Source organism: Viridibacillus soli, from assembly GCF_016612995.1.
GTDB classification, from domain to species: domain Bacteria; phylum Bacillota; class Bacilli; order Bacillales_A; family Planococcaceae; genus Viridibacillus; species Viridibacillus soli.
The window spans coordinates 57,672-250,648 of sequence record NZ_JAEOAH010000005.1 but is presented as its reverse complement, the minus strand read 5'-3'; the positions used below and the strand labels follow the sequence as shown (position 1 = coordinate 250,648).

Annotated in this window: 192 protein-coding genes, 2 pseudogenes, 1 riboswitch and 2 other annotated features (1 of these 197 only partly in view); of the genes and pseudogenes, 186 read left to right on the top strand and 8 right to left on the bottom strand. The window is 38.1% G+C overall.

The genetic code is table 11. The annotated features are described in order from the left end of the window. Nucleotides 1–338 precede the first annotated feature (338 nt). From JFL43_RS06450 to JFL43_RS22395, 23 genes are all read left to right on the top strand, one after another. Entirely contained in the window at nucleotides 339–1,100 is a 762-nt protein-coding gene (locus tag JFL43_RS06450) for an enoyl-CoA hydratase/isomerase family protein (protein ID WP_200748355.1), read from the top strand. A 43-nt stretch (nucleotides 1,101–1,143) separates the two neighbouring features. Next, complete coding sequence (locus JFL43_RS06445) at nucleotides 1,144–1,530, top strand: transcriptional regulator (protein ID WP_325166641.1); 387 nt, start codon at nucleotides 1,144–1,146, stop codon at nucleotides 1,528–1,530. Between the two features lie 198 nt (nucleotides 1,531–1,728). Further along, nucleotides 1,729–3,099 (top strand): acetyl-CoA carboxylase biotin carboxylase subunit, encoded by a 1,371-nt coding sequence (locus JFL43_RS06440; RefSeq protein ID WP_200748354.1) that lies wholly within the window; start codon nucleotides 1,729–1,731, stop codon nucleotides 3,097–3,099. Further along, on the top strand, nucleotides 3,086–3,298 hold the full coding sequence (locus JFL43_RS06435) for an acetyl-CoA carboxylase biotin carboxyl carrier protein subunit (RefSeq protein WP_100796374.1): 213 nt from the start codon (nucleotides 3,086–3,088) through the stop codon (nucleotides 3,296–3,298). Before JFL43_RS06440 ends, JFL43_RS06435 begins: the two co-directional genes overlap by 14 nt. 37 nt (nucleotides 3,299–3,335) lie before the next feature. After that, nucleotides 3,336–4,877, top strand: coding sequence for an acyl-CoA carboxylase subunit beta (locus JFL43_RS06430; RefSeq protein WP_200748353.1), 1,542 nt, complete (start codon nucleotides 3,336–3,338; stop codon nucleotides 4,875–4,877). Nucleotides 4,878–5,134: 257 nt separating this feature from the next. Then, nucleotides 5,135–6,037, top strand: a complete 903-nt coding sequence (locus JFL43_RS06425) for a ketopantoate reductase family protein (protein ID WP_200748352.1) — start codon at nucleotides 5,135–5,137, stop codon at nucleotides 6,035–6,037. Next, on the top strand, nucleotides 6,034–6,414 hold the full coding sequence (locus JFL43_RS06420) for a DUF3397 domain-containing protein (protein WP_234447623.1): 381 nt from the start codon (nucleotides 6,034–6,036) through the stop codon (nucleotides 6,412–6,414). Before JFL43_RS06425 ends, JFL43_RS06420 begins: the two co-directional genes overlap by 4 nt. Nucleotides 6,415–6,505: 91 nt before the next feature. Then, nucleotides 6,506–8,122, top strand: coding sequence for a bacillithiol biosynthesis cysteine-adding enzyme BshC (gene bshC, locus JFL43_RS06415; protein WP_200748351.1), 1,617 nt, complete (start codon nucleotides 6,506–6,508; stop codon nucleotides 8,120–8,122). 346 nt (nucleotides 8,123–8,468) lie between these two features. Further along, on the top strand, nucleotides 8,469–8,900 hold the full coding sequence (mraZ, locus tag JFL43_RS06410) for a division/cell wall cluster transcriptional repressor MraZ (RefSeq protein WP_100796379.1): 432 nt from the start codon (nucleotides 8,469–8,471) through the stop codon (nucleotides 8,898–8,900). A gap of 23 nt (nucleotides 8,901–8,923) precedes the next feature. Next, a complete protein-coding gene (gene rsmH, locus JFL43_RS06405) occupies nucleotides 8,924–9,871 on the top strand; it encodes a 16S rRNA (cytosine(1402)-N(4))-methyltransferase RsmH (RefSeq protein WP_200748350.1) in 948 nt (315 codons plus the stop codon). Nucleotides 9,872–9,875: 4 nt separating this feature from the next. Next, complete coding sequence (gene ftsL / locus JFL43_RS06400; RefSeq protein ID WP_200748349.1) at nucleotides 9,876–10,253, top strand: cell division protein FtsL; 378 nt, start codon at nucleotides 9,876–9,878, stop codon at nucleotides 10,251–10,253. Between the two features lie 35 nt (nucleotides 10,254–10,288). Next, nucleotides 10,289–12,421, top strand: a complete 2,133-nt coding sequence (locus JFL43_RS06395) for a penicillin-binding protein (RefSeq protein ID WP_200748348.1) — start codon at nucleotides 10,289–10,291, stop codon at nucleotides 12,419–12,421. An 83-nt stretch (nucleotides 12,422–12,504) separates the two neighbouring features. Further along, complete coding sequence (locus JFL43_RS06390) at nucleotides 12,505–14,418, top strand: stage V sporulation protein D (RefSeq protein WP_100796383.1); 1,914 nt, start codon at nucleotides 12,505–12,507, stop codon at nucleotides 14,416–14,418. Between the two features lie 79 nt (nucleotides 14,419–14,497). Further along, nucleotides 14,498–15,472 (top strand): phospho-N-acetylmuramoyl-pentapeptide-transferase, encoded by a 975-nt coding sequence (gene mraY / locus JFL43_RS06385; RefSeq protein WP_100796384.1) that lies wholly within the window; start codon nucleotides 14,498–14,500, stop codon nucleotides 15,470–15,472. Next, nucleotides 15,469–16,818 carry a UDP-N-acetylmuramoyl-L-alanine--D-glutamate ligase gene (gene murD / locus JFL43_RS06380; protein ID WP_200748347.1) on the top strand — a complete coding sequence of 450 codons (1,350 nt, stop codon included), beginning with the start codon at nucleotides 15,469–15,471 and terminating at the stop codon, nucleotides 16,816–16,818. Before mraY ends, murD begins: the two co-directional genes overlap by 4 nt. 59 nt (nucleotides 16,819–16,877) lie before the next feature. Then, the gene (gene ftsW, locus JFL43_RS06375; RefSeq protein ID WP_100796386.1) at nucleotides 16,878–17,927 is read left to right on the top strand and encodes a putative lipid II flippase FtsW; all 1,050 of its coding nucleotides are present in this window, start codon (nucleotides 16,878–16,880) and stop codon (nucleotides 17,925–17,927) included. Nucleotides 17,928–17,951: 24 nt separating this feature from the next. Beyond that, nucleotides 17,952–18,746, top strand: coding sequence for a cell division protein FtsQ/DivIB (locus JFL43_RS06370; protein WP_200748346.1), 795 nt, complete (start codon nucleotides 17,952–17,954; stop codon nucleotides 18,744–18,746). Continuing rightward, the gene (locus tag JFL43_RS06365) at nucleotides 18,724–19,452 is read left to right on the top strand and encodes a DUF881 domain-containing protein (RefSeq protein ID WP_200748345.1); all 729 of its coding nucleotides are present in this window, start codon (nucleotides 18,724–18,726) and stop codon (nucleotides 19,450–19,452) included. The genes JFL43_RS06370 and JFL43_RS06365 overlap by 23 nt, the downstream gene beginning before the upstream one ends. A 25-nt stretch (nucleotides 19,453–19,477) precedes the next feature. Next, nucleotides 19,478–20,197: a DUF881 domain-containing protein gene (locus JFL43_RS06360; RefSeq protein WP_100796389.1), complete on the top strand. Its 720-nt coding sequence runs from the start codon at nucleotides 19,478–19,480 to the stop codon at nucleotides 20,195–20,197. Between the two features lie 3 nt (nucleotides 20,198–20,200). After that, nucleotides 20,201–20,572 carry a small basic family protein gene (locus JFL43_RS06355; protein ID WP_100796390.1) on the top strand — a complete coding sequence of 124 codons (372 nt, stop codon included), beginning with the start codon at nucleotides 20,201–20,203 and terminating at the stop codon, nucleotides 20,570–20,572. A gap of 94 nt (nucleotides 20,573–20,666) precedes the next feature. Then, nucleotides 20,667–21,944 carry a cell division protein FtsA gene (gene ftsA / locus JFL43_RS06350; protein ID WP_100796391.1) on the top strand — a complete coding sequence of 426 codons (1,278 nt, stop codon included), beginning with the start codon at nucleotides 20,667–20,669 and terminating at the stop codon, nucleotides 21,942–21,944. Nucleotides 21,945–21,993: 49 nt separating this feature from the next. Beyond that, the gene (ftsZ, locus tag JFL43_RS06345) at nucleotides 21,994–23,160 is read left to right on the top strand and encodes a cell division protein FtsZ (RefSeq protein WP_100796392.1); all 1,167 of its coding nucleotides are present in this window, start codon (nucleotides 21,994–21,996) and stop codon (nucleotides 23,158–23,160) included. 126 nt (nucleotides 23,161–23,286) lie between these two features. Then, nucleotides 23,287–23,517, top strand: coding sequence for an MBL fold metallo-hydrolase (locus JFL43_RS22395; protein ID WP_234447622.1), 231 nt, complete (start codon nucleotides 23,287–23,289; stop codon nucleotides 23,515–23,517). Between the two features lie 822 nt (nucleotides 23,518–24,339). Here JFL43_RS22395 and JFL43_RS23415 read toward each other — a convergent pair. The 5 genes and pseudogenes from JFL43_RS23415 to JFL43_RS06320 form a co-directional block, all read right to left on the bottom strand. Next, nucleotides 24,340–24,513: pseudogene (locus JFL43_RS23415) on the bottom strand (Ku protein); the annotation flags it as partial. Nucleotides 24,514–24,520: 7 nt separating this feature from the next. Then, the gene (locus JFL43_RS22390) at nucleotides 24,521–24,640 is read right to left on the bottom strand and encodes a DUF3231 family protein (protein ID WP_234447621.1); all 120 of its coding nucleotides are present in this window, start codon (nucleotides 24,638–24,640) and stop codon (nucleotides 24,521–24,523) included. Between the two features lie 331 nt (nucleotides 24,641–24,971). Further along, complete coding sequence (locus JFL43_RS06330) at nucleotides 24,972–25,922, bottom strand: polysaccharide biosynthesis protein (protein WP_200748344.1); 951 nt, start codon at nucleotides 25,920–25,922, stop codon at nucleotides 24,972–24,974. A 39-nt stretch (nucleotides 25,923–25,961) separates the two neighbouring features. Beyond that, the gene (locus tag JFL43_RS06325; protein ID WP_200748343.1) at nucleotides 25,962–26,585 is read right to left on the bottom strand and encodes a DUF1796 family putative cysteine peptidase; all 624 of its coding nucleotides are present in this window, start codon (nucleotides 26,583–26,585) and stop codon (nucleotides 25,962–25,964) included. 165 nt (nucleotides 26,586–26,750) lie between these two features. Continuing rightward, nucleotides 26,751–27,119, bottom strand: coding sequence for a DUF4183 domain-containing protein (locus tag JFL43_RS06320; protein ID WP_234447620.1), 369 nt, complete (start codon nucleotides 27,117–27,119; stop codon nucleotides 26,751–26,753). A 489-nt stretch (nucleotides 27,120–27,608) separates the two neighbouring features. Between JFL43_RS06320 and JFL43_RS06315 the strand changes: the two genes are divergently transcribed. The 16 genes from JFL43_RS06315 (at nucleotide 27,609) to ileS (ending at nucleotide 42,626) form a co-directional block, all read left to right on the top strand. Next, complete coding sequence (locus JFL43_RS06315; protein ID WP_200748342.1) at nucleotides 27,609–27,959, top strand: DUF4183 domain-containing protein; 351 nt, start codon at nucleotides 27,609–27,611, stop codon at nucleotides 27,957–27,959. 82 nt (nucleotides 27,960–28,041) lie between these two features. Further along, entirely contained in the window at nucleotides 28,042–29,277 is a 1,236-nt protein-coding gene (locus tag JFL43_RS06310) for a glycosyltransferase family 4 protein (protein ID WP_200748341.1), read from the top strand. Continuing rightward, a complete protein-coding gene (locus JFL43_RS06305) occupies nucleotides 29,270–29,650 on the top strand; it encodes a hypothetical protein (RefSeq protein WP_200748340.1) in 381 nt (126 codons plus the stop codon). The genes JFL43_RS06310 and JFL43_RS06305 overlap by 8 nt, the downstream gene beginning before the upstream one ends. A gap of 24 nt (nucleotides 29,651–29,674) precedes the next feature. Further along, the gene (locus tag JFL43_RS06300) at nucleotides 29,675–30,580 is read left to right on the top strand and encodes an NAD-dependent epimerase/dehydratase family protein (RefSeq protein ID WP_200748339.1); all 906 of its coding nucleotides are present in this window, start codon (nucleotides 29,675–29,677) and stop codon (nucleotides 30,578–30,580) included. Further along, nucleotides 30,564–31,487, top strand: a complete 924-nt coding sequence (locus JFL43_RS06295; RefSeq protein ID WP_200748338.1) for an NAD-dependent epimerase/dehydratase family protein — start codon at nucleotides 30,564–30,566, stop codon at nucleotides 31,485–31,487. Before JFL43_RS06300 ends, JFL43_RS06295 begins: the two co-directional genes overlap by 17 nt. A 117-nt stretch (nucleotides 31,488–31,604) precedes the next feature. Then, nucleotides 31,605–32,855 (top strand): right-handed parallel beta-helix repeat-containing protein, encoded by a 1,251-nt coding sequence (locus JFL43_RS22385; RefSeq protein WP_234447619.1) that lies wholly within the window; start codon nucleotides 31,605–31,607, stop codon nucleotides 32,853–32,855. A gap of 258 nt (nucleotides 32,856–33,113) precedes the next feature. Next, nucleotides 33,114–33,254, top strand: a sequence feature (23S ribosomal RNA rRNA prediction is too short). 483 nt (nucleotides 33,255–33,737) lie between these two features. Continuing rightward, nucleotides 33,738–34,568, top strand: coding sequence for a sigma-E processing peptidase SpoIIGA (locus tag JFL43_RS06285; RefSeq protein ID WP_200748337.1), 831 nt, complete (start codon nucleotides 33,738–33,740; stop codon nucleotides 34,566–34,568). A gap of 19 nt (nucleotides 34,569–34,587) precedes the next feature. Then, on the top strand, nucleotides 34,588–35,295 hold the full coding sequence (sigE, locus tag JFL43_RS06280) for an RNA polymerase sporulation sigma factor SigE (protein WP_100796401.1): 708 nt from the start codon (nucleotides 34,588–34,590) through the stop codon (nucleotides 35,293–35,295). 94 nt (nucleotides 35,296–35,389) lie between these two features. After that, entirely contained in the window at nucleotides 35,390–36,175 is a 786-nt protein-coding gene (gene sigG, locus JFL43_RS06275) for an RNA polymerase sporulation sigma factor SigG (RefSeq protein WP_100796402.1), read from the top strand. Between the two features lie 86 nt (nucleotides 36,176–36,261). Next, nucleotides 36,262–36,498, top strand: a complete 237-nt coding sequence (locus tag JFL43_RS06270) for a PRC-barrel domain-containing protein (protein WP_200748336.1) — start codon at nucleotides 36,262–36,264, stop codon at nucleotides 36,496–36,498. 80 nt (nucleotides 36,499–36,578) lie between these two features. After that, complete coding sequence (locus JFL43_RS06265; protein ID WP_200748335.1) at nucleotides 36,579–37,268, top strand: YggS family pyridoxal phosphate-dependent enzyme; 690 nt, start codon at nucleotides 36,579–36,581, stop codon at nucleotides 37,266–37,268. Beyond that, nucleotides 37,268–37,771 (top strand): cell division protein SepF, encoded by a 504-nt coding sequence (locus JFL43_RS06260; RefSeq protein WP_200748334.1) that lies wholly within the window; start codon nucleotides 37,268–37,270, stop codon nucleotides 37,769–37,771. Before JFL43_RS06265 ends, JFL43_RS06260 begins: the two co-directional genes overlap by 1 nt. 25 nt (nucleotides 37,772–37,796) lie before the next feature. After that, nucleotides 37,797–38,063: a YggT family protein gene (locus JFL43_RS06255; RefSeq protein ID WP_200748333.1), complete on the top strand. Its 267-nt coding sequence runs from the start codon at nucleotides 37,797–37,799 to the stop codon at nucleotides 38,061–38,063. A 72-nt stretch (nucleotides 38,064–38,135) separates the two neighbouring features. Beyond that, nucleotides 38,136–38,924 (top strand): YlmH family RNA-binding protein, encoded by a 789-nt coding sequence (locus tag JFL43_RS06250; protein WP_200748332.1) that lies wholly within the window; start codon nucleotides 38,136–38,138, stop codon nucleotides 38,922–38,924. A 98-nt stretch (nucleotides 38,925–39,022) separates the two neighbouring features. Further along, nucleotides 39,023–39,532 carry a DivIVA domain-containing protein gene (locus JFL43_RS06245; RefSeq protein ID WP_200748331.1) on the top strand — a complete coding sequence of 170 codons (510 nt, stop codon included), beginning with the start codon at nucleotides 39,023–39,025 and terminating at the stop codon, nucleotides 39,530–39,532. Between the two features lie 50 nt (nucleotides 39,533–39,582). Then, nucleotides 39,583–39,809 (top strand) — a binding site (T-box leader). Nucleotides 39,810–39,857: 48 nt separating this feature from the next. Further along, the gene (gene ileS / locus JFL43_RS06240; RefSeq protein ID WP_200748330.1) at nucleotides 39,858–42,626 is read left to right on the top strand and encodes an isoleucine--tRNA ligase; all 2,769 of its coding nucleotides are present in this window, start codon (nucleotides 39,858–39,860) and stop codon (nucleotides 42,624–42,626) included. 45 nt (nucleotides 42,627–42,671) lie between these two features. On the opposite strand, the pseudogene JFL43_RS22380 reads toward ileS, so the two are convergent. Continuing rightward, nucleotides 42,672–42,743: pseudogene (locus JFL43_RS22380) on the bottom strand (hypothetical protein); the annotation flags it as partial. Between the two features lie 159 nt (nucleotides 42,744–42,902). On the opposite strand from JFL43_RS22380, the gene JFL43_RS06230 reads away from it, so the two are divergent. The 17 genes from JFL43_RS06230 (at nucleotide 42,903) to JFL43_RS06150 (ending at nucleotide 60,231) form a co-directional block, all read left to right on the top strand. Then, entirely contained in the window at nucleotides 42,903–43,142 is a 240-nt protein-coding gene (locus JFL43_RS06230) for a hypothetical protein (RefSeq protein ID WP_200748371.1), read from the top strand. 156 nt (nucleotides 43,143–43,298) lie between these two features. Beyond that, the gene (gene lspA, locus JFL43_RS06225) at nucleotides 43,299–43,775 is read left to right on the top strand and encodes a signal peptidase II (RefSeq protein WP_200748329.1); all 477 of its coding nucleotides are present in this window, start codon (nucleotides 43,299–43,301) and stop codon (nucleotides 43,773–43,775) included. Next, a complete protein-coding gene (locus tag JFL43_RS06220; RefSeq protein WP_200748328.1) occupies nucleotides 43,775–44,689 on the top strand; it encodes an RluA family pseudouridine synthase in 915 nt (304 codons plus the stop codon). The genes lspA and JFL43_RS06220 overlap by 1 nt, the downstream gene beginning before the upstream one ends. Before the next feature lie 210 nt (nucleotides 44,690–44,899). Beyond that, nucleotides 44,900–45,439, top strand: a complete 540-nt coding sequence (gene pyrR / locus JFL43_RS06215) for a bifunctional pyr operon transcriptional regulator/uracil phosphoribosyltransferase PyrR (RefSeq protein WP_100796413.1) — start codon at nucleotides 44,900–44,902, stop codon at nucleotides 45,437–45,439. A 34-nt stretch (nucleotides 45,440–45,473) separates the two neighbouring features. After that, nucleotides 45,474–46,769: a uracil-xanthine permease family protein gene (locus tag JFL43_RS06210; RefSeq protein WP_200748327.1), complete on the top strand. Its 1,296-nt coding sequence runs from the start codon at nucleotides 45,474–45,476 to the stop codon at nucleotides 46,767–46,769. Nucleotides 46,770–46,927: 158 nt separating this feature from the next. Beyond that, the gene (locus JFL43_RS06205; RefSeq protein ID WP_200748366.1) at nucleotides 46,928–47,806 is read left to right on the top strand and encodes an aspartate carbamoyltransferase catalytic subunit; all 879 of its coding nucleotides are present in this window, start codon (nucleotides 46,928–46,930) and stop codon (nucleotides 47,804–47,806) included. Nucleotide 47,807: 1 nt separating this feature from the next. Next, a complete protein-coding gene (locus JFL43_RS06200; protein WP_200748326.1) occupies nucleotides 47,808–49,085 on the top strand; it encodes a dihydroorotase in 1,278 nt (425 codons plus the stop codon). Then, a complete protein-coding gene (locus JFL43_RS06195) occupies nucleotides 49,082–50,182 on the top strand; it encodes a carbamoyl phosphate synthase small subunit (RefSeq protein WP_200748325.1) in 1,101 nt (366 codons plus the stop codon). The genes JFL43_RS06200 and JFL43_RS06195 overlap by 4 nt, the downstream gene beginning before the upstream one ends. Beyond that, complete coding sequence (gene carB, locus JFL43_RS06190) at nucleotides 50,175–53,372, top strand: carbamoyl-phosphate synthase large subunit (RefSeq protein WP_200748324.1); 3,198 nt, start codon at nucleotides 50,175–50,177, stop codon at nucleotides 53,370–53,372. Before JFL43_RS06195 ends, carB begins: the two co-directional genes overlap by 8 nt. After that, the gene (locus JFL43_RS06185; RefSeq protein ID WP_200748323.1) at nucleotides 53,369–54,145 is read left to right on the top strand and encodes a dihydroorotate dehydrogenase electron transfer subunit; all 777 of its coding nucleotides are present in this window, start codon (nucleotides 53,369–53,371) and stop codon (nucleotides 54,143–54,145) included. The genes carB and JFL43_RS06185 overlap by 4 nt, the downstream gene beginning before the upstream one ends. Next, nucleotides 54,142–55,053: a dihydroorotate dehydrogenase gene (locus JFL43_RS06180; RefSeq protein ID WP_200748322.1), complete on the top strand. Its 912-nt coding sequence runs from the start codon at nucleotides 54,142–54,144 to the stop codon at nucleotides 55,051–55,053. The genes JFL43_RS06185 and JFL43_RS06180 overlap by 4 nt, the downstream gene beginning before the upstream one ends. Next, nucleotides 55,054–55,767: an orotidine-5'-phosphate decarboxylase gene (gene pyrF, locus JFL43_RS06175; protein ID WP_200748321.1), complete on the top strand. Its 714-nt coding sequence runs from the start codon at nucleotides 55,054–55,056 to the stop codon at nucleotides 55,765–55,767. Beyond that, nucleotides 55,764–56,396, top strand: coding sequence for an orotate phosphoribosyltransferase (gene pyrE, locus JFL43_RS06170; RefSeq protein ID WP_100796422.1), 633 nt, complete (start codon nucleotides 55,764–55,766; stop codon nucleotides 56,394–56,396). Before pyrF ends, pyrE begins: the two co-directional genes overlap by 4 nt. A 397-nt stretch (nucleotides 56,397–56,793) precedes the next feature. After that, nucleotides 56,794–56,903, top strand: a riboswitch (SAM riboswitch). 108 nt (nucleotides 56,904–57,011) lie between these two features. Further along, nucleotides 57,012–57,941 carry a VOC family protein gene (locus JFL43_RS06165; RefSeq protein WP_200748320.1) on the top strand — a complete coding sequence of 310 codons (930 nt, stop codon included), beginning with the start codon at nucleotides 57,012–57,014 and terminating at the stop codon, nucleotides 57,939–57,941. 36 nt (nucleotides 57,942–57,977) lie between these two features. Next, nucleotides 57,978–58,646 (top strand): amino acid ABC transporter permease, encoded by a 669-nt coding sequence (locus JFL43_RS06160; protein WP_100796424.1) that lies wholly within the window; start codon nucleotides 57,978–57,980, stop codon nucleotides 58,644–58,646. A gap of 17 nt (nucleotides 58,647–58,663) precedes the next feature. Beyond that, nucleotides 58,664–59,431, top strand: coding sequence for an amino acid ABC transporter ATP-binding protein (locus tag JFL43_RS06155; RefSeq protein ID WP_200748319.1), 768 nt, complete (start codon nucleotides 58,664–58,666; stop codon nucleotides 59,429–59,431). Then, entirely contained in the window at nucleotides 59,428–60,231 is an 804-nt protein-coding gene (locus JFL43_RS06150; protein ID WP_200748318.1) for a transporter substrate-binding domain-containing protein, read from the top strand. Before JFL43_RS06155 ends, JFL43_RS06150 begins: the two co-directional genes overlap by 4 nt. A 67-nt stretch (nucleotides 60,232–60,298) precedes the next feature. Here the strand turns inward: JFL43_RS06150 and JFL43_RS06145 are convergent, their stop codons facing one another. Then, nucleotides 60,299–61,987, bottom strand: a complete 1,689-nt coding sequence (locus tag JFL43_RS06145; protein WP_200748317.1) for an Rqc2 family fibronectin-binding protein — start codon at nucleotides 61,985–61,987, stop codon at nucleotides 60,299–60,301. Between the two features lie 220 nt (nucleotides 61,988–62,207). Between JFL43_RS06145 and JFL43_RS06140 the strand changes: the two genes are divergently transcribed. From JFL43_RS06140 to spoVM, 15 genes are all read left to right on the top strand, one after another. Beyond that, the gene (locus JFL43_RS06140) at nucleotides 62,208–63,083 is read left to right on the top strand and encodes a YicC/YloC family endoribonuclease (protein WP_100796428.1); all 876 of its coding nucleotides are present in this window, start codon (nucleotides 62,208–62,210) and stop codon (nucleotides 63,081–63,083) included. A 51-nt stretch (nucleotides 63,084–63,134) separates the two neighbouring features. Continuing rightward, nucleotides 63,135–63,752 (top strand): guanylate kinase, encoded by a 618-nt coding sequence (gene gmk / locus JFL43_RS06135; protein ID WP_100796429.1) that lies wholly within the window; start codon nucleotides 63,135–63,137, stop codon nucleotides 63,750–63,752. Between the two features lie 4 nt (nucleotides 63,753–63,756). Continuing rightward, the gene (gene rpoZ / locus JFL43_RS06130) at nucleotides 63,757–63,981 is read left to right on the top strand and encodes a DNA-directed RNA polymerase subunit omega (protein WP_100796430.1); all 225 of its coding nucleotides are present in this window, start codon (nucleotides 63,757–63,759) and stop codon (nucleotides 63,979–63,981) included. 75 nt (nucleotides 63,982–64,056) lie between these two features. After that, complete coding sequence (gene coaBC / locus JFL43_RS06125) at nucleotides 64,057–65,259, top strand: bifunctional phosphopantothenoylcysteine decarboxylase/phosphopantothenate--cysteine ligase CoaBC (protein ID WP_200748316.1); 1,203 nt, start codon at nucleotides 64,057–64,059, stop codon at nucleotides 65,257–65,259. Continuing rightward, on the top strand, nucleotides 65,259–67,667 hold the full coding sequence (gene priA / locus JFL43_RS06120) for a primosomal protein N' (RefSeq protein ID WP_200748315.1): 2,409 nt from the start codon (nucleotides 65,259–65,261) through the stop codon (nucleotides 67,665–67,667). The genes coaBC and priA overlap by 1 nt, the downstream gene beginning before the upstream one ends. Nucleotides 67,668–67,693: 26 nt before the next feature. Continuing rightward, nucleotides 67,694–68,194 carry a peptide deformylase gene (gene def / locus JFL43_RS06115; protein WP_200748314.1) on the top strand — a complete coding sequence of 167 codons (501 nt, stop codon included), beginning with the start codon at nucleotides 67,694–67,696 and terminating at the stop codon, nucleotides 68,192–68,194. Beyond that, nucleotides 68,191–69,132 (top strand): methionyl-tRNA formyltransferase, encoded by a 942-nt coding sequence (gene fmt, locus JFL43_RS06110; RefSeq protein ID WP_200748313.1) that lies wholly within the window; start codon nucleotides 68,191–68,193, stop codon nucleotides 69,130–69,132. Before def ends, fmt begins: the two co-directional genes overlap by 4 nt. After that, nucleotides 69,129–70,496 carry a 16S rRNA (cytosine(967)-C(5))-methyltransferase RsmB gene (gene rsmB / locus JFL43_RS06105; RefSeq protein WP_100796435.1) on the top strand — a complete coding sequence of 456 codons (1,368 nt, stop codon included), beginning with the start codon at nucleotides 69,129–69,131 and terminating at the stop codon, nucleotides 70,494–70,496. The genes fmt and rsmB overlap by 4 nt, the downstream gene beginning before the upstream one ends. Beyond that, a complete protein-coding gene (gene rlmN, locus JFL43_RS06100; protein ID WP_200748312.1) occupies nucleotides 70,496–71,596 on the top strand; it encodes a 23S rRNA (adenine(2503)-C(2))-methyltransferase RlmN in 1,101 nt (366 codons plus the stop codon). Before rsmB ends, rlmN begins: the two co-directional genes overlap by 1 nt. 14 nt (nucleotides 71,597–71,610) lie before the next feature. Further along, nucleotides 71,611–72,360: a Stp1/IreP family PP2C-type Ser/Thr phosphatase gene (locus JFL43_RS06095; RefSeq protein ID WP_200748311.1), complete on the top strand. Its 750-nt coding sequence runs from the start codon at nucleotides 71,611–71,613 to the stop codon at nucleotides 72,358–72,360. 2 nt (nucleotides 72,361–72,362) lie between these two features. Beyond that, nucleotides 72,363–74,324 (top strand): Stk1 family PASTA domain-containing Ser/Thr kinase, encoded by a 1,962-nt coding sequence (pknB, locus tag JFL43_RS06090; RefSeq protein ID WP_200748310.1) that lies wholly within the window; start codon nucleotides 72,363–72,365, stop codon nucleotides 74,322–74,324. An 11-nt stretch (nucleotides 74,325–74,335) separates the two neighbouring features. Next, nucleotides 74,336–75,217, top strand: a complete 882-nt coding sequence (gene rsgA, locus JFL43_RS06085; protein ID WP_100796439.1) for a ribosome small subunit-dependent GTPase A — start codon at nucleotides 74,336–74,338, stop codon at nucleotides 75,215–75,217. 2 nt (nucleotides 75,218–75,219) lie between these two features. Beyond that, on the top strand, nucleotides 75,220–75,885 hold the full coding sequence (gene rpe / locus JFL43_RS06080) for a ribulose-phosphate 3-epimerase (RefSeq protein ID WP_200748365.1): 666 nt from the start codon (nucleotides 75,220–75,222) through the stop codon (nucleotides 75,883–75,885). Then, complete coding sequence (locus tag JFL43_RS06075; protein ID WP_200748309.1) at nucleotides 75,882–76,538, top strand: thiamine diphosphokinase; 657 nt, start codon at nucleotides 75,882–75,884, stop codon at nucleotides 76,536–76,538. Before rpe ends, JFL43_RS06075 begins: the two co-directional genes overlap by 4 nt. Nucleotides 76,539–76,552: 14 nt before the next feature. Next, nucleotides 76,553–76,699 (top strand): stage V sporulation protein SpoVM, encoded by a 147-nt coding sequence (gene spoVM, locus JFL43_RS06070; protein ID WP_100796441.1) that lies wholly within the window; start codon nucleotides 76,553–76,555, stop codon nucleotides 76,697–76,699. A 33-nt stretch (nucleotides 76,700–76,732) separates the two neighbouring features. Here spoVM and rpmB read toward each other — a convergent pair whose 3' ends face one another. After that, the gene (gene rpmB, locus JFL43_RS06065) at nucleotides 76,733–76,921 is read right to left on the bottom strand and encodes a 50S ribosomal protein L28 (protein WP_100796442.1); all 189 of its coding nucleotides are present in this window, start codon (nucleotides 76,919–76,921) and stop codon (nucleotides 76,733–76,735) included. 234 nt (nucleotides 76,922–77,155) lie between these two features. On the opposite strand from rpmB, the gene JFL43_RS06060 reads away from it, so the two are divergent. From JFL43_RS06060 to JFL43_RS05490, 115 genes are all read left to right on the top strand, one after another. Next, nucleotides 77,156–77,518, top strand: coding sequence for an Asp23/Gls24 family envelope stress response protein (locus tag JFL43_RS06060; protein WP_100796443.1), 363 nt, complete (start codon nucleotides 77,156–77,158; stop codon nucleotides 77,516–77,518). 18 nt (nucleotides 77,519–77,536) lie between these two features. Beyond that, on the top strand, nucleotides 77,537–79,198 hold the full coding sequence (locus JFL43_RS06055) for a DAK2 domain-containing protein (protein ID WP_200748308.1): 1,662 nt from the start codon (nucleotides 77,537–77,539) through the stop codon (nucleotides 79,196–79,198). 176 nt (nucleotides 79,199–79,374) lie between these two features. After that, on the top strand, nucleotides 79,375–80,037 hold the full coding sequence (gene sdaAB / locus JFL43_RS06050; protein ID WP_200748307.1) for an L-serine ammonia-lyase, iron-sulfur-dependent subunit beta: 663 nt from the start codon (nucleotides 79,375–79,377) through the stop codon (nucleotides 80,035–80,037). 11 nt (nucleotides 80,038–80,048) lie between these two features. After that, complete coding sequence (gene sdaAA, locus JFL43_RS06045; protein WP_234447618.1) at nucleotides 80,049–80,945, top strand: L-serine ammonia-lyase, iron-sulfur-dependent, subunit alpha; 897 nt, start codon at nucleotides 80,049–80,051, stop codon at nucleotides 80,943–80,945. Then, nucleotides 80,938–82,986, top strand: a complete 2,049-nt coding sequence (gene recG / locus JFL43_RS06040) for an ATP-dependent DNA helicase RecG (protein WP_325166639.1) — start codon at nucleotides 80,938–80,940, stop codon at nucleotides 82,984–82,986. Before sdaAA ends, recG begins: the two co-directional genes overlap by 8 nt. Nucleotides 82,987–83,116: 130 nt before the next feature. Continuing rightward, nucleotides 83,117–83,695 (top strand): transcription factor FapR, encoded by a 579-nt coding sequence (gene fapR / locus JFL43_RS06035; RefSeq protein WP_200748305.1) that lies wholly within the window; start codon nucleotides 83,117–83,119, stop codon nucleotides 83,693–83,695. Next, on the top strand, nucleotides 83,692–84,678 hold the full coding sequence (gene plsX, locus JFL43_RS06030) for a phosphate acyltransferase PlsX (RefSeq protein WP_200748304.1): 987 nt from the start codon (nucleotides 83,692–83,694) through the stop codon (nucleotides 84,676–84,678). Before fapR ends, plsX begins: the two co-directional genes overlap by 4 nt. Nucleotides 84,679–84,680: 2 nt before the next feature. Continuing rightward, on the top strand, nucleotides 84,681–85,625 hold the full coding sequence (fabD, locus tag JFL43_RS06025; protein ID WP_200748303.1) for an ACP S-malonyltransferase: 945 nt from the start codon (nucleotides 84,681–84,683) through the stop codon (nucleotides 85,623–85,625). Then, nucleotides 85,625–86,371 (top strand): 3-oxoacyl-[acyl-carrier-protein] reductase, encoded by a 747-nt coding sequence (fabG, locus tag JFL43_RS06020; RefSeq protein ID WP_200748302.1) that lies wholly within the window; start codon nucleotides 85,625–85,627, stop codon nucleotides 86,369–86,371. Before fabD ends, fabG begins: the two co-directional genes overlap by 1 nt. Nucleotides 86,372–86,429: 58 nt before the next feature. Next, a complete protein-coding gene (locus tag JFL43_RS06015) occupies nucleotides 86,430–86,666 on the top strand; it encodes an acyl carrier protein (RefSeq protein WP_100796451.1) in 237 nt (78 codons plus the stop codon). Between the two features lie 120 nt (nucleotides 86,667–86,786). Then, nucleotides 86,787–87,557 carry a ribonuclease III gene (rnc, locus tag JFL43_RS06010; protein WP_100796452.1) on the top strand — a complete coding sequence of 257 codons (771 nt, stop codon included), beginning with the start codon at nucleotides 86,787–86,789 and terminating at the stop codon, nucleotides 87,555–87,557. A gap of 2 nt (nucleotides 87,558–87,559) precedes the next feature. Continuing rightward, nucleotides 87,560–91,138, top strand: a complete 3,579-nt coding sequence (gene smc, locus JFL43_RS06005; protein ID WP_200748301.1) for a chromosome segregation protein SMC — start codon at nucleotides 87,560–87,562, stop codon at nucleotides 91,136–91,138. Between the two features lie 2 nt (nucleotides 91,139–91,140). Continuing rightward, a complete protein-coding gene (ftsY, locus tag JFL43_RS06000) occupies nucleotides 91,141–92,406 on the top strand; it encodes a signal recognition particle-docking protein FtsY (RefSeq protein WP_100796454.1) in 1,266 nt (421 codons plus the stop codon). 172 nt (nucleotides 92,407–92,578) lie between these two features. Then, on the top strand, nucleotides 92,579–92,914 hold the full coding sequence (locus JFL43_RS05995; RefSeq protein ID WP_100796455.1) for a putative DNA-binding protein: 336 nt from the start codon (nucleotides 92,579–92,581) through the stop codon (nucleotides 92,912–92,914). A gap of 12 nt (nucleotides 92,915–92,926) precedes the next feature. Continuing rightward, nucleotides 92,927–94,282, top strand: a complete 1,356-nt coding sequence (gene ffh, locus JFL43_RS05990; RefSeq protein ID WP_100796456.1) for a signal recognition particle protein — start codon at nucleotides 92,927–92,929, stop codon at nucleotides 94,280–94,282. 107 nt (nucleotides 94,283–94,389) lie between these two features. After that, entirely contained in the window at nucleotides 94,390–94,662 is a 273-nt protein-coding gene (gene rpsP, locus JFL43_RS05985) for a 30S ribosomal protein S16 (protein WP_100796457.1), read from the top strand. Nucleotides 94,663–94,676: 14 nt separating this feature from the next. Beyond that, entirely contained in the window at nucleotides 94,677–94,910 is a 234-nt protein-coding gene (locus JFL43_RS05980) for a KH domain-containing protein (protein WP_100796458.1), read from the top strand. Nucleotides 94,911–95,022: 112 nt separating this feature from the next. Next, on the top strand, nucleotides 95,023–95,538 hold the full coding sequence (rimM, locus tag JFL43_RS05975) for a ribosome maturation factor RimM (protein WP_100796459.1): 516 nt from the start codon (nucleotides 95,023–95,025) through the stop codon (nucleotides 95,536–95,538). Further along, nucleotides 95,538–96,269 carry a tRNA (guanosine(37)-N1)-methyltransferase TrmD gene (gene trmD, locus JFL43_RS05970; RefSeq protein ID WP_100798155.1) on the top strand — a complete coding sequence of 244 codons (732 nt, stop codon included), beginning with the start codon at nucleotides 95,538–95,540 and terminating at the stop codon, nucleotides 96,267–96,269. The genes rimM and trmD overlap by 1 nt, the downstream gene beginning before the upstream one ends. 125 nt (nucleotides 96,270–96,394) lie before the next feature. Beyond that, complete coding sequence (rplS, locus tag JFL43_RS05965) at nucleotides 96,395–96,739, top strand: 50S ribosomal protein L19 (RefSeq protein WP_100796460.1); 345 nt, start codon at nucleotides 96,395–96,397, stop codon at nucleotides 96,737–96,739. Between the two features lie 109 nt (nucleotides 96,740–96,848). Continuing rightward, nucleotides 96,849–97,412, top strand: a complete 564-nt coding sequence (lepB, locus tag JFL43_RS05960; protein WP_100796461.1) for a signal peptidase I — start codon at nucleotides 96,849–96,851, stop codon at nucleotides 97,410–97,412. Between the two features lie 18 nt (nucleotides 97,413–97,430). Beyond that, entirely contained in the window at nucleotides 97,431–98,291 is an 861-nt protein-coding gene (gene ylqF, locus JFL43_RS05955) for a ribosome biogenesis GTPase YlqF (protein WP_100796462.1), read from the top strand. Between the two features lie 98 nt (nucleotides 98,292–98,389). Then, nucleotides 98,390–99,163 carry a ribonuclease HII gene (locus JFL43_RS05950; protein WP_100796463.1) on the top strand — a complete coding sequence of 258 codons (774 nt, stop codon included), beginning with the start codon at nucleotides 98,390–98,392 and terminating at the stop codon, nucleotides 99,161–99,163. Nucleotides 99,164–99,169: 6 nt separating this feature from the next. Next, nucleotides 99,170–101,302, top strand: coding sequence for a hypothetical protein (locus JFL43_RS05945; RefSeq protein WP_200748300.1), 2,133 nt, complete (start codon nucleotides 99,170–99,172; stop codon nucleotides 101,300–101,302). Beyond that, entirely contained in the window at nucleotides 101,299–101,601 is a 303-nt protein-coding gene (locus JFL43_RS05940) for an EscU/YscU/HrcU family type III secretion system export apparatus switch protein (protein ID WP_100796465.1), read from the top strand. Before JFL43_RS05945 ends, JFL43_RS05940 begins: the two co-directional genes overlap by 4 nt. Before the next feature lie 160 nt (nucleotides 101,602–101,761). After that, complete coding sequence (gene sucC / locus JFL43_RS05935) at nucleotides 101,762–102,922, top strand: ADP-forming succinate--CoA ligase subunit beta (protein ID WP_100796466.1); 1,161 nt, start codon at nucleotides 101,762–101,764, stop codon at nucleotides 102,920–102,922. Nucleotides 102,923–102,940: 18 nt separating this feature from the next. Further along, the gene (gene sucD, locus JFL43_RS05930) at nucleotides 102,941–103,843 is read left to right on the top strand and encodes a succinate--CoA ligase subunit alpha (protein WP_100796467.1); all 903 of its coding nucleotides are present in this window, start codon (nucleotides 102,941–102,943) and stop codon (nucleotides 103,841–103,843) included. A 70-nt stretch (nucleotides 103,844–103,913) separates the two neighbouring features. Continuing rightward, entirely contained in the window at nucleotides 103,914–104,804 is an 891-nt protein-coding gene (dprA, locus tag JFL43_RS05925) for a DNA-processing protein DprA (RefSeq protein ID WP_200748299.1), read from the top strand. 797 nt (nucleotides 104,805–105,601) lie between these two features. Next, nucleotides 105,602–107,677, top strand: coding sequence for a type I DNA topoisomerase (gene topA, locus JFL43_RS05920; protein WP_100796469.1), 2,076 nt, complete (start codon nucleotides 105,602–105,604; stop codon nucleotides 107,675–107,677). 29 nt (nucleotides 107,678–107,706) lie between these two features. After that, nucleotides 107,707–109,020, top strand: a complete 1,314-nt coding sequence (trmFO, locus tag JFL43_RS05915) for an FADH(2)-oxidizing methylenetetrahydrofolate--tRNA-(uracil(54)-C(5))-methyltransferase TrmFO (RefSeq protein ID WP_200748298.1) — start codon at nucleotides 107,707–107,709, stop codon at nucleotides 109,018–109,020. A 352-nt stretch (nucleotides 109,021–109,372) separates the two neighbouring features. After that, entirely contained in the window at nucleotides 109,373–110,272 is a 900-nt protein-coding gene (xerC, locus tag JFL43_RS05910) for a tyrosine recombinase XerC (protein ID WP_200748297.1), read from the top strand. A 20-nt stretch (nucleotides 110,273–110,292) separates the two neighbouring features. Continuing rightward, complete coding sequence (gene hslV / locus JFL43_RS05905; protein WP_100796472.1) at nucleotides 110,293–110,835, top strand: ATP-dependent protease subunit HslV; 543 nt, start codon at nucleotides 110,293–110,295, stop codon at nucleotides 110,833–110,835. Between the two features lie 2 nt (nucleotides 110,836–110,837). Further along, a complete protein-coding gene (gene hslU, locus JFL43_RS05900) occupies nucleotides 110,838–112,232 on the top strand; it encodes an ATP-dependent protease ATPase subunit HslU (RefSeq protein ID WP_200748296.1) in 1,395 nt (464 codons plus the stop codon). Nucleotides 112,233–112,319: 87 nt separating this feature from the next. Then, nucleotides 112,320–113,099 carry a GTP-sensing pleiotropic transcriptional regulator CodY gene (gene codY, locus JFL43_RS05895; protein ID WP_200748295.1) on the top strand — a complete coding sequence of 260 codons (780 nt, stop codon included), beginning with the start codon at nucleotides 112,320–112,322 and terminating at the stop codon, nucleotides 113,097–113,099. 725 nt (nucleotides 113,100–113,824) lie between these two features. Continuing rightward, nucleotides 113,825–114,217, top strand: coding sequence for a flagellar basal body rod protein FlgB (flgB, locus tag JFL43_RS05890; protein ID WP_200748364.1), 393 nt, complete (start codon nucleotides 113,825–113,827; stop codon nucleotides 114,215–114,217). Nucleotides 114,218–114,219: 2 nt separating this feature from the next. Then, the gene (flgC, locus tag JFL43_RS05885) at nucleotides 114,220–114,681 is read left to right on the top strand and encodes a flagellar basal body rod protein FlgC (protein ID WP_200748294.1); all 462 of its coding nucleotides are present in this window, start codon (nucleotides 114,220–114,222) and stop codon (nucleotides 114,679–114,681) included. 25 nt (nucleotides 114,682–114,706) lie between these two features. Further along, a complete protein-coding gene (fliE, locus tag JFL43_RS05880) occupies nucleotides 114,707–115,012 on the top strand; it encodes a flagellar hook-basal body complex protein FliE (protein WP_200748293.1) in 306 nt (101 codons plus the stop codon). 61 nt (nucleotides 115,013–115,073) lie between these two features. Beyond that, nucleotides 115,074–116,672 (top strand): flagellar basal-body MS-ring/collar protein FliF, encoded by a 1,599-nt coding sequence (gene fliF / locus JFL43_RS05875; RefSeq protein WP_200748292.1) that lies wholly within the window; start codon nucleotides 115,074–115,076, stop codon nucleotides 116,670–116,672. Between the two features lie 14 nt (nucleotides 116,673–116,686). Beyond that, the gene (gene fliG / locus JFL43_RS05870) at nucleotides 116,687–117,700 is read left to right on the top strand and encodes a flagellar motor switch protein FliG (protein WP_100796477.1); all 1,014 of its coding nucleotides are present in this window, start codon (nucleotides 116,687–116,689) and stop codon (nucleotides 117,698–117,700) included. Next, nucleotides 117,684–118,472: a FliH/SctL family protein gene (locus JFL43_RS05865; RefSeq protein ID WP_200748291.1), complete on the top strand. Its 789-nt coding sequence runs from the start codon at nucleotides 117,684–117,686 to the stop codon at nucleotides 118,470–118,472. The genes fliG and JFL43_RS05865 overlap by 17 nt, the downstream gene beginning before the upstream one ends. After that, the gene (gene fliI, locus JFL43_RS05860) at nucleotides 118,472–119,797 is read left to right on the top strand and encodes a flagellar protein export ATPase FliI (protein WP_100798158.1); all 1,326 of its coding nucleotides are present in this window, start codon (nucleotides 118,472–118,474) and stop codon (nucleotides 119,795–119,797) included. Before JFL43_RS05865 ends, fliI begins: the two co-directional genes overlap by 1 nt. Continuing rightward, the gene (fliJ, locus tag JFL43_RS05855) at nucleotides 119,798–120,247 is read left to right on the top strand and encodes a flagellar export protein FliJ (RefSeq protein WP_100796479.1); all 450 of its coding nucleotides are present in this window, start codon (nucleotides 119,798–119,800) and stop codon (nucleotides 120,245–120,247) included. A 4-nt stretch (nucleotides 120,248–120,251) separates the two neighbouring features. Then, entirely contained in the window at nucleotides 120,252–120,845 is a 594-nt protein-coding gene (locus tag JFL43_RS05850; RefSeq protein WP_100796480.1) for a MotE family protein, read from the top strand. A 36-nt stretch (nucleotides 120,846–120,881) separates the two neighbouring features. Next, nucleotides 120,882–122,216: a flagellar hook-length control protein FliK gene (locus JFL43_RS23155; protein WP_200748290.1), complete on the top strand. Its 1,335-nt coding sequence runs from the start codon at nucleotides 120,882–120,884 to the stop codon at nucleotides 122,214–122,216. Nucleotides 122,217–122,220: 4 nt separating this feature from the next. Continuing rightward, nucleotides 122,221–122,925: a flagellar hook assembly protein FlgD gene (gene flgD / locus JFL43_RS05840; RefSeq protein ID WP_200748289.1), complete on the top strand. Its 705-nt coding sequence runs from the start codon at nucleotides 122,221–122,223 to the stop codon at nucleotides 122,923–122,925. A 9-nt stretch (nucleotides 122,926–122,934) separates the two neighbouring features. Continuing rightward, on the top strand, nucleotides 122,935–123,324 hold the full coding sequence (locus tag JFL43_RS05835) for a TIGR02530 family flagellar biosynthesis protein (RefSeq protein ID WP_200748288.1): 390 nt from the start codon (nucleotides 122,935–122,937) through the stop codon (nucleotides 123,322–123,324). Between the two features lie 81 nt (nucleotides 123,325–123,405). Beyond that, nucleotides 123,406–124,323 carry a flagellar basal body rod protein FlgG gene (flgG, locus tag JFL43_RS05830; RefSeq protein WP_200748287.1) on the top strand — a complete coding sequence of 306 codons (918 nt, stop codon included), beginning with the start codon at nucleotides 123,406–123,408 and terminating at the stop codon, nucleotides 124,321–124,323. Between the two features lie 71 nt (nucleotides 124,324–124,394). Continuing rightward, nucleotides 124,395–124,616, top strand: coding sequence for a flagellar FlbD family protein (locus tag JFL43_RS05825; RefSeq protein ID WP_100796485.1), 222 nt, complete (start codon nucleotides 124,395–124,397; stop codon nucleotides 124,614–124,616). Further along, nucleotides 124,606–125,031 (top strand): flagellar basal body-associated protein FliL, encoded by a 426-nt coding sequence (gene fliL, locus JFL43_RS05820; protein ID WP_100796486.1) that lies wholly within the window; start codon nucleotides 124,606–124,608, stop codon nucleotides 125,029–125,031. The genes JFL43_RS05825 and fliL overlap by 11 nt, the downstream gene beginning before the upstream one ends. 29 nt (nucleotides 125,032–125,060) lie before the next feature. After that, the gene (fliM, locus tag JFL43_RS05815) at nucleotides 125,061–126,059 is read left to right on the top strand and encodes a flagellar motor switch protein FliM (RefSeq protein ID WP_200748286.1); all 999 of its coding nucleotides are present in this window, start codon (nucleotides 125,061–125,063) and stop codon (nucleotides 126,057–126,059) included. Continuing rightward, complete coding sequence (gene fliY / locus JFL43_RS05810) at nucleotides 126,052–127,245, top strand: flagellar motor switch phosphatase FliY (RefSeq protein ID WP_200748363.1); 1,194 nt, start codon at nucleotides 126,052–126,054, stop codon at nucleotides 127,243–127,245. Before fliM ends, fliY begins: the two co-directional genes overlap by 8 nt. 22 nt (nucleotides 127,246–127,267) lie before the next feature. Continuing rightward, nucleotides 127,268–127,630 carry a response regulator gene (locus JFL43_RS05805; RefSeq protein WP_100796489.1) on the top strand — a complete coding sequence of 121 codons (363 nt, stop codon included), beginning with the start codon at nucleotides 127,268–127,270 and terminating at the stop codon, nucleotides 127,628–127,630. Nucleotides 127,631–127,635: 5 nt separating this feature from the next. Continuing rightward, a complete protein-coding gene (locus tag JFL43_RS05800; RefSeq protein ID WP_200748285.1) occupies nucleotides 127,636–128,316 on the top strand; it encodes a flagellar biosynthetic protein FliO in 681 nt (226 codons plus the stop codon). Further along, complete coding sequence (fliP, locus tag JFL43_RS05795; protein ID WP_100796491.1) at nucleotides 128,313–128,978, top strand: flagellar type III secretion system pore protein FliP; 666 nt, start codon at nucleotides 128,313–128,315, stop codon at nucleotides 128,976–128,978. Before JFL43_RS05800 ends, fliP begins: the two co-directional genes overlap by 4 nt. Before the next feature lie 13 nt (nucleotides 128,979–128,991). After that, nucleotides 128,992–129,261, top strand: coding sequence for a flagellar biosynthesis protein FliQ (fliQ, locus tag JFL43_RS05790; RefSeq protein WP_100796492.1), 270 nt, complete (start codon nucleotides 128,992–128,994; stop codon nucleotides 129,259–129,261). A gap of 4 nt (nucleotides 129,262–129,265) precedes the next feature. Next, on the top strand, nucleotides 129,266–130,042 hold the full coding sequence (fliR, locus tag JFL43_RS05785) for a flagellar biosynthetic protein FliR (RefSeq protein ID WP_100796493.1): 777 nt from the start codon (nucleotides 129,266–129,268) through the stop codon (nucleotides 130,040–130,042). Between the two features lies 1 nt (nucleotide 130,043). Next, the gene (gene flhB, locus JFL43_RS05780; protein ID WP_200748284.1) at nucleotides 130,044–131,129 is read left to right on the top strand and encodes a flagellar biosynthesis protein FlhB; all 1,086 of its coding nucleotides are present in this window, start codon (nucleotides 130,044–130,046) and stop codon (nucleotides 131,127–131,129) included. 23 nt (nucleotides 131,130–131,152) lie between these two features. Continuing rightward, a complete protein-coding gene (flhA, locus tag JFL43_RS05775) occupies nucleotides 131,153–133,186 on the top strand; it encodes a flagellar biosynthesis protein FlhA (protein ID WP_200748283.1) in 2,034 nt (677 codons plus the stop codon). Then, complete coding sequence (gene flhF, locus JFL43_RS05770; RefSeq protein ID WP_200748282.1) at nucleotides 133,183–134,307, top strand: flagellar biosynthesis protein FlhF; 1,125 nt, start codon at nucleotides 133,183–133,185, stop codon at nucleotides 134,305–134,307. Before flhA ends, flhF begins: the two co-directional genes overlap by 4 nt. Beyond that, nucleotides 134,304–135,176, top strand: coding sequence for a MinD/ParA family protein (locus JFL43_RS05765; RefSeq protein WP_200748281.1), 873 nt, complete (start codon nucleotides 134,304–134,306; stop codon nucleotides 135,174–135,176). The genes flhF and JFL43_RS05765 overlap by 4 nt, the downstream gene beginning before the upstream one ends. Nucleotides 135,177–135,227: 51 nt before the next feature. Next, nucleotides 135,228–136,334, top strand: a complete 1,107-nt coding sequence (locus JFL43_RS05760; protein WP_234447630.1) for a protein-glutamate methylesterase/protein-glutamine glutaminase — start codon at nucleotides 135,228–135,230, stop codon at nucleotides 136,332–136,334. Between the two features lie 14 nt (nucleotides 136,335–136,348). Next, on the top strand, nucleotides 136,349–138,412 hold the full coding sequence (locus JFL43_RS05755) for a chemotaxis protein CheA (protein ID WP_200748279.1): 2,064 nt from the start codon (nucleotides 136,349–136,351) through the stop codon (nucleotides 138,410–138,412). 26 nt (nucleotides 138,413–138,438) lie between these two features. Next, entirely contained in the window at nucleotides 138,439–138,885 is a 447-nt protein-coding gene (locus JFL43_RS05750; RefSeq protein WP_200748362.1) for a chemotaxis protein CheW, read from the top strand. A 19-nt stretch (nucleotides 138,886–138,904) separates the two neighbouring features. Beyond that, the gene (locus JFL43_RS05745) at nucleotides 138,905–139,537 is read left to right on the top strand and encodes a chemotaxis protein CheC (RefSeq protein WP_100796501.1); all 633 of its coding nucleotides are present in this window, start codon (nucleotides 138,905–138,907) and stop codon (nucleotides 139,535–139,537) included. Between the two features lies 1 nt (nucleotide 139,538). Further along, nucleotides 139,539–140,036 (top strand): chemotaxis protein CheD, encoded by a 498-nt coding sequence (locus JFL43_RS05740; protein WP_200748278.1) that lies wholly within the window; start codon nucleotides 139,539–139,541, stop codon nucleotides 140,034–140,036. After that, a complete protein-coding gene (locus JFL43_RS05735; RefSeq protein WP_100796503.1) occupies nucleotides 140,033–140,395 on the top strand; it encodes a hypothetical protein in 363 nt (120 codons plus the stop codon). The genes JFL43_RS05740 and JFL43_RS05735 overlap by 4 nt, the downstream gene beginning before the upstream one ends. Before the next feature lie 94 nt (nucleotides 140,396–140,489). After that, complete coding sequence (locus tag JFL43_RS05730; protein WP_100796504.1) at nucleotides 140,490–141,260, top strand: FliA/WhiG family RNA polymerase sigma factor; 771 nt, start codon at nucleotides 140,490–140,492, stop codon at nucleotides 141,258–141,260. Between the two features lie 15 nt (nucleotides 141,261–141,275). After that, nucleotides 141,276–141,587 carry an RNA polymerase subunit sigma gene (locus JFL43_RS05725; protein WP_100796505.1) on the top strand — a complete coding sequence of 104 codons (312 nt, stop codon included), beginning with the start codon at nucleotides 141,276–141,278 and terminating at the stop codon, nucleotides 141,585–141,587. 8 nt (nucleotides 141,588–141,595) lie between these two features. Beyond that, nucleotides 141,596–142,168: a hypothetical protein gene (locus JFL43_RS05720; protein ID WP_200748277.1), complete on the top strand. Its 573-nt coding sequence runs from the start codon at nucleotides 141,596–141,598 to the stop codon at nucleotides 142,166–142,168. Between the two features lie 156 nt (nucleotides 142,169–142,324). Further along, the gene (gene rpsB, locus JFL43_RS05715; protein WP_100796507.1) at nucleotides 142,325–143,044 is read left to right on the top strand and encodes a 30S ribosomal protein S2; all 720 of its coding nucleotides are present in this window, start codon (nucleotides 142,325–142,327) and stop codon (nucleotides 143,042–143,044) included. A 100-nt stretch (nucleotides 143,045–143,144) separates the two neighbouring features. Beyond that, nucleotides 143,145–144,029, top strand: coding sequence for a translation elongation factor Ts (tsf, locus tag JFL43_RS05710; RefSeq protein ID WP_100796508.1), 885 nt, complete (start codon nucleotides 143,145–143,147; stop codon nucleotides 144,027–144,029). Between the two features lie 87 nt (nucleotides 144,030–144,116). Beyond that, nucleotides 144,117–144,842, top strand: a complete 726-nt coding sequence (gene pyrH, locus JFL43_RS05705; RefSeq protein WP_100796509.1) for a UMP kinase — start codon at nucleotides 144,117–144,119, stop codon at nucleotides 144,840–144,842. After that, on the top strand, nucleotides 144,842–145,399 hold the full coding sequence (gene frr, locus JFL43_RS05700; RefSeq protein WP_200748276.1) for a ribosome recycling factor: 558 nt from the start codon (nucleotides 144,842–144,844) through the stop codon (nucleotides 145,397–145,399). The genes pyrH and frr overlap by 1 nt, the downstream gene beginning before the upstream one ends. A 139-nt stretch (nucleotides 145,400–145,538) precedes the next feature. Next, on the top strand, nucleotides 145,539–146,324 hold the full coding sequence (locus JFL43_RS05695) for an isoprenyl transferase (protein ID WP_100796511.1): 786 nt from the start codon (nucleotides 145,539–145,541) through the stop codon (nucleotides 146,322–146,324). A 3-nt stretch (nucleotides 146,325–146,327) separates the two neighbouring features. Next, nucleotides 146,328–147,122 (top strand): phosphatidate cytidylyltransferase, encoded by a 795-nt coding sequence (locus JFL43_RS05690; RefSeq protein ID WP_200748275.1) that lies wholly within the window; start codon nucleotides 146,328–146,330, stop codon nucleotides 147,120–147,122. A 17-nt stretch (nucleotides 147,123–147,139) separates the two neighbouring features. Then, nucleotides 147,140–148,285: a 1-deoxy-D-xylulose-5-phosphate reductoisomerase gene (locus tag JFL43_RS05685; RefSeq protein WP_200748274.1), complete on the top strand. Its 1,146-nt coding sequence runs from the start codon at nucleotides 147,140–147,142 to the stop codon at nucleotides 148,283–148,285. A gap of 47 nt (nucleotides 148,286–148,332) precedes the next feature. Next, a complete protein-coding gene (gene rseP / locus JFL43_RS05680) occupies nucleotides 148,333–149,592 on the top strand; it encodes an RIP metalloprotease RseP (protein WP_100796514.1) in 1,260 nt (419 codons plus the stop codon). A 38-nt stretch (nucleotides 149,593–149,630) separates the two neighbouring features. Further along, on the top strand, nucleotides 149,631–151,337 hold the full coding sequence (locus JFL43_RS05675; protein ID WP_100796515.1) for a proline--tRNA ligase: 1,707 nt from the start codon (nucleotides 149,631–149,633) through the stop codon (nucleotides 151,335–151,337). An 83-nt stretch (nucleotides 151,338–151,420) separates the two neighbouring features. Beyond that, nucleotides 151,421–155,755 (top strand): PolC-type DNA polymerase III, encoded by a 4,335-nt coding sequence (locus tag JFL43_RS05670; RefSeq protein ID WP_200748273.1) that lies wholly within the window; start codon nucleotides 151,421–151,423, stop codon nucleotides 155,753–155,755. Nucleotides 155,756–155,888: 133 nt separating this feature from the next. Next, nucleotides 155,889–156,371, top strand: a complete 483-nt coding sequence (gene rimP / locus JFL43_RS05665; protein ID WP_100796517.1) for a ribosome maturation factor RimP — start codon at nucleotides 155,889–155,891, stop codon at nucleotides 156,369–156,371. Nucleotides 156,372–156,391: 20 nt separating this feature from the next. Then, nucleotides 156,392–157,534, top strand: coding sequence for a transcription termination factor NusA (gene nusA / locus JFL43_RS05660; RefSeq protein ID WP_100796518.1), 1,143 nt, complete (start codon nucleotides 156,392–156,394; stop codon nucleotides 157,532–157,534). 83 nt (nucleotides 157,535–157,617) lie between these two features. Next, entirely contained in the window at nucleotides 157,618–157,896 is a 279-nt protein-coding gene (rnpM, locus tag JFL43_RS05655) for an RNase P modulator RnpM (protein ID WP_100796519.1), read from the top strand. After that, nucleotides 157,893–158,204 (top strand): YlxQ family RNA-binding protein, encoded by a 312-nt coding sequence (locus JFL43_RS05650; RefSeq protein WP_100796520.1) that lies wholly within the window; start codon nucleotides 157,893–157,895, stop codon nucleotides 158,202–158,204. The genes rnpM and JFL43_RS05650 overlap by 4 nt, the downstream gene beginning before the upstream one ends. A gap of 14 nt (nucleotides 158,205–158,218) precedes the next feature. Continuing rightward, the gene (infB, locus tag JFL43_RS05645; protein WP_200748272.1) at nucleotides 158,219–160,885 is read left to right on the top strand and encodes a translation initiation factor IF-2; all 2,667 of its coding nucleotides are present in this window, start codon (nucleotides 158,219–158,221) and stop codon (nucleotides 160,883–160,885) included. Beyond that, complete coding sequence (locus tag JFL43_RS05640) at nucleotides 160,882–161,160, top strand: DUF503 domain-containing protein (protein WP_100796522.1); 279 nt, start codon at nucleotides 160,882–160,884, stop codon at nucleotides 161,158–161,160. The genes infB and JFL43_RS05640 overlap by 4 nt, the downstream gene beginning before the upstream one ends. Before the next feature lie 19 nt (nucleotides 161,161–161,179). After that, complete coding sequence (gene rbfA, locus JFL43_RS05635; protein WP_200748271.1) at nucleotides 161,180–161,530, top strand: 30S ribosome-binding factor RbfA; 351 nt, start codon at nucleotides 161,180–161,182, stop codon at nucleotides 161,528–161,530. Nucleotides 161,531–161,617: 87 nt separating this feature from the next. Continuing rightward, nucleotides 161,618–162,532, top strand: coding sequence for a tRNA pseudouridine(55) synthase TruB (truB, locus tag JFL43_RS05630; RefSeq protein ID WP_200748270.1), 915 nt, complete (start codon nucleotides 161,618–161,620; stop codon nucleotides 162,530–162,532). A gap of 14 nt (nucleotides 162,533–162,546) precedes the next feature. Continuing rightward, nucleotides 162,547–163,494, top strand: a complete 948-nt coding sequence (gene ribF / locus JFL43_RS05625) for a riboflavin biosynthesis protein RibF (RefSeq protein WP_200748361.1) — start codon at nucleotides 162,547–162,549, stop codon at nucleotides 163,492–163,494. A gap of 158 nt (nucleotides 163,495–163,652) precedes the next feature. Beyond that, nucleotides 163,653–163,922 carry a 30S ribosomal protein S15 gene (gene rpsO / locus JFL43_RS05620; protein ID WP_100796525.1) on the top strand — a complete coding sequence of 90 codons (270 nt, stop codon included), beginning with the start codon at nucleotides 163,653–163,655 and terminating at the stop codon, nucleotides 163,920–163,922. A gap of 183 nt (nucleotides 163,923–164,105) precedes the next feature. Then, the gene (gene pnp / locus JFL43_RS05615; RefSeq protein WP_200748269.1) at nucleotides 164,106–166,217 is read left to right on the top strand and encodes a polyribonucleotide nucleotidyltransferase; all 2,112 of its coding nucleotides are present in this window, start codon (nucleotides 164,106–164,108) and stop codon (nucleotides 166,215–166,217) included. A 119-nt stretch (nucleotides 166,218–166,336) separates the two neighbouring features. Further along, nucleotides 166,337–166,579 (top strand): hypothetical protein, encoded by a 243-nt coding sequence (locus tag JFL43_RS05610; protein WP_200748268.1) that lies wholly within the window; start codon nucleotides 166,337–166,339, stop codon nucleotides 166,577–166,579. Between the two features lie 271 nt (nucleotides 166,580–166,850). Next, the gene (locus tag JFL43_RS05605; RefSeq protein WP_200748267.1) at nucleotides 166,851–168,083 is read left to right on the top strand and encodes a M16 family metallopeptidase; all 1,233 of its coding nucleotides are present in this window, start codon (nucleotides 166,851–166,853) and stop codon (nucleotides 168,081–168,083) included. A 104-nt stretch (nucleotides 168,084–168,187) separates the two neighbouring features. Then, nucleotides 168,188–168,457 carry a YlmC/YmxH family sporulation protein gene (locus JFL43_RS05600; RefSeq protein WP_100796528.1) on the top strand — a complete coding sequence of 90 codons (270 nt, stop codon included), beginning with the start codon at nucleotides 168,188–168,190 and terminating at the stop codon, nucleotides 168,455–168,457. Further along, complete coding sequence (locus JFL43_RS05595; RefSeq protein ID WP_200748266.1) at nucleotides 168,454–169,269, top strand: dipicolinate synthase; 816 nt, start codon at nucleotides 168,454–168,456, stop codon at nucleotides 169,267–169,269. Before JFL43_RS05600 ends, JFL43_RS05595 begins: the two co-directional genes overlap by 4 nt. After that, nucleotides 169,262–169,849 carry a dipicolinate synthase subunit B gene (locus JFL43_RS05590; protein ID WP_100796530.1) on the top strand — a complete coding sequence of 196 codons (588 nt, stop codon included), beginning with the start codon at nucleotides 169,262–169,264 and terminating at the stop codon, nucleotides 169,847–169,849. The genes JFL43_RS05595 and JFL43_RS05590 overlap by 8 nt, the downstream gene beginning before the upstream one ends. Nucleotides 169,850–169,927: 78 nt before the next feature. Beyond that, entirely contained in the window at nucleotides 169,928–170,968 is a 1,041-nt protein-coding gene (locus tag JFL43_RS05585; RefSeq protein ID WP_200748360.1) for an aspartate-semialdehyde dehydrogenase, read from the top strand. 13 nt (nucleotides 170,969–170,981) lie between these two features. Next, nucleotides 170,982–171,875 carry a 4-hydroxy-tetrahydrodipicolinate synthase gene (gene dapA / locus JFL43_RS05580; RefSeq protein ID WP_100796532.1) on the top strand — a complete coding sequence of 298 codons (894 nt, stop codon included), beginning with the start codon at nucleotides 170,982–170,984 and terminating at the stop codon, nucleotides 171,873–171,875. A 114-nt stretch (nucleotides 171,876–171,989) separates the two neighbouring features. Then, complete coding sequence (locus tag JFL43_RS05575; RefSeq protein WP_100796533.1) at nucleotides 171,990–173,657, top strand: ribonuclease J; 1,668 nt, start codon at nucleotides 171,990–171,992, stop codon at nucleotides 173,655–173,657. A gap of 85 nt (nucleotides 173,658–173,742) precedes the next feature. After that, nucleotides 173,743–176,049: a DNA translocase FtsK gene (locus JFL43_RS05570; RefSeq protein WP_200748265.1), complete on the top strand. Its 2,307-nt coding sequence runs from the start codon at nucleotides 173,743–173,745 to the stop codon at nucleotides 176,047–176,049. Between the two features lie 197 nt (nucleotides 176,050–176,246). After that, complete coding sequence (locus JFL43_RS05565) at nucleotides 176,247–176,975, top strand: GntR family transcriptional regulator (RefSeq protein WP_100796535.1); 729 nt, start codon at nucleotides 176,247–176,249, stop codon at nucleotides 176,973–176,975. A 48-nt stretch (nucleotides 176,976–177,023) separates the two neighbouring features. Beyond that, nucleotides 177,024–178,088, top strand: coding sequence for a BMP family lipoprotein (locus JFL43_RS05560; RefSeq protein ID WP_200748264.1), 1,065 nt, complete (start codon nucleotides 177,024–177,026; stop codon nucleotides 178,086–178,088). 188 nt (nucleotides 178,089–178,276) lie between these two features. After that, nucleotides 178,277–179,824 carry an ABC transporter ATP-binding protein gene (locus tag JFL43_RS05555; RefSeq protein ID WP_100796537.1) on the top strand — a complete coding sequence of 516 codons (1,548 nt, stop codon included), beginning with the start codon at nucleotides 178,277–178,279 and terminating at the stop codon, nucleotides 179,822–179,824. A gap of 1 nt (nucleotide 179,825) precedes the next feature. Further along, nucleotides 179,826–180,869, top strand: a complete 1,044-nt coding sequence (locus tag JFL43_RS05550; RefSeq protein WP_100796538.1) for an ABC transporter permease — start codon at nucleotides 179,826–179,828, stop codon at nucleotides 180,867–180,869. A gap of 1 nt (nucleotide 180,870) precedes the next feature. Continuing rightward, entirely contained in the window at nucleotides 180,871–181,830 is a 960-nt protein-coding gene (locus JFL43_RS05545; protein WP_100796539.1) for an ABC transporter permease, read from the top strand. Between the two features lie 170 nt (nucleotides 181,831–182,000). Continuing rightward, a complete protein-coding gene (yfmF, locus tag JFL43_RS05540; protein WP_200748263.1) occupies nucleotides 182,001–183,272 on the top strand; it encodes an EF-P 5-aminopentanol modification-associated protein YfmF in 1,272 nt (423 codons plus the stop codon). After that, complete coding sequence (yfmH, locus tag JFL43_RS05535; protein WP_200748262.1) at nucleotides 183,269–184,597, top strand: EF-P 5-aminopentanol modification-associated protein YfmH; 1,329 nt, start codon at nucleotides 183,269–183,271, stop codon at nucleotides 184,595–184,597. Before yfmF ends, yfmH begins: the two co-directional genes overlap by 4 nt. A gap of 2 nt (nucleotides 184,598–184,599) precedes the next feature. Then, a complete protein-coding gene (gene ymfI / locus JFL43_RS05530; RefSeq protein ID WP_200748261.1) occupies nucleotides 184,600–185,328 on the top strand; it encodes an elongation factor P 5-aminopentanone reductase in 729 nt (242 codons plus the stop codon). Between the two features lie 42 nt (nucleotides 185,329–185,370). Further along, entirely contained in the window at nucleotides 185,371–185,628 is a 258-nt protein-coding gene (locus tag JFL43_RS05525; RefSeq protein ID WP_100796543.1) for a DUF3243 domain-containing protein, read from the top strand. A 115-nt stretch (nucleotides 185,629–185,743) separates the two neighbouring features. Continuing rightward, on the top strand, nucleotides 185,744–186,544 hold the full coding sequence (locus JFL43_RS05520) for a DUF3388 domain-containing protein (RefSeq protein WP_100798160.1): 801 nt from the start codon (nucleotides 185,744–185,746) through the stop codon (nucleotides 186,542–186,544). A 7-nt stretch (nucleotides 186,545–186,551) separates the two neighbouring features. After that, nucleotides 186,552–187,460 carry a helix-turn-helix domain-containing protein gene (locus tag JFL43_RS05515; protein ID WP_325166638.1) on the top strand — a complete coding sequence of 303 codons (909 nt, stop codon included), beginning with the start codon at nucleotides 186,552–186,554 and terminating at the stop codon, nucleotides 187,458–187,460. 49 nt (nucleotides 187,461–187,509) lie between these two features. Beyond that, nucleotides 187,510–188,088 (top strand): CDP-diacylglycerol--glycerol-3-phosphate 3-phosphatidyltransferase, encoded by a 579-nt coding sequence (gene pgsA / locus JFL43_RS05510; RefSeq protein ID WP_100796544.1) that lies wholly within the window; start codon nucleotides 187,510–187,512, stop codon nucleotides 188,086–188,088. 132 nt (nucleotides 188,089–188,220) lie between these two features. Beyond that, nucleotides 188,221–189,477, top strand: coding sequence for a competence/damage-inducible protein A (locus JFL43_RS05505; protein ID WP_200748259.1), 1,257 nt, complete (start codon nucleotides 188,221–188,223; stop codon nucleotides 189,475–189,477). A 176-nt stretch (nucleotides 189,478–189,653) separates the two neighbouring features. Beyond that, on the top strand, nucleotides 189,654–190,715 hold the full coding sequence (gene recA, locus JFL43_RS05500) for a recombinase RecA (RefSeq protein WP_100796546.1): 1,062 nt from the start codon (nucleotides 189,654–189,656) through the stop codon (nucleotides 190,713–190,715). A gap of 210 nt (nucleotides 190,716–190,925) precedes the next feature. Further along, nucleotides 190,926–192,479 carry a ribonuclease Y gene (gene rny, locus JFL43_RS05495; protein ID WP_100796547.1) on the top strand — a complete coding sequence of 518 codons (1,554 nt, stop codon included), beginning with the start codon at nucleotides 190,926–190,928 and terminating at the stop codon, nucleotides 192,477–192,479. Nucleotides 192,480–192,612: 133 nt separating this feature from the next. Next, a protein-coding gene (locus JFL43_RS05490) for a TIGR00282 family metallophosphoesterase (protein WP_100796548.1) crosses the window boundary here: on the top strand, nucleotides 192,613–192,977 show its 5' portion. 433 nt of this gene lie beyond the right edge of the window; the window shows 365 of its 798 coding nt (coding positions 1–365); its start codon is at nucleotides 192,613–192,615; the stop codon falls past the right edge of the window.

The following is a 192,977-nucleotide window of genomic DNA, read 5'->3' as shown; positions in this document are numbered from 1 at the left end:
TCTTATATGACTCAAAGCATCTATAATAACTCAAGCCGACATCTTTCCGACTCAAAGCTAATTTTATACGTCTTAAACAATGTTTTATTTAAGAAAAAAACCTTATGAGCAGTTTTTCTACATTAAGCTTATTCACTCAGCATTTACGCACAACATCTCTTTTATACGCCGATATAGAAATATCGTCCAAATACAAACGCTAAAAAGCATAATCTCTATATAAACTTTCACTATAAATGGTGTGGAAGAAATGAGCTAGACTTATTGAGCTCTTTGCATCACATACTTAAAACAGGTATGATTATATTATTTCTATTTTCTAAAAGGGGTAGAGTTCAATGGCATATCATTTTCAAGAACAGGATGGTGTTTTAACATTTACAATTGACCGTCCAGAACGACGTAATGCAATAAATGATGAAGTGATGAATGGTTTTAAAGAAGTTATTACATATGTGCATGAGCATGATACGGTACGTTTTTTAGTCATTACTGGAGCTGGGGATCGTGCATTTTGTTCAGGTGGCGACTTAGCGGAGTTTCATTCGTTAACGACTGAGGATCAAGCTTTTGGAATGCTGAGCAAGATGGCAAAAATTTTATACGAGTTGGCGACATTACCAGTGCCGACAATTGCGTTAGTTAATGGTGCAGCTGTTGGAGGAGGTTGTGAAATTGCAACAGCTTGTGATTTTCGTTTAGTAGCTTCTGATTCGAAATGTGGCTTTATTCAAGGGACGTTAGCGATTACTTCTGGCTGGGGTGGCGGAACATATTTATTTGAACGTGGTTTACGCCATGATCGTGCACTGAAAATGTTAGTTGATGCAAAGGTTTATCCGGCGGAGCTTTTATATGAAATTGGTTGGGCAATGCGTGTATTTGAAGGCTCTAAAGAAGACGCTCTTGGGGCATTTATCGCGGACATGCGTAAAGTTCACCCTTCCGTGCATCATGCTTATAAAGAGATGGAGCTTCGTAAATGGCGTGAAATGAAGTTATTTGATCGCGTTATGGAGGAAGTTCACACTTGTGCGAAGTTGTGGGAAAGTGATGCTCATCATGAAGCTGTAAATCGTTTTCTATCAAAATCAAAATAACTTCTAAAATTGAAAATCTCGCATATAGTAATAAAAATGCGAGGTGATTGAGATAGAAGTTAAAAAGAGAAAAGATCAATGGTTGGCTGCAGATGATGCACGTCTAGTGGATATTATATTAATGGCCGTTCGTGAAGGTCGTTCACAGCTTGCGGGTTTTGAGGAAGCTGCAGAACAGCTCGGTCGTACGAAACAGGCATGTGGCTTTCGGTGGAATAAAACATTGAGAGCGCAATACGAAATGGAGTTAGAAGATGCTAAAACGAGGCCGAAGCAAATGATGCGTTCGCATTTAAAGCAGGCGCTAATGAGTTTTGATCAATTATCTGAGGCGTATCAGTCATTAAAGAAATCTCATGAAGCGTTAAAGCATGAGCATGACGAGTTGTTAAAATGGCTCTCACAAGGTTTAGAGAAGGCCAGACAATAAACATACAAATGTATATTTTACATGGAAGATCATTCTGAAATCGTTTTGGAATGATCTTTTTGTTATTTTGAAATAGAATAAATGAGAGAAATTTCTAAGTTATAAACAAATATTGTTAGTTTTTAGTTGAAATCGCTTTCATATTTCGTTTAGACTAATAAAGAAAGGGAGAAATGGTTCAAGTAAAGGGGGATGAATATGCGTAAAGTTCTAATTGCTAATCGGGGTGAAATTGCGAGACGTATTATCGCAACATGTCACAGACTTGGTATTGAAACAGTTGCCATCTATTCAGATGCAGATCAAGATTTACCTTTCGTAAAAGAAGCGACGACTGCTATTCGCATCGGTGAAAATAGGGTTGACCAGTCTTATTTAAAGGCAGATGCCATTATCCAACTAGCTGTAGAGCATCAGGTGAGTGATATTCATCCAGGTTACGGTTTGCTATCGGAAAATGCGGATTTTGCTAGAAAGGTAGTGGCAGCGGGAATTCGCTGGATTGGTCCAAATGCCGATATAATCGAACAAATGGGTGATAAAATTCAAGCGCGTCAAACGATGAAAAATGCTGGTGTGCCAGTTGTGCCTGGTTCAGATGAAGGACTTACTTCATTAGATGAGGCATTGCAGTTTGCTAGTTTGATAGGATATCCTGTAATGCTGAAGGCATCAGCTGGCGGTGGCGGTATTGGCATGGTGTGTTGTGAGGGTGAGCAAGCGCTCAGTCGTAGTTTTGAAAATGTGAAAAAACGAGCACAATCATATTTCAATAATGACCAAGTTTTTATCGAAAAATATATTCCAAATGCGCGCCATATCGAAGTGCAAATCTTCGGTGATGACGATGGAAATGTCGTTCATTTATTCGAACGGAATTGCTCGATTCAACGGCGTCATCAAAAAGTTATTGAAGAATCACCTTCACCTAACTTTCCAAAAGCAGAGCGTGAGCAGTTATTGCAAGCGGCGGTGGATGCGGCAAAAGCTGTTCATTATACAAATGCGGGAACGGTGGAATTTATCGTCGATGCGGAAAATCATTTTTATTTTCTAGAGATGAATACGCGCTTGCAAGTTGAGCATCCGGTGACAGAGGCGATTACTGGTTTTGATCTTGTTGAGTGGCAATTAGTAGTTGCTGAGGGGAAAAAATTACCGGTAATAGATCAAAAAGCTATTGAAAGCAAAGGTCATGCGATTGAATATCGTATTTACGCAGAAGATCCAGAGAAATTTTTGCCCTCACCTGGTAAGTTGCAAGTATTAATGTTCCCGCAAGTAGACCATTCTCGAATCGATAGTGGTTACGTTGAAGGAAATAGTGTCTCACCATTTTATGATCCACTTATTGCGAAGCTCATCGTGTTTGGGGAAACAAGGGAGCAAGCTTTAACTAATTCACAAGGGATTGTAAAGGAAACAGTTATTCAAGGGGTAAAATCGAATCTGTTATTATTCGAACGATTATTACAGGCAGAAATGTTTCAATCAGGGGTTTACCATACAAGCTCGCTTACAGAATGGTTAGCCAATCAGAAAGGAGAAATGATTCATGGGAGAAATTAAAGCATCAATGGCAGGTACAGTATTTCGTGTAGAGGTAAAAGAGGGGGATGCAGTCACTGCCGGTCAAACAGTTATCGTTTTAGAGTCAATGAAAATGGAAATTCCAATAGACGCTGAAGTATCTGGCGCTGTTGCTGAAGTAAAAGTGAATGAAGGCGATTTCGTCAATGAAGAGGATGTCTTAGTCGTCTTAGCGTAATGACAATGTAGGTGTCGAACACAAAGGGGGTTCATAAATGTCTGAACAAACAACTTATAACGAACGTCTAACTGCGAAACTCGATGGGATTTTTGCAGGTGGACAACAGAAATATCACGAAAAATTAAAAGAAACAAATAAATTATTCGTGCGAGATCGTTTAGAGCTTCTTTTCGATAACGGGGAATACGAAGAGGATGGTCGCTTTGCCAATTGCGAAGCAGGTGATTTACCAGCAGATGGTGTTGTCACTGCAATGGGCAAGGTGAATGGCCAAATGGTTTGTGTCATGGCAAATGATTCAACAATTAAAGCAGGTTCATGGGGTTCACGAACTGTGGAGAAAATTATCCGTATTCAAGAAGTGGCGGAGAAAAATCAAGTACCTATGCTCTACTTGGTAGACTCTGCAGGAGCGCGTATTACGGATCAGTTAGAGATGTTCCCGGGGCGCCGCGGAGCCGGAAGAATTTTTCATAATCAAGTTCGGATGTCAGGGATGATACCGCAAATTTGTCTATTATTCGGCCCGTCTGCAGCAGGTGGAGCATACATACCGGCGTTTTGCGATATCGTTATTATGGTAGATGGTAACGCCTCAATGTATTTAGGTTCACCACGTATGGCAGAAAAGGTTATTGGTGAAAAGGTGTCGCTTGAAGAAATGGGCGGAGCACGTATGCATTGTTCTGTTAGTGGATGCGGGGATGTACTCGTAACAACTGAAGAGGAAGCTATTAGCGAGGCGCGCCGCTATTTAACTTATTTTCCAGCAAGCTTTGCTGACAAGCCGGCAGTCATAAATCCAGTGCAGCCTAAAGAGGGGCGTACTTTGGAAGCGATTATTCCTGAAAATCAAAATGCGCCATTTGATATGTATGAAGCAATTGATCAATTAATTGATGAGGGAAGCTTCTTTGAAATTAAAAAGCTTTTTGCACAGGAATTGATTACGGGCTTAGCGCGTATGGATGGCCAAGCGGTGGGAATTATTGCGAATCAACCGAAGGCAAAAGGTGGCGTGTTATTTATTGATTCGGCAGATAAGGCGGCAAAATTTATTAATTTATGTGACGCCTTTTCAATTCCGTTATTATTTTTAGCTGATGTGCCAGGGTTTATGATCGGTACAAAAGTAGAGCGTGCGGGCATTATTCGCCACGGTGCGAAGCTTATTTCAGCGATGAGCTCCGCAACCGTACCGAAAATCTCAGTCGTTGTTCGAAAAGCTTACGGAGCTGGATTGTATGCAATGTGTGGACCGGCATTTGAACCGGATGTCTGTATCGCTCTTCCAACTGCGCAAATTGCAGTGATGGGTCCTGAAGCTGCGGTTAATGCCGTTTATTCGAATAAAATCGAAGCGATTGAAGATTCGAAAGAACGTATTCAATTCGTTAAAGAAAAACATGATGAATATAAAAAAGAAATTGATATTTATAAACTAGCATCAGAAATGATTGTCGATGAAATCGTTGCACCGAGTGATTTAAGAACGGTTATAACGAAACGCCTGGCATATTATGATTCAAAACAAATCTTAATGCCATATCGAAAACATCCAGTTTATCCTGTATAATAAGTGTTACTGTTGAGGTCTACCTGTCTAAGGTGGGCCTCAGTCTATTTTAAACAATAAGGAAGTATATGCCGTTTATCATTGTCTAGGCATACGCGCCCCCTAGAGGACGTTTCAATCCCTCGGGTACATTTTCACTTCGAGCTTTCAAAAAGCTTGAGGCCCACACGGTGTGGGTCATGCAGGCAGCTATTTTTTGCTGATGCGGGGGGTGAACGGGCACGAATGTGCTTTTCTTATTTAAAGGGGATATCGTTATGCAAATCGTCGTTGTAGGTGGAGGAGCAGTTGGTTTGTTGCTAGCATCCTTGCTACAAAAAGACCACACTCAAATACATATACTTGTTCACCGAGAATCTCAAGCACGCGAGCTAAATGACAAGGGGCTACAGCAAATCGATGTCTTGCAAAAATCGCACCAGACATACATAAAAGTTTCACAGGATTTTAAAGAATTTCCAACAGATGCATTGTGGATTATTGCGGTGAAGTATCATCATCTAGCAGGTTTACAATCGTTATTTCAATCGTTACCAAAAAGTACGCCATTACTATTTATACAAAATGGCGTGATGCATTTGCAATTTGCAAAACAATTGCATCAGGAGCACATTGCCTTTAGCTCAGTAGAATTCGGTGCAGAAAAACTATCAGATTCAAGCGTTGCACACCGTGGGGTTGGTAAGATGAAAATAGCTCTAGGTATAGGGAATGGACAGCTGTTTGAGCCGTTGTTACAGCTATCCAAGGATAAGCTGCCGATGGAATGGGCGGAAAATGCAGAGCAAATGTTAACACGTAAAGCACTATTGAATTGCCTTATAAACCCAATGACGACTATACTAAATGTGAAAAACGGTGCCCTTATAACGAATAAGCATAGTTTTTTATTAATAGAGCAATTATATAAAGAAATCATGACAGCATTTCCAGAACAACAAGATCAGCTGCCATTTGAGGATGTCATCGCTTTATGCAAAAAAACAGCAACAAATACATCTTCTATGCTTGCAGATCGTTTGAACGGAAGACTGATGGAAGTGGATACGATTGTCGGTGGTATATTACAGATGGCTCAAACGCGCAATCATGAAATGCCAATATTAGCGACACTTCATTCATTATTAATTGCAATGCAACAAGGTGGTGCGGAAAGTTGATTTATATATGGTCAATTATTTTACAAGTAATTTTATTATGCCCGATTATCTTATTTACGCTTATTTATTCTCTGTTTAGAAAGCTGTCGAAGAAAAGTCCAAAAGTATTTGGTAGAGCAGCAGATCTAACGACATTTTTATTGTTTTTTTCAGTACCGGAATCAGTTCAGTTTTTATGGGGCTATGATATTGGTTTTATCACTTTCATCGTTGCGGTGGTGATTGCCATCATTTTCACAATCATTGAATGGCGCACAACGAAAGAGATTGAAGTTCTACCGTTATTCCGAAAAATTTGGCGTTTTTTATTTTTGGCATTAACCATTACATATGTAGTTATTTGGTCAACTACCATCGTCCAACGAATCATTTTGTAAGTGACGATGAACCGAGCGTATTTTTTTCAATCTAATAGGCTTAAATGCTATACTCGGTTGTAGTTAACAATAAAGAGGAGTTTATACTAATATGAAACTGGAGCAAATTGATGTACCGGTAACGAATCAATTATTGGTAGATTATCGTAATCAAAAATCAACAATCTTATCATTCTTTCATTATGCAAATGAAAGTCAATCTTTTGGAAAACGTTTAAAGGATTTAGAAAATCATCCCATTCGTCGACCGGAGCTTGTCACAGTCATCCGCGAATTTATGGCGCCACTTGAGAAATCGGCAAAAGTGGAAATGCATTTACAAGAATTAGAGCAAAATGCAGTTGTTGTTGTCGGTGGGCAACAAGCAGGTTTATTAACTGGGCCTTTATATTCGGTTCATAAAGCCATCTCCGTTTTACTATTAGCTAGAGAACAGCGTGCAAAACTAGGTATCCCAGTTGTTCCGGTATTTTGGATTGCTGGTGAAGACCATGATATTGATGAAATAAACCATACATTTACAGCGCTAAACGGTCGCTTGCAAAAGCATATTCATCCAGAACGTTCAAAGAAAAAAACAATGGCATCAGCTACAGCCTTGGATATTGAAGATACACGAAAATTTATTAAAAATGTATTCCAACAATACGGTGAAACAGCATATACAGAAGAGTTAATAGTGAAAATTGATGCCCTAGTTGTGAAAAGCCATACATATACAGACTTTTTCGTTCAGCTAATGCATTGGTTATTTAAAGAAGAAGGCTTACTACTATTAGATGCGGCAGATCCGAAACTTCGCGCATATGAGGCCCCTTATTTCGAAAAGTTAATCAATTACTCTGAAGATATTGCAAAGGTTGTATCCAACCGCGAGGCGCTATTGACGGAAAATGGTTATGGTACGCCAATAGGTGCGACGAAAGAAAATGCCAATCTTTTCTATGTTAGAGAGGGAGAACGCTTCTTATTAGAACGTCAGGAAGGCAAATTCGTCAACGATATGGCGAATGTTCAGTTTACGAAAGCAGAAATGCTACAGCTTGCAACAGAGCAATCTGCCTGTTTAAGCAATAATGTGGTGACAAGACCGCTTATGCAAGATATGGTATTCCCGGTCCTTGCTTTTGTAGGTGGACCTGGTGAGCTTGCTTATTGGTCTACATTAAAAGACGCGTTCGAATTACTTGGTATGAAGGTACCCGTTTTTGTACCACGTATGAATATGACAATTATTAATCGTCAAGTTGCGCATTTATTAGAAGAACATGATGTAACAATAGCGGATGCTTTAAGTGGCAAAGTAGCAAATATGCAACAAGCATTTAAAGCGAAAGTATATGATGACAATGCAAAAGATGCTATCAAAAATACGAAGGACTTGCTACAGCAGCAATATGCCGCATTACAACAGCATTTGCATAACAATCATATTCAACTAGATAAACTAGTGAATAAAAACCTGGGTATCCATGACAGCCAATTAGACTTTTTGCTACATAAAATAGAAGCGGAAGTATTACTTCAGCATGATGTAGCTATTCGCAAGTTCAACGAGATGGATGGACAGCTGATTCCAGAAGGTAGTTTACAGGAACGTATATTTAATCCATTCCAATTTATGAATGAATATGGCATGACATTGATTGAAGATATTTTACAGTTACCACTAGAAGTGAATGAATTGCATAAAGCAATTTATTTATAAATCTAGATATTGGGTTTTGGTATAATATAGGAGTGGGGAATTATAGTTTTTTTACAAAAAAACTGAAATGAATAGACCTTATTTTTAGGACGAAAAAGCTATCTCAATTGAGATAGCTTTTTTTTGTTATTAAAATCAAATAAATGCTATTTTTTTATAATGGAATTACGGAAATAATAATGCGAAAAAAGTAGATTTGTAAGAGGAAAGGCATAATTTAGTGGAAAAAATGATGTCAATAAGGACGATTTACGCATTTTAACGGAAACGACCTCAAATTACAAGGAATTAGTGGTGGAATGTGGGGGGATGTGGTACATTAATTTCATATAGTGGGGTGAGAAGTATGTTCATGGGAGAGTATCAACATAGCATTGATGCGAAGGGCCGCTTGATTATACCTGCTAAATTCCGTGAACATCTTGCGGAAGGCTTTGTTATTACTCGAGGACTGGATAATTGTTTATTCGGGTATCCTATTTTAGAGTGGCGCAAGCTGGAAGAAAAGCTAAAGCAACTACCTGTCACAAAGAAGGATGCTAGAGCTTTTACTCGTTTCTTCTTTTCAGGAGCAACAGAGGTAGAAGTCGACAAGCAAGGCCGTATTAATATCCCAAGTAACTTACTAACACACGCTAATGTTCAAAAGGATTGTGTAGTGCTCGGTGTTTCTAATCGTATTGAAATTTGGTCCAAGGAGGCTTGGCAAAATTATTTTGCTGAGTCCGAAGAATCCTTCAATGATATCGCTGAGAATATGATTGATTTTGATATATAACAAACAACTAGGAGGGACAAACCTTGTTTAATCATACGACTGTATTATTGAAAGAAACCGTTGATGGACTGAATGTTCGTCCTGACGGCATTTATGTAGATTGTACTTTAGGTGGCGCTGGTCACAGTGAATATTTAGTTAGTCAATTATCGTCAGAAGGTAGACTTATTTGCTTCGATCAGGATACAACAGCCATTGAAAATGCTAAAGAAAGATTAGCACCATATTTAGATAAGATAACGTTCGTACATTCGAACTTCCGTTATTTAAAGGAAGAACTAGAAGCATTAGGAATAAGTAAAGTTGACGGGATTTTATATGATTTAGGCGTATCATCTCCTCAATTAGACAATGCAGAACGCGGCTTTAGTTATCATCAAGATGCGCCACTTGATATGAGAATGGATACAACTGCTGAACTTTCCGCATTTCATGTTGTCAACGAATGGTCTTACGGAGACCTTATTCGTATTTTCTACCGTTACGGTGAGGAAAAATTTTCAAAACAAATCGCCAGAAAAATTGAAGAAGCTAGAAAGACAAGCCCAATTGCAACGACTGGTGAATTAGTAGACTTAATAAAAGAAGGGATTCCAGCTGCAGCAAGACGTAAAGGTGGACATCCAGCAAAACGTGTATTCCAAGCAATCCGTATTGCGGTAAATGATGAGCTAGGAGCTGCGGAGGATTCGCTACTGCAAGCACTAGAAGTCATTAATGTAGGTGGACGAGTTAGTGTGATTACTTTCCATTCATTAGAAGACCGATTATGTAAAACGATTTTCAAAGAAGCATCTTCATTACCTGAATTACCACCAGGTTTACCTGTTATTCCGCCTGAATTAGCACCAGGAATAAAACTCGTTACACGTAAACCAATACTACCTTCTGAACAAGAGCTTGAAGAAAATAATCGTGCTCGCTCAGCAAAATTACGAATCGCAGAAAAAATAAAAGAAAAAGGGAAGTGATTAAATGGCACTGCTTAATCGGCAACAACAGCAAACGTACATCCAGCAGCCACAGCCAAAAGTACCGGAGAGGACCGTCCAGCAGCCAAAAATCAGTCCTTCCAAAAGAATATTATCTAAGGGGGAAAAATTTCTCCTTGTGGCCATGGTTACAGCAATCGCGTTAATGGCAGTTATGAATTTAAATACTCAATCTGCGCTTAATACGACATCTATAGAGATTCAAAAAATTGAAAAGAAAATTGATGAAACGAAGAAACAAAATGCGGAATTGTCCATCGAAGTGAGTGAACTCTCTACATATGAACGTATTTGGAATAAAGCGAAGGATTTAGGCTTGAAGCTAAACGAAAAAAACGTGAAAGTAGTGACTGGACAATGAAGAGAAAGTTTCGATTTCAATGGGGAGCCTTTCTAATGTTAATCGTTTATGGAGGGCTCTTTTTTGCTATGTTTTTACGCATATTTATCATCCAAGCTTCTGGACAAGTAGAGGGGCAAGTATTAGCTGCAAAAGCTGCAGCAAAATATGAAAAGTCCAAAGTAATTACAGCGAATCGAGGGAATATCCTTGATCGCCAAGGACAGACTATTGCCAAGGATACAATTAACTATCGTTTAGTAGCTGTTATTAGTCCAGATGCTTCTGAAGGCACAAAAAACCTAATGCATGTAGAAGATAAAGAGAAGACTGCAAAAATATTAGCAAAATATATTTCTATGAGTGAAGAAGATATATTGAAGAAGTTAAATACCAAAGAGAAAAATGCGCAGGGGAATTTACTGCGGCAAGTAGAATTTGGCGCTGCTGGCCGCAATATTAACCATGGCACAATGGAAAAACTAAGTAATGAAAAGCTTCCTGGTATTAATTTTGTGGAAAATACGAAGCGATTTTATCCAAATGGCATTTTTGCATCAAACTTAATTGGCTTAGCACAAAGGGAGACTCAGGAAGACGGAGATTCAAAAACCGTTGGAAAAATGGGGCTGGAATCCATTTATAACAAAGAATTATCAGGTACAAATGGTAGTGTCAATTATAAAAGTGATGTGTGGGGGTATTTATTACCAAATAGTAATAAAATGGTCAAACCTGCCCAAAATGGTAATGATGTTTATTTAACAATTGATAAAACGATTCAGAACTTTTTAGAAGATTCAATGTCCAAAGTATATAAGAAGTATAATCCTGACTCGATGGTAGCAGTTGTTGCAAATCCGAAAACGGGTGAAATTCTTGCTGTCTCACAAAGACCAACTTATAATCCACAAGATGGTTCTGGACTTGAAAATAGCTGGTTAAACCAATTGACAGAGTTGACGATAGAGCCAGGTTCTACAATGAAAACATTTACGTTAGCAACTGCGGTTGAAGAAGGTAAATGGCATCCAAATGCTTTTTTTCAATCAGGTCAATATACGGTACTTGATCGAACAATTCGAGATAGTAACCAAGTAGGTTGGGGGCCAATTTCGTATTTAGAAGGAATCCAACGTTCATCAAACGTAGGTATGGCTCATTTATTAAAACTAGTTGGTGATGATACTTTTGTTTCTTATATGAAAAAATTTGGTTTTGGTGAAAAAACAGGTATTGATCTACCAAATGAGGCTACCGGACAAATTTTAGATAAATGGCCGATAAACCGAGTCACAACAACTTATGGGCAAGGTTCTACAGTAACTCCTATTCAATTGATTCAAGCCCTTACTGCTGTTGCAAACGATGGTAAAATGATGCAACCGTATGTAATAGATAAAATTGTGAATCCAAATACGAAAAAAATCGTCAAAGAGAATAAGCCAATAATTAAAGGTAAGCCTATTTCAGCAAAAACGGCAAAAGAAGTTAGAGAAATCTTAGCAACCACTATTACAGGTGAAAAAGGAACAGGTCAAAGCTTTGCGAGTAAGGAATATGAAGTGTCAGGTAAAACAGGTACTGCACAAATTCCGAACGCATCTGGTGGTTACTATTGGGGGAAAAATCAATTCCTATATTCATTTTTAGGAATGGCTCCTGTAGATGACCCACAGCTGGTCATATATATTGCTGTAGAAAAGCCAAAACTTTCTGTAACACAAGCGGGCTCCGAGCCAACAGCAGCCGTTTTTAATACAGTTATGGAAAGTAGCTTGAAATATTTAAACATTAAGCCTGAGAAAAACAAAAAAATAAAATCCAAAACGATGGACAATTATAAAGGGCAGCTTGTTGAAGATGTTGCAGAAGATTTTGCAACAAAAAATGTTCAAATGGTCATCATAGGTAATGGTGATAAAATAACAGCGCAATACCCTGCAGAAAAATCCAAAGTACTATCAGGTGGTACTGTGTTCTTGAAAACGGATGGAGAGTCGAAAATACCTGATTTCACAGGATGGTCACTCCGCGACGTCTTAACGTATCAAACAATATCTGGTGCCAATATAGAAATGAAAGGTGAAGGGTACGTGCAAAAGCAAAGTATTAAAGCTGGTACAACACTAAATGCTAACAAAAAAATCGGTTTGAAATTGAAAAAACCAGAGGATTATTATAAATAGTTCAAGTGATTTCTGAAAGAATTTGAATAGTACTGCTTGTCATATCATACTTTGTAAGAAAAAAAGGTGTGATATGTCGAGCAATGTGGGCCACAGAGAGAACGAAAAAAAGAATGCGATGGATGTGGATTGTCTTTCTTGTATTATTTCTCATGCTAATTGGTAAATTAGTACATGTACAATTTATCCAACATGAACTGTTGACAAAACGGGCCGAGGAAAGCTGGGATCGGGAAATACCAGTTTCTAGTTTAAGAGGGAATATAGTGGATCGTAATGGCAAGCTGATTGTCGGTAATAAGCTCGCACCTACACTTTACTTTGTGCCAGCACAGAATGAACAACCTCAAAAAGCTGCAAAAGAGCTGGCAGATTTATTAAAAGTAGATGAAGAAGCTTTGGCAAAAAAGATGTCGCAAAGAGTCTCTATCGTCAAGATCGCACCTGAGGCAAAAAACATTTCTAATGAGCTCGCCGAAAAAATACAACAGAAAAATATCCCAGGGCTATATACTGGGCTGGATTACATACGTTATTATCCGTATGATCAACTACTTGCTAGGTTAATCGGTTTCACAGGTTATGATAACAAAGGTTTAGCTGGCTTAGAATACCAATATAATGATTTATTAATGGGCAATTCTTCGGCAATCCGTCTATTTACAGATGCAAAAGGTGCATCTTTACCCCATGTTCAAGATAGTTGGAAGGAAGGGAAAGACGGAGCGACAATGGAACTAACTATCGATGTCGATGTTCAAAAGGTCGTAGAACGTGAACTTGCACAGGCGATGGTGAAATACGAGGCAGATCAAGCTATGGCTATTGCAATGAATCCAAAAACGGGCGAAATATTAGCACTCTCATCTTACCCAACCTTCCATCCCTCCGCATTTGCCAAAGTCGATTCCACTATTTATAACAGAAACTTACCGGTGTGGATGACATATGAGCCGGGTTCTACATTTAAAATCATTACATTAAGTGCAGCTTTAGAGGAAGGTGTAGTTGATTTAGAAAAGGAACATTTTTATGATCCAGGTTACTCGATGGTGGAAGGTGCTAAATTACGTTGTTGGCAGCGTAGAGGACATGGAGATGAAACTTTTTTAGAAGTTGTTCAGAACTCTTGTAACCCAGGCTTTATTGAACTTGGGAGAAGAATAGGGCCTAAAAAGCTTCAACAATATACTCGTGATTTTGGCTTTGGCCAAGTAACAGGTTCGAATATGGCAGGGGAATCTACAGGGATATTATTTTCCGAAAAGGGATATGGTCCTGTAGAGCATGCCACAACTTCTTTTGGTCAGGGCATCTCTGTCACACCGATCCAACAAGTCCAGGCAGTAGCAGCAGCTATTAATGGGGGTACACTATACAAGCCCTATATAGTCAAAAATTTAATCGATGCCGATACGGGTAAAGTATTGAAAAGTTATCAGCCTGAAAAGAAACGCCAAGTCATTAAACCTGAAACGTCTAAAAAAGTCCGTGAAGCATTGGAATCGGTCGTCGCTTATGGCTCTGGTCGTAATGCTTTTAGAGATCACCTTCGTATTGGAGGTAAAACAGGGACGGCTCAAAAAGTTGAAGATGGGCGTTATAAGGATGGCGAGTACATCGTATCCTTTATTGGCTTCGCACCAGCAGATGATCCACAGATCGTTGTTTATGTTGCTATCGATAATCCGAAGAACGCAACTCAATTCGGTGGTGTCATAGCAGCACCGATTGTAGGGCAAATCATTGAGGATGTTCATGAAAAAGTGGGGATTAAAGAACGTCAGGGACAATTAGAAAAGCCCTATCGCTGGGGAGATGTTGAGAAAGTGCGCGTACCTAATCTGGTAGGTGAGAAAAAAGAGGATATCACAAAAATGCAATATCCGTTTCGTATAGAATGGCATGGAAATGGCTCCAAAATTGCCTCTCAATTGCCAAAAGCAGAATCACAAATCGCACTAGATGGCATAATTCACGTTTATTTAGAAAAATAGCGTGAGTTAGTCTTTAAAAATAGAATTGAAAATACTATGATAGTACATGTACTAAAGAAGGTTTAGAAGGAGAATTTTCATGACAATTGCAACAACTTTAATCGTTTTGGCCATTTCATTCTTCTTAACGGCTATTACAGCACCTGCTGTTATTCCGTTATTACGTCGAATGAAATTTGGTCAAAGTATTCGAGAAGAAGGACCAAAATCACATCAGAAAAAAGCGGGAACACCAACGATGGGCGGAGTTATATTTTTATTCGCCATTATCGCTACAACAATTGTGTTAGGTTATCTAAATGATGCCCTTACTTCACAAACTGTTGTATTAATTCTCGTCTTATTCGGCTTTGGTTTAATCGGTTTTTTAGACGATGGTCTTAAAATTATTTTCAAACGTAATCTAGGTTTAACATCGTTACAAAAGTTAATCGGACAAATTATTATTTCGATTGCCGCTTATTTCTTATTAGGCTTAGGAGCTTTTCAAAATATAATTCATCTTCCATTTAGTAACTTTGCCTTAGAATTAGGTGGCTTTTATGTTTTATTTTTAATCTTCTGGTTAGTAGGATTCTCTAATGCGGTCAACTTAACAGATGGTTTAGATGGTCTTGTATCAGGTACTGCTTCCATTGCTTTTGCTGCATTTGGTGTATTAGCACTTGTTAATAATCAAATTGATATCGCCATTTTCGCGTTTGCTGTAACAGGTGCATTACTTGGTTTCTTAATGTTTAATGCCAACCCGGCGAAGGTTTTTATGGGCGATACAGGTTCACTTGCTTTAGGTGGGGCACTTGCGATGCTATCTGTATTAGTTGGTCACGAAGTGTTGTTATTATTGGTTGGTATTATCTTTGTACTCGAAACATTATCCGTTATTTTACAAGTGGCAAGCTTTAAATTAACTGGTAAACGAATTTTTAAAATGAGTCCACTACATCACCATTTCGAGCTATCAGGTTGGTCTGAATGGCGTATCGTTCTAACTTTCTGGTTAACAGCATTAGTTGCAGCGTTGATCGCAGTGGTTCCGGAGGTCTTGAAATGAAAAGCTTAACTATGATGGAACATAAAAAAGTACTTGTATTAGGGTTAGCTAAAAGCGGTGTTGCAGCAGCAGAATTACTGCATAAAATGGGTGCATTCGTCACTGTCAACGACGCTAAACCGTTTGAAGAAAATCAAGATGCACAACGCCTTTTAAAACAAGGTATTACAGTGATTTGTGGTCGTCATCCAGAAGATTTATTGGATGAAGGCTTCGAATTAGTTGTGAAAAATCCAGGAATTCCTTATACAAACATTTTAGTAGCAGATGCTGTGAAACGTGGCATTCCAGTATGGACCGAAGTAGAACTTGCTTATTTAATTAGTAAGGCGCCAATCATTGGTATTACGGGTTCTAATGGTAAAACAACTACGACTACTTTGCTGTATCATATTTTAAATCAAGGTGGTTTGAATCCTCTAATTGCAGGAAATATTGGTACAGTGGCATGTTCTGTCACTGAAGATGCTACGGAGGATAATGTAATTGTCACAGAATTATCTTCATTCCAATTAATGGGGACAGAACAATTTAAGCCGAAAATTGCAATTTGGACGAATTTATACGAAGCACATATTGACTATCATGGTTCGATGAAAGGTTACGGAGATGCTAAGTTTGGCGTTACACGTAATCAGGATGCAACAGATTATTTAATCTACAATGCAGATCAAAAAATTGTTGCAGAGTACGCGAGTAAATCAAATGCACATAAAATTCCATTCACAACAAATGGTATTAACTACTTAGGAATTAGTGCAGATGATGACATGATTTATTGGTTAGGCAAGCCGTTTATTGAACGTAGTATTATTGCTCTCCCAGGACAACATAATTTAGAAAATGTTTTAGTAGCAGTTGCAGCGGCTATTATTATGGAATGTCCGAAAATTAAAATGGAGCATGTATTATCATCATTCACAGGTGTTAAACACCGTACTCAATTTGTTCGGGAATGGCAAGGTCGTAAAATCTTTAATGATTCAAAAGCGACGAACGCACTAGCTACTCGCAGTGCATTAGCAGCATTTAATCAGCCGATTGTATTACTAGCAGGTGGTTTAGATCGCGGCCATTCATTTGAAGAATTACGTCCACATATGAGTAATGTGCATGCGGTTGTAGTAACGGGGGAAACAGCCGGTCGATTTGCGGAATTTGCAAAATCGTGTGGCGTTGAGAAAATAGCCCATGCAGATCAAATGGAGTCAGGTGTTGAACAAGCAGCGAATTTATCAAATGAGGGAGATGTCATTTTACTATCTCCAGCATGCGCAAGCTGGGATCAATACCCAACTTTTGAAATACGCGGTGATAAGTTCATCGAAGCTGCTATGAAGTTGTAAGTAAATTTTGAACAACAGGAAGGATGCCATAGCTGAATCAACGTGAACGCACGCTATTTATGAGTGCAGTCATTTTATTAACATTGACAGGCATTGTTTTCGTCTATTCTGCAGGAACTTATTGGGGCAAAGTACATTATGGTAATACAGCCCCTTTTCTTTTCAAGCAACTAATCTATTTAGGTGTGGCGGTCTCCGCATTTTATGCTGTTTCCAATAGTACCCTCCTAAGAATGGAAAAAAGTTGGTCGATACTGTACATATTTTCCCTTGTGTTATTGATTGCGGTATTGATCCCTGGGGTAGGGGCTCAGCGGAATGGTTCTCAAAGCTGGATTGATTTAGGCCCACTAAGTATTCAACCTGCTGAGTTTGCCAAAATTGCGATGCTTGTGAAATTAAGCTTCGTGTTAGCACGTAAGAAAAGTAGTGAGCGGACAATTCAACTCAACCATTTTGTATGGATGTTATTACCGGTAGCGCTTATTATGCTACAGCCTGATTTTGGTTCTGCTTTTATAATAATCGTCTCTGCTTTTGCTTTACTCTTTATAGCAGGTTATCCAATTCGATTTTACGTCTTTCTTATGATGGTTGGCGTAAGCGGTTTAGTTGGTTTAATCATTTCAGCTCCGTATCGATTAAAGCGTATTGAAGCGTATTTAGATCCATGGTCAGACCCTTTAGGTAGTGGCTTCCAGGCAATTCAATCACTTCTTGCTATAGGTCCAGCTGGGTTGTTTGGACATGGTTTTGGTAATAGTCGTCAAAAGTATTTATATTTACCCGAACCACAAAATGATTTCATCTTTTCAATCATTGCTGAAGAAACGGGCTTTATAGGCGCGTCATTGATCGTTATAACCTTTGGGGTTGCTTTGTACGCAGGTTATGCTTTGGCGGTCAGAACGCAACAATTAAGCTACTTTTACAGTGTAGCGGCATTGATTAGTATGCTTGGCTTTCAAGCTTTCCTAAATATTGGGGTTGTTTCGGGCTTATTACCTGTAACAGGTGTGACCTTACCCTTTATCAGCTATGGAGGATCATCGTTAATGTCCGCATGGCTAGTAGTCGGGGTTATTTGGAATTTTACAAAAAGAATTTAAATAAAAGAGGAAGGAGTGTACAGTATGGAGAAAATTATAGATATAGAAGAACGTATACCAACGCTTCGTGAGCGTCGTAAGAAACGGACGAATCTGCGGTTTACGATATTGCTAGCCATATTCGGCATCATCTTACTGGCACTTCTTTATTTTCAATCATCTTTAAGTCATATTAACAAAATTGAAGTTTCTGGCGGGCATTTAAAAAATGCGGAATACTATTCAAAGGTTAGTACGATCCGTGTCGGCGATTCATTATGGGACTTTAAACTAAAAAATGTTGAAGCGTCCATTCAAAAGAAAAATTGGGTCGAGAGTGTTACAGTTGAACGGAATTGGTTAAACACTGTGACCATAAAAGTGAAAGAGTATGACAAAAAAACTTTTATTAAGCAGGGTGATCGGTATAATCTTGTATTGCAAAATGGCGTAATTTACAACTTAGATGAATTACCACGAGAAATGAATTTACCCATTTTAGTTGGCTTTAAAGAAGAGGATTTATTACTGAAAATAATTAAACAATTGGACAAGGTTGATGAGGAATTGATGACCTTAATTTCTCAAGTGAACGCAATTCCAACGAAATCCAATCCGTATGCGATTCGCTTATTTATGAATGACGGCTTTGAAGTACGTGCAACCATTACGACATTAGCAGAAAAATTGAAGTATTATCCTTCTATCATTTCTCAAGTCAAAAAAGGTGAAAAAGGGGTTATTGACTTAGAAGTCGGTTCGTTCTACCGCTCGTATACGAGTGAATATGGCGAGCAGGCTAAAGAGGAGGAAATAGATGACCAAACAGCAGGCAAGTAAAAAACGCCAATCTGTTAAACATCAATTTGCCTTTCTGATCGTTTCAATTGTACTAGGTTTTCTTTTTTCATATGCCTATAATACCGCCAAAACAAAAGACAATACGATGATTGAAATAAACTCTTCTGATTTTGAAAGAAAAGAACAATTACGAGAAAACTTGATTGTTCAACAAGAACGTAACAAAGAGCTTGAAGAGGAAAAGTTACAACTACAACAAAAAATAAAGGATTATGAACAAGATTTTTCGGGTAGTAAAGAAGGGTCTAGAAATTTAGTGAAGCAGGCAGATAATTTACGTCTTATGCTTGGCAAGATTCCTGGTCAAGGTTCAGGTGTTACTGTAACATTGCAAGATGCTGAATATAATCCAAAATCAGTTAATCCGAATGACTATATTGTTCATGAAAGTCATGTTTTTAAAGTGTTAAATGAATTAAAGATTTCCGGAGCACAAGCTATTGCAATTAACGGGCATCGCTTGGAAGCTAATTCCTATATTAAATGTAATGGGCCGGTTATTACGATTGATGATGATCAATTTCCAGCACCGTTTATCATTGAGGCAGTAGGTGACCCTAAAGTATTATCCGCAGGGTTAACACTAGCAGGCGGCGTTTATGACCAACTCATTGATGATAATATCGTTGTGGTGATTGATAGTAGCAAGGAGCTGATCATGCCAGCCGTCCAAGGGAATTCTTAATAGAATCTAGTGAGGAGGCGACATATTGAAGCGTAAAATGAATACACCATTCATCATCGTACTGTTCATCATTGGATTTATGTTAGCGATGCAATATAACACGGTGAAAAATCCAAAACAACGTGATACGCGTGATCTATGGGATATTCGCCGGGAATTATCGCTTGAAAAGCAACGCCATTCAGAACTGTTAGCGAATATTAGGTCTTTGAATACGACGATTAGTAAATACGATAATTTAAACAATGATAGTCCAGATCGTGTATTAAGGGAGACAGTTCAAGAGTTGAAGCAAGAAGCGGGTTTAACGGTGATTAAATCGCCAGGCTTAGTACTAAGTGTTGATGCTGCAATGGAGGCTAAGGCGTTAGGACAAGAAGTGCCAAATATTTCGCCGGACTTAATGGTAAAGCTAGTCAATGATATTAATCGTTTTAAAGGCAATGCGGTTGTAATTGATGGCAAGCGTATCGTTCAAACAACGGCAATTCGTGATATTAATGGACAAACTACTGTTAATAGTTTGGCCGTTCGAACTCCGCCATTTTCGCTAATAATTAGTACGAGTACTTTGGCGGATGCAAAAAAGCTTGCAAGTTACTTGGAAGCTTCGTCAATCGCGGATGAATTTTATATCGATAATTTAACTTTGTCGATTGGAGAGCCCCAGAAAAAGTTAGCTTTAGATGCATATGATAGATCTTTTGAAAATAAATTTTTATCAGAAACGAAAAAGGGGGAATAGAGTTTGTGGTTACCGTTACTAGGTTTACTATTTGGTATTTCCCTTGGTTTGTTAACTGATATTGAAATACCCATCGTTTATGAAAGTTATTTATCGATTGCTGTACTAGCAGCTTTGGATACCATTTTCGGTGGTATAAGAGCACAATTGCAACAAGTGTATGATGATCACGTATTCGTTACAGGCTTTTTCTTCAATATTGCACTAGCTGCAGGGTTAGCATTTTTAGGAGTTCATTTAGGGGTAGATTTATATTTAGCAGCTGTTTTTGCTTTCGGAGTTCGACTTTTTCAAAATATCGCAATCATTAGAAGGATATTATTATCAAAATGGAACGATAAAAAAGCAAAAAAATCCGAAGAAACAGTCCAATAGAAGGAATTTTTTCGAAAAAACAGGAATTTATTTAGACAAGTTACTCAATTTACAATAGAATATTGATAAGAGTTGTTGAAGGAGGTGCCACAGATTGAATCACTCAGAATTATACGTATCACTAGATATAGGATCATCATCCATTAAGGTCGTTATTGGTGAAGTAAATAATGAGACTTTACATGTAATAGGAGTCGGGAATGTAAAATCTACTGGCATTCGAAAAGGGAGTATTGTAGATATAGATGCTACAGTACAATCTATTAAAAAAGCGGTCGATCAAGCCGAGAGAATGATAGGGATGTCTATCAATAAAGTAATTTTAGGGATCCCTGCCAATCAGGCAATGCTGCAACCTGTTAAAGGTGTCGTTGCAGTTAATAGTGATAACCGTGAAATAGGCGATGAGGATTTAGATCGCGTATTGGAATCGGCACAAGTGATGTCAATTCCGCCAGAAAGAGAGCTAGTCAATTTAGTTCCTAGACAATTTATTGTAGATAATTTAGATGAAATTAAAGACCCTCGCGGTATGATTGGTATCCGACTTGAAATGGACGGTACCTTAGTCACAACTTCAAAGACGGTCCTTCATAATGTACTCCGCTGTGTTGAAAAAGCGGGTTTGGATATTCAACAAATTTACTTACAGTCACTTGCTGCAGGTGAATTTGCATTAACAGAAGATGAAAAGAACCGAGGAACGGCATTTATTGATATTGGTGGTGGTTCAACAACAATTGCCATTTTCAAAGATGAACATTTCACACACACAGCAGTTATTCCAGTAGGTGGGGAACATATTACGAAAGATTTATCAATCGTTTTAAAAACACCGACAGAACAAGCTGAAAAGATTAAAATAGACTACGGGCATGCATTTTATGACGATGCTTCAGAAGATGAACTATTTGAAGTACCGGTTATTGGTGCAGATACGAAGGAACAATTTAGTCAAAGATATATATCCGAAATTATCGGTGTTCGACTGGAAGAATTATTCGACATGATCATCGATGAGCTATATCGGATGGGTATTCAAGATTTACCAGGTGGCGTAGTGTTAACTGGTGGCGTTGCTAAACTAGAGGGTATTTCTCAACTAGCTCGTCATGTGTTACAAACGAGAGTACGAGTTTATACGCCTGAATATATAGGTGTTAGGGAACCTGAATATACATCAGCAGTAAACTTAATTCGTTATGCATATATGGAATCTCAATTTCTAGGAGATTACAGTGATGACAAACCGCTAGGACCAATTCAAAATCAAGAGTCAAATACAAAAACGCCAGCTACTTATGATACCCATGAGCAAAAAGAAGGCGTAGTTGGTAAGGTTCGGAATTTCTTAACCAAATTTTTAGAATAAAAAAGGCGGCTTTCTCTACACATAATGAGCTGAATTAGGAGGAATAGAGATGTTAGAATTTGATACAGAGATCGATCAACTAGCAGTTATTAAAGTTATCGGCGTTGGTGGCGGAGGTAATAATGCAGTCAATCGAATGATCGAACATGGTGTTCAAGGTGTAGAATTCATTGCCGTAAATACGGATTCACAGGCACTTAAACTTTCAAAAGCTGATGTGAAATTACAAATTGGTAGTAAATTGACACGTGGTTTAGGTGCAGGAGCAAATCCTGAAGTGGGGAAAAAAGCTGCTGAAGAAAGCAAAGAACAGCTTGAAGAAGCATTAAGCGGTGCAGATATGGTATTCGTTACTGCAGGTATGGGTGGCGGTACTGGTACTGGGGCAGCGCCTGTAATCGCTCAAATTGCGCATGATTTAGGCGCTTTAACAGTAGGTGTTGTAACACGTCCATTTACTTTTGAAGGTCGTAAACGTCAATCACAAGGTTTTGGTGGTACTACTGCCATGAAAGAAGCGGTTGACACATTAATCGTTATTCCAAATGATCGTTTGCTTGAAATTGTAGATAAAAACACGCCTATGCTAGAAGCGTTCCGTGAAGCAGATAATGTTCTTCGTCAAGGAGTACAAGGTATTTCTGATTTGATTGCGACACCAGGTCTTATCAACTTAGACTTTGCAGACGTTAAATCGATTATGTCTGATAAAGGTTCCGCACTAATGGGAATTGGTATTGCATCTGGTGAAAACCGTGCAATAGAAGCTGCCAAAAAAGCGATTTCAAGTCCGTTGCTTGAAACATCGATTCATGGTGCAAAAGGTGTCCTTATGAATATGACTGGTGGTTCAAACCTTGGTCTTTATGAAGTAGGGGATGCTGCTGATATCGTATCAGCTGCCTCGGATGAAGATGTGAACATTATCTTCGGTGCGGTTATTAATGATAACTTGAAAGATGAAATCATCGTAACAGTTATTGCGACGGGCTTCTCAGATGATGAAGTACATCTTGATCCGCGCTCTGCAGGACGAGGTGGTATTGGTGCTGGTCGCCCAGCAGTTACTGCTGCACCTCAACAACAGGGACGTGAAGTAAGACAAGAAGAAGTGAAAATACATCAAGAGCCAGTGCGTCAAACACAACAAGTGCAAACTCAAGATGATACTTTAGATATTCCGACATTTTTACGTAACCGTCAAAAACGTCGCTAATAGATAAATGCAACCAGCCCACACAGTATATTGTGTGGGCTTTTTATTTATAATCACTTCATCTACCTTGTTTTTGTTGTATTGCTAGGAAGGGTAATTAAATAACCGAAATTTTGGAGGTACATAGTGAAGAAAATTAATCTATTATTGATTTTCTCATTGTCTGCTTCGTTATTCATTAGTGTTCCATCGGCTGAAGCAGCAAGCAATGTGAAAGTTCACGTTATTGATGTTGGGCAAGGAGATGAAGTAGTAGAGTATTTAAAGAAACAGAAAGTAAAAACATTAAATGCAGTTGTTTCAACTCATCCGGAAGCGGAGTATGTAGGTGGATTAGCTGAAGTAATCGATACATAAAAGCCAAAAGTTTCACATACGACAATTGCATATAAAAACTTTCTAACTGCCGTTAAAAAGAAAGCCTTAAAATTAATTTAGTCAAAAACGGAGTAACAATCCCTTCGAAAGCAAAAAACATTACACTCAAATTCTTAGGTCCAGTTACAACTTACATTCCATCTGATTTAAAAGATGGAGTGCCGTACTTCAGCTCACACATAACAAAAAGAAATTCCTCTTTACTGGAGACGCTGAATGCAGGTGTTCTATCTAAAGTAGAAGTACTGAAGGTAAGTCATCATGGGGCAAAAGAAGCCACTACATTGAGTTTTTTACAACCTATGCTGTGATTAGTGTAAGCTCTACAAATGGCAATGGACACCCTACACCAGCTACTCTAAAACGGTTAAAACAAAAAAGGCAAAAATCTATCGTACTGATAAAAATGGTAATGTTGTATTCACCTCAACAGGTTCTAAAATTATGGTTAAGGTAACAAAGAAATAGTTTTGTTATTATGCTATCTATTAGGGAAAGGATTAATAAGATTTTACAAGGGAACAGCGATCCCAAAGGAAAAATTGAATATTTAATCACATAAAAATTCAATTCAAATAACATAATAAAAGAACCCCCCAAAAAAGCGTTCTACTCAAATTAAGAGTGGATCGCTTTTTTACGTTAAGAGGTTTTATCTTTTGTTGTTCTTTTTCGGGTTGTTGGCTTTTTCATCTAAGCCTTAATGATGCCTGGAGTGAAGTCATAGATCCGTGATATTGTCTGGTATTGCTTTTTGTCTATCGATTGCTGTTACTGTATTATTATTCGCTTTTTTCCAAGTAAATTTATAGAGTCGATGATTTCAACTGCTTTATCCTTATTTACTTTCTTTAAACGCTCAAGATCCTAATAGTTAGGGTCGACAAATTTATTCTTAGCGTATTCATATGCTTTAACGATATCCTCACGTTTTATTTCCTTTTTACAATTCTCACAAACCTTAACGATATTAATTCACTCATTAGTTTTCTGGATAGTCTACATGTAATTGAGGAAGAACAAACCAGCCTTTTTCTTTATTAAGTCGTAATAATTTCGCTCCAATTTGAACTTTGCTTAAATGGAATTGTACATACATCAAAGCAACATCTCTCTAATAGACGTACCCATAGCTTGACTGCATGCAATCAAGCTTGTAGCGGTATCCATTGAAAGTGCAACCCTAATTTCTGGATCGTTAAATTTCACACCGGCAGGGATTGCCTCAGATGTCGCTGGTATATATTTATAATCATTTCCGTAAGAAATTTCATTGTCCCAAAAAAACTCTTCTCAATAAATCATATTTATATACTATAAATGCGGTTTGAAACGGCAAAATTCAGTCCTCAAACCATAATTAAATGATAAAGAAATAAACCTTAGTTAAAGGCTTATCTCTTTATCATTGTAAGGAGATTAGTTTACTGGAGTTAAATGAAATTCCCCTTTTCAAGCATTTTCCTAATACCATCTTTAGTCAATAGTGGGGGGGCTTTTTCTGTAAGAGGGGCTAAAGAAGATTCTTTTAAATAAGGTGCAATTATAAAGAGGTCATCATCTAAGATAAATGTAGACCCTCTTTCGGTATCTGCTATTAGCACTTCCTTTAGCTTTTCACCTGGTCTTGCTCCAATTTCTTTAATTTTAATATCCTTCCTACCTGAATGCTGGATAAGCACTTCAGCTAAGTCAATTATTTTGAAAGCATCCATATTCATGATGAAAATTTCCCCACCTTGAGAAATTCGTGTCGCTTTTAACAAATTTAAAATAGCTTCTTTTGGAGAAATAAAATATCGGATCATCTCCTTATCCGTTATATGAATTTCCCCTAATTCAGAAATTTGCTTTTGAAAAAGTGGAAGTACACTTCCACTACTTCCCAATACATTTCCGCCTCTAACACATAAAAATTGCGTACTAGCCTTCTTTATATTTGCCCCAATTATTAGTTTTTCTCCAAGTGATTTTGTCATTCCATAAATATTAGCTGGATTAGCAGCCTTATCAGTAGACACGTAAATCACTTTTTTTACATTATTTTCAATTGAAGCATCAATTACATTTTGTGTACCAAGTATGTTAGTTTTAATCGATTCCAAAGGATTCTCTTCACAAATAGGAACATGTTTAAGTGCTGCCAGGTGAAAAGTGAAATCGACATTTTTTGTAGCGGCTAACAGAGCTTCTTTATCACGTATATCACCAATAAAAAAAAGTAGGCGATCGTTATTTATTTTTCTCTTTAATTCAACTTGGCTATTCTCATTCCTTGAGTATATGATTATTTTTTTGGGATGGAAATTAAGGAGTTGCTGAATTAATTCAATTCCCCAAGAACCAGTCCCCCCTGTCACTAATATAGTAGAGTTGTTAAACATATAGGCCCTCCTACAGCACTATAAACGTATTTTTGTTTACTATTCAAGATTAATACCTTTAAGAATTTCATCCCAAAGTTGATGGTTACCTTCCCATATATCAACATTAGGGAACTCGACTGCATATACATTGGAAAGTGGCCAATTCTTTTCAACAATCCCATTTACATTTTCATGATTGATGAGTAAAATACTGAAATCGTTTTTAACTAAACCTTGTAATACAGATTGCAATACTGCTACGTCTTCAAAACTGCCTTCAGTTCTTACAAAAAGAATGCGTTTGGATGATTCCATTTTATTTAGAAATCGTACTATACGTCGATTATACTTTTCCATCACGTCGTCGTAAGAACCTATGTGGGTTAAAGAGTTCTTATCCGTTCCAAAATCATGATTCGATACAAAGTGATAATAATCATCGGAAACGCAAATCATCGAATCCCCAGCAGGGCCTATAATTCTTAAATTATCAGAGTTCATTAGGTTAAAAAATCTGTTTCTTAGCAACATATTTACTTTTGATAAATCTGGAGTAGCTACCCAGTCAAAAACTCCAGAATATGGCCGGAGCTGATGTTTTTTTAACTGAATGGAAGTTAAGCACAAATCTCCCAAACTGAATATTGCATCATAATTTCCTAATAATTCTTGTCTATTCATTCGTACCTCTCCTATATTTTGATTTTCCTAGTACTAATTAATTACTAAGAGAAATTCAAATAATACTAATTTATGGTAAAAAAACTAGTGCAAAAAAATATAACTCTAGGTTATTCTTTTTTGTCGGTTAAGTAAGGGATAATTTTCCTACTTTAGATTCTTATTTCAACTCCCTATTTTGGGGTGGAAATTTACAATTTCAACAACAACTGGACTACCGGCAGATATTTGACTTTCTTCTGGGATTGAGATAATTAACGATCCAATCCCTTGTTCACCTGCAGTGTAAGCAAAAATATCGTCCATTTGTAATACTCCATTCACAAAAACGTGAAAATAGTTATTGTTTAAATTAAGTTCAGGTAGATGCTCAACTACTTCTCCTAAATCATTTAAAAAATCGTTTGCTCCAATTTTGTAAGTTGACATACCTTTAATCGTTTCAGGTACTTTATGGAATAAACGAGTAACTGATGGTGAAGTTGAAATTATTTGGTCTGTATTACTTGCGAGTCCAATAATCTTTAATGTCAAAAAAATTCCTCCTTTATTTGTTCCTTAATAGCATATGCTGTTAGAAAAAGGGGATCATGGACATTTGCTAGTTATTTGTAAAAAATAAGTGATTATTTGTGAATTATCCATTTATAAGCGATTACATATTAATAAGAATAGTTATTGTTTAAATTAAGTACAGGTAGATACACGACTACTTCTCCTAAATCATTTAAAAAATCGTTCGCTCCAATTTTGTAAGTTGACATACCTTTAATTGTTTCAGGTGTTTTATGGAATAAACAAGTAACTGATGGTAAAGTTGAAATTATTTGGTTTATATTACTTGCGAGTCCAATAATCTATAAAGTCAAAAAAATCTCTCCTTTATGTGTTCCTTGATAGCATATGCTGTTGGAAAAAGGGAGCCTAGGACATTTGTAAGTAATTATTCCTAAATTAACAATTTCAAAATAATTACATATTAATAAGGATAGTGTTATTTTTTGAAAAAATGGGAGGAATATTATGGGGGGTAAAACTAATTTAAGTAATTTGCAATATCAGCCACTACTATTTCCCTTTCCGGAGCTCCCTTCAACAGTATTTTGTATAAAAGAACCTAGGGAAGTGTCCATTACAGAATTTTATACAGTATCTGATGGAAAGAAAAAAATTTACACGCTAAATGACTGCATCAAACATGCTGGTGAACAAAAAATAAAAAGTACTACGGAAGTATCGTTTATGAATCTTTTTGTTAACGGTGTTTTACAGCCGAAAGTTAATTATGAAGTGGAGGAGGAGAGAATTATTTTAAAAACAATTGATGCTCCAATAAAAGATTCACCCATTATATTACAAATGATTGCGTTCTAACAAATTGTCTAATAGTCATTTGTCTAGATAGAAATAATGGAGTTGCATATTTTATATATAAATATAATAAGGGAGAAATGATATGAAAATATTACTTGCCACATATTGGACCATCCCCCATCTTGGAGGAGTATGGAACTATATGCAACAACTTAAGAAAAGCTTGGAGGAACATGGACATGAAGTAGATTTAATGGGATACGGTGAAGATAATACAATTGTCCATATCGTAAATAACGGAAAGAGGGTTGAAAAAGACAAACTTCTATCTTTTCTTCAAGCAAAAATGCCCCCTGGTCTCTATCCTAATCTTTATAAGAATAAACTTGTTGAATATTCGGAATTCCAAAGATATATCTATGAACTTGGAGCCGTTTATTTAGGTTTGGACCAATATGATCTTATTCATACTCAAGATGTTATTTCAACTGCATGTATTAAGCGCGTCCGTCCCCAAACTACTCCACTTATAGCAACTATCCATGGTTCTGTTGCGCATGAAATTAGACATCAACTTAAAACAGTACACAAATCACCTACTTCTTATATGGCTAAAGAATATTATGATGAATTAGAACGCATTGGGGCAATGTCTTCAGATTTAAGTATAGTGGCTAATCATTGGTTAGAGGCCATTCTTCATGAGGAATTTAACGTACCTAAAAGTCAATTACGTGTTCTTCATTATGGATTTGATACCGAAGAGTTTATAAAACAAAAAAATAAAAACTCCTTTATTGAGCGTCCAAAAAACAAAAAGGTAATAGTTTATTCTGGGAGACTCGTTGAATTGAAGGGAGTCCATTATCTTATTGAAGCATTATCGAAATTAAAGGAGATTCGCCAAGATTGGGTTTGTTGGATTGTAGGAACCGGAGAAATGAAGACAGAACTTCAATTGTTGACTAAGTCATTAAAGCTTGAAGAAGATATATTTTTTTTAGGAAATCGTGCTGATGTACCAGCAATTCTTTCAAAAGCATATTTATATGTAATACCTTCGCTCATTGATAATCAACCTTTGTCTTTGATAGAAGCACAACTGGCAGGAAAGCCAACAATAGTAAGTAATGTAGGCGGATTGCCGGAAATGGTTGAACATAACGTCACAGGATTGTTAACTGAACCTAAAGATGTATATGGGCTATTGGTAAGTTTGAATCGGTTATTAACGGATGAAGTATTAGCAAAAAATTTAGGGGAAAATGCAAAAAAATGGGGAATGACACACTGGTCATTTGAAAATGGAATAAGGAATTTACTTGAAATTTATCAAGAAGTAATTTTAATGAAGAAAACAGGTGATACCAATGAATAAAAAATTCATAACTAATTTTAAAGATTGGTGGAAGTCATTATTCAGGAAAGGTGCGCAAGAAAATATATCCGAATCAACAGATGAACTTATTGAAAGCGACGATACTCAAGAAAATGGAATTATGCAAAATGAAGCCTTCAACCAAAATGATATTGACATTCAAATGAAACTTCCAAAGCAACCGATTATTCCTATGTACAATGGGAAATATGATCAATTTTTCTTAACTCCGGAGCTTCACATCCCATTGTCGGCCGTTAATGAGGAGCTATGGGATCTTATACAGGAAAAACTCCCTGATAATTATACTATTCCATGTGCGACATCAAAACACCTTTATAATATTAATAAATCTAGGGATAAATGTTATTAAAATGATTCGAAAGAAGGAGCATAATTGACGAAGGCAATTGTTACTGGTGGCGCAGGTTTCATTGGTTCCCATTTAGTAGATGAACTACTCTCAAAAGGTACTGAGGTTTTCGTTATAGATAATTTCAGCTCAGGTAATTCATCAAATCTTAATCCAAATGCTAAATTGTTTAATATAGATATTGGCGATTTTCAAATAAAAAGTTTAATACAGGAATTGAAGCCGGATGCATTATTTCATTTGGCTGCACAAGCAGATGTTGGAAGGTCAGTGGGAAATCCGTCGGAGGATGAAAGAGTAAATATTAATGGAACAATAAATTTACTTCAGGGGTGTGTTGAAGCCTCTGTTCCAAAATTTATATTCTCATCTACTTCGGCAGTCTATGGAAACATTCAACGTGACATTATTACTGAAAAAGAATCAACCACACCTTCTTCTTTTTATGGTCTTTCGAAATTGGCAGCTGAATACTATATAAGACTCTTTTATGAGCTCTTTGGGCTTCGCTATACTATTTTACGCTATGCTAATGTGTATGGGCCTCGCCAATTGCCAAAAGGAGATGGAGGAGTTGTGTCAGTTTTTCTTGACAGAATTAAAAGAGCTGAACTGATAAAAGTCCATGGTGACGGGGAACAAACAAGGGACTTCATTTATGTAAAGGATGTAGTATCGGCAAATATTGCTTCTTTGCATAAAGCAGATGGTAAGACTCTTCATATTAGTACGGGAGAAAGTATATCAATAAATAATTTGCTTAAACTCATAGAAGGAATACACAGACTACCCATTAAGAAGGAAAATGCTCCCTCTAGGACAGGAGATATTAGGCATAGCTGCCTTTCAAACCAACTCGCCAAAGAATATTTACAATGGCAACCAGATGTTCCACTTTTAGAGGGATTACGTCATGCATATCTTAAGTGATAGAGAAGTTGATTCGAATTCAAAACGAATATTAATCACTGGAGCAAGTGGCTTTACAGGTTTGCATGCATGTACTCATTTTTCAAATATTGGGTATTCGGTTTATGGAATAGTAAGAAAATATTCTGAATTATCTCAAAAAAATGTACAGTTGTTACCCTGTGATCTTACTAATAGCAAATATATTAAAAGGGTTGTAGAAACTATTAAACCTGACTTTGTTCTACATCTTGCTGGTCAAAACGCAGTACAGGTTTCTTGGGCCGAACCACTAAAAGACTTTGAAGCGAATGTGGTATGTACCACAAATTTAATTGATGCTATACGGACAGGAAGCGACAATTGCCGAACGGTAGTTGTTGGTTCTATTCTTCAATCCAATCCCTCTGATCCTGCCTCGTTCCAACATCCGTATGGCTTGAGTAAAACAGTGCAAACCCTTTTATCAGAAGCATATGCTTCTATATTTGAATTGGATGTTTTAATTGCAAAGCCATCGAATTTAATTGGTCCCGGTCATTCTACTGGGGTATGTTCCATACTGGCTAAAAAAGTAGCTCTAATGGAAAAAGGTCAAGAGGAGAAAAGACTGTTTGTTAATAACTTACTTGCAGAAAGAGACTTTCTTGATGTGAGAGATGTAGTTAGAGCATATGAATTTCTCTTTTCTAAAGGAGAAACTCGAAGTGTTTACGAAATTACATCTGGAAAGTTGAGAAGCCTTAGTGAAATAATCAACCTATTAAAAGGGATGTCCACAGTTAATTTTGATATAGATTATGAAATCGAGAAACAAGAACTTATTTCAACCATTAATCCAATTGCAACAAAGGCACTTGGTTGGGCCCCATTAATTCCTTTTGAGCAATCAATGCTTGATATATTAAATTTTCAAAGAAGAAATTAAATGATTTTTGGTAAAAATATAATTAATAAGCCCTTTAAGTATTCCACCTTTTTCATAACTTATTAGTAGAAAGACTCTATGTATCTTTCTAATAAAATTAGAAAGGAGGTATATATAATGGTTGAAAAAATATTCGTTAACAATAGTACGGCAACTTTGCAAATTTCTATTTTTATTAGGGAAGATAATGATCCTATTAGTAATATTGATTCAGCCTTTGAGCTTCTTCCAGGTGAAACAAAAACAATTATGTATGGAGATATGGAGAACGTGTTTTTAAACGGGATTATCTTCTTTACTATTTCTTCTGGAGATACCTATAGTAAAGTTCAATTCATTACAACATTAGGCAGCGAATTAGATAATTTGTTAAATACAAATAACGTATTAACAATTACTGAGATAGAGAATGATTATGTTTTAACAGGATCAAATAGTAGTAATCTTTTTCTAGAGGCAGTAAATAATGCGGAAACTATACAAGAAATCCAAGATGCAATTGAAAATTCAGGATTGGGTTTAAATCTCACTGCTTATAATGAACTCTCTCAAGAACAAAGAGATGAAGTTGCAACTTCTATACTAAACAACAGGCCATTAGGAGGCTATCCTAATGTCGGGAGTGTTCAGGTAGAACTTAACACAGCGATAAACCAACTCGTAAATCCAATGAATATTTATGTTCTTCAAGGAAAAAATGGAAATGGTAGTTTAACTAACCCATTCGGTACAATAGAAGAAGGAATTGCGGCTGTAAATGTTGGGGGCACTGTAAATATCCTAGAAGGAACATATTCAATTACAACACAGATTAATGTTAATAAGCAGGGAATTACTATTAAGGGTGAACCAGGGACAATTCTCCTGCTTCAGACAGACATTATCCCTCTCTTAGTAACAGCAGATAATATAAAAATTGAAGGGTTAACAATTACTAGTGATATTCCTTATCAAAAAGAGTTTATTCAAATAGCAGGAGCCAATACGAGAATAAGTGGTAATACTATATTTGGTCCAGAACAACAGCTTCCCATGTCAAATTGGGTAGTTAACCGAGCAATTGTAACAGAAGTAAATGTACAAAATTTAATCATAGAAAATAATGTATTTCATTCTTTAAGAACTGGGGTATATATCAATCCGAATGTTACTGGAATAATTAATGAGAATGTAATATATAACACAAAAGGAGGCTTGTTAGTTGACCGAGCTTTAATAGTAATTGACGGGAATTCTTGGGGTACTCCTGAAAATGAATTTGATATTGTGTCTTTAGCAGGAACTACTACTGGTCCACCATATGAAGATTTAACCGTTTTGAGTGAAAATAATAACAATGCAATAATTTCTGATCAAAGGAACCTGTAGAAAAGAGATTAAAAATCAACAACTAAAATAAAACTTCAACTAAATTCCTATAAAAAGGATTTGTTTCTCTAATTTTCATTTAAAATAATTATAATGATTGTATAAAAACATAGCTGTATTATATTCTGGAGTATTCCTAGTATAAGTAGCGCCCTTTAAACAAGTAGATCCAAGTAGGTTAAATAGGCCAGACTATATTAGATGACTTTGCTTTGTTGCCAAAGTCATCCTTTTTATTTTGTATTCTTTCTTTTACTTGCATACCTCCTTCAAGAGTCCTCATGTCGTGGAGGTTTGGCATCTCGATGTCGGCTCCTCGCATCCTGGGGGCTGTAGTTGGGGGTTCCAAGGGTTGGGATAAGCGGTGCGCGAGCTCGGTTAAGGACCAGGATGAACACCCCTCTTGTGTTACAAAGGCATTGCTAGGTAACTATGGGTAATGGATATATATATATATATATATATATATTTGGAAATCGTTGGCATTTTTATCACCATTAAAATTAATAACAAACAATGTAATTTAAAGCGTAAAAATCCAAGGTATAGAAGAAAATATAGGTTAAATGTTATTAGCGCCATTACAGTTTTATTTGACATGCAGATAAAATAATGAATAGTTGATATGTAACGCGAAATGCGTTCTATAAATTATAAAATTAGTGCAATTGATTGGCTGCTTCGAATTTGCCTACGAAGTCAAAGTGCGGCCACCTTAGGGGTTCAAGTGTTATCGGATGTGAAAAGGCCCCTGCGCATTTATTCTATGCCAAAAATGTCAGTATACGCTTTTTTCTGTCGCAATTTTTTTACAAAAGCACTTCACGGTTTGACATTTTTTTAAGAGGGTGGATGTTAATCTTTCAGTAGGGAGGCGGTGTCATGTACGGAGAAGTTATATTAGCGCTCAATACAATTTTCAATTACATTATCTTATCCTTTACGAACAATATAGGTACATTGCAAGTATCGAGGAAAAGATTATTGATAAGCGCGCTAATAGGTGCATGCATCGTAGTCTTTATAGGACAATCTATTTTGCCTATGGTTTTGGCTTTTGTCGTGATGACGATTAGTGCATTTGGCTTTCGTTTTATGAAATGGTTCAGAAGTGCTGTTGTTTGCATTGTGGCAGCATTATTTGCAGGAGGCTTATTAACTGCACTGGAACCACTATTTTCTTATATGCCAACTGTATATTTTGCATCAACGAGTAGTGTTATTGCCGTTGCAGGGCTTGTTCTGTTGCAAAATAGATGGACTGTTAGTAAACAGCAATCGCTTGAGCGCGGTCTCGTACTTGAAACGACAATGACGTTTCAGGGGAACAGCTGGCAGTTAAGCGGCTTTATCGATACAGGTAATAGTTGTATTGAGCCATTAACTGGCAGGGCGGTCCATTTCATAGCTTGGCATGCAATGGAAGCTCGTATCGATGACGCACTTAAAAACGCATTACTTAGCTGGCAGGCATCTAATCCTTACAAATTAACAATGTTCCCGAAAGAGTTGCAAAGTAAGCTGACGGTTATTCGATTTGCTACGGTGCAGGAGAAGACAGTTTATGGCATCGCTTTCCGCTACGATCAGTGGGAGGTACACGGGGCAGATGGGTTTTTTATCGCGCCAGGTTTTTTCGTGCTAACAATGGAAGCGAACCATTTTCCGCAACAGGTAGATGTGATTTTACATGTTTCAACACTTTGTCAATAATGATGGAAGGAGTTTTTACATGATTAAAAAATTTTGGCATTGGATAAGACAGAAATTAATTACTTGGAGAACGAAAGGGACTTTTTATATAGGAAGTCATGAATCGCTGCCTGTGCCATTGAAAAAAGAGGAGGAGAAGGAAGTTATTGCAGCGTTTATGCAAGGGGATATGAGTGCTAGAGATACATTAATCGAGCGTAATTTACGTTTAGTCGTTTATATCGCAAGGCGTTTTGATAATTCAAATACGCCAATTGAAGATTTAATCAGTATAGGCTCAATAGGCCTAATTAAAGCGATTGAAACATTCAATACGGAAAAGAATATAAAACTCGCTACGTACGCTTCTAGATGTATTGAAAATGAAATTCTCATGCATTTGCGAAAAACAAGTCGAACAAAAGGTGAAGTATCTCTAGATGAACCGCTTAATTCGGATGCGGACGGTAATGAATTATTATTATCGGATATTTTAGGGACAGACGAGCATATTATTACGGATAATGTTGAAAAAAAAATTGAGCGCCAACACATGTTTCAGGCCATTCATATATTGGATGAACGTGAGCGTTATATTATGGAATGTCGTTTTGGCTTAAATGGCAGAGAAGAGATGACACAAAAGGAAGTAGCAGATCATCTTGGTATTTCTCAATCTTATATTTCTCGTTTAGAAAAGAAAATTATTCATGAGTTACGTGAAAATTTAAATCAACCAACTGTGTGATGGTTGAAATTGGTCATTTTTCCACCGCATATTCTGACACTTATCGGACAAACTGAACTTACAACAAAGAAAGAAGCGTCCGGAGGAAATGACTATGCGAACAAAAGTGGATTTATGCGGTGTAGATACTGCGAAGTTACCTGTATTAAAGCATGAGGAAATGCGTAAGTTATTTATCCAATTGCAGAGTGGCCAAGAGGAAGTAAGAGATCAGCTTGTTATGGGAAATCTTCGTTTAGTACTCAGTATTGTAGGGCGTTTTGCATATCGTGGTGAACAGGCAGATGATCTGTTTCAAGTTGGTTGCATCGGCTTATTGAAGTCAATTGACCATTTTGATTTGTCTCATAATGTGAGATTTTCCACTTATGCAGTGCCGATGATCATTGGTGAGATTCGTAGGCATTTGCGGGATCATCACCCACTGCGCGTGGCTCGCTCTTTGCGTGATATTGCCTATAAGGCGATGCAGGCAAAAGAGCAGTTTATCAACGAGCAGCTACGCGAGCCAACACTATCTGATTTAGCGCGTATGACTGGATTGCCTCAAGAGGATATATTATTTGCCTTAGATGCTATTCAAGAACCAATGTCCTTACATGAACCGATTTACTCGGATGGTGGTGATCCAGTTTATATGATGGATCAATTGAAAGACAATGCAGTTTCTGAGGAACGTTGGTTGACGTATGTGTCGATGAAAGAAAATGTCATGAAGTTAGATGAACGTCAGCAAAAGATTTTAGCGAAACGCTTTTATTATGGTGAAACCCAGACTGAAATTGCAAAGGAATTAGGTATTTCACAAGCACAAATTTCAAGGCTGGAAAAAAGCGCAATCAAAATGATTCAAAAACAAATGTCTCAAACGGATAATTAATAACAATAGTAAAGACGTATCAAACTCTTACAGGTTGATGCGTTTTTTGCTATTTCCCTTCATAGAATGAGTTAGGAGGGATGTAGATGAGATTTTCTGATATCCAAAGAAAAGAAATTATTGAAGCAGGTAATGGACGTTTTTTAGGATTTGTCTTAGACGCAGTATTGTCGGAAGAAACGGGCTTCATCAAAGCATTTGTCGTATCCGAGCCAAAGCGTTTCTTTCAATTTTCTCAAAATGATAAGGATGCGCTGAACATTCGAATAGAAGATATCCTCGTAATCGGAAAGGATGTCATATTAGTAAAAGCGAATCAGTGAAATATAGGGCAATTCATTGATAAATCATGCATGGCTTGGTACAATAAGATAACAAGTATCTTTGAAAAGATGGGAAAAAAATGACGTTAATTATAAATAACTTACAAGAAATCCAACAAAAGATTAAAAAAGTAGCAACTAGGGTAGGTAGACAAGTAGAAGATGTATCAATCATTGCAGTTACAAAGCAAGTGTCTACTGAACGCGCTATTGAAGCACTTGATGCAGGATTAGTCCAATTAGGTGAAAATCGACCGGAAAGCTTGCTAGAAAAAAGAGCAACAATTACAGAGCGTGCAACGTGGCATTATATTGGATCTATGCAAACACGCAAAGTAAAACAAGTTATTAATGAAATTGATTATTTACATTCTTTAGACCGTATTAGCTTAGCGGAAGAAATTGAAAAAAGAGCATCTCATATTGTGAATTGTTTTGTACAAGTAAATGTTTCAGGTGAAGAATCAAAGCATGGTGTACTGCCACAAGAAGTCATACCGTTTATCGAACAATTGGTGCAGTATTCGCATATTCGCGTAGTAGGCTTGATGACTATGGCCCCTAATACGGAAAACCAAGAAGTAGTTCGCGACGTTTTTAGAAACTTAAAAAACCTACAATTAGAAGTCGAAAATAACGGATATGCTCATGCACCATGTCACGATTTATCGATGGGAATGTCAAATGACTATGAAATCGCTGTCGAAGAGGGTGCGACGTATGTTCGAATTGGTACGGCTCTAGTTGGCAACGAAAGAAGGGATTCTTAATGAGTATGAAGGATAAAATTAAGAACTTTTTTTTACTAGAAGAAGATGACGAAGACTACTACGAGCAGTCACAGCAAAAACAAGAGCAACAGCAACAGCAACGTCAACAAAGAGTAGTGTCACAACCTGTCCAACAAGCTGCTGTAAGTCAACCAACAGTTAAAAAAGTAAGCAACAAGGAGCGACGCAATGTGGCAACTGAGCATACGAATACACCTAATCTAGTAAGCATTACACAAAAGTCTTCAAAGGTTGTCTTGGCTGAACCACGCGTTTATGCAGAAGCACAAGATATTGCAGAACATTTAAAAAGCAAACGAGCTGTTGTTGTAAACTTACAACGTATTGATAAGGAACAAGGCATTCGTATTATCGACTTTATGAGCGGTACAATATGTGCACTTGGTGGAGATATTAAACGTATTGGCACCGATATTTTTTTATGCACACCCGATAATGTAGAGGTCGATGGTAATATTTCTGAATATTACTATGAGGACTGATAAAAACTGAGGAGTTTAATAATTTATGCATACACTAGTTAATCTGATTTTTGATTTATTTTGGCTTTATTCAATTGCCCTTATTATTTACATTTTGATGTCGTGGATACCTGCAGCATACGAATCTAAATTCGGACAATTATTAGGTAAAATTTGTAATCCATATTTAGATTTGTTTAGACGCTTTATCCCACCACTAGGCATGATTGATATTTCACCAATCGTTGCATTATTTGCATTGAATTTAGCTCAACAGGGGCTGCGAAATATAGTGGGTGCATTTCTATATTGATTTAAAATATTAAATTATTATTCCCCACAATTGTGAATGTGGGGTTTTTTTGTCAAGAAGGGAGGGTTTATAATGGAGCAGGTATTCCAACATTTTCGTCCAGAAGAGCGAGAATTTATCGAACAAGTTAGCGGATGGCGTGTAGAAGTAGAAGATCGTTATGCACCGAAGTTAACCGATTTCCTCGATCCACGCCAACAATTTATCGTGCATTCACTTATTGGACAACAAGGTGATATCGCAATGTCGGATTTCGGTGTATTTGAACAAGCTGAGCGCCAGCGTGTTCTGCTATACCCTTCCTATTTCGAACCTGAAGAAGAGGATTATCAAATTACGGTTTTTCATTTACGTTATCCATCTAAATTTGTTCAACTAGAACACCCAGATGTTTTAGGGGCATTATTATCGCTTGGTTTAGGTAGAGGGAAATTCGGGGATATCAGAATAGCTGAGTCATCAGTGCAATTTGCAGTAGCAGCCGAAGTAGAGGATTATGTACGGGCCAATCTCACTTCTATTGGTAAGGTAAAGGTTCATGTAGAATTGCTAAAGCCAACTGAAATATTATTCCCAACTGAAGAAATTTGGACTGACGAAATGATGACAGTAAGCTCACTGCGTTTAGATACAGTCATTGCATCCGTGTTTAATATTTCACGTCAAAAGTCAGCTGCCCTAATTGCAAGTGGCAAAGTGAAAGTTAATTTCACCGTACGAGAAAATACAGCCTTTGAATTGCATGAACTTGATTTATTATCTATTCGAAACTTTGGTAGATTTATGATGAAATCCATTGAAGGGCGGACAAAAAAAGATAAAATTCGTATAAATATCGGTCGAATGGAAAGGAAATCTTAATATTTTCGATAAATTTGTTAGTTTTAGGATGTACTTCCCATTGATGCACGGTATAATAGTTTACAATATATATTATGCTATAAGGGAGCGTGTTGATAATGCCATTATCGCCTGTTGACATACATAATAAAGAGTTTACTCGTGGTTTTAGAGGTTACAATGAAGATGAAGTGAATGAGTTTTTAACGCAAATCATTAAAGACTATGAAATTACTTTGAAAGAGAAAAAAGAACTTGAAAGTAAATTACTCACTTCAAAAGAACAAATTGGGCACTATAATGCCATCGAATCAACACTTCAAAAATCAATTGTCATTGCACAAGAGGCTGCTGAGGAAGTACGACGTAATTCTACGAAGGAAGCAAAGTTAATCGTTAAAGAAGCTGAAAAGAATGCGGATCGTATCGTGAATGAGGCACTCTCAAAAGCACGTCGTATTGCGTTAGAGATTGAAGAGTTGAAAAAACAATCAAAAGTATTCCGTAATCGTTTCAAAATGATTGTAGAAGCTCAATTAGATTTAATTGAATCAGATGATTGGGACCATTTAATGGAATATGAAATAGACTCTTCAGAATTAGAACGTCTAGATACGCCAGAAGAGTAATCGATACTTGACTGAATGCCTTCAGTTTTCTATAATGTCAACATATCAAAGAAAAAGTTATGATGGAGACAGTACTTTTTGAGTGACGTAAAAGCGATCTGAGGATGGTGAAAGCTCGGACTAACACTCAAGAAAGAAAATCACTCTGGAACTAGATTACTGAAAAAAACAGTAAGTAATCTCGGCTCACACCACGTTACGGTGTCTAAGAGGCGTATGTTTTATTTATGTACGCAATTAGGGTGGTACCGCGAGATAACTCCTCCTCGTCCCTTTTTTGGGATGGGGAGTTTTTTATTTGCTAAAAAAAGAGGAGGAATTTTTTATGGAATACAAAGATACGTTATTAATGCCAAAAACAGATTTCCCTATGCGCGGAAACTTACCGGCTAATGAACCAAAAATACAAGAGAAATGGGAAGAGATGGACATCAACGCAATGGTGCTTGAGCGTACAAAAGATCGCCCGGCATTCATCTTACATGATGGTCCCCCATATGCAAACGGTGACCTTCACATGGGTCATGCATTAAACAAAGTATTAAAAGATATGGTGAACCGACATCGTTCAATGACTGGTTACTTCGCTCCTTATGTACCTGGCTGGGATACACATGGTCTACCAATCGAGCAAGCATTAACAAATAAAGGTGTAAAACGTAAGGAAATGACTACTGCGGAATTCCGCAAACTTTGTGAAGAGTATGCTTATGAACAAGTTGATCGTCAGCGCACTCAATTCAAACGTATCGGTGTTCGTGGTGACTGGGATAACCCATATATCACATTGCAACCTAAATTTGAAGCACGTCAAATTAAAGTGTTCGGTGAAATGGCGAAAAAAGGCTATATTTATAAAGGCTTAAAACCAGTTTACTGGTCTCCATCAAGCGAATCAGCATTAGCAGAAGCTGAAATCGAATATCAAGATATCAAATCACCATCTATCTACGTTGCATTTTGTGTAAAAGATGGTAAAGATGTTGTCCATGCAGATGAAAGTTTTATCATTTGGACTACAACTCCGTGGACAATACCTGCGAACTTAGGGATTTCTGTGAATCCTGAATTCACATATGTTGTTGTAAAAGTGGCAGACAAAAAATATATCATCGCTAAAGGTTTACTTGAAAAAGTAGCAGAAACATTAGAATGGGAAAATTACGAAATCGACCGCGAAATTGCTGGTCAAGATTTAGAATACGTTGTCGCATCTCATCCCTTATATGGCCGCGATGCATTAATTATGTGCGGAGACCACGTGACACTAGACGCTGGTACTGGCTGTGTTCATACAGCTCCTGGACACGGGGAAGATGACTTTAACATCGGTAAAAAATATGATATCGGTATTTTAAGCCCAGTTAACAATCGTGGTGTCTTAACTGAAGAGGCTCCTGGCTTTGAAGGTTTATTTTACAACGATGCAAATAAAGAAATTACGAAATCTTTAGAAGAAAAAGGCGCATTATTAAAACTGTCATTCTTCACGCACTCTTATCCACATGATTGGCGTACGAAAAAACCAGTTATTTATCGTGCAACTGCTCAATGGTTTGCATCAATCGAAGCATTCCGTACAGAGTTATTGCAAGCAATTCGTGATACAAACTTTACACCTTCATGGGGTGAAACGCGTCTCTTCAATATGATTCGTGACCGCGGTGACTGGTGTATTTCTCGTCAACGTGCATGGGGTGTTCCAATTCCAGTGTTTTATGCTGAAAATGATGAACCAATCATCACTGAAGAAATCATTGATCATGTTGCTGAATTATTTAAAGTACACGGTTCAAACGTTTGGTTCGAACGTGAAGCGAAAGATTTATTACCAGCAGGCTTCACTCATCCAGGTAGCCCAAATGGCGAATTCACAAAAGAAACTGACATTATGGATGTTTGGTTTGACTCAGGTTCAACTCACCAAGCTGTACTTGATGAACGTCCAGAATTACGTTATCCGGCAGATCTTTATTTAGAAGGCTCGGACCAATACCGTGGCTGGTTCAACTCGTCTCTTATTACAAGTGTTGCTGTGCACGGGCATGCGCCGTACAAAGGTTTACTTTCTCACGGATTCGTATTAGATGGCGAAGGTCGTAAAATGAGTAAATCAATTGGAAATATCATCGCTCCTATTAAAGTAATGAACCAATATGGTGGGGATATTCTTCGCTTATGGGTTGCATCAGTAGACTATACTTCTGACGTTCGTATTTCGATGGATATTATGAAGCAAGTTTCTGAGGTGTATCGTAAAATCCGTAACACATTACGATTCCTACATGGTAATGTGAGCGACTTCAATCCTGCAACGGATCGCGTAGCATATGCAGATCTTCGTGAAGTGGATCGTTATATGTACATGAAATTACAGGATATCATTAAAGCTGTTCGTACGAATTATGATAACTATGAATTTGCAGGTGTATATCACACAATCAACAACTTCGTAGCAACTGAGCTAAGCTCATTCTACTTAGATATTGCAAAAGACGTTGTGTATATCGAAGGTCAAGATAATAAAAATCGTCGTGCAATGCAATCGGTTATGTATGATACATTACAAGCATTATTAAAATTATTAACACCAATCATCCCTCATACGACAGATGAAATGTGGTCATATTTAGATAACACAGAGGCAGTAAGTGTCCAACTAACGGATATGCCAGAAGCTGTTGAACAAGAAGATTTTGAAGCACTACGCACTAAATGGGCTCAAATCATTACGGTTCGAAATGCAATCTTAAAAGCATTAGAAGAAGCGCGTAACGCGAAAACAATTGGTAAATCTTTAGAAGCAAAAGTAACTGTTTTTGCAGATGAAGCAACTACGGCTTTACTTGCAGATCAAGGAATTAACTTTGCTCAATTGAATATCGTTTCTGAATTCGTTGTAGGCGGCGCTACTACACAAGCTCCGGCAGAAGCAGTAGTCGTTGAAAACGTAGCAGTACTTGTAGAAAAAGCTACAGGTGAAAAATGTGAACGTTGTTGGTCAATTTCTGAAACAATTGGACAAAAAGAAACACACCCAACATTATGCGCACACTGTGCGGATGTTGTTGAAAAATACTATCCTGAAGCATAATTTAAAAAATGAGCAGCCGAGGATTCAATCGGGCTGCTCATTTTTTTATTTAAAGAAGATCTCCTTGGTGTTGCGGTAGTCACTAGGACTTAAAGCGAAGTATTTTTTGAATGTAACGCTATAATAATTTGGCGAATTGAAGCCTAGTTTGCTGGAGCTTTTTCCAGTGTAGAATTGTCTTTTTTAAGAAGTGGTAATGCTTTGATAATTCGTGAGTTGGCAACATCGTCGACAAAGTTACGGCCGGATTCTCGTTTGAACAGTCGGCAAAAATAAGTGCTACTAAAATTAATATGGCGTGCTATGACAGAAAAAGGTACCATTTCAGGGGTATTAATGGGCCTTGGTGGGATGATTTTTCACCAGGAACATTACCGAGCTTTTTATAATTTAATATCCCTGGCTCAATTTCAGTGCTTGTTGGTCAGTATCGCGTCACTACTTGACCGTAAAGTAACAGCGGATGTCGATGAATTTATGAAAAAAGTATATTCTAAGGAACTAGAAACAACATAATACCATATTTGTTAGTATGAGTTAAAAACTCTCCGGGCCGCTAATGGTTTGAGGAGTTTTTTGTTGTGAAAAGCTGTATTTTTTCGGTAGTTTTTTTCATTCATAGCGCTGATATGTTAAAATGGTTAAGATATAGAGTAAACGGAGGATATTGCGGTGTATAAATATTATGGGCTAGCAGCTTTTGTAGTAATAATCGATCAACTAACAAAATGGAGTATCGTTAAAAATATGCAATTTGGTGAAACTATCATGCTTTGGGATCCGTACTTTGGACTTCTCTCTCACCGTAATCGCGGGGCAGCGTGGGGTATGTTACAAGGACAATTTTGGTTATTTGCAATTGTAACTGTAGCCGTTGTGATTGGTATTATTTATTACTTCCAAAAAGAAGGACGAGGTAAACCATTATTCCAAGTAAGCCTAATGATGCTGTTAGGTGGTGCTATTGGTAACTTTATCGATCGTTTATTCCGTGGTGAAGTAGTCGATTTCGTAAATGTTTTAATTCCGGTTATTAATTATGATTTCCCGATTTTTAATATTGCTGATGCAGCGCTGACAATTGGCGTTGTCTTGTTAATTATTTATATACTATTTGAAGAAAAACTCGATCAGAAAAAGGTGAAGTAATGACTGCAGTAAGTTATACAGTAACGCAAGAATTGAACGGTGAACGTATTGATAAAGCATTTGCAACGATGCAACAGGATTGGTCGCGTTCTCAAATCCAAACATGGTTAAAAGATAGCATCGTTATGGTGAATGATGAGCCTGTTAAAACAAAGTATAAAGTAAAAGTAGGAGACGTTATTTCCGTAACTCCACCTGAAGTAGAGCCGCTTGAAATCGTAGCGGAGGATTTAAATTTAGAAATCGTTTATGAAGATAGCGACGTACTTGTTGTGAATAAACCAAAAGGTATGGTTGTACATCCAGCACCAGGGCATGCAACAGGAACTCTTGTGAATGGTCTTATGTATCATTGCAAAGACCTTTCTGGCATTAATGGTGTAGCGCGTCCAGGTATCGTACATCGAATTGACAAGGATACTTCAGGTTTATTAATGATTGCTAAAAATGATAAAGCACATGAATCATTAGTGCAACAACTTGTAGATAAAACGGTAACGAGACGTTATACAGCATTAGTTCATGGGCATATTCCACATGACAAAGGAACAATCGATGCACCAATAGGTCGTGATTCTCGTGATCGTCAAAAAATGGGTATCGTAGATAATGGTAAGCATGCTGTAACACATTTTGTTGTTACTGATCGCTTTGGCGTTGATTATACACTTGTGCAATGTAAGCTTGAAACAGGACGTACACACCAAATTCGTGTGCATTTAAACTATATTGGCTATCCATTAGTTGGAGACCCTAAATACGGACCAAGAAAAACAATCGACTTCGGTGGGCAAGTGTTACATGCTGGTGTATTAGGCTTTACACACCCTGCAACTGGCGAATATTTAGAGTTTTCAGCGCCTTTACCAGCAGATTATGAAGAGCTATTAAAAGAATTAAAAAGTAACTATTGACTTTTTAAGTCCTAGCGCATTATACTAATCGTAGTGAAAAACTAAATATTCACCTTTAAAGACAGTCCAGAGAGGCTGAGAAGGTATGCGTAAAATGTGGAGAATGCTTGTGATGCAAGTCTTTTCGACATATCTTAAGTACACCTATATCCTCTTGGGCAAATCGCTCAAGAGGTTTTTTTATGTCCATAAATGAAAGGAGGAAGAAGTATGACACAGAAGGCAGTATTACTTGATGAACCCGCTATGAATCGCGCGTTGACTCGAATCGCTCATGAAATTATCGAACGCAATGAAGGTATTGATGAGTGTATACTAGTCGGCATTAAAACGAGAGGCGCTTATTTAGCAAAGAGGCTAGCGCTAAAGATCAATCATATTGAAGGTAAAGAAATTCGCACTGGAGAACTAGATATTACGTTATACCGCGATGATTTATCAACAAAAACAGAAAACGAAGAACCATTAGTGCAGCAAGTTGATATTACAGACAATGTAGAAAATCAGAAGATTATTCTTGTAGACGATGTACTTTACACAGGTCGCACGGTAAGATCGGCAATGGATGCGGTCATGGATCTAGGGAGACCTGCACAAATTCAACTAGCAGTATTAGTCGATCGTGGCCATAGAGAACTACCAATTCGTGCTGATTTTGTAGGGAAGAATATTCCGACATCAGGAAGCGAAAGAATCGTTGTTAACATGGTAGAAGTAGACGCAACTGATTGCGTCACAATTCACGAATAAGCTAGAAACATATAGAATGTGAGGAAAACAGGATATGTCAAAAGCAGTTTTAGATGTGAATGAAAAGCCAAGAACAGGACAGCTAATTACACTTAGCGCTCAACATATGTTCGCAATGTTCGGCTCAACTATTTTAGTGCCAAAACTTACAGGCTTAAGCCCAGCGATGGCACTTTTAACAAGTGGAATTGCCACACTGATTTTCTTATTAGTTACAAAATTTCAAGTGCCAGCTTACTTAGGTTCTTCATTCGCCTTTATCGCACCTATTATTTTAGCGACACAAACAGGTGGTGTTGGTAGTGCGATGATTGGTGCGATGTTCGTTGGTTTAACGTACGGCATTGTTTCGCTAGTCATTTGGAAAACAGGCTATAAATGGATTATGAAATTATTACCGCCAATCGTTGTAGCGCCGGTTATTATGGTTATTGGTCTTGCACTAGCATCAGTGGCAGTAGACATGGCGATGAATATCCCGGATGGTAACGGTGGGAAAATATATAGTTTCCCAGATTTCTCAGCAGCACTAGTCACATTAGCAGCAGCAATCATCTGTACAATCTTTTTCAAAAATATTATTAGCACAATGCCAATTCTCATCGGTTTAGTTGTTGGTTACATATACTCAGCAGCAATCGGTATTGTGGATTACACAGTGATTGGACAAGCAGAATGGTTTGCTATGCCTGACTTCTTAATCCCAGGAATAGATTATGAATTTAAAGTGACAAGCACATTGCTTCTAGCGATGGTACCGATCGTTATCGTCACGATTTCAGAGCATATTGGGCACCAATTAGTATTAGGTAAGGTGGTAAATCGTAATTACATTAAAGAGCCAGGTTTACACCGCTCGTTATTAGGTGATGGTTTGGGAACATTAGTGAGTGCTTTCATCGGTGGTCCGCCAAAAACAACTTACGGTGAAAATATCGGTGTTCTAGTATTGACGAGAGTATATAGTGTGTATGTCATTGGTGGCGCAGCGCTCATTGCGATTGTGATGGCATTTTTCTCAAAAGCGATGGCAGTAATCGAAACAATTCCAACATCAGTGCTAGGCGGTGTATCGATTCTACTATTCGGAATTATCGCTTCAAGTGGTCTGCGTATGTTAGTTGAAAATAATGTTGACTTCGAAGATAAACGGAACTTAGTCATTGCATCAGTCATCTTAATCTTCGGAATCGGTGGTGCAGCATTGAAAATTCCACAAGTATCAGACACATTTGCAATTGAAGGCATGGCGTTAGCAGCCATTGTTGGAGTTATTTTAAACTTAGTGTTGCCGGGTCGCGATAAAGAAGTTGCAGATTTGGATGAATAATAGTTAAATACTTTACCTTTTAACAGATTGCCCAGAGAGGCAAAGAAGGGTTATATCGATTCGAAAGCATGCGCGACAGCTCTATGCTTATCCTGTCATATCCTTCCTCAGCCTCCCTAAAATTTAGGGAGGTTTTATTATACAATTGGAGGCTCATGATGAAAAACTTACTGTCAATGGAACATATCTCTAACGAAGAAATTGCTACGATTTTAAAGCGTGCAGCTGAGCTTGAGGCAGGCGCACCATCACAACTTGACCGATCATACACTGTAGCGAATTTATTTTTCGAGCCAAGTACAAGAACGAAAACAAGCTTTGAAATGGCTGAGCGCAAAATTGGTGCAACGGTTATCCCGTTTGAAGCAGGTTTTTCAAGTGCCTTAAAAGGTGAAACATTGTATGATACTGTGAAAACGTTAGAATCGATCGGACTTGATGCAGTAGTCATTCGTCATAAAGTCGATGCTTACTACGAAGAACTTCTTAAAGGGATTAATCTTGTGGTTATTAATGCAGGGGACGGAGCAGGACAACATCCGTCACAATCTTTACTTGATTTATATACAATTCAAAAGGAATTCGGCACTTTTGAAAATCTAAATGTTACAATTGCAGGGGATATTTCCCACAGTAGAGTAGCGAAATCAGATGTTTATGCATTACGCAGACTAGGTGCAAATGTCAACTTTGTATGCCCGAAAGAATGGCAAGGGGAGTTTGAAGCACATCAGGGTTGGGATGATTTAATCGAAACAAGTGACGTCATTATGTTACTACGCGTACAGCACGAGAGACATGAAGCAGATGCGAACTTCTCTAAGGAAGACTATCATGCGCAATACGGTTTAACAATTGAACGTGAACGACAAATGAAGGACAAGGCAATCATTATGCATCCGGCACCAGTAAATCGTGGTGTCGAAATCGACTCTTCATTAGTTGAATGCAAACGCTCAAGAATTTTTGACCAAGTACGCAATGGTGTATTCATTCGAATGGCCATTTTAGAAACCATCCTGAAAGGAAGAATGTAAAATGACAAAGCTAATTCAAAACGTACAAATGCTAAACGAGCAAGGCGAACTTAAGCAAACTGAAATTTTCATTGAAGACGGTAAAATTGCAGCAATCGGTGAAGCGTTAAATAAAACAGCTGATGAAGTTATTGACGGTCAAGGGAAAGTTGTAGCACCAGGTTTCGTAGATGTACATGTACATCTACGGGAGCCAGGTTTTGAGCATAAAGAAACGATTGCAACGGGCTCTGCATCTGCAGCAAAAGGCGGATTCACAACAATTTGTGCAATGCCAAATACAAAGCCAGTACCAGATTCAATTGAAAATCTCGACTACATAAATAGTCTGATAGAAGACAGTGCAGTCATTCGTGTCCTACCTTATGGTTCTTTGACCGTAGCACAATCGGGTGACAAACGTACAAACTTAGCAGATTTAAAAGCGCATGGTGCAGTTGCATTCTCTGATGATGGTGTCGGGGTTCAAGAAGCTGCAACAATGTTTGAGCAGATGCAAGACGCAGCAAAAATTGGTATGACAGTTGTTGCACACTGCGAAGATAATTCATTAATCTACGATGGTGTAATGCACGAAGGTATTCGCAATCATGAACTTGGGTTACCGGGCATTCCATCTATTTGTGAATCTGTCCAAATTGCTCGTGACGTACTACTAGCAGAAGCGGCGGGTGCACATTACCATGTTTGCCACGTGTCGTCAAAAGAATCTGTACGCGTAGTGCGCGATGCAAAAGCAGCAGGTATTCACGTAACAGCAGAAGTTTGTCCGCACCATCTTCTACTAGAAGAAATGGACATTCCATCAGACGATGCAAACTGGAAAATGAATCCGCCATTACGTGCGAACGAAGACTTACAAGCAATACATGAAGGCTTACTTGATGGCACGATTGACTGTATCGCAACAGATCACGCGCCACACACTGTAGAAGAAAAATGTTGTGGTATGGTAGGAGCTCCGTTCGGGATTGTCGGTTTTGAAACAGCATTTCCACTACTATATACAAAATTTGTTGAAACAGGTAAATGGACATTAAAGCAATTAATCGATTGGATGGCAGCAAAACCAGCCGCACTATTCGACTTACCATATGGCAAGTTAGAAATCGGCGCTTCTGCAGACTTAATCTTAATTGATCTAAACAAAGAACAAGCAATTGATGTGAATGGCTTCGTATCAAAAGGTAGAAATACACCATTTAATGGATGGAGCTGCAAAGGCTGGCCAGTTATGACAATCTTTGAAGGAAACATAGTATGGGAGGATGCACAATGACAACACGTAAACTTATTTTAGAAAACGGTATTGTATTCGAAGGACAAGCATTTGGTAGTGATCAAGCATCAGATGGTGAAGTTGTATTTACAACTGGTATGACAGGTTATCAAGAAACATTATCTGACCCATCATTTGCGGGGCAAATTGTCACAATGACATACCCGTTAATCGGAAATTACGGTATTAACCGCGACGATTTTGAAACAATCGATCCAGCGATTAAAGGATTCGTCGTACGTGAATTAGCAAAAACACCATCTAATTTCCGCTGTGACACAACATTAGATGAATATTTCAAAATGAAAAAAATTCCTGGTATTGAAGGAATCGATACACGCAAATTAACGCGCTTAATCCGTGAGGAAGGTTCTATTAAAGCAATATTAACAGCTGCAGGTGAAGAAGTGGATGTTGATGCGGTAGTGGAAAAACTAAAAGCTACTACATTCCCAACAAACCAAGTAGAGCAAGTTTCTACTAAAACACCTTACCCTAGCCCAGGCCGCGGTAAAAAAGTGGTACTTATGGACTTCGGTATGAAACACGGTATTCTACGAGAGCTTAATAAACGTAACTGTGATGTTATCGTAGTGCCTTACAATATGCCAGCAGATGAAATTTTAGGTCTTTATCCAGATGGTATTATGCTATCAAACGGCCCTGGAGATCCAAAAGACGTCCCAGAAGCAGTTGAGACGATTAAAAATCTAATCGGAAAAGCGCCAATATTCGGGATTTGCCTTGGACAACAACTTTTCGCACTCGCTTGTGGCGCGGATTCATTCAAACTGAAATTCGGACATCGCGGTGCGAACCACCCAGTAAAAGAACTAAAAACAGGCCGTACTGAGTTAACATCTCAAAACCACGGTTACGCAATCGACCCAGACTCACTAGAAGGTACGGGCTTAGAAATTACGCATGTAGCACTTAATGACGGTACAATTGAAGGTTTAAAACATAAAGAACATCCGGTATTTACAGTACAATATCACCCGGAAGCATCACCTGGACCAGAAGATTCAAACCACTTATTTGATGAATTTATCGAGTTAATGAATGAAGAGACTAGAAAGGAGCAACACCATGCCTAAACGTCAAGATATCAAAACCATTTTAGTAATCGGCTCTGGCCCAATCGTCATCGGACAAGCTGCAGAATTCGACTATGCAGGAACTCAAGCTTGTCTATCGTTAAAAGAAGAAGGCTACCGCGTCATTTTAATTAACTCAAACCCAGCGACAATCATGACAGATTCAGAAATCGCTGACAAAGTATATATCGAACCTATCTCACTAGAATTCGTATCACGTATTATTCGTAAAGAACGCCCAGATGCCTTATTACCAACATTAGGTGGTCAAACAGGTTTAAATATGGCGATTGAACTACATGAATCAGGCATTCTAGATGAATTAAACATTGAAATCCTTGGTACAAAATTGGATGCCATCAATAAGGCGGAAGACCGTGATCTTTTCCGTAACTTAATGTATGAATTAGATGTTCCAGTACCAGAATCAGATATTATCCACAATTTAGAAGAGGCATTTGCCTTTGTCGAAAAAATCGGTTACCCAGTAATCGTACGTCCAGCCTTCACTTTAGGTGGAACTGGCGGTGGTATTTGCCACAACGAGCAAGATTTAAAAGAAATCGTTACATCAGGTTTGAAATATAGCCCAGTAACACAATGTTTACTAGAAAAATCAATCGCAGGATTTAAAGAAATTGAATATGAAGTAATGCGTGACTCGAAAGACAATGCCATTGTAGTTTGTAACATGGAAAATGTCGATCCAGTCGGCATTCACACAGGTGATTCAATCGTAGTCGCACCATCGCAAACGTTATCAGATCGCGAATACCATATGCTACGTAATGTATCGCTTAAAATAATTCGTGCACTTAAAATCGAAGGTGGTTGTAACGTTCAGCTAGCACTTGATCCGCATAGCTTTAACTACTACATTATTGAAGTAAACCCACGTGTATCACGGTCATCAGCACTTGCTTCAAAGGCAACTGGTTATCCAATTGCGAAGCTTGCAGCGAAAATCGCAATCGGGTTAACATTGGATGAAATGTTGAACCCTGTTACAGGTAAAACATACGCTTGTTTCGAGCCAGCACTTGACTATGTTGTAGCGAAAATTCCACGCTGGCCTTTCGATAAATTCGAAAATGCAAAACGTAATCTAGGTACGCAAATGAAAGCAACAGGTGAAGTTATGGCAATCGGCCGTAACTTTGAAGAAGCGATGCTAAAAGCTGTTCGTTCACTTGAAACAGGCCATAAGCATATCGCGATGAAAAATCCAGAATCATTAACAGACCAATGGATTGAAAAACGTATTCGTAAAGCAGGAGATGAGCGTTTATTCTTCATAGGAGAAGCATTACGCAGAGGCGTGACAATCGAAACAATCCATGATTGGAGCCAAATTGATTTATTCTTCTTAAATAAATTTAAAAACATCGTAGATTATGAAGCAGTATTGAAAGATAACTCACAAGATAAAGCGGTATTACGCCATGCAAAACGTATCGGTTTTGCAGATGAAACAGTAGCAAAACTTTGGAATACAACAGCAGATGCTATATACGATTTCCGAAAAGAAAATGGCATTATCCCAGTTTATAAAATGGTAGATACATGTGCAGCAGAATTCGAATCAGAAACACCATACTTCTACGGCACTTACGAAGATGAAAATGAATCGATCCGTACAGAACGAGAAAGTGTAATCGTACTTGGCTCAGGTCCAATCCGTATCGGTCAAGGGGTAGAATTTGACTATGCAACAGTACACTCAGTATGGGCGATTAAAGAAGCAGGGTACGAAGCAATCATTATTAACTCAAACCCAGAAACAGTATCAACTGATTTCTCAATCTCAGACAAGCTATACTTTGAACCATTAACGATAGAAGATGTTATGCACATCATCGATCTTGAACAACCAAAAGGTGTTGTCGTACAATTCGGTGGTCAAACAGCGATTAATCTAGCAGATAAATTAGAAGCACGTGGTGTGAAAATTCTAGGAACATCACTTGATGCAATTGACCGTGCTGAATCACGCGACCGTTTCGAAGCAGCACTTCATGAAATTGGTATCCCGCAACCACTTGGTAAAACAGCAATTTCTGCTGAAGAAGCGATTGTTATTGCTAGAAATATTGGGTTCCCAGTATTAGTAAGACCATCATATGTACTTGGTGGACGCGCAATGGAAATTGTTTATAACGAAGAAGAACTACAATATTATATGGAGCACGCGGTTGAAGCGAGCCCAGAGCATCCAGTATTAGTCGACAGATATTTAACAGGTACAGAAATTGAAGTGGATGCGATTTGTGACGGAGAAAACGTCCTAATCCCAGGTATTATGGAACATATCGAACGTGCGGGTGTCCACTCAGGTGACTCGATTGCAGTATACCCACCACAACAACTGTCTCAAAAACATATCGATACATTAACAGATTACACAACTCGTTTAGCAATAGGCTTGGAAATCAAAGGCTTAATGAACATCCAGTATGTTATCTCTGAAGATGTTGTATATGTTATCGAAGTAAACCCACGTGCATCACGTACAGTACCATTCTTAAGTAAAATTACGAACTTACCAATGGCAAATATTGCAACAAAAGCAATCTTAGGCAAATCGATTGTTGAACAAGGTTACCCTACAGGCTTAGCGCCAATTCAACAAGGTGTTTTCGTAAAAGTACCAGTATTCAGCTTTGCGAAACTGCGCCGTGTAGATATTACATTAGGACCTGAAATGAAATCAACAGGTGAGGTAATGGGTAAAGATAGCACGTTAGAAAAAGCACTTTACAAAGGTTTAGTAGCATCTGGTATGGATATTAAAGATCACGGTTCAGTATTAATGACAGTTGCGGACAAAGATAAAGAAGAAGCAATCTCGTTAGCAAAACGCTTCAACAATATCGGTTATAGTATTTTAGCAACACCAGGTACTGCAAAAACAATTGAAGAAGCAGGGCTAAAAGTAAGTGTTGTAGATAAAATCGGCTCAAATGGACCAACTTTACTAGATGTGATCCAAAATGGTGGAGCACAATTAATCATCAATACATTAACAAAAGGAAAACTACCTGCACGAGACGGCTTCCGTATTCGCCGTGAATCGGTTGAGAATGGAGTACCATGCTTAACATCTCTTGATACTGCAGAGGCAATGCTTCGAGTAATCGAATCTATGACTTTCACAGCTGAAGAAATGCCAAAGCAGGAGGTGCAAGGATGATTCACCAAGAACGTATGAAAGTTGTACGCCAACAGCAAATTGCGGAGGATATTTTTGAGCTGACTTTAACTGGTCAGCTTGTCCTTGATATGAAACAACCAGGCCAATTCGTACACCTACGTGTAACAGATACATATGAGCCTCTACTAAGAAGACCTATTAGTATCGCTTCTATTGATCATGAGCTGAAGGAATTTACGATGATCTACAGAGCGGACGGCAGAGGCACAAAAATTTTATCTGAAAAACATTTGGGAGAGGTAGTAGATGTCCTTGGACCACTAGGGCATGGCTTCCCAGTGGAAGAGGCAGAGCCAGGACAAACGGCACTTCTAGTAGGTGGCGGCATTGGCGTACCTCCTTTGTATCAATTATCTAAAGAATTGCATGCAAAAGGAGTCCGTACAATACACGTATTAGGCTTCCAATCTGCAAACAACGTCTTTTACGAAAAACAATTTTCGGAATTAGACGAAACATATATCGTTACAGCTGATGGTAGTCAAGGAACAAAAGGTTTCGTCACAGACTTATTAAAAGGCAAAGCGCCTACTTTTGATGTTTTCTATAGCTGCGGTCCAACGCCAATGCTATCAGCGTTAGAACAAGCTTATCCTGATAAAAAAGGTTTCCTATCCTTTGAAGAGCGCATGGGCTGTGGCATCGGAGCATGCTTTGCCTGTGTATGCAACACAACAGCAGCGACTGACAAAGAATACTTGAAAATTTGTTCTGACGGACCAGTCTTCCCGAGAGGAGTAGTGAAGCTATGAATAGATTACAAGTCGAATTACCAGGCTTATCATTAAAAAACCCAATTATCCCAGCTTCAGGCTGCTTCGGATTTGGGCAAGAATATGGACAGTTTTATGATCTATCAAAGCTAGGTGCCATAATGATTAAAGCAACAACTTTAGAAACACGTTTTGGTAATCCAACACCACGTGTAGCTGAAACAGCAGCGGGTATGTTAAATGCCATTGGTTTACAAAACCCAGGATTAGAGCACGTGTTAGCACATGAACTACCTTGGTTAGAAAAATATGATGTTCCGATTATTGCTAATGTAGCAGGCACTGAAACGGCTGATTATGTTGCGGTGGCAGAAGCCATTTCAAAAGCACCAAATGTGCATGCGCTAGAGCTGAATATTTCATGTCCAAACGTTAAATGTGGCGGCATTCAATTCGGTACAGATCCAAAATCAGCAAGTGATTTAACGGCAGCAGTAAAAGCGGTGTCAGATGTACCTGTCTATGTAAAATTATCACCAAATGTTACGAATATTGCTGAAATCGCAAAAGCAGTTGAGGCTGGCGGAGCAGATGGTATTACAATGATTAACACATTGATCGGCATGCGACTACACCCGAGAACAGGAAAACCGATTATTGCCAATGGTACTGGAGGCTTATCGGGCCCAGCTGTAAAACCGGTAGCAATTCGCATGGTCCATGAAGTAAGCCGAAATGTTAATATTCCGATTATCGGAATGGGCGGTGTAGCAACAGCGGAGGATGTTATTGACTTCCTATCTGTAGGAGCAAGTGCTGTAGCGGTTGGCACTGCAAATTTCGTGGATCCATTCGTATGCCCGAACATTATCGATGCATTACCACAAAAGCTAGATGAATTAGGTTATGACAAATTAACAGATGTAATTGGAAGGAGCCACCGCTAAATGAATAATAAGCCTATTATCGCGCTAGATTTTCCAGATGAACAGAAAGTAATGACATTTCTTTCGCAGTTCAATGAGCCGCTATTTGTGAAGGTGGGTCTTGAGCTTTATTTACAAGAAGGGCCTGACATCATCCGCAAAATTAAAGCACAAGGCCATGATATTTTTTTAGATTTAAAATTGCATGATATTCCAAATACCGTGAAATCAGCGATGAAAGGCTTAGCAAAACTAGGTGTGGACTTAGTCAATGTCCATGCTGCTGGCGGTTCCAAAATGATGACAGCTGCAATAGAAGGTTTAGTAGAGGGGACTGAAGCTGGCAAACAGCGACCAGCTTTAATTGCTGTAACACAGTTAACTTCAACGACTGAAGAGGAAATGCAAAACGAGCAAAAAATAAATTTATCACTAGACCAGTCAGTTCTGCAATATGCTGAACTTGCAAAAACTGCAGGTTTAGATGGGGTCGTATGTTCAGTACTTGAAGCGAAGGCAATCCGAGAAGTATGTGGCGAAAAATTTTTAAAAGTAACGCCTGGCATTCGCATGGCTGGCGGTGCAGCTCATGATCAAAAACGTGTTGCCACACCAGATTTCGCACGTCAAGAAGGCTCAACGCAAATCGTTGTAGGCCGTGCCATTACACAAGCAGAAAATCCAGTAGCGGCGTACCACGCTGTACAACAATTATGGGGAGGACAACAACAATGACAATTCAAAAAGAAGTAGCTCAAGGCATGTTAGAAGTAGGCGCAGTAGAGCTTAGTCCGAATGATTTATTCACATGGGCATCAGGTATTAAATCACCTATCTACTGTGACACGCGTTTAACGATTTCTTTTCCAAAAGTGCGTACAACAATCGCAAACGGTCTTGCGGAGCTTATTAAAGAACACTTCCCAGAAACAGATGTAGTTGCCGGTACTGCAACAGCAGGTATTCCGCATGCAGCTTGGGTGAGCGATATTTTAGATTTACCAATGGTGTATGTACGCTCGAAACCAAAAGAACATGGCCGTGGTAACCAAACAGAAGGAAAACTTTCTGAAGGGCAAAAAGTTGTTGTAGTAGAAGATATTATTTCAACAGGCGGCTCAAGTATTACAGCTGTTGAAGCGCTTCGTCGCGAAGGTGCAGAAGTACTTGGTGTCGTTTCAGTATATTCGTATAAATTACCGCGAGCTGAACAAGCCTTTGACGAAGTAGGTGTTCCTTACTACTGTCTATCAAACTTTGAAGCATTAGTTGATGCTGCAAAAGAAACAGGAGCTATCAATGAATCAGACATCCCAGGCTTACTACAATGGCATGACGATTTGAAAGCAGGGAAATTAAAATAATATTCAAATAAAATAATAGGTGTGTTGATTAGGTGAATATTGGGTTGTTATTTACCGTTAAAATGTTTTTTTATGTTCAATGTTAACGTATGTTACTACATTTTTTAGTGGAGGGTGCTTGCCCGTGGAAAGTGAGCATCCCGTAGCGGAAATCAACCTACCACTTTAATAGTAATGGTTAAAATCAGTTAATCAAAACGCCTGATAAAATAACTAAAAAACCAGCATGAGAAAAGGAATTCTCTCTTGCTGGTTTTTTAGTATTCAAAATACTATGTGAAATTGAGGTTTTATTTTTCATTAAAAATAAAATAATTGGAAAAAGATATTGCTTAATTTTGGAAAGTGTTTTAAAATCAATTAAACCAATTAGTTAACTAGGAAATGATAAATAGATTTCTTATCTTGAGAAACCGAGGGATTTGGCCCATTGAAGTTTCAGCGACCCCTAACATTTAGGAAGGTGCTAACTCCAACATGATTGAATGCAATCATGATAGATAAGAGTTGAATTAGTTCCCCTCGACTCTCTTTTTTGATCCTGTAGAAAGAGAGTTTTTTATTAGAAGTCGATTATTCCGTAATTGGTAAATAAAAAAAGAGAGAGGTTATAAAATGGTACAGAGAATTGATGATAAACAAGGGAAATTTGTATTGGATGAAGCGACACAAGTAGGAAGTGTCATTTTAAAAGTAAAGGATTTGGAGCGTCAAATCGAATTTTACGAAAATGTAGTCGGTCTTGAATTATTAGAAAAAAATACACAACAAGCTAAATTTGGTGGTAAAGGTAGTCGTAAAGTTATTTTCGAATTAGAAAAAACAGCAGAAAAATTGCAACCTACTAAAAGTACAGGGCTATTTCATACAGCATTCTTATTACCAAGTAGAGAAGCTTTTGCAACGAAGTTTTTCGAAATTTTACGTAACAAAGAAACGATTAATAGTCCGATAGAGCAGGAATCACGTTTTCCTCATTTTGAACGCTTCATTCCGATCGCTAGATTAGATAGTGCAAGTGATCACGGATATAGTGAGGCATTTTATTTATATGATATTGAAGGAAATGGTATTGAAATATATGCTGATCGTGATCGTGGAGATTGGGATAAGTATCCAGGAGGTAGTAATCCACTTAACTTCAAAGAGTTAGCTCCTTTAGCTGATTTTGATACGGATGGTAAATTACCAACAGAAACAATTATTGGGCATGTCCATTTGCGAGTGGCAAATATAGAGGAATCAGTAGATTTCTATATCAATACGTTAGGTTTTGAAGAACAGGAGATTATTGATACGGCATTCTTTATTTCGGCAGGTGGCTATCACCATCATCTTGCGGGAAATGTGTGGTCAGGTGAGGGGCTTCAAAAGGCAGCGGAAAATGAATCAGGATTAAAAGAAGTACGATTGAAAATACCAACAACAGAACTTTTTGAGACAGCAAAAAATTATATTAAACAGCAAATACAAATTCAAGATTTGGGTACAGAGTTTGCAGTAGAAGATCCAAGTGGTAATCGTATCGTTTTTGAAATTGCATAAAATGAATACAGCCAAATCGTTATAGAAGGTGACAAAATGAAGTTTGATTTTATGTATTTTTTAGAATCGCTACCACAATTATTGAAGTATGTGTATATCACATTAGGTGTTTCCGTTGTATCGATGATTATTTCGTTCGTTATTAGTATCGTACTTGTTCTCATTGATCGTAATCGTACGAAAGTATTATATCCATTATCGCGATTATATATTTCATTTTTTAGAGGGACGCCATTACTTGTACAGTTATTCGTTTTATATTTTGGACTTCCTCAAATTTTCCCAGAAATGGCTGTTATGACATCGTTACAAGCAGCTTTAATAGGACTTAGTTTAAATAATGCAGCGTATTTATCTGAAATTTTACGTGGTTCCTTAAATGGGGTTGAGAGCAATCAAATGGATGCTTGTTTATCTGTAGGAATGACAAAATTGCAGGCCATGAGGAAGGTGATTTTTCCACAGGCAATTCGAGTCGCAGTTCCCTCACTCGGTAATAACTTTATTGGGCTAATTAAAGAATCCTCATTGACGTTTGTATTAGGGTTAGCTGAAATTTTAGCGCATGCCAAAATGCTAGCTGCAGAGTCCTATCTTTATATGGAAAGTTACTTAGCTGTGGCGGTTATATATTGGGGATTAACGGTTATTATTGGATGGCTACAGCGGCGTTTGGAATATCGCTTAGAAGTACCTTACCTGTAACGAAGGAGTGAACAAAGATGATAAGCGTTCAAAATCTTCATAAGTCATATAAAGATAACGAAGTATTAAAAGGTATTTCTTTAACTGTTGAAAAGGGGCAAGTAGTCGCAATAATCGGCCCATCTGGATCAGGTAAATCAACCTTTTTAAGATGTTTAAACGTATTAGAACAAGCGGATAAGGGCCAAATAACAATAGATGATGTGGCAGTAGATATTGCCAATCTGACAAATAAAAAAACGGAATTATTAAGACATAAAACAGCTATGGTATTTCAGAATTATAGTTTATTTAAAAATAAAACTGTAAAAGAAAATATTACGATGCCACTAGTCACTGTACAGAAAAAGTCACAACGTGAAGCCGATAGCATTGCAGAAAATTTATTGGCACAAGTTGGTTTGTCGGATAAAGAGAATTTTTATCCAAATAGTTTGTCAGGTGGTCAGCAACAACGAGTGGGTATTGCGAGGGCAGTTGCTCTAAATCCCTATGCGATTTTGTTTGATGAACCTACATCAGCTCTTGATCCAGAACTAGTAGGAGAAGTTCTGCAGGTGATTCAGAGCTTAGCACTTTCAAATATGACAATGATAGTAGTAACTCATGAAATGTCGTTTGCAAGACAAGTGGCTGATCACGTCGTTTTTATGGCGGAGGGATATATTGTTGAGCAAGGAACGCCTGAAGAAATTTTTAATAATCCGAAGCAGGAAAGAACAAAGAAATTTTTACAACAATTATCTGTCGAAAAACAATTAGTGGTTAAGGAGTTGGTAATATGAAATTAAAAAATATATGGTCAATGTTACTAGTTATTGTAGTGGTAGGGGTCTTAACAGCATGTAGCTCTAAGGACTCTTCAAAAGAGCGAGGTTCTGTTAAGGCAGATGAAAAAGTTCTAAATGTGGGGACGGCTGCAGGAAGAAGTCCATTTATTTATCAAAAAGACAATAAAGTAATTGGTTATGATGCAGATATTATTGAAGCAGCTGCAAAAAAAGCAGGATACAAAGTAAAATGGACAACAGCTGAGTTTGAGGGGTTATTTGGATCTTTAGATTCAGGTCGTATTGATACAATTGCCAATCAATTATCAGTGACAACTGAGAGAGAAGAAAAATATTCATTTACCGTACCGTATCTATATTCAGGGTCAGTATTTGCGGTAAAGGTAGATAATGAGAATATAAAATCGGTTGATGATTTAAAGGATAAAGTAGTGGGTGTAGGTTTAGGGACAGCTGCTGAAAAAGAATTAAAAGATATCAATAAAAACAATGACTTTACGATTAAAACATTTTCAGAGGACCCTACAGCAGAATTGAAGGAAGTATCATTGGGGCGTGTTGACGCGTATTATAATGATCAAGTACAAGTGAAAACGACGATTGAAAAAGCTAAGTTGGATGATGTGAAAATAGGATTTGGTCCTACATCATGGGGAAATATTGCGTTTCCATTTACTACTGATAGTAAAAAGGTAGAAGATATTTCGAAAGCTTTAGAAGAATTAACAAATGACGGTACATTAAAAGAAATTTCAGAAAAATGGTTAGGCATTGATGCAACGAAGAAGCAATAAAAGCCATTTGTAGTAAAGGAGTCGCACATGAAACTGTGCGACTCCTTTTAAGTGTTCTTGAATAGTGTTATTTCAACTTCATGATTAATTCTTCATTGGGTGTAACATAAAGTGTCTTTTGCTCAAAGTAGATGACAAAACCTGGTTTTGAGCCATTTGGTTTTTTCACTTGACGTATTTCTGTGTAATCTACAGGTACGGATGATGATTCGCGGGCTTTACTGAAGTAGGCGGATAAAGTTGCCGCTTCGAGTAATGTTTGCTCATCTGGTTCAGTAGAGTGAATAACAACGTGTGATCCTGGGATATCCTTTGTATGCAACCAAATTTCAGATTTACGAGCGATTTTAAATGTTAAATAGTCGTTTTGTTTATTGTTTTTTCCGACTGAAATTTCGATGCCTGTTGAAGATTTGAATTTCTCTGGAGCTGGTTTCGTCGGTTTTTTTCGTCGTTTGGAAGCGCGTAATTTTAAGTAGCCTTGCTCCGCTAGTTCCTCGCGGATTTCCTCTATATCTGCAGGTGCAGCTTGTTGTACTTGTTGCGATAACATTTCAAAGTAAGCTAAATCTCCCTGAGTTTTGTCGAGTTGCTCTTGCACCATAACAAGTGCGTTTTTTGCTTTATTATACTTTGTATAATAGCTTTGCGCGTTTTCGACAGGAGTTTTTCGCTCACTAATTGGTATTGTGATTTCTTCGCTGTTTTCACTATAATAATTGACGACAGTAACTTCTTTTTTACCTTTTTCAAATGCATATAAGTTGGCCATTAAAAGCTCGCCATATAATTGGAATTTGTCTAGAGTGTTCGCGCGGTCTAAATCTTTTTGAAGCTTTTTCAATTTCAATTTGAGTTTGTTAATTTCATTTTGTAACCAACGTTCTAAATCGCCAGCTTGTTGTTTTACACGGTCGCGCTCAGCTCTTGCGAAGAATACGCGATCAAGTAGCGTGCTCAAATTAGGATAGCTTGTATGCTCTCCTTCTAATTGTGTTAATGCAACAGGTGAGAATTGTGTCTTCCCGTTCACTTCAACATACGTTGGTGTACTGCCACCAATCGCAAATTCTTCTATAAATGATGGGAAAAGTTCAGCCATCGGTTGTCTGGTTGTTTCGCTTCTATATAATAGTTCAGAAGCATGTAATGGAGAGAAGCCTGTAAAATGCTGCACAATTTCTTGCGCTGTTTTCATTTCTGTAAAAAATGTCTGTAATGACTCCTTGTTCACCGTTTTAGGATCTTCTTTATCCTGTTCAGGTGGGGCGATAAAGGGTTGACCAGGTAATACTGTACGATAGCTATTCATAGCAGGCGGTAAATGCTTCAAACTATCGACAATTTTATCCGTTTCTTTATCGACTAGAATTAGATTACTATGACGACCCATAATTTCAGCATGTAGCTCCCGTGTAATCCGGTCGCCGATTTCGTTTTTACTAGCAATTTTAAAGATAAGAACACGATCTGCTCCGAGCTGGCGGATGGACTCGATAAAACCACCTTCAATATGTTTTCGGAGTAGTGAACAAAACATAGGGGGTTCCGGTGGGTTTTCAATTGTTTGATCTGTTATATGAACACGTGCATAGGAAGGATGGATAGAAAAAAGTAATTTATGATTTCCGCCATTAGCACGTATATGTAAAATGATTTCTTGTGCGTTCGGTTGATGCACTTTCACGATTCGCCCAGTTACTAACTGTTGCAACTCCTTTGCCATTGCAATTGTAAATAAACCATCATAAGCCATAAGTGATTCCTCTTTCAAAACGTTTTGTTCTATCTTACCATTTTTTACGTGTAAATAGGTAAGAACAGCGTTTGTTAAGTGTGAAATTTCATTATAGATTGGTACCGTTTTCAAGCTTTTTTTGTGATCAAACAAGTGAACTTCAAATAAAACTGCAACACAAAATCCGCTTTCATATGTTATAATTAAAAACAGTATGCAAAGAAGGATGTGACTGACCTTGGTGCGTAGTATGACTGGATTTGGCAGGGGTGTCACATCGACGGAACAATTTCAGCTTACAGTAGAAATCCGTTCGGTAAATCATCGCTTTTTAGAAGTTACAACACGGTTTCCGAAAGAATGGATGGAAGCGGAAGTTCATACGAAAAAAATGTTGTCCTCATTCGTTTCAAGAGGTAAGCTAGATGTTTCCGTGTATGTGAAAGAATTGTCGCAGCAAGAACAAGTTCTACAAGTGAATTGGCCTCTAGTCAATGCCTATAAAGAAGCAAGAGAAGAATTGCAAAAACAGATTTTGCTTGACGAAAAGTGGTCGATGACAGAACTCTTAGGCTTAGAGCAAGTATTAACTGTAGAAGTGCAAGAAACATCAAAAGAAGAAATTCTAACTGCTGTTGATCAAGCTGTACGACAAGCTGCAGCGGCAATGATTCAAATGCGCGAAAGAGAAGGTCAAGAATTGCAAGAAGCGGTAGTAGGTTTTAAAACGGATTTAGCAGAGCAAATAGCGTTAATTCGTCAAGTGGCCGATCAAGCCGTACAAAAGTATCGCGATAAGCTCGTTACAAGAATTGCTGAACTAGCAGACATTAGCATGTTAGAAGAACGATTATTGGCAGAGGTTGCAATTTTTGCTGAAAAAGCAGATATTGATGAGGAATTGGATCGCTTAACAAGCCATTTTAGCCAGCTTGATGAAACGCTACAAGATGACGTTTCTATCGGCCGAAAACTCGATTTCCTATTGCAAGAAATTCATCGTGAAATTAATACGATTGGCTCTAAAAATCAATCTGTTGAAGCTTCAGCTGCAGTTGTCCAAGCAAAAACAATACTTGAGAAAATGCGAGAACAGGTTCAAAATATTGAATGATTGTGTTTACTAAATGTACTATTAATATATTGTAATGATGAGGGAGAAAGCATGAGAAGAGAACGTGGATTATTGATTGTCCTATCTGGCCCATCAGGTGTCGGAAAAGGTACTGTACGAAAAGCACTTTTTTCACAACCAGATACTAACTATGAGTATTCTATTTCCATGACTACACGTCTACCACGTGAAGGCGAAGTTGATGGTGTTGATTATTTCTTTAAATCAAAAGAGGGTTTTGAAAGTTTAATCGAACAAGGACAACTCCTTGAGTATGCGGAGTATGTAGGGAATTATTACGGCACACCTCTAGAATATGTAAACAAAACATTAGATGCTGGCCGCGATGTATTTTTGGAAATCGAAGTACAAGGTGCAGCACAAATTCGTGACAAGGTGCCAGATGGCTTGTTCATCTTCCTTGCACCACCAAGTATTTCAGCATTGCAACAACGCTTAGTTGGACGTGGTACTGAAACGGAAGATGTGATTGCAACTAGAATCGCTGCTGCAAGCCAAGAATTAGAAATGATGAATTTGTACGATTATGTTGTAGAAAATGATGAAGTACAATTAGCTTGTGATCGTGTCAATGCAATCGTAGTTGCGGAGCATTGCCGACGTGAAAGAGTAGAAAAACAATACTTAGCTATGCTGAGAGGAGAATAAATAGATGTTATATCCATCTGTTGACGTATTAAAACAAAAAATTGATTCAAAATATTCATTAGTGAGTCTTGCTTCAAAAAGAGCACGTGCTATACAAGAAGGTAGCGACTATAGACTTTCATCTTACAAATCAAAAAAAAATGTAGGAAAAGCACTTGAAGAAGTATCTGCTGGTGTCTTAACTCAAGTTGCTCAAGATGAATCAGCTATTTACGAAGACGAAGTTTAATGACATGACAACGTAGCAGCTCCCGAGGAAATTGACATTTCTTTGGGAGCTTGTCGTTTTGAAAGGAAGAAAAAAATGCTTGCAAATAAAAACATTCTACTTTGTGTTTCTGGCGGTATTGCTGTCTACAAGACAGTAGTATTAGTGAGCAAGTTATCACAAGCTGGAGCAAATGTAAAAGTAATGATGACTGAATCTGCAACTCGTTTTGTCACACCTTTAAGCTTTCAAGTAATGTCTAAAAATGATGTTTTTACAGACACATTCGATGAAAAAGATTCTCGCGTTATCGCACATATAGACCTTGCAGACTGGGCGGATTTAATTATCGTAGCTCCTGCAACTGCGAATATTATTGGCAAACTAGCAAATGGTATAGCAGATGATATGGTGACGACTACATTATTAGCAACGACTGCAAAAGTATGGATTGCTCCAGCTATGAATGTTCATATGTATGATAATCCAGCAGTAAAACGTAATATTGCTCAGCTAGCTGAAGATGGCTATGAATTTATCGAGCCATCAGAAGGTTTTCTAGCATGTGGTTATGTTGGCAAAGGCCGCTTAGAAGAACCAGAGAAAATTACTGCACTTGCGGCGCAATTTTTTGTACCGAAAAAATTACCTTTAAAAGGGAAAAAAGTTGTAGTATCCGCTGGCCCTACGCGTGAAAGAATTGATCCAGTTCGTTACTTGACAAATTTTTCTACAGGGAAAATGGGCTATGCTATGGCGGCCGCTGCGCATGAATTAGGTGCTGAAACAGTTCTTGTATCAGGTTCTGTAGCGATTGAGCCACCCACAGGCGTACGTGTTGTCCATGTTGAAAGTGCGGAGGACATGCTTCAAGCGATGTTAACTGAGTATGATCAAGCGAATATCGTTGTAAAAACAGCAGCTGTAGCAGATTATCGACCAAAAAAAACACATGCACAAAAAATGAAAAAACAAGTTGGCGACTCTACTATTGAATTAGAGCGCACAACTGATATTTTATTAACATTAGGTGAACGTAAAAAAGGCCAATTACTAATTGGCTTTGCTGCCGAAACAAATGATGTCTTAAAATACGCAAAAGGTAAGCTTGAAAAGAAAAATGCAGATTATATCGTTGCCAATGATGTAACACAAGCTGGAGCTGGATTTGGTACTGACACAAATACCGTTACACTCGTTGGTCATAATGATTTCGAAAAAACATTCGTTCATCTTCCAAAAAAAGAATTGGCACTTGAATTATTCACAACCATTTTAGCAAGGGAAGAAAATTTATAATGATTGCACAAGTCATCGTAGATGTAGCGGCATATCCAGTCGATCGGCCGTTTGACTACGCTGTTCCCGATGAATGGCAAGCGCTAGTAGAGGCTGGATGTCGTGTGAAAGTACCATTCGGACCACGCAATGTGCTTGGCTTCATCACTGCTTTAAAGGAAGAAACGGATGTCCCGCAAGGTAAGTTAAAGCCACTATCACAATTACTCGATATTGAACCTGTCTTAACAAGTGAAATGCTTCAGCTAGCCCAGTGGATGACAACACATACGCTCTGTTTTGAAATTGATGCATTACAAGTTATGCTGCCATCCGCTTTACGGGCAAAATACGAAAAAACCATTCATCTCAAAGGTCCCCCAGAAGATCTGCCAGCTGAATTACAAAGCCTTTTTGGCAATAAAACATCAATCCCGTATAAAAAAGTGGAATTGGCGGAACTTTTAAAACAGCTTAAATACAGTATTGAACAAGGTACTGTCCTAGTGAAAACAGTCGTCAAACAACAAGGACAAGTAAAAGCTGTTCGTAAAATTAAAATTTTGGACGATCAAGTGAGGCTACAACAAATAGTAGCTGATATTCCGGCGAGAGCTAAAAAGCAAGTAATGGTTGCTGAGTGGATGGTAGATCACCCAGGAGCGATTTTCTCACCTGACGAACTTTGCCAAACACTTCAAATTACGACCGCCGTTCTTAGTGCAGTCATTGAAAAAGGTGCCGCAGCGTATATCCAAGAAGAGGTGTACCGCGATCCGTTTACAAAGGATGCAGTGAAAACGAAGCCACTTGCTTTAACTGATGAGCAGGACGTGGCATTAAAACAAATTTTAACAGCGATGAAAAATGAACAACCAACAACCTTTTTACTACATGGCATTACAGGTAGTGGGAAAACAGAAGTGTATTTGCAAGCTATCCAAACTACGCTTGAAAAAGGGAAGGAAGCTATCGTACTCGTACCTGAAATCTCCTTAACACCACAAATGTCCGAACGCTTCCGCTCACGCTTTGGCGAACAAGTAGCCGTCCTTCATAGTGGTCTCTCAAAGGGCGAAAAATATGATGAATGGCGGAAAATTCAAAGAGGTGAAGTGAAAGTAGTAGTAGGTGCAAGGTCGGCTGTTTTTGCCCCCTTTACAAATGTTGGCTTATTTATTTTAGATGAAGAGCATGAATCAACATATAAACAAGAGGATTCACCGCGTTACCATGCGAGGGACGTTGCTATTTGGCGCAGTGAACAACATCATTGTTCTGTCATTTTAGGTAGTGCGACACCTTCTTTAGAATCGTTTGCTAGAGCAAAGAAGAATGTTTATACACTATTAACGCTGAATAAACGTGCGATGGAGCAAGCTTTGCCAACAGTTGAAATTATCGATATGCGTGAGCAGTTGAAAAACGGTAACCGCTCGATGTTCTCTGAGGAGCTAGCAGAAGCTATTCGTATCCGACTTGAGAAAAAAGAGCAGATGGTGTTATTCCTCAATCGCCGAGGCTTCTCTTCGTTTGTATTATGCAGAGATTGTGGGACGGTTGTGCAATGTAAAAACTGTGATATTTCTATGACTTATCATCGCTCTCAAGAAAAGCTTAAATGCCATTATTGTGGCTATGAAGAGCATGTGCCGCAAGAATGTCCAGAATGTCAGAGCGAACATATTCGATTTTTCGGTACTGGAACGCAAAAGGTTGAAAGTGAAATTTATAAGCTTTTTCCGGAAGCGAAAGTTCTTCGCATGGATGTTGATACGACGAGACAAAAGGGCGCGCATGAGCGTATTTTAGATGCCTTTGGTCGAGAAGAGGCTGATGTTTTACTAGGTACACAAATGATAGCAAAAGGGCTTGATTTCCCTAATATTACGCTAGTTGGTGTACTTAGTGCAGATACTTCATTAAACCTGCCGGATTTTAGAGCGGCCGAGCGAACATTTCAATTGCTAACACAAGTTAGTGGTCGTGCAGGGCGCCATGATAAACCAGGGGAAGTATTTATACAAACGTATACACCGGAGCATTACGCAATCGAGCTTTCAAAGGATCAGTATTATGAGCCATTTTATGTGCAGGAAATGCATATGAGACAGCGCTTCGCCTATCCGCCGTATTATTTCGTTGTACTCATACAAGTGACGCATGAGGATGTATTGATGGCTGCGGAATATGCAAGTAAGGCTGTAGACTGGCTACGTATGCAACTATCACAAAATGTTGGCATTATTGGTCCGACAGCAGCATCGATTAGCCGGGTCCAAAATAGATATCGCTATCAATGTTTGATAAAATATAAAAAAGAGCCGAAGTTAACGGCTACTTTACAACAATTAATTCGCATGTATCGTACAGACTGGGTGAAAAAGGGTGTTCAATTAACAGTTGATCTAGATCCTTCATCCATTTAGATATAATAGCAAGAAAAGAGGGCACTATGGCAATATTAGAAATTGTAAAAAATCCTGCAAAAGTGTTAGAAACTACAGCAGCTTCTGTTACTAAATTTGATGCGGAACTAGCACAATTACTTGATGATATGTATGACACAATGCTTGAGCATGATGGTGTAGGTATTGCAGCACCTCAAGTGAATAAAAGCATTCAAGCAGCAGTAGTTGAAATGGGTGAGGAAAGAGCCATTCTTGAAATCATCAATCCAACTATTTTAGCTACAGATGGATCAGATACAGATATTGAAGGGTGTTTAAGTTTCCCAGAACTTTTTGGTGATGTAGAGCGTCCTGATTATGTGCATATTAAAGCACAAGACCGTGATGGAGAATGGTATGAAGTTGAAGCAGCAGGTTATGATGCACGTGTTATTCAACATGAGATTGACCATTTATTCGGTGTTTTATTCGATAAAAAAATTACGCGTGTTTATACACTCGAAGAATTAGAAGAGCTAGCGGAGGAAGAGGAGGAACAGGAATGATTTCCATCGTCTTTATGGGTACACCTGCCTTTTCAGTACCGATTTTACGTATGCTGCATGAGGAAGGTTACGATATTAAAGCTGTCGTTACGCAACCTGACCGTCCAGTTGGCCGTAAACGTGTGCTTACACCACCTCCTGTCAAAGAAGAAGCAGTTCGTCTAGGTTTACCAGTTATCCAACCAGAAAAACTACGTGGGTCAGATGAGCTACAAGAAATTATCGCACTAAAACCAGATTTAATCGTGACAGCAGCTTTTGGTCAAATTTTACCGAAAGACTTATTAGATACACCGCGTTTAGGCTGTGTCAATGTCCATGCCTCATTGTTACCAGCGTATCGTGGTGGTGCTCCAATTCACCAATGCTTAATCGATGGCCAAGAAAAAACAGGCGTAACGATTATGTATATGGCTGTAAAACTTGATGCAGGAGATATTATTTCTCAAGCAGAGCTTATAATCGAAGAAGAAGACAATACAGGTCTTTTATTTGATAAATTAAGCATCATCGGACGTGATTTGTTAAAAGAAACTATACCTCCTATTATTGAAGGTACGAATGAACGTATACCGCAAGACGAATCAAAAGTATCATTTGCGCATAATATTGCGCGTGAACAAGAATTGATTTCGTGGGAACATGACAGCACGCAAATTTACAATCAAGTAAGAGGTTTGCACCCATGGCCAGTGGCGTATACGAAGCTAAATGATGATAACGTGAAAATTTGGTGGGCGCAAAAGTCGGATGTTAATCACGACGAGCTGCCAGGTACAGTCATTGCAATTGACAAAAATTTTTTCACAGTGGCAACAGGTAACGGAAAAGCGATAAATATTTTAGATTTACAACCAGCCGGGAAAAAACGCATGACTGCGACTGATTACTTACGCGGTACCGGTTCGAAATTACAGATTGGGGACCGTTTTGAATGACAAAAAAGAACGTCAAAATCTGGGATGGTAATGTTCGCGACGCGGCATTAACAATCCTACTTGCAGTTGATAAACAGCAAGCGTATAGTAACTTGCTTTTACATCAAACGATTGAAAAATATAATATTAAGCCAAAGGACCGTGCACTACTAACGGAAATTACTTATGGCACATTGCAATACAAAATGACTTTAGATTATTATTTAGAGCCTTTTGTTCGCGGAAAGCTTGATGGTTGGGTAAGATGGTTACTACGTTTGTCTTTATATCAAATTGCATATTTATCGAAAATTCCAGATCATGCTGCAGTGAATGAAGCGGTTGAAATTGCCAAGCACCGTGCACGTCACGAAGGTGTATCTAAAACAGTAAATGGTATTTTACGATCTGTTTTACGTGATGGAATTCGTGATACAACGGATATTAAAGACCCAATAGAGCGCCTTTCAATTGAAACAAGTCACCCAAATTGGCTAGTACGTCGTTATGTTGAGGCTTATGGTGTCGAAAAAACATCTGACATGTTATTGGAAAATAATCTACCACCGCAACAAACGATTCGAGTTAACACAGCGAAAGTGACGACAGATCAAGCACTTGAAAGCTTATGGGGTGAAAAGTTCGAAGTTGTGCGTAGTAAAGTGCTGCCAGAATGCTTACATTTATTAACTGGCCAAGCAGCGCGTACGGAATCATACAAAAATGGATTAATCACCATTCAAGATGAAAGCTCAATGATCCCGGCTTATGCATTACAAGTTGAACCAGGAATGCGCGTTTTAGATATGTGTGCAGCACCAGGTGGTAAAACAACACATATCGCCGAGAAAATGAAAAACGAAGGCGAACTAATCGCAACTGATTTACATGCACATAAACTAAAACTCATTAAGAATAATGCGGAGCGCCTTGGCTTATCTGTTATTGATGCACAAGTTTTAGATGGACGCAAAGCGACTGAACAATTTGACAAACAATCATTTGACCGTATTTTAGTTGATGCACCGTGCAGTGGCTTAGGAGTTATTAGACGAAAACCGGATATTAAGTATACGAAAAAAGAAGAGGATTTTGCTTCTTTACAACCAATACAATTACAATTACTAGACTCAGCTTATGAATTATTAAAAAATGAAGGCAAAATGGTTTATAGTACTTGTACAATTGATAAAATTGAAAACGATGGAACAGTTGCTGCGTTTTTAGCAAAGCATCCTGATATGGAACTTGAACCTGTACCAAATGTGCCAGACGTATTCAATGGACTTCAAACAAATGGAATGATGCAAATATTCCCACAAGACTTTAGTAGTGACGGCTTTTTTGTTGCTGCTTTTAGAAAAAAAGGAGAATACACAAACTAATGGATCAAGAAATACAAAAACCAGTAAGAGCTAAAACAGAAAAACCGCAATTACGCCAATCGATTTATTCACTATTACCAGAAGAAATGCAAACTTGGTTAAAAGAAAACGGAGAAAAACCGTTCCGTGCTGGCCAAATTTTTGACTGGTTATATGTAAAACGTGTAACAACTTTCGATGAAATGTCTAACTTATCAAAAGAGTTACGTGATAAATTAGCTGCTGACTTCGAACTGAGCACATTAGGTACTTTAGTCAAACAAGAATCTAAAGATGGTACAATCAAATTCTTGTTCCAATTACAAGATGGTTATTCAATTGAAACTGTATTAATGCGTCATGAATATGGGAACTCTGTTTGTGTAACAACACAAGTGGGCTGTCGTATCGGATGTACATTCTGTGCATCTACATTAGGTGGATTAAAACGTCATTTACTAGCTGGTGAAATTGTTGAGCAAGTAGTTAACGTTCAAAAAGCTTTAGATGAAGTAGGCGAACGTGTAAGTCACGTTGTTATTATGGGAATCGGAGAACCATTTGATAACTATGATGCTATGATGAGCTTCTTAAAAGTCATCAACCATGAAAAAGGGTTGAATATCGGTGCACGTCATATCACAGTTTCTACTAGTGGAATCATTCCTTCAATTTACAAATTTGCGGATGAACAATTACAAATTAACTTTGCTTTGTCATTACATGCACCTAATCAAGAATTACGTCAACGTTTAATGCCAATTGCAAAAGCATATAAATTACCAGATCTTATCGAAGCAATTCGTTATTACACTGAGAAAACAGGTCGTCGTGTTAGTTTTGAATACGGTCTATTCGGCGGTGTCAATGACCAAGTAGAGCATGCTGAAGAATTAGCTAAATTAATCAAAGGTATCAAATGTCACGTGAACTTGATTCCAGTAAACTATGTACCAGAACGTGACTATGTACGGACACCAAAAAATGAAATTTTTTCGTTTGAGAAAACGTTAAAGAATCATGGTATTAATGTTACAATTCGACGCGAGCACGGTTCAGATATTGACGCTGCATGTGGTCAATTACGTGCGAAGGAGAGAAAGCAAGAAACGACGAATTAATGGGGTGACTGGCTGTGGAATATATAGTAGCGAGTGATATAGGAAGAAAAAGAACGGTAAATGAAGACCGTGCTAAATTCATCGAACGCCAAGATTCATACAAACTTGCCATCGTTGCAGATGGGATGGGTGGACATAATGCCGGAGATATAGCGAGTGACATGGCTGTTACTGAATTTGAGCGGTTATTTTTGCAAGCAGATGCAGAGCAGTTTCAAACAGTTGAGTTGAAAAGAGAATGGCTTGTAACATCTGTACAAGAGCTCAATGCATCGATTTATCAATATTCTTTATCACACGAAGATTGTCATGGCATGGGCACGACTTTAATCGCCGTTTTGATTGATGATAGTGAATGTACTATTTGTCACGTCGGTGATAGTCGTGTGTATTTCAGCACGGCAACTAATTTGCAACTTATTACAAGAGATCATTCTTATGTGAATATACTCGTCGATAGTGGAGAAATTAGTGAAGAGGAAGCCGAAAGTCATCCAAAGAAAAACTACATCATTAAATCTCTAGGAACAGAAGCGACGATTGCACCAGATCTTTATATGGTGCAATTTGTTGCTGGTTCCTATTTATTAGTGTGCTCAGACGGTTTAAGTAACAAATTAACGACGCAAGAAATGCAAATAATTATTCACCTTCCACTACCTATTCAGGATAAGGGTGAACAACTAATACAATTAGCAAATGAGCTTGGGGGAGAAGATAATATCTCTCTTATCTTATTTGCGAATGATATGAAGGAGGTGTAAGAATGCTTGTTGGAAAAAGAATAAGCGGCCGATATAAAGTACTTGGTTTAATTGGCGGCGGTGGTATGTCCAATGTTTATCTTGCACACGATATGATATTAGACCGAGATGTTGCAATAAAAGTTTTACGCTATAACTTTGCAGATGAAGAGGAGCTTCATCGACGTTTCCAAAGAGAAGCACTATCAGCAACAAGCCTTACACATCCTAATATTGTTAGCATTTATGATGTTGGTGAAGATGGTGATATGCATTATTTAGTTATGGAATACGTTGAAGGTAAAACTTTAAAGCAATACATACAAGAGTTTGCGCCATTATCGCCAGTGAAATGTGTCACGATAATGAAGCAATTAACGGCAGCTATTGCACACGCACACCAAAATCAAATAGTCCATCGCGATATTAAGCCACAAAATATTTTAATGGATCATGAAGATAATGTGAAAATTACGGATTTTGGTATTGCGATGGCGTTAACAGCGACATCTTATACACAGACGAACTCGGTTTTAGGTACCGTGCATTATTTATCACCAGAACAAGCACGGGGAGGTACTGCAACAAAAAGATCAGACATCTATGCCTTGGGAATTGTACTTTATGAATTGTTAACAGGCGAGCTACCATTTTCGGGCGAATCGGCTGTGTCGATTGCACTCAAACATTTACAATCTGAGACACCCTCTGTGCGCGCGATTGTGCCATCTATACCACAAAGCTTAGAAAATGTCGTATTAAAGACTACAGCAAAGGACCCACTTCACCGCTACTCTACTGTTGAAGAACTGCAGGACGATTTATCATCTGTACTAGATGATACTAGACGTCAGGAACCAAAATTTATGCCACCTGTTGACCATGATGAGACCAAAGCAATGCCGGCTATTACAAAGGCACAAATGGATCAAAGTGCGAACTTAGAAAAAACAAAAGCATTGTCAGCTGTTGACGATCATAAAAAGAAAGAAAAAAAAGGCGATAAAAAGAAATCAAAGAAAAATAAATTGCTGCTGCTTGTCGGTGGTGTTATTAGTTTTCTTTTACTGTTTATTTTAGTACTGTTCTTATTTCCAAGTCTATTCCAAGAAAAGAAGATAGAAGTACCAGATATTACAGGACAAGAGTTAGCGAAGGCGATTGAATTGCTCGGTGAGAAAGGCTTTGAGATTGGTGGACAAACTGATCAAGCCTCTGAAGATGTGGAAGAAGGACATGTTATTTTTACTAATCCAGCTGCTGGAAAAGAGCGTAAAAAAGGTTCTGAAATTGATATTATAGTGAGTTCGGGTCCGAAGAAAATGCCATTTATCAATTATACAGGACGTGACATAGAACAGGTAATGAAGCTGTTAGAAAAGTATGAGTTTAAAGATATCCGAACGAAAACAGAATATTCTGATCAAGCACCAGGGACCATTTTAAAGCAGACGCCTGATGAAGGTGAAGAGGTTGTACCTGCAGACACTGTTGTCATTTTCACTGTGAGTGAGGGAGTAAAACAGGAGACCATTTCGAGCCTAATCGGCTATGATGAGACAGCATTAAATCGTTATGCCAAATCATCAGGTTTTCATATTCACACAAAAGAAATTTACTCGGATGCTGTTGCAAAAGGGCAAGTTATTTCCCATACGCCTAAAGCAGGTGAGAAGGCCAATATTGGCGCTAGAATTAATGTGGTAATTTCAAAAGGACCACAAGAAAAACCACCAAAAATGAATGTCCAAATATTTGAAATTCCATATGATCCGGAAGAAGAGGGGGAAGAGCAAGAAGTCCGTATTTACATCCAAGATCGTACGCGTTCAATTGCAGATGTTGAGCAACAGTTCAATATTTCTGGACCGACTAAAAAAAGAATTGAATTAGAAATTGAAGAAGGACAAAAAGCAATTTATCGCGTTGTTCGTGATGATAAAACAATTATTGAAAAAACCGTCACTTTTGACAGTCTTCAGTAAGGAGGAATCGCATGGCGAAAGGTCAAATCCGAAAAGCGTTAAGCGGATTTTATTATGTTCAATCAGATGGTGAACTAATTCAATGTCGCGGTCGTGGTGTATTCCGAAATAGAGGTATTTCACCACTTGTTGGTGACTTTGTGGACTTTGTGGTTGAAGGAGACAATGATGGCACAATTACCGCCGTTCATGAGCGTCATAACGAGCTTGTACGCCCACCAGTGTCGAATATTGATCAAGCTATCCTAGTCTTCTCAGCGAAGGAGCCAGCTTTTAATACAATTTTGTTAGATAAATTCTTAGTGGCATTAGAATCTTTCCATATCCATCCGATTATTTGTTTAACTAAAACGGATTTATTAACTTCAGAAGAAAGTGATGGAATCCAACAGTATGTAAAAGATTATGAAACAATAGGCTATAAAGTAATTCAAACCTTTAAAGGTGATCCGGAAATACTGGGGAAAATTCAACAGGTCTTAGAAGGTAAAACAACTGTATTGGCAGGGCAGTCCGGTGTTGGAAAATCTACTTTGTTAAACACAATTATGCCTTCATTAGAATTAAAAACAGGGGTTATTTCAGAAGCGTTAGGACGAGGGAAGCATACGACAAGACATGTTGAATTAATTCCACTTGCTGGAGGCTTAATTGCTGATACACCTGGATTTAGCTCTTTTGATTTTGATACACTTGAAAAAGAAGAGTTAACATCTTGTTTCCCAGAAATACAGCGCATATCGGAAGATTGTAAATTCCGAGGTTGCTTACATTTAAAGGAACCAAAATGTGCTGTGAAAGCTGCAGTAGAGAATAAAGAGATTAAGCAATATCGCTATGACCATTACTTGCAATTTTTACAAGAAATAATTGATAGAAAGCCGAGGTACTAATGATGATCCAAATTGCACCGTCTATCTTAGCAGCTAATTTTTCAAAATTGGCTGATGAAGTCAAAGAAGTTGAAGCAGCAGGAGCAAAATTAATTCATATCGACGTAATGGACGGCCATTTCGTGCCGAATATTACAATGGGCCCAATCGTAGTGGAAGCATTACGTCCTGTAACAGACTTACCACTTGATGTGCACTTAATGATTGAAAACCCAGACCAATATATAGAAGACTTCGCAAAAGCTGGAGCAGACTACATTACAGTTCATGTAGAAGCGTGCCGTCACTTACATCGTACAATTCAATTGATTCGCTCGTATGGTGTGAAACCAGGTGTTGTGTTAAATCCACATACGCCTATAGAAACAATCCAACATGTTTTAGAAGATATTGATATGGTTTTATTTATGACTGTAAATCCAGGTTTTGGTGGACAAAAATTCATTCATTCAGTCGTACCAAAAATTGAACAACTTTCGACAATTATTAAAGAAAAAGGTTTAAGTATAGAAATTGAAATCGATGGTGGTATTAACTCTGAGACGATCGTTCCTTGTGCAAAAGCAGGAGCAACAATTTTCGTAGCAGGCTCGGCTATTTACTCTAAAGAAGACCGTTCTAAAGCGCTGCAAGAGATTTTATTAGCTGGAGAACAAGCAATCCAATGACTACCGTTGTGATTTGTGCAGGAGGCCCCGAGCAGGAAATTGTATCAAATGATTTCTTGCTCTCTTTTTCTGATGCAATTTTCATCGGAACAGACCATGGCACAATGTATTTATTAAATAGAGGTATTGTGCCAGATATGGCTGTAGGTGATTTTGATTCAATAACAGAAGAGGAGTGGCAAGAGATTTCCGAAAGGGTGTCGAATATCGAGCGCTATGCACCCGAAAAAAATGAGACAGATACTGAGCTCGCTATTATTAAAGCGCTGTCATTAGAGCCAACTGAAGTTTATATTACAGGAGTGACGGGTGGCCGCTTAGATCACCACGAGGCAAATCTGCATACAGTGTACCGTTTACAATTAGCGCATCCACAAATAAATATTAAAATCGTAAATCGTACAAATGAACTACAATTTTTACTCCCAGGGGAACATACAATGGTACAGGATGATCATTATAAATATATGTCCTTTTTTGCATTCAGAGGCCCTGTGGAGAATATGACGTTGCGTGGAGTTTTATATGAAACGACCAATGAAATAATTGAACTTGGAACTTCCCTTTTTACGAGTAATGAAATATCGGACAAAGTTGCGTCTATTTCATTCACAGCCGGCATATGCTTAATGATAAGAAGTATAGATGACTAGCGAGGAGTGGAGAGTTGAAGGTATACACGTTTCAATTGCCTAAGTTCGTAAGTGGATTTGCGAGGGTTTGTCTACAAGCGTTTCAAAAGGAAACATCAACAACGACTACAGCGACAGCAAAATCTAAACAACGAAAGAAAAAAGAAAAAATGCCAGGGTGACGATTCGTCAGCCTGGCATTCATTATGAGTGCATTATACGCGCTCAACTTTACCTGATTTCAAAGCTCGTGCAGAAACCCATACACGTTTCGGTTTACCGTCAACTAGAATACGGACCTTTTGTAGGTTTGCACCCCATGTACGCTTGCTCGCGTTCATTGCGTGGGAACGAGCATTGCCCGAACGAGTTTTACGTCCAGTAATTACGCATTGTTTTGGCATTTTTATATTCCCTCCTCACAAAAAGAAGCTGAAAAAAATTATTAATTTCAGTTCGGTATTTCACATACTTTAATAATTTAACACACACTTTTCCGCATTGCAACTGATTTCGATAGACTTTCAAGAAAAAAACCTTTACAGTCTATAACTAGATGATTGTATAGGTTTTCTTTTATAATCGAATTTTGTATAGTACAATAGGAGTTAGTTAAAAAGGAGTCAGGAGGCATTTTTATGTCAGTTGAATTAAAGAACGAATTCGGAAACATTGACATTTCTAATGATGTTGTCGCACAAATGGCTGGCGGAGCCGCTATTGAATGTTACGGTATTGTAGGTATGGCAAGTAAACACCAAATTCGTGATGGACTAACAGACATTTTACGCAAAGAAAACTTTGCAAGAGGTGTTCTTGTACGCCAACAGGGCGAAGATTTACATATTGATATGTATGTGATTGTTAGCTACGGTACTAAAATCTCTGAAGTAGCCTACCAAGTCCAATCTAAAGTAAAATATACACTAGATAAAACACTCGGAATGGCAGTGAAATCAGTTAATATCTATGTGCAAGGTGTTCGCGTAGCGAACGTGTAAGAGGAGGAACTCAAAGACATGAAGTCAATAGACGGGATTAAATTTGCCGAAATGGTGCAAATGGGCGCTCATCATCTATTCCAAAACGCAGATTATGTGGATTCGTTAAACGTTTTCCCAGTGCCAGATGGCGATACAGGTACAAATATGAATTTATCGATGACATCAGGTGCGAAAGAAACTGAAGTAAATGCGGTAGCTCATATCGGTAAAACAGCGCAAGCTTTATCAAAAGGATTATTAATGGGAGCACGTGGTAATTCAGGTGTGATCCTTTCTCAATTGTTCCGAGGTTTTGGTAAAGCGATTGAAAAAGAAGCGACTGTAGATGCGATTCAATTTGCGAAAGCATTCCAATATGGTGTCGACACTGCTTATAAAGCAGTTATGAAACCGGTAGAGGGCACTATTTTAACAGTTGCAAGAGAAGCTGCAGCTCATGCTGTGGAAGTAGCTAAAACGGAAGAAGACATCATCGTTGTAATGGAAGAGTTAGTAGTTGCTGCAAAAGCATCGCTTGCTAACACACCAGAATTACTACCCGTATTAAAAGAGGTAGGCGTAGTAGACAGTGGTGGTCAAGGTTTAGTATACGTATATGAAGGTTTTGTTGCTTCATTAAAAGGTGAAGCGCTTCCAGAAAAAACTGTGGCTTCTTCAATGGACGACTTAGTAAATGCTGAGCACCATAAAGTACAAGATTTCATGTATACATCTGACATTGTCTACGGGTACTGTACTGAATTCATGGTTCGTTTTGAAGATGAAAAATTAGGCGGCAAAGCTTTTGATGAAGCAAAATTCCGTGAAGATTTAAGCCGTTACGGAGATTCTCTACTTGTTATTTCAGATGATGAAGTCGTGAAAATTCACATTCACTCTGAACAACCAGGTGAAGTAATTGCTTACGGGCACCAATTTGGTAGCTTAATAAAAATAAAAGTCGACAATATGCGTCAACAACATACAGCAATCGTCGGCGAAGATCATAAAAAAGAGACAGCTAAAAAAGTAACGAAAAAACATCCTTACGCAATTATAACAGTAGCAATGGGCACTGGTGTTGCTGAACTTCTTGAAAGTGTTGGCGCTTCTTATGTTATCGAAGGTGGACAAACAATGAATCCTTCAACAGAAGATATCGTTAATGCTATTAAAGAAGTAGGCGCAGAACGCGTATTGATTTTACCAAATAATAAAAACATCGTGATGGCAGCAGAACAAGCAGCACAAGTATTAAACATTGAAGCTGCGGTTGTACCAACAAAATCAGTACCGCAAGGAATGGCTGCAGTACTTGCATTCAATCCGGACGCTTCAGTTGAAGATAACAAAAATAATATGACAAATGCATTTGCTCATGTGAAAACAGGTCAAGTGACTTTTGCTGTTCGCGATACTTCAATTGATGGCGTTGAAATCCATAAAGACGACTTTATGGCTATTTTTGAAGGTAAAATTGTAGAAGCAACACGTTCTCTTGAAACAGCATCAGAAACTTTGATTAAATCAATGATCGATGAAGATTCAGAAATTGTTACAGTTCTTTATGGACAAGATGCTGACAACTCAGCTGTTTCTAAATTCACAAGCTTTATCGAAGAAAATTATCCAGATGTTGAAGTGGAAGTTCATAACGGTAAACAGCCTTTATACCCATTTATTATTTCTGTTGAATAGGGAAACTCAGGAAGTTTTTAAAATCTTCGGAGCATATCAATTGAACAGTTATGCAAAAGTAGCTCGCTATTATAGTGAGCTACTTTTTTGCGCTGTATCAAATACTTGGTACACACCTAAATTTTCATGTAGAATGGTGATACGCTTATCAACAAAGAGCAAGGGGGCAATTTCTTATGAAATATACATCAGTATTTGATATTATCGGGCCGGTTATGATTGGACCATCTTCATCGCATACGGCTGGTGCAGCACGAATTGGTCGCGTCGCGCGTGATTTGTTTGGGCGTCAGCCAAAGTGGGCGAAAATCCATCTATATGGCTCTTTTGCAGAAACATATAAAGGACACGGGACAGACGTAGCAATAATCGGCGGTCTGTTAGATTACGATACATTTGATGAACGGATTAAAACAGCTTTTGCAGATGCAGAAAAAGCAGACTTAACATTTAAATTTATACCAGAAACGGCGCATACAGAGCACCCGAACACAGCTCGTCTCGTTATTGGAGATGACGATGCAGAAATGTCGATGGTCGGTATTTCGATTGGTGGAGGAAGCATTGAAATTACAGAGTTAAATGGTTTTCCGCTACGTTTATCAGGTGGTATGCCGGCAATTCTTGTCGTGCATGATGACCGTGCAGGTTGTATTGCGGCTGTTGCCAACTGTTTAGCGGGGCATAACATCAATATTGGGCATATGGAAGTATCACGAAAAGAACGTGGCAATATGGCGTTAATGGTTATTGAAGTTGACCAAAATATCGACACTTCCATTTTAGATGAAATGTCAACTCTACCGAATATTACAAAAGTAACACGAATTAAAAACTAGGAGGTAGAACGATGGAAGTATTATTTCATAATGTTAGAGAGCTTGTGGCATTAGCCGAGCATGAAAATAAGCTCATTTCAGAAATTATGATTGAGCAAGAAATGTTAATAACGGAACGTACACGTGAAGAAATTATGAAGCAAATGACGCGTAATTTAACTGTTATGGAAGAAGCGGTTGAACGTGGTCTAAAAGGTGTGCATTCTGTGACAGGCTTAACTGGCGGAGATGCTGTCCTACTTCAGAAGTATATTGCAACAGGGAAATCTTTAGCAGGGGATCTTCTATTAGATGCCGTAAGTAAAGCGGTTGCAACGAATGAAGTAAATGCTGCAATGGGTACGATTTGTGCAACGCCAACAGCAGGTTCTGCAGGTGTCGTACCAGGTACTCTTTTCGCTGTGAAAAATAAATTAAAGCCAACGAAGGAACAAATGATTCGTTATTTATTCACTTCCGGTGCGTTTGGTTTTGTCGTAGCAAATAATGCATCCATCTCAGGTGCAGCAGGTGGTTGTCAGGCCGAAGTAGGTTCTGCAGCGGCAATGGCTGCAGCGGCAATCGTAGAAATGGCAGGAGGTACACCACAACAAAGCGCAGATGCATTTTCGATTTCATTGAAAAATATGCTTGGTCTCGTTTGTGATCCTGTAGCAGGTCTTGTAGAAGTGCCTTGCGTAAAACGTAATGCTATGGGAGCAGCTAATGCAATTGTTGCTGCTGATATGGCATTAGCAGGTGTGACAAGTCGAATTCCAACGGATGAAGTCATTGATGCTATGTACCGTATTGGACGTACTATGCCTTCTGCACTTAGAGAAACTGGACAAGGGGGCCTTGCTGCAACACCTACAGGTAGAGCACTTGAGGCGAAAATATTTGGAGGGGCAGTGCTGCAAAGTGAATGATAATTTACAGCAGTCTGTCACGAATTTAAAAGGTGTCGGAAAAGGAACAGGAGAAGCACTTCATAGCATGGGCATTGAAACTTACAATGACCTGCTATGGACTTTTCCTTATCGCCACGAAGATTTTCGGTTGAAGGATTTAGCGGAAACGCCACATAATGAACGAGTTACGGTTGAAGGACGCATCGAAAGTGAACCAGCAGTTTTTTTTTCTGGTAAAAATAAATCGCGTCTACAAGTGCAAATGCTTGTAGGCCGCCATTTAATTAAAATCGTCTTCTTCAACCAATTATACTTAAAAAATAAAATGATACCCGGTTCTATTGCGACAGTAACAGGAAAATGGGATCGCGGTCGCCAAGTTATCAATGGCACGCAAATTACATTTGGTCCTAAGATGGATCATGCGGACTTCGAGCCAGTTTATAGCTTAAAGGGTAATATGCATCAAAAGAAATTCCGCAACTATATGCGCCAAGTACTCGATGATACGAGTGCGGAAGTCCCGGAAACATTACCTAGCCAATTGCGCACAGCATATAAATTATTACCTATTACAGAAGCATTAGAAGGTGTGCATTTTCCGGTAGATGCAAATCATGCGAAGCAAGCGAGAAGGCGATTTGTATATGAAGAACTCTTGCAGTTTCAATTAAGAATTCAAGCGTTGCGGAAAATCCGTAAAGAGCAAGAACATGGTTTATCCATTAACTACGAATTAGTCAAATTGAAGGAATTTTTCACGACACTACCTTATGAATTAACAAACGCGCAAAAAAAGGTCGTCAATGAAATATGTCGAGATTTGCTTGAGCCTCATCGTATGAATCGTCTTTTACAAGGGGATGTTGGATCTGGGAAAACGATCGTTGCAGCAATTGCTTTATACGCTGCAGTGACAGCGGGCTTCCAAGGTGCTTTAATGGCTCCGACTGAAATTTTAGCTGAGCAGCACGGGGAATCGCTTGATGAATGGTTGAGACCACTCGGAGTCGAAGTGGCGCTGTTATCAGGCTCTACTAAAACGAAGGCTCGCCGTATACTGCTCGAACAATTAAAAAACGGTGATATTGATATTTTAATTGGCACACATGCATTAATTCAGCCGGATGTCGAATTTCATAAGCTTGGACTTGTTATTACAGATGAACAGCATCGATTTGGTGTAGAGCAGCGTCGTATTTTACGTGATAAAGGAGAAAGTCCTGACGTGCTCTTTATGACGGCTACGCCAATTCCGCGAACTTTGTCTATAACGGCATTTGGTGAAATGGATGTGTCGATTATTGATGAATTGCCTGCAGGTCGAAAAGAAATCGAAACACATTGGTCGAAAAAAGAGCAATTTAACCAAGTAGTAAATCAGATGGCTAAGGAATTAGCAATGGGACGACAAGCGTATGTCATTTGTCCGCTAATCGAAGAATCGGATAAATTAGATGTGCAAAATGCAGTCGATGTCTATACTCAATTGACAACCTTATTTCGTGAGAAATTTAAAGTTGGCTTAATGCATGGTCGTTTACCGGCGGATGAGAAGGATGCTGTCATGCGTGAGTTCAGCGAAGGCCAGTTGAATGTACTTGTTTCAACAACCGTTGTAGAAGTCGGTGTGAACGTACCAAATGCGACTTTTATGATTGTCTATGATGCAGAACGCTTCGGTCTGGCTCAGCTCCATCAGCTACGAGGTCGTGTGGGCCGTGGAAAGCATCAATCTTATTGCGTGTTATTAGCAGATCCGAAATCAGAGGATGGCAAAGAGCGTATGATTTCAATGACGGAAACAAACGATGGTTTTCGCCTTGCAGAAAAAGATTTAGAATTACGTGGCCCTGGAGATTTCTTCGGGAAAAAACAAAGTGGGCTTCCAGAATTTAAAATGGCAGATCTCGTCCATGATTACAGAGCATTAGAAGTAGCACGTCAAGATGCTGAAAAGCTTCTTTCCACTGAAGATTTTTGGCAAGTGGATGACTATGCACAGCTTCGCAATATGTTAGAAGAATCGGGTGTGTTAAACGGAGATCGTATTGATTGATGTGAAATTTTTATGTTAAAAAGAGGAGGATGCGAAAAAAGAGTTTGAAACAACTCTTGCATTCTCTTTTTTTAATTTATATACTGATGTTAGTACCAAGTGCTAATTTTTTAAAAAGGTGGCGAAAAAAATGAAGTATTCTAAAAAAGAACGACAAAAATTATTACAGCAAACAATTATAGATAACCCATTCGTCACCGATGAACAGCTAGCTAGTCAATTTAAAGTAAGCGTGCAAACGATTCGTTTAGATCGAATGGAATTATCGATTCCAGAACTTCGTGAACGCATTAAAGACGTTGCTGCTCATAATTTTGAAAACGATGTAAAATCTCTACCAATCGATGAAGTGATTGGTGACATTATAGATATTGAATTAGATGAAAGAGCCCTTTCCATTTTTGACGTGAAAGAAGAGCATGTCTTCCAGCGTAACGGCATTGCAAGGGGGCATCATCTATTTGCCCAAGCAAACTCACTAGCTGTGGCAGTGATTGATGATGACTTAGCCTTAACCGTGCATTCAGAAATTCACTTTGTGAAACCAGTAAGAGCGGGTGACAGAGTTATTTCAAAAGCGCTTGTCACTGGCAAGGATGACAGCAAAAGTCGTACATTTATCGAGTTAACATCCACTGTTGAAAACGAAGTTGTTTTCGCAGGAAAGTTCGAAATGTATCGTACGAAAGGACAAGGTGGAAATCAATGAAAATCGCAATAGACGGCATGGGTGGCGACAACGCACCACAAGCTATTATCGAAGGCGTGTATAAAGCATTAGAAGCATCATCAGATATCGAAATCCAATTATATGGTCAACACCAAGCGATGCAACCTTTTTTAAAAGAACATGAACGCTTAACAGTCATTAACTGTGAAGAAGTAATTGAAGGTGATGACGAACCTGTTCGTGCCGTACGCCGTAAAAAAGATGCTTCAATGGTGAAGATGGCTGAAGCAGTAAAAACTGGTGTAGCAGATGCTTGTGTATCAGCAGGGAATACCGGTGCATTAATGGCTGCTGGATTATTCGTTGTTGGGCGTATAAAAGGTATTGAACGACCTGCATTATCAACTACACTGCCAACCTTAGATGGTAAGGGATTTGATATGCTAGACCTCGGTTCAAATGCAGATGCAAAACCAGAAAACCTAGCACAATATGCCATTATGGCAAGTATTTACGCACAACAAGTACGTGAAATTAAAAACCCTACAGTCGGCTTACTGAATATCGGCACAGAAGATAAAAAAGGGAACGAGCTTACGAAGGCAGCGTTTGGTTTATTAAAAGAAGCGCCAATTAACTTTATCGGTAATGTTGAAGCACGTGAATTATTAAACGGTGCTGCAGATGTTGTTGTAACAGACGGCTTTACAGGTAATATGGTGTTAAAAACAATCGAAGGTACAGTTGGTAGCGTTTTTTCTATGTTAAAAGAAGCGTTTATGGCTTCTGGTAAAACGAAAGTTGCTGCTCTAATGATGAAAAGTAATTTAAAAGAAATTAAAACAAAAATGGACTATACAGAATACGGTGGAGCCGCGTTATTTGGCTTGAAAGCACCAGTAGTAAAAGCGCATGGTTCATCAAATGCTACAGCTTTTGCAAGTGCTATTCGCCAAGCAAATATAATGGTCAAACACAATGTATGCGCAACGATTGATTCCACAATTTCAAAGGAGAACTAATTATGACGAAAATCGCTTTTATTTTTCCAGGACAAGGTTCACAATCAGTTGGCATGGGGGCAGAATTTGTCTCTGGGCAACTAGAATGTAAAGCTTATTATGACAAAGCAGATGATTTACTAGGCTACACATTATCAAAATTAATGCTTGAAGGACCGGCTGAAGAGTTGACACTGACATATAATGCACAGCCGGCATTGTTAACGACAAGTGCGATGATTGCAGACAAATTGAAACAAGCTGGTATTACACCAGATTACACAGCAGGACATAGCTTAGGTGAATATACAGCACTAGTAGCCTCTGATGTACTGTCATTTGAGGATGGCGTGCAAGCTGTACATAGTCGAGGAATGTTCATGAACGAAGCAGTACCAGCGGGTGAAGGTGCAATGGCTGCTATTTTAGGATTAGAACGTGATGTACTACAAGCTGTGACGGATGAAGTAACGGCTTCAGGCAAAGTCGTACAGCTAGCCAACTTAAATTGTCCGGGACAAATTGTAATTTCTGGTACGAAGGCTGGTGTAGATGAGGCAAGTGTGAAGGCGAAGGAAGCTGGAGCTAAACGAGCTCTTCCACTAGTCGTGAGTGGACCTTTCCATTCAGAATTGATGCGTCCTGCTGCTGGGAAATTGCAGGAGAATTTACAGCGAAAAGAGATGCAGGATGCTCAAATTCCTGTGATCTCAAATGTTATGGCCGAACCAGTAACAGAAAAAGCTAAAATCCAGCAGTTGTTAGTTGAACAATTATACTCACCAGTATTATGGGAGGATTCTGTTCGGAAAATGCTTGACTTAGGCGTTGATGTGTTCATCGAATGTGGTCCTGGAAAAGTATTAAGCGGACTGGTAAAAAAAATAGACCGTCAAGTGAAGACGTACTGCGTTTATGACGGGGCAACATTTGAGCAAGTAGTAGAAGCGTCGAAGGAGTGGTCTTGATGAAGAAGCTAGATGGGAAAACAGCAGTTGTAACGGGTGGATCTAGAGGGATTGGCCGCGCCATTGCACTAGCTTTAGCAGAACAAGGTGCGCGCGTTGTCGTCAACTATAGTGGTAGTCAAGCGAAGGCTGAGGAAGTCGTTGCAGAAATTACTGCAAATGGTGGCGAAGCGATTGCGGTACAAGCAAATGTAGCGGATGCAGATGAAGTAACTGCTTTAATGAAAGCTGCAACTGATACATTCGGATCCCTAGATATTCTTGTTAATAATGCAGGTATTACACGTGATAATTTATTAATGCGAATGAAGGAACAGGACTGGGATGACGTTATGAATACAAACTTAAAAGGTGTATTCTTATGTACGAAAGCTGTTTCTCGCCAAATGATGAAGCAACGTGCAGGGCGTATTGTTAATATTGCTTCAATCGTTGGTGTTGCTGGCAATGCAGGTCAAGCAAACTATGTTGCAGCAAAAGCAGGAGTTATTGGTTTAACAAAAACATCTGCAAAAGAATTAGCAGCACGTAATATTTATGTTAATGCTGTAGCACCTGGTTTTATCGCTACAGAAATGACAGATGAGTTGCCTGCTGAAGTAAAAGAGCATATGCTTGGACAAATTCCATTAGCGAAGCTTGGAGATCCTGCTGATGTAGCAAAAGTTGTCATCTTCTTGGCTTCGGATGATGCAAGTTATATTACAGGGCAAACAATCCATGTAGATGGTGGAATGGTCATGTAACATATGTCTATGAACTATCGGGTATTTTATGTATAATCATTGAGGGGAGGTGACAGATTTGGCAACTGTTATAGAACGTGTAACTAAAGTAGTCGTTGACCGTTTAGGCGTCGACGAGAGCGAAGTAAAATTAGAAGCTTCTTTCCGTGATGATTTAGGTGCGGATTCACTAGATGTAGTAGAACTAGTAATGGAACTTGAAGAAGAATTCGATATGCAAATTGACGACGAGGATGCAGAGAAAATTGCAACTGTAGGAAATGCGGTATCATTCATCGAAAGCAAAATTAGCTAATTATACATTGCTAGAGGCACTTCTTTCTTGATTTTGAGGGAAGTGCCTTTTTTGCTTTTGCACATTGCGGAAGAAAACGGTAAACTAGATAGGAGAAACAAAAGGAAGATAAGAAGGTTGATGACGATGACGAGAAAAAAAGGACTGTCACAAAAAAATGGTGCAATTTCAGAAAAAGCACGCCTCAAGTTTGAGGAATTATTAAATGATTTAGGATTACATTTTGATAATGCAAATTTACTTTACAATGCATTTACACATTCATCATATGTGAATGAGCATCGTCGAAAACTATATGAAGACAACGAACGTTTAGAGTTTTTAGGAGATGCAGTGCTAGAACTATCGGTCTCTAAATTTCTTTTCCTTAAATTCCCTAAAATGAGCGAAGGTGAACTTACAAAATTGCGTGCAGCAATCGTTTGCGAACCATCACTAGTCATTTTTGCAAATGAATTAAATTTCGGGAAATATGTTTTACTTGGAAAAGGTGAAGAATTAACAGGTGGTCGTGAGCGCCCAGCGCTTCTTGCAGACTGTTTTGAAGCATTTATCGGTGCTTTATATTTAGATCAAGGTCTAGAAACAGTTGTTGGATTTTTAGAACGTGTCGTTTATCCGAAAGTAGAAATCGGTGCTTTTTCGCATGTGATGGATTTCAAAAGCCAGCTACAAGAAATGGTGCAGCAAGCCAATTCTGGCGCGCTTCATTATGAGATTATTAAAGAAAACGGACCAGCCCATAATCGCACATTCGTATCACATGTTTTATTGAATGAACGTGAATTAGGTGTAGGTCACGGAAAATCGAAGAAAGAAGCTGAACAAAGAGCCGCTCAATGTGCAATGGTCGAATTGCAAAAACAGGCAGCTGACAATCAGGAGGTATAAATTTGTTTCTTAAACGGCTTGAAGTGATTGGTTTTAAATCTTTCGCCGATCGAATAGGTATTGATTTTGTGCCCGGTGTTACAGCTGTTGTTGGCCCAAATGGTAGTGGGAAAAGTAACGTAACGGATGCAATTCGATGGGTACTCGGAGAACAATCCGCAAAATCTCTTCGTGGTGCAAAAATGGAAGATGTCATTTTTGCTGGAAGTGACTCGCGCAAACCGCTTAACTTTGCAGAAGTATCATTGATATTAGATAACGAGGATGAACGCTTGCCGATCCCGTATAACGAAGTAAGTGTCACACGCCGGGTATACCGTTCAGGCGATAGCGAATATTTATTGAACAAACAACAATGTAGATTAAAAGATATAACGGATCTGTTTTTAGACTCTGGTCTAGGAAAAGAAGCTTTCTCGATTATTTCTCAAGGTCGAGTAGACGAAATATTAAACAGTCGTCCGGATGATAGACGCTCTATTTTCGAAGAAGCCGCTGGTGTGTTGAAATATAAACAACGTAAGAAAAAGGCCGAACATAAGCTATTCGAAACAGAGGATAACTTGCATCGCGTGCTTGATATTTTACATGAATTAGACACTCGTATCGAACCGTTGCAGATACAAGCGTCTGCTGCTGCGGACTATTTAAAGATGTCCAAAGAGTTAAAGGATATTGATATAGCTGTTATTGTCCATGATTTACATTTATTGCAACAATCCCTTGCAACGATTGTTGATGAGAAAAAGCAATTTACAGTGACTGAGCAAGAGCATACAAACAACATGGAAAATAAAGAAAAGCAAGTAGCTACAATTCGTAAACAAATAACAGCGCTAGATAGTTTGCTAGATCAAGCTCAACACCAACTTGTAGAAGCCAGTTCTGAAGCAGAGCGCTGGGAAGGCCGTAAAGTATTAATGGCTGAAAAGCGCCACAATGCTAGTGCACAATTAGAAAAATTACAGCAGTCACTTGAAAAAGCGCAAATCGTGGAGCAAGAGTGGTATGCACAACAGGTAGATAAACAAGAGCAATTAACGGAGCGACAAACCGCCTTCCAACAATTGAAAAAAAGTGTTAAACAGCTTGAAGATAACTTGAATCGTTCTACAACTGATATTGAAAATGATATCGAAGATTGGAAAAACACATATATCGATCGGCTCAATGAGCAAGCGACCGTTAAAAATGAATACAAACATATAACGCAACAGCTTGAACAACAAGAGCAAGCTTCGTTTAAAATGACTAACCAATCGTCAGAAATGGCAGAGGAATTAGAGCAGTTAACGAAGGAGCAGCGAGCGGTTGAAAGTAAACTACGTATTGTCCAAGAACAGCTTGAATCAAAGCTAGCTGCGTATTCAGCATGTCAACTGGAATTAACGGATGCATCGAAACAATTTGAAAGTAAACAAGATATGCTCTTCAAAGGCTATCAACATTTACAACAATTAAAGTCCCGTAAAGAAACTTTAGCAGAGCTTGAAGCAGACTTTTCAGGCTTTTTCCACGGCGTAAAAGAAATTTTAATCGCTAGAGAGAGTAATAAGCTATCAGGTATTCACGGGGCAGTTGCAGAGTTAATTCAAGTAAGTGGTGAAAATACAAAAGCACTTGAAACGGCCTTAGGTGCAGCATCGCAGCATATTGTAACCGAGACACAGCAAGACGCTCAAAAAGCAATTGCATGGTTAAAAGAAAAACGGGCGGGTCGTGCAACGTTTTTACCTAAAAATGTCATGAAGTCCCGCAAAGTATCTCTTAACTCACTTGGAGCAGCAGCATCGCATCCATCATTTATTAACACAGCAGATGAATTAGCCACATTTGATACAGCTTTCCAAACAATTGCGGAAAACTTATTAGGTAATGTGTTAGTAGCAAAAGATTTACAAGGTGCAACACAAATCGCAAAATCATGCAATTATCGCTACCGTGTCGTAACACTCGATGGCGACGTTGTGAATACAGGTGGATCACTAACAGGTGGTTCTGCAAAACAACAGACTTCTCTATTTAGCCGAAAAGCAGAGCTAGAAGCATTAACAGGCCAGCTTGCCCAACTGCAAACAACAATTGAACAAGCTGAAAAGGTCGTTGCAGAGCAAAAAACATTTGTTGCGACTCAAACAGTTACGTTAGAAAACTTACGTCAGCAAGGTGAAATGTTACGTAACGAAGAATTTGAATTGAGCGGACATTTCCGAGAGCTAGAAGCAACGACAAAAAGACTTGCTTTGCGTGTTACTTTAGTAGCGACAGAGCAAGAAGATGCAACAGGTCGTTCTTCAAACTTACAGGAACGTCAAATTGCAGCTAAAAAGCGTATGCAAGAATTAACAGCAGAACTCGCTGAGATCAATGCGACAATTGAGCAGTTAAACGTACTTAAAGTACAGAGTGAGACAGCTCATGATGCATTGAAAGAACAATATGCTGAAAAGCGCTCAGAGCTTGCCGTAATTCAAGAGCAAGTATCGCAATTAAAGCAAGCTTCTGAAGACGTAACGGTGCAGTATAACAAGGCACATTCAGAAGTTAACAACATCACACAAGAAATCCAATGGTTAACGAATGACGAAAGTCAAAATGGACCATCCGATGAAGAAATCATAGCAAGTATTACATCGTGGCAACAGCAAAAAGAAGAGCTCGTCACGACAATTGCTACGAGTAAAGAACAAAGAACGACGCTGCAAGTTACCTTAGATAGCTGCGAAGTTGAACTGAAGGAATTGCAACGTGTGCATAAAGGTTTACTTGATGGTTTACGTAATTTTGATGTGAAACTGTCACAAATGGAATTCGGAAAAACAGCTTTACTTGAGCAATTATCTGAAGACTATGAGCTCTCTTTTGAAGAAGCCGAACGAGAAGTAAATGCTGATGTAGATGTTGAAATATCCAGAAAAAAAGTAAAACTATTAAAGCAATCCATTGCAGAGCTAGGTCCAGTTAACTTAAACGCAATTGAAGAATTCGAAACCGTTTCAGAGCGGCATACGTTCTTGACGGAGCAAAGATCGGACCTAATGGAAGCGAAAGAAACATTACATGAAGCTATTCGTGAAATGGATGAAGAAATGACGGCCCGCTTTAGCGAAACATTCTTCAAAATTCGTGATCACTTCCAAGTTGTCTTCCGTGAGTTATTTGGTGGTGGACATGCAGATTTGCAACTATTAGAACAGGATAATTTACTTGAAACAGGAATTGATATTGTCGCGCAACCTCCAGGTAAGAAATTGCAAAATTTAAGCTTACTGTCTGGCGGCGAACGTGCATTAACTGCGATTGCATTACTCTTTGCTATTTTAAAAACGCGCCCTGTACCATTCTGTATACTAGATGAAGTTGAAGCCGCTCTTGACGAATCGAATGTGACTCGCTATAGTCAGTATTTGAAAAAGTTTAGCCAAGAGTCACAATTCATCGTCATCACGCATCGCAAAGGTACAATGGAAGGTGCAGACGTATTGTACGGTATTACGATGCAAGAATCGGGCGTATCGAAACTAGTATCCGTAAAATTAGAACAGGAAGAACCCGTTCTTGTAGGACAAAGGAGCGAATAACAATGAGCTTTTTAAAGCGTATGAAAGAAAAATTAATGGGTGCGAAGCCTGAAGAACTTGAAGTACAACAACTAGAAACAAACGATGAAGAGCAAGCTAACCTTGCGCTAGAAGTACCGCAAGAGGAAGTGGTTGTTCAAGAAACTATTTCAGAAGTAGTGGCAGTCCCTGCAACAACTGAGCAAGCACAGCAAGTAGAAGAGACTCAACCTGAAGAAGTAGTGGCAGTAGGATCGACTACTGAACTTGTAGAAGTAGAAGAAATAGTCGAAGAGAAAAAATCAAAATGGGGTTTCTCGGCATTATCAATTACAGAAAAATTCAAAGCAGGCTTGGAGAAAACACGTGACTCGTTTACGTCAAAAGTAAATGATTTAGTAGCACGCTACCGCACTGTGGACGAAGATTTTTTTGAAGAGTTAGAAGACTTGTTATTACAAGCAGACGTTGGCTTTGAAACTGTGATGGAGCTAATGGATAAATTACGCTATGAAGTGCAACGTCAAAATATTAAAGACACGAGCGGTATCCAATCTGTTATTTCTGAAAAGCTTGTTGAAATCTACGAATCAAGTGATGAAGAATCAATAGAATTGAATATCCAAGATGGTGAATTAACAGTTATTCTTTTTGTAGGAGTTAACGGAGTCGGTAAAACTACGACAATTGGGAAATTGGCTCATCGTCTAAAGCAAGAAGGGAAATCCGTATTACTTGCAGCGGGTGATACATTCCGTGCAGGTGCTATTGATCAACTTCAAGTTTGGGGAGACCGCGTCGGTGTGGATGTTATAAAGCAAGCAGAAGGATCTGATCCAGCTGCTGTTATGTATGATGCTATCCGTGCAGCAAAAAAACGTGGTGCAGATATTTTGATTTGTGATACTGCAGGTCGTCTGCAAAACAAAGTAAATCTAATGAATGAATTGGAGAAGGTACATCGTGTAATTTCCCGGGAAATTCCGAATGCCCCTCACGAAGTTTTATTAGCTTTAGATGCTACAACTGGTCAGAATGCGCTTGTACAAGCACAAACTTTCAAAGAAGCAACAAATGTTACAGGGATTGTGTTAACAAAACTAGATGGTACTGCAAAAGGTGGTATTGTGCTTGCTATTCGTAATAAATTACACATTCCAGTGAAATTTGTTGGTCTTGGTGAGAAAATGGATGATTTACAACCGTTCGATACAGAGCGCTATGTATATGGTTTATTTGCCGATGCACTTGATCAACAGTTAGCAGAAGAAGAAACAAAAGAACAATAATTAGGTAGGCGGAAGATGCATAACTTTCTTATGAGCTATGCATTTTTCGCCTCTTCGTATTTGTTGTTATAAAAGGGATTAATCATATTTAGACAAGTAGTTTTACTTGACAGAAAACATTGTATTCCTTTATGATATTAAAAGAATGTGCAAAATAGGGGAGAGGTTTCTTATGCTACTTGAAAAAACGACACGCATGAACTTTCTCTTCGACTTTTATCAAGCATTATTGACTGACAAACAGCGTAGTTATATGCAGCTTTATTATTTAGATGATCACTCACTAGGTGAAATTGCAGAGGCGTACGGAGTGTCTCGTCAAGCGGTTTACGATAATATTCGTAGAACAGAAGCAATGCTTGAAGAATATGAAGACAAACTTCAATTATTCGAGAAATTTCAAAACAGACAACAAATAATTGCAGAGCTATCAAAAACAATTACTGACAATAATGCTTCACAAACTGTGCAACTAGAGCTTATTGAGCAGTTAAAGCAATGGGATTAGGAGGCGGTATGCATGGCATTTGAAGGGTTAGCGGAGCGACTCCAAGGTACGATTTCGAAGATTAAAGGCAAAGGGAAAGTGACGGAACAAGACGTTAAAGAAATGATGCGTGAAGTTCGATTTGCCCTAATTGAAGCAGATGTTAACTTAAAAGTTGTAAAAACTTTTATTAAGCGCGTCAGTGAACGAGCAATCGGCCAAGACGTCATGAAAAGTTTAACACCTGGCCAACAAGTCATCAAAATTGTAAAAGATGAACTGACAGATTTAATGGGTGGCGAACAAAGCCCGATTAAATTCGCACAAAAACCACCAACAGTTATTTTAATGGTCGGTTTACAAGGTGCTGGTAAAACAACAACTACAGGTAAATTAGCAAATCTTTTACGTAAAAAATACAATCGTAAACCGTTACTTGTAGCAGCTGACGTTTATCGTCCAGCAGCGATTAAGCAATTACAAACTTTAGGTAATCAGCTAACTTTACCAGTATTTGCACTTGGCACGGAAGTATCCCCTGTGGAGATTGTACGCCAAGCGCTTGAACATGCCAAAGAGGAGCACCATGATGTCGTTTTAATCGATACAGCAGGTCGTCTTCATATTGACGAAAACTTGATGCAAGAATTGAAAGATATTCGAGCATTAAAAGAGCCAGATGAAGTCTTCTTAGTTGTCGATTCAATGACTGGTCAAGATGCGGTCAATGTAGCAGATAGCTTTAATGAAGCAGTAGGTATTACGGGTGTCGTCTTAACGAAATTAGATGGCGATACACGTGGTGGTGCGGCATTGTCTATCCGTTCAGTTACGCAAAAGCCGATTAAATTTGTAGGTATGGGCGAGAAAATGGATGCATTAGAGCCTTTCCACCCAGAACGTATGGCTTCACGTATTCTAGGTATGGGTGACATGATGTCCCTAATCGAGAAAGCGCAAGCTAACGTTGATGAAGAGAAAGCGAAAGAGATGGAAGAAAAGTTCAGAACGCAGAGTTTTACTTTCGACGATTTCCTTGATCAAATGAGTCAAGTGAAGAAAATGGGTCCACTGGATGAAATTTTGAAAATGCTTCCAGGTGCCAATAAAATTAAAGGCTTAGAAAATGCGAAAATTGACGATAAGTCAATTGGACATATAGAGGCAATTATTCTCTCTATGACGCCAGCTGAAAAAACGACTCCAGAAATCATCAACTCGAGTCGCAAAAAAAGAATTGCAAAAGGATCGGGCTGTTCTATTCAAGAAATAAATCGACTTTTAAAACAATTCGAAGATATGAAGAAAATGATGAAACAAATGACCGGTATGACGCAAAAAGGGAAGAAAAAGATGAAACTTCCTGGTTTGGATTCACTGTTTAAATAATTTTTTAAAACCGAAAAATTAGTGTGTTAAGAAAAAACACTTTACAAACAATCCAAAGCTTGCTATCATACTATCTTGTGTGAAACTATTCGGAGGTGCAATTAAAAATGGCAGTAAAAATTCGTTTAAAACGTATCGGGGCAAAAAAGGCTCCTTTCTATCGTATTGTAGTAGCAGACGCTCGCGCACCACGCGACGGTCGCTCAATTGAAACAATTGGTACATTCAATCCTTTAACTACTCCAGAAGAAGTTAAAATTGATGAAGAAAAAGCATTAGCTTGGTTAGGCAATGGTGCAAAACCATCTGATACTGTACGTAACTTGTTCTCAGCACAAGGCATTATGGAAAAATTCCATAACTCAAAAATCAGTAAATAATCGGGGGTGACAGCATGAAGCAGCTGATTGAAACAATCGTTAAACCTTTAGTCGATTATCCAGAAGAAGTTCATATTACAACCGACGAGTTTGCGAATCGAATTGTATATAAGCTTTCTGTTCACCCCAATGATATGGGGAAAGTAATTGGTAAACAGGGACGTGTTGCAAAGGCAATGCGTACAATTGTTTATTCAGCAGCAGGCAGTCATCATAAGAAGAAGACATATGTCGATATTCTAGATTAGTCAAAAAGGAGGGAGCTTTTGTTCCTTCCTTTTTTGTTACGATTAAAAGTAAATTCATCTTATAGCAAAATGCAATAAGGATGGTTCATATATTTCAAAAGAGGTGATTTAGATGGAATGGTATAACGTTGGCAAAATCGTCAATACACATGGTATAAGAGGCGAGGTGCGTGTCATCTCGCAAACGGATTTTCCTGAAGAACGCTATGTGGTGGGTGAACAAATTGCTCTTTTTAAAAAGGATTCAAAAAAACCACTTCGCTTAACAATTGCTACGGCTCGTCCACATAAAAACTTTATCTTACTATCATTTGAAGGGTATCCTAATATTAATGATGTAGAAGAATTTCGTGATGGTATTTTAAAAGTATCTGAAAAACAGCTGAGCGAATTAGAAGAAGATGAATACTATTACCACGAAATCATTGGCTGTAATGTCTTTGATGAAGAAGGTAATGAAATTGGCCAAGTAAAAGAAATCTTTGAAACGGGTGCTAATGATGTCTGGACACTAAAAGGTGTCAACGGTAAGGATCAGCACATCCCGGTAATTGATGATGTTATTAAAGAAATCGACATTGATGGGAAGAAAATTATCATTCATGTCATGGATGGCTTATTATCATGATGAATATCCATGTATTATCTTTGTTCCCGAGTATGTTTGAAGGTGTGTTTGGGTCTTCTATTTTAAAGAAGGCTCAGGAAAAAGGAGCAGTTGCGATGGGTGTGACGGATTTCCGCGAATACTCGATCAACAAGCACAATCAAGTGGATGATTATCCATACGGTGGTGGTGCTGGTATGGTATTAAAGCCAGAGCCCCTTTTTAATGCCGTAGAAGCACTTGTAGGTGAAGGCAAAAAGCCACGTATCATTTTGATGTGTCCTCAAGGAGAACGCTATACACAAGCGAAGGCAGAGGAATTAGCGCAAGAGGAAGATTTGATCTTCCTTTGCGGTCATTATGAAGGGTATGATGAACGCATTCGCCAGCATCTTGTAACGGATGAAATTTCAATTGGGGACTATGTTTTAACGGGTGGTGAGCTTGGCGCTATGACGGTTATTGATAGCGTCGTACGCTTGTTACCAGGTGTTTTAGGCAATGACGATTCACCAGTCTTAGATTCTTTTTCAACAGGTTTATTGGAGCATCCACATTACACACGTCCATCAGATTTTCGTGGCATGAAAGTACCAGACGTATTACTATCTGGAAATCATGCGAAAATTGATGAATGGCGTGAACAGCAATCTTTAAAAAGAACGTTTGAAAGACGCCCGGATTTATTTGATAAAATAGAGTTAAATCCAGCGCAACAAAAATACCTAGACTTATTAAAGTTGGATAAGTAATAGTTGTGAAATACTACTGTGTGTGTTAAAATCTAAAGAGCATTTCTATGAGAAGTGTCGAATTACGGTGTTCCGCTGTATCATAAAGAAGAGTTACAAGAGCATCTGTCTAAGGAGAGAAAATAATGTCAAATATCATTACAGAAATCACTAAAGAACAACTTCGCACAGACATTCCTGCGTTCCGCGCTGGAGATACTGTACGTATCGACGTTAAAGTAGTCGAAGGAACTCGCGAACGTATCCAAGTATACGAAGGAGTAGTTATTAAACGTCGTGGTGGCGGTATTAGCGAAACTTTCACGGTTCGTAAAATTTCTTACGGCGTTGGTGTTGAGCGTACATTCCCAGTTAACACTCCAAAAATCGCTAACTTACAAGTAGTACGTCGCGGTAAAGTTCGTCGCGCTAAATTATACTACCTACGTAACCTACGCGGTAAAGCGGCTCGTATTAAAGAAATTCGATAATACATTTTTTTTGCCGAAAAGAGAGCTTGTTTACAAGCTCTCTTTCTTTTTGCTTGAAATGATAAATCCTTGTACAATAAGAATAGAATAGTCAAGGGGGACATCAATAATGGAAAAGACAAAAAAAGAGAAAAATGAGTTATGGGAATGGACAAAGGCATTAGTCATTGCCTTTGCATTAGCTGCAATTATTCGTTATTTTTTATTCACACCAATTGTAGTAGATGGTCAGTCTATGATGCCAACCCTTGAAAATGGCGACCGTATGATTGTTAATAAAATTGGCTATAAAATCGGGGACTTGCACCGTTTTGATATAGTTGTATTCCACGCACCAGAGAAAAAAGATTATATTAAACGTATTATTGGTTTACCAGGAGATCATCTAGAATATAAAAACGATCAGCTTTATATTAACGGCAAAGCAATTGCTGAGCCATATTTACAAAAATATAAAGATGAGCTTAACGATGAAGGTACATTAACGGAAGACTTTACTCTTTCAGATATTGAACAACTAGATGTAATTCCAGATGGTCACGTTTTTGTAATGGGTGATAATCGTCGGTTTAGTAAAGATAGCCGTCTTATCGGTATTGTGTCAGTAGATGAAATTATCGGTAAAACAAATATTATTTTTTGGCCTTTTGATCAAATAGGTACCGTGAAATAACGAACAGGAGTGAAATGTATGACCATTCAATGGTTTCCGGGACATATGGCGAAAGCTCGTCGTCAAGTAACCGAAAAACTGAAATTGGTGGATATTATTTTTGAATTAATTGATTCGCGCTTACCGCTATCCTCAAGAAATCCAATGTTAGATGAAGTGATTCATCAAAAAACGCGTCTGCTTATTTTAAACAAAGCGGATATGGCGGACGAATCACAAACACGTAAATGGATTGCTTATTTTGAAGCGCAGGGGCATCGTGCTGTATCAATTAATTCATTAGATGGTGTTGGCCTTAACAAAGTAACTAAAGCTGCGCAAGAGTTATTAGCCGATAAATGGGCGCGTATGAGCTCAAGAGGTATGAAACCCCGTGCGATTCGCGCGATGATTGTCGGTATACCCAATGTTGGGAAATCAACATTGATCAATCGACTTGCCAAAAAGAACCTTGCTAAAACAGGTAATATGCCAGGTGTAACAAAATCTCAACAGTGGATTAAATTTGGTAAAGAGCTAGAATTACTAGATACACCAGGGATACTATGGCCGAAATTTGAAGATCAAGAAGTAGGTTATAAGCTGGCGTTAACAGGTGCTATAAAAGATACCATTATGAATATGGATGATCTTGCTGTGTATGGTTTAAATTTCTTGAGTAAACATTATAAAGGCCGTATGGAAGAGCGTTATAAAATTACGGAAGTTAGTGAAGATCTCGTAGAAACATACAACCATATTGGTCAACTACGAAGAGTATTCGCATCCGGCGGTGAAATTGATTACGATCAAGTAGCCGAATTAATTGTACGAGATATTCGTAATCAGCAATTAGGAAAGTTAACATTCGACTTTGTAGAAGATCAAATCGAAGAATAAAAATCGACCTTTTTTACCATATGGTGAAAAAGGTTTTTTTCTAGATTTTTTGTCATTTTTGCCGATAGTATAAATAATACAGTAAGGGAGACCTCGTTTTGAAAACGATTAAAGATATAAAAGAAGCATTAAATAGTGAACAGCAGTATCAGCCATGGATGTTAGAAGTTGAAGCAGATGAGCGCGCAGGCGTGAAAAAACTATGGCAACAATGGCTCCGTAAAAAAGCGAAGCAAGAAAAACTACAACAAGAGCATGAAGAAAAGCTTCAATTTGATGACTCTTATCGTGCAAACCCTAATGCTTATATCGCAGGTACTGATGAGGCAGGCAGAGGCCCGCTAGCAGGCCCGGTCGTAACAGCAGCCGTTATTCTACCAAAAAATTGTCTAGAACTTGTTGGATTAAATGATTCAAAACAGCTATCAAAAGAAACGAGAGAATCGTTTATTGCTAAAATCAAAGCTTGTGCAATTGCTACAGCAGTGCATTTCCAATCGACGGAAGTCATCGATGATCTGAATATTTACGAAGCGACAAAACAGTCGATGAAAGCATCAATTGAGGCACTGCAAGTGAAGCCAGATTTCGTTTTAGCGGATGCGATGAAGCTACCGATTGATATTCCACAAGCTTCAATTATTAAAGGCGATGCAAAAAGCTTAGCTATAGCCGCAGCCTCTATTTTAGCGAAAACAGCACGTGACCACTATATGGAAGAAATGGACTCTATATACCCGCAATATGGATTTTCTCAGCATGCTGGTTATGGTACGAAGCAACATTTAGAAGCATTACGTGAATTTGGACCAACGGACATTCATAGAAAGACATTTGAACCAATCAAATCTATGATTCTTAAGAAGGAGTGAAGATTATTGGCTTTTACATCTATGTCGTCATTACAACTACAACAAACACAGAATGTTAATACAAATCAGCAAGTAGCTTTAAAGCAAGGCCAAGTATTTCATGGTACGATCAAACAACTATTCCCTGAAAATCAAGCAGAAGTGCAATTAGGTGGACATCGCTTTATGGCGAAATTAGAAGTACCGATGCAAGCAGGTAACGCACATTATTTCCAAGTTACAGGTGTAGAACCAGATCTACAATTAAAAGTCGTGTCGGGACCGATTAACCAAACAGGCTCTTTAACACAGCAAATCAATCAATTACTTGATTCAATGCAGTTGCCCAAAACATCTGAAATGCAGCAAATTGCTGCGCATTTCTTGAAAGAAAATGTACCGATGTCAAAAGAGCAGTTATTGCAGGCAGAGCAACTCGTCAAACAGCTCCCAGCAGGTGTGACTATGAAAGATGCTTTACTAGCTTTGCAAAAATTGGTCGATATGAAAATGCCTGTTCAACAAAATACCTTCCAAGCAATAGTACAAGGTGGTATGAAACAAGGCTTTGCACAAACAATAGCTGCTCTTCAAAAGCTATTACAGCAAGATACTTCTTTATCACCAGCAGTACGCGATCAATTGCTGCAGCAACTTCAAATGCTAGGGAAACCGTTTGAGACAGAAACAGGTGGAGCGATTTTAGCGAAAATTATTCAAATTTTAACAGGTTCAAACGTATCACCTACAGACAAAAATGCCCTATTACAACTATTAAAAGAAGCCGGAATCTTACCTAAAAACGCTAATATCTTTAACTGGTCAACAAATGTCTTACAAGGAACTTCAGCAAATAATACTAATTCACTTGGACAATTATTACAGCAACTGCCAACAGCTCCAGCGAATAGTGCTACCCAGTTAATACAGCAATTACAAACGGCTATATCGAAAAACACCAATTTAACAGAGGCTCAAAAAACACAACTTCAACAAAGTATTACGAAGTTTAATGCCAGTCCACAGACTCAACAGGCCTTACAAACGCTTGCAAAGGATATCCAAGGGCAACTAGGTAGGATGGGGCAAACGCAAAGCACAGCGCCTTCTACACCACAATTACTGCAAAATATGCAATCTGCCAGCCTAAAAGATCTGCCGCAGCTCATTACACAGCTAAAAGCATCCGTTGATTCGCAAAATTTACTATCAGCTATGCAAAAAGAAACACTTAATAATACACTTGCAAAATTTACTATAGCGGATAGTACATCGCAAACCGTACAAGCCGTCATCAAAGAATTACAAGTCCAGTTGATGAAGGCATTTAGCGAAGTAGCGCAGCAACAACCCTTCCAAACAGATACGCAAAATATAACGGCTAAACAACATTTAATGACATTAATGAATGCTGCTAGTACACCGACAGATGATGCGGCACTTAGAACGCTCACACAGCTTACTACAAAGTCAGCAGACCCAGTTATCCAACAACTAGTGTCTCAAGCTGAGCAAAATGTTCATAATGCAATAGATAGTAAAGCTATTGAATCCGCGATGAAGCAAACATTGCAACATTTAGGTTTGAGCTATGAAGCAAAATTACTCGATAAAACAGTAGATATGCAACAACTTGCCGGGCAATTGAAGCCTCAGTTATTATCGTTACTGCAAGATCCATCTGCTTCAAGTACTACAAAAGTAGCAGCAGAGCAAATAGTTGCAAGAATGAATGGTATGCAGTATTTGTCAGGGGAAAATGGACCACAGCATCAAATTATTATGCAAATACCATTAGAATTTTTCGGGCGGAGAACAGATGCTACATTACAGTGGAATGGGCGTATGAAGGATGAGGGTAAAATTGATACTGATTTTGCACGGATTTTATTTTATTTGCAACTGAATTCATTGCAAGAAACGGTGATTGATATGCAAGTTCAGAGCCGTGTCGTCACAGTTACGGTGTACAATGAAAATGATCAGTTAAAAGAATTAGCTGAACCACTAAGAGTCGCTTTAAAAACAGGTTTAGCTACTCATGATTATCAATTATCTGGAGTCTTTCTGAAAAAATTCGCAGAAAATCAACCTGTAAAGACAACATTATCTGCGAAAACGTCTGAGACTGACAACGGGGGAGTCGATATCCGCATATGACAGAAGAAAAACAGCAGTATGAACGAAAAGAAGCGATAGCCCTATCTTTTAAACCAGGTGATCTCCAAGCACCGAAAGTCATTGCAAAAGGGAAAGGAAAAATAGCTGAGAATATTTTAGAACAAGCATCAAAAAATGATATACCTATTCAAGAAGATCCGACACTTGTCCAATTATTAGGCCAACTCGATTTAAATGAATCCATTCCAGAAGAACTTTATCAAGCAGTTGCTGAAGTATTCGCATTTATCTATCAATTAGATAGGAATTATGACCGTTTGAACAACACAAGCCGTTAGTTGACCTACGAGTAATTTTAACGACTTTGTTTTTTCGAGAATAATTGTTGATAACTAAAGAAAATAAACAAATAAACAAGTATGTGGACAATGAGAAATAGATTCTATACAATAGTTATGTAAGATGAAACTCTATGGGATTTTGATAGGAGGAAGTTAGATGAATATCCATGAGTACCAAGGAAAGGAAATTCTTAGACAATATGGGGTGTCGGTTCCTAATGGCCGAGTAGCATTTTCACCTGAAGAAGCTGTAAAAATTGCCAAAGAATTAAGCACAGATGTAGTAGTAGTTAAAGCGCAGATTCACGCTGGTGGACGAGGTAAAGCAGGTGGCGTTAAAATCGCCAAAAATTTAGACGAAGTACGTTCGTATTCGAAAGAGTTATTAGGTAAAATTCTTGTCACTCACCAAACTGGTCCAGAAGGTAAAGAAGTGAAACGCCTTTACATAGAAGAAGGCTCTGATATAAAAAAAGAGTATTACTTGGGTGTTGTAGTCGATCGCGCAACTTCAAGAGTTACTTTTATGGGGTCTGAAGAAGGCGGAATGGACATTGAAGAGGTTGCAGAAGCAACTCCTGAGAAAATTTTCAAAGAAATAGTTGATCCAACTATAGGGATGACAGGCTTCCAAGCGCGTCGCCTTGCATTTAACATGAATATTCCGAATAATTTAATTAACAAAGCAGCATCACTTATGCTTGGTATATACAAAGCGTTTACTGAAAAGGATGCCTCTATTTTAGAAATCAACCCACTTGTTGTTACAGGCAGTGGAGACGTTGTAGCATTAGATGCAAAATTCAACTTTGACGGAAATGCGTTATATCGCCATAAGGATATTGTTGAATTACGTGATTTTGAGGAAGAGGATCCAAAAGAAATTCAAGCTTCAAAATATGACCTAAACTATATTTCATTAGATGGTAGCATTGGTTGTATGGTAAATGGTGCCGGCCTTGCTATGGCTACAATGGATACAATTAGTTACTACGGCGGATCACCCGCAAACTTCCTTGACGTTGGGGGCGGTGCGACTGCTGAAAAAGTAACAGAAGCATTCAAAATAATCCTTTCCGATGCAAATGTAAAAGGTATATTCGTAAACATTTTCGGAGGCATCATGAAATGTGATGTTATCGCAGAAGGTGTTATTACAGCAGCCAAAGAAGTGGGCTTAAGTGTACCTCTAGTTGTCCGCTTGGAAGGCACGAATGTTGAACGTGGTAAATCATTATTAAATGAATCAGGCATAAATATTATTACAGCAGATTCAATGGCTGATGGCGCACAAAAAATTGTAGAACTTGTAGGCTAAGAAAGGCAGGGACTTAAAATGAGCGTTTATATTAATAAAGAAACAAAAGTACTTGTACAAGGTATTACAGGATCAACAGCTTTATTCCATACAAAGCAAATGCTTGAATACGGTACAAAAATTGTTGCAGGAGTTACACCAGGTAAAGGTGGTACGGCAGTAGAAGGCGTACCGGTTTATAATACAGTAGTAGATGCCGTAGAAGCAACGGGCTGTAACGTTTCAGTTATTTACGTACCAGCTCCATTTGCAGCAGATGCCATTTTAGAGGCAGTAGATGCTGAATTAGATTTAGTCATCTGTATTACTGAATACATTCCAGTAATAGATATGGTAAAAGTTAAACGCTATATGGAAGGTAAGAAAACACGTTTAGTTGGTCCGAACTGTCCAGGCGTTATTACTGCAGATGAATGTAAAATTGGTATTATGCCAGGTTACATCCATAAAAAAGGCCATGTAGGGGTTGTTTCACGCTCTGGTACTTTAACATATGAAGCGGTACATCAATTATCTCAAGCTGGTATTGGTCAAACGACTGCAGTTGGGATTGGTGGAGACCCAGTTAATGGTACAAACTTTATCGATGTATTAAAAGAATTCAACGAAGACCCAGAAACATACGGTGTCGTGATGATCGGTGAAATCGGTGGTACAGCAGAAGAAGAAGCGGCTGAGTGGATCAAAGCCAATATGACAAAACCAGTTGTAGGCTTCATTGGTGGACAAACTGCGCCTCCAGGAAAACGTATGGGTCATGCTGGGGCCATTATTTCAGGTGGTAAAGGTACAGCTGCAGAGAAGATTAAAGCTATGAATGCAGCTGGAATCGAAGTAGCAGAAACACCATCTGTTATCGGTGAAACATTTATTAAAGTAATTAAAGAAAAAGGTTTGTACGAAAAATGTAAAACACATTAATATAGAAGGTGTAGCAAAGTCTTAAAAGACGGCGCTACACCTTTTAAATATATGCGAATGGAGTGCAAAAATGAATGAAAAACAATTGACACATAGACTGTTAGCATTGCATTATGTATTTCCGGTACCGCTAAACAGACTAGCACCATTATTCCAAGTGGATGCGGAGCTTGAGGCATTAGAGCATATGTCTACACAGAGAATTACTAAATTATTAAAACTCTCCTACGAAAAAGCAAATAAATTAAAGTCTGCTTATATCAAAATGCTGGAAACCCCTTTACTCCAAGCGTATGAGCAAAAATCTATTACCCCTATCCCTTATTATCATCCCTTATTCCCTAAAACGTTATTCGATTTATGTGATCCACCTGCATGTCTCTATGTAAAAGGACAAGTGGAACTATTATACAATGAGCGTAAAATGGCTATAGTTGGCTCTAGAAAGGCGACAGCCTATACAGAAAAGGCGTTACAATGCATTATGCCACCGTTAGTGGAGCATGATTATATCGTCGTTAGTGGCCTTGCAAAGGGTGCTGATCGCATGGCGCATGAAAGTGCAATTACAAATGGCGGTAAAACAATCGCAGTTCTTGGACATGGATTATTTCATCTATATCCAAAAGAAAATGCCAAGTTAGCTGAAATAATTAGCCAAAATCATTTATTAGTGACAGAATATCCACCTTATATCGGCCCAAAACGATGGTATTTTCCAATGCGAAATCGTATTATTAGTGGCATGTCTAAGGCGATACTTGTTACAGAGGCCGCTGAAAAAAGCGGAACATCCAGTACGATGGACCACGCCTTAGAACATGGAAAGGATATTTTCGTTGTGCCAGGTGATATAACATCAAAACTTTCACTAGGACCTCATAAACTACTCTCTGAAGGAGCTACGCCTGTCTGGAATGGCTATCAAATAGTAGCAGAGTTAGAGAGGAATTTTGTTTGAAGTTTAAAAAGGTTTCAAAAAAATGATTCGATGATAAGAACAGCCACTTGCTATGAGTGGCTTTGGTTTTTATTCAGCTCTAATAGATCAACTACCATCAGCAGTGACGTTGAAGTAATATCCACCACTTTCTTTAACCTTTTGAATAGTGGAGCCTTTATATACCAATTTCATTTATTGTAACGACAAAATTACTTTGCCCATTATGCGTAAACTACAGATATTAGCCCGAGCTTGTAACTTAATAAATACTAAACAATCTAGGTTGCCTTTTGCGCTGCCATCCAAAATTTCTTTAAGAACAAATTGTGACATTTGATTAGACCAATTACCGCTAGCTGTTGTGTAGAAAAAATAATAATCATGAATGTGCAAATGAATCCTTTATCTATAATATATAGTAAATTAGAGTCGTCATAGATATTAGATTAGTTTTTTGTTATAAAAAACCATCCAAATGAACGGTCTTTTGTGAATTTTTTAAGTGAACAAAGAGTGAACAACTTAAAATAATTAATTGTTTTTTAGTGAAATTATGTGGAATATATTGAGTTTCTTCTATATTTAAATAGCCTTTATCATTGCTTTTTAAAATAAAATACCTTAATGTGAAATTTAACTTGCAAAAAAACATTTTCTGTTATACATTTTGCAACAGGTATTCTTTTGTAAACGCTAAGGAAAAAAGTTATAGTTGAGTAGCAAGAAATTTTTAACAATATATACAAGTACACATTCAACTTTAACAAGTGGAGCTAAAAGAAAATGAATCATCACCTCTATAAGGGGGAACTCACATGTCGGATTATTTAGTAATAGTAGAATCGCCCGCAAAAGCAAAAACAATCGAGCGATATTTAGGAAAAAAATATAAAGTAAAAGCATCCATTGGTCACGTACGTGATTTACCTAGAAGTACAATGGGCATTGATACGGAAAATAATTTTGAACCAAGATATATTACCATTCGTGGTAAAGGTCCTGTTTTACAAGATTTAAAATCCGCTGCTAAAAAGGCTAAGAAAATCTATCTCGCGGCCGATCCAGATCGTGAAGGGGAAGCAATTGCTTGGCATTTAGCAACAGCACTCAACATTGATATTCACTCGGATTGTCGCGTATTGTTTAACGAAATTACGAAGGATGCCATTAAAGAGTCATTTAAGCATCCACGACCAATCGATATGGATTTAGTTGATGCCCAACAAGCGCGTCGAATTTTAGACCGTCTTGTAGGATACAACATTAGTCCACTTCTATGGAAGAAAGTCAAAAAAGGCTTATCAGCAGGTCGTGTCCAATCAGTTGCATTACGAATGATTATCGATCGTGAAAATGAAATTAAAAACTTTCAACCAGAAGAATATTGGACAATCGAAGGTAACTTTGAAAAAGGCAAAAAGCAATTTGACGCCCTTTATTATGGAAGTGGTAAAGAGAAGATTAAGCTATCTAATGAGGCTCAAGTAAAAGATGTCTTGAAGTTATTGAAGGGTGAAGATTTTGAAGTAGCGAAAGTTGTTAAACGTGAACGTAAGCGTAATGCAGCGCCATCGTTTACAACATCATCCTTACAACAAGAAGCTGCACGTAAGTTAAACTTCCGTGCGAAAAAGACTATGATGCTTGCACAGCAATTATATGAAGGTATAGATGTTGGTAAAGAAGGTACAGTTGGTTTAATTACGTATATGCGTACTGACTCAACACGTATTTCTGAAACGGCGAAAAAAGAAGCATTTGAATATGTTCAAACAACATATGGGGATGAATATACAACGCCTCTTGATCAGCAAGCGAAAAAATCTGAAAAAGCACAAGACGCTCATGAAGCGATTCGTCCTACAAGTACAATGCGTACACCGGATCAATTGAAAGCTGTCTTATCAAGAGATCAGCTTCGTCTGTATCGCCTAATTTGGGAACGCTTTATTGCGAGCCAAATGGCATCAGCTGTCTTAGATACAGTAACAGCAGACTTACAAAATGGGGGCGCCTTCTTTAGAGCAACAGGCTCTCAGGTGAAATTCCCGGGTTTCATGAAACTTTATATTGAAGGCTCAGATGATCAAAAAGAAGAGAAGGATAGACTATTGCCACCGATGGAAAAAGGCGATATCGTAAAATCCTTGAATATTGAACCGAAGCAGCATTTCACTCAGCCACCGCCACGCTTCTCAGAGGCAAGACTAGTGAAAACAATGGAAGAGCTAGGGATAGGACGACCATCAACCTACGCCCCGACACTTGATACGATTCAAAAACGTGGTTATGTCACATTAGATTCAAAACGTTTTGTACCAACAGAGTTGGGTGAAATCGTACACTCATTAGTATTAGAATTTTTCCCTGACGTTATTAATATCGAGTTCACTGCGAAAATGGAGCAAGATCTAGATAGCATCGAAGAAGGAAATACAAAATGGGCGAAAATTATAGATGATTTTTATCAAGACTTTGAAAAACATGTGCAGCATGCTGAAGTAGCGATGGAAAAAGTCGAAATTAAAGACGAACCGGCTGGCGAAGATTGCGAAAAATGTGGCTCACCAATGGTCTTCAAACTTGGTCGTTATGGTAAATTCATGGCATGCAGTAACTTCCCTGACTGCCGAAATACAAAAGCAATTGTGAAAGCAATCGGTGTTACATGTCCAACATGTAAAGAAGGCGAAATTGTTGAACGTAAGAGTAAAACAAAACGCATATTCTTTGGATGTAACCGTTACCCTGAGTGCGATTTCGTATCATGGGATAAACCAATTAGTAGACCATGTCCAAAATGTAGTGAACTCTTAGTTGAGAAAAAATTGAAAAAAGGTGTACAAATTCAATGTACGAAATGTGACTACAAAGAAACACCTTCACAATGATTAGAATGAGAAAGCGGGTATAAAATAGCATGACAACAATAGTAAATGTAATCGGTGCAGGTTTAGCAGGTAGTGAAGCAGCTTGGCAAATTGCTAAAAGAGGAATTCAAGTTCGTCTATATGAAATGCGTCCAGTTAAGCAAACACCGGCTCACCACACAGATAAATTTGCAGAATTAGTATGTAGTAACTCACTCCGCGCTAATAACTTAACAAATGCAGTTGGTGTTATCAAAGAAGAAATGCGTATGTTAGATTCCGTTATTATTGAAGCAGCGGATCGAAGTTCAGTACCAGCTGGCGGCGCTTTAGCGGTAGACCGTCATGAATTCGCGGGTTATGTAACAGAAAAGGTGAAAAACCACCCACTAATTGAAGTGATTAATGAAGAAGTAACGGAAATTCCTGAAGATGGTATTACAATTATTGCAACAGGTCCATTAACTTCAAAAGCACTGGCAGAACAAATTCAAGCTTTAACTGGTGAAGAATATCTTTATTTCTACGATGCTGCAGCACCAATTATTGAAAAAGATAGTATCGATATGGAAAAAGTGTATTTAAAATCTCGTTATGACAAAGGTGAAGCGGCATATTTAAATTGTCCAATGACTGAAGAAGAATTCGATCGTTTCCAAGATGCATTGATTAACGCTGAAGTGGCACCTTTAAAAGAATTTGAGAAAGAAAAATACTTCGAGGGTTGTATGCCGATTGAAGTAATGGCATCACGTGGTCCTAAAACAATGTTATTTGGTCCTATGAAACCCGTAGGATTAGAAGATCCTAAAACAGGTAAACGTCCACATGCAGTCGTGCAACTTCGTCAAGACGACGCTGCTGGTACACTTTATAACCTAGTAGGATTCCAAACACATTTAAAATGGGGCGCACAAAAAGAAGTATTTAGTATGATTCCTGGTTTAGAAAATGTGGAAATCGTTCGTTATGGTGTGATGCACCGTAATACATTTATTAACTCACCTAAAGCGTTAGCACCTACTTATCAACTGAAAAGTCGTCCAAACATTTTCTTTGCTGGTCAAATGACGGGTGTTGAAGGTTATGTTGAATCAGCAGGTAGTGGCTTGATTGCGGGCATTAACGCAGCTCATCTAGCAATGGAACAAGACTTGTTAATCTTCCCTGAAGAAACAGCGTTAGGTAGTATGGCACGTTATATAACAGAAGCAGATTCTAAACACTTCCAACCAATGAATGTGAACTTCGGTTTATTCCCGAAATTAGGCGAGAAAATCAAATCGAAACTGGAACGCGGTGAAAAGCATGCAGAGCGTGCATTAGCTGCTATCCAAAACTTTAAAAATACAACAAATATTTAATTGCTCAAAGCCCTTAAAAGTTGTTACAATTTTAAGGGCTTTTCTTTGTTTACAATCGGATATCCATAGTCATACTTGAAAAGAAGAAGTTGTCTGTAATATTTATATAGGAAAAAATTTCGGTAAGATGTAACGAAATTATGCCAAAGACGTGAAGAAAATTGGCAGATTGTGATTTTATTTTTACTTATGAACTGAAGTGTCGAACAATTCATATGAGTGTGTTATACTCATATGTGCCTTAAACAACTAGAATTAACATTAGCTCTAGATTAGTAAACGTTTTTGCTTTATAAAAAATGCTTAGAGTGAGAAGATAAGTTTTGAAACTTATCATTAACGAGGTGTTCAAATGAACATACGATCTGAACAAGCACTTGAGCAATTTGTTATTTATATTCAATTAGAAAAGAATTTTTCACCACTGACAGTGCGAGAATATCAATCTGATTTACATGAATTTTTATCTTTCTTAAAAGTAGAGGGTGTCGAAGATTTAGCAGCAGTTGAATATATTCACGCCAGACTTTACGTAACAAAATTGTATGAAGAAAAAAAAGCCAGAACAACTATCTCCAGAAAAATTTCTTCCATTCGTTCCTTTTTTCGTTTTTTGAACAAGGAATATGGGTTAGATGATGCAGGCTTTCAAGCGCTGTATCATCCGAAAAAAGAAGACAGATTGCCACGCTTTTTTTATGAAGAAGAGCTTGCCAGATTGTTTCAAGCAAATGAAGGGGAAGATCCGAAGTCGTTGCGTGATACAGCTATTCTTGAATTGCTGTATGCTACAGGCATTCGGGTTAGTGAATTGACATCGATTGAATTAAAAGATGTTGATTTTTCATTAAGCATTTTACGAGTGATGGGTAAAGGGAGAAAAGAGCGTTATGTACCATTTGGACATTTTGCTTCGGAAGCATTGCAACAATACTTAGCAAATTCACGTCCTAAACTTATGAAAGCCTTGCAAAATCCTCAGCTATTTGTCAATATGCGAGGTGGAGCACTTACAGCAAGAGGTGTTCGTTATATTTTAAACGATATGATGAAAAATGCAGAGCTACATACGACCATTTATCCTCATATGTTAAGACACACGTTTGCCACACATTTATTAAACAATGGAGCAGATTTACGTACGGTGCAGGAATTACTTGGCCACGTAAATTTATCTTCTACGCAAGTTTATACGCATGTGACAAAAGAACATCTAAGAAAGACATATATGAATGCTCATCCGAGAGCGTAACAATTGGGAGGAGGGTTATTATGGTTGAAATGCATGCAACCACAATTTTTGCAGTACAACATAAAGGGCAAAGCGCAATGGCAGGTGATGGGCAGGTGACACTTGGTAATGCAGTCGTGATGAAGCACACAGCAAGGAAGGTGCGTCGTCTCTATAACGGTAAAGTATTAGCAGGGTTTGCGGGGTCTGTTGCTGACGCGTTTACATTGTTTGAAATGTTTGAAGGGAAACTGATGGAGTATAACGGTAACCTACAACGTGCTTCGGTGGAAGTTGCAAAGCAATGGCGTGGAGATAAAATGTTGCAAAAGCTAGAAGCAATGTTACTTGTGATGAATAGTGAAACACTATTACTTGTTTCTGGTTCAGGTGAAGTCATTGAACCTGATGACGGCATCTTAGCAATTGGTTCTGGCGGTAACTATGCGTTATCAGCTGGAAGAGCATTAAAGCAATACTCTGGCGAATCATTAACAGCAGAGGAAATTGCAAAAGCATCGCTTGAAACTGCAGCAGATATTTGTGTATTTACTAACCATAATATTATCGTGGAGGCACTGTAACTATGACACAACAACAAACGCCTAGACAAATGACCGAGTACTTAGATCGTTATATCGTTGGGCAACGAGATGCCAAGCGTGCAGTAGCTGTTGCGCTTCGTAATCGTCATCGTCGTCAACTTTTAGATGAAGAGATGAAAAATGAAGTCATTCCAAAAAACATTTTAATGATTGGACCGACTGGTGTTGGGAAAACTGAAATTGCAAGACGTATTGCACGCTTAGTGAAAGCACCTTTCATTAAAATTGAAGCGACAAAATTCACTGAAGTAGGTTATGTTGGTCGTGATGTGGAATCCATGGTACGTGATTTAGTAGAAGTAGCTAACCGTCTTGTGAAAGAAGAAAAACAAGAAGAAGTAAAGGAAAAAGCGGAGCGACTTGCCAATGATCAAATTGTGAAATTGCTTGTCCCAAGTATGCGTAAAAAGCAAACAACGTCAAATCCCTTCGAAATGTTTTTCGGTCAAAATTCCGAGCAAGAAGAAGAGACTTCTTCAGATGATACAGAGGTACGTTTAAAACGATCGCAAATTGCAGATGATCTAAGAGCGGGTAAGCTTGAGGATGAATGGATATCTGTAGAAGTAACAGAGCAAGCACCATCAATGTTTGGTGGTTTCCCGGGAGCAGGCATGGATATGGGTGGTAGTAACATGGGTGACATGTTATCAAACTTAATGCCAAAGCAAAAGAAAAAACGCCGTCTACAAGTAAAAGACGCAAGACGTGTACTTATAATAGAAGAAGCTAATAATTTAATTGATTCTGACGAAGTTTCTCAAGAAGCGATTAATCGCGCTGAGCAAACGGGCATCATCTTTATCGATGAAATCGACAAAATTGCCAACAAAAATGGTAGCTCTGGTTCTGCAAATGTCTCAAGAGAAGGTGTTCAACGTGATATACTACCAATCGTTGAAGGTTCAACTGTAAATACGAAGTATGGTCCTGTGAAGACTGATTATATGTTATTCATCGCTGCGGGAGCATTTCATATGTCTAAGCCATCAGATTTAATCCCTGAGTTGCAAGGACGCTTCCCGATTCGCGTTGAATTAGAAAAGCTGACTAAGGAAGACTTTGTCCGAATCTTAAAAGAACCAGACCATTCATTAATCCTACAGTACAAAGCATTGCTTAATACTGAAGGTGTAGAAATCGAATTTACAGAAGAAGCGATTGATCGTATAGCTGAAATCGCCACATCTGTAAACCAAGAAACAGATAATATCGGAGCGCGCCGTTTGCATACAATTTTGGAACGCCTATTAGAAGAGCTATCTTTTGAAGCGGCAGAGATCGCGCCAGCTCACATCGATATTACACCAGCGTACGTAGATCAAAAACTTGGAGAAATTGCGAAGAACAAAGATTTGTCACAATTTATTTTATAGTTTATAATCTACTGTATTGCATGAAAATTTAAAAAGTTTTGAAAATTAGAAAATAACGAAGAAAATATTACAGGAGGCTAAATAAATATGAATTTATTAGCTAAAACAAGAAAAATTAACTCTATGCTACAAGCTTCTGCTGGGAAACCAGTTAACTTTAAAGAAATGGCTGACACATTAGGAACAGTCATTGAAAGTAATGTATACATCGTAAGCCGTAAAGGTAAATTACTAGGTATCTCAATTACGCAACAAATTGAAAATGAACGCCTTAACAAAATGTTTGAGGAACGTCGTTTCCCAGAAGAATACACTCAAAACCTATATGACTTTTCTGAAACTGTACCAAACCTTGACGTGCATGACGAACATAGTGCATTTCCATTTGAAAACAAAGAGCTTTTCAAATCAGGTCTAACTACAATCGTGCCGATTATTGGTGGTGGCGAACGTTTAGGAACATTGATCTTAGCTCGTTTAGCAGGTACTTTTGAAGATGACGATTTAATCCTAGCTGAATATGGGGCAACTGTAGTAGGTATGGAAATTCTTCGTGAAAAAGCTGAAGAAATCGAAGATGAAGCGCGTAGTAAAGCAGTCGTACAAATGGCGATCAACTCACTATCTTACAGTGAATTAGAAGCTATTGAGCATATTTTCGAAGAACTAGATGGTAGCGAGGGATTACTAGTTGCTTCTAAAATTGCTGACCGTGTAGGAATTACACGATCAGTTATCGTAAATGCTTTACGTAAACTAGAATCAGCTGGTGTAATAGAATCACGCTCTCTAGGTATGAAAGGTACTTACATTAAAGTTTTAAATGATAAATTCTTAGGTGCATTAGCAGAAATTAAAATGCGCTAATAAATACGATTTAACTAACTATCCTGAAGTCAATTAAAGACTTTTGGATAGTTTTTTATTGATAAAATTAGATATTATACCTAATGAGTATAGGCAGAAATATTAAGATAACCTTATAAAATATGATTAAATATATGATAAATAATACAAAAAGAATAAGATAGGATGGAGTTTTTACGAAAAAGTAAAATTCGAGAGTAATGGACTAATGCTTTTGTAGGGGTGACGATAATATTTTATAATACCAATTAACTCCTATAAAAGGCGTAAAAATGGTATTAAGGTAATTATATTCTAAAATGTTTTCCTGGTCAAAATTTGAATATAAATGTAATGATATATAGTGGAATAAAATGTAATAATTGCTCTTTCATACAATAAATATCAAATTTTTTAGAATTATTAAAATATTACTGGGTTTTATATGCTTACTAATTCGACAAAAAAACTAATAAATTCCTATTGTGTCGAAAGTTTCTCAAGTATTGCAAAAATAAAAGAATAACTTCGTTAACACTGTTTTTATAGTGAATAATACCTTTATCTTTTATAGGAGAACTGATTTAGAAGATTTGAAGGAAAAGGTGGACAATAATAAAAAAATAGGTTTTTATGCCTATCAAAAATCCCATTATACGGATGGACACTCTGATATATCTTTATTACAATTAAGTAGTAAAAAAAAAGTGAAATTTGGTAGTATATATCGAATTGGGGTGAAAGATTTGAATTTATTTGGAGGAACAATCAATAACTTGGAAAATGGCCTCTCTTATGCGACGGTGAAAAATAAAACAATTGCTCAAAATATAGCGAATAATGACACACCTAACTATAAGGCGAAAGATGTAAGTTTTAGTAAAATGCTAAATGAGGCACAAAATACATATATACAAGCAAACCGAACAGATCAAAGGCATATTGATTTTAGTGCTAAAAAATCGACACCTGGTGTTTATAGTTATACAAATCTACGCTACCGTGAAAATGGTAACGGTGTAGATATGGATAAAGAACAAGCAAGTTTGGCTGAAAATACAATTTACTACAATGCTTTAATTGATCGTATTAACGGCAAACTAAACACATTACAAACCGTCATTAAAGGGGGTAACTAATTATGTCTATCTTCCATAGTCTGAATACGACTGGTTCAGCACTTACTGCTCAACGATTAAGAATGGACGTCATTTCATCGAATATAGCGAGTGTCGATACAACACGAGCGACGATGGAAAATGGTGAATGGGTACCATATCGCCGTAAAACTGTAACGCTCTCGTCGAAAGAAGGACAATTTTCGAATTACTTAAATGCAGCGATGGGTTCATCTAGTAAACAGGGAGTAGGAAATGGTGTTAAAGTAACGCGTATTAATAACGATACTGAAACGCCATTTAAACTAGTCTATGATCCAACGAACCCAGATGCAAATGCTGAAGGCTATGTACAAACGTCCAATGTTGATCCTTTAAAAGAAATGGTTAACCTAATTTCGGCTACAAGATCATATGAAGCAAACGTCACGGTTTTTAATGCTAACAAGTCGATGCTTACAAAAGCCTTAGAAATTGGTAAATAACTCTAAAGGGAAAGGATGACCAAACTTGCCAGTATCACAAATATCTGTAACACAACCTATTCAACCTGTCATGACACAAAGCGTCACAGAAACAATGTCAACGGATTCAAAAGGAAATTTTGGAACGATGTTAAAAGACGCGATTCAATCTGTAAACGATAGTCAAACAGCTTCTGATCAAATGACGACAAAACTTATTAACGGAGAAAATGTTGAACTTCATGATGTTATGATTTCTGCTCAAAAAGCAAATATAACAATGAATACAGCATTACAAGTGCGTAATAAAGTCGTAGAGGCGTACCAAGAAATTATGCGAATGACAGTTTAATTCGAAAGGTTATCGCGGATTAACTATGTATTGAAACATTCACTATAACCGGAGGCTCAAAATGAATGAAAGACTGACAAAAATCAAAACCGACTCCACAAGGTTTTGGGGAAGTCGTACAAAAACGCAAAAAGGTACGTTAATAGGTTCTCTTCTTGGAATCGTTATTTTGGCAGCGGTTATTACATACTTTACAACTCGAGTAACATACGCGCCACTTTATTCAGACCTATCGACTGCTGAAGTAGGGAAAATTAAAGAAACGCTCGATGCTCAAGGGACAAAATATAAAATCGCTCCAGGAGGCACTTCGATCTTAGTGCCAGAAAATCAAGTTGATGCATTGTTAGTACAGTTAGCGTCAGAGGGGTTCCCTGAATCTGGGAAAATAGACTATTCATTTTTCTCTCAAAATGCCGGATTTGGTATGACAGACAATGAATTTAGTGTTTTAAAATTAGCTTCTACACAAACAGAACTAGCAAACTTGATTAAAGGGATTAAAGGCGTAAAAGACGCAAAAGTTATGATTACTTTGCCTGAATCGGGTGTTTTCGTAAGCGATACGCAACAACCGGCAAGTGCTTCTATTGTTTTGAATACAGAACCAGGGTATCAATTTACAGAAACACAAATTCAAACACTCTATAACTTAGCATCTAAAAGTGTTCCAAACTTATCACCAGAAAATATTGTTATCACAAATCAATACTTTGAATATTACGATTTACAGACATCCACTACTGCAACAGCTGGTGCTACTGGAACAGATGTAAATCAACAACTGACGCTTAAAAAGCAAATTGAGCGTGATTTACAACGCCAAGTTCAAACGATGTTAGGCACTTTAATGGGTGCGGAAAAAGTAGCCGTTGTTGTGACTACCGATATTGACTTTACCCAAGAACAGCGAGAAGAAAATCTAGTAGAACCGGTTGATAAAGAAAATATGGCTGGAATTCAAATTAGTGCACAGCGTATAAGTGAAACGTTTACAGGTAATGGAGCAGCAGCTACTGGTACACCAGAAGCTGAAAATGCAACTGATAATTTCACAAACTATCAATCTGGTTCTAATGGTGATGGAGACTACGAAAAAACGGAAGAAACGATTAACAATGAAGTCAATCGTATTAAACGTCAAATCGTAGAAAGTCCGTATCGAATTCGTGACTTAGGGATTCAAGTAATGGTAGAACCACCGACAGCTGACGATGCAACGACATTACCAGCTAACGTTCAACAAGATATACAAAATATGCTTGCTTCAATCGTCCGAACTTCAATTGATAAAAACGAAGCAGGGCAATTAACAGATGCTCAAATAGATGAAAAAGTTAACGTTACTGTTCAACAATTGAACGGTAAAATGCAAATGGAAACTACTGAAACAAGTAAGATTCCATGGTGGATATACGTTATCGGTGGTATCTTACTAGTCGCTATTATCCTACTAGTATTCTTCATTCTGCGTTCTAGAAAACAAAAAGAGGAAGAAGCTTTAATTCTAGAAGACCAAGTAGAGATGGCTGAAATAGAAGATATTACTACAGAGAAAGAAACAGAATCAACAGTACGACGTAAACAGCTCGAAAAAATGGCAAAAGATAAGCCAGATGAATTCGCGAAACTACTACGTACATGGATTACTGAAGATTAATGGGGGGTAAAGCTGTGTCAAGGAAAGAAAAAGGTTTATCTGGTAAACAAAAAGCAGCGCTCCTGTTAATATCACTAGGGCCAGAAGTGTCTGCGGCGGTATACAAACACTTAAGCGAAGAAGAAATTGAACGTTTAACGTTAGAAATTTCAGGAGTGAAAAAAGTAGAACCGGGAATAAAAGAGGAAATTATTGAAGAGTTTCATAATATTGCGCTTGCACAAGATTACATCTCTCAAGGTGGTATCGGCTATGCGAAAACAGTATTAGAAAAAGCTCTTGGATCAGATCAGGCTCAAACGATTATTAATCGCTTAACATCGTCCCTACAAGTGAGACCATTTGATTTTGCGAGACGTACAGATCCTGCTCAAATTTTTAACTTTATTCAAAACGAACATCCGCAAACAATTGCGTTAATTCTTTCTTATTTAGAGCCACAACAAGCGGGAACTATCCTATCATCTTTACCCCAAGAGGTACAAGCTGACATTGCAAAACGTATTGCAATGATGGATTCAACGTCACCAGAAGTTATTAGTGAAATTGAATCTGTATTAGAACGTAAATTATCATCGACTGTGACACAAGATTACACTGAAACTGGCGGCGTAGATGCAGTTGTAGAAGTGCTTAATGGTGTCGATAGACAAACAGAAAAAACAATATTGGACGCACTCGAAATCCAAGATCCAGAGCTTGCAGAAGAAATCAAAAAGCGTATGTTTGTTTTCGAAGATATTGTTACGCTGGATAACCGTTCAATCCAACGTGTTATACGTGACTGTGAAAATGAAGATTTACTACTAGCAATGAAGATTTCAAGTGAAGAAGTAAAAGAAATAATCTTCAAAAATATGTCTCAACGTATGGCTGAGACTTTTAGAGAAGAGATGGCAGTAATGGGACCTGTGCGACTAAGAGATGTTGAAGATGCACAAATGAGAATTGTTGCAGTGACACGTCGCTTGGAAGATGCAGGTGAAATCATAATCGCTCGTGGTGGAGGAGATGAAGTCATTGTCTAGAATCATTCGATTCGATGATCCTCTATCATCCAAAGAGAAAATTAGAACAATTGAAATACGTGAGTTCAGGTTGCCGAATAATAACGAAGAAATTATTGAAGATTTTTCACTAGAAGAAGTCTTAGCTGAACGAGATCGTATCATAACCGAAGCACATGCTGAAATCGCCGTACAACAACAACAGTTTGCGGCGCATTGTGAAGAGCAACAAGAGAAACTTAATGTTGCTAAAGAGCAATGGGAACAAGACAAGCTAACACTCCAACAACAAGCTTATGATGAAGCTTTTCAACAGGGATTAGAAGAAGGGCGTTTGAAAGCTGAAGACAATATGTCAGAAGCCATTCAATCAGCTAATGAAACAATTGTCAGCTCAAAAGAAACTGTACGTCAGTATTTAGAGAGTCAAGAAAGAGTCATCTTAGAATTGGCAATGAATGCAGCAACACGTATTTTAGGAACAGCTTTGGAAGAAAATGAAGAATTATATTTGAGTGTGATCCGTCGAGGCTTAAAAGAAGCAAGAGAAATGAAGGAAATCAAGCTTTATGTTTCACTTGGCTTTCATAAATTAGTCTCTGACCATCGAGAAGAGTTAGCTTCTATTTTCCCAGTGGATGTACCATTTATGATCTTCGTTAACGAAGAATTAAATGATACGGATGGCTATATCGAAACAAATCATGGCAGAATCGTTGTGAGTATCGATGAACAGCTTAATGAATTACGATTAAAACTAATAGAAATATTAGAAAGCGTGGATCAGAAATGATGAAAGCGTCGCAGTTAATTGAGCAAATCCCATCAGTACAAACATTTAAAAAGTACGGCCGCATAACGAAAGTGGTTGGCTTAATGATTGAGTCGCAGGGGCCTGAAAGCTCTATCGGTGATGTTTGTAAAATACATGTACAATCTGCTAAGCATGGTCATACAGAGATTTTGGCAGAGGTGGTCGGTTTTAAAGATGAAATCGTAGTCCTTATGCCGTTTACATCGATTAGAGAAATTTCGATAGGATGCTTAGTCGAAGGAACGGGTTCCCCACTAGAAGTACAAGTGGGTCCAGAACTCATTGGTAAAGTATTGGACTCAATGGGCAAGCCCATTGATGGCCATAGTTTACCAAAAGGTCTTGCTACTGTGCAAACAGAGGAAAATCCACCAAACCCATTAACTAGACCGCCAATAAATGAAACACTTGAAGTTGGCGTAAAAGCAATTGATGGCATGTTAACAGTTGGTAATGGCCAACGTGTGGGTATATTCGCCGGTTCTGGTGTCGGGAAAAGTACACTACTTGGTATGATTGCTCGTAATACAGAAGCTGATTTAAATGTCATCGCACTTATTGGAGAGCGTGGTCGTGAGGTTCGTGAATTCATTGAACGAGATCTTGGGCCAGAAGGCTTGAAGCGCTCAATCGTTGTTGCAGCAACATCTGATCAACCTGCTCTGATGCGTATCAAAGGGGCATTTACAGCAACGGCTATTGCAGAGTATTTCAGAAATAGAGGTCTAAACGTCATGCTTATGATGGACTCAGTTACCCGGGTTGCTATGGCGCAACGTGAAATTGGCTTAGCAGTTGGTGAACCACCAGCAACGAGAGGTTATACACCGTCTGTATTCTCCATATTGCCGAAGTTACTGGAGCGAACAGGGACAAATGAACATGGCTCCATTACAGCGTTTTATACTGTTTTAGTAGACGGTGATGATATGAATGAGCCAATTGCAGATACTGTTCGAGGGATTTTAGATGGTCACATTGTACTCGATCGTACATTAGCGAATAAAGGACAATATCCAGCTATTAATGTTCTAAAAAGTGTTAGTCGTTTGATGAATCATATCGTTTCTAAAGAGCATGTAAAAGCTGCAGAACGGTTGAGAGAACTTTATTATACGTACAATAAATCAGAAGACTTGATTAATATAGGTGCGTATAAGCGGGGAACTTCAAAAGAAATTGATGAAGCAATCCATTATGAGCCATTGATTACAGCATTTTTGAAACAAGGGTATTTAGACAATGTCAGCATGCAGGATAGTGTGAATGAATTAGTCAAATTATCGAATGGTGGTGGGCTATAATTGAGCGCATATACATATCGCTTTGAAAAAGTAATGACAGTGAAAGAGCAAGAAAAGAATGAAACTGAAATTGCTTACAAAGAATCTGTCAGAGTTTTTGAAGAAACGGCAACCAAACTTTATAATTTGCTGAAGAAAAAGGAAGACTTAATCGATTTCCAACAAGAACGAATGACTACGGGCTCCAGCATTGATGAAATTCATCATTACTCAAGATTTATAGATAGTCTTGAAAAAACAATTGCAGATGCACAGCAAAAGGTTATTCAAGCCCGTTCTAAAATGGATTGGCATGAACAGAAGTTGCTAGAAAAGACATTGGAGTTTCGAAAATATGAAAAAATGAAAGAAAAAGATATTGAAACGTTCAAAGAAGAGCAAGAACGACTAGAAACAATTCGACTAGATGAATTATCATCAGTCGCATATTACAACAAAGAAATCAGGTGAAGGCATGGCGAAAAAAAGTTTGGAGCGTACAAAGGCTCCTGAAACAAAAGCACTAAGTACGTTTCAAAAGCTATTTTATTGGGTAATTATACCATTACTATTTACAACTGCCGTTCTCCTGATCATTGCGCACTTATACAACGTTAATGTGTTTGAAAAAGCAAAAGAATGGACTAGTGGTACATCCCTAAGTTCTAACGAAAAAGCGTCAAATGCGGAAGATACAAAAGAAAATGCGAAGCAAGTAGTGAATTTGAAAGCACAGATTAAGGAAAAAGAAGCACAAATTGCGCAATTACAAGGGCAAATTGACGACTCCAAAAACGAGAAATCTAAGCTGGTTATTGAACAAGATCGCCTAATAGCTGAAATTGATAAGCTAGAAAAGGGTAAAACAGAAACGCAAAAAGAGTTCAGTAGCATTGTTTCGACATTTGAAAAAATGACACCAAAAGCAGCAGCTCCAGTTATTGTGAAAATGAGTGATTCAGAGGCAATTAAAATTTTATCAAGTTTAAAACCTGAAACGCTGGCGAAAGTGTTAGAGAAAATGCCTGCAAAAGATGCGGCACGTTATACAGAGTTATTAGCTAAATAAAGCTAACACCACTTGAAGTTGAGAGGAGGTGAAAAAGTGAACATCGATTCAGTAACAGTGGTAGCACCAAATGCTAGTAACCAGTCAAATAGCCAAACAGCAAGCGCTTCTAATGCTAATTTTTCGGAGTATTTATCGTCTTCAAAAAAGCCAACGAAGCCAGAAATAAATTCATCCACAGATAACACAAAACAAAACAATGTAGATCAGTCAATAGGGGAAGCCACAATCAACATCAATCGATTCTCTATTGATTTATCTAGAGGTTTAGAAGGTCTACTTGGACAAGTGATGAATAGTACGAAAGACAAAGAGCAAGTACCGTCACAAGCAATTCCCTTAGACGATATGTCTAACATACTTGGTGCAAACTCATTGACAGATTTAAGTAAACTACTTAATATCTCAATCGATGAAACTGAATTAAGTTCAGAAGGCATCTCACTAGAAAAGCTTGCAGAAGTGTTAGGACTTAATGCTGAAGATCTACAAGCAGCTATTGAAAAGTTAACAGGTGATGATATTAAGGCGAAAGACGTTTGGGATTTACTATCGGGTATTGATCAAAATGCCTTTGCATTTATGCAAAACTTGATTTCTTCTTTAAACGGAGACAAGAATGCAACTGTTTCTCAGTCTCAAGCTTCAGGAGTTTTACAATTTTTAAAACTAGTCGAACTTGCAGCACCTAAAACGGATTTAGTGTTAAACCAAGAATTACAAGTGTTCCAAGTGAAAGAATGGATGGCTACAGTATCTACAAAGGTAGAGCAACTTATGACGCAAGTTACGAACAACCAATTGTCTCTTGCTAAATCAAAAGATGCACCACCACTAATGGTTAACTTAACTGATGCTAGTGCAAATGAGAATGTCACATCAACTGCCGCCCAAACAAAAGGAACAGCAAACACAACTGTGACAATAACATTACCAACAAACAAAGCATCTCAAGCGGAAACCTTTGTCAAGGAGTTCCAAGCAATTATGAATCGTAGCCAAACATCAAGTGCACAAGGTATGACTAAACTTTTAATCAAATTGTATCCTGAAAATTTAGGTACAATACGTGTAGAATTAGTGCAAAAAGACGGTGTTATGACAGCTAGATTACTTGCTTCAACAGCACTAGGTAAAGAAATGCTTGATAGTCAATTACACTCGTTGAAACAAGGCTTAGTAAACCAAAATATTCAACTTGATCGTATTGATATCACACAAGCGCTAAGTGATGCAAACCGCCAAGAAAAAGGCCAACATCAATTCAATCAAGCATTTAAGCAACAAGCACAAGACCAAGATGACAAAAACAAAGAAGAGCAAGAAGATACTCGTACGTTTAACGATTATTTAACGGAAATGGAGGTATAAGTTTATGGCAGATGCAACGAAAATTGGAGATAAAAAGAGTGTTTTAGATGAATATAATATTGGCAATAAACCATCTAACCAAAAGCAAACAGGTAACTCTCCATTGGGAAAAGATGCATTCTTAAAATTGCTAATTACACAATTACAAAATCAGGATCCAACAAACCCAATGGATGATAAACAGTTTATTGCGCAAATGGCTCAATTCTCTTCTCTTGAACAAATGACAAATATGACAACTGCATTAGAAGAATTAACTCAAGTACAGCAACAAAGTCAATTAATTCAATTTAACTCTTTTATCGGTAAAGATATTAAATGGCATGAGCTCACAACTGAAAAAGATGAAAATGGAAAACCTATTGTTAATGAAGGAACTGGTACCGTTGTCCGCGTTAAGTACAATGGAGAGAGTGTTATTTTCGTACTAGCAGATGGTAAAGAATTAACACCTTCGAATATTTCTGAAGTGATTAATAGTGGTGATAGTGGTACTGGGGGTTCGCTAGTAGAAGCGAGTATGTTAATCGGTAAAAATGTTGCGTACAAAGTTAGCGAGGATAAAGAAGACGAAGATGGCGAAGCGATAGACGAAGTAACTAATGAAGCGACTGTCCAATCTGTTACTAAAAAAGATGGCCAAATCAAATATATCCTTAGTAACGGTGTGGAAATAACAGCTGATCAAATATTGTCCATTTCTCAATAAGGTTTAATGATGGATAAATTAAGATTTCAGCAACATATACAACCGCTTAAGCCAACATTACGACAACAAGCAGCTACAAGGCCAAACGTTTCTACTAATCAACAATCTTTTAGGCAGGCTTTACAAGAGGTAACAGATGTACAACAGTTAAAAGTTAGCAAACATGCATCAGTCAGGCTAAGTGAACGGAACATCCATATTAGTGAATCCCAATGGCAACGAATTACAGAAAAAGTATTCGAAGCACGCGCTAAAGGAGTAAATGATTCACTAGTATTAACAGAGCAAGCAGCACTTATTGTTAGTGCAAAAAATGCCACAGTTATTACAGCGATGGATCGTAATGAAGCAAAAGATCAGCTATTCACCAAAATAGACGGCACAATTGTGCTGACATAAGGCAGGACCTCTTAAGGGTGCCTTAGTACTGCCAAATGACAGAAGCAGTACACTTTAAAATCGAAGGGAGAAAATTAAGTTATGCTACGTTCTATGTATTCAGGCATCAGTGGTCTTAAAAATTTCCAAACAAAATTAGATGTTATCGGTAATAATATCGCCAATGTTAACACTATTGGGTTCAAAAAAGGACGTGTTGTGTTCAAGGATTTGATGTCACAAACAGCTGCAGGTGCTTCAGGTTCAACAGCTAGAAATGGTGGTACAAACCCAAAACAAATTGGATTAGGTGCACAAATCGCAACTATTGACACAATACACGGACAAGGTTCATCTCAATTTACTGGGCGTGTATTGGATATGGCAATTGATGGTGATGGGTTCTTTATTGTTGCTGATTCTATTGCTGCACCGCCTGCATCTGGAGGAGCTCCTGGTGGATTAACCAACGAAAAGTATACTCGTAATGGAGTCTTTTACATGGATAACCATGGTTATTTAGTAAACGGCGATGGTAAATATGTATTTGGTTTTTCTGAGGGTGCAAAAAATGGTAGTGTAGGGACGGTGTCTGCACCAAATTATGGTGAATTAGGAACTGAAACAACGCCTAAATCGAAAATTGGACCAATTCGTATCCCAACTGATGCGACTAACATTAATATAGGTTCTGACGGAACAGTTTCGTATACAAATAGTGAAGGTAAATTGAATTTTGCTGGTCAACTTGTATTAGCTAAATTTCCTAATACTGGAGGTTTGCTGAAAGAGGGTAGTAATTATTATACTCCTACTTCAAACTCTGGTAAGGCTTTTTACGGTTATGGTGGTTCGAGTGGTGTAGGGAAAACTCTTTCTAGCACAATTGAAATGTCAAACGTGGATCTGTCAGAAGAGTTCACTGAAATGATTGTAGCGCAACGTGGTTTCCAGGCAAATACACGTATTATCACAACGTCTGATGAAATTTTACAAGAGCTTGTTAATTTAAAACGATAAGTTTTAGCTAAAAGAATTTTCATTAAAAGGAGGGGGCTGGGTCGGCTCTCTGGACTCGGCCCTTATTTCCTATGATTATAGTAACTAAATTAAATGGTAAACCGTTCTCATTAAATGCTTTATACATAGAATCGGTCGAGGAGTTTCCTGATACGACGATTACGTTAACGACCGGGCGAAAATATGTTGTATTAGAGACTGAGAAAGAAGTGAGGAAACGTATGATTGCTTTTTATCACAGTGTACAGCTCCTATCAAACCCGCACTTAAGAGGTGAAGAAGATGAAGAATAACAAGCTTTTAACCATTATGTTGATTATTTTAGTTTCGATTACACTAGTAGGTGTGGTCGCATTAGTAACTGTGAATAAATGGGATAAAGGAAGCGCCAAAGAGCCGAATATCGATGATATCATCGAAGCTTCTGTAGATGTTCCTGAATTGACAACGAACCTTGTAGGAACGAATTTTGTGAAAATTTCATTAAAAATCCAAACAGATAGCAAAAAAGCTGCTGAAGAAATCGGCAAACGTGACTTCCAAGTGAAAAGTATTGTCATTGAAGAAATGTCTGAAATGACAAAAGAAGATTTAGAAGGAAAAAAAGGCAAGAAAATGCTTAAGAATACGTTAAAAACAAGATTCAACGAACTAATGCAAGACGGTGAGGTACAAGAAGTTTATATTACCTCCTACATCATGCCGTAAATTAATTATTTTGAAATGGAGGTGGGCGAATGGCAGGAGATGTGTTATCCCAGTCCGAAATTGATGCGCTTTTATCGGCGTTATCAACGGGTGAGATGACGGCTGACGATATTATGAAAGATGAAGGCGCTAGAAAAGTTAAAGTTTATGATTTTAAACGCGCCCTTCGTTTTTCAAAAGATCAAATCCGAAGTTTGACCCGAATACATGAAAACTTTGCACGCCTTTTAACAACATTTTTCTCAGCTCAACTTAGAACTTATGTGCAAATTACTGTAGCATCCGTGGATCAGATTCCATTTGAAGAGTTCATTCGTTCAATTCCGAATATGACGCTCATAAATGTATTTGAAGTACCACCTTTAGACGGTAATATCCTAATGGAAATTAATCCTAACATTGCGTACTCCATGTTAGATCGTTTAATGGGTGGATCAGGTGCAAGTCATAGTAACGTTGATAACTTGACTGAAATCGAGACAAAAATTATGACAAATTTATTTGAACGCTCATTCGATAACTTACGTGAAGCATGGGTTAACATCGCCGATATCGATCCGATGTTATCAGAGCTTGAAGTAAATCCACAGTTCTTACAAATGATTTCACCAAATGAAACAGTTGTAGTTATTTCGTTCAATTCAATCATTGGTGAAACAAGTGGCATGATCAATATTTGTATCCCACATGTCGTGTTAGAGCCAATCGTACCGAACTTATCTGTTCGCTATTGGATGCAATCTAACAAGAAAGAAGTTTCACCAGAACAAACAGCCATTCTCGAAAATAGTGTAAAACAATCTGCTTTACCGGTTGTAGCAGAACTAGGCAATGCCGAAATTACAATCGAAGACTTCCTTCTATTGTTGCAAGGTGATGTTATCCAATTGGATCAGAAAATTAGCCAGCCACTCACATTGACAGTTGGCGATATACCTAAATTTACTGTTCAGCCAGGGAAGTTAAAAAAACAAATGGCTGTGCAAGTTATTGAGTCTTTGAAAGGAGGAGATGAAGTTGATGAGTGATGAAATGTTATCACAAGAAGAAATTGAAGCCCTATTAAGAGGCGAATCTCCCGAACCAGAAAGTAAGTCGTCTTCTCGAGTAGAGTATAAAGTGGAAGATTATTTAGATGCGTTATCTCAAGATGCCCTAGGAGAGATTGGTAATATCTCTTTCGGTAGTTCAGCAACAGCGTTGTCATCGTTATTAGGTCAAAAAGTTGATATAACAACACCGACAATTAGCATGATTAATCGCGATAATTTAGAGGAGGAGTTTCCTCATCCGTATGTAGCGATTCAAGTTGAATATACGACTGGTCTTATGGGAATGAACCTGTTAGTCATTAAACAATCCGATGCAGCAATTATTGCTGATTTAATGCTAGGTGGGGACGGCGCTAGTCCTGCAGATGAACTTGGCGAAATTCACTTAAGTGCCGTACAAGAGGCTATGAACCAAATGATGGGTTCTGCTGCAACATCTATGTCTACTATCTTTAATAAAAAAGTGGATATCTCGCCGCCATCAATCGATTTAATGAATATTTCAAAAAATGAAGGTAGAGATAATATTCCTGAGGAAGATTTACTCGTTAAAGTTTCCTTCCGTTTGAAGATTGGTACATTAATTGATTCAGATATTATGCAACTACTTCCACTAGAATTCAGTCAGAAATTAGTAGATCAACTAATGAATCAAGAGGGTGAAGAAGTTGCTGTAACGATAGAGCCAACGCCTGCTCCACAAGCAGCGTCAGTGCAACAAGTACCAGTGCAACAAGCTCCAGTGCAACAAGCTCCGGTAGCTCAACAAGCTCCCGTTCAAGAGCAATCATATCAGCAATCATTTGCAATACCTGAAAGACAAGCGCAATATCAACAGCCTGCAAATGTTCAACAAGCACAATTTGCTAGCTTTGAAAATGCCTCTTTGAAACAGGCAGAAGCAAGAAATTTAAATATGCTACTTGACATACCACTGCAAGTTACTGTTGAATTAGGACGTACGAAGCGTTCCGTTAAGGAGATTTTAGAATTAGCGAGTGGCTCTATTATTGAACTAGATAAACTTGCTGGTGAACCGGTTGATATTCTAGTAAATAGCCGACTCATTGCTAAAGGTGAGGTAGTTGTAATCGACGAAAACTTTGGTGTTCGTATTACAGATATTTTAAGTAAAGCGGAGCGCTTAAACAATCTAAGATAGATATTTATTGGAGGAGTTAAACATGTCTAAACGGATATTAATTGTGGATGACGCAGCTTTCATGCGCATGATGATCAAGGATATTTTGACAAAAAACGGATTTGAAGTTGTAGGAGAAGCTGGAGATGGCGCTCAAGCTATTGAGAAATTCAACGAATTGAAACCAGATTTAGTAACAATGGATATTACTATGCCTGAAATGGATGGTATCGCCGCTTTAAAAGCGATTAAAGAAAAACATCCAAGTGCGATTGTTATCATGTGTTCAGCAATGGGCCAACAAGCCATGGTAATTGATGCAATTCAAGCTGGTGCAAAAGACTTTATAGTAAAACCTTTCCAAGCTGACCGTGTTATCGAAGCGATCCAAAAAGCGTTAGGTTGATCATAATGTTCTACAAAGGTTTATTGAAACTAATGTTGTGTGCATCGATATTTACAATTGCATTTATCATTCCTATGCAAAACCCGACGCCAACTTTTGCTGAGTCGGGAGGCATGGTTGATGAATGCTATGATAAAGACAAAGATGCATGCAAAGAGGATTCACCGACAGCTGTCAATCACAACAATCCATCGACAGCTGTCGGTTTGTCTCCATGGGAATATATTAAAATGGTGTTAGCTCTTATCTTTGTTGTCGCACTATTATATGGAATGTTAAAATTCGTCAATAGTCGCAACCAAAAATATCAACATAATCAAATGATGCAAAATTTAGGCGGATTATCTTTAGGCCAACAGAAATCGGTGCAGCTCTTAAAAGTAGGAGATTCGCTCTATTTAGTTGGTGTAGGTGAAGATGTACATATTCTTAAGGAAATCTCAGGTGAGGCCGAAAAAGAGCGCCTAATGACCTTATATAACGATAAACAGGAGTTTTCTAATCAAGTTCCATATATGGCTGAGATTTTTACTAGTTTAAAAGAGAAAGTACGTCGTAGATCTAAAACAGAAGACAAATCAAAAGATGAATTCAAAGACTTATTCCAACAAAAAATCTCGAAAATAAAAACTGAACGTAGTAAAGATTTGAACGAGTGGAAGCAGAAGGAGAGCGATAAAGAATGAGTGATTTAGTTAATTATTTCTCAGACAGTAATCCATCCAACGTTTCTACTTCTGTAAAAATGATGTTGATGTTAACAGTACTTTCATTAGCGCCAAGTATATTAATACTTATGACATCCTTCACAAGGATCGTGATTGTACTATCATTCGTACGTACAGCTCTTGCTACACAACAAATGCCTCCAAACCAAGTAATCGTGGGATTGGCGCTATTTTTAACATTTTTCATAATGGCACCAACATTCCAAGATGTGAATAAAGAAGCATTACAACCGCTTTTTGAAGAAAAAATCACATTGGATGAAGCCTATGACAAGGCAAGCGGACCATTTAAAGACTTTATGAGTAAGCATACGAGACAAAAGGATTTAGATTTATTTTTAAAATATTCTGGTGCAGAACGTCCTGAAACAATTCAGGATATTCCATTAACTACTTTAGTACCTGCATATGCGTTAAGTGAAATAAAAACCGCTTTCCAAATTGGCTTCATGATTTTCATCCCATTCCTTGTTATTGATATGATTGTAGCAAGTGTATTAATGTCTATGGGGATGATGATGTTACCACCGGTTATGATTTCACTACCGTTTAAAATCCTATTATTTGTTCTTGTAGATGGCTGGTATCTTGTAATGAAATCATTGCTGCAAAGCTTTTAGGGGATGAATCAATATGACAGGTGAAATGGTCATTTCAGTTGCAGAACGCGCGATAACGGTCGTCCTACTAACTTCAGGGCCTTTACTACTAATCGCTTTAATTACTGGTCTAGCAGTCAGTATTTTCCAAGCGACAACACAAATTCAAGAGCAAACGCTTGCCTTTGTGCCGAAAATTGTAGCAGTTCTAGTCGGACTTGTATTTTTTGGACCTTGGATGCTTTCGCAAGTGACTTCATATGCAACAGATATATTTGAAAATTTACTCCGGTATATAGGGTGATTGAATGGAAGAGCTAGTTCCTAAAGTAACGGTGTTCCTTCTCATTCTTGTGCGGATTTCAGCATTTTTTATTACGGTACCATTGTTTTCTTATAAAACAATCCCGACAAAAGTGCGACTCACTTTGGCAACAGTACTTGCATGGATGATGTATTACACAATTGACGTTACTCCTTTGGAAGTAAATGGGGAATACATATTATTAGTTATGAAAGAAGCGATGGTTGGTTTAACAATCGGTTTAATCGCTTATATGATTATGTCTGCTATTCAAATAGCAGGGAGTTTTATAGACTTCCAGATGGGTTTTGCAATTGCTAACATAATTGATCCACAAACAGGCGCGCAAAGTCCTTTGTTAGGTCAGTTCTTTAATACGCTTGCAATGCTCGTGCTATTAGGTATTAATGGTCATCATATGTTGCTAGACGGTATTTATTATAGTTATGATTACTTACCGATTGGTGCAATGTGGCCATCCTTTGGTTCTGAAGGCTCTACTGAATTTATTATTAAAATGTTTGCAACTGTTTTCGGTATCGCATTCCAAATGTCTATTCCGATTGTTGCGACATTATTCCTAGTTGATATTGCGCTTGGGATTACGGCGAGAACAGTTCCACAATTGAATATTTTTGTGGTCGGTTTTCCAATTAAAATTGGCGTTAGTTTCCTTGTACTTGTAACAATGATGGGCGTAATGGTCGCAGTAATTCAAAGATTATTTAATATAATGATCGTTAGTATGCGTGACTTTATGGTTCTAATAGGTGGTGGGTAAGATGCAATATATTCGTCTTGACTTACAATTTTTTGCGGGAGAAAAAACTGAAAAAGCAACACCGAAGAAAAGACAAGATGCCCGAAAAAAAGGTCAAGTATTAAAAAGTCAGGATGTTACGAGTGCACTTGTCCTATTATCTGTGTTTTTGTTTATGTTATTTGGTGCTGCTTCAATGCGAGACAGCATTATGAATTTTTTTAAGCAAACATTCAGTCATTACATGCTAGTTGAAACGATTTCAATCGGCTCCGTAATGGAAGTGTATAAAGAAGTAATGATAGAAATGGCTTTTGTCTTATTACCAATTATGGTGATTGCCGTTATCGCAAGTCTTGCAGGTAACTTCTTTCAATTTGGGCTACTGTTCACAACAGAGCCATTAAAATTCGATTTGAAAAAGCTAGATCCGATTAAAGGTTTGAAGCGAATGTTCTCCATGAAAGCGATTATTGAACTGTTAAAATCGGTATTGAAGATTTCTTTTATCGGTACAGTTACAACGGTTATTTTAATGATGAATATTGATGATGTATTGAGCTTGTCATTTAAATCACCGTGGGTTTCATTAATTACTGTAGCAAAATTAACGGTAATTATGGGTATAGCTGCTTCTATCACTTTGTTTTGTGTCGCGATTTTAGACTTTTTCTATCAGAAGTATGATTATGAAAAAAACTTAAAAATGTCCAAACAGGATATTAAAGATGAATATAAAAACTCTGATGGTGACCCCCTCATCAAATCGAAAATTAAGCAACGTCAACGTGAAATGGCCATGCGTCGAATGATGTCAGAAGTGCCAAAAGCGGACGTTGTTATTACAAACCCAACGCATTATGCGATTGCTCTTCAATATGATGAGGATAGTATGGATGCACCTAAAGTGGTGGCTAAGGGAACGGATTTTATCGCACAAAAGATTAAATTAATTGCCAAAGAAAATGATGTCGTCATGGTAGAAAATCGACCTTTAGCAAGAGCCATGTACGACCAGGTTGAAATTGGAGGCCGCATCCCAGATGAGTTTTTCAAAGCGGTCGCAGAAGTGTTAGCTTATGTCTATCGCATTAAACGTAAAATTTAAAGTTTTTAACAGGAGGGACAAACATGAAGATTCGTGACATAGGGGTATTATCGGCAGTAATTATGATTGTAGCGATGCTCGTAATTCCTCTACCTCCATGGCTTATTAGCTTTTTGATTATTGTAAACCTAACATTAGCATTACTCGTTTTGTTAACATCTATGAATATGAATGAGGCATTACAATTCTCGATATTCCCAACGTTATTACTACTATTAACTTTGTTTCGTTTAGGGTTGAATGTCTCTACAACTCGTGCAATTTTAAGTGGTGGCGATGCTGGTACTGTTGTTGAAACGTTCGGGACATTCGTTGTTGGTGGTAATATACTTGTTGGTTTAGTAGTGTTCGTTATTTTAGTAATCATCAACTTTATCGTTATAACTAAAGGTTCTGAACGTGTATCTGAAGTAGCTGCTCGATTTACTTTAGACGCCATGCCAGGTAAGCAAATGGCGATTGATGCAGATTTAAATGCGGGTTTAATATCAGAAACTGATGCACGTGAAAGACGTGAAAAAGTAAGTGGAGAAGCCGATTTCTATGGAGCGATGGACGGGGCGACTAAATTCGTAAAAGGGGACGCTATTGCTGGTATTATTATCGTTATTATTAACTTATTAGTCGGTGTTCTTATCGGTGTTGTCCAAATGGGTTTAGAATTTAGTGAGGCTATTCATTTATTCTCTACTTTAACAGTAGGTGACGGCTTAGTGTCTCAAATTCCAGCGCTGATCATTTCGACAGCAACAGGTATCGTTGTGACGAGAGCAGCTTCAAAAGGAAACCTAAGCTCTGATATTGTCGGTCAATTATTAGCAGATCCAAAAGCGATTTATATTGCTGCTGGTACAGTGGCATTACTAGGTTTAGTAACGCCAATCGAATTAATCTTTACATTACCGATAGCCATTGGTTTGGCGCTTGTTGCCTTTAATATGAGCAAACAAAAACAAGAAGAGATTGAAGATTTACAGGAAATAGAAGAAGAGGTTACAACAGATAATATGAAGAGTCCAGAAAATGTTGTCAATCTATTGAATGTTGATCCAATTGAATTTGAATTTGGTTATGGTTTGATTCCTTTGGTGGACGCAGCACAGGGCGGTGACTTATTAGACCGTGTTGTTATGATTCGACGTCAACTTGCACTTGAACTAGGTATTGTTATCCCAGTTGTACGTATCCGAGATAACATTCAGCTGCAGCCAAATGAATATCGTATCAAAATTAAAGGCAACGAGCTTGCACATGGTGAACTTTTACTAGATCACTATTTAGCAATGAGTCCTGGTGATGATGATACGATTGAAGGAATTGACACAGTAGAACCATCATTTGGTCTACCTGCAAAATGGATTACTGAGCAAGTGAAAGAAGAAGCAGAAATGTTAGGTTACACTGTAGTCGATCCGCCGAGTGTTGTATCGACCCACTTAACAGAAATTATCCGTGCCAATGCTTCTGATTTACTTGGTCGTCAAGAAACAAAACAGTTAATCGATCATTTACGAGAAACAGCGCCAATCTTAGTAGAAGAATTAACGCCAACGCCATTATCGATTGGTGAAATTCAAAAAGTATTGGCTAAATTGTTGGAAGAGAGTGTTTCGGTTCGAAATCTACCAATTATTTTCGAAACATTAGCAGACTATTCGAAGTTAACATCTGATGTAGATGTCTTAACCGAATATGTGCGCCAAGCGCTTGCTCGTCAAATTACCGCACAGCATGCAGGAAATCAACCAGAGTTAAAAGTTCTAACCGTAGCTGCTAAAGTGGAAAAAATGATTGCAGATAGCATCCAACAAACGGATCATGGAAACTATTTAGCGATGGATCCACAAGATTCTCAAGCGATACTAGAATCTATTGCGAGAGAAATAGAACGAATTGCATTCTTTGAACAATCACCTGTGATATTAAGTTCACCAGCAGTTCGAATGTACTTGCGACAATTGACGGATAGATATTTTCCTCAGATTCCAATTCTTTCGTATAATGAACTAGAAGCATCAATTGAGATTCAAAGTGTTGGGGTGGTGAATGTGGAATGAAAATGAAAAAATACGTAGAGCCGTCAATGCCAGCCGCAATGAAAAAAGTTCGTGCTGATTTTGGCGAAGATGCTGTCATTGTTAATTCAAAAGTAGTGTATTCAAAAGGGTTTTTAGGCCTATTTAAAAAGAAAAGCATTGAAGTTGTAGCAGGGCTAGATCGCGCAGAGGTAAGAGAATCTGCGCCTCTCCTCGCTCCAACCCAAGTTGATCCTATTTTTGACAATCATATTCAAACAGAACAAAATTCTGAAGAAATCAAAAAAGAAATTGCGCATTTGAAAGTGCTTATGCAATCAATGCAGCGATACTCTGTAGGGTCAAAATATCCAGATGAACTCTTACCTCTTATTGAACAATTAGAGCAACAGGAGCTAAATCAAGAGCTCGTCACACTTATTGGTGATGAGCTTTTTGCAGTTATGAAAAGTAACAAAGAAGATTTATCGCAAGAGGAGCTACTCAATCAAGCGAAAAAGTCATTTATCGCTAAAATGGAGCAACTTCCTTTCGGTGGCATTTCTTATGAAAAAAAATATATTAATGTACTTGGACCAACTGGTGTGGGTAAGACGACGACGATTGCAAAAATGGCCGCAAGAGCAGTGCTTGAAAAGAAACAAAAAATCGGCTTCATTACGACAGATACGTACCGAATTGGAGCGATCGAGCAGTTAAAAACATATGCAAATTTACTACAAGCACCTGTAGAAATCGTCTACAACAAGCAAGATTATGAACAAGCACTCGCAAAATTCGAGCATTTAGATTTAATTTTTATTGATACAGCTGGACGTAACTACAAAGAAGTTAAGTATGTGGAAGATGTAAAGGCCCTAATCGATTTCGACAAAAACATGGAAAGCTTTTTAGTCCTATCAATGACATCAAAAGAACGTGACATGGAAGCAATTATTCAACAATTTTTGGCCTTCCCTATTGCTAAATTAATATTTACTAAGCTTGATGAAACAAATTCTATTGGCTCAATGATTAATTTAATGGTTAAATATAATAAAGGACTTGCTTACTATACTACTGGTCAAGAAGTACCAGAAGATATTGAGGAGGCCTCATTTGAAAGTGTAGTTGAATTGTTCTTTCAAGGAGATAAAAAATGAGAGATCAAGCTGAGTCTTTAAGAATGCATATGTTACGTAGCCAAGGGTTGATAGGGAAATCTATTGCGGTTGTTAGTGGTAAAGGTGGTGTTGGGAAAAGTAATTTCACAACCAATTTTTCTAATACTTTAGCCTCCCATGGGAAAAAGGTTATCATTGTCGATATGGATATAGGGATGGGTAATATCCATATTTTATTAGGCGAAAGTGCCAGGAAAAGTTTAAAGAACTATTTGCAGGGAGAATGTACGTTACAAGAGGTTACTTTTGAGGGCCCTAATGGTTTGAAATATATTTCTGGTGGTACAGGTATGGTAGGTCTTATGGAATGGTCCGAAAGAATGTTTAATCGATTAATAGAAGCATTTGAAGAGTTACAAAAATCTTTCGATTATATATTATTCGACATGGGTGCAGGGGCAACGAATTGGTCTTTAGATTTATTAGTTGCTGTAGAAGACATTATCGTCGTCTCTACAACTGAACCAACATCCATTACTGATGCCTACTCTATGATGAAATATATTCATTACAAAGACCCGGACAAAAATTTTTATCTACTTTGTAATCGTACGATGGATCAAGATGAAGGACTTGATGCTCTTAGACGCTTAAGTCATGCTATGTCACGATTTTTGGCCAAAGATGTAATTTTATTAGGGTCGTTACCTGAAGATCCACTCGTAAGACAAGCTGTTCGCAAACAAGTTCCTTTTTCAATTTTATTTCCGAATGCACCTATAACAAAAACGTTACGAGAAATAACTGATCGTTATATGCAAGGTTGCATTGAAGAAGTGCATGCACCGGCTCAAACGAATAAGTTTTTGTCTAAATTAAAAAGTATTTTTTCGAAAGGTCGTGATTAGTTGAACATTTCTCAACAAAAAAAGTTACTCATCGTTGATGACTCCGCTTTTATGAGGAAGCTCATCTCAGATTTTTTTACGGATAATACTAAAGTGCAAGTTGTTGGCACAGCTCGTAACGGTAATGATGCTTTACGAAAGATAAAAATTCTAAAGCCTGATGTCGTGACTATGGATATTGAAATGCCAGAAATGAATGGTTTAGAGGCACTAAAAAAAATCATGGCAGAATCTCCGGTACCTGTTGTTATGCTGTCCAGCATGACAGAGCGGGGTGCTAATTCAACTTTAGATGCTATGGCGAATGGTGCAGTGGATTTTATAGCGAAGCCAAGTGGAACGATTTCACTTGATTTACATAAAGTCAAAGAAGATCTTGTATTTAAGGTTGAACAAGCCGCGAATGTCCAAGTATCCAAACTGCGTAATTCGAGCGTCAAACCTAGTACAGCACCTACATCCATAGTGACAGGACAACAGAGTGATACAAGGTTTTCGACAAGAAGGATACCGAGAATACAACGACAGGAAAGAAATACTGAAATGGCTGTTACTAACGTAAAATCAGAATGGTCAGCGCAGTCTAAAAAAATGGTACTTATCGGTACTTCTACAGGTGGGCCACGAGCTTTGCAAGAGGTTCTTACTAGAATACCAGCAACTATTAAGGCGCCAATATTAGTTGTCCAGCACATGCCCGCTGGTTTTACAAAGTCACTTTCCAATCGTTTGAATCAGCTAGCGAAAATCACAGTGAAAGAAGCTGAAAATGGCGATGTTTTACAAGATGGTGTCGCCTACATAGCACCTGGTGGTTATCATATGAAGCTCCGGAAGATAGGGATGACTTATGGTATCTTACTGGACGATCAGGAACCGCCACGCGGAGGACATAGGCCATCTGTCGACGTACTCTTTGAAGATAATAGTCAGTTTAATGAGATCGACAAAGTAGCTGTCATTATGACAGGAATGGGTGCTGATGGAAAAAAAGGCTTAATCCAATTAAAGAATACTGGAAAAGTTATTGCCATTACTGAATCTGCCAATACATGTATTGTGTATGGAATGCCAAAGGCGGCTTTCGAAACCGGCTTAGTTGATGAAGTAGCGGATGTAGATGATATTGCAGAAACGATAATGAAATATTTGCCTTAAAGGGGGGCCTTTCGATGGATACGAATCAATATTTAGAAGTGTTTATTGACGAAAGTAAAGAGCATCTTCAATCTTGTAGTGAAAGTCTACTTGAATTAGAAAAAAATCCAGAAAATTTAGCAATTGTGAATGATATTTTCCGTAATGCCCATACGTTAAAAGGTATGTCAGCAACAATGGGCTTCGAAGATTTAGCAGATTTAACGCATAAAATGGAAAATGTTTTAGATGCAATCCGTAACGATAAAATAAAGGTAACACCAGAAATTTTGGATGTCGTATTTGAATCAGTAGACCATCTTGAAGAGATGGTAAATGACATTGCAAGTGGTGGAGACGGTAAAAAAGATGTTATTGCAACAGTTGAGCTACTGAAGAAAATTGAATTAGGTGAAGCGCTAAATAGTTCTGTTCAAAATAATGAAGTAGCTGCTACAACGAATGTAGAAGCAGCGGCACTACTAGAATATGATGATTTTGAACTAACCGTTATTCAACAATCACAAGAGCAAGATTTCATGACATATGAAATTGCAGTTCATCTTCGTGAAGATTGTTTATTAAAAGCTGCACGTGTTTATATGGTCTTTGAATTACTAGAAAAAATGGGTGATGTTATTAAATCGTCCCCGTCAGTTGATAAGCTAGAAGAAGAGCAATTTGATAATGATTTCTATATTGCTTTTGTTACAAAAGAACCGGCTGAAGACATCGAAAAAAAATTATTAAAAGTATCTGAAGTAGATCGTGTAATTGTGCAATCAATTGACCATCAAGCCTTAGCAAAAGCAATGCATGGACCGACAGAGCAAGCACAAGTTGAACAGGTCGTTTTAGAACAACCACAGCAAGAAGTGGTGAAAATAGCTCCAGCAGATGCTCCTGCTGCCAAGAAAGCACCTGCTAAAAACGGCGCTGGCCATGCAACTAGTAAAACAATTCGTGTGAATATCGAACGTTTGGATATTTTAATGAATCTGTTTGAAGAGTTAGTGATCGATCGTGGGCGTTTACAATCAATCGCTTCAGAATTAAATCATAGCGAATTAAACGAAACGGTTGAAAGAATGTCCCGAATTTCTGGTGACCTTCAAAATATTATTTTAACTATGCGCATGGTACCAGTTGAAACTGTATTTAACCGTTTCCCGAAAATGGTGCGTCAGTTAACACGTGAATTAAACAAAAAAGTAAATTTAGAAATTATCGGAGCTGAAACGGAATTAGACCGTACAGTAATCGATGAAATCGGTGATCCACTTGTTCATTTAATTCGAAACGGTTTAGATCATGGTGTTGAAAGCCCTGAAGTACGTCGTGCAAAAGGCAAACCAGAGGAAGGTACAATCGTTCTTCGTGCATACCATAGCGGTAATCATGTCTTTATTGAATTAGAAGATGACGGAGCAGGAATTAACCGTGAAAAAGTTCTCTCTAAAGCAATATCTAAAGGTGTCGTATCAAAAGAAGTTGCTGCATCTATGACAGATAACCAGGTCAATGAATTGATTTTATCATCAGGATTCTCAACAGCAGACGTTATTTCAGACGTGTCAGGCCGTGGTGTAGGGCTAGATGTCGTTAAGTCAACAATCGAATCTTTAGGCGGTAACATTACAATCGAATCGACTGAAGGCAAAGGTTCATTATTCTCAATCCAATTACCATTAACATTATCGATCATTTCAGTGATGCTTGTGGAAATTGAAAAAGAAATATATGCAATTCCTTTATCTTCAATAATCGAAACATCGATTATTCGCTCATCAGATATTATGAATGCGCATAATCAAAAAGTAATTGATTTCCGCGGTAAAGTTGTGCCACTAGTATTTTTAGAAGAAATCTTTGAAGTACCTCGCAACGAAACGGCTGATGATGAATTCCATTCAGTAGTCATTGTTCGTAAAGGTGAAAAAATGGCAGGATTAGTTGTTGATTCATTCATTGGTCAACAAGAAATCGTCTTGAAAGCATTAGGAAACTATTTAACAAATGTCTTTGCAATTTCAGGTGCAACGATCCTTGGTAACGGAAAAGTTGCTTTAATCGTTGATTGTAACGCGCTTATTAAATAATGAAATGGTAGAAAGAGGTGTAAATGATGGCAAATACGCTCGATGTAGAAAGCTTGAAAGTAATTGTTTTTCAATTAGCAGATAAAGAATACGCAATTCCTGTTAATCAAGTGCAAGGAATTGAAAAAACAATGCATATTACACGTGTTCCAAAAACACCGCGATACGTGAAAGGTGTTATCAACTTACGAGGTGTCGTAACGCCGATCATTGATTTACGCGAACGCTTTGACTTAAATACTTCAGGAGATAATGACAGTACAAGAATTATCATTATTTCATTGGATGAAATGGAAGTAGGATTCATCGTAGATGCAGCAAATGATGTAATGGATATTCCGAAAGAATCGATTGAACCACAGCCAGAAGTTGTTGGTTCATTGGAAGAAGAGTTCATATCAGGTGTTGCAAAAGTCGGTAAACGCCTTCTTATTTTGCTTCATTTAGACAAAGTACTAAATACGTTAAAGTAAAGAAAGGTATGGACGACCTATGACATTTCATAATAAAATCACGTCACTACATTTAGATGTCTTGAAAGAGATTGGGAACATCGGGGCAGCGCATGCTGCTACAGCTCTTTCATCCTTATTAAATACGAAAATAGATATGCGTGTACCGAAAGTTGAAATGGTGTCATTTAATGACATGATGGAAAGAGGCGGCGGTGCTGAAAAAGTAGTCGCTGGCATCTACTTACGAATTGAAGGAGATGCACAAGGTGGCATGTTCTTTATTCTACCTATCGAACAAGCTAATCACTTTATTCAAAAATTAATAAGAGATGACGACTTTGATTTTCGGAAATCGCCTGTTTCAGAATTAGGTTTATCCGCAATGCAAGAACTTGGTAATATCTTATCTGGTTCATATTTGTCAGCACTCTCAGATTTTACTGGTTTGAAAATTTATCCGACCCCACCTGCGTTAAGTGTAGATATGTTTGGTGCTATTATTAGTTTTGGATTAATCGAAGTATCTCAAGTGAGCGATCATGTTATTGTGATTGATACTACGATTTATGAAGAACATATGGGAGATACAGAAACGGTTCGAGGGCATTTCTTCTTATTGCCGGACCCAGACTCCTTTGAATCTATTTTTAGATCATTAGGAGTTTCCTAATATGATTGGTAGTGTTGGGGTAGTTAAAGTCGGGATTGCTCAAATGGACGTGGCAAAAGCACCGGATAGAATTAGAACATCCGGATTAGGTTCTTGTGTGGGGGTAGTATTGTATGATGAATCAAAACAGGTAGCGGGCTTAATTCACGTTATGCTGCCAGATTCTCAGCTTGGTAGATCAGATTCAATTAATGTGGCGAAATTTGCCGATACAGGTATTCCGGCAATGATTGATCAGTTAAAGCAAGAAGGAATACAACCTTTTAAGCTAAAAGCAAAAATAGCTGGAGGAGCGCAAATGTTCCAATTCACATCAAGCAGAGACTCCATGAGAATTGGCCCACGTAATGTAGAAGCAGTAAAGTTGCAGTTAAAAAAATTCTCAATACCACTTATTGCGGAAGAGATAGGTGGAAGTAGCGGTCGAACAATTGAATTTGATCCGCAAACTGCCAAATTAAATATTCGAACAGTAAACCAAGGAGTGAAAGATATATGATGGTTGGCTCGATATTATGGAACTGTTGGGCTGCTTTGATTGGATTTTCAATTTACTTTTTTATGACATTCCAATCACCTAAGACGCCAACGACGATATTAACTAACTCATTTATTATTGCTGTAGTCATTTTTTTAGTTGTATTCTTAGTGCGTTTTGTCATTGCATTTGTGTTTTTTACACCACAATCAGAGGCTGCAGCTTCGGAAGAGACCGCGCTTACTGAAGATGGACAAATAAAGAATATACAACAAACAAATGAACAACTGGCAGTTCAAACAAATAATAACAAAATTGAAGAAACCGCAGAAGAAGTAGCGAAAGCAGTTCAATCAATGATGTTAGAAGATATTAAATAATCATAGAGCTGCTAAAAAACAGCTCTGATTTTCCAGTTAAGGTTTGATATACAAGATATACAAATCGTACTTTACTAAATGGGGGGATTCGGCGATGCAACCAACTGTAAATGAAGAGCAGAAGCTTTGGAGTAGCTGGACTGCTGAACGAGATCCTCGTGCAGGAGACTTGCTAATACGAAAGTATATCCCTTTAGTATCCTATCACGTCCAGCGTATTAGTACCGGCTTACCTAAAAACGTGTCTAGGGATGAATTAACAAGCCTTGGTATGATGGGACTATTCGATGCATTAAACAAATTTGACCCAACTCGGGATTTGAAGTTTGACACGTATGCATCGTTCCGTGTTCGCGGTGCTATAATCGACGGTCTTAGAAAAGAAGATTGGCTTCCTCGTTCTGCCCGCGAAAAAGCGAAGAAATTAGATGCACAAATTGAATCGCTTGAGCAACGCCTAATGCGTCATGTAACACCAGAAGAACTTGCTGTTACTTTAGACGTATCCGTCGATGATATTTATCAAACAATGCAGGAGCATTTTATTTCAAATGTATTGTCTATGGACGAACAGTCGCAAGACCAGGATGATCAGGAAGGAAAATCATTTGTTATTCGCGACGAATCGGTTAAAACGCCTGAACAAGAAGTTGTGAAAACTGAACTCTTAGGGGATCTTGCCGACAATATATTGAAGTTAAATGAAAAAGAACAACTCGTTTTAAGTCTATTTTATACAGAGGAAATGACACTCACTGAAATTGGAGAGATGCTGGAGCTTTCAACTTCTCGTATTTCTCAAATCCATTCAAAAGCATTATTTAAATTGCGTAATTTATTATCATCTGAAATGCAAAATGCATAAATGGAGGCATGTTGTATGAGCTTAAAAGGTGTCGAGCTTCAAATAGCCATTCCAAAAACATTTGAAGCAGGTAAAATGGCTGACCAAGCACAACAACAAGTAAACGTAAACCAAGATTCAGCAAATGCTGCTTTGCAACGTCAAATTGAACGAAATCGTACTGCTGTATTACAATCAGAGAGTACGGATGAAATTAATGATGAAGAGCCATCTACTAACGATCAATCAGGTAGTGGCAAACACGGAAAGCAAAAGCAGGAGTCAGAAGAAGCGAACGAAAGAGCTAAACACCCATATAAAGGGCAATTCGTGGATTTTAGCGGTTAGGAGCAACAATGGTAGCAGCAATACTGGTCTTTTTATTTATCTCGCAAGTGATCAGCTTCTTTCTTATCGTCATGCTCTATACAAAGCTTTCTCGTTTTAAAGATATCGAATTAAAACAAGAACGTTTAAAAGATGAGATGGATAACGCTGTTGGTGCCTATTTGGCCGAGATGCGCGATGAAAACAATCGATTAATCGAAGAACTTTCTAATATAAATAGATTGGCAAAAGCACCACAAAGTGAGCCTGAAGAACAGCTTGTGAAAAGCAAAGAAATAACAGCTGTACCTGAACGCGAACAAGGGCAAAAAAACGAAGAAGCGTTTTTATTACCAACTTACAATATGGCCAAAAATGTTGTAGCAAAAGCCTATAAACAAAACCAACCACAGCCACAAAATAAGCAACAACCTTTTGATGAAGTGCTTCAAGCTGTAAAAGAAACTTCAGCAGTTGCAGAACTTACAGTAGAAGAGCAAGTTCGCGAATTATACTCTAAAGGACGAACGATAGAAGAAATCGCGAAATCCTTACAAAAGGGAAAGACTGAAATTGAATTATTACTCAAATTTCAGCGCTAAATTAGTTGCAGTTGATAATGTTTTATGCTATAGTAGCAAGTGGTGTTATCAATACACACGTATTCTGATGTATGGAGCAGGTGCTCTTTTGATAGAGTTACTCTTACAAATGACGAATGCGGAGGACAAAAAAACCATTTTCAGGAGGAAACAAACATGTCAGTAATTTCTATGAAACAATTACTAGAGGCTGGTGTACACTTCGGTCACCAAACTCGCCGTTGGAACCCAAAAATGAAGAAATACATTTTTGTTGAACGTAACGGTATCTACATTATCGATTTACAAAAAACTGTTAAAAAATTAGAGGAAGCTTATGACTTCATGCGCCAAGTTGGTGCTGATGGCGGTAAAGTTCTTTTCGTTGGTACGAAAAAACAAGCACAAGAAGCTATCAAAGATGAAGCAGAGCGTTCTGGTAACTACTATATTAACCAACGTTGGTTAGGTGGTACTTTAACTAACTTCGGTACTATTCAAAAACGTGTTGCACGTATGAAACAAATCGAAAAAATGGAAGAAGACGGTACTTTTGCTGTGCTTCCTAAAAAAGAAGTTGTTCAACTTAAAAAACAACACGAACGTTTAGTTAAGTTCTTAGGCGGTATCCGCGACATGCAAGGTGTTCCTGATGTTATGTTCGTTGTAGATCCTCGTAAAGAACGTATTGCTGTTGCTGAAGCACGCAAACTAAACATCCCTCTTGTAGGTATTGTTGATACTAACTGTGATCCAGATGAAATCGACTATGTTATTCCTGCAAATGATGATGCAATTCGCGCCGTTAAACTATTAACTGCAAAAATGGCTGACGCTTTAATTGAGTCTAAACAAGGTGAAGAAGAAGCTCCAGCTACTGAAGCTGCAGCAGAGTAATTCACAAGTAAGAAAAAGGTGATAAGCGGCTAAACCCTCTTATCACCTTTTTTTGAGATAATAGAATTCATTATATGATTTACACAAGGAGGAACTATCAATGGCAGTAACTGCACAAATGGTAAAAGAATTACGTGAAAAAACTGGTGCTGGAATGATGGATTGTAAAAAAGCATTAGTACAAGTAGATGGAGATATGGACGCAGCAATCGACTTCTTACGTGAAAAAGGTCTTTCTTCTGCAGCTAAAAAAGCTGACCGTATCGCAGCAGAAGGTACTACTTTTATTTTAGAAGAAGGTAACGAAGCTGTACTTGTTGAAGTAAACGCAGAAACTGATTTTGTTGCAAAAAATGAAGGTTTCCAAGTTCTTGTAAAAGAACTAGCAACTCATCTATTAGCAACTAAACCAGCTACAGCTGAAGAAGCAGTAGCAACTACTATGGAAAATGGCTTAACTGTAGCGGATCACATCTCAAATGCAATTGCTAAAATCGGTGAAAAAATCACTCTTCGTCGTTTTGTAATCGCTACAAAAACAGATGCTGACTCATTCGGACCATACCTACACATGGGTGGTCGTATCGGCGTATTAGCTGTTGTTGAAGGCACTACTGATGCTTCAGTTGCTAAAGACGTAGCTATGCACGTTGCAGCATTAAATCCTAAATATATCTCTAACGATCAAATTTCTCAAGAAGAAATTGATCACGAGCGTAAAGTGTTAACTGAACAAGCTCTTAACGAAGGTAAACCAGAAAACATCGTAGCTAAAATGGTTGAAGGTCGTCTTCGTAAATACTTCGAGGAAATCTGTGTTCTTGACCAACCATTCGTTAAAAACCCAGACCAAAAAGTTGGCGATTTCGTGAAAGCTGCTGGCGGTACGTTAAAATCATTCGTACGCTATGAAGTGGGCGAAGGTATTGAAAAACGCGAAGACAACTTTGCTGAAGAAGTAATGAACCAAGTTAACGGTAACTAATTAATACACATCTAACATATCAAACTAGGGAGCACAGCTTTTCGTGTTCCCTATTTTTCAAGAAAAAAAGTGTGACGGAGGTTTCCAATGAGTATGCCACAATACAAGAGAGTCGTCATCAAATTAAGCGGTGAGGCTTTAGCGGGAGATCAAGGCTTCGGTCTTGTACCCAATATCGTGAAATCAGTAGCAGAACAAATTAAAGAAGTTGTGGACCTAGGTGTAGAAGTTGCACTTGTTGTTGGCGGCGGTAATATTTGGAGAGGTAAAATTGGTAGCGAGATGGGTATGGAACGCGCGAATGCGGACTATATGGGTATGTTAGCTACAGTGATGAACGCTTTAGCATTACAAGATTCACTAGAGAACCTTGGTGTTGAAACACGTGTTCAATCTTCAATCGTTATGACACAAGTGGCGGAACCTTATATTCGTCGTAAAGCGGTGCGTCATTTAGAGAAAAAACGCGTTGTGATTTTTGCGGCTGGTACAGGTAACCCTTACTTCTCAACAGATACAACAGCTGCATTACGTGCTGCTGAAATCAATGCCGATGTTATTTTAATGGCAAAAAACAATGTAGATGGCGTATACTCAGCTGATCCTAAAACAAATGCTGATGCAGTTAAATACGATAATCTGACGTACTTAGAAGTTATTCAGCAAGGTTTACAAGTAATGGATTCCACTGCTTCTACACTTTGTATGGACAATGATATCCCGCTCATAGTATTCTCTATTATGGAGAATGGAAATATTAAACGTGCCGTTCAAGGTGAAACTATTGGCACAGTTGTTAGGAGGAATTCGTAATGCCTAAAGAAGTGATGGCTCAAGCTACAGAAAAAATGACAAAAACAATTCAAGCTTATACGCGTGAATTAGGTTCAATTCGTGCCGGACGTGCGAACGCTTCACTATTAGATCGAATTTCAGTTGAATATTATGGTGCACCAACACCAATTAATCAATTAGCAGGTGTATCTGTTCCTGAAGCTCGTCTTTTAGTAATCCAACCGTATGACAAAACAGTTCTAGGTGAAATCGAAAAAGCACTTATGAAATCAGATATTGGTATTACACCAACAAATGATGGTAATGTTATTCGTTTAGCCATTCCTGCTTTAACGGAAGAGCGTCGTAAAGAACTTGTAAAAGTCGTTAAAAGATCTGCTGAAGATGCAAAAGTTGCCATCCGTAACGTGCGTCGCGATGCAAATGAAGATTTTAAAAAGCTTGAAAAAAATGGCGATATTACAGAAGACGATTTACGTGGCTTTGGTGAAGATGTTCAAAAAGCAACAGATGAAAGCATCGTAAGAGTTGATGAAATTGCTAAAGAAAAAGAGAAAGAAATCCTGGAAGTTTAATTTCAAGAACCTTGTTTTCTAAAAGACGTCCTAATAAGGGGACGTCTTTTTTTTTAACAAGATTAAGGAAATGAATTCTTATTTTTGATATGATAGATGAAGTATACGTTCCTATTTGTAAGCTAGTGGAGGATTCTAAATGTTGAATAAACTCGTATGGAGAAAATCAGATAAACAAAATCGAAATTTACAGGAACGAATTTCGGATGTGACCGGAGAACTTGTACCAAAGCATATCGCTATCATTATGGATGGTAATGGACGTTGGGCAAAAAAACGTGCAATGCCACGTGTTGCTGGTCACCATGAAGGAATGAAAAATGTTCGTAAAATTACGAGAGCCGCAAATGCAATTGGTGTGAAGGCTCTTACTTTGTATGCGTTCTCAACTGAAAATTGGAAACGACCAAAATTTGAAGTAGAGTTTTTAATGCGCTTACCTGAGGAATTTTTAGCTTCATTTTCACCAGAACTCATGGAACTGAATATTCGCATCGCTATGATTGGAGAAATGGATTCTCTTCCTGAACATACACAAAAGGCTGTTAAAAAAGCGATGGATGACACGAAAAATAATACAGGTATGGTATTAAATTTTGCACTAAACTATGGCAGTCGCTCTGAAATAGTATCGACTGTGCAACAATTAGTAAAGAAAGCTCAAGATGGTGAAATTGCGGTGGAAGACATTACAGAAGATTGTATTTCAGCGCATTTGATGACGAAAGAGTTACCAGAACCCGATTTATTAATTCGTACAAGCGGCGAGGCTCGCTTAAGTAATTTTATGCTTTGGCAGCTAGCATATACTGAATTTTGGTTTACTGACACGCTCTGGCCGGATTTTGACGAACATTCACTTTTAGATGCGGTGAACGATTATCAAAAACGTAGTCGTCGATACGGAGGATTGAAAGGGGAATAAAACGTGAAACAGCGCATTATCACAGGCGTCATTGCTGCGGCGCTATTTATACCATTTGTTGTTTTTGGGGGTATTCCATTTACACTATTAGTATATGCCATGGCAGCGATAGGTCTGTATGAAGTTTTAAGAATGAAAGACATTTCGTTGTTTTCGGTACAGGGTATTTTAACATTATTAACGATGTTTATTTTACTAATGCCAAATGCTTGGGAAACAAAAGTGATGGAAGCTACCTCTTATTCGAAAATGGAATTTCTATTTTTGGGGGCCATTTTGTTACTGATTTATACAGTACTGATTAAAAATAAGTTCACTTTTGATGACGTTGGCTTTGTCATCATTAGTGCGCTTTATGTAGGTGTCGGTTTCCATTATTTGATTGAAACACGTATAGAAGGGTTAGAATATATTATCTATGCACTTGTTATTGTATGGACAACTGACTCTGGCGCTTATTTTGTAGGGCGTAAGATTGGTAAAAATAAACTTTGGCCAGAAATTTCACCGAATAAAACAATTGAGGGTTTTGTTGGTGGGATTATCACTGCTATCTTTTTTGCCATCATATACCAGCTTGTTGTTGGTATAGATACAAGTTATGTAACATTAATTATAGTAACGATTATCGCTTCAATTTTCGGTCAAATGGGCGACTTAGTAGAATCAGCAATTAAACGTCATTATGATGTAAAAGATTCGGGTAAAATCTTGCCTGGACATGGTGGTATTTTAGATCGCTTTGATAGTTTATTATTTGTATTACCATTGTTGCATTTCTTGCACTTTGTTGGATGAAGAAGGAGTTTGTTTTGATGAAATCAATTAGTTTACTAGGCGCAACAGGATCTATTGGTATCCAAACGTTGGATATCGTGAGAGACCATATGGATTCGTTTCAACTTGTAGCCTTCTCTGCAGGGAAAAATATCGAAAAAACACGTGAAATCGTAGGAGAATTTAAACCTCTTATAGTATCTGTTCAGCTTGAGAAAGATGCACTAGCTTTGCAAAAAGAGTTTCCTAAAACGGCGTTTGTTTTTGGTTCACAAGGTCTAGTGGAAGTAGCTACTTGTCCTGAGGCAGATGTGTTAGTAAATGCTGTATTAGGTAGTGTAGGTCTTGAGCCAACATTAGCAGCGATTAGAGCTAAGAAAAATATTGCTATTGCTAATAAGGAAACACTCGTTACTGCTGGGCACTTAGTGATGGCAGAAGCGAAAAAACATGATGTTGCAATTCTACCAGTAGATAGTGAGCATTCTGCTTTATGGCAATCAATGCACGGTGAGAACCGCAAAGACATTTCACGTTTAATTTTAACGGCTTCTGGAGGTAGCTTCCGCGACCAAACGCGAGAAGATTTGAAAGATGTTACCGTAAAAGAAGCATTAAATCATCCGAATTGGTCAATGGGCGCTAAAATTACGATTGATTCAGCAACATTGATGAATAAAGGGCTAGAAGTCATTGAAGCAGCAGTTTTATATGATGTGGCTTATGATAATATTGATGTGTTAATACATAGAGAAAGTATTATTCACTCAATGGTTGAATATCATGATACTAGTATTATGGCTCAACTAGGGACACCTGATATGCGTACACCGATTCAATATGCGCTCAGCTATCCAAATCGGTTACCTCGTTCAACAGCAGAACGCCTTGATTTGGCGAAGATTGCACAATTACATTTTGAAAATGTAGATTTAAAACGTTTCCGTTGTCTTGATTTTGCCTATCAAGCAGGGCGTATGGGTGGTACAATTCTTACAGTGATGAACGCAGCAAACGAAGCAGCAGTTGGGGCATTTTTACAAGAAAAGATTAAGTTCTTGGAAATTGAAGATCTTATTGAACGGATTATGGACAAACACGTAAACATTTTACAACCTGATCTAGAAACTATTTTACACGTAGACAAAGAAACGAGAAAATCAGTTCAAAGCATGATAAAATAACTACAGGATTGAATGATAGTTTTTCAAGCTGAAGAAGGTGGGATTCGATGCAATCAACTATTGCATTCATAGTAGTGTTCGGCTCCATTGTATTTTTCCATGAGCTCGGTCACTTTATTTTCGCAAAACGTTCAGGTATTTTAGTTAGAGAATTTGCAATCGGTTTTGGCCCTAAAATTTTAGGGATTACTAAAGGTGAGACGCTATATACAATTCGACTATTGCCACTTGGTGGTTATGTTAGAATGGCTGGGGACGATATGGACAATATCGAGCTACAACCTGGTTACCGAATTGGTATGCAACTCAATGACAAAGATGAAATTGAGAAAATCGTTTTAAATCAAAACAAACAACTGCCAGATATGCTATTTTTGGAAGTTGAAAAAGCAGATTTACAAAAGGAACTATGGGTTGAAGGTTATGACGAGGATGAAAAACTTGTTCGTTATAATGTAGCACGTGATGCCGTTATTAATGAAAATGGTACAGAAACAATCATCGCTCCTTATGATCGTCAATTTAACTCAAAATCATTAGGGAAACGTGCGATGACGATTTTCGCAGGACCGCTATTTAACTTTATCCTATCTTGTATTATCTTTATTATCATCGGTATGGTTCAAGGGATTCCAACTTACGAACCAATAATTGCTGATGTTGTGAAAGATAGCCCAGCAGCAAGTGCAGGTATGGCAAAAGGCGATGTCGTGACCGCTATTAATGGCAAAACGATTGATTCTTGGCAAGAACTATCAGAAGCCATCCAAAATAGCCCTAAAAAAGAAATGACTTTGGATGTTAATCGTAATGGACAAGCAGAGCAGTTTACATTAACGCCAAAAGAGGCCGTTGTGAATGAACAAAAAGTAGGGCAGATTGGTGTACAATATGTAAGTCCAATGGAGAAAAATCCGTTAAAAGCATTTTCTTATGGTGTAGAAGAAACGTATAGATGGACTATGAAAATCTTCGAATTATTAGGTATGCTTGTAACAGGTAAATTCTCGCTAGATGCATTATCGGGTCCTGTAGGTATTTACAAAGCGACTGAAGAAGTGGCGAAATACGGTTGGATAAATGTCATGAATTGGGCTGCAATTTTAAGCATTAACCTCGGAATCATGAATTTATTACCACTACCAGCATTAGATGGTGGCCGTCTTTTATTCTTCGGTTACGAAGCAATACGAGGCAAACCGGTCGACCGCCAAAAAGAGGGTATGGTACACTTTGTTGGTATTATGCTGTTAATGATCTTAATGATCGTCGTTACTTGGAATGATATTCAACGATTTTTCTTTTAATAATAAATTATAAATAACGCAAAAAGGTGTGGTTTTTTATGAAACAAAGTAAAACATTTATCCCAACCTTACGCGAAATACCTGCTGATGCTGACGTTAAGTCCCATCAGCTCTTATTACGTGCAGGTTTCATTCGTCAAAATACAAGTGGTGTATATTCTTATTTACCGCTTGGTACAAAAGTACTTAAAAAAGTAGAACAGATTGTTCGTGAAGAAATGGAAGCAATCGATGCAATCGAATTGTTAATGCCAGCTTTACAACAAGCTGAGCTTTGGCAAGAAACAGGACGATGGGAAGCATATGGCCCAGAGCTAATGCGCTTAAAAGACCGTCATAATCGTGACTTTGCATTGGGTGCTACACATGAAGAGGTTATTACTTCTTTAGTACGTGACGAAGTAAAATCATACAAAAAATTACCACTAACACTTTACCAAATTCAAAATAAATTCCGTGATGAAAAACGCCCTCGCTTTGGGTTATTACGTGGTCGTGAATTCGTTATGAAAGACGCTTATTCATTCCATGCAACACGTGAAAGTTTAGATGAAACATATAATGATATGGTGAAAGCTTATACGAATATTTTCACTCGTCTTGGCTTAAACTTCCGCGCAGTTATTGCGGATTCAGGTTCAATCGGTGGTTCAGGTACACATGAATTCATGGTGTTATCTGAAATCGGTGAAGATACAATAGCATACTCTGACGAATCAAGTTTTGCAGCAAATATTGAAATGGCTGAAGTGAATGTAGAATATACGCACTCAGATGAAGCTATGAAAGAGCTTGAAAAAGTAGTGACACCAGATCAAAAGTCAATTGAAGAAATTGTTGGATTCCTAAACGTTTCTGCAGAAGCTTGCATTAAATCATTAGTGTTTAATGTAGATGATGAACTAGTAGTTGTATTAGCTCGTGGTGATCACGAAATCAACGATATAAAATTAAAAAATGCATTAGATGCTACTTCTGTTGAATTAGCTGACGACAAAGCTATCTTTGACTTACTAGGCAGTCATGTAGGTTCTCTAGGACCTGTGAAACTACCAGTTAATGTGAAAGTAATTGCTGATAATGCTATTAAGTCTATTCGCAACGGTGTATGTGGCGCAAATGAAGATGGATTCCACTATATCAATGTAAATCCAGGTCGTGACTTTGCCATTGACCGTTATGAAGATTTACGCTTTATCCAAGTTGGAGATCCTTCTCCAGATGGTAAAGGTACAATTAAATTTGCGGAAGGTATTGAAGTTGGACATGTCTTCAAACTGGGCACTACATACAGTGAACCGATGAAAGCAACATTCCTTGATGAAAATGGACGTGCACAAGCATTTATCATGGGTTGTTACGGAATTGGTGTATCACGTGTATTAGCTGCAGTTGCAGAACAATTCCAAGATAACTACGGCTTTGTTTGGCCAAAACAAATTGCGCCTTATGATATTCACTTAATTTCAGTGAATGAAAAAGACGAAGCTCAAAAGAATTTAACTGAGGATACGTACAAGCTATTACAATCATATCGCTACGATGTTTTATATGATGATCGTAAAGAGCGTGCTGGTGTTAAATTTGCGGATGCAGATTTAATCGGCTTACCAGTTCGTGTTACTGTTGGTAAAAAAGCATCTGAAGGTATTTTAGAAGTGAAATTTAGACATTCAGGCGAAACTTTCGAATGGGCTAAAGAAGAGCTATTCGATCGTTTAAATAACTTTTTTAACGCGGAGTAATGTCGAATGAGTCAAGGGGGAAGTACTTTAATGTACTTCTTTTCTTTATTTAGCAGTATTTTTTACAAAAGGTAGGTGGGAAAATGACGAACGAGCAAGACGCAAAGTTGAAATTCCAACGATTGCTACAACAAATTAATTTAACAGAAGACGTTTATATGCCTTATTTCGAAGCTGCAGAATTAGCTAGAATGACCGTACACAAAAAAGAACGAGTTTGGCGTTTTTCACTCAAGCTGTCTGCCATTTTACCATTCCGTGTGTTTCTTGAATTTCAAACACGCTTAACGCAAGCTTTTGCACAAATCGCTCAAATCGAATTGGATATTCAAGCTCCACAGCAAGCTATTTCAAAAGAACTTGTAACAGATTATTGGTTGAAAGTGATTGAAGACATCGATGAACTTTCACCACCTCTGCGAGAAGGACTTGTGAAACAGCTGCCAGAGTGGAATGGTCAGAAGATGATGATTACTAGTCAACAAGAGCTTGAAATGATGACACTTAAGAAAAAATATACAGATATCTTAGCTGATGCTTATGAAAAATATGGTTTCCCACATATGCCTATTGATTTCCAGCTCAATGAATCAACTGAAGCGTTAGCGGAAGCACAAATAGCCTTTTTAGAGCAACGCCGTATAGAAGAAGAAGCGTTTGCGAAAAAAGCAGTTGAAGATATGCAAAAACGTGAAAAAGAACGCAAGGACAATCCGGGTGGCGTCGATGTTTCGGATCGTCCATTCCAGCTTGGTATTCCTATAAAACAAGATGAGCCAATGATGGAAATTCAACAAATTCAAGATGAAGAACGTCGCATTACAATTGAAGGGTTTGTCTTCGATGCTGAAGTGAAAGAATTGCGCAGTGGTCGTTCACTCTTGACATTGAAAATTACCGATTACACTGACTCCATTTTAGTGAAAATGTTTTCTCGTGATAAAGAAGACGCGGCACTTATGCAGCAAGCTAAAAAGGGTATGTGGGTAAAAGCGCGTGGTTCCGTTCAAAATGATACATTTGTTCGTGATTTAATCGTTATGGCACAAGATATAATGGAAATCAGACCCGTCTTACGTAAAGATACTGCCCCGGAAGGTGAAAAACGTGTAGAGCTCCATCTTCATACACCAATGAGTCAAATGGATGCAGTTTCTTCCGTTGATGCGCTCGTAGCACAAGCGGCAAAATGGGGTCACCCAGCAATTGCTATAACTGACCATGCTGTTGCGCAATCTTTCCCAGATGCATATAACGCGGGTAAGAAATATGGCATTAAAATTTTATATGGCCTAGAAGCCAATCTTGTAGATGATGGTATACCAATCGCGTACGATGAACAACATCGCCTACTTGAAACCGATACATTCGTTGTCTTTGACGTAGAAACAACAGGGTTATCAGCCGCTTACGATACGATTATCGAGCTTGCTGCAGTAAGAATTGTGAATGGTGAAGTCGTAGATACATTCGAAAGTTTCGCTAACCCGCATCATCCTCTTTCTGCAACAACGATTGAATTAACAAGTATTACAGATGATATGGTAAGAGATGCTCCTGAAGTTGTCGATATGATTAAAAAATTCCATGAATTCATTGGCGATGGCATCGTCGTTGCTCACAACGCATCATTTGATATAGGTTTCCTTTATGAAGCCTATAAAAAAGCGGGCATTGACCATATGAATCATCCAGTTATTGATACATTGGAACTGGCACGTTTTTTACATCCAGAAATGAAAAGTCATCGATTAAATACTTTATGTAAAAAATTCAATATCGACTTAACACAACATCACCGTGCCATTTATGATACTGAAGCAACAGGCTTCTTGCTATTACATCTATTAAAAGAAGCTGATGCATTGGGCATTAAATACCACGATGATTTTAACGAACATATAGGTGGAGGCGACTCATACAAACGAGCTCGACCAACGCACTGTACGATTTTAGCTGTCAATAATGTTGGTTTAAAAAACCTCTTTAAGTTAGTTAGCTTCTCTCATATCCAAACATTTTATCGTATACCGCGTATTACACGCTCAATGCTGACCAAATACCGCGAAGGCTTAATCATCGGTTCTGCATGTGATAAAGGTGAAGTTTTTACCACAGTTATGCAAAAATCAATGGAAGAAGCAGAGCAAGTTGCGAAATTCTATGATTATTTAGAAGTACATCCGAAAGCCGTTTATTCACATTTAATTGAAAGTGAACTTGTACGTGATGAATGGAACTTAGAAGATATCATTCGTAAGATCATAAAGCTAGGTAAAAAATTAGACAAGCCGATTGTAGCAACGGGAAATGTCCATTATTTAAATGAGAATGACGCTATCTTCCGCCAAATATTAATACGCTCTCAAGGTGGAGCAAATCCATTAAATCGTCACTCACTACCAAAAGTACATTTCCGTACGACAAACGAAATGCTCGATGCCTTTGCTTTTTTGGGTGAGGATATTGCAAAAGAAATCGTCGTAACCAATCCGCAGAAAATCGCTAATATGATTGGTGATGTGAAACCGGTTAAAGATGAGCTCTATACACCGAAAATTGAAGGCGCCGAAGATGAAGTACGTAATATGAGCTACGATATGGCTCATTCTATTTACGGTCCTAATTTACCAGAAGTTGTTGAAGCACGACTTGAGAAAGAGTTGAAATCGATTATTGGTCACGGTTTCGCTGTTATTTATTTAATTTCACATAAGCTCGTGAAGAAATCATTAAATGATGGATATCTGGTAGGATCTAGGGGGTCTGTTGGTTCGTCGCTTGTTGCGACGATGATGGAAATTACAGAAGTAAATCCATTGCCACCACATTATATTTGTCCAAACTGCCAGCACGCTGAATTTTTTGATGATGGTTCTGTTGGTTCAGGCTTTGACTTACCAAATAAGGATTGTTCTGAATGTAGCACGCCGTACCAAAAAGACGGCCATGATATTCCGTTCGAAACCTTCCTTGGATTTAAAGGAGATAAGGTTCCTGATATCGATTTGAATTTCAGCGGTGAATATCAGCCTCAAGCTCATAACTATACGAAAGTATTATTCGGTGAAGAGTATGTATATCGTGCGGGAACAATCGGTACGGTGGCAGAGAAAACAGCATATGGTTATGTAAAAGGTTATGCAGGTGATCATAATCTGAATTTCCGTGGTGCTGAAGTGGATCGACTTGTACAAGGCTGTACTGGTGTAAAACGAACAACAGGGCAGCACCCTGGTGGTATTATCGTAGTTCCTGATTATATGGATATTTACGATTTCTCACCAATTCAGTTCCCAGCAGATGCGCAGGATTCAGAATGGAAAACAACCCATTTCGACTTCCACTCGATCCATGATAATGTATTGAAACTGGATATACTCGGACATGATGATCCGACGGTTATTCGTATGTTACAAGATTTATCTGGTATTGATCCTAAAACGATTCCGACTGATGACAGGGATGTTATGCAAATCTTCAATGGACCAGAATCACTCGGTGTTACAGCAGAGCAAATCAATTGTAAAACAGGGACATTAGGTATTCCCGAATTTGGTACACGATTTGTTCGCCAAATGCTAGAGGAAACGAAGCCGTCAACATTCTCAGAACTAGTCCAAATTTCTGGATTGTCCCATGGTACAGATGTATGGTTAGGCAATGCTAGCGAATTAATTCAAAACGGTACTTGTGTGTTATCAGAAGTAATCGGTTGTCGTGATGATATTATGGTGTATTTAATCTATCAAGGATTGGATCCATCTTTAGCCTTCAAAATTATGGAGTCAGTGCGTAAAGGAAAAGGCTTATCAGAAGAGTTTGAAGCGGAAATGAAGGCTAATAAAGTACCTGCATGGTATATCGATTCATGTAAAAAAATTAAATACATGTTCCCGAAAGCCCATGCTGCTGCATATGTATTAATGGCTGTGCGTATAGCATATTTTAAAGTACATTTCCCAATTCTTTATTACTGCGCATACTTTACTGTTCGTGCATCTGACTTTGATCTCATTGCAATGGTTAATGGTTCGCAAATGATTAAATCAAAAATTGATGAAATCGATGCAAAAGGATTAGAAGCTTCAACGAAAGAAAAAAGTTTACTAACTGTACTCGAGATTTCTCTTGAAATGTGTGAACGTGGATATCATATCCAGAAGATTGATTTATATCGCTCAAAAGCGACAGAATTTGTTATTGATGGCGATAGCTTGATTCCGCCGTTTAATGCGATTCCTGGTCTAGGGAATAACGTTGCGTTAGCAATTGTAAATGCGCGAGAAAATGGCGAGTTTTTATCGAAAGAGGATTTGCAACTACGTGGACGTGTTTCAAAAACGCTCATCGAATACATGGATAAACTCGGTTGTTTAGAAGGCATGCCAGATGCTAACCAACTCTCGCTGTTCTAGGGTTTATTTGCATTTTGGGCTTTACTGTGCTATCATTTATTTAATTAATTTGTTGATAGAACGCTAGCAAAAGAGTGGGATTTCCCGCTCTTTTCTGTTGTTATGACAACATGAAGTGAGTCAGGAGGATTGTATGAGCAAAGTTATCTCAGAAATAGAACAACTTGCAACGCCTATAGTAGAAGGCTTAAATCTCGAATTAGTCGAAGTTGAATTCGTTAAAGAGGGACGCGATTGGTTTTTACGCGTTTACATTGATAATCCTGAAGGCAGCATAGACATTGAACAATGTGCTCAAGTAAGTGAATTATTAAGTTTGAAATTGGATGAAACAGATCCAATAGAACAAAATTATTTCCTTGAAGTATCATCTCCAGGGGCAGAACGACCACTAAAAAAAGAAGCCGATTTTGAAAAGGCTGTAGGTCAATTCGTGCATATTAAATCATATGAAGCCATTAATGGTATAAAAGTATTTGAAGGTTATTTAAGATCTTATACAGACGCAGGTGCAGAGCTTGACGTTATGATTAAAACTAGAAAAATTAAAGTCGTTATTGAAAAAGAAAAAATTGCATTAGCCCGTTTAGCAATCGACTTTTCCGCAGAAAGTTAATAGTAGGAGTGAAATAGATAATGAGTAAAGAGTTGGTTGGTGCGTTAAATGCACTTGAAGCAAAAGGTATCTCTCAAGATATCATTATTGAAGCAATCGAGGCAGCACTTATTAATGCATATAAAAAGAACTACAACCAAGCGCAAAACGTGCGTGTAGATTTAAACCTTGCACGCGGAACAATGCACTTGTATTCAAGAAAAGATGTTGTAGAAGTTGTAGAAGATGATCGCTTGCAAATTTCTTTAGAAGATGCACAAGTAATCAACCCTGCTTTTGAAATCGGTGATATCGTGGAACAAGAAGAAACACCACGTAATTTCGGTCGTATTGCTGCAACTACAGCAAAACAAATCGTTACCCAACGCTTCCGCGAAGCAGAACGTGGTATCGTCTATGAAGAATACGTAGATCGTGAAGATGATATCGTAAATGGTATTGTGGAACGTTTAGACCCTCGTAATATTTACGTTGGTTTAGGTAAAGTCGAGGCGGTTCTTCCTCAAAATGAACAAATCCAAGGCGAAACGTATCAACCACATGAGCGTATTAAAGTATATATCACAAAAGTAGAACGTACTTCACGTGGACCTCAAGTATATGTTTCACGTACACACCCTGGCTTACTTCGACGTTTATTTGAGTTAGAAGTTCCTGAGATTTTCCAAGGTATTGTAGAAATCAAGTCAATTGCTCGCGAAGCTGGCGATCGTTCTAAAATCTCTGTATTTGCACACAATGAAGAAATCGATCCAGTCGGTTCATGTGTAGGTACAAAAGGTGCTCGTGTTCAAACAATTGTTAACGAATTACACGGTGAGAAAATCGATATCGTGGAATGGTCAGAAGATCCAGTTGTATTTGTTGCGAATGCACTTAGTCCTTCAAAAGTACTTGATGTACAAGTGAATGAAGAAGAAAAATCTACTACAGTAGTAGTACCAGATTATCAATTATCATTGGCAATCGGTAAACGCGGTCAAAACGCGCGTCTTGCAGCGAAATTAACTGGTTGGAAAATTGATATTAAAAGTGAAACAGATGCAAGAGAATTAGGCATTTTTCCAAGTCAATCTATAACGGCTATCTACGAAGAACCGCAAGACGATGAAATTGTAGAAGATGATGTAGAGATTGATTTATATAAAGACGACGAAGAATAAGTAAAAACATTTGGTCACATACGGCGTCTTTTATAGAACCAAGGTGACCAAAAGTTCTTACGCTATATGGAAGGTGTGTTCTTATGTCGATAAACAGAAAAATTCCTTTACGAAAATGTGTAGCAACTGGCGAAATGTTTCCTAAAAAAGAAATGATCCGAGTCGTTCGTTCAAAAGAAGGAGAAGTTTCGGTAGATGTTACAGGCAAGAAATCTGGTCGCGGTGCTTATGTTTCAAAATCCGAAGTAGCCGTTACAGAAGCGAAAAAGAGAAATGTCCTGAAGCACCAATTAGAAGCTGAAATTCCTGAACAAGTATATGAAGATCTTTTAAAGGTCATTCGCAAGGAGTCGTTAATATGACGCCAGAGCAATCTATTTTGAATTTACTTGGATTAGCTGCACGAGCTCGTAAAATCGTTTCAGGTGAAGAACAAGTTATTAAAGAAGTGCGTAATAACAGTGCAAAGCTTGTCGTTCTAGCAACGGATGCCTCTGCTAATACGCGCAAAAAAATGCAAGATAAATGTCATTCTTTCAACGTTGAGTTGCAGGAGTTCGGGACTAGATACGATCTCGGACATGCCACTGGGAAAGACGCAAGGGTCTCATTGGCCATCGTGGATAACGGTTTTGCAAAAAAACTGTCCGAGCTTCTCAACGAAATCTAACCGGGGGTGAATACATGACAAAATTACGCGTCCATGAATATGCGAAACAAGTAAATAAGTCAAGTAAAGAAGTTATTGATCAGCTTTCAAAGCTACAAATTAACGTCACAAACCATATGTCTACGTTAGAAAAAGATGCAGTTAGCAAACTAGATGGTGTATTTAAAATGAAAATCAACGCACAATCATCACAAGGATTAAAAAAACCTGAGCACCAAAACAGAGGACAACAAGGGAATCGTCCGAACGCTAGAAAAGACGGTAATATGCAACAACCTAGCGCTGCTCAACCAAACCAAAATACTACTCAAGGAAGTACTATGAATAACAATTCAACTTCAAAAAACAACTCAAACTCAAACACAAATTCAAACAACCGATCTAATTCGAATTCAAGACCAAATAATGGTGCAAATACGAATACAAGACCGAACACAAATTCAGGCGCGAAAACGAATTCGAACCCAAGACCAAATAACGGCTCTAATTCGAGCTCAAGACCAAATAACGGTTCGAACCCAAGACCGAATAACGGCTCTAATTCGAGCTCAAGACCAAATAACGGTTCGAACCCAAGACCGAATAACGGCTCTAATTCGAGCTCAAGACCAAATAACGGTTCGAACCCAAGACCGAATAACGGCTCTAATTCGAGCTCAAGACCAAATAACGGTTCAAACTCGAACCCAAGACCGAATAACGGCTCTAACACAAATTCAAAACCGGCTGCAAATTCGAGCGCAAAACCAGGTTCAAATTCAAGCCAAAACCGCAACACAAACCGTGGTCCTGGTGGCCAATCAAACCAACAAGGTGGCAACCGTAACTTCAATCAGAGAAGAAAACCAGGTATTAATGGTGGTCAACGACGTAAACACAGACCGCAACCAGTTGTACCTGCAGTGAAAAAAGAATTACCAGAAAAAATCACTTTCTTTGAATCATTATCAGTAGGCGAACTAGCGAAAAAATTAGGCCGTGAACCATCTGAAATTATTAAAAAATTATTCATGCTTGGTGTAATGGCAACAATTAACCAAGAGCTTGAACAAGATGCAATCGAACTAATCTGTGCTGATTATGGTGTGGAAGTCGAAGAAGAAGTTCGTATCGATGTAACAGACTTAGAAACTTACTTCGAAGATACTCAAGAAGAGTCAAAACCTGAAGATATTAAAGAACGTCCACCAGTTGTAACAATTATGGGGCACGTTGACCATGGTAAAACAACATTACTTGATTCAATCCGTAACACTAAAGTAACTGCTGGAGAAGCAGGTGGTATCACACAACATATCGGCGCGTACCAAGTAGTCGTAAACGATAAAAAAATCACATTCTTAGATACACCAGGCCACGCAGCCTTCACTACAATGCGTGCACGTGGAGCTAAAGTTACTGACTTAACAATTTTAGTAGTAGCTGCTGACGATGGTGTAATGCCTCAAACAGTTGAAGCAATCAACCATGCTAAAGCTGCAGAAGTTCCTATTATTGTTGCAGTAAACAAAATGGATAAACTATCAGCGAATCCTGACCGCGTAATGCAAGAATTAACTGAGCATGGTCTAGTACCTGAAGCTTGGGGTGGCGAAACAATATTCGTTCCAATCTCAGCATTAAAAGGTGACGGTATTGATTCTCTACTTGAAATGGTCTTATTAGTTTCAGAAGTAGGCGAATTAAAAGCAGATGCTAAACGCAAAGCTATCGGTACTGTTATAGAAGCTCAACTTGATAAAGGCCGCGGTTCTGTCGCTACTTTATTAGTACAAAACGGTACACTTCAAATTGGTGATCCAATTGTAGTTGGGCATGCTTTCGGACGTGTTCGTGCAATGGTCAATGATATTGGTCGTCGTGTGAAAAGTGCAGGTCCTTCTACGCCAGTGGAAATTACAGGTTTAAGTGAAGTTCCTCAAGCCGGAGATCGCTTCGTAGTATTCGAAGATGAAAAAACAGCTCGCCAAGTAGGGGAAGCACGTGCGATGACGGCTATTCAAGCACAACGCTCTGAAAAACAACGCGTAACACTTGATAACCTATTCGAACAAATGAGCCAAGGCGATATGAAAGAATTAAACTTAATTGTTAAAGCTGACGTTCAAGGTACAGTAGAAGCAATGGCCGCTTCATTAATGAAAATCGATGTAGAAGGCGTAAACGTACGTATCATCCACACAGGTGCTGGAGCGATTACAGAATCTGATATTTCATTAGCAGCTGCATCAAATGCAATTGTTATTGGTTTCAACGTACGACCAGATACAAATGCAAAACGTGCAGCAGAAGCTGAAGGCGTAGATATCCGTTTACACCGCATTATTTATAAAGTTATCGAAGAAATCGAATTTGCAATGAAAGGTTTACTAGATCCTGAATTCCAAGAAAAAGTAATCGGTTCTGCAGAAGTTCGTGAAACATTCAAAGTATCTAAAGTAGGTACAATTGCTGGTGGATACGTAACTGAAGGTAAAATCACTCGAGATAGTGGCGTTCGTATCATCCGCGAAGGAATCGTTATTTTTGAGGGCGAATTAGATTCTCTAAAACGTTTTAAAGACGATGCAAAAGAAGTTGCTAAAGGTTATGAATGTGGATTTACAATTAAAAATTTCAATGATATTAAAACAGAAGATGTTATTGAAGCATTCGTTATGGAAGAAATCATACGTAAATGATTGTCTACGCAGAGTGTGAATTCTTCATCCCTGCGGCCCATTCATTAAAGGAAAAACGTGCCGTCTTGCAAAGTATGATTACTCGTACAAAGCAGCGGTACAATGTTTCCGTAGCAGAAATTGACCATCAAGATGTTTGGCAAAGAGCATTGCTTGCGATTGTTACTGTGGCCTCTTCCAAAGATGCAGCAGATCGTGAACTCACCCGTGCTCTTTCGTTTCTTGAAACGAATCCCGATTGGGAATGTCTAAACATTCAAAGAGAATACTTATAAAAATTGAGGTGAAACAATTATGAGTATGCGCGCAAATCGTGTTGCAGAACAAATGAAAAAAGAACTCGGGGAAATTATCGTCCGTAAACTAAAAGATCCTCGTGTTGGATTTGTTACTGTAACAGATGTTGAAGTAACAGGTGACCTACAACAAGCAACAATTTATATTACTTGCTTAGGCACTGAAAGAGAGCGTCAAGACACATTAAAAGGTCTAGAAAAAGCAAAAGGCTTTATTCGTTCTGAAATTGGTCAACGTATTCGTTTAAGAATTACACCAGAATTATCCTTTGAGTTTGACTCATCGGCTGAATATGGTAATAAAATTGACACGTTGTTACGTCAACTACATGAATCACAAGATCAATAATCGAAAAAAGTCTGCAAAACTTACTATTTGCAGGCTTTTTCTGTTTTTATAATAAGAAAATTTAGATAAAAAAAGGAGTTGGCACGAATGCAGCATGGCATTCTTCCTTTATGGAAAGAACGTGGAATGACTTCTCACGATTGCGTTTTTAAACTACGAAAAATACTGCAAACTAAAAAAGTTGGACATACGGGTACACTTGACCCGGGTGTAGAAGGTGTTCTACCAATTTGTATCGGTAATGCAACGCGTCTTGCAGAATATTTGACTGACGCTGGTAAAATGTATGAAGCTGTTATATCAATTGGTACTTCTACAACAACAGAGGATGCTGAAGGTGAAATAGTAGAAGAAAATGATAGTGTAAAAACGATTACACGTGAGCAACTACTAACTGTACTTGAGGGCTTGACAGGTGAGATTTCTCAAACTCCACCGATGTATTCAGCTGTTAAAATAAATGGTCGGAAATTATACGAATACGCACGTCAAGGACAAGTAATAGAACGGCCATCTCGTAAAGTTACGATTTATGCATTAGAACTATTAGGCGATAAGGCAGTGTATGAAGGGGCTACGATTACATTCCCAGTTCGCATCGCATGTAGTAAAGGGACATATATTCGCACATTAGCTGTACAAATAGGTGAAAAGCTAGGCTACCCAGCACATATGGCTTCGTTAATCCGTACTGCTTCAGGGAATTTTACTAAAGAAGATTGTGTCACAATTGATGGTTTACGTGAAATTGCTGAGGCGGGGGAACTAAGTAAAGTGATCATGCCGATTGAACAAGCGTTAACTGATTATCCAACCTTCCAAATTACTGAAGATAATCATAAGCAAATTATAAATGGGCAAGTACTTCCGATGCACTCATCTTTAGCAGAACATGATAAAATAGTATTTGTAGAAAATGAGAGAGCGGTTGCTATTTATATTAAGCATCCAACAAAAGAAGGGCTAATGAAGCCCGAAAAAATGTTCCCAGCCGTTGATTAGGAGGTTTCTTTATGATGAAAGTGATTCAATTAATGTACCCTCACCAAATTAGTCATCCACATATTGAAGGGCCATATTCGCTTGCAACCGGATTTTTTGACGGGGTTCATCGAGGCCATCAAGCAGTAATAGAGCTAGCAAAAAAGCAAGCGCAGGAGCAAAATCTGAAGACAGCTGTAATGACGTTTGATCCGCATCCATCGATTGTATTAGGTCAAAGAAAAGAACAAGTATTTTATATTACACCATTAAAGCAAAAGCTAGATATTTTAGAAGGTATGGGCGTTGATACAGTATTCGTCGTACGCTTCACTTCAGATTTTGCTAATCTTAGCCCAAGTGAATTTGTAGATGTATTTATTCGTAATTTAAATGTAAAACATGTGACAGCCGGCTTCGACTTTACATTTGGTGCATTTGGTAAAGGGACGATGGAAGATATGAAAACATTAAGTAACAAAGAGTTTGATGTAACTGTTACTGACAAACAAGTTCAAGAAGACGAGAAGATTAGCTCAACTCGCATTCGCAAGTTGTTACAAGCCGGTGATATGGAAAATGTCCATGAACTTCTAGGAAGACCATTCCAAATCCCTGGTATTGTAGTGCATGGAGATAAGCGTGGGCGTCAAATTGGCTTCCCAACAGCGAATATTCAAGCGCATGAAGGAACGTTCGTTCCAGCGAATGGGGTCTACGCTGTGCGTATACAAGTTCAAAACGAATGGTTTGATGGTGTCTGTAATATTGGCTACAAACCAACATTCAAAAACCCTGATGAAAAAAACCTAACGATAGAAGTACATATGATGGACTTCGATAAAAATATCTATGCCGAAGAAGTGAATGTAGATTGGTACAAACATTTACGATCAGAACAGAAATTTGATGGCATCGATACGCTAAAAGCACAAATCGAAATAGATAAAGAGAATGCATTGAAATATTTGCGTGAACGTTAGATAATAGTTGATTCTAAGGGGCGCTTATGTTACTATTTCATAAGTGACTCGCTCTATATGATGTACTTCATATTGCGTTCACTAAACCATTGCTTGGCTTTCGATTCACCAACGTTTGCTCAGCATTTGGGGATATTTCAATTTAGGAGGTGAATAGGATGGCACTAGCACAAGAACGCAAAAACGAAATTATTTCTGAATTCCGTGTACACGAAAGTGATACTGGGTCACCAGAAGTTCAAATCGCTATCCTTACGGAAGAGATTAACAACTTAAATGAGCACCTACGTACTCATAAAAAAGACCACCACTCTCGTCGCGGTTTATTCAAAATGGTCGGACGTCGTCGTAACTTATTAAAATATTTACGTGAAAATGACGTACCACGCTACCGTGATATCATTACTAAACTCGGCTTACGTCGATAACATGCAATTTTGTGAAAGCGGGCTTGTCCCGCTTTTTCTTTATGCTTCAATAAATTAAACCTCCTACAACAAATTGATTATAAAGAATTGAAATGTTTCGCATAAGCATCTCTTTTTTGATAAACTAAAAGTACTACATAAATACATGAATAGATTTTTTCTTTGAGAGAGGAGTTCAAATAAATGAACGAAAAAAAGGTTTATACCTATGAATGGGCCGGAAGACCTTTACAAATCGAAGTAGGTCAGCTCGCAAAGCAAGCTAATGGATCAGTATTAGTACGTTATGGAGAAACGGTTGTCTTATCAAATGCAACGGCTTCAAAAAAACCAAAACCATTAGACTTCTTCCCATTAACAGTGAACTATGAAGAAAAATTATATGCGGTTGGTAAAATCCCAGGTGGATTTATCAAACGTGAAGGACGTCCTTCTGAAAAAGCGGTTTTAACTTCGCGCTTAATCGACCGTCCAATTCGCCCATTATTCCCAGATGGCTTCCGTAATGAAGTACAAGTAATTTCTATGGTAATGTCTGCGGATCAAGATTGTCCTTCAGAAATGGCAGCTATGCTAGGCTCATCACTTGCACTTATGGTTTCTGATATTCCGTTTGACGGACCTATTGCAGGTGTACAAGTAGGTCTAGTTGATGGCGAATTCATCGTAAACCCAACAGTTGCACAATGGGAAAAATCAACAATTAACTTAACGGTTGCAGGTACCAAAGACGCAATCAACATGGTTGAAGCAGGCGCTTTAGAAGTTCCTGAAGAAACAATGCTTGAAGCTATTATATTCGGTCACGAAGAAATCAAAAAAGTAATTGCCTTCCAAGAAACAATTGCTGCTGAATGCGGTAAAGAAAAAATGGAAGTTACATTACATGCAATTAATGAAGAATTATTCGCAGAAATCAATGCGGAATTCGGAACTAAAATGGTTGCTGCTATTCAAACTTATGAAAAGCATGCTCGTGAAGAAGCTATTAATGCTGTAAAAGCTGAAGTTATTGCAAAATACGAAGAAGCTGAAGCAGATGATACTACTTTAAAACAAGTTAGCGAAATATTAGATAAAATGGTGAAAGAAGAAGTACGCCGTTTAATCACAGAAGACAAAATCCGTCCTGATGGTCGTAAATTAGATGAAATCCGTCCGTTATCTTCAGAAGTAGGATTACTTCCAAGAGCGCATGGTTCAGGTTTATTCACACGTGGACAAACTCAAGCACTATCAGTTTGTACTTTAGGTGCACTAGGCGATGTTCAAATTATCGACGGTTTAGGTGTTGAAGAATCTAAACGCTTTATGCACCATTATAACTTCCCTCAATTCTCAGTTGGAGAAACTGGCCCAATTCGTGGACCAGGTCGTCGTGAAATCGGACATGGTGCTTTAGGCGAACGTGCTTTAGAAGCAGTTATTCCAAATGAAAAAGACTTCCCATACACAATCCGTTGCGTATCAGAAGTATTAGAATCAAACGGTTCAACTTCACAAGCAAGTATTTGTGGATCGACACTTGCAATGTTGGATGCAGGTGTACCACTTAAAGCACCAGTTGCAGGTATTGCAATGGGTCTTATCAAAAAAGGTGAACACTATTCAATCTTAACGGATATTCAAGGTATGGAAGATCATCTTGGCGATATGGACTTTAAAGTAGCAGGTACAGCTCAAGGTGTTACTGCACTTCAAATGGATATTAAAATTGATGGTTTATCTCAAGAAATCCTAGAAGAAGCATTAACTCAAGCGAAAATTGGCCGTATGCATATTCTTGAGTCTATGCTTGCAACTATGCCAGAAAGTCGCAATAGCCTTTCTAAATACGCACCTAAAATTATTATGGTTAAAATTAACCCAGATAAAATCCGTGACGTTATCGGACCTGGTGGTAAACAAATTAATAAAATTATCGAAGAAACTGGCGTGAAAATTGATACTGAACAAGATGGTACAATTTACATCTCTTCTATTGATGAAGCAATGAACGCACGTGCAAAAGAAATCATTGAAAATATTGTACGTGAAGCAGTTGTAGGCGAATACTATATGGGTAAAGTAAAACGTATTGAAAAATTCGGTGCATTCGTTCAAATATTCCCAGGTAAAGACGGCTTACTGCACATTTCTGAAATTCAAGAAGAACGCACAAAAGCGGTTGAAGACGTCCTTAAATTAGAAGATGAGTTACTTGTTAAAGTAATCGAAATCGACAACCAAGGTCGCGTAAACTTATCACGCAAAGTAGTAATAAAAGAAGAAAAAGAACGCGCAGAGCAAAAATAAATGCTGAAGGCGCTCGTTCAGACTCGACAAGCACTGTAACTTTCGAAACAAAAGCATTTTTCCAGCTTTTGTCCGAGGAAGTAGAAGTGACCTCGAGAGTCTAGCGCCTGAAGCTGGATATGAAAGTAAATGCTGAAGGCGCTCGTTCGGACTCGACAAGCACTGTAACTTTCGAAACAAAAGCATTTTTCCAGCTTTTGTCCGAGGAAGTAGAAGTGACCTCGAGAGTCTCACGCCTGAAGCTGGATATGGAAGTAAATGCTGAAGGCGCTCGTTCAGACTCGACAAGCACTGTAACGTTCGAAACAAAAGCATTTTTCCAGCTTTTGTCCGAGGAAGTGGAAGTGACCTCGAGAGTCTAACGCCTAAAGCTGGATATGAAAGTAAATGCTAAAGCGGCCCGTTCAATCCCGACAAGCACTGTAATCTTCGAATCGAAAGTATTATTTCAGCTTTCGACCGAGAAGATGGAAGTGACCTCGAGGGATTGGCCGCTGAAGCTGGATATGAAAGTAAATACTTCAATCGCCCTACAATCTGTAGGCTTAAATTTCATAAACTTTAAATCTCTGAGGTCGTCCGTTTCCAACAAAACGGCGACCTCTTTTTCATGTATTAAAAGGAGGAAGCTATTTGGTTACAAAACATATTTGTGCTAACGGAGTACGTATTGTTGCGGAAGATATTCCACATGTGCGCTCGGTAGCAATAGGCATTTGGGTAAATGTCGGTTCGCGTTATGAACAACCGCATGAGAACGGTATGACACATTTTATCGAACATATGCTTTTTAAAGGGACTGAAACACGTTCTGCAAAAGATATTGCAGAAGCATTTGATCGAATTGGAGGGCAACTAAATGCCTTTACATCGAAAGAAAATACCTGCTACTATGGAGTAGTTCTTGATCATCATGCAAAAAAGGCAATTGAGATGCTGGCAGATATGTTTTTTCATTCGAAATTTGCACCTGAAGATATCGATAAGGAAAGGCAAGTGATTTTAGAAGAAATAGCAATGACTGAAGATGTGCCAGATGAAGACGTTGACGAGAGACTATGGCAAGGAATGTTCCCCAATAACGCATTAGGTGCACCGATATTAGGGACAGCAGAAACATTACAAACGTTTAATCGTGAAAATATTTTGGCGTACATGCACAAGCATTATCGTCCAGAACAAATTGTCGTTTCTGTTGCAGGCCATTTATCCTCATCGCTTATCCAAATGATTGAGGAGTTATTTGATCAATTTCCAAATACGGCAAAGCTGAAACCTACAATTCTTACTTTACCAACATTTGTTCCAGCAAAAATAGAAAAGACGAGTCATGTGGAACAATCCCACCTTGCATTAGGTTATCCCGGGTTAGGTATGGAAGCGCCAAATCTATTAAGCTTAGTTGTACTAAATAGTGTGCTAGGTGATTCCATGTCTTCTCGATTATTCCAAGAAGTACGAGAGGAAAAAGCACTTGCTTATTCCGTCTACTCCTATTATTCAGCTTATCAAGATACCGGAGCATTTGTAATTTATGCGGGAACTTCGCCACATCAGCTACCTTTATTACAGCAAACAATATATCAATCAATTGATACTATTTGTCGTGATGGTATAACTGAAAAAGAATTGATGTTTGCGAAGGAACAGCTTGAAAGTAACTTGCTTCTTGGTTTAGAAACATCGTATGACTATATGAACCGTAATGCTAAAAATGAACTGGTCTTCGGTTATAATCGTACGATTGAAGAAGCACTAGCTGAATTACAAGAAGTAACTGTGCAATCAGTCGGACAAATTATTACAGAACATTTAAAACAACCATATGCAAGTTCCATCATCACACCAGCTAAGGGAAGCAACTAATGCCCTTAGCTTTTTCTTTTTTTGTATTATTCAATTGAAGCAAAAAATCACGAAAAATGGGGCGAAAGCATATACATAATATACATGCGAAAAGGAGGGGAAGTATGCTCTTATCAGAGTTAGCTGAGAAGGAATTAATTCAAATGAATGACGGAATTCGCTTCGGTATTTTAGCGGAAACCGAGTGTTTGCTAGACCCAAAAACAGGTCAAATTTATGGCTTTGAAATGATTCATAAAGGCCATCGCCTACCATTTAAGGCGAAATCACCAAAAACGCAAGAATATATCCCATGGGATGAAATTGTCCTCATTGGGGAAGATCGTATTTTATTTAATAAAGCAAAGCCAATGAATTCGGGGTTAACAGAATGACAGAGGAAAGATGGCTTCTCATCGGCACTGATGCACGTTTTAAAAAACTAGCAGTACAGCTGTCAAAACCTCATCGAACTGTTTTGTATAAATATTCAGATGAGTGGAATGACGAATTGTTAAAGCTAAGTACTAAGCTCCAACCAAATCGCATTGTTTTACCGATTCACCCGCTTAAATGGACAGCGGATATGAAGAGCTTTCTCCAAGTAGCAGAACAAGCAACACTGTTTGTTGGGAGAACAACTGCCGATTTCAAACAGCAACTGTCTACTGCAAAAACAATTTCCTATTTGCAAGATGAACAGTTTATTTGGCAAAATGCCAAGCTTACTGCGGAAGGAATGCTCAGAGCATTTTATGATCATGAACAAAAATCAATGGATAAGCAACAAATTGTTATCACGGGCTTTGGTAGGGTTGCGAAAATGACAGCTGCCCTATTTAGAGAGCTTGGGGCTACTATACATGTATTGGCACGTTCAGAAACGCAAATTTATGAGGCAGAAGCATACGGCTATAAAGCATCATTTTTAGCACCAGATGCTTTTGAGGGTGAATTACATTATGTTATTAATACAGTCCCTGTAAAGTGGCTAACAACTGCCTTTAGTGACAAGTTAAGTTCAGCTACAACATTATTTGAATTGGCATCTGCTCCAGGATGTCTTTCATTTGAGGAACAACCCGATTTTGACTATATTCAATTACCAGGATTGCCCGGGAAATATTTTCCGCAAGATGCAGCAGAATTACTAATTCAGACGATTGAATTATATAACGAAAAGTTAAAGGAGGAACATCATGCTTAATGGGAAGCGCATCGGCTTAGGCATAACTGCATCACATTGTACGTATGAGGATGTCGTGCCAAAAATCAAACGTCTAAGAGACCAAGGTGCGACAGTTGTACCCATTATTACCCACTCAGTTTTGCATGCTGCAACGAGATTCGGTACCGGAGAAGAATGGATAGAGAAAATTGAGGCCGAGGCGGGGCATGAGGTCATTAAATCAATAGCGGAAGCTGAACCGTTCGGGCCGAAAAATCCACTAGATTGTATGGTGATTGCGCCGATGACAGGGAACTCCCTTAGTAAATTTGCTAATGCAGCAACAGAATCACCAGTTTTAATGGCAGCAAAGGCGACACTCCGGAATGGTAGCCCAGTGGTCATAGGAATTTCTACAAATGATGCTCTAGGCTTAAATGGTATGAACTTGATGAAACTTTTGAATACAAAAAATATTTTCTTCATTCCATTTGGCCAAGATGATCCGGAGAAGAAGCCAAACTCGCTTATTTCTGACTTCACTCAAATAAATGAAACAATCGAAAGTGCATTAGAAAAGAAGCAATTCCAACCATTATTGATTCAATATACTAAATAATTTAATTTTTATACACAATTATGAAAAATTATGATACAATAGCGCCATTATTAATGTTGAGTTGAGGAGAGATGTATGATGACTAAGCAATATACAGTAGCTGTTGTAGGAGCTACAGGAGCAGTAGGGACAAAAATGATGGAGCAGCTTGCTAAACGTAAATTTCCAATAGGTAAGATTAAATTACTAGCTTCAAAAAAATCCGTTGGAAAAGACATTACATTTAATGGTCAGTCATACAAGATTGAGGAAGCAACAGCAGAAGCATTTGAAGGCGTAGACATTGCTCTATTCAGTGCAGGTGGCTCCGTATCTAAAGTGTTAGCACCAGAAGCTGCAAAACGAGGCGCTGTAGCAATTGATAATACAAGTGCATTTCGTATGGATCCAGAAGTTCCGCTAGTTGTCCCTGAAGTAAACCCAGGTGATTTAGCGAAGCATAAAGGGATTATTGCAAACCCAAACTGTTCAACAATTCAAATGGTGGCAGCATTAGAACCTATTAAAAAAGCATTTGGTTTAACAAATGTAATCGTATCTACATATCAAGCAGTATCTGGCTCGGGTATTAACGCTATTGAAGAATTAAAAGCTCAAAGTGGTGAATGGGAAAAAGGAAAAGACGTTGAAGCAAGCGTGTTACCAGTAAAAGGGGATAAAAAGCATTTCCCGATCGCTCGTAATGTTATTCCACAAATCGACGTCTTCACAGATAACGGTTTCACATATGAAGAGATGAAAATGATTAATGAAACGAAGAAAATTTTGCATATGCCAGAGCTACCTGTAGCGGCCACATGTGTACGTGTACCGGTAGTATCTGGACACTCTGAATCTGTTTATATTGAAGTAGAAAAAGAAAATGTCTCAGTAGAAGATGTTAAGAAGGCACTTCAGAACGCACAAGGTATCGTACTAGTGGATGATATTACAGCGCAAGGATATCCAATGCCAATCTATGCTGAAGGCGAAGATGAAGTATTTGTAGGCCGTATTCGCAAAGATTTAGCGAAGGATAAAGGCTTCCACTTATGGATCGTTGCTGACAATCTATTAAAAGGTGCAGCACTAAACTCTATTCAAATTGCAGAAGCTATGATTGATGAAGGTATAATCTGAGGAGGTGCCAAAGGTGAATATAGGAAATGTCGCGACAGCATTGATTACTCCGTTTCATAAAGATGGCTCTATCCACTATGAAATGGTGGCAAAAGTAGTAGAACATTTAATTGCTTCAGGGACGGATTCAATTGTTGTCTGTGGAACAACAGGAGAATCGCCGACGTTAACACATGAAGAGAAAATTGATTTAATTCACTTTGTTGTTGAAACGGTTCGTAAACGAATCCCTGTCATTGCTGGAACGGGTAGTAATAACACGGCGGAATCGATTCTAGCTACCCAGGAAGCAGAAGCTGCAGGTGTAGATGGCATCATGCTTGTGACACCATATTACAATAAGCCGAGTCAACGTGGCATGTACGCTCACTTTGCTGCAATCGCAAAGGAAACATCGTTACCAGTTATGCTATACAATATTCCAGGACGTTCAGTCGTCAATTTATTACCTGAAACGATTCTAGAATTAAGTAAAATTCCAAATATCCAAATTGTCAAAGAAGCAAGTGGTAGTCTTGATCAAATGACGGAAATTTTAGCAGGTGCCCCTGAAAAATTTAAAGTCTATTCAGGTGATGATGGTTTAACTTTACCCCTACTAGCAGTTGGCGGAGCAGGTGTTATTTCCGTAGCGGCCCATGTTGTGGGTGCGGATATGCAACAAATGATTCAAGCTTTTAAAGAAGGACGCCATAAGGATGCGGCATTTATTCATCAAGCTCTCCTGCCATTGATACGTTCCTTATTCTCAGCACCAAATCCAACAGCAGTCAAATATGCGCTTAGCAAATTAGGTGTTTCGACGGAAACAGTAAGACTTCCATTAGTGGAAATGACGTTACAAGAAAAAGAACATTTTGATATAGTTTGGGAACATTACCTAGCTAAACAAAAACAGTTCAAATAAAAAAATGGAATGGGTGTTAAAACCCATTCTTTTTTTGTTTGTGAAAACGGACTACTACCGATATAATAAAAATAAGTGGATGCTTGTTCGGGATTATTTTTAGGAGGAAAACAAGTGGTTAAAATAAAAAATGAAGTAATACGCGTAATACCTCTAGGTGGGGTAAGTGAAATCGGCAAAGCAATGTACGCCGTTGAAATTGATGACGAGCTATTTGTAGTCGATAGTGGACTTATGTTCCCAGAGGATGAAATGTTAGGAATTGATTTTGTTATTCCAGACATTTCATATTTAGAAGAAAATAAAACAAGAGTAAAAGGGATCTTCTTAACACATGGTCATGAAGATGCAATTGGTTCAATTGCTTACCTATTACAAAAAGTCAATGCACCAGTATATGGTTCAAAATTAACAATCGCACTAGCAAAAGAACATTTAAAAGAATTACCTGTTCCGCACCCAGTGAAGTTCTTTGAAGTAACAAGTAAGAGTAGAATGAATTTCCAAACGACGCATGTGACATTTTTCCATACAACGCATAGTATTCCAGATTCACTTGGCGTTGCGTTCCATACATCTGAAGGGGCAATCGTGCACACAGGCGAATTCAAATTCGACCAATCAGCACAAGGTAAGTACAAGCCGGACATCGCAAAAATGGCTGGACTTGGTGAAGAAGGCGTCTTCATCTTAATGTCTGATTCAACAGAAGCAGAACGCCCAGGTTATACAATCCCAGAATCTATCATCCGCGAAAAGTTATCAAAAACATTCCATCGTGCTGAAGGACGTATCCTTGTAGCGCTTTATGCATCAAACTTTATTCGAATTCAACAAGTATTCGACCAAGCAACAGCATCTAACCGTAAAATTGCTGTTGTAGGGCGTAGCTTAGAAAACGTTTTTGAAGTGGGTATGCGCTTAGGGTACCTTTCTGTTGATCCAGAAAGAATTATCCCAGTAAGCAAAATCAATGATTATCCTGAAAACGAAATTGTAGCAATCGTTACAGGTAATCAAGGTGAGCCATTAGAAGGGCTTGAGAAAATTATTCGCAAGCATCACCGCGATATTCGCATTAAACCAACGGACACAGTACTAATTACATTTACACCATCACCTGGTATGGAAGTACAAATTGCTGAAACAATGAACCAACTTGCAAAAGCTGGTGCTAAAGTAATGTCAGCAGATAAAAAAGTACATGTTTCTGGTCACGGTGCACAAGAAGATCTTAAACTAATGCTCAACTTGATGAAACCGAAATACTTTATCCCTATTCAAGGGGAATATCGTATGTTAATTGCGCACTCAAAACTTGCACAAGAAACAGGTTTATCTAAATCACAAATTTTCATCGCTGATAAAGGCGATATTGTAGAATATAAAAATGGTAAAATGCGTATGAGTGGCCGTGTCACAGCAGGTAATGTCTTAATCGATGGTATCGGTGTTGGTGATGTAGGTAACATCGTTTTACGCGATCGCAAATTATTAAGTCAAGATGGTATCTTTATCGTTGTCGTAACAATTGACCGTCAACACAAAAAAATTGCTTCAGGCCCAGAAATTTTATCAAGAGGATTCGTTTATGTTCGTGAATCAGAAGAACTAATGGAAGAGTCTGCAGCACAAGTGAAGAATGTTGTCGAAAAATATGTGAATAAAGGTACGTACGAATGGACAAACATTAAACAAGAAATCCGTGACACGCTAAATTCTTATTTATTCCAAAAAACGAAGCGCCGCCCAATGATCATCCCGATTATTATGGAATATTAATGCGCAGCGGATATGAAGGATTTCCTAACCGATTTGTGGTGGGAAATCCTTTTTTCCTTTGAGAGAAGAAAGGAAGGTGAGGATAATGGCTGTAAAGAAGAAAAAAACATCGAATTCTGGAAAAGTCGAGCAGAAAAATATGATGCATCCATTGATGTATGAAATTATGGGTCTCATATTAATCGGTATCGCAATCGTAACATTTTTTGAATATGGTTTAGTTGGCCGATTCTTGCAATCAGCCTCCTTATTTTTATTTGGTAACTGGTATATCTCAGTCTCATTTATGCTTATTGTTAGTGCTCTTATTTTAATGGTTCGCAGAGCTATTCCGAATATGCAAAATCGAATCATTCTCGGTTGTGCTTTTATTTTAGGAAGTCTCACTTTATTTAGTCATATTGCATTGTTTGAACAATTATTTAATGGGCAAGCTATTGGTAGTAACTCTGTTTTAAGAGAAACATGGCGAATCCTTATTACGAGCGGTGGTATTGAGGAACGTAGCCATTCACTTGGTGGTGGCATAATTGGTGCCATATTATTCGCGTGTTTCCATATATTATTCGATTCTGCAGGAGCAGCCATCGCTAGTTGGTTAATGCTATTCATTGGATTGATTTTATTAACAGGTAAAGCGTTAGTACCTTATTTACTACAAAAGACACCTGAATGGCAAACACAGTGGAAAGAACGTCGTGCACAAGCGAAAAAGGTGAAACAGGCTAGAAAAGCTCCACAAGAAAAAGAAGAGTCAAAAGCATCATCACGTCGCACTCGTAAATCGGCAAAAGCTGAAGCTGCTAAGCAAATTGAAGAAAACTTAGAAGCAGCAACAGAAGTAGAGCTACCTGTACATAGGGAGCCTATTATTTCAGCCTTCACACAGCGTGCTGTAGAACTTGAGGCACAGCAACAAGTAGCGGAGCCAGAAGACGAAATCGTTATACAAACGATGGCTGAAGATAATGTTATTGAAAATACAAATTATCAATTACCGGCAATGTCTATTCTAAAAGCACCACCACATGTAGATCAAAGCGGAGAATTTGCACTAATTCAAGAAAATGCACGAAAGCTTGAACAAACTTTCCAATCATTTGGTGTGAAAGCGACAGTAACACAAGTCCATTTAGGACCAGCTGTTACAGAGTATGAAGTGTTACCTGATAAAGGTGTTAAAGTGAGTAAAATTGTTGGCTTGCAAGATGATTTAGCATTAGCATTAGCGGCCGAGGATATTCGTATTGAAGCACCAATTCCGGGTAAATCGGCTGTCGGCATTGAAGTGCCAAACAAAGAAGTCGCAATCGTCAGCCTACGTGAAGTTTTAGAGGCAAAAGAAAATAATCAACCAGATGCCAAGTTATTAATCGGACTAGGTAGGGACATTACTGGTGAAGCGAAATTAGCACAATTAAACAAGATGCCTCATTTACTTGTGGCAGGTTCAACAGGAAGTGGAAAAAGTGTCTGTATTAACGGTATTATCGTTAGTATTTTAATGCGTGCAAAACCACATGAAGTGAAACTCATGATGATTGACCCGAAAATGGTTGAGTTAAATGTCTATAATGGTATTCCGCATTTGTTAGCACCGGTTGTTACAGATGCACGTAAAGCATCTCAAGCTTTGAAAAAAGTTGTATCCGAGATGGAACGACGTTATGATCTATTTTCTCACACTGGAACACGTAATATTGAAGGATACAACAAACATGTCGATGCATTTAATGCTGAAAATGATGAAAAGCATCCGAAATTGCCTTTTATCGTCGTCATTGTTGATGAGCTAGCTGATTTAATGATGGTTGCTTCAAGCGATGTGGAAGATTCCATTACAAGACTTGCTCAAATGGCACGCGCTGCAGGTATTCACTTAATTATTGCGACACAAAGACCAAGTGTTGATGTTATTACAGGTGTTATAAAAGCGAATATCCCATCTCGAATTGCCTTTGCTGTATCATCTTCTATTGATTCTCGTACCATTTTAGATATGGGCGGAGCAGAACGACTACTCGGTCGTGGAGACATGTTATTTTTACCAGCAGGACAATCTAAACCTGTGCGTGTACAAGGAGCTTTCTTGTCAGATAATGAAGTAGGAGATATTGTTGATTTTGTTATTAGTCAACAAAAAGCACAATATCAAGAGGAGATGATACCGACAGAAGAAGATGAATTACAAAGCTTAGATGACACAGATGATTTGTATGAAGAAGCTGTGCAATTAGTACTAGATCAAGATACAGCATCTGTTTCATATCTACAAAGAAAGTTGAAAGTAGGATATGCAAGAGCGGCCCGTATTATGGATCAAATGGAGGAAAGAGGGGTAGTCGGACCCGCTGAAAAAAGCAAACCACGTCAAGTACTGATGGGCAAATAAGGCTCAAATAAAAAAACCTGAAATATTTGCAAAAAAGCAATAAAAATGACAAAACAATTACAGCGGATTTAAAAAAATATCTGTTTTAACACAGATTTTAAAGAAATCTATTTATTTACACAAATAAAGATGGTATAGTAACGAATTAGTAGGAATGTTTTACGTCTGATGTCTGATCTCTATTGGTGGTGGTATGTATGACGATTAAAACAGATAGTCGGCATTTGTATCTCCAAGTGATTGATCGTTTAAAAGAGGATATTGAAAAAGGAGTTTTTAAAGAAAAAGAAAAACTCCCATCTGAATTTGAACTCTCAAAGAGACTTGGGGTCAGTCGTGCCACACTACGTGAGGCACTGAGACTGTTGGAAGAAGAAAACATCATCGTCCGTCGGCATGGAGTCGGAACATTTGTAAATCCAAGACCAGTGTTTACATCTGGAATTGAGCATTTATCAAGTATTTCTTCCATGATCCAAAATGCTGGAATGGAACCTGGAACGAACTATTTAAGTTCATTCGGGTTACCTTCTACTGAGGAAGATGTAAAACGCTTTCATTGCGAAGATGATGAAACTATCATAACAATTGAACGAGTTCGTACAGCGAATGGAGAACCAGTCGTCTATTGTATTGATCAAGTACCTTCAAAATATTTACCTTCTGATTTTTCGAGTCGTAAGGATTCATCTATCTTTTCTGCAATAGAAGAATCTGGTAATGTCCATGTAGCGTATGCAGTCACTTTTATCGATCCGGTTGGTTATCATAACCAAGCATCTCCGATTTTAGAGTGTGAGCCGGAAACAGCTCTACTCGTTCTAAAACAGCTCCACTATGATGATAACGATCAAGTGGTGTTATATTCAAAAAACTATTTTAGAGCTGATAAATTCAGCTTCCATGTAGTTCGTAAGCGTGTTTAAAACTGTATTCATTCCTGCTAACAACAAACACATTTGGGGGGACTCCAATTGACAAAGCGTAAATTTGGTTTAGCTCTTTCTGTCGTATTAGCTGCTGGTACTTTACTTGGTGCTTGTGGTTCTAAAGATGACTCATCTAAAGGCGATAAAGAAAGCAAAGAAAAGAATTTCTCAATTGCAATGGTTACTGACCTTGGTGGTATTGATGACAAATCATTCAACCAATCAGCTTGGGAAGGTATCCAAAAATTCGGTAAAGATAATGCTTTAGAAAAAGGTAACGGTGGTTACGAATATTTAGCATCTAAATCTAGTTCTGATTACAACGTAAATTTAAATAGTTTAGTTCGTCGTGACTTCAACCTGATTTTCGGTGTTGGTTACCTGATGGAAGACTCAATTAAAGAAGTCGCTTCTCAAAAACCAAAAACAAACTTCTCTATCATTGATGGTAAAGTTGATGCTCCAAATGTAGCTTCTATTTTGTTCAAAGAACAAGAGGGTGCATTCCTTGCTGGTGTAGCTGCTGCTAGCGTAACAAAATCAAATAAAATTGGTTTCGTAGGTGGAATTGATATTCCGGTTATTAACCGCTTCCATGCTGGTTTCGTTGAAGGTGTTAAAGCTGTAAACCCAGATATTAAAGTTGATGCTGTATATACTGGTGCTTTTGATAAAGCTGAACTTGGTAAAACAACTGCTAACCGTATGTATACTTCAGGTGTAGACGTAATCTTCCACGCTGCTGGTGCAACTGGTAACGGGGTATTCACTGAAGCAAAAGAACGTAAAACAAAAGACGCTAATGCTAATGTATGGGTAATCGGTGTAGATGCTGACCAATACAAAGAAGGACAAGTTAACGATAAAACAAATGTTACTTTAACTTCTGTTATGAAACGCGTTGACATTGCTGTACAAGACGTTGCAAAAAAAGCTAAAGAAGATAAATTCCCAGGCGGAGAAATTTTAACTTATGGCTTATCGGATAACGGTATGGCATTAGCTGATTCTCACGGTGCAATTACTGACGATGTTATGAAAAAAATTGATGACTATGCTAAACAAATCGCTGACGGTAAAATTAAAGTTCCAGAAAAAGTGGAAAAATAATTTGACTTAAGTGATCATCATAAAGACTAGTTTCACACTAGTCTTTATGATGTTTTTTATCTGTATAAAAATTAATAGATGAAAGATTTTGAAATGTTCAAAATCTTTCCTGTATTAATTTTTTTAACCTATGTTAATTTATTAATAACAACAAATATAAATTACAGTGTCCAGGGGAGTTGAACACATTGGAATATGTGATAGAAATGCTAGATATCCGAAAACAATTCGGGAATTTCGTAGCAAATGATAATATCACCCTTCAGCTGAGAAAAGGCGAAGTTCATGCATTGCTTGGTGAAAACGGTGCAGGGAAATCGACTTTAATGAACGTGCTTTTCGGACTTTATCAACCTGAAGCTGGGGAAATTCGTGTGAATGGGAAGAAAGTTAAAATTTCAGACCCAAACGTAGCGAATGATCTAGGTATTGGAATGGTTCATCAACACTTCATGCTCGTTGAAAACTTTACAGTAACAGAAAATATTATTTTAGGTAGTGAACCTACTAAAATGGGTATCGTTAATATTAAAGATGCTGCTAAAAAAGTACAGGTTTTATCTGAAAAATACGGTTTGAATGTGGATCCTTATGCGAAAATTGAAGATATTTCAGTTGGTATGCAACAACGTGCAGAAATTTTAAAAACGTTGTATCGTGGAGCAGATATTTTGATTTTTGATGAACCGACAGCATCACTGACACCTCAAGAAATTACTGAATTGATGCAAATTATGAAACGTTTGATTGCAGAAGGTAAATCTATCATCATAATCACACATAAATTGAAAGAAATAATGGAAGTTTCTGATCGTGTCACGATTATCCGTAAAGGACAAGGCATTGGTACGGTAACAACTGCGGAAACAAATCCAAGCCAACTAGCAGAATTAATGGTTGGTCGTCAAGTGGAATTTAAAACTGAAAAAACAGAAGCTAATCCAAAAGAAGTAATTTTCCAAATCGATAACTTAGTCGTAACTGATTACCGTAATATTGAAAAAGTTAAAGGTTTAAACCTTTCTATTCGAAGCGGTGAAATCGTTGGTATAGCTGGGATTGACGGTAATGGTCAATCTGAATTAATCGAGGCGATTACGGGTCTTCGTAAAGTGAAATCAGGTACAGTTAAGCTAAACGGCCAAGATATTACAAGTCTAAAACCTCGTGAAATTACGGAATCAGGCGTTGGACATATCCCGCAAGACCGTCATAAACATGGTTTAGTATTGGATTTCCCAATTGGACATAATATCGCACTACAAACATATTACAAAGCACCGATCTCAAAAGGTGGAGTAATTGATTATAGTAAGATATCTGAACTCGCACAAAAAATCATTAAAGAATACGATGTACGCTCAGGTCACGGAGAATCGACACCAGCTCGTGCGTTATCAGGTGGTAACCAACAAAAAGCAATTATCGGACGTGAAGTTGATCGAAATCCGGACTTATTAATTGCTGCTCTCCCAACACGGGGCTTAGACGTCGGTGCTATTGAATTTATTCATCAACGATTAATTGAACAACGTGATAAAGGAAAAGCAGTGCTATTAATCTCGTTCGAATTGGATGAAGTAATGAACGTTTCTGATAGAATTGCGGTTATTTATGATGGTCAAATTATCGATACAGTAAAGCCAAATGAAACGACTGAGCAAGAGTTAGGTCTATTAATGGCTGGTCAAGATCGACAATCAAATAATGGACAAGTAAAGGAAGGTGACGAATAACATGCCGAAGAAATTGACTACTATTCTCGTCCCTGTGATTTCAGTCATTTTAGGCTTACTTGTCGGTGCAATTGTTATGCTAGTAAGTGGCTATGATCCAGTTGAGGGTTATCTCGCTCTTTGGGAAGGGATTTTCGGGGATGTATATACGTTAGGTGGTACAGTTCGCCAAATTACACCGTATGTATTGGCAGGTTTAGCGGTAGCATTTGCGTTCCGCACAGGACTATTTAATATTGGGGTTGAAGGTCAATTAATTATGGGATGGCTAGCTGCTGCTTATGTAGGGTATGCTTTCGATTTACCAGCCATTATTCACCTTCCGTTAGCTATTCTTGCAGCTGCTGTAGCAGGTGCATTATGGGCATTTATCCCGGGACTTTTAAAAGCGAAATTACAAGTGCATGAAGTTATCGTTACAATTATGATGAATTATATTGCGCTACATGTATCAAATGCGATTATTAAATCACTTACAGATGGTGGAGAAAAAACACCAGCGATTCACGAATCAGCGTCATTACGTTCGGCTTTTTTAGATAATCTAACAGAATATTCTCGTATGCACTACGGTTTTGTGATTGCACTTATTATGGTGGTCATCATGTGGTTCATTTTAGAGAGAACAAAACGAGGCTTTGAACTAAAAGCAGTTGGTTTCAACCAAAATGCTTCTGAATATGCTGGTATGAATGTGAATAAAAATATTATTCTGGCAATGGTTATTTCTGGTGCATTTGCAGGTCTAGCAGGTGCAATGGAAGCGCTTGGTACATTCGGAAACGTTTCAGTTATTGGTGGCTTTACAGGTATTGGTTTTGACGGTATCGCAGTAGCCTTACTTGGTGCGAATGCGCCACTTGGTGTATTACTTGGTGCAACATTATTCGGATCATTGAAATTCGGAGCATTAAATATGCCAAACGTTGGTATACCAGTAGAAATCGTTTCGATTATTATTGCATTAGTTATTTTCTTTGTAGCTTCAGGCTATATTATCAGAGTATTCCTAGAACGAATGAGCAAGAAAAAGGAGGCGAAATAATATGAGCTTTTTAGAAGTGTTATATTTCATCGTTCCGACTGCTATTTTTTATGCGGCGCCTCTTATTTTAACAGCAATCGGTGGTGTGTTCTCTGAACGCTCTGGCGTAGTTAATATTGGACTGGAAGGTTTAATGGTTATGGGTGCCTTCGTAGGGATTGTATTCAACTTAACTTATGTCGATACTTTTGGTGCTTGGACACCTTGGATTTCCTTGTTAGTAGCTGGACTTGCTGCAGGTATCTTCTCTATTTTACATGCAGTGGCATCGATTTCATTCCGAGCCGATCAAACGGTTTCTGGGGTAGCAATTAACTTGCTAGGTATTGCTATTGCATTATTCTCGGTGAAAATGCTGTACGATAAAGGGCAAACAGATATGATTAAAGTTCGTTTCCCACGTTTTAACATTCCTTTTTTAGAGGATATTCCGTTAATTGGGCCAATGTTCTTTAAAGACGTTTATGGTACGTCAATTCTAGCCATTGCTATCGCGATTATGGCTTGGTTTATTATTTATAAAACACCATTTGGTTTACGTTTACGGGCTGTTGGTGAACATCCAACTGCTGCAGATACAATGGGTGTTAACGTAACAAAAATGCGCTATATTGCCGTGATCATCTCTGGTGTTTTAGGTGGTATCGGTGGGGCGATTTATTCGCAAACAATTTCAGGTGACTTTGGTCATGCAACGATTAATGGTCAAGGTTTCATGGCAATTGCTGCAATGATTTTCGGTAAATGGCATCCACTTGGTGCTTTAGGAGCGGCAATTTTCTTCGGATTTGCGCAATCTTTAAGTATAGCAGGGAGCTCGATTCCATACATTAAAGAAATTCCATCCGTTTACTTGCACATCTTACCTTATGTATTAACGATCTTTGCATTAGCTGGTTTCATTGGTAAAGCCAATGCGCCAAAAGCATCTGGTCAACCATATATTAAAGGTAAACGTTAATTTTTTACTCAAAAGGAAGGGCTGGGCATTTGTTCAGCCTTTTTTTTATGACTTAAGACTCTTTAATAGCCAGTCAAAAGGCTTACTTTGCCTGAAGTTGCTTTTTTCTTTAAAAGGCATGTATAGTGAGAGTATTGGTTTGTTATATTAAAGAGATAGGAGGGGTCTACATGTTTCAAACTATTCAAGTAGCAAAAGGTGTCAATATTCATACAAGAACAACCGATCAGTTCAAAACGGTTAATTTTTCGGTAAAATTTAAAAGACCTTTAACTGTCGAGGATGCAGCGGAAAGAACTGTTTTAACAAATGTCATGCAACATAGTAATGCACGATATCCATCTTCAGCTGCATTACGTATGTATTTAGACGATTTATATGGCACTGTTCTATATTTAGATACAACAAAACGTGGCGATGAGCACACCGTTTTGTTAAACATAGAAACTGTCAATGATCAATATTTGAAAACCGGTGAAGTTTTAGGGAAAGTGCTAGAGCTTATGAATACGGTTTTATTCGATCCTAATTTTGACAATGGTGTATTCCGTGAAAGTATTGTAACTCGTGAAAAGGAAATGGTAATTGAGCGTATTCAATCCGTTTTTGATGATAAATCACGCTATGCTCAACAGCAGTTGTTAAATATTATGCGTCCAAATCACCCTGCTTCAATTTCAGCGAATGGTAAAATTAAGGATGTTGAAAAAGTTACACCTGCATCATTAGTAAAAACGTACGAAAAAATGTTAGCTGAAGATTTAATCGATATTTATGTTGTTGGTGATATTGATGAAAAAGAAATGGTCGACAGTTTGAAAAAAGCGTTACCATTTGCTGATCGTGCAGTCGACCATGCAGTGCATCCAACTGTAGAAAGTAAACCTACTGAAACTTATGTCAGTGAACAGCAAGATATGAAGCAAGGTAAATTACATATCGGCTATCATACACCTGTCACTTTCACGCACAAGGATTTCCCTAAAATGCAAATTTTTAATGGCGTTTTTGGTGGCTATCCACATGCAAAATTATTTATGAATGTACGTGAAAAAGAAAGTATGGCGTATTACTGCTCAAGCTCGTATTCTTCACAATATGGTTTAGTATTCGTCATTTCAGGAATCGATGCCAATAAAGAGGAAAAAGCAATAGCATTAATCGATGAACAGCTAGCTTCTATCCAACAAGGTGAAATTACGGATTTAGAATTAACACAAACGAAAGCAATGCTAACCAATCAATTAAAAGAAGCGCTTGATTCGGCTCGTGGCCAAATTGAAATTTACGATCAATATAAAGAATTGCCAACAGCATTCTCGGTAGAAAAAATGGCTGTAAAATGGCAAGCCGTAACGAAGGAAGATATCGTAGAAATGGCAAAAAAAGTCGAAAAAGAAACAGTTTATTTCTTAAGTGGTAAGGAGGATGCTCCGGAATGAAAACAATCCAATTCGATCAATTAGATGAAACACTTTACTACGAAAAATTAGATAATGGCTTAGACGTTTATATATTGCCTAAAAAAGGCTTCTCTAAAACATTCGTCACATTTACAACAAAATACGGTTCTATCGATCGCTCATTTGTACCTCTAGGTGAAACAGAAGCCGTTACAGTGCCAGACGGGATTGCACACTTTTTAGAACATAAAATGTTCGAAAAAGAAGATGGCGATGTGTTTCAAAAATTTAGTGAAAATGGTGCCTCAGCGAATGCTTTTACATCTTTCACAAGAACGGCGTATTTATTCTCAGCGACAGATCATTTATATGAAAGCACGAAAACATTACTTGATTTCGTACAACAGCCTTATTTCACTGAACAAACTGTGGAGAAGGAAAAAGGAATTATCGGTCAAGAGATTACGATGTATGATGACCAACCAGATTGGCGTTTATACTTTGGTACAATTGAAAATATGTTCCATGAGCATCCAGTGAAAACTGATATCGCAGGTACTATAGAGTCCATCGATGATATTACTGCGGAGCATTTATATACTTGCTACAATACGTTCTATCATCCATCAAATATGCTGTTATTTGTCATCGGTGCAGTTGAGCCGGAAAAAATGATGGATTATATTCGTGCGGATCAAGCGAGCAAAACCTTCGAAGAGCAGGCATCAATCGAACGTATTGAAGTTTCTGAGCCTACTGATGTTGCGGTGCAAAATCGTACGTTAGAAATGGACGTCTTAAAACCGAAAGTATATGTTGGTTTAAAAGCGAAGGAAACAAGTCTTTCAGGTCGAGAAATGTTGAAGCATGAACTTTCTATTCAATTAGCTCTTGATGTGATATTTGGACGTTCTTCCGATTTCTATACGAAAGTATATGAAGCAGGTATGATTGATGAATCGTATGCGTATGATTTCTCATTAGAAAAAGGCTTTGGCTTTGCCTTAATTGGTTCTGATACGAATCAAACAGATGAATTAGTAGAGGCTATTCAAGATGTGATGCAAAAAACACAAGAAAAATGGCCATTTGGTTTGGATGAGTTAGAACGTGTTAAACGTCGTAAAATCGGTTTTTATTTAAGAGCATTAAACTCAATCGAATTTATCGCCAATCAATTTACGCGATATAAATTTAACGATATGAATTTATTTGATGCTGTTCCTGTAATTGAAGAATTGACAGTAGCTGATGTGCAACAAGCTTTCGCTTCACTACAAGGAGAATCACAGCAAACTGTTTTCAAAGTCGTACCCATAGCTAATAAAGCAAAAACTGTTACTGTACAAGAAGGCCAGGAGTAATAATGAAAAGGTTTTGCTTAGTACTCGGTGCGTCCGGAGTGATTGGATGTGCCATTAGTGAGCAGCTTGCACAGGATGGCTGGTCACTATATATGCAATACAACCAAGGGGCAGGAGTAGCGAGTGAGCTTATAAACAAGCTCACTGCCTCATACCCAGAGCAAGAGTTTATGACGATTCAAGCAGATTTAACAGCACCCAGTGCAGCAGAGCAAATTGCAGGTTCTATATTTTCATTGCAAGCGATTGTTGTGGCAAGTGGTCAAGCACTTTATAAGCTTGTGGACGATACCTCAGCTGACGAGATGGATGCACTTTGGAAAGTGCATGTGCAAACGCCGATTAGACTTATAAGCCTCCTTGCCTCTAAGCTACGTCATAACGAAATAAGCCATATTACGATGATTGGCTCCATTTGGGGCGAAGCAGGAGCGTCAGGTGAGGCATTGTATGCTACTGTGAAAGGTGCATTACATGCGTTCGTGAAATCGTACGCACAGGAAGCCGCGGGTAATGGCATACTTGTGAATGCGGTTGCTCCCGGCTTTATTAATACCAAAATGAACGGACATTTATCGGATTTAGAGGAGCAAGCGCTTATAGCGGAAATTCCGTTAGCAAGAGCTGGGTCACCAACTGAAGTTGGTGACCTAGTGTCCTTCCTATTATCAGGGCGTGCCAACTATATAACGGGTCAAATACTTCGAATTAATGGTGGTTGGTACATATAAATTTCTTTTTTGCACATACTAAATGTGTAAAGGAGGGGTTATATGGATATTATTGAGAACTGGCAAAAGTGGACAAGCTTTTTAGGGCAAAATGTTGCAAAAGCGGAATCTGCTGGTATGTCAAATAAAGTAATACAAGAAGCTGCTGTACAAATCGGAGAATATTTAGCAAAAAATGTTGATCCGAAAAACGAACAGGAGCGAGTGCTTTCTGATTTATGGTCAGTTGCAACCGATAATGAAAAGCAATCTCTTGCTAATTGTGTTGTTAAATTAGTGCAGAATAAGAAGGTTCAATAGGAAAAATGGGGTATTAGCCCCTCTTTTCCTTTTTTTCTTTCCATCTGTTCAAAAATCGGCTATCATGGAACTTAGAAATGTTTTAAGCGTCGTATAATAGAAGGGAACGTTGTATGTGAGAGAATGGTATTTTGAATATGAAATACAAATCAATCGCCCCGGCTTATTAGGAGATATTGCTTCCTTATTAGGTATGCTTCGCGTGAATATCGTGACGATAAATGGTGTCGATCAAGTTCGAAGAGGAATGCTTTTGCGATTTGAAAAGGAAGAACAGATTGAACGATTTGAAAACATCGTTTCTACAATGGAAATGATACGTGTAACGAAATTTCGCGAACCAACAACACGTGATCGTCTAGCGATTCGACATGGTCGTTATATACAAAGAGAAGCGGATGAGAAAAAGACGTTTCGTTTTGTACGTGATGAACTAGGTATTTTAGTAGATTTTATGGCAGAACTTTTTAAAAAGGATGGTCATAAACTTATTGGAATTCGAGGAATGCCTCGGGTCGGTAAAACTGAATCAGTTGTAGCAGCAAGTGTCTGTGCGAATAAGAGATGGTTATTTTTATCATCGACTATGATTAAACAGACTGCGCGCAACAAGCTGATTGGAGACGAGTTTAATAGCAATAATATATTCATTCTTGATGGTATTGTCACAAGACGTTCTTCTGACGAAAAACATCAACAACTTGTACGTGAAATGATGAGTATGCCTGCCATTAAGGTTGTAGAGCATCCTGATATGTTCGTGCAGCATTCTGAATATACAATTGAAGACTTTGATTATATTATCGAATTAAGACACCATCCAGATGAAGAAATTACATACGAAATCATGGAGAAACATAACAGCTTGCTTCAAGATTCGGGTGGTTTCGGCGGCTTTGGAGGATTTAATTTTTAACAGGTAGGTGTTACAATTGACAGAACTAGGAACTCGTTTAAAAGAAGCGAGATTGTCAAAAGGGTATAGTCTGGATGACTTACAGGAAATCACGAAAATTCAAAAACGCTATCTTTCTGCCATTGAAGAGGGGAATTATAGCATCATGCCAGGGACATTCTATGTTCGCGCATTTATTAAACAATATGCAGAAGCAGTTGATTTAAGTGCTGATGAATTATTAGAGACGTATAAATCTGAAGTTCCTGCAAATAAAACAGTAGAAAGTACAACGACGGCCACAATCCAACAGCCACAATCGCGAAGAAGCTTGTCAAAAATTCCTTCAAAAGGCTTTATGGACCTTATGCCAAAACTTGTTGTTGCTTTATTTATTATTATGGCCATCGTTGTTTTTTGGTATTTATTCCAACAAAAAGTTAATAATAATTCAACACCAGTTAAGAAAGAAGAACCACCACAAGTTCAAGTTGATCCACCAAAAACATCTAAACCAGATAACAATAAAGGCAATGCAACAGCTGCTGGCGAAGATCAAAATACGACTGATAAAGATAAAACTAAAAAAGATAAAAAACAACAAAAGCTTTCAAAAGGTACTTTAGTGAATGATAATGCGACAACTGACTATACTTTAACTGGTGCAAAGGATTTCAAAATCCGTGTGGAAGTTTCAGGTGAGACTTGGGTTGGTGTACAAGATGAGAATCGTTTAGAAATCTCCAAAAAAGCCACTGTTTATCATGCAGATGATATAGTTGAAGTCGATGCGAAAGGTAAAGAAAGCGTTCGTATTCGATTAGGTGCTGCTAGTAATGCTAAAGTTTTTGTCAATGATGAGGAAGTTGAATATGCAATTGCCCCGGCAAATCGTCCAACTCAAAATATCGTCATTAAGTTTTCAGAGAAAGAATAGTCATCTAGAGAAAGATGACTATTTTCTTTGAAAGAAGGGTGAGAGAATCGTGAATATACCAAATAGAATTACAGTTTCAAGGGTTCTTCTAATTCCAGTTTTCGTGTTAGTCTTGTTAGTGGATTTTGGATGGGGTAAAATGACAGTTCTTGGCGCTACGATGCCAGTTGAGCATTTTGTCGGTGGGATGATTTTCATCGTAGCGTCTATCACAGACTGGGTGGATGGGTTTTACGCCCGCAAATATAATTTAGTGACGAATATGGGGAAATTTTTGGACCCATTAGCGGATAAATTATTAGTTTCTGCAGCATTTATCCTACTTGTTGAATTAGGAACTGCACCTGCGTGGGTTGTTATTGTTATTATTAGCCGTGAATTTGCCGTAACAGGCTTACGACTGATTTTAGCGGGTGGAGGCGAAGTAGTCGCTGCAAACCAACTAGGTAAGATTAAGACATGGGCACAAATCGTTGCGATTTCTGCACTATTGTTACATAATATTTTCTTTGCTATGTTCGGCATTCCATTTGCTGATATCGCATTATATGTAGCATTATTCTTTACAGTTTGGTCTGGCGTAGATTATTTCTATTTGAATCGCCGTGTTTTATTAGATTCAAAATAAATACAAAATAGAATTTTGTGGGCGAGGATGTATGTATAGAGAGATTTCTCTTACGTCATACCTCGCTTTTTGCAATTAATATGCATTTTTTTGATGGTTACATAAAGTGGAAATGAGAAGGGGTTGATAGAGATGAACGCTGAAATCATTGCAGTAGGTTCAGAGCTTTTACTTGGTCAAATTACGAATACAAATGCACGTTTTATTTCGGGTCAATTATCAGAGTTAGGTATTAATGTGTATTACCATACGGTTGTTGGAGATAATGATGAGCGTTTAGTAAAGGCGATTGAAATTGCTGAATCACGTGCGGATTTAATCATTTTCTCAGGTGGCCTAGGACCAACAAAGGATGATTTAACGAAGGAAACGATTGCACGACACTTAGGGACATTATTGGAGACAGATGATTTTGCTATGCAATCGATCGAAGAATTTTTTGCTCTTCAAAATCGGGTTATGACAGAAAATAATCGTAAACAAGCTCTTGTCTTAAAAGATTGTGAAGTGCTCGTGAATCGCCACGGTATGGCACCGGGTATGCTGCTAGAAAAAAATAATCGCATGTATATGCTATTACCTGGGCCACCGAAGGAATTGGAGCCAATGTTTCAATATGAAGCGAAGCCAAAACTAGCAGCAAGAGTTCTTGACGGAGCGCAAATCATTTCACACGTTCTGCGGTTCTACGGCATCGGGGAGGCTGAATTAGAAGTGAAGGTGCAGGATTTACTAGACAATCAAACAAATCCAACTATCGCGCCGTTAGCGTCAGATGGTGAAGTGACTTTACGTGTTACAGCTAAAGCGCTAAGTATAGAAGAGGCATGGCAGTTAATCGACGAGACAAAAGATGAAATAATCCGCCGTGTTGGCCAATTTATGTATGGTGTGAACGATGATTCACTATCTTCTAAAACAGCTGAAATTCTAATAGAAAATGATTTAACAATTTCAGCAGCTGAAAGCTTAACAGCGGGACTATTTCAATCAGAATTAGCTGAGAATCCAGGTATAAGCCGAGTGCTAGTTGGTGGTGTTGTTACTTATACAGAGCAAGCTAAACGTGAGCAATTAGGTATTTCTGCTGATTTATTAGAAAAGCATGGTGTTGTTAGCTCAGAATGTGCTGCCGCAATGGCTAGTAAAGTAAAAGGAAAGTTTGGCACGGATATTGGCGTTAGTTTAACAGGAGCAGCAGGGCCCGAGGGACATGCTGATCAACCAGCTGGAACAGTATGGATAGGTGTGTGTATCGGGGAGCATGAACCGCAGACATATCAATTGCATTTAACAGGACAACGCAATACAAATCGTTTACGAGCAGTGAAGCGTACATTTGCCTTCATCATTCAATTATTAACAGAACAAGGCTATCGTAAAATATAACTATGAGCCTTGAAAAATGGCCAAAATCGCTCTTTGAGCAAAGAAAAGTGCCCAAATCTTGATTTTGACCAAAATTTCCCCGAATAAATGTTCGCTTTTTTCTTGTGTATTTCTCAAAAAAGAAGTATAGTAGAAACAGGAATAAAACAGACAATGTTTTCGAAGGAGGAACAATATTGAGCGATCGTAAAGCAGCATTAGACATGGCGCTAAAACAAATTGAAAAACAATTTGGTAAAGGTTCAGTTATGAAATTAGGCGAAAAAACAGATATAGAAATTTCAACTTCTTCGAGTGGCTCTCTAGCACTTGATACAGCACTAGGAATAGGTGGTTATCCTCGCGGACGTGTTATTGAAGTATATGGACCGGAAAGTTCTGGTAAAACAACTGTAGCACTTCATGCCATTGCAGAAGTACAAGCAAATGGTGGTACTGCAGCATTTATTGATGCTGAGCATGCACTGGATCCTGTCTATGCACGAAAATTAGGTGTAAATATTGATGAGTTACTACTATCACAACCGGATACCGGTGAACAAGCACTAGAAATCGTTGAAGCGCTTGTACGTAGTGGTGCAATTGATATTATCATCATTGATTCTGTAGCAGCACTTGTACCAAAAGCCGAGATCGAAGGTGAGATGGGTGACTCACATATGGGTCTACAAGCACGTTTAATGTCTCAAGCATTACGTAAATTATCAGGTATTATTAATAAATCGAATACAATTGCCATTTTCATCAACCAAGTTCGTGAAAAAATTGGTGTTATGTTTGGTAACCCAGAAACAACACCAGGTGGACGTGCGCTTAAATTTTACAGTTCAGTTCGTTTAGAAGTACGTCGTGCTGAAACAATCAAGCAGGGTAATGACATGGTCGGTAACAGAACAAAAATTAAAATCGTGAAAAACAAAGTAGCTCCACCATTTAAAACAGCTGAAGTAGATATTATGTATGGTGAAGGGATTTCTAAAGAAGGCGAAATCATCGACATCGGTGTCGAAAAAGAAATCGTGCAAAAAAGTGGTTCTTGGTATGGGTATGAGGAAGAACGCCTAGGTCAAGGTCGTGAAAATGCAAAGCAATTCTTAAAAGAAAATCCTGAAATTGCTAGCGAAATTGCACAGAAAATCCGTGTGGCTTCTGGTATAGCAGAAGATTCATATATAATTGAATCGACTGATGAAGAAAAAATGGATGCAGAGTTATCATCATTATTAGATGAAAAGTAAGATTATTGGGGCCTTTCAATGTAAATTGAAAGGCCCTTTTGACTATAATATCAACTGTGAATCCTTGACATTGGTTTTTTACAACTATACAATTAAACTTGTATAATTTCTAAAATTGAAATGAAATAGGCGCTATATTGAGATACTCTTGAAATGCTCAATGTATAGCCGACTGAAAATGAAAACAATACAGCAAGAGGAGGTGTTCGAATGAAAGAAATCATCTCCGCTTTGCTTGGACTCATCGTCGGTGCCGCTGTTATCTATTACGTCATGAAAAAAGTGAATAATTCAAAAGTGACAGGTGCAAAGAGTTCCGCAGAGCTCATCATAGATGAAGGTAAAAGAGAAGCGGAAGCTCTAAAGAAAGAAGCACTTCTTGAAGCAAAAGATGAAACTCACAAACTTCGAACTGAAGCAGAAAACGACATCCGTGAACGCCGGTTTGAGCTTCAAAAACAAGAAAACCGGTTATTGCAAAGAGAAGAAAATCTTGATCGCAAGGATGAAGCTCTGAATAAGAGGGAAGCGGGTTTTGAGCGTAAAGAAGAAGCTCTTGCCGGCAGACAACAGCATATTGAACAGATGGAAAGCAAAGTGGAAGAACTCGTAGCTAAACAGCAATCTGAAATCGAACGTATTTCAGCATTAACCCGTGAAGAAGCGAAAGTAATTATTTTACAACAAGTGGAAAACGAGTTATCAACTGATATTGCAGTTATGACGAAAGAATCTGAGATGCGAGCAAAAGAAGAATCTGACAAAAAAGCACGAGAAATTTTATCACTTGCACTTCAGCGCTTTGCAGCTGATCACGTTGCAGAAACGACTGTCTCTGTCGTCACCTTACCAAATGACGAGATGAAAGGTCGTATTATTGGGCGTGAAGGTCGTAATATTCGAACACTCGAAACGTTAACAGGTATCGATTTAATTATTGATGACACACCTGAAGCAGTCATCTTATCTGGATTTGATCCAATTCGTCGAGAAACAGCCCGTCTAGCACTTGAAAAATTAGTACAAGATGGACGTATTCACCCAGCTCGCATTGAAGAGATGGTTGAGAAATCTCGCCGCGAAGTGGACGAGCAAATCCGTGAAACTGGTGAACAAACAACTTTCGAAGTGGGTATCCACAATTTACATCCGGACTTAATGAAAATTTTAGGCCGTATGAAATATCGTACAAGTTATGGTCAGAACGTCTTGAAACACTCTGTAGAAGTAGCACACTTAGCCGGCTTACTAGCGGCAGAGTTGGGAGAAGATGTACTTTTAGCAAAACGTGCCGGCTTACTGCATGATATTGGTAAAGCAATTGACCATGAAGTCGAAGGTAGCCACGTAGAAATCGGTGTTGAATTAGCTACAAAATACAAAGAGCATCCTGTCGTTATTAACAGTATTGCTTCTCACCATGGTGACACTGAACCAACTTCAGTTATCGCTGTATTAGTAGCAGCAGCTGATGCATTATCTGCAGCACGCCCTGGTGCACGTAGTGAAACGCTTGAAAATTATATTCGTCGTCTAGAAAAACTAGAAGAAATTTCTGAGTCATATGAAGGCGTTGAGAAATCATTCGCTATTCAAGCTGGTCGCGAAATACGTATTATCGTACGTCCTGACCAAATTGATGATTTAGCTTCACATCGTCTAGCACGTGATATTCGCAAACGCATTGAGGATGAACTGGATTATCCAGGACATATTAAAGTGACGGTTATTCGTGAAACACGCGCAGTTGAGTACGCGAAATAAATAGTTTCAGAAAAACGATGCATATTAGCACCGAGTATAAAATAAGTAAAACCTAAATTTAAATATTTTATAAAGAAGGCTTCTTAGAACTTCGGTCAAGAAGCCTTTTTTGTTGGAAAAGAGTGAAACAATAATGAAAGTACTATTTATCGGAGACATTGTCGGCTCAATTGGCCGTACAGCTGTTGAAACATATTTACCAAGATTAAAGAGAAAATATGCACCAGATGTTGTTATTGCAAACGGTGAGAATGCTGCTGCTGGACGTGGAATTACAAGAGCTATCTATCAAGAGCTATTAATGATGGGTGTAGATGTGATTACAATGGGTAACCATACATGGGATCAAAAAGAAATTTTCGATTTCATTGACGATGCAGAGTTTTTAATCCGACCAGCAAACTTCTCAGACGAAGCACCTGGTAAAGGGATGACAACTATTACGAAAAACGGTCATACTTTATCTGTGATCAATCTACATGGACGTACTTTCTTACC

Bases quoted from the DNA above. Each gene is read 5' to 3' on its own strand.
- JFL43_RS06450 (WP_200748355.1), top strand. From the start codon at position 339: ATGGCATATCATTTTCAAGAACAGGATGGTGTTTTAACATTTACAATT.
- JFL43_RS06440 (WP_200748354.1), top strand. From the start codon at position 1,729: ATGCGTAAAGTTCTAATTGCTAATCGGGGTGAAATTGCGAGACGTATT.
- JFL43_RS06435 (WP_100796374.1), top strand. From the start codon at position 3,086: ATGGGAGAAATTAAAGCATCAATGGCAGGTACAGTATTTCGTGTAGAG.
- JFL43_RS06430 (WP_200748353.1), top strand. From the start codon at position 3,336: ATGTCTGAACAAACAACTTATAACGAACGTCTAACTGCGAAACTCGAT.
- JFL43_RS06425 (WP_200748352.1), top strand. From the start codon at position 5,135: ATGCAAATCGTCGTTGTAGGTGGAGGAGCAGTTGGTTTGTTGCTAGCA.
- bshC (WP_200748351.1), top strand. From the start codon at position 6,506: ATGAAACTGGAGCAAATTGATGTACCGGTAACGAATCAATTATTGGTA.
- mraZ (WP_100796379.1), top strand. From the start codon at position 8,469: ATGTTCATGGGAGAGTATCAACATAGCATTGATGCGAAGGGCCGCTTG.
- ftsL (WP_200748349.1), top strand. From the start codon at position 9,876: ATGGCACTGCTTAATCGGCAACAACAGCAAACGTACATCCAGCAGCCA.
- JFL43_RS06395 (WP_200748348.1), top strand. From the start codon at position 10,289: ATGTTAATCGTTTATGGAGGGCTCTTTTTTGCTATGTTTTTACGCATA.
- JFL43_RS06390 (WP_100796383.1), top strand. From the start codon at position 12,505: ATGTGGGCCACAGAGAGAACGAAAAAAAGAATGCGATGGATGTGGATT.
- mraY (WP_100796384.1), top strand. From the start codon at position 14,498: ATGACAATTGCAACAACTTTAATCGTTTTGGCCATTTCATTCTTCTTA.
- murD (WP_200748347.1), top strand. From the start codon at position 15,469: ATGAAAAGCTTAACTATGATGGAACATAAAAAAGTACTTGTATTAGGG.
- ftsW (WP_100796386.1), top strand. From the start codon at position 16,878: ATGAGTGCAGTCATTTTATTAACATTGACAGGCATTGTTTTCGTCTAT.
- JFL43_RS06370 (WP_200748346.1), top strand. From the start codon at position 17,952: ATGGAGAAAATTATAGATATAGAAGAACGTATACCAACGCTTCGTGAG.
- JFL43_RS06365 (WP_200748345.1), top strand. From the start codon at position 18,724: ATGACCAAACAGCAGGCAAGTAAAAAACGCCAATCTGTTAAACATCAA.
- ftsZ (WP_100796392.1), top strand. From the start codon at position 21,994: ATGTTAGAATTTGATACAGAGATCGATCAACTAGCAGTTATTAAAGTT.
- JFL43_RS06330 (WP_200748344.1), bottom strand. From the start codon at position 25,922: ATGTTTAACAACTCTACTATATTAGTGACAGGGGGGACTGGTTCTTGG.
- JFL43_RS06325 (WP_200748343.1), bottom strand. From the start codon at position 26,585: ATGAATAGACAAGAATTATTAGGAAATTATGATGCAATATTCAGTTTG.
- JFL43_RS06315 (WP_200748342.1), top strand. From the start codon at position 27,609: ATGGGGGGTAAAACTAATTTAAGTAATTTGCAATATCAGCCACTACTA.
- JFL43_RS06310 (WP_200748341.1), top strand. From the start codon at position 28,042: ATGAAAATATTACTTGCCACATATTGGACCATCCCCCATCTTGGAGGA.
- JFL43_RS06305 (WP_200748340.1), top strand. From the start codon at position 29,270: ATGAATAAAAAATTCATAACTAATTTTAAAGATTGGTGGAAGTCATTA.
- JFL43_RS06295 (WP_200748338.1), top strand. From the start codon at position 30,564: ATGCATATCTTAAGTGATAGAGAAGTTGATTCGAATTCAAAACGAATA.
- JFL43_RS22385 (WP_234447619.1), top strand. From the start codon at position 31,605: ATGGTTGAAAAAATATTCGTTAACAATAGTACGGCAACTTTGCAAATT.
- JFL43_RS06285 (WP_200748337.1), top strand. From the start codon at position 33,738: ATGTACGGAGAAGTTATATTAGCGCTCAATACAATTTTCAATTACATT.
- sigE (WP_100796401.1), top strand. From the start codon at position 34,588: ATGATTAAAAAATTTTGGCATTGGATAAGACAGAAATTAATTACTTGG.
- sigG (WP_100796402.1), top strand. From the start codon at position 35,390: ATGCGAACAAAAGTGGATTTATGCGGTGTAGATACTGCGAAGTTACCT.
- JFL43_RS06270 (WP_200748336.1), top strand. From the start codon at position 36,262: ATGAGATTTTCTGATATCCAAAGAAAAGAAATTATTGAAGCAGGTAAT.
- JFL43_RS06265 (WP_200748335.1), top strand. From the start codon at position 36,579: ATGACGTTAATTATAAATAACTTACAAGAAATCCAACAAAAGATTAAA.
- JFL43_RS06260 (WP_200748334.1), top strand. From the start codon at position 37,268: ATGAGTATGAAGGATAAAATTAAGAACTTTTTTTTACTAGAAGAAGAT.
- JFL43_RS06255 (WP_200748333.1), top strand. From the start codon at position 37,797: ATGCATACACTAGTTAATCTGATTTTTGATTTATTTTGGCTTTATTCA.
- JFL43_RS06250 (WP_200748332.1), top strand. From the start codon at position 38,136: ATGGAGCAGGTATTCCAACATTTTCGTCCAGAAGAGCGAGAATTTATC.
- JFL43_RS06245 (WP_200748331.1), top strand. From the start codon at position 39,023: ATGCCATTATCGCCTGTTGACATACATAATAAAGAGTTTACTCGTGGT.
- ileS (WP_200748330.1), top strand. From the start codon at position 39,858: ATGGAATACAAAGATACGTTATTAATGCCAAAAACAGATTTCCCTATG.
- JFL43_RS06220 (WP_200748328.1), top strand. From the start codon at position 43,775: ATGACTGCAGTAAGTTATACAGTAACGCAAGAATTGAACGGTGAACGT.
- pyrR (WP_100796413.1), top strand. From the start codon at position 44,900: ATGACACAGAAGGCAGTATTACTTGATGAACCCGCTATGAATCGCGCG.
- JFL43_RS06210 (WP_200748327.1), top strand. From the start codon at position 45,474: ATGTCAAAAGCAGTTTTAGATGTGAATGAAAAGCCAAGAACAGGACAG.
- JFL43_RS06205 (WP_200748366.1), top strand. From the start codon at position 46,928: ATGAAAAACTTACTGTCAATGGAACATATCTCTAACGAAGAAATTGCT.
- JFL43_RS06200 (WP_200748326.1), top strand. From the start codon at position 47,808: ATGACAAAGCTAATTCAAAACGTACAAATGCTAAACGAGCAAGGCGAA.
- JFL43_RS06195 (WP_200748325.1), top strand. From the start codon at position 49,082: ATGACAACACGTAAACTTATTTTAGAAAACGGTATTGTATTCGAAGGA.
- carB (WP_200748324.1), top strand. From the start codon at position 50,175: ATGCCTAAACGTCAAGATATCAAAACCATTTTAGTAATCGGCTCTGGC.
- JFL43_RS06185 (WP_200748323.1), top strand. From the start codon at position 53,369: ATGATTCACCAAGAACGTATGAAAGTTGTACGCCAACAGCAAATTGCG.
- JFL43_RS06180 (WP_200748322.1), top strand. From the start codon at position 54,142: ATGAATAGATTACAAGTCGAATTACCAGGCTTATCATTAAAAAACCCA.
- pyrF (WP_200748321.1), top strand. From the start codon at position 55,054: ATGAATAATAAGCCTATTATCGCGCTAGATTTTCCAGATGAACAGAAA.
- pyrE (WP_100796422.1), top strand. From the start codon at position 55,764: ATGACAATTCAAAAAGAAGTAGCTCAAGGCATGTTAGAAGTAGGCGCA.
- JFL43_RS06165 (WP_200748320.1), top strand. From the start codon at position 57,012: ATGGTACAGAGAATTGATGATAAACAAGGGAAATTTGTATTGGATGAA.
- JFL43_RS06160 (WP_100796424.1), top strand. From the start codon at position 57,978: ATGAAGTTTGATTTTATGTATTTTTTAGAATCGCTACCACAATTATTG.
- JFL43_RS06155 (WP_200748319.1), top strand. From the start codon at position 58,664: ATGATAAGCGTTCAAAATCTTCATAAGTCATATAAAGATAACGAAGTA.
- JFL43_RS06150 (WP_200748318.1), top strand. From the start codon at position 59,428: ATGAAATTAAAAAATATATGGTCAATGTTACTAGTTATTGTAGTGGTA.
- JFL43_RS06145 (WP_200748317.1), bottom strand. From the start codon at position 61,987: ATGGCTTATGATGGTTTATTTACAATTGCAATGGCAAAGGAGTTGCAA.
- gmk (WP_100796429.1), top strand. From the start codon at position 63,135: ATGAGAAGAGAACGTGGATTATTGATTGTCCTATCTGGCCCATCAGGT.
- rpoZ (WP_100796430.1), top strand. From the start codon at position 63,757: ATGTTATATCCATCTGTTGACGTATTAAAACAAAAAATTGATTCAAAA.
- coaBC (WP_200748316.1), top strand. From the start codon at position 64,057: ATGCTTGCAAATAAAAACATTCTACTTTGTGTTTCTGGCGGTATTGCT.
- priA (WP_200748315.1), top strand. From the start codon at position 65,259: ATGATTGCACAAGTCATCGTAGATGTAGCGGCATATCCAGTCGATCGG.
- def (WP_200748314.1), top strand. From the start codon at position 67,694: ATGGCAATATTAGAAATTGTAAAAAATCCTGCAAAAGTGTTAGAAACT.
- fmt (WP_200748313.1), top strand. From the start codon at position 68,191: ATGATTTCCATCGTCTTTATGGGTACACCTGCCTTTTCAGTACCGATT.
- rsmB (WP_100796435.1), top strand. From the start codon at position 69,129: ATGACAAAAAAGAACGTCAAAATCTGGGATGGTAATGTTCGCGACGCG.
- rlmN (WP_200748312.1), top strand. From the start codon at position 70,496: ATGGATCAAGAAATACAAAAACCAGTAAGAGCTAAAACAGAAAAACCG.
- pknB (WP_200748310.1), top strand. From the start codon at position 72,363: ATGCTTGTTGGAAAAAGAATAAGCGGCCGATATAAAGTACTTGGTTTA.
- rsgA (WP_100796439.1), top strand. From the start codon at position 74,336: ATGGCGAAAGGTCAAATCCGAAAAGCGTTAAGCGGATTTTATTATGTT.
- rpe (WP_200748365.1), top strand. From the start codon at position 75,220: ATGATCCAAATTGCACCGTCTATCTTAGCAGCTAATTTTTCAAAATTG.
- JFL43_RS06075 (WP_200748309.1), top strand. From the start codon at position 75,882: ATGACTACCGTTGTGATTTGTGCAGGAGGCCCCGAGCAGGAAATTGTA.
- rpmB (WP_100796442.1), bottom strand. From the start codon at position 76,921: ATGCCAAAACAATGCGTAATTACTGGACGTAAAACTCGTTCGGGCAAT.
- JFL43_RS06060 (WP_100796443.1), top strand. From the start codon at position 77,156: ATGTCAGTTGAATTAAAGAACGAATTCGGAAACATTGACATTTCTAAT.
- JFL43_RS06055 (WP_200748308.1), top strand. From the start codon at position 77,537: ATGAAGTCAATAGACGGGATTAAATTTGCCGAAATGGTGCAAATGGGC.
- sdaAB (WP_200748307.1), top strand. From the start codon at position 79,375: ATGAAATATACATCAGTATTTGATATTATCGGGCCGGTTATGATTGGA.
- sdaAA (WP_234447618.1), top strand. From the start codon at position 80,049: ATGGAAGTATTATTTCATAATGTTAGAGAGCTTGTGGCATTAGCCGAG.
- fapR (WP_200748305.1), top strand. From the start codon at position 83,117: ATGAAGTATTCTAAAAAAGAACGACAAAAATTATTACAGCAAACAATT.
- plsX (WP_200748304.1), top strand. From the start codon at position 83,692: ATGAAAATCGCAATAGACGGCATGGGTGGCGACAACGCACCACAAGCT.
- fabD (WP_200748303.1), top strand. From the start codon at position 84,681: ATGACGAAAATCGCTTTTATTTTTCCAGGACAAGGTTCACAATCAGTT.
- fabG (WP_200748302.1), top strand. From the start codon at position 85,625: ATGAAGAAGCTAGATGGGAAAACAGCAGTTGTAACGGGTGGATCTAGA.
- rnc (WP_100796452.1), top strand. From the start codon at position 86,787: ATGACGATGACGAGAAAAAAAGGACTGTCACAAAAAAATGGTGCAATT.
- ftsY (WP_100796454.1), top strand. From the start codon at position 91,141: ATGAGCTTTTTAAAGCGTATGAAAGAAAAATTAATGGGTGCGAAGCCT.
- JFL43_RS05995 (WP_100796455.1), top strand. From the start codon at position 92,579: ATGCTACTTGAAAAAACGACACGCATGAACTTTCTCTTCGACTTTTAT.
- ffh (WP_100796456.1), top strand. From the start codon at position 92,927: ATGGCATTTGAAGGGTTAGCGGAGCGACTCCAAGGTACGATTTCGAAG.
- rpsP (WP_100796457.1), top strand. From the start codon at position 94,390: ATGGCAGTAAAAATTCGTTTAAAACGTATCGGGGCAAAAAAGGCTCCT.
- JFL43_RS05980 (WP_100796458.1), top strand. From the start codon at position 94,677: ATGAAGCAGCTGATTGAAACAATCGTTAAACCTTTAGTCGATTATCCA.
- rimM (WP_100796459.1), top strand. From the start codon at position 95,023: ATGGAATGGTATAACGTTGGCAAAATCGTCAATACACATGGTATAAGA.
- trmD (WP_100798155.1), top strand. From the start codon at position 95,538: ATGAATATCCATGTATTATCTTTGTTCCCGAGTATGTTTGAAGGTGTG.
- rplS (WP_100796460.1), top strand. From the start codon at position 96,395: ATGTCAAATATCATTACAGAAATCACTAAAGAACAACTTCGCACAGAC.
- lepB (WP_100796461.1), top strand. From the start codon at position 96,849: ATGGAAAAGACAAAAAAAGAGAAAAATGAGTTATGGGAATGGACAAAG.
- ylqF (WP_100796462.1), top strand. From the start codon at position 97,431: ATGACCATTCAATGGTTTCCGGGACATATGGCGAAAGCTCGTCGTCAA.
- JFL43_RS05940 (WP_100796465.1), top strand. From the start codon at position 101,299: ATGACAGAAGAAAAACAGCAGTATGAACGAAAAGAAGCGATAGCCCTA.
- sucC (WP_100796466.1), top strand. From the start codon at position 101,762: ATGAATATCCATGAGTACCAAGGAAAGGAAATTCTTAGACAATATGGG.
- sucD (WP_100796467.1), top strand. From the start codon at position 102,941: ATGAGCGTTTATATTAATAAAGAAACAAAAGTACTTGTACAAGGTATT.
- dprA (WP_200748299.1), top strand. From the start codon at position 103,914: ATGAATGAAAAACAATTGACACATAGACTGTTAGCATTGCATTATGTA.
- topA (WP_100796469.1), top strand. From the start codon at position 105,602: ATGTCGGATTATTTAGTAATAGTAGAATCGCCCGCAAAAGCAAAAACA.
- trmFO (WP_200748298.1), top strand. From the start codon at position 107,707: ATGACAACAATAGTAAATGTAATCGGTGCAGGTTTAGCAGGTAGTGAA.
- xerC (WP_200748297.1), top strand. From the start codon at position 109,373: ATGAACATACGATCTGAACAAGCACTTGAGCAATTTGTTATTTATATT.
- hslV (WP_100796472.1), top strand. From the start codon at position 110,293: ATGGTTGAAATGCATGCAACCACAATTTTTGCAGTACAACATAAAGGG.
- hslU (WP_200748296.1), top strand. From the start codon at position 110,838: ATGACACAACAACAAACGCCTAGACAAATGACCGAGTACTTAGATCGT.
- codY (WP_200748295.1), top strand. From the start codon at position 112,320: ATGAATTTATTAGCTAAAACAAGAAAAATTAACTCTATGCTACAAGCT.
- flgC (WP_200748294.1), top strand. From the start codon at position 114,220: ATGTCTATCTTCCATAGTCTGAATACGACTGGTTCAGCACTTACTGCT.
- fliF (WP_200748292.1), top strand. From the start codon at position 115,074: ATGAATGAAAGACTGACAAAAATCAAAACCGACTCCACAAGGTTTTGG.
- JFL43_RS05865 (WP_200748291.1), top strand. From the start codon at position 117,684: ATGAAGTCATTGTCTAGAATCATTCGATTCGATGATCCTCTATCATCC.
- fliI (WP_100798158.1), top strand. From the start codon at position 118,472: ATGAAAGCGTCGCAGTTAATTGAGCAAATCCCATCAGTACAAACATTT.
- JFL43_RS05850 (WP_100796480.1), top strand. From the start codon at position 120,252: ATGGCGAAAAAAAGTTTGGAGCGTACAAAGGCTCCTGAAACAAAAGCA.
- flgD (WP_200748289.1), top strand. From the start codon at position 122,221: ATGGCAGATGCAACGAAAATTGGAGATAAAAAGAGTGTTTTAGATGAA.
- JFL43_RS05835 (WP_200748288.1), top strand. From the start codon at position 122,935: ATGGATAAATTAAGATTTCAGCAACATATACAACCGCTTAAGCCAACA.
- flgG (WP_200748287.1), top strand. From the start codon at position 123,406: ATGCTACGTTCTATGTATTCAGGCATCAGTGGTCTTAAAAATTTCCAA.
- JFL43_RS05825 (WP_100796485.1), top strand. From the start codon at position 124,395: ATGATTATAGTAACTAAATTAAATGGTAAACCGTTCTCATTAAATGCT.
- fliL (WP_100796486.1), top strand. From the start codon at position 124,606: ATGAAGAATAACAAGCTTTTAACCATTATGTTGATTATTTTAGTTTCG.
- fliM (WP_200748286.1), top strand. From the start codon at position 125,061: ATGGCAGGAGATGTGTTATCCCAGTCCGAAATTGATGCGCTTTTATCG.
- fliY (WP_200748363.1), top strand. From the start codon at position 126,052: ATGAGTGATGAAATGTTATCACAAGAAGAAATTGAAGCCCTATTAAGA.
- JFL43_RS05805 (WP_100796489.1), top strand. From the start codon at position 127,268: ATGTCTAAACGGATATTAATTGTGGATGACGCAGCTTTCATGCGCATG.
- JFL43_RS05800 (WP_200748285.1), top strand. From the start codon at position 127,636: ATGTTCTACAAAGGTTTATTGAAACTAATGTTGTGTGCATCGATATTT.
- fliP (WP_100796491.1), top strand. From the start codon at position 128,313: ATGAGTGATTTAGTTAATTATTTCTCAGACAGTAATCCATCCAACGTT.
- fliQ (WP_100796492.1), top strand. From the start codon at position 128,992: ATGACAGGTGAAATGGTCATTTCAGTTGCAGAACGCGCGATAACGGTC.
- fliR (WP_100796493.1), top strand. From the start codon at position 129,266: ATGGAAGAGCTAGTTCCTAAAGTAACGGTGTTCCTTCTCATTCTTGTG.
- flhB (WP_200748284.1), top strand. From the start codon at position 130,044: ATGCAATATATTCGTCTTGACTTACAATTTTTTGCGGGAGAAAAAACT.
- flhA (WP_200748283.1), top strand. From the start codon at position 131,153: ATGAAGATTCGTGACATAGGGGTATTATCGGCAGTAATTATGATTGTA.
- flhF (WP_200748282.1), top strand. From the start codon at position 133,183: ATGAAAATGAAAAAATACGTAGAGCCGTCAATGCCAGCCGCAATGAAA.
- JFL43_RS05765 (WP_200748281.1), top strand. From the start codon at position 134,304: ATGAGAGATCAAGCTGAGTCTTTAAGAATGCATATGTTACGTAGCCAA.
- JFL43_RS05760 (WP_234447630.1), top strand. From the start codon at position 135,228: ATGAGGAAGCTCATCTCAGATTTTTTTACGGATAATACTAAAGTGCAA.
- JFL43_RS05755 (WP_200748279.1), top strand. From the start codon at position 136,349: ATGGATACGAATCAATATTTAGAAGTGTTTATTGACGAAAGTAAAGAG.
- JFL43_RS05750 (WP_200748362.1), top strand. From the start codon at position 138,439: ATGGCAAATACGCTCGATGTAGAAAGCTTGAAAGTAATTGTTTTTCAA.
- JFL43_RS05745 (WP_100796501.1), top strand. From the start codon at position 138,905: ATGACATTTCATAATAAAATCACGTCACTACATTTAGATGTCTTGAAA.
- JFL43_RS05740 (WP_200748278.1), top strand. From the start codon at position 139,539: ATGATTGGTAGTGTTGGGGTAGTTAAAGTCGGGATTGCTCAAATGGAC.
- JFL43_RS05735 (WP_100796503.1), top strand. From the start codon at position 140,033: ATGATGGTTGGCTCGATATTATGGAACTGTTGGGCTGCTTTGATTGGA.
- JFL43_RS05730 (WP_100796504.1), top strand. From the start codon at position 140,490: ATGCAACCAACTGTAAATGAAGAGCAGAAGCTTTGGAGTAGCTGGACT.
- JFL43_RS05725 (WP_100796505.1), top strand. From the start codon at position 141,276: ATGAGCTTAAAAGGTGTCGAGCTTCAAATAGCCATTCCAAAAACATTT.
- JFL43_RS05720 (WP_200748277.1), top strand. From the start codon at position 141,596: ATGGTAGCAGCAATACTGGTCTTTTTATTTATCTCGCAAGTGATCAGC.
- rpsB (WP_100796507.1), top strand. From the start codon at position 142,325: ATGTCAGTAATTTCTATGAAACAATTACTAGAGGCTGGTGTACACTTC.
- tsf (WP_100796508.1), top strand. From the start codon at position 143,145: ATGGCAGTAACTGCACAAATGGTAAAAGAATTACGTGAAAAAACTGGT.
- pyrH (WP_100796509.1), top strand. From the start codon at position 144,117: ATGAGTATGCCACAATACAAGAGAGTCGTCATCAAATTAAGCGGTGAG.
- frr (WP_200748276.1), top strand. From the start codon at position 144,842: ATGCCTAAAGAAGTGATGGCTCAAGCTACAGAAAAAATGACAAAAACA.
- JFL43_RS05695 (WP_100796511.1), top strand. From the start codon at position 145,539: ATGTTGAATAAACTCGTATGGAGAAAATCAGATAAACAAAATCGAAAT.
- JFL43_RS05685 (WP_200748274.1), top strand. From the start codon at position 147,140: ATGAAATCAATTAGTTTACTAGGCGCAACAGGATCTATTGGTATCCAA.
- rseP (WP_100796514.1), top strand. From the start codon at position 148,333: ATGCAATCAACTATTGCATTCATAGTAGTGTTCGGCTCCATTGTATTT.
- JFL43_RS05675 (WP_100796515.1), top strand. From the start codon at position 149,631: ATGAAACAAAGTAAAACATTTATCCCAACCTTACGCGAAATACCTGCT.
- JFL43_RS05670 (WP_200748273.1), top strand. From the start codon at position 151,421: ATGACGAACGAGCAAGACGCAAAGTTGAAATTCCAACGATTGCTACAA.
- rimP (WP_100796517.1), top strand. From the start codon at position 155,889: ATGAGCAAAGTTATCTCAGAAATAGAACAACTTGCAACGCCTATAGTA.
- nusA (WP_100796518.1), top strand. From the start codon at position 156,392: ATGAGTAAAGAGTTGGTTGGTGCGTTAAATGCACTTGAAGCAAAAGGT.
- rnpM (WP_100796519.1), top strand. From the start codon at position 157,618: ATGTCGATAAACAGAAAAATTCCTTTACGAAAATGTGTAGCAACTGGC.
- JFL43_RS05650 (WP_100796520.1), top strand. From the start codon at position 157,893: ATGACGCCAGAGCAATCTATTTTGAATTTACTTGGATTAGCTGCACGA.
- infB (WP_200748272.1), top strand. From the start codon at position 158,219: ATGACAAAATTACGCGTCCATGAATATGCGAAACAAGTAAATAAGTCA.
- JFL43_RS05640 (WP_100796522.1), top strand. From the start codon at position 160,882: ATGATTGTCTACGCAGAGTGTGAATTCTTCATCCCTGCGGCCCATTCA.
- rbfA (WP_200748271.1), top strand. From the start codon at position 161,180: ATGAGTATGCGCGCAAATCGTGTTGCAGAACAAATGAAAAAAGAACTC.
- truB (WP_200748270.1), top strand. From the start codon at position 161,618: ATGCAGCATGGCATTCTTCCTTTATGGAAAGAACGTGGAATGACTTCT.
- ribF (WP_200748361.1), top strand. From the start codon at position 162,547: ATGAAAGTGATTCAATTAATGTACCCTCACCAAATTAGTCATCCACAT.
- rpsO (WP_100796525.1), top strand. From the start codon at position 163,653: ATGGCACTAGCACAAGAACGCAAAAACGAAATTATTTCTGAATTCCGT.
- pnp (WP_200748269.1), top strand. From the start codon at position 164,106: ATGAACGAAAAAAAGGTTTATACCTATGAATGGGCCGGAAGACCTTTA.
- JFL43_RS05610 (WP_200748268.1), top strand. From the start codon at position 166,337: ATGAAAGTAAATGCTGAAGGCGCTCGTTCGGACTCGACAAGCACTGTA.
- JFL43_RS05600 (WP_100796528.1), top strand. From the start codon at position 168,188: ATGCTCTTATCAGAGTTAGCTGAGAAGGAATTAATTCAAATGAATGAC.
- JFL43_RS05595 (WP_200748266.1), top strand. From the start codon at position 168,454: ATGACAGAGGAAAGATGGCTTCTCATCGGCACTGATGCACGTTTTAAA.
- JFL43_RS05590 (WP_100796530.1), top strand. From the start codon at position 169,262: ATGCTTAATGGGAAGCGCATCGGCTTAGGCATAACTGCATCACATTGT.
- JFL43_RS05585 (WP_200748360.1), top strand. From the start codon at position 169,928: ATGACTAAGCAATATACAGTAGCTGTTGTAGGAGCTACAGGAGCAGTA.
- JFL43_RS05570 (WP_200748265.1), top strand. From the start codon at position 173,743: ATGGCTGTAAAGAAGAAAAAAACATCGAATTCTGGAAAAGTCGAGCAG.
- JFL43_RS05565 (WP_100796535.1), top strand. From the start codon at position 176,247: ATGACGATTAAAACAGATAGTCGGCATTTGTATCTCCAAGTGATTGAT.
- JFL43_RS05550 (WP_100796538.1), top strand. From the start codon at position 179,826: ATGCCGAAGAAATTGACTACTATTCTCGTCCCTGTGATTTCAGTCATT.
- JFL43_RS05545 (WP_100796539.1), top strand. From the start codon at position 180,871: ATGAGCTTTTTAGAAGTGTTATATTTCATCGTTCCGACTGCTATTTTT.
- yfmF (WP_200748263.1), top strand. From the start codon at position 182,001: ATGTTTCAAACTATTCAAGTAGCAAAAGGTGTCAATATTCATACAAGA.
- yfmH (WP_200748262.1), top strand. From the start codon at position 183,269: ATGAAAACAATCCAATTCGATCAATTAGATGAAACACTTTACTACGAA.
- ymfI (WP_200748261.1), top strand. From the start codon at position 184,600: ATGAAAAGGTTTTGCTTAGTACTCGGTGCGTCCGGAGTGATTGGATGT.
- JFL43_RS05525 (WP_100796543.1), top strand. From the start codon at position 185,371: ATGGATATTATTGAGAACTGGCAAAAGTGGACAAGCTTTTTAGGGCAA.
- JFL43_RS05505 (WP_200748259.1), top strand. From the start codon at position 188,221: ATGAACGCTGAAATCATTGCAGTAGGTTCAGAGCTTTTACTTGGTCAA.
- rny (WP_100796547.1), top strand. From the start codon at position 190,926: ATGAAAGAAATCATCTCCGCTTTGCTTGGACTCATCGTCGGTGCCGCT.